Here is a 230,686-nt window from a genome sequence, read left to right as displayed (position 1 = left end):
TATTGCTTTATATCAATACCTTACAACCTTACCTTATCATCTCTGTTGTGCCTAAATACAATTTCCTTGCTAATTTTAGTTAACTTATTCAAACAAGCTCATTAGTTAACCCATTCATTTACACTATTCGTTATTACAACTACCAAATTCACATTTTTAGACATTTGTGCCCAAATCGGTGCCCAAGTGCCCAAACTGTTTTTTTTTAACAAATCCGCTTTGATCCCTACCCTGATTTCAATCTAGTTAGAAACATATACAAATTTCGATAATTATTGGGACAATCAAAGTCGCTCTTACAGTGTCTTTTATCTGCTTAAAGCAATTTGATGCACGACGGTATCGACACAAAATAGTTTATCAACTATGCCTATAATCCTTTGACCAATTTTGAAACAATAGAATTCCCTTCGAATAACCAAATAGTTAATGTAATTGCTATATTTGATTTAGTTTATTTTTTAACACTTGGACGGTAGCGGATTAACTATAGGTTACTAACATACAAATGAGTTTTACAATTAGGGCAAGAATTTGCCATATTTTTATAACCAGTAAATGTCTGCCCGCACCCTAAACATTTACATTTTGAGAGTTTATGCGCTGGTATTGTAGAGTGATTAGTTGCTGGCTTCTTATTTCGAAGAGCTTCATCAATTATGCTATTTCTGTCATCTATTAACTTATCTTCCCTTGGGTGATAGTACCAAGATTTGGCTTCAGTACTGGATTTCAACCAACCTAACAATTGTGTTCTTGCATATCCAAGGTGATCATCCTCAGTAAAAGGTTTACTGTTGAAAATCTGAGTCAACTTTTCGAGATCAAAGATTAACGCTCCAGCTTTAGCATTTTTTAATAACCGCTTGCTAAAGGGAAAGTTTCTGCCACGATAAGCTAAATATACGATTAGCGATGCAGTGCCAAAATTAAATATTACATCAACTTGTTGTCCTAGAAATATTGAGTCAACACTGTAGTTAACCTCAACTCTGGATAAGAGATGTATTGATAACGATATAAATCAATAGATTGACTAAAATCCACTGTCAAGCTTGTGATTTGTTTTGCTAACAAGGCGAATTAACGCGTCAATAGCTAGCCTATTGCAAGTTAATTCAACGCAGTGAGGAAGGCAAAGGACTGCTTGAAAGGCGTTTGTTATCCAGAGCTGAGGTTAGTTTACTTCTCGTGTGCTTATAAATCTTTCATCTGTAATTTTGAGACTTTATCCCGAGTTGGGCAATTGACATCACCACTACAGCCATTTCGTCATTGGCGTAAAATGGCATAGGGTTTATCGGCTGTATAATACTTTTGCACCGCGGCCATGTACGACTGACCAATCGGCCAGCCTTGACTATGTATTAAGATGGCATAATAGTTTTATTAGCCTTCAACTTACGCTTTATAAACCTAACATTAAAACATATTAAATCAGGGCCTTAACCCTGGCCAATTGCGATTGAAACAACAAGCTGTGGTTATGGGTCACTATCTGGCTTTCAATCTGGCCTTGCTCAATGAGTCGGCAAGCTTCATCTGCCTCAAAGTGATAGCCTAGCGACTGCCTGTTATCACTAAAACTATCGACCAGATCATCAAGATGATACAAATGACATTCTGATGCTCTAAATGCATCAGGAATCACAATGTAACCTTTATCACCAATCAAATAAGCGTAATTACTTAATCGACATTGAAACGATGTTGCCAAACTGACCATCACATCATCACTATTACCAATCATAATGACATCATCTTCAACACCGGTTTCGCACACGTTAGCTTGCACGTAAAGGTTGCTGATGTCTGATGTTAAAAAATAATCAGCAATGGCTAACGGATAAATCCCCATATCTAATAAGCAACCACCAGCAAGCTGTGGATTATATTCCCTTCCATCTGCGTTAAAAGGAATAGGATAGCCAAAATCAACTTTGACATGCTTTAACTGGCCGATGCGCCCTTCATCTAACCACAATTTTGCCTGACGTAATGCCGGTAAAAAGTATGTCCACAAGGCCTCCATTAATAACAGACCTTTGCTTTTGGCTAATGTCGTTAATATTTGGCACTCATCATAAGTGACTGTCATGGGTTTTTCACACAGAACATGTTTACCCGCCATTAAAGCATCGTAAACCTGTTGAAAATGAAAATTGTGTGGCGTTGCAATGTAGACAATATCAACATTAGGGTCGTCAAATAACCTTTGATACCCCTGATAGGCATTGTCTATTTGATATTGCTTAGCAAACTTATCTGCATCAGCCTGCGTTCTGGCAGCAACGGCATACAAATGACTATTCTGCGAAAAGGCTAAATCCTGACAAAAAAGGGCTGCAATCCTGCCCGCGCTAACAATTCCCCAATTTAACTTGCTCATTTCCACATCCTTATTTTGATGATTTAAGTAAATGTCAATATTCTTAATAAGCGCAATTATTTAACATCAATTTTTTACGTCTATTCTTTAGCATCGCTCACTCATTACAGACGCATTTGCGCTTTTTTCTGTTGCCTTTGATGATAAAACTTCAGTGTTTTACCTACGGTAAGCTTGTCTCTGTCTGTCATATTATTCCAGCTGATAATTTGCTCTACTGTCACGTTATACACTCTAGCGATACTCCATAATGTATCCCCATATTGAACGGTATGCCCCGCCCGAGAGGCTGAATTATTTACCTGAGCAATCTGTTGGGGTTGCACTGTGCGAGAGTCGGTGAACGGTAACAACAAGCGAAGAATATCGACAGCTTATTACCCAGGCATTTTAACCGGTAGATGAAATTCCCCAGGGGCTTACAAATGTTGAGGTTACTAATGCGCTAACGTAAACATAACCTAGGTTTGTTGCCTATTTAAGCACTGATGCGTAATGAGCATATTTGTCGATACCCAGTTGGTTAAAAAAGCATATTACAGTTGCGTTGACGGAATGGGTTTCGCAAATAAATAGCCTTGTAAGTCATTACAACCCATCGATGTTAATAACTCCGATTGTTCAATGTACTCAACTCCTTCTGCTATTGTGCTCAGGCCAAGGTTAAGTGCTAATTGAATAATGGTACGTGCGATCGCAGCATCTTTTTGATTATTAACAATGCCATCAACAAATGATTTATCAATTTTTAAAGTATCAATCGGAAAGTTCTTTAAATAATTGAGCGAAGAATAACCAGTACCAAAATCGTCAATGGCCAGGTTAACGCCAAGTTTCTTCAATTTAAATAACAATAAAATGGCATCATCAACATTATCTATAATGGCTGACTCTGTGATTTCAAGCTCAAGCATACTAGGAGGTAAACCTGTTTGTGTTAAAGCATGTTGAACATGCGTTAAAATGTTTGGGTGATTAAACTGCAATGCAGACAAATTGACCGCGATTCGCTTAACATGACTATTAGCGGCACACAGCGACTTTGCTTTTTTACAGGCTTCAAGTAGCGCCCATTCTCCGATCACGATAATTAAACCACTACTCTCTGCAATATGGATAAAATCAAATGGAGTTAACAATCCTCTTCTAGGATGTCTCCATCGCAAGAGCGCTTCATAACCAACAATGTGACCGTTTGTTGCACAAACCTGCGGTTGATAATGCAACTCTAGTTGATCACCATGAGTAATTGCTTCTCTGAGCTCTGCTTCTATTTGAAGCCTGTCCATTAATGACTTGTGCATCTCATGAGAGAAAAGTTGATAGCCATTTTTACCGTTGTTTTTCACTTCATACATGGCGGTATCAGCATGTTGCAATAGCATATCACCAGACAAACCGTCATTAGGATAAAACGAAATGCCAATACTGGCAGAAATAAACGTTTGCTTACCCATAATAAAATAGGGTTTAGACAGCTCATCAATAAGTTGTTGAGCAATGATTGCCACACTGTCGAATTCTTCGAGTTCGGTTAATAATAAAGTAAACTCATCGCCGCCTAGACGAGCAATATGATTATTATCATAATCTGATTGATTTGATTCCCCCAAAATATCAGCTTGGCGGATGATTGCTTTAATTCGGCTTGCTGCTTCGCATAGTAATTCATCGCCTGCTTTATGACCTAAGGTGTCATTGATCCGTTTAAAATGATCTAAATCGATAAATAACAATGCTAGTTTGGTTGAATGCCGTTTAGCTAACGCAATAGCGGACTCTAACTGTAAAAGAAATTTACGGCGATTAGGTAAATCAGTCAGTGTGTCAAAGTAAGCGTAATACGCGATTTCTTGCTCTGATTTTTTGCGATTAGAAATATCATGTAACGTGCCATTTAATTTCGGCTCACCATAATCGTAAGTAATATCAGTCCTATCATGCAAGGTTATTATGTCGCCATTACCGTGTAATACTCGGTATTCGATATCGTAGGGCTCTCTGGTAAGTAGCGCATTTTTAACCGTTTGCGACAAAAGCTCACGATCGTCAGGGTGTACAATTTCGATCAAATTGGCAAAGGTTAATTCGCGCTCTTGCGGTTGCATACCTATCATACGATAAACTTCATCTGAACAATCAAGTGTTTTATTCTTAAAATCCCACTCCCAAGAGCCCAAATGCGCAATACTTTGAGCTCGAGCGAGTTTATTTTTACTCTTTGTCAGTTCTTTAATGGTCTTATTGGCTTTAAGCACATACTGGATCCTATGGTTCAATAATGGCCATTTTACCGGTTTAGTCATAAAGTCAGTTGCGCCAACATCAAAAGCTTTTTTTATATCATCAGGTTGATCGAGTGCCGTTACCATAATGATGGCGACGTTTTCACCTTCAGGCATCGCTCTAATCACCGAACAACATTCAAAGCCATCCATTTTATCCATAGAGACATCGAGTAATATCAAATCAGGCAAATGAACACTAAAAAGCGCGATGGCCTCCTCGCCACTACTTGCTTCAATAATATTGGTCATAGACGAATTTAAGGCACGACGCATTAACATTCGTATGACAGGATCGTCATCAACAATCAAAATCACATCATGTGCTGTGGCGTGTGTCATTAAGCTAACTCCTCACTTTTACGCGTTAATGCTTCAATAGTGAGTTCAAATACACTTTCAAGTAGTGCCGCTAACTGAGTGGCTTCAGTTAATTGTGAATTGCGAGCTAACAACTCGATTTGACTGGCAATAGTTTGCATCTTATCTGCACCTAAATTTGCTGAACTGGATTTTAAGGAATGTGCAGCTTTAAATACGATTTCGGCGTTTTGGTTAGCAAGCCCCTGAGTAATATCAATGATTAATTTGGGTGTATTATGAATATAAATGTCAATGATGGTTTTCACCAGTTCGCTAGAGTCATCGGGCGAAATTTGCATAATGTCGTTAAGCGGGCCTTCGATAAAAATATTCGATTCTTCAATGCTTAATGTTTCACTATGACTATGAGAGTCGATTGAATCAAATACCCATTTATTCAAACAATCACTGAGGTTTTGCCGTGTAAATGGTTTTAGTAAGGTATCTTTAGCTCCCACTTCACGAAACTGACGTTTCACATTAGGTTGAATATCTGCAGTAAGCGCAATAATAGGCGTATGGTAATTTATACCATGCTGACCTTGCTTGGTAATTGCGTCAGTAGCGACTATACCGTCGGCTTTTGGCATGTGATAATCCATAAAAATCGCATCGAACTTTTTCTCACTCGCGCGCTTAATGGCCTCTTCACCGTTATCAACAATTTCGCACTCATGCCCTAACGATGCCAGCAAGCTCTTAATCACGAGTTGATTAACAACATTATCTTCAGCAACTAGTATGTGTGTTTTACGATAAATCACATCACTGTTGCTATTGCTGTTAACAATCTCACTCATGGGTGTTAAGGGACTGTCAACCGGGACTAGCGGAATGCTAAACCAAAATGAACTGCCTTGATTGATTTTACTATCAACGCCATATCGACCATTCATTAATACAATCAGTTGCTGGCAAATAGCCAAACCTAAGCCCGTACCTCCAAATTCGCGGGTAATTGAGTTATCGGCTTGAGTAAATGGATTAAATATTGCGTCTAATTTATTATCAGGAATGCCAATACCTGTATCATTGACTGTAAATTTGATAACTGTATCAGAGCCCTCAATTTGTTCACTGACAAGAATGCTTATTGCGCCTTGTCGAGTAAATTTAATCGCATTAGAAATAAAGTTATTCAAAATCTGGCGGATCCTTACCGAGTCGCCAAGATAGTTCAATTGCGTTAAGGGCTGTATATCAACTGATAAACTGAGTTTTTTCTTTCTTGCTACAACCTCGTGTGATTGGCATGTAGAGTGAATTAGATCGGGTAAATTAAACTCACGAATGTCTAAATCCATTTTATTGGCATCAATTTTGGAAAAATCCAACACCTCGTTTAATAACACCAACAATGTTTGCGCTGAATCGTTAATCATCTCTACGGTATAATTCACGTCTTTATCCAACGGATAAGATTTTAGTAGATCAGAAAAACCTATGATGCCATTAAGTGGAGTTCTTATTTCATGGCTCATTACAGCTAAAAACTCTGATTTGGCTAAATTGGCATTTTTAGCGATTTCTAGTGTTTGCTGCAATTCAACTGTACGCTCGTTTACGCGCTGCTCTAATTCACGGTTTATAGTTTCAAGTTGCCTTCCACGCGCATCGACCTCAGCAATCATAGTGTTAAAGCGATCAGCCAGTTGTGAAAACTCATCATTGGATTGAATACTGACACGTTGGCTATAATCTTTGTTGTTGGAAATCTGTTCAATCACCCCTAGAAGCGTATTCATGGGTTTTGTGAATAACGACTGTAACCAAAACATGACCAATAAACTGGCAAAAAAAGCCAACACGCTAGCTGAAACCACTAATAATAAGTAATCATCAAGTTGCTTTGTTAAGGTATTCATATTGTCTGTAATATGGAGCATGCCAACAAACTCACCTTCTGAAAGCAATGGCGTGTATGAATGTACCCTGTCATTGTCAAACATAATCTGCTTTTTTTTACTAGACTGAGCCGCTAAAAAACGGTCAGTTTGCATACTGAATCGCTCCTGGCTACTGCCCGAATACTCAGCAAAAGGATTACCTTTAGGATCGTAAATAACGGCGTGAATAATATCGGGCTGTGCAATCAACGCCGACAAGGTTTTTTCAGCTGAATTAGGATCGTTAAATAAAACGGCAGCTAAACTATTGCTGGCAACAATATCACTTAGCACCATTAAATTTTGTTCCGCTTTTTGCCGTGTAATCGCAAATTGTTGGTTTATTAACGCACTAGAGATAATCACGATGACGATAACCGCAATCGCGAGCATTGAACAAATCAACTTGGTTCTAATTGAAGATAAATTGATAATAGTCATCGTTTTACCTCAATCGCCAACTTTAACACTTGCGAACTAATATTTAAGCCCGCCCTTTCTAGCGCTGCAATATTGACTTTAAAAAACAACCTTTTATCTTGTTCAACAATTTCAATCATGCCTCCTTGTGAGACAAAACCCGCAATATCTGACACGGTCAGAATGGCTTTACTGTCCACGGCTAAAAATATTCGTCGCGTTAACTCACGCGAACCTGAGTCGATAAAAACGACATCGCATTGCTCAATTTTGCTGGTTTCAGACAGTTCAACAGCTGTAATGCCTTGTGCCGCAATCTTTTTTTTCTCTAACGCATTAAAGCTGTCTCGATATTGATTGCCATAAAAGCAAATTGTCCATGCTGAAGCTTGCTCAATACGTGCTTGTGGCCATTGAGTAAACTTGGCAAAGTTATATGTAAACGCAGCTTTTAAGTCGAACGAATCCTCAGCGCTTGTTGAACCAGAAAATAGAACAACCGTCGCTAAAAAGAGACTGATTAACCGTAGGTACGTGCGATTATTTTTCATAAAGATCGCTTAAAATCTCAAGCTGGCTTTTACAAAATAACTAGGGCCTACTTGATATGGTAGCAAGATACTTTCTGCTTCATACTCAAGATGAGATGAGTAAAAAAGGTTTTTGCCAAAGGCTGATAACGACAATTCTGGCATTACTGCCCAACTCACACCAATATCAATACCTTGATAACTGTCTACAGCTTTAACGCTACTGCCGTTGCCTGAAAGTAACTCTGTCTTGTCAATGAAACGCCATACAAAATTGACATCAATATTGTCGGTCATGTTCCAATCGATGATGGTCGACACTATATTTTGTGGTGCCTGTGTATTTTGGCTAATAAGTTCATTGAACTCATTTTGAATATAACTGTAATTAACACGTAATTGCAGTAAGTCAGTCATGATCCAAGTAGATGACACTTCTGCACCATAGTTGTAACCATCGTATTGATTTTCAAAAACAGTGTATTGTTCAAGGTAATTTGGAAAGGCACTAAAATCGGTCGTGCCTACTGAGGTACTGCGCAGTTTATCGTACGCATTATAAAAAAATGTCGTGTCAAAAGACCATTGTTTGGCAGGTGAAAAGCGGTAGCCTAGCTCATAAGAGACAATCTCTTCAGATTGATAATCATCACTACCCACAACAAACACTTTAACCGGCGGCGATACATCCGATGGTGGGATATTAAGTGCATTGACAGATAGGTTATTTTCAACTCGCGATGGCGTTCTTACCGCACGGGCAATTGAAGTCCACACACTGTTTTTAGTGTCAATTTGCCACATTAAGCGAAGATTGGGCTGAACTTCAAAACCAGTATAATCATTATGCTCAAAACGTGACGCTAAGGTTAACCATAATGCATTATCCACTAGCGCGATTTCGTCACTAACAAAAGCACTCCAAAGGTGTGTTTTAGTTGAATCAGGTTCAGTACTGGTCAAAATTGGCATTGAAGTTAAGTTATCCGAAATAAAGCGATAACCTAGGCCCCAAACTATATTATGGTCTTGTCCTGCAATCAGTTGGTGCTGAAAATCAATATCTACCGTATTCGTTCGTAAGTGATAGAGGTCTTCATTTCTTTCGGCAAAGTCATAATAGACTTGTAAGGCATATTCAGAGGTAGGTGATAACGCTTTTGTGTAACGCGATAGTAAATTAGCACCTTGACTTTCTACTTCTTCAAAATAAAACCGTCTATATTGTGGGCTATCCATTGAGGCAACATTGGATGACTGATGCATTTTGCTAGTATAAAGGTCACTACTTAACGTTAAGCTAGTGTCATTCTCCAGTTGAATGTCCATCCTGCCACCTAATTGCAGGTGATGCCAATCATTACTTTTATCGACTAAAGCTGCTGATTCAAGTAACGCACTGTCGAGATCTTGAGGATTATGCTTCAACGAGTCGCGACTATTGCCTTTTATATACACTCTAGCATTCGTATTATCAGTCACTTTTGCACCAAAGCGAGCCCCCGCAAAGCCTTGTTCATAATCGCCCGCACCTAGCTCTGCGAAACCACCTAATGTGTCGGCACTGTGTTTGGTAATAATGTTAATTACACCATTAACAGCATTCGCCCCCCATAACGCGGCACTGGGACCTCGAATCACTTCAATACGTTCAATATCTGCCATTAATGTGTCTTGTACCTCCCAATACACACCTGAAAACTCAGGAGAATAAAGCGTGCGGCCGTCCATCATTACTAATAATTTATTGTTGTAACGACCATTAAAGCCACGGCTACTAACTGCCCACTTTTGCGAGTCAATTTGAGCCACATGGAGCCCTGGTACGTCACGTAATGCTTGTGGGATAGATGTTGCGCCAGAATGGCGAATGGCGTCTTGAGTAATGACATAAACAGCAGCTGGAGAATTTGATAATGGCTGTTTTTGTTTTGATACTGATGTCACTTCAACATTCATCAATTCTTGTAGACTGAGATCGAATGAGTTTGACTCTTGTGCAAAAGCGGCAGAAGTTACCCATAACGTCATTAACGCAGAACTAGAAAATAATTTCGCTTTCAACATTTCTGTCATGTCCCCAAAATAAACCGTCTATAAAAATATACGAATAGATTTAAATATCTATACAATAAATTTACACTAACAAACAATAAAAGTATGCCGTAGGGTATTTATTTTATGCACATTGTTAGATCTACCCAACAAATTGGGAAAGTAAATGTCAATATTCTTAATAAACGCAATTATTTAACATCAATTTTTTACGTCTATTCTTTAGCTTCACTCACTCATTACAGACGCATTTGTGCTTTTTTCTGTTGCCTTTGATGATAAAACTTCAGTGTTTTACCTACGGTAAGCTTGTCTCTGTCTGTCATATTATTCCAGCTGATAATTTGCTCTACCGTCACGTTATACACTCTAGCGATACTCCATAATGTATCCCCATATTGAACGGTATGCCCCGCCTGAGAGGCTGAATTATTTACCTGAGCAATCTGTTGGGGTTGCACTGTGCGTGAGCCGACAATTTGTTGGTTTTTTTGCTTTGCTGCTGACTGTTTTGCCGCAGACTTTTTAGCCGCTAGCTCAACATCTAATATCACTTGAGATGCGGTATGCGGCATGTATAAGAAATTTCCAGCAATGATTTTATCGCCATCTATATCGTTCATGGCTCTGATTTTATCGACTGTCGTTTGATGGCGCTGTGCGATGACCGTAATATTATCACCGTTTTGAATTTGGTATTTGTACCATTTCACTCGCTCATTAACATCGGTATTTGCCAGTGCCTGTTTAAACTTATGCGCTTTACTCACTGGTACCACTAATTGATGAGGGCCTTCTGGTGACGTTGCCCAACGATTAAAACCTGGATTTAATTTTTGTAAGCGGCTAACCGGTATTTTCGCTAATTTAGCAGCGACCGCTAAATCAATTTGACTGCCAACATCAATCACTTCAACCAAAGGTTTGTTTGGGATGGTATTAAGGGTAATACCGTAGCTGTCGGCATGTTTGACAACATCGGCAATGGCAAGTAATTGCGGAACGTATTGCCTCGTTTCCGTCGGTAATGGCAGTGACCAAAAATCGGTGTCTAACCCCCTTTGTTCATTATACCTTATCGCTTCTCTTAACCGGCCTTCTCCTGCATTGTATGCAGCAAGTGCATATAGCCAGTTATCCGTTTTTTTATATAAATACGCTAACATATCAAGTGCAGCAGACGTGGCCGCAGGCACATCCTTACGACCGTCATACCACCAATTCATGTCTAGGCCAAAGTGGCTGGCCATTGGCGAAGTAAATTGCCACAGACCTGACGCATTAGCACTTGAATAAGCCAACGGGTTAAACGAGCTTTCCACTATCGGTAATAAAGCCAGCTCAATGGGCAGGTCTCGATGTTCAAATTCTTCGACGATTAAATATAAAAAAGGGCGGGCCCTAAGGGAAATTTGTTCTAAATGTTTGGGGTTATCGATATACCACTGGCGGTAACGATTCACTAAGTGCTGGTCAGGTATAGGCATATCCATCGAAAAACGAATACGATCCCATACATCACCAGACTCTTTATATTCTCGACGCGCTAACGATTTAGGGATCGTATACGTGCTCGATTTTTTGGTTTTGTTAACCGTTTTTTGCGCTTTTACATCGTTTACTGTTGCAGTTTGACATCCGCTTAACAGTATAAATCCTGTCGTTAAAAGGAAGAGTGATGTTTTCAATTAATGGCATTCCTAACAAATTACGCACAATTATTCAGTTTAAGCGCAAATGATTTTGCGCAAAATGATCTAAAGCCAATTGACCTTTTAAGGGTGTTTTTACAGTAAATGGTTGGCCATTACTCACATCTACAAAAGCGCGGCTGAAACCTTAAAGTGCCGTTATTCTGCATAAAAAGTGAAAACACTGTAAATTGGCCAACAAACGCAGCCAAAAGGAAAAGGGTTCGGCTAAAAACGTGTAACTCTTAGTTGAATGACTCTTTGTGAATAAAGAGTTTTAGATGACTCGGCATCAATCCATTCGCCTCAATGAAAAAACATTTATAATACGAACCAAATTCAACCAGCAAAGATTAATAGGCGCTAGTGTAATTGAGATTCGCTTAGCTTTCTATTCAATTCAATCGGTTGAGCTGGGCTTAGAATAAATATACCGTTAAATTAATTTTTCAGCTTGCTGTTGATCAAATTCAGTTAATGTCTTTCTCGCTAAATACCTAAACGGTAATGCTTTAACCGCTTCCTCAAAAGGCATAACAGCAAAAGCCCAAAAAATAGATGCATCAAAATAGAGTATTAGCAAGCCACACAAAGGTATCGAAATTAACCATTGGCCAGTAAAATTGATTTTAAATACCGCCGTTGTTTTCCCTAAAGCGCGTAAAATATGCCCATGAACCGTGTTATAGCCACGAATAAAAGGCAACAAAATGTATAACGGTGCAATAGCGGCTAACGCTAAGTAGGTTTCGGGATTTAATCCTGGGTATATATCGGCAATCACAACACTCAGCCCCCAAAATAAGCCACAAGAAATCACCGACAACACCACAGCCATTTTGATACTGATATTGACATCGTCGATTAAATTGTCGAGTTTTTTAGAGCCAATCGCCTGGCTTATCGTAATTGCCGATGCATGAGCCCATGAAGTAATAAACTGAGTACCACCACGTATCCACGGCATGAGTACAGTAATAGCAGCGTATGCATTAATAGAAAGTTGCGAATATAATAATTGATAAATCGTTGCCCCAATCGACAACATTGTCACGTTAGCCGCAACGGGGAATATTTCGACAAAGTGTAATTTTATGTTGCTGATAAACGCAGGCAACTTACTGTTAAACGATAGGTTCAGATCTTGCTGGTACCTTAAACATACACTTAAAAATAGCATTCTTAAGGTCATTGCAATCACACTGCCGATTGCCGCTCCCACTACACCAAGCCCTTGCCATTCATGCACCCCATAAATTAAAAAATAGGATGCAAAAGCATTAATAGGTAATTCAATTAAATAACTTTTAAATGGAATTTTACTGCTGCCAAGGGCATTAAACATGGCAGTAATAACTTGGGTGATGGCGGTGAACAATACCAGATACTTAGCCACATCAAGGTAAGCGCCTATTTCTACGTATAAGGTGTTATTGTCAGTTAGCCAAAGAATAAGATCTTGTTCTAACCAGATAAGTAATAGCCAAAATAAAATGGCAACGGCTAAGTTAATCAACATGCCAGACCAATACGCATTTGCTAACTTCACCTTGCTGCCAGATCCTACAGCTCTGCTCATGACTAATTGAGTGCCATTAGCAAGCGCCATCTGTATGCCTAAAATAAATGACACTATCGTTGTGGCAATCCCCATTGCCGCAAGCGACACCTCACCTAAAGGGCTCACCAATAGAGTGTCAATCATTAACATCGATTGCATCAACAACGCATTTAATGCCAGTGGCCAACCTAAAGACAGGTTACGCTTAATATAATCATTAGAGATCATGTGTAACAGCACAGCTTTTCCTCAAACAAAATAACCTATTTTTACCCATCAAGTTGCTAGGGCCTGTTGATCTTTGCTGGTTGAATTTTGTTCGAGTTAAAAACGTTTTAATCGAGGCGAATGGATTGAAGCCTAGCCACCTAAGCAAAATCTATTCAACAAAGAGTAAAACGTTTTTAGCCGAACCCTGTGGGCAGCGTTTGTTGGTCATTTTTACTGCGTTATCGACTTTTTATGTAGAATAACTACACTTCAAAGTCTCTGCCTTGTATAACAGACCAATAATTCGCTGCAAAAATAACCTTGAAAGATCAACAGACCCTAGTATTAAAGTGCAAAACACCTAATGCGTATAACAAAACGTGTTGATGCCAACAACTACAACATGCAATAACGGGCCACATATGGCCATTTACAAGTCATTAAGGTCACTTTAGCAGTGCCTACTTAAATATGACCTAGGCAAACCCTTAAATCACAGGCAGACTGACCATAAATACTGTGACTAGCCACAAACACAGATAAACAGATGGCAATAGCAGCTAATTTTACTGCGCATTAAGTAATACAATTACATTAAGCTATTCCATCACAATTAACAGCAAATTTTTACACACTAGCTCATATTTTAAGGGTAATTAAAACAAAATCACTGACGTTTGCCAGCTCATAAATGAATTAGTTTGTTAATTGAAAATCATTCTCGATCGGCCCACAACCCTTGCAAACTATGTTTTATTTTGTTCATGCACTGTATTAAAATAGCTTTTATTGCTATTTAAAGGAATTCGTCTTCAATAGCAAATTAAACAAAAACTACTTATGTCACATTTAATAAATTGCTCGTTTGTATAGTCATTTATTCGGTGTATAGTTGTTATTAAATAGTATGTATAAAAATAGAGATGATTATGATCGGTGATTTTGATTCAATTGCTGGCTCAAAGCGCAGTTTACATGTACAAGTTGCGCGCGAAATTGCGAGAAAGATATTGTCTGGCGAGCTCGCTCAAAACTCGATTATTCCCAGTGAAATCGATCTCTGTGAACAATTTGGTGTGAGTCGTACAGCATTAAGAGAAGCAGTTAAACTGTTAACCTCAAAGGGGTTGCTTAAGTCAAAGCCCAAAGTGGGCACCAAAGTCGTTGAACGCGCTTATTGGAACTTTTTAGATTCTCAACTGATTGAATGGATGGATGGGATTTCTGATAACGACGAATTTTGTTCTCAATTTCTTGGATTACGTGGGGCCATTGAACCCGAAGCCTGTGCCCTTGCGGCGCGCCATGCCACAATAGAGCAGCGCATGAAACTGTCTGAAATATTCGATAAAATGTGCGATATCGCTAAAGCGGATGTTTTTGACCAAGAACAATGGACCAAATTTGATACTCAGTTTCACAGCTTAATCTTTAATGCCACAGGCAATGTATTTTATCTGCCCTTTGGCAATATTCTCACCACCATGTTTGCTAATTTTATTCATCACACTTCAGAAGACGGCAGCACATGCATTGAAGAGCACCGAAAAATTTACAGTGCGATCATGGCGGGTAACAGTGAAAAAGCACGAGCAGCATCCGCTGCCCATTTATTAACTGTTAAAGATAAATACCCAGCTTAATTTATCTATAGTCGACTAACTAAAAACACATTAAATGCCTTAATGTGTTTTTTAGTTCGGTCAAACTGAGCCGTTTAAGCAGTTTTTCTGTCAGAGCTCACCTGCGGCAATTGTGTTGAAATTTCATGTTCAGTGCTAGAGGTCTTTTGTTATGCCACAATCTTTACTGCCTAATATATTATCATTTATCAGCCAGATAGACCCTTTTGATAAAATTGATAAAGCAGAATTAAGAGCATTATGCACTCACGTTAAAATTAGCTATTTAGGCAAAGGTGAGCGAGTTGACCTAGCAGAAGAAGACAAAGAAAAATCCCTGTACATTGTGCGCACGGGCTCAATGGAGCAGCGCAAAACTGATGGGGTATTACGTGCAAGACTGGGTCCTGAAGACCTTTTCGGATTCACGTTTCTCAATTCAAACGTCAATGACAACGAAGGCTATTACGCAACGGCTATCGAAAACACCCTACTCTATCTAATTCCTCACTCCGCCCTGCAAACCTTATTTAAACACTCTCCCCACATCGCAGAACATTTTGCATCACAAGCACAGGTCCGACTAAAATCGGCACTCGATGTGGTTTGGTCTAGTAAAGAAAAAGGATTGTTTTTACGCCGTGTCGGCGATATTGCTACAGGGCGGATCGCTATTGTGACTGCAGATATGAGCATTCAACAAGTGGCTCACGAAATGCGTAATGTGCTACGTACATCCTGCGCTGTGATTTATAAAGACGATAATATTGTCGGTTTAATTACCGACCGTGATATGACCAAAAGAGTTATCGCCGACGGGGTTGCTGTAGATCGTCCCATTGAAGATGTTATGACCCTTTCGCCTCACATTATTAAACCGGACGATCTTGTTTTGCACGCTGCATCATTAATGATGCAGCATAATATTCGTAATCTTCCCGTAGTTAAAGACAATAAAGTCATTGGGTTATTAACAACGACGCATTTAGTCCAAAACCACCGCATGCAAGCCATCTTTTTGATTGATAAAATCAAATATGCCGGAAGCACCTCGGTTTTAGCCAGTTTTACGCCAGAGCGCCAGGCAATTTTTGAGGCCCTAGTCGAAGGCAAAGTCGCACCAGAAACCATTGGCAAAGTGATGACCATGATTATGGACGCCTACAATCGGCGTTTAATTCAAATCGCTATCGATAAACTCGGCCCACCACCTTGTGAGTTTTCATGGATAGTTGCAGGCTCCCATGCCCGAAATGAAGTTCATATGCTGTCTGACCAAGACAACGCCATTGTGCTAGCTGACAATGCCACTGACAACGACAAAATCTACTTTAAACATTTAGCCAATCTTGTCACACATGGTTTAGCCAGTTGCCATTACCCGCTGTGCTCAGGCAATTACATGGCATCAACGCCTAAATGGTGCCAATCGCTATCGATTTGGAAGGCCTATTATAAAAAATGGGTTGCCAATCCTGAATACGAATGCCTACTCAATATCAGTGTATTTCTTGAAATTCGTACCATCTATGGAAATGCAGATTACGAAACCGAGCTGCGCAATGCACTGCACAGTAACATTAAAAATAACCGTGAGTTTTTAAGCAGCTTAGTTAAAGATGCCGTCAACACTAACCCACCCTTAGGTATTTTTAACAAATTGGTACTTGAAAAATCAGGTGAAAATAAAAAAACGCTCGACGTAAAAAAATATGCCATTAACTTAATTATCGATCTGGCCCGTATTTACGGCCTGGCAGTAGAATGCGATTTATCGGCCACCGATGAGCGCTTTAAAGCCGCCAACGAAAAAGGCATGTTAAGTGATGATGCCTTTAAAAACATTATTGGCGCGTATAAATTTATATTATCGTTCCGTTTTAATCATCAATTGGTTGCGTTAAAACAAGGTGAAGAGCCTGACAATAATATTAACCCCGATCATTTCGGCAGTTTTGAGCGAAAACATTTAAAAGATGCTTTTAGAATTATTGCTGACTTACAAGAGGCGGCTAAAGTCAGGTTTGGGAGTCGTTAATGAAAGCCATTATTCATTATTTTCATCCGTTAATGCGGATAATGCGTGAACGAGAACAGTTTTTAGCCAACAAACTTATCCCCGATTTTATTCACGACAATTTACTGCAAACCCTACCAACGCTAAAAGACACTGCAGACTCATTTGATTATTTAGTCCTCGACTTTGAAACAACAGGTTTAGATGTCGACAATGATTTGATTTTATCGATTGGCTGGGTAGAAATTATCAACTCTCAAATTGACCTTGCCTCATGTAAGCATCATTACATTAACTCAAAATCGCAAATAAAGCCTGTGACGGCAGTGATCAATCACATCACCCCGCAAATGCTAAACGAAGGCGAATCGATACACGATGCAATTAAAGCCTTATTTCACGCTTCAAAAGGTAAAATCCTAGTTGCCCATGGTTGCTTAGTTGAAGCAAGGTTTTTACAAAAATACATGTTACGTAATTTTGAGTTATCAAGTTTACCTTTACTGTGGATAGACACTCTTAGCATCGAAAAACACATGGCAATGTCGGTCAATAACCCAGACATAGATTTAACTCTTGCCACCACGAGGGAACGTTACAATTTACCCGAATACAATAATCACAATGCATTAGCTGATGCGGTATCCACAGCTGAGTTATTCCTAGCACAGCAAAAAAAACTGCAGCCACACAATAAGATTCTTTTTGGACAACTGTACAAAATGAGTCAATAACCCAAACCAGTACAACAAGGGCAATGCGCAACAGGCAAATTGACACACTGCCGCCGACGTTATTGATGGGTTACGGTTATCTTACTGAAGCCCACCTCAAATACTTGATTACTGTATGCACTATCTACATGTATTTGCGGGTAAATACCCGCTTTAAAATAGTAACTTTCATTCAACCAGTTTTTTGACAAGGTATAATAGTTACCATCATTAGCAAGCACCGCTTCACCCCACTTTAAGGTTTTAATGGTGTCGACCCCAGCAACGCTTGTTTGCAATTCAATACCTTGCTTGTTAACGCTGATCCTGTATTGCCATTGCTCATACGCTTTGGCCACCCCAAGGTTAATACTAAAAGACTGGCAATCGCTGCATGTTTGATTGTCCTGTGCAAATGAATCATTGAGAATAACTCTTACAGGTTTATCATCACCTTCCCATAATAGCTTCACCAACGCTTGCTTAATTTCATAACCATGGACTTGACCAAGAACCACCTTTGGTGCCACACCGGTAATGGAAGGATATTGAGCAATATTAAGACGGGCTGACAGTTGATGCTCACCAGTAATAAACCAATTTTGATGACTCGAACTGCAGCGGTTTTCAGTGTCAAAATAACGCAACTCGCGTAACTCTGAGCGCACATAACTCGAATTGTCGGTTGTGGCGCCAACCTCATCTAAATTCACCTTAAAATGCAATTCATCAGGTGATGTTTCCCGCCAAAAATACTCAAGCGAAGTGTCATTTGTGAGTGTTTCTTTGCCACTACACTCTGCTGGGATCAATTCAGCGGCACTACTCCCACCGGTACCGTAATAATCATCTTGGCTCACAGGGAGTGTTAATTTCCATTGATTGATATTCCAACCGCAATCGATGCAATCGTCAGTGACAGCATTACCACTATTATTAGGTAGTGTGTCTGACACATCTTGACCATCTGTACTGGAACCGCCACATGCAGACAGTACCAACACAGTGGTTAATGTGAGCCATTTTAGTTTAAACGCCTTCATAAAACCCCCTTCATTAGTATTACAATACCATAAGACACAATAAAGATAACTCATACAAAAAACTCTGTGACCGAGGTCAAACTATCGTGTAAATGTTATTGCACACAGGATAACTCTAACGCTGAACCAGAAATAAAACCATTTATTTTAGTTGCTTATGTAAATTTTGTTATTTTTAAGTACATTTTTACTGCCAAGACGTAAAAGTTTGTTTCACATCACAGAAAACTATCACCTAAAAAGAGAAAATGCTTTCAGAGCTTATTATAATACAAATAGGGGATAAATATGAAAAAGACATTATTAGCAGGAGCAATTGCCCTCACCTTACTAGGCGGCTGTGTTTCCACTGATACGTCAAATGAGGTACCTAACAATCCAGTTGTGAACACTGCAGCGTTAGAAACCAACTCCAAACCGCTTATTAGCAGTAATACATTGATCACTGCTGATGCCCAAGCATTAAAAGCACAACTGCTCAATTTAAAAGACGGTGACACATTAGACATCGCGCCAGGCAAATTTGCCAACTTGGGAAAATTCGATATTACCGCCAATAACGTCACCATAAAGGCAACAGAGCCTGGAAAAACCTGGTTTACCGGTTCAGTGCAAATCAACCTCCGTGGTAACAACATTACATTAGACGGTGTGGTGTTTACCGAAGGAGGGCCTGCCGAACGTATGGGGGGCATTGTTTTTCGAGGTAACGACAACCTAGTCACCAATTCAACTTTTTATTTCTTTAATGACGGTTATGAATATGAGCCTATGGGGGAGCGCGACGAATACCCAAAATATCTTTGGGTTTCACTATACGGTAAAAATAACCAACTGATTAATAATACATTCGAAGGCAAACACAAGCGTGGAACATTAATTGGCGTCCAAAAAGCCAAAGGCGATAAAACACCAGACAACCATGTCATTAAAGGCAACTTGTTTTTTAATCAAAAAAGTAACCAACACTACGAATTCGACTTCACCGCAGCACAACGTTATAACTCAAACAGCTGGGAAGCTATCCGAGTTGGCGATTCAAAGAGTTCTATTTACCCTTCAAAAACCCTCGTAGAAGGCAATTTATTCCTGCAATGCGACGGTGAAACAGAACTGATCACCTTTAAGTCTGGCGAAAATATTCTTAGGGGTAACACCATTGTTGACAGTGCATCAATGATTTCATTGCGTCACGGTAAAAACAATACCGTAGAAAACAACGTGATCATTGGTAATGCCAAACGCTATACCGGTGGTATTCGTTTTTACGATGAAGGCCATGTTATCCGTAACAACTACATTGAGCGTGTCATGGGTACGGGCAATGTGCGCGGTGGTATCGCGGTCAACACAGGGATTACTGATGTTCAACATGGCGAAAAATTAGGTGGTGGAGTAAAAGGCAAAGGCCTAAACAAACAGGCGACACCTTATAAAGTATTGGTTGAAAATAATTCGATTATCGATTCACGTCAAAACATATTGTACTCGTCAAAGGTGCACAGCGTAAGCCAATACGATAACTCAAAAGTCTCAACTGTGTATGCAGGTACCGATATCACCTTCCGTAACAATCTTTCATCTGCACAAATGAAGAAAACCTTAGCGGTAAAAGGTGATGACGGTAACGCACCATTGGTTAACCCTACTTATGAAAACGAGTTGTATTACGGCGAAGTGGCTGAAACCACACTCCCCAAAATCCCCGGCATTATTACCGATCTTAAACCAGAGTTGGTTCGTGGAGCCAATGGTCTATTAGAAGCAACTAATTACTCTGGTGGAGCGAGAGGCTTAACCGTACTCACAGTGAATGATACTGGCGCGACCTATCGCATTAAACAGTAATTCAGCATCTGATTTATCACCAAATTAACAGTTTAGCCCCAGAAATGGGGCTATTAAAAGAGAGACGCCACTATGAAAAAAAATACATTAGCTAGCTTAATATGCATCGCATTATCTGCTGGGGCATTAAGCGGTTGTGATTTTTACGACAAACCATCAACAGCAGATACCAGCACAGAAACACCCTCAGAACCCACCCCGGATGTGGCCAGCACGATAGTGACCACCACAGCAGAATTACTTGCTGCAATCGACACTGCAGAAACAGGCGATTTTATTGGCCTTAGTACTGCCGGCAATTTCTCAAATACCGGCACAATAGTCCTTAACAAAGCAATCACCCTACTCTCAGCAGATGCTCAAGGAAATATTATTTCATCAGACGCTGACACAGTGACAGAACAAGCTGTGTTATCGGGCGCGGTATGTATCGATATTCCAACAGAAGCCGTTGAAGTGTTAAATGAAGGCAATCAAGTCCGTATTTCAAATATTGCCTTTAAAAACATTACCATGGACTCATGTGGTAGTGGTGAAAGCACCTCAACTTCAATTATCAATATTGGTAAAGTTGGTAAAGATAAGACCGCCGTATTACTCGATAACTTAACGTTTGATGGTACCTCATTTACTGAGCCAACAGGTGCAAGCGATGCATGGGTTTATTCACGTGGTTTAGTGGATCTGTCAGACAGCACGTTTACCAACAAATCAGAAAATGCACAAAGTATATTGTATTTAAACTGCGGTAGTTCAACGTCTCGCGGTGGCAGTAATGATGACCCACGAGGCTCAACGTTTACGGGCAATACGTTTTCTTTAGCCTCATTAAATTCAGCGAGTGTAGTGAAAGCCGCCACCATTGGTGTTCCGAGTAACTTAGGCCAAGATAATAAAAACTGCGCAACCACATTTACCAATAATACCTTTGAAAACTTTACCTATTTAGTCAGCGACACCAACGATGCTTCAACCGCATTATACGATGTCTTTGGTGATACTGTGCTAAATGAAAACACCTTAATTAATGATCTTGATGACACCACACCACCTAATACAGGCGTCACTAACCCTAAAAATATTGCCGAACTCAATGCAGCCATATTAGCAGCAACCGCAGGCAGTACTATTACCCTTGGCGCGGGTGACGAATATGATTTTTCTTCTGGCACTATCACCATCGATAAAGCCATTAAACTGGTAGGCGAAGATGGTGCAATGATTACAGGTACTGCATGTATTGATGTGTTAGATGCCGCTGTTGGTACCGAAATCTCCAATATATCATTTACCGACATGTCCATTGATGTGTGTGGTGACCCAAGTGGCAGCGCGTCAAACGCCATTATTAATATCGGTAAAGTGGGTAAAGACAAACTGGGAGTCACTTTACATAAACTTAATTTTGATGGTTCAGGCTTTGTTGAACCAACAGGCTCAAGTGATGCATGGGTGTATTCACGTGGGTTAGTTGATATTTCAAATACAACATTTGCCAATAAATCAGCTGATGCACAAAACATTTTATATCTAAACTGTGGCAGTTCAGCATCGCGAGGTGGCAGCAATTCAGACCCACGAGGCTCTATCTTTTCGAACAACACCTTTGCCCTCGCTGAATTTAATGCATCAGGCATGACTAAAGCAGCAACGATAGGTGTGCCAAGTAACCTTGGGCAAGAAAATAAAAACTGTGCAACCACCTTTACCGGTAACACATTCACTCACTTTAGTGCGTTAATCAGTACAACTGAAGATAACTCAACTGCACTTTATGATGTGTTTGGTGATACCACTGAGTCGGAAAATATCTTAGAAAGCACGCCAACTGAACAGCCTGTGCTGCCACTGAATGTGGCTGAAATCAATGCAGCCATAGTTGCAGCCAATACTGGTGCAACGATCACTTTAGGTGCTGGCGATGCTTATGATTACTCGTCGGGTGTTATCACCATAGATAAAGCCATTAAATTAGTGGGCCAAGATGGCGCAACTATTTCTGGCAGTACCTGTATCGATATTGTTGATGGTGCTGCGGGAGCTGAAATCGCCAACATCATCTTTGCCAACGACGCAATTGCACTTTGTGGCACCACAGCAGATGCAAAAGAAGCCGTTATTAACATCCAAAAAGTGGGTGAAGATGAAATGCCAATTATGTTAAGCGGACTCACCTTCGACACGACAAAAATCACATCTCAAGATCAAATCGAAAATAAAGGTGCTTGGATCCGCTCTTATGGTTTTATGAACCTAACAAACAGCAGTTTCAGTACGCAAGATTCTGGTTTACAAAACGACCTAGTCAAACTCACTTGCAGCTCGTCTAAAGGAAGAATGGGTACCCTAATTGACGGCAATGCATTTTCAATTGCTGGTGCAGATTCTAAAGAAACAGCCGCCATCAAGATTGGCGACTCGAGTAGCGGCGCAATTAAAGATGCTGAAAATGAAAATAACTGCAATGTCACAGTAAGCAACAATAGCTTCAGTGGTTACACATTTGACATTGTAAACAGTGTTGGCAGCAGTGGTGCTCGCGATGCAGCTATTTTTGCACGTTTAGAAAGTGAAAGCACAAACCTGTTCCCAGGCAACACGTTTAATCAGTAATTAACGATAAGTAATCCTCTTTGCAATCAGCATCACACAGGCAGTGCAAAGAGGTTTTTAAGACAAAATTAGGAAATCAAAAATGAATAAATATGTTGCAGTAGGTGCAGGTGTTTTGGGGTTACTGGCCTTTAATGCAGTAGCAGATGATTCAGATGACGTCAGACCAGGTTCGAGTACGATTGCGGTTAAGTGGGAACATAAAATATTGGAAGGTCGTACCGACAAGCCTAAGGTTGAATTTGCTCACCGTATGCGCAATGGGTTTCAATTTGGTATTGAACAGGTTTGGTTATATGACCGCAGCGTACCCGAAATTGAGGCCGGCTACGCACCTGAACAGTATGAAATGAACTTTAAAACAGATTACAAATGGACCTGGGGCAATAAAAAGCATCAAGCCGGTCCCGTACTTGATTACCAAATTAAAGAGGACTCAAAAAACATTCGTGTTGGCGCATATTATGGCTATCGTCTGACCAAAAATATCAGTACCAAGGTTCGTGCTAGATACTCAACCAACCTGGACAGAATTCGAATTGGTGATGGCGAGCGCGATGATATTAATAAAGAAATGCGTTATGACTTTTGGCTCACTTACCGTTGGGATGCGTTTACCTTTGTGTGGGACGCCATCCTACTGCAAAAACTGTCTTCAAATCTAAACAGCTCAGGTGTTGAACAACATATATTCGACAACAATAAGCAAACCGCTTGGGAGCATGAATTTAGTGCAGAATACCGCATGCCTGAAGCCCGCGAACATGCTTTTTACGGTAAATTTAAATTGAAACAAGCGCTCAGAAAAGCCAGCCACACAGAAGAGAAAAATGGTGGCTACGACTGGTATGGTAAACACGATAATGCCATCGAAATTGGCTACAAATATCGTTTCTAATATTTCATCTAAGCCGGCACAATCGTTTCTGTGTCGGTTTTTTAGTCAGCAAACATAAATAATGTTAATTACATCTCCCCTACACTGCGCGATATGCACTTGATTTGTACGGGAGATAGAGGAACTGGTATGAAGCTAAAACTATCGGCCACCATGTTCATGGTGTCATCTGTATTACTGGCAGGTTGCATGAGTACCTACGAGCCTATCAAGGTTATGCCAAGTAATGGTGAGCGTGGGGTACCCGCAGATTATGCAAAGTTTGCATCTATTTTAGGTGCATCAAAATTACAAATTTCAACGCCAAACGCCAAAGAAGGCAGCAAAAATGAAGTGGCAACAGACAGTAACTTCACTGGTGTCATGGATGCAAATTTTTATGTCGACAAAGGCTCTGAAGCATTAGTGTTTAAGATGCAAGGATACAAACTACGTAATGAATTACGCATTCTTGAAAACTTTAAAACAGACAACCCAGATAAAATTTACAAATTAAGCGCCGATTTAATGCTAATCGACCCAATGAATGCCATTAAAAACAGTGATCCTGAACGTGACGAAATGACGTTTTTACAAGTACACAACAAGGGAACACACGACGATGGAAAACATGGTGCAGGCTACATCCCTCACCCTTTAGTGCGTATTGTGTGGGAAGGTGAACGCCGTGGTATTCATAATCATTATTGGGCAATTGTTAAAAACAACGCTGTTAATTGCTCAAAAGAATTTGGCAACAGAGAAAAGCCCATCTGCAAAAAAGCGTACACGCGTTATGATTTAGGGGAACATGATCCAGTCAACCCGGTACATTTTGATATTACGGTGGGTGATCAAAGATTGATCATCGATTTTAACGGCGACAATGTGGTCGATCACAAGCTTGATTATTGGAAACACATGCGCAGTTATTTTAAAGCCGGTGTGTATAATCAATTTGAAAAGGGTCAAAGTGAAGCACACTTTTACAATTTACAATATTCGGTCGAAGAAACTAAATTCTAATTGGTACTCGCTCAGTATTTACCATGAAAATACCCTAAAACAGGCTTAATGATCCACCACCACAAACCACCACAAACCGCCATTGGCCAGTCCATGGCGGTTTTTTATTATATTGATAAACGTTAACAGCGCTGCAGCAAGCCTGTAAAGGCGTGTAAAATACCCGTAATCCATTACTTTCGCGGTTGTAATCATTGCGCATCTAAATAAAAAACTGGCGCATCTAACCAAATTGTTACCATGCAGCCCATTTGCATACACCTGACAACAGCGTCGTGTTCATTGGTGTGAAAACATGGCGCCGACATCTTTGCGGTTAATTAACCCGTTAAAAAGAACATCGCTTGCACTCCCCGTTACCATCACAGTGTCAGCCCCTGGCAGTAAGCGCTGTGCAAAAAAGGCACAAGGCAAACACACTAGGCTACAAATGTTAACGCGATGCGTAATGGTATAAAGTGAACAAATAGCCGGTTTACCTACAGCTATTAACAGACGTTAGGCATAAAAAAGGGCTAACCATACCCACACCAAGGTGTATTTGGTTAACCCGACTCACTAAATGAGCTTGTTACTTGCTACTTGTTACTTGTTACTTGTTACTTGTTACAGCAGGTGAGCGCGTTAAGTACAATAATTCAATATCACGTTGCGCCCACACTTCTGCTAAATCTTGTTTCAGATTAAACGCACTAAAATCAGTTTGTGTGGCTAACCTTACCCACTGTGGTTTATTTAATGCCAGGCCCGCTTTAAGGTAAAGTGGTGTCATGCGTTCAACCCGTCTACGTTTATCTTTTTGGCTGTAAGGCCATTGACTTTGCGGATCATGAAAACGCGCCATAAAATCGATACCTTTTATTAATGAGCCGCCTTGTTGATTTTGATAGTGCCATAAATCTATGCCTAATTTGTCACCTAGCTGCGCAAGGCCAACTAAAGGATCTAAACTAAAGTAATGGTAATGATAAGCTCGAGTTCTTTCAATTTCATGAGGCTGGGAGCCATCGGCGTCAAACTGGGTATCTACACGCATTTTACCTTTTTGCACCATTTGTTTTGCAAGAGGCTGATTGCCTAAAAAGTAAGAAATACTCGCAAGTTGATAGTCATACCATGTGCCGTGATTATTGACAGAGTATGCTTCTCCCTTAGGGCCTCCACTGAGATCATCGGTAATCATCCAATCAAGATAGTCGCTGTACCATTGATTTATTGCCAACTCGTCTGCCGCTGTCCACAGAGAAGAAGTTGACAATATGGCAATGGCATCTGGCAGACGTTCGGCTATTGTTCTGGTATCAATAATCCCGCTACGTCTGCCTGAGGCTACACCTGGCACACCTTGGCCAAATTTTACATTGGGATTCATTTTGGTTGAATCATTGATAAACCAGGTACGAATGAATTCTATGCCCTTGCGTGCATATTTTTCTTCTTGACTGAAATAATATGCCAGAGCGATTGCCCTAACGCTTCGGGTAAATTGACCAATACGTTTTGAGTCAGTTTCATTGGTTTTAGATGCCGGATTGGTTTTACCGTCGTGGCGTACCCAGGGTAAACCGTCCACTTTGCTGTTATCTGGCCACCAATATGGGCTAATACTCAAGTAGTCGTGTTTATCACCACTTGGGGGGATCATGCCTTTATCGGTAACACTAAAAGGGCCAGATTGTATTGCACTGTCGGCTTCTTCGAGCAGTAATTGATAACTGTGTTTCATTGCAGCCGTTGCATCTGCTGAGTGTAATAAGGTTCTATTGGCCGCTAATGTGTGTGGGTCTAAAAAAACAAAATCACTGGCCAGTAATGGTGTACTGCATACGGCAAAAATACATGCTGCTAACGGAAGTGTTCTAAATACTGTCATTTTATCAACCTTATTGATTATACATCATGTATTAAGCGGTCTTAGCGGCGTGATTATCATCTACTGCTTTCACCAATAATAGGCCAACTGCCAGTACAATTACGCCGCACAGTACAAATGTCATTCGTCCCCAAAAGGGATTAGGCAGTGCAAACATCGCCATAATCGCGATGCCCACAGACGCAATTAAAGTGCCGAGCATTTTTCGTTGTTTATTGTCTAATTTTTTCTGTGCTTCACCTTCAGAGACCAATGGTGTCGCTAAATTATCAAAAAACGTATCAACGTTACGTTGGCGCTCTTGTGTTAAAGGTGTATAAAATAATGTCGACATCACAAAGAATCCGCCAGTCAATACAATGTGGCCAATTAAGCCTATAGCGACTTTAAGATCTGCCCACTCTCTCGAGGTTAATTTATTCTCTAATGCAAAGGCATTTTCAATCATGTCTGGAGTAATAATTAACCCAACAATCACAGACACAATCGCGCCGACAATTAAGGTGCCCCAAGCTGCCCAGTCAGGGGTTTTCTTGATAAAAAATCCGCAAAAAGCAGGTATGGTCATCGGGAAACTCAGTAGCGCACCGACGTACATCATGGTATCGAATAAACTTAAACCTTTGAGAGAGTTAATAAATAAAGCCACCAGAATAATGGCGATACCAAAGGCCGTTGAAGTGAGTTTCGAAACGGTAACCAGTTCTTTTTCAGATGCGTTAGGCCGTAAAATGGGCTCGTAGAAATTTTTTACAAAAATCCCCGAGTTACGATTTAAGCCTGAGTCCATTGAAGACATGGTTGCCGCAAACATAGCGGCAATCAATAAACCTACCATGCCTACTGGCATGTAATGTTCAACAAAGTATAAGTATGCAAAATCAGCGGCTTTGCTACCTGCGTCTGGGTAAGCACTGGCTAAGTCGATACCTTGACCTGCAATAAACCAACTTGGCATAAACCAAATGACAGGTCCTATTGTCATTAATATACATGCCAGTAGCGCAGCTTTACGGGCGTTATTGGAATCTTTTGCAGCAAGGTAACGATAAGAATTAAGCATGTTATTAGTAATACTGAACTGCTTAATAAAAATAAATACCGCCCAAAGTGTAAAAATACTCAAATAATTTAAATCGCCACCGGTAATAAAAGATTCGGTTGGGAAGTTGTCAACAATATTGACTGGGCCGCCGCCATATATCATTGCCGAAATAGCACAAGTTAGTGTGACTGCAATAATGATCACCATTTGCATAAAGTCAGATGCAATTACTGCCCATGATCCACCTGTCACCGACATTGCAAGAACGACTAGGCCAGTTAATATAATGGTCGTCGTCATGTCAAAACCAAATATGCTGGATGCAATAATCGCTAAACCGTTAAGCCAAATACCCGCAGATACCACACTGTTAGGCATGCCAGTCCAGGTAAAAACTTGTTCGTTGGTGTTGCCAAAGCGCATTCTAATCGCTTCAATCACTGTCACGACGCGTAACTGACGAAACTTAGGTGCAAAATAAACGTAATTCATTAAATAACCAAACGCGTTGGCTAAAAATAAAAACGCCACTGCAAAGCCGTCTGTGTATGCCTTACCTGCGGCGCCAGTAAACGTCCATGCACTAAATTGCGTCATAAAAGCTGTAGCACCCACCATCCACCACAACATACTCCCACCACCACGAAAGTAGTCACTGGTATTAGTCGTAAACGTTCTAAACATCCAACCGATCGCGATTAGGAATAGAAAATAGATCCCGACGATAATAGTATTGAGTTCCATTTTTGTACCTTCTGTAGTTGTTATTGCAATCAAGTATAAATTTTCATACCGTCAATTTGTACTACAATAACTCAATTTGGTGACACCGATCGAATTTAATTCTTGTGACTAAAATGACAATAAAAATAACCAACAAATTAACACCCACGTAGCGCACAACATTGTTACAGACGCTGGCAATTTGATTTTAAGCAATTATAAATCAACAATAATTAGTTTTTTCATTACCCAAAAGGCTTTGCCATAGGTATTAGGGAGCGAAAATAAATTTGATGTAAATCGATATTACGACATAAAGCTGTGTTTTTTACGTGCTCAGGATCGCTTTATTTGTATTACTAATTAAGGTTTTTAAGTAGATGATCCTATTGAAAGTACCAAATGACACTCAGCAAACTTACGACTAAACACCCCTTGTAGCAGATTGGGATTAGTCGCCGTGGTGATAACAGTAAATTTCCGGCACATGCTGTGATTGTTGGTCACATTAATGGTTCAAAACACATGCCTTAACACTTTATTATCTAAACGGGCGCCACATGATATTAGGTCATCATTTTACATTATGACGTCCCTACCCCAATATGAAATCAAGCTAAAAATGTATTACAACGCGATAATGCATCTCAGCTAATTTGGTGAGAAACCAATTTAATCGTCCACGCCCCAGCCACCAGGAATGCATAAACTTTGACGAATTATTTAGTTGTTATGTGCATGTTGAACATCACATCATGATTTTGATTCAGTATCCCGGCACCGGTTTTGCGCAAACAAAAACATTCACAACCGATCTCAATCACCGTTTGCCGGATAATTCTGGTGATGTTGGGATTGAATGACTGTTTAAGACAGGGATGATTAAGGTAATGAACCCCCTTAGTGGTGTGCGGCAGTAACAACAATAAAATAGTGGCTAGCGATTATATTCAGGTTAGTTTGTAACGCTTGTCGCTGACACATCAATATTGCATAGTGACAAAAAAGGTTGAACATCTTTGTTCAACCTTTTTCCGTTACGCTATAAAATAACCATGTCAGACAGGCCCTAATTAAGGCGTTAGTTTTACAAAACAGCAAATGGCCCCTGCCATTGATAACGGTTGCCATTAAACTCAACGCAATGCTGAGCCTCTAATGCTTCTCCAGTCAAATTCGAAATAGCCACCACATAGTTCTTGCCACTTGTTGTACTGACGTTGATCACGGTGGCGTTGTCATTATGGCCAAGCACTTCAACCTTGCTCACTAAACCACGTGCGCCAACAGAAGCCTCAATCGATTCGTTAAAATAACCGTGGGTTTCTAATACAGAAGCAAACACATGATTTTGCCCTGATTGACGTAAAATAAATGCCGGTTCACTGCGTAAGTTAAAGTCAGGATCGTTTGCGCCTGTGCGTGCAAATATCACTTCACTGTTTGCCGTTGCACTGGCCACTAGGCTGTAATAGCTATTTCCGTGTAACCAACTCACCAAACTACTGCCACTCACATTGCCAGATGCAACATGCCACAGGTGCTGATAACCATTATCGGCGCCAAGTGGTTTTAACGTCGATTGGGTTTGGTATTCAAAATCAGTGCGAATAATTTGCCCAGAATGATGCATTGGTAAATCGTATTGATGTGGTTTATCGGCCACAATACGATACACATCAATTACTAATGGTTTTTCAAATTCGGCAATGTCTGCAACAATAATCGTTCGCTGCATTTCTGTGCCGTCATAATAATCTGCAATACGGCCGCTCATGCCCTGCAAACTTGAGTCATCTGCTTTGAAAAAATGTTTTTGGCCAAATTTAGATTCAGCTCTGGCAGTATCAAAATTATTTTGCGTTTTTTGATCCACTGTTACCGTGTTGTGAGCCACCGTTTGCTTGCAATATGATTTGTTTTCTGGAATATAACGGCCACCAAATTTAGGCTCTACGTTTACCCAACGACCAAAACCATAATCGTGCAACACTTCTTGGCCACGATTAAACACACTGAGGTGCAAACCATCATAATGGCCGTGGTCGAGTGCGGAATGGTATTGATGATCGCTGCCATGTTGACCAAACCAAATCAGTGCCATGGTATCGTCGTTTTTAGCATCGCGATGACGCAAAATACCAACGCCGCCCTTTTCACCTTCTGGGCCGTCGGTTACAAACAAACTGCCCCAACTAAAAGGTTTAATGTCTTTGGTGTCGTTTACTGCATTAGATAGGGTTAACCCAGAAATATGTACCCACACATCTTGTTGATGGCTTGCCATGCTTAATAACGTATCGTTTTGCTCATAACGGTGATAACAAACGCTGGTGGCCATGATCACACCTTCATCATTAATACTGATGGTTTTCGATGAATCATTAAGCGCGGGTAAGGTGCCATCAGGGAACGCCGTTGACATTACCGCATATGAGGTGGTTTTAATCACAGAATTGTTAAATTGGTAAATCCCAATGTCGGGCTGGCGACGCTCAATGGCTTCGGCAAAAAGGTAAATTGGACGTAACGAGAAACGATGGTAGTAAGGGCCTTCCATGTAGTAACCGTCGGGTGAAAACAATTGGTCTAATTGCGCTAAAAAGCCGCCACTGACTTTATCTAATTTAAGCCCATAGAGTGCTTTATCTACCGATGCTTGATCGTTAATTGCATAACCACAAATGCCCACTGCGGCCACGGCCCACAAGCCATGATTATGAATAATGTCAAAATCATGTGCGTAGGTCACCACAAACATATCGATCATTTGTTTAAGTAAGTTGTCTTCTATATGGCGTTTTTGGGTTTCGTCCAACGTGTGATAAATACAGCTATAAGCACACGATGCGTACAGCATCCACATGTTTTCGTTTAATGTTTGGTGGAACAGTTTACCTGGTGGATTACTGTCACGGCTGACATTACTTTCCAGTGTGGGGTACACAGTGGCATAAGCGGTCAACATATCAACAATGTAGTTTCGGTATTTATCATCTTGGGTGATTAAAAATAATCGCCCTGCTAAATCCATGTGAATGTAATTTTGCTTGTGACGGTTATGTTCATAACCGCCGCCTTCGCCATGGCCTGGCACCTCAATCCCTACTGTGACAATGTAATCATCTGTTTGGGCAATATCTCGAGCCAATGCTTTACCTAGTAGTGTCTCGGTGTTTAACGACTGTCGCAGTTGTGCTGCTTCATCAAAATTTAATAATAAAGGTTGGTAACTCATGTTATTTCTCCTGCTTTATTGCAGTAATCTCGACAGCATAATGGCCGCTAAATTGATATGTTTTATGATTAAAGGTGACGCTGTGCTCACTTGTTGGTGTAGATAACTGATTACTTACCATTAACGTAACAGTTGATTCTGATGTGGTGATTTCAATAACTGATGTATACTCATCATGCCCTATTACTTTGATATTGCTTACTTTACCGCGAGCATTAACCGACTGTTCAAACTCTTCATTAAAATAACCATGGGTTTCAAGTACCGAGGCAAGTAAGGTCGATTGACCTTGAGTGCGGTAGATAAAAGCCGGTTCGCTACGAAGGTTAAAGCTTGGGTCATTTGCTCCTGTACGGGTAAAGACAATTTCGCTATGTTCATTACTGCTAGTGCCTAGCCAGGTGTAATACGTTTGCTGTTGCAGCCAACTGACAAGAGCTGTACCACTGGGTTTACCCGAAGCGATATGCCACAAATGCTGATATCCATTATCATGACCTAGAGTCGACACTTCTTGATGACATACATAATCAAAGTTAGTACGAATAATCTGACCGTCATATTGATGCGAATAGTCATACTGGTGCTCGCCGTCACCCGCTAAACGATATAGGTCAATTAATAGCGGCGATTCAAGTTCCGGCAAAGCCAGCATAAATACGCTTCTTTGCATAGACAAACCATCATAATGTTGGTTAGCAAAAGCACTCATGCCGGCAATAACATCACTGTCGACACTAAAAAAGTGTGGCAAACCGTGTACGCTGTCGGCGCGTTCAACGTTAAACTCATTCTGACATTTTTCATCCACGGTCACGGCATTATGGGCAATGGTTTGCCGAGCATAAGATTTGTTTTCGTCAAGATAACGCCCACCAAATTTAGGCTCAACATTGACCCAACGGGCAAAGCCATATTCTCGCAGCACTTCTTGACCGCGGTTAAAGAAAGTGATCCCTAACGTGTCAAAATTACCGTGCCCCATACCATGTTGACCATAGTTCATGACCAATTGCGACACATCGCCTTTTTTATCCTGCATGCGGATAAAACCTTGCGCACCATGAGTGCCATCAGGGCCTTCATTTAATTCCACACTTGGCCAAAATGGAATACCTATGTCTGATTGTGCTTGTGTCTGTTCAAATGCACGAGATAATGCCAATCCACAAGGATGCATCCACACTCGGTCTTGAATTTTTGCCATGCCTAATAAGTTATCGTCTATACCATAATGTTTACAGTAAACACTGACAGCCACCTGTACGCCCATATCGGTAATTGACATGGTTCTGGAGGCATCGTTTAACGCAGGAAATTGTCCGTTAGGATAGGCAGTAGACAGCAACGCCTTAACCGTATTACCAATAACCTTATCTTTATATTGATAAATGTCGACTTCTGGCATGTGGCGATTGAGCACTTCAGCAAATAAACAGGTAGGACGGATTGCATAACGATGATAATAAGGTCCCTCCATGTAATAACCTGAAGGTGCAAATAATTGCGATATTTGGGCCAGAAAGCCCCCGGTGTCATTACGCGCTAATCCGTACACTGCCATGTCGAGGTATTCGCGCTTACCAATGGCTAAACCACAAATACCCACGGCAGCAACCGCCCAAATGCCATGATTGTGAATGCGGTCAAAGTCATGGGCATACTTAACCGTAAACATCTCTAACATAGGTTCAAATAGTTGGCTTTCTATTCGGGTACGTTGTGCTGGGGTCATCACCTGAGACACACAAGAATAGGCAAGGCTTGTGTACAATAACCAACAATGTTCATTTAATATCTGGTGGAATAAACGCCCTGTTGGATTAGTATTTTTTTGTACATGAAAATCAAACGTTAAGTATTTATCTGCATACTCTTCTAATAAAGCAATAACAAAATCTGCATATTGTTGCTGCTCGGTGATTAAAAACAACCGACCCGCTAAATTCATATAGGTGTAGTTTTGCTTGTGTCGGTTATGTTCATAACCACCTGCTTCACCGTGCCCAGGCACATCTATTGGCAAACGCATAAAATCTTGCAGTTCATTTATATGGGCAGCTATTGTTTTCCCCATCAAACTTGTGCGTCCAAACTCTTTACGTAAATCGGCTATTTCTGCCTGCGTAAGTAAAATGGGCGTTGATATGGTCATAGTGTTTACCTTTTGGCTGATATCTAATCTTTTTCAAATCAAAATCTGTATGACAATATTGTCATACAAATAGACTTGTTAACAATGATTTTTGTCACATTTACTCTCAAAGTAGTGTATTTATTTAAATCTTATAAACTTATTCAAATTTATTTTTAAATGCAAATGCATGTTTTTAAATGGTTTTATTTATTTATTACCGATTTGGATCACATTGGTAAGATCTTATTGTATTACAATATGTATTTAATGTTTATTATTTGTATAATGAAGGCAACATAAAAAGCAGTTGGAGAACGAAAATGAATCCTTTTTTTAAAGCTGATGATCACCCTTGGGAAGAGTTAGGCGACGGTATTAAACGCAAAATCGTCGGCTACACAGATGAACTAATGGCTGTGCATTTAAATTTTGATAAAGGCGCGATTGGCTATGTGCATGCGCACGAAATTCACGATCAAATAGGTTATGTCATTCGTGGCAGCTTTGAAGCTGAAGTCGATGGCAAAAAGCAAGTGCTTAAAGCCGGCGACGCATATATTGCTCGCAAACACCTTATGCACGGTGCCGTCGCATTAGAGCAAGACAGTATTTTGCTCGATATGTTTTCTCCTGCGCGTGAAGACTTTTTAAAGTAATTCAGACTCATTATAAGGTAACAGCATGAAACCATTGAAAATTGCAATTATTGGCGAATGTATGGTTGAGCTTCAAAAAAAATTGAGCGGATTAAAACAAGCTTTTGGTGGTGACACACTCAACACCGCATTGTATTTAGCACGTTTAACCAAATCTCAATCAATCACTACGAGCTATGTAACGGCATTGGGTTACGACTCATTCAGTGAACAAATGTTAGCAGCATGGCAAACAGAAGGCATCGACACCAGTTTAGTTTTACAGCTCGCTCATAAAAACCCGGGATTGTATTACATAGAAACCGATGACACTGGCGAGCGAAGCTTTCATTACTGGCGTAATGATTCTGCTGCTAAGTATATGTTTGATCAACCCGAATCAGAGCATCTTGCTGAGCAATTGCTCACTTATGATTACCTGCTAATCACTGGTATTACCCTAGCCATTTTAACTGAAACTGGCCGAGCAAAATTATTTTCAGTGCTGAAAGCATTCAAAGAGCGAGGCGGTAAGGTTATTTTCGATAATAACTATCGTCCAAGACTGTGGCTAAATAAAGCACAAACGATGACCGAGTATCAAAAAGCATTAGCATTAACCGACATTGCACTATTAACCTTCGATGACGAAATACAGTTATATGAAGACACTGATGTTCAACAATGTATCACGCGTACTCAAGCGTTAGGCGTAAAAGAACTCATCATTAAAAGAGGCGCTGAAGATTGCATCGTAATTGAAAACAACCAAACCAATTATGTTGCTGCAACCCCAGTATCAAACATTATTGACACCACTGCTGCGGGTGACTCTTTTAACGCTGGCTTTTTAGCTAAACGTCTTTGCCACGGTAGTGCAACACAAGCCGCATCTGCTGGTCACATGATGGCAAGTACAGTAATTCAATATCCAGGCGCCATTATTCCAGTGGTCGCCATGCCAGAAATCCAATTGTAATTAGCCTCGAGAATACCATGACTTTGATGAATGATTTATTAGCGAAACATAAACTCATCCCCGTAATTGCCATTAATAGCACCGACGATGCTGTGCCACTTGCACGGGTATTAATTGATAACGGCATGCCAAGCGCTGAGGTGACATTTAGAACAGAATGTGCAGCCGATGCCATTAAAGCAATGCGTAAAGCGTTTCCTTTTATGTTTATTGGTGCAGGAACCATTTTAACCCCAGAACAAGCTGATCAAGCCATTGAAGCGGGCGTTGATTTTATTGTAAGCCCTGGCTTTAATCCACGTGTTGTACAACATTGCCTAGATAAAGGCATGCCAATTGTGCCAGGCGTCAATAACCCAAGTTTAGTTGAACAAGCCATGGAAATGGGACTTAGAACATTGAAGTTTTTCCCTGCCGAGCCATCTGGTGGTGTGAACATGCTTAAAGCCCTAACCGCCGTGTACCCAGTTAAGTTTATGCCAACTGGCGGGGTTAACTTAGCTAATATCGATTCATATCTTGATATACCTGCCGTGCTTGCCTGCGGAGGAACCTGGATGGTGCCAACCCAGTTGATTGACGCTGGGCAGTGGGATGAGATTGGCCGTTTAGTGCAAATTGCTGTTGCACATATAAATAAATCAAAATAAATACAATATGACCATATAGCCTATGGTCATTTTTTTCGCGGTTAACGTTGTTAACACAAAAATTAGCGTTTTATATATCGAGGCTAAATCATGACTATTGATATGCTTGTCGTCCTTGCCTATTTTTTCTTCTTAATTGCCATTGGCTGGATGTTCAGAAAGTTCACCACATCCACTAGCGATTACTTCAGAGGTGGTGGCAAAATGTTATGGTGGATGGTTGGGGCCACCGCTTTCATGACACAATTTAGCGCATGGACCTTTACCGGAGCGGCAGGTCGTGCTTTCTCAGACGGATTTGTCGTAGTAATTTTATTTTTAGCCAACGCCTTTGGTTACTTAATGAATTACCTCTACTTTGCACCTAAATTTAGACAACTTAGAGTCGTCACTGCAATTGAAGCGATTCGCCAGCGTTTTGGTAAAACATCAGAGCAATTCTTCACTTGGGCGGGTATGCCCGACTCACTGATTTCTGCTGGAATTTGGCTAAACGGTTTGGCTATTTTTGTGTCAGCCGTGTTTGATATTCCAATGGAAACCACCATTATCGTCACTGGCGCCGTATTAGTGGTTATGTCGGTTACAGGCGGGTCATGGGCTGTTGTTGCCTCTGACTTTATGCAAATGATCGTCATCATGGCTGTTACCATCACCTGCGCGATTGCCGCTTATTTTTATGGCGGCGGGATCGGTAATATTATCGATAAGTTTCACGGCAACTTTATGTTAGGTAACGACTTAAATTATGTCAGTGTATTTATACTTTGGGTGGTATTTATCTTCGTTAAACAGTTTGGAGTAATGAACAACAGTATTAACGCGTACCGTTACTTATGTGCCAAAGACAGCGAAAATGCTAAAAAAGCGGCGGCCCTCGCCTGCATATTAATGGTTGTAGGACCGTTAATTTGGTTTTTACCGCCTTGGTATGTGAGCGCATTTATGCCTGACTTTGCACTGCAATATGCCTCAATGGGCGACAAAGCAGGCGACGCCGCCTATTTAGCTTTTGTGCAAGAAGTCATGCCAGCAGGTATGGTTGGCCTATTAATGTCGGCCATGTTTGCAGCAACCATGTCGTCGATGGACTCAGGGCTAAATCGTAATGCGGGTATATTTGTGTGTAACTTTTACTCGCCTATTTTACGCGAACACGCCTCACAAAAAGAGTTAGTCACCGTCAGTAAAATTACGACTGTGGTGATGGGTGTAATTATGATTTTAATTGGTTTATTTATTAACTCTCTGAGCCATTTAAGTCTATTTGATATTGTACTTAACGTGGGAGCGTTAATCGGTTTCCCAATGCTAATCCCTGTGTTATTGGGTATGTGGATACGTAAAACGCCAGATTGGTCAGGTTGGACAACCCTAATTATTGGTGGTGTTGTGTCCTATGTATTTGGTATTGCGCTTACCGCAGGGCAATTTGAAGCCATTTTTGGTTTAGATACTCCATTAACCGATAGAGAATGGTCTGACTTAAAAGTTGGGTTAAGCTTAGCGGCTCACGTTATTTTCACTGGCGGATTCTTCTTCTTAACCATGCTGTTTTATAAGGGGTTAACACCAGAACGTGAAAAAGAAGTCGATGAGTTATTTATTAACTGGAACACTCCGGTCATTGCAGACAGTGAAGATCAGCAAACCCTAGACACTAAACAGCGTTCAATGCTCGGTAATTTAATAACGGTAGCAGGCTTTGGTGTGCTTGTTATGGCGTTAATACCTAACGAGCCTACAGGGCGCCTCATGTTCTTGTTGTGTGGTTCTGTTGTGTTAATAGTTGGTGTATTACTGGTCTACGCAGCGCGCACAGGCAATGGCAATGCTAAAAAAGTAGTGGTACAAAACGCGTAATCATTAGTCGCCGTCGCATTGTGCAAAAGGCCTTATAGCGATATAAGGCCTTTTCATTGTATAGAACAACCCAGCGTTCAACGTTTTGCCTTTATTATTTGAATGACAGCCATTATCCAAATTCAGGTGAATATACCAATCCGCATTAGCATTTAAAATCGATCACATTTTAATAAGGATTGGTATTAATACCATTCCGCATTAATAAGTGACCACTCAGTATGCGTCCAGCGATTTTTGATTAAGGCGTCGCTATGCAGTAATGGTGTTCCCTTTAAAATAGCGAGAACGTAAAGCAAAAGCGGCTGGGGCATTCCTTTCAGGCGAGTTTTAAAAGGGCTTATACTGCGTTGCATGACTTCGAAAGAGAATCACTATTCATTCAGTGATTCGCCTTGTTTAAGTCCTTTTAAATTCTCGCTGAGAGAATACTTGCTAACGCGGAATGGTATAATATTGATTTTTAAGCTCAATTTAATCAAAATAGCTAAACTACTATTGATGTTCACTTATATTTACTCACAATTTCAACGTTGACAAATTTTGTCATTCTTAGATGATGGTTTAGCAAACAACACAGTAAAAATATAAAAAGGAAATAAGCTCACAATGAATAAATCCTTAATTTCTATCGCATTAACAGCTGTAATGCTGACGGCTTGTAGTGATAATGACGCGCAAAAAACCGCAGACGTCAGTAAAGCAGCAGTGCAACCTGCTCCTGTCGCTAAAGCTGAACTCGGTACATTTGGTATTGATTTGTCCGCGCGTAATGAAGCCATTAAACCCGGTGATGATTTCTTTATGTACACGAGTGGTACTTGGTATGACAATTTTGAAATGCCAGCTGATAAAACCCGTTACGGTGCATTTGCTGTACTTGCCGAACGCAGTGAAGAGCAAGTTAAATCAATTATTGATGATATCGCCAGCCGTGACAATCTAACCGCTGATGAACAGCTGATTGCTGATTTCTATCACGCCTACATGGACACTGACACCATTAATAAGCGCGGTATTAGTGCTATACAATCTACGTTAGATGACATTAATGCGATTAAAACCACAGACGACTTAACCAAAGTATTTGGACAAGGTTGGCTAACAGGTGTGTCTTCACCATTAGGCGGCGGCATGTGGTTTAACCGACTAGACCCCGATCAATATGAATTAACCATTGGTGCTGGTGGCCTAGGTTTACCTGACCGTTCATATTATTTAGAAGATGATGAGCGCTTTATTAACATTAGAGCCGCCTATGTAGAACATATTGCCACAATGATGGCCTACGCCGGGATTAAAGACGGTCAAAAACGTGCCGAAGCGATTTTAGCCCTAGAAACCCAAATTGCTGAAGGACAATGGCCTAGAGAAAAACGCCGCGATCGCGATTTAACCTTAAATCAAATTAAGCGCAGTGAACTAGCGACTACCTACCCAGGATTTAATTGGGATTTATTTTTTGAACAAATGGGTTATCAAGTACCACAACTTAACATTGCACAACCAGAACCTGTTAATGCAATGATTTCGTTAATCAATAATAGCCCTATCGACGTATGGAAAGACTATTTAACTTTCCATGCGATCACCAATAATGCTGAATTACTGTCTGACGATATCTTTAACAGTAACTTTGCCTTTTTTGGAAAAGTCCTTAATGGGCAAGAAGAGCCTCGTCCACGTTGGAAACGCGCTGTTGAGCAAATGTCTGGAACACAATCATTAGGCTTTGCAATCGGTAAAGTTTATGTTGCTCGTTACTTCCCTGAATCATCTAAACAACAAATGGCAGAGTTAGTCGAAAACCTACGTACTGCACTAGGTCAACGAATTGATGGTCTAGATTGGATGGGTGAAGAAACCAAGGTTAATGCACACGCAAAACTCGCCGCTTTTACCCCTAAAATTGGTTATCCAGATGTATGGCAAGAATACGATGGCTTGTCGCTCACTAAAGATAACCTAGTCAGTAACATTCGTTCGTTACGCGAGTTTTTTCAAGCTGATAGCGTGGCAAACGAACTGAAGAAAACCGATCGTAATCGTTGGGGTATGACACCGCAATTTGTTAATGCTTACTACAACAGCTCATTTAATGAAATTGTGTTCCCAGCGGCCATTTTACAACCACCATTTTTTGATCCAAATGCAGATCCAGCGGTTAACTATGGCAGTATCGGCGCAGTAATAGGCCATGAAATGGGTCATGGGTTTGATGATCAGGGTTCGAAATCAGATGCGCACGGTATCCAGCGAAACTGGTGGACAGACGAAGATCGTGCAGCATTTGAAGCCAAAGCCGATATGCTTGCTCAACAATATAGTGCTTACGAACCTTTACCTAATAATTTTGTCAACGGCCGCAATAGCCTCGGCGAAAATATAGGTGATGTGGGCGGCTTATCCATGGCATACCATGCCTACAAGTTAAGCCTAAATGGTAAAGAAGCGCCCATAATTGACGGTACCACTGGCGACCAACGCTTCTTTATGGCTTGGGCACAAGTGTGGAAAGAAAAACGCACTGAGCAAAGCATGTTAAGTCAATTACGTGCAGGTACTCATGCACCTGGCCGTTACCGTGCACTCGCACCACGTAACCACGATGCATGGTACAAAGCATTTGATGTTAAACCGGGCGATAAGCTGTATTTACCAGAAGATCAACGTGTGCGTATTTGGTAAAGCGCTAAAATATACAATAATCTGTAATGGCTTGTCTTGATTGCACAAGTATTCGCCACAAAAATGCCAGTCAGTTAACTGACCGGCATTTTTTTATTGGGCTTTGTGAGCATACTTAAACCATTTCGCGTTACACATACTAATCAACCTGAGCTTGGGATAATAAATGCCTTTCAAGCAGTCCTTTGCCTTCCTCACTGCGTTGAATTAACTTGCAATAGGCTAGCTATTGACGCGTTAATTCGCCTTGTTAGCAAAACAAATCACAAGCTTGACAGTGGATTTTAGTCAATCTATTGATTTATATCGTTATAAATACATCTCTTATCCAGAGTTGAGGTTAATCAACCTGAGCTCGGATAATAAATGCCTTTCAAACAGTCCTTTGCCCTGCTCACTGCGTTGAATCGACTTACAATCGGCTGATTGACGCGTCAATTCGCCTTGTTAGCAGAACAAATAACAAGCTTGAAAGTGAGAATGGTTAACATGTTGATTTTAAATAGTATAAGTTCATCCCTTATCCCGAGATCAGGTTAATCTGGATAAATAAGAGATCGCAGATAGCCTAGAAACTCGCTTAGAACAACGCTTAAATTGCACCAAGGTCGTTGCTCTACCTTAAACATGTCTAACGAGGTTATAAGCGGTGTTAACCAGTAAGCATGGTCACATTTTTGTGCTGATTGGCCTAAGTAGCCACTCTGAATGTTTCTAGCCTTTTTTAATTAAAGCGTCGCTATGCCTTATGATTGCTTGCTTTTAAATTGTGAGAACGCAAAGCAAAATCGTCTGAGCATTCCATTATGGCGTGTGTTAAAAGGGCTTGAACTGAGTTGTATGACTTCGAAAGACAATTAATCATCCGCCTGCCCTGACATTCTCGTAAATTAATCACTTATTTTAGCCATCACTTATTTTAACCATCACTTATTTTAACCATAATGATTTAAGTCATCACTGCTTAACGTGCAACGGTATCGCGACCAGTACCACATCGGTAATCTATGCTGATTCACAAAAGTACGCCTCCTCGCTGACACTAGCCAAAAAATACCCTGCCCATATAAAGCCAATGAGCACACTTGCCCAACCATGGTGTGTTGCATCTACGCTCATACTTCAGACAATAACTCAAAAACGTTTATGGCTGTCTGCATTTATCTTCAATGCCAACATTAGTGCTCGCATATAGATAGTCCTGAAATCAATTACACTAAAACCTTTAAAAACATCACATTCAATACACACCTGATCAAATATAAATTAAATAGATTAATTACAGTAACTTAAAGTTTTGATCAGGCATTTCTTAGCAGAAAAACAACCATATTCAAGTGATCTCTATCAAACATTTGCTTGATAGTTAGATCACTAATCATTATGATCGTTATTAATTGAACGTTCAATTAATAACGATTCAGCCAAAAAAAAGGATGACACTAATGCCAAGACCTGCAATGAAAAACGTCAGACAACAACAGCTCATCGATGCCACATTAATGTCTGTTGAACGTCATGGATTACAGCACACCACCATCAATACGATCAGTGGTTTAGCGGGAATGTCATCAGGGATCATCAGTCATTACTTTGGTGGAAAACAAGGGTTAATCGAAGCCACGCTAAAATTCTTATTAGAGCAATTAAAGCAAGCCTTACTGGCGAAAACGTCAGGCAAAACATTAACCGCACCAGAACGTTTGTCGATCATCGTAGAAGCCAACTTTACTGAACTACAGCGGTCGAATGCCGCCACTAAAACCTGGCTAAGCTTTTGGTCTCAAGCGATGCACGACCCAGGATTAGCAAGACTGCAAAACATTAACAACCAACGCCTTTACAGCAACTTGCTTTACTCATTTAAACAGTTATTGCCTAAGGCTGATGCGGTCAATGCTGCCAAGCAAACTGCGGCTATCATTGATGGCTTTTGGTTGCGTAGTGCCCTAAGCACCAACCCAAGCGAAGAATTTAAACAAGCACAGACGCTATCGAAAGCCTTTATAGAGGCAGTGCTTGTGCAACACGGAGAAATTAAATGTCAGCGTTAGTCACTTATCAAAATTATGTGCACGGTAAATACATATCTAATGGCAGTGGAGAAACCTTCGAAGTCATTAACCCTGCTACTGGCAGTGTCAGTTATTTAGTTGAAGTTGCAACAGATGCAGTTAAGCAAGCTGCCATCGACAGTGCAAAAGCAGGCTTTGCGGTTTGGTCAAAAATGACCCCAATGCAGCGCAGCCGAATTTTATTAAAAGCGGTCGCGTTATTACGTGAGCACAATGATGAACTTGCCGCTGGCGAGGTGCTCGACACAGGTAAGCCATGGCAAGAAGCTTCTGTTGTTGATGTAGTCACGGGTGCCGATTCAATTGAATTTTTTGCCGGCCTTGCCCCAAGTATTGAAGGAAACCAGCAACCAGTGGGCAATGACTTTTACTACACTCGCCGAGAACCATTAGGCATTTGCGCAGGTATTGGTGCATGGAACTACCCATTGCAAATTGCATGTTGGAAAGCGGCGCCAGCACTCGCATGTGGCAATGTCATGATTTTTAAACCGTCTGAAGAAACCCCACGCGGTGCCATGCGATTAGCCGAAATATTCACCCAGGCTGGTGTACCTGACGGTGTATTTAACGTAGTACAGGGTGATGGCCGTGTCGGTGCATGGTTAACGACCCACGATGACATCGCCAAAGTATCGTTTACAGGCGAAGTCAGTACTGGCACCAAAGTCATGGCTGCAGCGTCAAGCAGTTTAAAAGAAGTGACAATGGAACTTGGCGGTAAATCACCGTTAATCATCTTTGATGATGCCGATGTCGAAAACGCTGTGTCTGCTGCCATGTTGGCCAACTTTTACACCCAAGGTGAAGTATGCACCAATGGCACCCGCGTATTTGTACAAAAAAGCATGTACCCCCACTTTATTGAACGTTTAAAGCAGCGTACTGAAAATAATATTGTGTGCGGCGACCCTATGGACGCAGCAACCAACTTTGGTGCATTGATTTCACGTTCGCATCAACAAAAAGTGCTTGAGTACATTGCGATAGGCCAAAAAGAAGGGGCGACCTTACTAACAGGTGGCACAGCATTACAGCCCGATAATGCACCTCATGGATTTTTTGTTGCGCCGACCATTTTCACCCATTGCACCGATGATATGACCATTGCCAAAGAAGAGATTTTTGGCCCTGTGATGTCTGTGTTTACGTTTGAAGACGAACAAGAAGTGATTCAACGAGCAAACAACACCCACTTAGGCCTTGCCGCTGGAGTATTTACCCAAGACATCACCCGCGCTCACCGAGTGATACATCAACTTGAGGCGGGTATTTGTTGGATTAATGCCTATGGTGCCTCCCCAGCTGAAATGCCCGTTGGTGGTTATAAAATGTCGGGGATCGGCCGCGAAAACGGCAGCGAAACATTAAAAGCCTACACTCAAATTAAAGCCGTTTATGTTGGCATGCAGCCACTTGAAAGCCCATTTTAGGAGTGACTCAATTAATGTCTAAAGGCAATTCTCATCAATATGATTATATTATTGTTGGCGCCGGTAGTGCGGGTTGTGTATTAGCCAACCGCTTAACGGAAAACCAAGACAATAAAGTGTTAATTTTAGAAACCGGTGGTAGCGATAAAAGTATTTTTATTCAAATGCCAACCGCCCTTTCTATCCCGATGAACACTAAAAAGTACGCCTGGCAGTTTGAAACCCAAGCTGAGCCACATCTAGATAATCGCCGTATGCACTGCCCTCGCGGTAAAGTGTTGGGCGGCTCATCGTCAATTAACGGCATGGTGTATGTGCGTGGTCATGCCCGTGATTTTGACGAATGGCAACAACATGGCGCTAAAGATTGGAACTATGCCCACTGCTTACCGTATTTTAAAAAGGCAGAAACATGGGCGTTTAGCCCTAACGAATATCGTGGCGACTCAGGCCCACTGGCCGTCAATAACGGTAACGAGATGAAAAACCCGTTATATCAGGCCTTTATTGATGCAGGTGTTGATGCCGGATATTTAGCCACTGAAGATTACAACGCCAGTCAGCAAGAAGGCTTTGGCCCAATGCACATGACAGTTAAAAACGGTGTGCGTTGGTCAACTGCAAACGCCTACCTTCGCCCAGCAATGAAGCGAGACAACTTAACCGTTGTGACGCATGCACTAGTGCACAAGGTGATGATGCAAGGCAAAACGGCAATGGGTGTGCGTTACGAACGTAAAGGCCAAATGATTGATGTACATTGCAATAAAGAGGTGGTGTTGTCGGCTGGCTCAATTGGTTCGCCGCACATTTTGCAGTTGTCAGGCATTGGTGACAAACAAACCCTTATTGACGCGGGCATTGAACCTGTTCATCACTTACCCGGCGTGGGTCAAAACCTGCAGGACCACTTAGAGTTTTATTTTCAATTTAAGTGCTTAAAACCAATTTCGCTCAACGGCAAATTAGACCCATTGAATAAATTATTCATTGGTACTCGTTGGATTTTAAATAAATCAGGTTTAGGCGCAACAAATCACTTTGAGTCTTGTGGCTTTATTCGTTCAAAACCTGGGCTGGAGTGGCCAGATCTGCAATACCATTTTTTACCTGCAGCAATGCGTTATGACGGTAAAGAAGCCTTTGCAGGCCATGGATTCCAGGTGCACATTGGCCACAACAAGCCAAAAAGTCGTGGCGCGGTCACTGTAGTGTCAAATGACGCCAAGGTGGCGCCACAAATTCAGTTTAATTATTTATCTCATCAGGATGATATTGAAGGCTTTAGAGCATGTGTTCGACTCACCCGCGAGATCATTAATCAACCAGCATTAGATGAATACCGTGGTGAAGAAATTCAGCCAGGCTTAGCCATACAAACTGACGAGCAAATCGATGCGTTTGTACGCAGATCAGTTGAGAGTGCTTACCACCCTTCTTGCTCATGCAAAATGGGTGAAGATCAAATGGCGGTTGTCGACTCAAACACCAAAGTACATGGCATTAAAGGCCTAAGAGTGGTTGATTCCTCTATCTTCCCGACCATTCCAAACGGTAACTTAAACTCGCCTACCATTATGGTGGCGGAGCGCGCGGCTGACATTATTTTAAACAAACCCATGTTAGCGCCTAGCTTTGCCAAAGTATCAATCGCCAATCATTGGCAATCTGAACAACGCCTTACGGCCCCCAAAAGATCGGTGAGTTAAACACCACAAGGCCATTGGTCAGCCTGCAATGATGCAAATGACCTGCTAGCCATGTTCAATCTATCAGGGTTTAACTATCGACAGCGATACTTAAGGCTTGAGGGCGTAAGCGCCTTTACACATTGTTCTATGGCACAAAAAACATACAACAAGGAGCCAACATCATGTTTGCACACACAATTAAATCGGGAGTTAAATAATGACAACCTGGTTATCAATAGGCATTTTATTCACGTTTATCGCTATCGCATTTGTGATTTATCGCTGGGGGAATATGCAATGTATTGGTGTGACTCCGGTACGTAAATTTACCTTTATTGCGATTCTATTTACCTCTGGCCTAGATGTTGGGCTGATTATGTTCCCGCTGACCGAATTTGCAGGTTATGCTGATTTAGCCGCGAGCCCTGAATACGGTTTTACCAATCCACTGGCCATTGAGTTTGGTTTTTGGGCATGTTTAATTTGGGCATTTTACTTTTTAACCTGCTTTTATTTTTGCGTTATTGAGCCTAGGGTGAAGTATTTTGAAATCCCGGTAATTAAATTTATCAACAACTTAGTGATTATTGGAACCTGTGCTTTTACCGCGTATCTGCTCCTGAGCAACTTACCCTGGTATTTACCTAATCTAGGTGATGGTGAATCGGTTGTGAGCTCATTCTATTTAATTGTGTTTATGGTGATTGCAGCTGCAGTTTACTCTAGCACCAGTATTAAATATGTGCGTTACTTAAGTTTAGCCAGTACCTGGTTATTCTTTGGATTAATCGCGCTAATGTGGTGTGGAGCATTTTTGTCAGACCAATCAAGTGTTGGTGAATTCTTTAGCACATTTGCATTAATTGGTGGCTACTTTGCCAATATGCATGAGTTTGTACTGCCGATGAATGATTATCATGAATTCTACCTATTTTGGTGGTTTGCATGGAGCATCATGATTGGTCAATTTACTGCGCGTTTTGTCGGTGGAATGAAAACCTACCAAGTGTTACTGGCAATGATGGTATTCCCGTCTATCCCAATTGCAATTTGGTTTACGGTACTTTATTACTACAGCGCTAATGGTATTGACACATCAGGCTTTTATAACCTTGCCATGGTGATTGTTGGTATTACTTTTGTTATCAACTCATTAGACTCACTGGTGCGACTATACACTGATAATTTAAACCTCACCGTAGAGCGTTTTGGTAAAGTGGCGTATATCATTGGTAATGTTGTGTTACTTAGCGGATTAACCTTACTCTTTAAGTTAGACTTTTTAGAGATCCAATGGGTTGGCGCGTTAGCCATTGCCATTATTCTCAGTTGTTTCATCTACATATTAAAAGATCATTTTGGTAAAGTTGCCGACATTGAACGTTCACCTAAAGCCAATAAAATTGATTTTACAAAAATTGAACTACTTGACTAATACTACAAATAACAACACCCAAGGAATGATAATGAACACAAAAATAAAGACACTCGCACTGTTAGGTTTATTTGCCCTACCAAGCACAGTTATGGCAGGTGATTTAAGCACCACAGTTAACCTAACATCGGACTACACCTTTAACGGTGTTAGCCAAACAGACAACGACCCTGCACTTCAAGCAAGCCTTGATTATGCAATGGACGACGGCTGGTATGTCGGTGCATGGGCATCAAACGTTGATTTTGGCAGTGGCGAAGACACCTGGCTAGAATTTGATTTTTATGCGGGTAAATACCTTGAACTCAATGACCGCGTGTCGCTAGATGCTGGTATTGCGTATTACACATACCATGGTGACAATGCATCTGATGAGTATTACTACCCAGAACTCTACACAAAATTTGGCTACACCTCGTCGCTTGGCCAAAGTGAAGTTAATTTCTGGTATTCATGGGATTACTTTGGTTTAGACGCAGGCCATTATATTGCCATGGTTGCTCATACATTTACCGTGGCTGAAGGCCATGACATTCGAGTCAGTTTTGACCGCTCAACATCAACCAATAAAAACAAATGGTCATGGGATGGCGACAAGTCATATAACCACTACCGCGCTGAATACATGACTAGTTGGGAAGGGTTTGACTTTAATGTTACAATTGAAGACACCAGTATGGATACCGATTTAAGTGATACACGTGCAGTGCTGTCTGTATCACGTACATTTAATCTGTAAAATCAGTTACTAGATTAAATAAGCAGAATAACACCATACGTTATTCTGCTTTTTTGTCATTTACCCATGAGTCACGCCCTTAATTCTGTTAAGGTGCAGACAAAATAGTTAACTCTGTGGTCTATAGGACATTATGGAAAAATACGAACAATTATTAATTTCATTGCGTCGGGTGATCAGAGCGATTGATATTCACTCACGCCAATTAAATAAACAGTCTGGGTTAACTGGACCACAACTTATGGTGATGAAGAAAATCCATGAGTTAGATGCACCATTAGCAAAACAAATTGCCCAAGAAATTAACCTAAGCGCTGCGACCGTGACCACCATTATTGACCGGCTAGAAAGCCGAAATTTAGTGATCCGCACACGCAGTGAAACCGACAAGCGCAAAGTACACCTGTCTTTAAGTGATGCGGGTAATGAATTGCTTAGCGGTTCGCCAAAACCATTACAAGAACACTTTATTAAACACTATCAAAATCTTGAAGAATGGGAACAAAGCCAATTATTATCTGCTGTTGAACGTATCGCCTCAATGATGGACGCCGATGATATTGATGCCGCGCCAGTATTATTAGTGGGGCAAATACAGTCTGAGGCAAGCGAGTAACCCCTGCCCGTTAACATCTTGTCACATCGTTCAAGTAATACCATTGCGCGTGAGTAAGTGAGCTCTTTGCGAGCATTTAAAAGGAATGGCCAAACTGCTTTTGCTTTACGTTCTTGCGATTTGAAAGGGAACAACCATTAGCGACATAACAACGACTTAATCAAAAAGCCACTGGACGCATTCACTGTGGGCACTTATTTATGCGCAATGCTGTAAAAAGTATCTATCACTACAACGCGAGTAAACGGCTCGCGTTGTAGCAATAGCGTAGCAAACTACCAAGGCAAATCCTGTCCATTTGAATGCTTAAATACCCCCGAAGTTTCCAACGAAAGTGTATCAATTAAGCCAACTAATCGAGACGCCGACTCATTTGGCGAAATATCGCCACCATAATTAACCATGCCAGTTTGAACATAACCAGGATGATAAATACCCACAGCAATTTGTCTTGGGGCTAAGTCGTGGCTAAGCGACATTGACGCAGCATTTAACGCCGCCTTAGACATTCGATAGCCATATCGACCACCAGAGGTATTGTCAGTAATCGATCCCATTCGCGAAGTGATCATCGCCACCTTAGCGCCATTAACTAACTGTGCTTGTAAAACGGCCACAACTCGAAGAGGCGCCAGTGCGTTAACTTCAAATTGTTGTCTTATACTGTCCACATTTAACTGATGAAGGCTCTCGTCACGTAAAATACCCGCATTACAAATTAACAAGTCAATTTTTACACCACGTAACTGCGTTATCATGGTTTCAATGCCAACCTCTTGTGCTACATCGACCCACTCAATAACCTTAACATTACTTTCTAACGCAGCAAGCTCGGCTGAAGATTGACGACAAAGTGCATAAACAACATGATTTTGCTGCGCATATTGTGTTGCGAGCGCGAGACCTATGCCACGATTAGCGCCAGTGATGACGACCGTTTTCATTCTCAATCCTTATTATTTTGTAGTTCAGCGGCAATCATTTTGCCCTTAAACGCGCCAAATAATGCAATACATGCACCAATAAAAGCGGCAAATGAGCAAATTAAGCGGTAATCGCTATTCTCCAAAAAAAAATTGGTGACGCTAAACACCAACAAAATCAACATACCAAGGTTTTTTACCCGCACCATTTTAGGTTCAAACATTAACCAGGTATTGCATTTAGGGCATTGTGCTTCCACACCATTATCACCTTTACGCAGCACTTTTAATGCTCTTCTAGCAAATTGATCGTTGCAGCTTGGGCATTGCATTTTTAGTTACCTCATTAAATTCAATTACAGTATGATAACCTGCTGTAAGCATTTGATAAAGTTACAATGACGATGATGACGTTAATCACCCTGATAGGATATTTGAATGAACGCTCAATAATTATTGAACAATCGTTACAGTTGGTTTATAGTCTTTACATAATATCAATCGATAACGTTTGCCCAATAAAGACTGAGAATAAAATGAACTATTCTATTGGATTTGATGTGTATGGCACCCTGGTTGACCCAGTCGACATGGGACAGCACTTAGAAACGCTTATTGGCAATCATGCCACAGAATTTGGCCAGTTATGGCACGAAAAAAAGGTTGAATATGCCTTTAGGCGTGCATTAATGCGCCAATATGCAGACTTTACCGTATGCACTCAACAGGCACTCCAGTATTGTTTAAACGTCTACCAAATCACCTTGTCGCCTACTGAGCAACAAGCGTTAATGGCAAAATTTTCACAACTAAGCGCGTTTGAAGATGTGATCCCCGGGCTTAACGAACTAGCCAAACAAGGGCATTTTTTGGCTGCATTTTCTAATGGCCCAGAATTATCTGTGCGTAAATTACTCACTAATTCGCAAATAATGCCGCACTTACAATCAGTGATAAGTGTTGACGATTTACACACTTATAAACCCAATCCCGACGTGTATCACTATTTAATGAAGCGAGTGCAAACCGACAACAATACATGCATGATGGTGTCGAGTAATGCTTGGGATGTTATTGGCGCAAAAGCTGCGGGTTTACAAGCAGTATGGGTAAAACGAGGCGCAAACAAGCTATTTGACCCTTGGGATATTCAACCAGATTTAATTGTAAGTGATTTAATTGAATTGGCTGACGTACTTAAGCAAAAATCTTGATAATGTGTGGATGATAGTTTTCTAGGCAAGTTATGTCCTAGGGCCTGTTGATCTTTGCTGGTTGAATTTTGTTCGAGTTAAAAACGTTTTAATCGAGGCGAATGGATTGTAGCCTAGCCACCTAAGCAAAATCTATTCAACAAAGAGTAAAACGTTTTTAGCCGAACCCTGTGGGCAGCGTTTGTTGGTCATTTTTACTGCGTTATCGACTTTTTATGTAGAATAACTACACCTCAAAGTCTCTGCCGCGCACTTGTATATGAGTAATGGCCAACAATTCGCTGCAAAAACAACCTTGAAAGGTCAACAGGCCCTAGCAAATGAATAAAACACTTTTTATGATGATGTGCATCGGTTTATGGCTTTGCTAACTGAAATAGCGCTACTGTCCAACAGTACAATTACGCGGTCTAGGCAAGGCTGTAGCTGTCACTCGACACGAGTTTAATTTAAGGAACTTATATGACTAATCAATATGTCCCACCTAAAGTTTGGGTTAACGAGCCAAGCAGTGCTAACAAGTGGGCCAACATTAACAGCCCAGTGTCTGGCGCACGGTTCGAAAAAACATTGCCAGTTGGTGAGCATGCTTTACAGCTGTATTCACTGGGCACACCTAATGGGCAAAAAGTAACGATTATGCTCGAAGAGCTCTTAGCGCTTGGGATCAAAGAAGCCGAATACGATGCATACTTAATTAATATTAGCGAGCTTGACCAGTTTTCATCGGGCTTTGTTGCTGTAAACCCTAACTCTAAAATCCCAGCGTTGGTCGACAAGTCGGGCGATAACGCCGTAAATGTGTTCGAATCTGCGTCTATTTTAGTGCATTTGGCCGAAAAATTTGGCCACTTCTTACCCAAATCAGGTCCTGCACGTACTCAAACCTTTAATTGGTTATTTTGGGCACAAGGTTCTGCGCCGTTTCTTGGTGGTGGATTTGGACACTTTTATGCTTACGCCGATGAAAAACAAGAATATCCAATCAATCGCTTTGCGATGGAAGCTAAACGTCAGCTTGATGTGTTAGACAAGCAGTTGGCGAATAACACCTTTATCACAGGTGACGACTTCACCATCGCCGACATGGCCATTTGGCCCTGGTATGGCAACTTGGTATTAGGCAACTTATACAGCGCGGCTGAGTTTTTGGATGTTGCCAGTTATAAAAATGTTGTGCGTTGGGCAAATCTCATTTTACAACGCCCTGGCGTGCAACGTGGCAAAATTGTCAATACATCATGGGGTGATGTGAGCTTAGCTGAGCGTCACAGCGCTGCAGACATTGATGCTGCACTTAACAGTGAAAAATAGACAATATTAAGACTGGTATTTTCAAACCAACAAAAAACCTAACAATAATTGCTAGGTTTTTTTGTTAGTTAACGGCTTAACTAGGCTTAAATCACCATGGCCAACTCAGCACCTTGACGGATCGCGCGTTTAGCATCAAGCTCTGCGGCAACATCGACACCACCAATAAGGTGTACGGGTAATCCTGTTGCTTTCATTTCATCGACCAGTGTAGTGTTTGACTCTTGTCCGGCACATAAGACAACGTTATCAACGGCGAGTACTTCAGTTTTTTCACCCACTTTGATGTGCAAACCTTGCTCATCAAATTTCTCGTAACTCACGCCTGTCTTCATTTTCACTTCGTGCTGTTTCAATACACTGCGGTGGATCCAGCCAGTGGTTTTACCTAGGCCTTTACCCATTTTAGAGGTTTTTCGTTGCAGCAAATACACCTCACGGCTTGGTTGATGTTCAACTTCTTCCGTTAAGCCTCCTGCATGTTGGTACGATTTATCAATACCCCATTGCTGTAACCACTTATCGGTGTTTAAACTCGTTGATTCACGCTCACATAAAAAGTGTGCCATATCAAAACCAATACCACCGGCACCAATAAGCGCGACGGTTTGACCAATCTCAACCTGACCATTGAGCACCTGTTGATAATCAACCACTTTAGGATTATCAAACCCAGGGAGCTTCAGTGCACGCGGAACCACACCCGATGAAATCACCACTTCATCAAATTTTTCAGTGACAAGCACTGAAGCATCGAGTTTCGTGTTTAAGCGCAAATCAACCTTATGCAGTTTGATCTGATTGATAAAATAGCGAATGGTTTCGTTAAACTCTTCTTTGCCTGGGATTTTACGGGCCAAATTAAACTGGCCGCCTACTTCAGATTTAGCTTCAAACAGCACCACATCATGGCCTCGGCTTGCAGCATAAACAGAAAATGCCATACCCGCAGGACCAGCGCCCATCACCGCAATGCGTTTTTTATTCGTTGTTGGAGTAAAGTTGATTTCGGTTTCGTAACAAGCTCTAGGGTTAACTAAACAAGTTGCCCGTTTCATTGAAAACGTATGGTCTAAACAGGCTTGGTTACAACCAATACAGGTGTTAATTAGCTCAGGTGTATTGGCCGCAGCTTTATTAACAAACTCTGCATCAGCAAGGAAAGGCCGCGCCATTGATACCATATCTGCTTGGCCTGAGGCGATAATTGACTCGCCAATTTCAGGCGTATTAATCCGGTTTGTGGCAATAAGTGGCACATTAACTTCTTTTTTGAGTTTTTCTGTCACCCAAGAAAATGCACCACGAGGAACACTGGTTGCAATGGTCGGAACTCGAGCTTCATGCCAACCTATACCTGTATTGATGATACTGACACCAGCCTGCTCTAACCATTTAGCCAACTGTACCACTTCATCCCAAGTTGACCCATTATCAACGAGGTCAAGCATCGACAAACGAAACACAATAATAAAGTCTTTACCGACTTTTTCTCTAATTGCATTAACAATTTTTACCGGAAATTGAGCACGATTGTCAAAACTCCCCCCCCACTCATCGGTGCGTTTGTTGGTGCGAGAGCTGATAAATTGGTTAATTAAGTAACCTTCAGAGCCCATGACCTCTACGCCGTCATAGCCAGCTTTTTTAGCTAAGGCCGCGCTAGTGGCATAATCTTTAATGGTGCTACGCACTTGACGGCCTGACATGGCCGATGGAGTAAATGGCGTAATGGGTGATTTGATTTTACTGGGTGCTAAACTAAATGGATGGTAACTGTAACGGCCAGCATGCAAAATTTGCATACAAATTTTACCGCCACCCTCATGCACGGCATCGGTAACAATTTTATGTTTGCCAACTTGCCAAGAAAAACTAAGCTGACAAGCATTAGGCGCTAAACGGCCGCGTAAATTAGGTGCAATCCCCCCCGTTACAATTAAGCCTACGCCGCCTTGAGCACGTTCTTTATAAAACGCTGCCAGTTTCTCAAATCCGCCTTTTTCTTCTTCTAAGCCTGTGTGCATTGAGCCCATTAACACGCGATTTTTCAGCTGTGTAAAGCCTAGATCTAAAGGTTCTAGTAAGTGTGGAAACGACATTCAAACATCCTTTTTAAACAAGTGATTTAAACCAGCATACAACGACAATTTGAATTGCTCAATCATTTAAACGCTCGTTTGTTAAAAACCTTTACAATTGAGTTTCACATTTCTATTGATTTTCAGTTAGGATGACAGCAATAGACTGATAAAGGAGTGGCTAATGTCCGCTAAACCCTCGTTTTTAAAAAGGATGTTTTTACTGTTGTGGAACACGGTAAACACCATTCGCAAGCTGATTATTAATTTTATATTTTTTGGTGTTTTAGCCATCATATTTGTTGCAGTGCTTAGCAGTGAAGATGAAATTATGGTTGAAGATCAATCTGCACTTGTGCTCAATTTAGCTGGCAACATTGTCGATCAAAAGCATTATGTTGACCCATTTGAAGCGGCGCTCAGCCAAGGGCAGGAAAACGACCCTAACGGTGAAATATTATTAGCCGACATTCTGTATACGATTAATAATGCCACCGAAGATAAGCGCATTACTAACATCATCCTCGATTTAGCAAACTTACAAAGCGCTGGGATCAGTAAAATGACCGCCATTGGCGAGGCATTAACTCAATTTAAAGCGGCTAATAAAACCGTCATCGCAATGGCAAATGGTTATGATCAAAACCAATATTTTTTGGCCAGTTTTGCCGACAAAATATATTTAAACAACAAAGGCATGGTGTCACTCGATGGCCTTAGCCGCTACCGTTTATATTACAAAGCCGCACTGGAAAAACTCAAAGTTACCACCCATGTATTTCGCGTTGGCACCTTTAAATCAGCGGTAGAGCCTTTTATCCGCGATGACATGTCTGAAGCAGATAAAGAATCAAGTAAAGCCCTATTGAGCGATATTTGGCAAAGTTATGCTGCCACTGTCGCCAAAAACCGTAAAATTGCAGCGGATCAATTAGTATTAAGTGCAGATGCCTACCTTGAAAAACTTGAGCAAGCCGATGGCGATAGTGCCCAGATGGCCATCAACATGAAGTGGGTTGACGAACTGGTCACTGCCGATGAATTTCGATTAGCAATGATGAAACGGGTCGGTGTAGATAAAGAAGGTAAAAATTATCGCCAAATTAGCTTTAATGATTACCGAACCCTCACGGCGCCACAGCCCAAATTTGTCGAAAATGATTCGATAGCCGTTATTGTTGCTAAAGGCAATATCCTTAATGGCAAACAACCTGCTGGTGAAATCGGTGGTGAAAGCACCTCTGCTTTATTAATGAAAGCGCGATTCGACCCTAAGGTTAAAGCGGTTGTGCTAAGAGTAGACAGCCCTGGTGGAAGTGCTTTTGCCTCCGAACAGATCAGACAAGAAGTACTGGCATTAAAATCCGCGGGTAAGCCGGTTGTTGTGAGTATGGGCAGTTTAGCGGCATCAGGTGGTTACTGGATATCAGCAAGTGCAGACTATATTGTTGCCACCCCCACCACGCTTACCGGATCGATTGGTATTTTTGGTATGTTTGCCACTTTTGAGCAAGCACTAAGCCACATTGGAGTGACATCAGATGGTGTCGCAACATCAGACTGGGCAGGCTTGTCACCTGCACGTGAATTAAGCCCACAAGTTGCAGCGGTTATTCAGCGTCACATAGAACGTGGTTATCACGAGTTTATTTCATTAGTGGCGCAAGAGCGCAATATGACACTTGAGCAAGTTGATAATATTGCACAAGGCCGTGTTTGGACAGGTAAACGTGCCCTCGCCTTAGGGTTAGTAGACGAATTAGGTGACATGGAAACTGCGTTATCTAAAGCGGCTGAATTGGCACAAATGGATAAATTTGATGTTAAGCTAATTGAGCAAGAGTTATCTGCCGAACAGCAATTAATGCAGCAATTGCTTGGTGCGACTGCGTCATATTTACCAGACAGTTTTGCGAAAACCAGCTTGGTTGAAAAAATGGTTGCACAATGGGCAGGAGTTTATGAGGAGTTTTCAAAATTTGACGACCCTAATAACGCTTACTTATATTGTGAACAATGTAGTTATTAATTGTTGCTAAGTACCTTAGGTATTATATCTAAGGTACGTTAGATGAAGATTATTCAAATAAAGCCTGCTTTGCAGGCTTTTTTATTGGGAATCGTTAAATAAACTCGTATAATTTACGATATCTTCAATGATTGCTTTATCTGAGTCCAATTTCATGACAAAACGCTCAATTTACGTTGCTTATACTGGTGGTACTATCGGCATGCAAAAAACCGCAAATGGTTTTGTACCCGTGGCCGGTTTTTTAACAGATTGTGTTCAATCAATGCCTGAGTTTTATCATGATGAAATGCCTCATTTTGTGATTCATGAATACTGTCCACTCATCGACTCGTCGAACATGGCACCACCTGATTGGCAAATGATTGCCAATGACATCCATGCTAACTACGACAAATATGATGGTTTTGTCATATTGCATGGCACCGACACCATGGCGTATACCGCATCAGCGCTGTCATTTATGTTACAAGGTCTATCGAAACCAGTGATTGTCACCGGCTCGCAAATTCCTTTAGCACAATTGCGTTCAGACGGACAAACTAACCTACTTAACTCGCTATACATTGCCGCTAACTACCCTGTTGCTGAAGTGTGCTTGTTTTTTAATAATAAATTATTCCGAGGTAACCGCTCAACCAAAGCACATGCCGATGGTTTTGATGCATTCGCTTCACCTAATTTTCCTATTTTGTTAGAAGCAGGTATCAAGATAAATGTAAAAGCGGGCAAAATCACTGCACCAACAGCTCAGGCACTTGAAGTGGTAACAATTAGCCCGCAACCTGTAGGTGTCGTGACCTTATACCCTGGTATTTCGACTGAAATTTTTATGAACATTTTGCAACAGCCAGTAAAAGCCCTGATCATGCTGACTTTTGGAGTAGGCAATGCCCCACAAGATAACAATTTGTTAGAGACACTAAAACAAGCTGATGAGCGTGGCATCGTGTTGGTCAACTTAACACAATGTTTTCAGGGTAAGGTGAATATGGGCGGTTATGCTACTGGCAATGCATTAGCACAAGCTGGGGTGATCAGTGGTTCAGACATGACCATTGAAGCAGCATTGGCAAAACTGCACTATTTACTATCAATTGGTTTGACACCAAATCAAATAAAACAACGTATGCAGCAAAACCTTCAAGGTGAACTAACCGAAAGCTAACAAAATAACCATCTGATTTTATTTGATTTAAAAATAAAAACGCGAGCATTATGGCTCGCGTTTTTTAATTAAATAATTTCATTCAAAACTATAAATCAGCTTCTTTAAACTCAGCAATCGCTTCGCCTTTAAACTGTTTCTTTAATTCTGACTTTGACAACTCGTTAATCGTACCGCCAGAGGCGATGGTAAAGTGATCGGTTTGATTTAGCTTTCGTGCTTGATACAACATGACAACCTGCAAGGTAGACTCACGTTGTTGCTCGGTTAACACAGTACCATCATCCCATTTGCCAAGTTCAGTGGCAGACAATAAGCGTTGATAGACTTCATCTGGCATTTCATCAATGACTTTATTGATATCGTTCATACTGATTTCCGTTTATGTAACACAATTCTTATACGAGTGATCAAATAACCTGTAAAACCCGTTACAAAGCTGGCGACAGCAAGGTATAGGGTTAAACCTTGGGCAGGCTCACCACCCCAAAACCACACCACAACACCAGCGATAAACAAGGTTAAATAAATAAAGCTTTGATTCATTAAACTGTTTGAACGCTCTATATGGCTAATGACAGACAAAGACTGTGTATTGCCAGATAAATCTGTATTGCAATGCTGACATTGCTTAGCCTGGCTAGAAATTCGTTTCTGACACTTAGGGCACGCAACTAACGCCATCTTGTAATCTTCCTACTGAGATTGACTAACACTATAAACTATCTACCACCGCTAGCATGGCAATTAACGAAGCTTCACCTAGGTAAATACTGCGCTCTGGTGACCAACCAACAAAAGGATCCGCTAGGTTTGCGTTATCTTTAAACGGCATTTCCAGGGTGTTAGACAAACAGGAAAAAGTATTTGCAACCCAGTTAGATCCCACCGTTAAATTGGCTTGCCCAGGCTCGTCTTTGTCGTAACCAAACTCGGTTTGAAAATCGGCACTGGCAAGGGTTAATGCGCTCACAAACTGTTGTTGTAATGCCGCCATTTTATCATTGTAATTTGGCACACCTTCACAACCGGCTAAAAACACATAAGGTAAACCCTCATCACCATGCACATCGTAAAACAGATCTACGCCAGTTTGCTGCATTTTGTTCACTACATAATACACTTCTGGGCTTTTTTCTAAACTTGGCGACTGCCATTCGCGGTTAAGGTTGGTGCCAACAGCATTGGTACGAAGATGACCACGCACACTGCCATCGGGATTCATGTTAGGAACAACATAAAAATTAGCTTTGTCTAACAATGCTTTAGATGTTGGGCAATCGCTATCTAGTAATCGATTTAATAACCCTTCAACTAGCCATTCGGCCATGGTTTCGCCGGGATGCTGACGTGCAGTAATCCAGATATTTTTTTTGTCTGGGTTGCCGTCACCTATTTTTAACAGGGTCATGTCACGGCCATCTAATGTTAAACCAAGGTGCTCTAAGCTAACGGCTGGGTGAAGTTGAACTTCGCTGATAAGATCTAAATGACGTTCATAACTGTATGGTGCAAAGTAAGCAATTTGTATTGCATCACAATCGAGTTCAGCTTGAATGCTAAGCACGCCATTGTTGTATTGGGTTGGCAGTCTAAACCAAGTTTGACGGTCGTAACTGGCTACCGCTTGATAATCTTCCCAACCTTTTGGGTATGATGCAGAACCTGCGTTAACAATATTTAAGGTGTACGTTTGGCCAACCTCGCCTTCTAAACGAAAATTAAACCACTGGTAAAATTCATCCCCAAAATCTGGACGTATAGCGAGTTGGATGTCATCGTGTTTATCGGTATTGATGACATTAATGTTGCCACCGTCAAAGTTTGCACTGATCCGCATTGGAAATTCCTTTAATTTGCTACGCTTTTTATTGGGTCGTTAATGCCCGATTTATGCGCCATAGCTTATCAAATACGGCTATTAGTGTGAACCTTTAAAAGCTAAAGCTATAGCCTTGGCCACGTACAGTGTTAATCAAATCTCTGGGGAGGTTACCTTTTGCAAGTTTACGCCGGGTATTACTAATATGCATATCAAGATTACGGTCAAAACGACCTAACTTTTTATGCAACACCCGTTGTTGTAATTCGGCTTTTGTAACCACTTCACCTTGATGCTCAAACAAATATTTAAATAATCGATATTCAGTTTGAGTTAACACAAGCGACTTATCAATTAAGTTCACTGTGTAATTAGCATCATCAAAACTAACATGCTGACGCATATCATCGTTTACCGATCCCTGTGAGCGCCGTTTAAGCACATTAAGCCGAAGTTGTAACTCACGGACATTAATAGGGTGACTTAAATAATCATCCGCACCTAACTCAAGCGCATTGATACGCTCAAGTTCATTGTTCACATCGGCAATGACGATAACAGGCGTCGAAGTTTGTCTGGCGACTAACAACCAAAATGAATCCATTTTGGGTACAGCAAAATCCAGTAAAATTGCTTCTAGCGTTAACGTTTCCATTTTGACCAGAGCATCAAAAGCGTTATTAACCTTATGAACGTAATAACCTTGCGCTGTCAATTGGTGAAATAATTCATCTGCCTGAGCGTGTAAATCAATTATGAGAATATGTTTCATAGCAAACCCGCTTAATGATAACGATTACCATTTAGATTATCACAACGGTTTGCGTCTGACTATGATGCTCACACATAAATTGCGTTATCTGGCACATTTAGGATATAAAAATGGCCTGAATTTTCAGGCCATTTTTTAATTAGCGTCAATTAAACACTATTTTTCGGTCATTAATTGTTTAATAAACTTCACTGGCGCACTGCCATAGCTTAAAAATGTCTCATGGAATTGTTTTAAACTGAAATCAGCACCTAACTTCGCTTTTTGTTGCTCACGAAAATCATAAATTTCACGGTAGCCCGCGTAATAGCTAGTGAGCTGCACTTGACTTAATGTGGCACGGCGCCATTTCCCCTCGGCTTCAGCACGTTGCTGGAAGGCTTCATTTTCAAGAAGGTTTATCACCTCTTGTTCACCCATGCCATTAACCTGAATACTGTAATCGACAATCGTGTTACAAATCACACGAAGGTTCCATTTGTAGTACATTAACCACATTTCGGGCTCAAATGCTCCGTAGCCTTCCTCAAGCATCATCCGCTCGGTATACACGGCCCAACCTTCTACCATAGCACCATTACCAAACAAGCTTTTCACTAAACTGGGTGATTGATTTGAGTACACAAGCTGTGTGTAATGACCTGGAATAGCCTCATGAATATTCAGCACTTGTAAAATCCAGTGATTGTACTCACGTAAATAACTTTCGGCTGACTCTTCGCTCATGCCATCTAATGGCGACACGTTATAATAGGTGTTACCGCCTTGATCATAAGGCCCTGGTGCACTGATAGAAGCTCCCGCAAACCCGCGCATGTATTCTGGGGTTTCACGCACAATTAGCGGTTTGTTAGGATCAAGCGTCACTAGCTGTTTGTCGTTAACAAATTTAATCAACTCAGGGATCTGTTTACGCACTTCATCAACAAAATCTTCGCGCTTAACATGCTTAGCTGATAACACATCAATTAACTGGCGAATAGCCACTTTATCGTCAGTAGGCTGTTCGGTGTCGATGTATTTTGACCAAATTTGACTGGTGATTTTGGCCATTTCTTGCTGGATCTGATTTTTATCAGCAATCGCCTTGTCGTAGAGTTGTTTAGCCGTCATCCCCGACTGAATATCAAAGGCAAACTTTTCCTCATATAAAGTTTCACCAATCCGGAAATCTCGCGCACCGTCTTTAGTTAGCTTTGCCTCTAACTCAGTTAACCACTCAATATGTTGAGTGATTGCAGCAGTTGCAGCCTCAAAGCGCGTGGTAAATAATGTTTTTTGTTCTGCCGTTAAGCCTGAGTTGGCAACTTGCTTGACGAGCGCGTCAGATAATACCGAAAAAGCCCCTTTGTTTTGCATAATGGCTAATTGGGTGTGCTCTAAGGTTGGATCGCTGATGTTTGCCCTAGCAGCCTCATAATAGGCAGGTACATTTTCAAGGCGGGCAATCACTGACGTTAAGCGCTCATCCAGTGGGGCAAAGTCTTCGTTGATGATTTGCGCAAAGCCACCAGACACATTGTAGTTAGACGGATCCCATTGCCAACTTTTAAAGCGTTGTACATCCCACTTCATTGACTCTACGAGGTTAGCCAAGAGTTTATAGTCAATCTGTTGATTTGGGCTGAGTGTCAACGGGTCAAATTGTGCTAAAGCCGTTTGTTGTTTATCGACAAAAGCCAGGGTGTTGTCACGGCTTTGCTTATTTGGGATCTCTAAATAGCCATCGTTAACGTGTTTGCCACTGTAAAGTGCCCAGGTGGGCGACAACTGCCATAATTCATCAATAAATTGCTGTGAATATTCACCAAAGTTGAGTTTTTCTTCAGCCAGTGGTTTAGCCAGCTCTTTTGCCGCTGCGGTATGTTCAGTTGCAACACTCGTTTGATTGTCACTACAGCCTAGCAAACTTGCTAGCGCTAAAGAGATGGCCACAGGCAATAATGCTTTGTTCATTTTATTTCCCTAAATTTATCGTTCTTGTTTTCTAGTGGTATGACTATGAACATAGTTAAGCATGCCCGCTGATTTTTTGCAGCCACTAGACACCTTTTGTGACACAAATTAATACTTATACCGATTCCACTAATTATGTGGTCAATCAGAGCGACTCAGATTGTTCAGTTTGAGGCGCATTGTTGAAATAATGGTTATTCCCTTTTAAGGCAATGCAACAAAGAAATGGACAGTCTGAGTCTCTCCTGCAAGGCGGGTTTCTGTGCCCTCTACGCTGCTTAATAGCATTTTGACGTAGAGCAACTATGCCTACAATACTATTACTTGCCTAGAAGGCACAGAATTCCCGCTGAGTGATCAGATAGTTAGTGGAATTGGTATTATACCATCGGCCGTTAGTAAGTGATCAGAGATTGCGCAGGAAAATTGGTTAGAATTAAGGCAGTAATTGCAGTGAGCTCGTTGTTATATCTTCACTATTTCTAACAACATAATCTGTAAGCATGAACTCGTTTTTGCGCTAATTGGTATCATTTGCGCTCATGTAAATTAAACGACGACTGGTACAGACAAGAGTGAGAGTAACATGGTCACAAGCGTGCTGAAGACTGTGAACTTGACAAGAAACCGCCATGACTTAAGCGCATGAGCACGCTTAAGTCATCGTCAAAGCGTTACAGGTTCCAAGGATTAGGCTTGGGCCCTTTTTTAACTGGCGCTTTTTGGGTTTTGGCTTTTCTATAATCTGAGTTGTCGCCTTTAGACTTACCCAAACTTAAGGTCGGTCTTTCATCCTGAGTTTTAGGTTTATTTTGACGGCTTTTCGGGACATGATTGAGAATTGACTCAGGTACTGGCTTTTTCGGCTCAAAGCCTTCAATCACTTTACGTTCGAGCAAATGGCCTAATCGGCTTTCAATCATGCACAGGTTTTTAAAATCATCTTTAGAAACAAACGATATCGCCTCACCCACAGCACCTGCCCGCCCAGTACGCCCAATGCGATGAATGTAATCATCTGCAGGATAAGGTAAATCGTAGTTTATCACGCGTGATAAATCGTCAATATCGATACCACGAGACGCGATGCCTGTTGCCACAAGATACTTAATCTTACCCGATTTAAAATCCGCTAGAATTTGTTCACGTACAGGCTGGCTTCGGCCGCTGTGAATGCATTCTGCCTCAATGTCGCGTTTTTCAAGCTGACTGACTAACTTGGCAGCGCCTTGTTTGGTTTCAATAAAAATAAGCGCTTGATCCCAAGCTTGGCTGTTGATCAAATGGCTTAATAACGCCGATTTTTTGTCTTTGTCGACTGTGGTTAACCATTGCGAAATCTTTGGCGCTGAACTTTTATCGGCAATCAGCGAAATTTCAACCGGGTGGTGAATGGCAGTTTTTGCCAAGGCACGGACTTGATTAGATAACGTTGCTGAAAACAACAAGCTTTGACGCTCAGATGGGAGCTTATCGATAATTTTATTGATGTCTTCAATAAAGCCCATGTCTAACATGCGGTCAGCTTCATCAAGCACTAATACGTCAAGCTCGTCAAAGTGCACGGCACGCTGGGTGTATAAATCGAGTAAACGACCTGGCGTGGCGACTAAAATGTCAACACCATCAATTAACGCCTGTTTTTGAGGCTTGTCATCTACACCGCCATAAATCACAAATGATGACACACCGACATACTTTGCATAGGCAACAATGTTGCTTTGCACCTGCACGGCAAGTTCACGAGTAGGCGTTAAAATAAGCGCACGAATTCGTTTTTTTCGCTCAGTTTGAGTGTCGGCCAAACGTTCTAATAGCGGCAACACAAAACTGGCGGTTTTACCGGTACCGGTTTGTGCGGCGGCAAGCAAGTTTTTACCTTGTAAAATCACCGGGATCGTTTGTTGTTGAATGGGGGTTGGGTTGCTATAACCCACTTCAGCTAAAGCTTTGACAATAGTGTCGCGAAGTCCAAGTGAAGAAAATGGCATGAAATGAGTTCTCAATAATAAGACAAAAATAGCGTAGCGTCAGTATAGCATTCACTCAAGGCTCAAGTGAAAAACGCTTATAAATAACCGTTCGGAAATGAAAAAAGACGCCCAAGGACGTCTTTTTTCATATTTGGCGGTGAGCGAGAGATTCGAACTCTCGTTAGGGATTAACCTAAACACACTTTCCAGGCGTGCGCCTTCAGCCACTCAGCCAGCTCACCAATTTGGTCGGTTTAAGTACGCTTATACTTAAATCCAGATATTCGTTACGTTTACTCTACAACACAGAAGACAACATTGACTGTATTACCTCTAGTAGAGCGACTCACCTTGCTAGTTTTATAGCAACACTAACAACTGTGAGTGTTAATCGTGCGGTACTTTACGCAAATGCAGAAAGCGGGTCAAGCGAATTCACCCTAGGTTCAAGCGTTTGCACAAATGCTCAACAATTTTGGTAAAATCTACCCAATTAATGTTGGAAATAAGCCTTTGACACCCGCAGAAATCACTTCTATGCCTAATGACAGCATTAACAGTCCCATTAAACGAGTGATTACGTTAATCCCGGTTTTGCCTAAAAACTTGAACAAAACGGGTGCCATTCTAAATAATGCCCAACTGACAATACCTAAGGTTAGAATCGTTAAAAACATACCAATAAAATTGATCATTTGGTTATGCTCAGCGGCAAACACAATCACTGAACTGATGGCCCCTGGCCCTGCCATTAACGGTAATGCAAGTGGAACAACCGCCACCGACTCCATAGCTGAAGATTCGCGATCTTCTTCTTGGTTGCGTTTAACTTCACTGATTTTACCTTGCAACATCGACATGGCAATAATGCAAATCAAACTGCCGCCAGCAATACGAAATGCAGATAATGAAATGCTAAACATACTCAAAATATGCTGCCCGGCTATCATAGTCACCAGCAAAATCACTACCACAGCGAAGTTTGCCACCCGATTGGTGTGTTGACGTTCTGCTTCAGTTTGATGGCTGGTTAAACTGACAAACACAGGCAATAACCCTACCGGATTGATAATCGCTAGTAGCCCTAAAAAGAACTTGATATAAAGCATAAAATCCACTGATTAAACCCTCTTGATATGACCTGATTTGAAGCTCGATGTTAAGCGCGCTAATGTAGCCGATACAATCTCATTTACATAATGAGTTTTTTTGTTATTCTGGCCGTTATTTGCCTTATAAAATCTAATGCGAGTCAACGAATAAATATTGATAAGCTGTCTGCGTGTGTTTTACAGAGCCTGCATTTAAGTAATTTTATTTCATTTTCAGTCATTTTGCAGAGTTTTTACTCCTATACAGCTTCAATTGCGTCGATTTTGTCGCCAAAACACCCGCTAGATGCTTGTATACTTGCTTGCAACTGTATTAAAAAAACAATCCCACGCATTGAATACAAAACAACCATGATGAAAAATATTAACTTGCACCATTTCCCCAAGGGAGCTTAAAAAGACGCGTCACTAACGAATGACTCAGTGAAGGTGAACAAGGTTTACACAAATGCACCAAGATAGTGGCTCTGTTTGAAAGCATGTCACGCAAATACGCCCTGTGACACTCGCGACCAAGACATCCCCCTGTTGCGCTTGTTGTGCTTGTTGTGCATGATTGTTATTTGATAGGGAAAAACCATCACTGTATAGCCACGTCTTTATCAAAAAAAGCTGGACGCCTTCTAAATACATATCCTCAGGTTTTTAAACCAATCCTTATTGAATGAGATCTCTTTTAGGCTGCATCACTCGATCCGAAAGTTACTGTAGGTGTAGTCATCTACATTAACGTTATTTGAGCCGTAATGGGGTTTGTGACACAACGTCGAAGAGCAAATTTTTCAGCGTTTTATTTTTGTAAGCCTTGCTTGACCTAGCGCACTTTAACCTAGCGCACTTTAAACCCAATGCACTATGCCCTCAAAAGGCAGCCTCGACTACCTCACGGATCACTTTAGTTAAAAGAGCACATTCTCATGCGGGTTGGTATTGGTACTGCCCATAAAAAAAGAGATGTCACATCGATGACATCTCTTATAGATTAACACATAGCGTTATACCGTATTCACGGCCAACGTTAGATCATTGAATGACTATTTTGCAGTCCAGCGGTCCATCCAACCCAACACATTTTTGTACCATTGTTGTAGGTTGTCTTGATTTAAAATCCAATGATTTTCGTCAGGGAACACTAACAGCTCTGATGGAATGCCATTACGCTGCATGTAAGTGTAAGCCGCTAAACCTTGCCCATACGGAACACGATAGTCTTTTTCACCATGAATAACTAACATGGGTGTTTTCCAGTTTTCCACATAGTTAACTGGGTTAAACTTTTCAAACAGCTCTTTGTTTTTGTCGTACGAGCCACCAAATTCATACTCTGGGAACCACAGCTCTTCTGTTACGTAGTACATTGAACGCATGTCAAACAGGCCTGCATGGTTAACAAGACACTTGAAACCATCGTTCCATTGCCCCTGGATCCAGTTCATCATGTAACCACCGTATGAGCCGCCTAAGGCACACGCGTTATTGGCGTCTAACCAAGGTTGTTGTGCCGTCACAGCGGCCATGCCTTTTTTAAGATCTTCTAATGGCTTACCGCCCCAGTCTTTACCGATAGAGTCGGTAAATGCCTGACCATACCCCGTAGAACCATGAAAATCGACCATCACGACACCATAGCCAGCACCCGCCCATAGTTGAGCATTCCAGCGACCACTAAAGCTGTTACCAAATGACCCTTGCGGGCCACCATGTACTAAATAGGCAATCGGGTATTTTTTACCTTCTTCATAGTTAGCAGGCTTAATCCAGTAACCATGAACGGTTTCGTCATTCCAGCCTTTAAAGTTGAACTGCTCATACTCACCAAACTGGATATTAGCCAGTTTATCTTTGTTGACGTCGGTGAGTTTAGTGAGTTGCTCGCCTTCTGCCGTAACACTGTATAAATCGCCTGGTTCAACAAGGGATGATTTTTGGAAAATCAGTTTGTTATTAGTGACAGCGATTAAACTGTTGCTTCCTTGATTATAAATAGGTCGTACATCACCAAATTGAGTGTTCACTTCAAAAATAGTCACCTGGCCAACATCTTGTGCGGTCACGTACAAAGTACGTCCATCGGCACTGAATGTCAGTGAACTTGGGCTACGATCCCACAGTGGAGCGACTTCTTTTTCTTGGCCGGTGACGTTGTCGCGTAACATGATGCGGTAACGGTCAGCTTCATAGCCTGGTTTGGTCATGGCTAAATACGCTAAATAACGACCATCTGCCGAAAATGTGGGTTGCGAGTCCCACGCGGTATTCGCCTCAGTTAAGTTTACCGTTTCGCCACCAGTAACAGACACTTGCCATAAATCGTAGTTAGTGGTCCAGGCTTGATCGCGACTTGGTGCTTTAGCGCTATACACCACGTATTTACCGTCTGGCGTAAAGGTCACCTCTTCCATACCCGAAAACGGCTTTGGTGGGGTTTCTGTGTCGCGGTTAGCGGTGACGTTGGTCGGTTCAGTAATTTTTTTACCGTTTAATTGTGCCACAAATAAGTGATTACGCGCATGGTCTTCCCATGTGTCCCAGTGACGCACCATTAATTGCTTGTATTCACGACCTGAGGTTTTGCTTTCATCAATGGCAGTAAATTTGTCTTTAGAACAGGCTAAGTCTTTGCACTCTGGGAACACGCGCATTGTCATGACAACTTGCTTGCCATCTTGGGACAATTTATAACCATTCACATCTAATGGTAAGTCGGTTACTGCAATGGCTTCGCCACCATTAAGCGCTAACTGATACAGCTGACTGCTACCCGAACGACTTGCTAAAAAGTAGATTGATTGGCCGTCAGCAGAAAAACTCACATCATGCTCAGTGCCCGCTGCTGCGGTTAATTGTTTTGGCTTGGCATTTTTATTGGTTAAATCGAGCAAGTACAGATCTGAACTGGCTTCGCCTTTTTCATCAACAACTTTAACGCCATACACAAGATGTTTGCCATCATTTGACACGGCGGCTGAATGCACTTTATTTAAATTAACGAGTTGCTGTACATTAAATGGGGTTGGCTGAGCAGCCAGCGCTGACGTTGCCATTCCGGCGGCAACCAGTGCAAATAATACAGAGGACTTTTTCATTGTTATAGAGTCTCAGTTGTTGTAAATAAAATAATGTTGCGCGTGATTAAGGGCAACATATCAATATGTATTGCAGACTAACTAAAGCAAAACGCTCAGGCAACAGGCCTTTTGTAAAAAGCTGTAAACCTGAGCGTCTTATCACATTGACATCGTGTGGTTTAACCTGGCTATCAATGCTATTTCGAGTGACTTATTTATTTGGCCTTGCTATTGGCAATATTGACTTTCCATATTGCTGGGCCAGTCTCGTGGGCATTAACGCCGTTAGAATCAACAGCAACGGTTACCGGCATATCTTGAACTTCAAATTCGTAAATGGCTTCCATACCTAAGTCTTCAAATGCCACAACATGGGCTTTTTTGATGGCTTTAGACACTAGATAAGCCGCACCGCCCACAGCCATTAAATACACGGCTTTGTGTTTTTTAATTGAGGCGACGGTTTCTGGGCCACGTTCAGATTTACCAATCATGCCCATTAGACCGGTTTTATCTAACATCATGTCGGTAAATTTATCCATACGGGTTGCCGTTGTCGGGCCTGCTGGGCCAACCACTTCTTCACGTACTGGATCAACAGGGCCAACGTAGTAAATAAACTTACCGCTAAAGTCGACGCCTTCGGGTAAACCTTCACCAGAATCTAGTAATGATTGAATCCGCTTATGAGCAGCATCACGACCGGTTAACATTTTACCATTAAGCAATAAGGTGTCGCCGCTCTTCCAGGTTTCGATTTCAGCTTGGGTAATGTTATCTAAGTTAACACGGTGTGTGTTTTCGCCTGCTTCGCGCGTTATTTCTGGCCAGTCAGATAACGATGGTGGTACCAAATCTACTGGGCCTGAACCATCTAAATGAAAATGCACATGGCGAGTGGCCGCGCAATTAGGGATCATCACGACAGGCTTGGAGGCGGCATGAGTTGGTGCTGATTTAATTTTGATGTCTAGCACTGTGGTTAAACCACCTAGACCTTGTGCACCTATGCCTAGGTTATTAGCGCGCTCAAAAATATCGAGACGTAACTTTTCTTCCGTGGTTTGTGCACCACGAGCCATCAACTCATGAATATCAATCGGGTCCATTAACGACTCTTTGGCCATTACTGCAGCTTTTTCTGCCGTACCGCCAATGCCTATACCAAGCATACCCGGTGGACACCAGCCCGCACCCATGGTTGGTAAGGTTTTCTCAACCCATGCTGCAATATCATCCGATGGGTTTAACATTGCCATTTTAGATTTGTTTTCTGATCCGCCGCCCTTAGCCGCAATCATCACTTCAACTTGGTTACCAGGCACCATGTCGATATGAACCACTGACGGGGTATTATCTTTGGTATTTTTACGCGTGCCAGCGGGGTCTGCCACAATTGACGCACGCAGCGGATTATCTGGATTGGTGTAAGCACGACGAACACCCTCATCAACCATTTCCTGAACTGTCATATCAGTTTTGTCCCACTGAACCGACATACCAATCTTTACAAATGTGGTCACAATACCCGTGTCTTGGCAAAGAGGACGCTTGCCTTCTGCAGACATGCGCGAGTTAATTAAAATTTGCGCAATCGCATCTTTAGCCGCAACACTTTGTTCACGTTGATATGCATTGTACATCGCATCAACAAAGTCTTTTGGATGATAGTAAGAAATGTATTGCAGTGAATCTGCGATACTTTCAATAAAATCAGCCTGTTTAATCACAACAGGTGAGTTGGCATTATTTGTAGGGGTATTGCTCGACATAGTGGGCGCTCCAGCAGCCATTGCGGCCTAACATTATTATCTTTAATCACAGAGTTGTGAGTCATTATCGAGTTAATCATCATACTCAATACGATAAACTTACACACTCAGCAAACTGTGGTTAACTATTTAGACCAATATGATACTCTTTCCATCCTTTTTGGGCTACATCACATTTTTAGATAAGGGTCATCGATGTTTGTGCGGGCAAAAAATGCACTTTATAAGCAAAAATTAGATTGGCAAATTGAAACTAAGCAATTATTTGCATTATTTTGCGATAAGCCCTGGGCCATGTTGCTGGACTCAAGTCGTGCACCGCACACAGATGCGACATTTGACATTATTGCCATCAATCCCATTGCCACATTAACAAGCGATGAGGGTAAATGTGAGTTTACCCCGATGAACAGCGAAATCGCTGGGCTAAATTTAGTACTGCCAACAGAACTGTCGCCCTTAGCCACATTAGCTTATGTTCATCAAGTGTTATATCCAACTCAACAAGCCAGTGAGCATCCATTTAGTGTCGGTGCCATCGGTGCTTGGGGATATGATTTAGGCCGCAGGAGCGAAACACTGCCGATTATTGCCAACAAAGATATTCATCTTAATGAAATGAATATTGGTTTTTATGATTTCTGCCTAGTCTACAGCTATAAAGAAAACCGCTGGTATGCTTATCATTACTGTGGGAAATCAGCCCTAGATATTGAATTAAAAAATATTCAATCTAAACTTAAAAACCACACACCAAGTCAACCCCAAAAACACCCGTTTAAATTAACAACGGCCTGGCAAAATCAATTAACACAACAAGAATACCAACAAAAATTTACTCAGGTACAAGACTATTTACTTAGCGGTGATTGTTATCAAATCAATTTAACCCAGCGATTTGAAGCGCACTATGAGGGAGACGAATGGCAAGCTTACTGTGCGCTAGCATCAGCAAACAAAGCGCCTTTTTCTGCATTTATTCGTTTACCCGAACATTGTGTGTTATCAATTTCACCTGAGCGATTTATTCGTTTACATCACAATCATATCGAAACTAAGCCAATTAAAGGCACCATGGCGCGCAGTACCAATGTCGAATTAGACCAACTTGCTGCGAGTACCTTGCAGGCATCAGAAAAAGATCGCGCAGAAAACGTGATGATAGTCGATCTGTTACGCAACGATATCGGCAAAGTAGCCGCCCCAGGCAGCGTTAAGGTTCCCTCATTATTTGCCATAGAAAGCTTTCCCGCGGTGCATCACCTAGTGAGCACAATTACCGCGACCTTGGCAACAGACCAAAATGCATTTACCTTGTTGCAGGCAGCATTTCCTGGTGGTTCTATTACTGGGGCACCTAAAATACGTGCTATGCAAATTATTGAAGAGCTAGAACCGTCAAGACGGAACCTCTATTGTGGCAGCATAGGTTATGTCAGCCAAAATGGTCACATGGACACAAGTATTACCATTCGCACATTAGTGACACAACATAATGTCATGTACTGCTGGGCCGGAGGCGGTATTGTTGCAGATTCTGATGTTGGGTCGGAATATCAGGAGAGCTTTGATAAAGTGAGCAAAATTTTGCCCTTATTAAGCCAATTACCCAAGTAATGATAAATCAGCCAAAACACATAACCGCTGGATAATGGCTTAAACTGAGCCGCATAACTAGGGTCTGTTGATCTTTGCTGGTTGAATTTTGTTCGAGTTAAAAACGTTTTAATCGAGGCGAATGGATTGAAGCCTAGCCACCTAAGCAAAATCTATTCAACAAAGAGTAAAACGTTTTTAGCCGAACCCTGTGGGCAGCGTTTGTTGGTCATTTTTACTGCGTTATCGACTTTTTATGTAGAATAACTACACCTCAAAGTCTCTGCCGCGCACTTGTATATGAGTAATGGCCAACAACTCGCTGCAAAAATAACCTTGAAAGATCAACAGACCCTAGGCAGTATTGAGAATGTGTCCGGCGGTGTTGATGACAACACCGCTGTGGCGTAATGTTTGTCCCCTTTGAAATAGCGTTAACCCACAAAGGTATTACAGTTCGGCCTCTAATTGCGCTAAATATTGCTGCATAAATAGTGTCCTTTTATGGGCTTCACGCTTGGCTGAATGGGTGTGCATAGTGTCTGCTAAGGTTAATAGCTTTGTTTTAAAATGATCAATCGCAAATCGACGATCATCAGGCACTCGAGACTGACACCAAGGGTCGTCGCTGCAATATAAACTAGCCCCTAAATGTGTACTCACCTGTAAACATCTTGCGATACCAATTGCGCCTAATGCATCTAACCTGTCAGCATCTTGCACTATTTTAGCCTCAAGGCTCATAGGCTGAATATTTGCGCTGTAGCTGTGAGCCTCAATAGCATGATGAATCGCCTCAAAATACTGCTGTGGATACTCAATACTGGTTAAAAATTCGATGGCCTTATTGGCTGCATAATAAGCACTTTTAGCTCTGTCTTTATGGTGTTTACCAAACGAAAAACAATCGTGTAAATAGGCAGCAGGGATAACAATCTCACTTTGGGCATCTTCATTTAACGCGAGCGTTTTTGCTGTTTTAACCACTCGGCACACATGGTTAATATCATGTGCCAAATCTTGCTGCATTTGTGTTTTGATAAACTGAAACATCTTATTTTCAAACTTGTTTACCACTAGCCACCTACTCTTATTGTTTATTGCAAGTTGTGTTTCTTGACAATATTTCGTGTTTCGCACTTATACCGTACATTTATAAGCGCACATCATTTCATCAGCCAATGATAGCCTAAGTAACCTGAGATCGGGATAATAAATGCCTTTCAAACAGTCCTTTGCCCTGCTCACTGCGTTGAATCGACGCGTCAATTCGCCTTGTTAGCAGAACAAATGACAAGCTTGAAAGTGAGAATGGGTAACATGTTGATTTTAAATAGTATAAGTTCATCCCTTATCCCGAGCTCAGGTTAAGTAAAATTTAGCTGAGCGACGTTAGTTTAAATGCACTTTAAACGAATACCATTTCATACTAATAACTAATAACTAATAACTAATAACTGAGCGAGTTTAACCGGGCTTAAACAAGACGAATGACTGAATCAATATCGATTCTCTTTCGAAGACATGCAACAAACTTTAAGCCCTGTTAGCACAATAGTGACCATCTGTTCAAAAACAACTTGAACATTCGTTCACAAACTGTTTCAATAGCCATCATTGCTAAACAGTCAAAGGAGCTCACATGCTTAAGTTTTATTTCCACCCTGGTCCAAACCCAATGAAAGTCGCGCTGTTTCTTGCCGAAACCGGCTTACCGTATGAACTTATTCCGGTTGATACCCTAAAAGGTGAGCAACACACAGCAGAATTTAAAAAGATTAATCCTAATGCTAAAACGCCAGCCATTGATGATAATGGCGTGAGAGTTTTCGACTCGAATGCGATTTTATTATACCTTGCTGAAAAATCGGGTAAGTTACAAGGTAAAGTACAAGACCGCGGTGAGTTACTGTCTTGGTTGATGTTTATCGCTACAGGGTTAGGCCCATTTTCAGGTCAATCGGTTCACTTTAGACACCATGCACCAGAAAAAATTGCCTATGCAACCAACCGTTATTTGCGTGAAGCCCAACGCCACTATGAGGTGCTTAACGAACACCTAGCAGGGCGCGAGTTCCTAGTGGGTGACGAATACACCATTGCAGACGTATCTGCATGGGGCTGGATAGATAAAGCAACTGTCGTATTAGGCGAAGAAGGTTTAGCGCCGTACCCAAATCTGCAAGCTTGGTTTAATCGCATCAGCGCTCGCCCAGCCGTTGAAGTGGCACGCAATATTGGTAAAGATGTGGCCTTTAAAGGCGAGTTTGATGAAGAAGCCAAACGAGCTTTCTTCCCGCAGAATTTTCCAAAAGCTTAACTAAAGCTAGACTGAGCTAGTACAGCTCAAGTCATTAAAAAACGCGTAATGCCCTGCACTGCGCGTTTTTATTTGCCCAATCCAAATCCACAGCACTCAACCCTTGATAGTCAATTTGCGACATTATGGTGTTTTTGTAACATTGCGCATTAATTGGTGACCACTTTGAATGCATTCAGCGTTTTTTGATTAAGGCTCGTCATGATTGTTCCCTGTCAAGTAGCGAGAACCCAGAGCAAAAACCGCTGGGCATTCCTTTGTGGCGAGTTACACTGCGTTGCATGACTTCAAAAGAGAACAACTATTAAGTCATTCGCCTTGTTTCAGCCCTTTTAAATTCTCGCAAAGAGATCATTTACTCACGCACAATGGTATTACTACAGGTATTACACAATTTTACTTGTTCTTAGGCGGTTATTTTTCTACTGTTAATGCAGCAATTGAAAATGATTATCAATGAGGTTGATCATGAATACTCACTTACAACACCAAATTCATCACTGGTTACAACAAGACCCCGATCCAAGCACCCGCTCGCAAATACAGGCTTTAGTCGACAACCAAGATGAAGCTGCATTAGCGGCTATGTTTTCTGGACGTTTAGCATTTGGCACCGCTGGGCTTCGTGGGGTAGTAGGCCCAGGTCCCATGGCAATGAACCGCTTAGTGATCAGGCAAACAACAGCAGGGCTAGGCGCATATTTACTCGAACACATTATAGATGCCGCTAATCGAGGCGTTATTATTGGTTATGACGGACGTCATGATTCGTACGCATTTGCTCATGATGCTGCCAGCGTGCTCTGTGCAATGGGCATTACAGTTCGCTTAACATCTCAGGTAGCCGCAACACCACTTGTGGCATTTGGCGTAAAACACTTTAACGCAGCGGCAGGAATTGTGGTGACAGCAAGCCATAATCCACCGCAATACAATGGCTATAAAGTGTATTGGGAAAATGGCGCGCAAATTATTCCACCGCACGACTCAGGTATTGCAGCCCAAATTGAACATGCTGCAACCCAAGCCATCCCATTTATGGCGCTCAGTGCAGCAAAAGACAAACTCGTCTGGCTTAACGATGATTTTTATCAAGCATATCGAGACGCCATTCGCAGCGCGAGTGTATTACAGCAACACGCAAATACTCAGTCTGTTAGTTTGGCCTACACCGCCATGCATGGTGTGGGGGCAGACATGGCAGAGACGGTATTAAAGGATGCTGGATTTACACACATTTATACTGTTGCAGCCCAGCGTGAACCCGATGGTGATTTTCCTACGGTGAATTTCCCAAATCCCGAAGAAAAAGGCGCAATGGATTTAGTGATTGCAGAGGCTAAAAAGCATCAAACCATGCTGGCCTGCGCTAATGATCCTGACGCCGATCGGTTTGCTGTTGCGGTTAAAACTGCTGACAATGACTATAAGATGCTGACTGGCGATCAAGTTGGTGTCTTAATTGGTGAGTATTTATTATCACATGCGCCAGCCCATCAACGACTTGTAGGCACCACGATTGTGTCTTCGAGCTTATTATCAAAAGTAGCACAGTCATTAGAGGCTAGCTGTTACACCACCCTCACCGGCTTTAAATGGTTAATGAATGTGGGAATTAACAAATGCCAAGCTGATAACCAATTTTTATTTGCTTACGAAGAAGCACTTGGCTACACCGTAGGCAGTACGGTATGGGACAAAGACGGTTTATCTGCATTAGTGGCTTTTGCCCAACTGTGTGCTCAATTAGCTGAAAAAGGTCAAACCGTGTGGGATAAGTTAGCGCGAATTTATCGCCAACATGGGTTTCATCTTAACGCTCAGGTAAGCATTGCCCTTAAACCTGATACACCAAACATTGGCGAGCATTTGCGTCAACATCCACCAGCAAACATTGCCGGCTTTGCTGTTAAATCAAGGGATGATTTAAATGAATCGTTGCGCACATTCTCAGATGGTAGTACCGCAGTTATCGATTTACCCAAAAGTGATGTGCTTATTTATTGTCTTGAAAATGGTGCGCGCGTCATTGTTAGACCGTCAGGTACCGAACCTAAGATTAAGTGTTACTACGAAGTGGTTGAGCCCATGACAGCCTCAGATACCTGGCTTAGTGCACAGCAACGTGCAGAGCAAGCCATGGCTGACTTTATTCAAGCACATCAGGCTAGCCTACCCGATTAGTGTATTACCCCTGATAAATCCCAAAATGTTAAACACCTGTTAAATTTGTCAGGTGTTTTCGTTTGTTTGAAAAGCTAATTTAACAAACTGTTTGTATTAGTAAATTTCACTATACCTATGTGTCATTATATATGCCGTATTAAACTAACCAACCCTATATCAAACCGATCTATACACCAGCAAAAATGCTCTATAATGTTACAAAAATTCTATTAACGTTATCGCAGGATTGCTAATGTATAAAAGTCTCGTGTCTTTGGCGGTCGTCGCCAGTGTTTCAGCCCCAACGGCTATGGCAGCAGAAGAAGGTCAAAACCTTGAGCGCATTCAGGTTGTTGGCTCTCGTATCGCGTTGCGCACCGCAACAGACAGCCCTACACCGGTTGATATTATTACCTCGGAGCAACTTGAAGCTACAGGTATCACTGAAACAGCAAAAGCACTGCAATTTGCAGCACCTAGCTACAGCTTTCCATTTTCATCAATCACAGACGGGAGCGATGCGGTACGCCCAGCCAGTTTACGTGGCATGTCACCCGATCACACATTAGTGTTAGTAAATGGTAAACGCCGTCACGGTTCAGCGTTAGTGCATTTATCAGGCACAGTGGGTAAAGGCTCGTCTAACGTTGATTTAAATGCTATCCCAATGACAGCAATCAAACGCATTGAAATTTTGCGTGATGGCGCATCTGCGCTTTATGGTTCAGATGCCATCGCTGGGGTGATCAACGTTGTCTTAAAAGACAGCGAAGAAGGCGGCAGCATTTCAACTCAAGTGGGGCAAACCTATGAAGGTGATGGCGAGCAAGTGCGTGTTGGCGTTAACCAAGGGTTTAGTATTAGCGATGATGGTTTTGTTAACGTATCCTTAGAAGCTCACCAAAAGAATTCAACCAACCGTGCCGGTTTAGACCCGCGTCAACAGTACCCTACTTTAGCTGATGGCAGCTTAGATCCTCGTGAAGAAACGTTTGATCGCTTAAACCACCATGTTGGTGACAGCGATTATGATAATTACGGCTTATTTGCCAATGCAGAGCAAGCCATCAGTGACACCAGCAAAGTCTATGCTTTTGGTGGTGTCAGTAAGCGCAACTCCACCTCGGGCGCTTTTTATCGCCGTGCGTTAGATTCACGTAATATTATCGAAGTGTACCCTGACGGCTATTTACCACTCATTAGCCCAGAAATTATCGATTACTCTTTCTTGTTAGGTTATGACGTTGAAATTGGTAAATGGACAATTGACGCATCTGCTGGCTACGGCAGCAACAGCTTTGAATATAACGTTGAAAACACCATTAATGCATCTTTAGGCCCAACCAGCCCAACCGATTTTTATGCCGGAACCTTGTCTAATAACGAGTTAAACCTCACCTTAGATGCCTCTAGCTATTACGATTTTTATAATGACTCAGAACTCGTGGTCGCCACAGGTGTAACTTTCCGTGAAAGTGGCTATGAAATTGAAGCCGGACAAGAAGAGTCTTACATTTTAGGTGATTACCAAGGTAAAGCTGGGGGCAGCCAAGGATTTGGTGGCTTTACTAAAGAATCTGAAGTCAATGAAGATCGTACTAACGTTGGCTTATATGTTGAACTTGAAAACCAGCTAACCACTGACTTTTATTGGGCCGCAGCAGTGCGCTACGAAAATTATTCTGATTTTGGTAGCAACACCAGTTGGAAATTGTCTGGGCGTTATGATCTAACCGATAAGATCGCGTTTCGTTTAACTACAGACACCGGGTTCCGTGCGCCAAGTGTCCAACAACTATACTTTACCAACGTGTCGACCTTTTTTGACCCAGATCCAGTCACGGGTGAGTTTGTTCCTCGCGAATCAGGTACGTTTAACCAGCTATCGCCAATTAAAGAAGCATTAGACATTCCCGATCTTAAAGCTGAAATTTCACACTCTTACAGTGCTGGTTTAGTGTATAACGGTGACAATGGCTTTACAGCGACATTAGATGCCTATCAAATTAATGTCGATGACCGCATTATTTTGTCTGGTTCAGTTGATCAAGAAAGCTCACCTGTTATTGCTGCAGCACTTGCTGGCACCAACGCAGAATCGGCGCGTTTCTTTATGAACGCAGTAGACACTGAAACCCAGGGGGTTGATTTGGTTATGACACAACAATTTGACCTCGGTCAGTTTGGTGACGTGTCGGCTAACCTTGCTTACTCATACAAAGAAACTGACATTGAGTCAGTTAACTTACCAACTATTCTAAATGGTTTAGAAAGTGAGTTGTTTGATCGCATTGAAGAAATTCGTATGACCGAAGCAACCTCAAAGCATTCAGGTAACATTGGTTTTACGCATCATTATGATGACTTCACAACTAACTTACGCTTTAGTTATTTCGGCGATTACACCGTGGGATATTCATCAAGTGAAGTTGAATACGATGCAAAATGGACAACAGACTTAAGTACACGTTACCAAGCCACTGATGCTTTGGCGGTTACACTTGGGGTACAAAACCTATTTGATACCTACCCAGAGAAACGTCCTGAAGACAATAACTTCAATGGAATTTTTGTTTACCCGCTGACAAACACTCCATTTGGGTTTAACGGTGGTTATTACTACTTAGATCTACGTTACACTTATTAATAGCCCCACAATCAGTTAACCTTTGTTTCAATAAGTAGCGTTAGTTGTTAATAAAAAAGCACCACCATGGCGGTGCTTTTTTTTATAGGTTAAATGCTTGCGTTAATACTCATCAGCATAAGTCATCACAGATTGCGTAGAAATAAACCCTTAGAACAAGGCATAAATTGCAGCGATGTTGTAAGCGATGTTAATCAGTCAGCATGGTCACATTTTTGCGCTGATTGGCATCACTACTGATATAACTTTTCAATGTATTGTTTAGCGACCGCGGCCCACGTAAAACGTTGTTGCGATGCACATTGAGTGACCCTTTGCCACGCAGGTGTGTTGTATAACGCCAAGACTTGATTAAAGCGTTCAACTAATTCAGTCCCTTGCAGCGAAAGAGATTCGCCTGTAAAAGACCATCCACTTACATTATCAATAATGGTGTCTTTTAACCCACCCACAGCATGGACTAAACAAGGTTGACCTGCTCGCATGGCTAACATTTGACTAATGCCACAGGGTTCAAATGAACTTGGCATTAAAAACAAATCGCCGCCTTGGTATAACATGTCAGACAGTGACTCATCGTAACCATGCATAAACACAAGATTATCATGTTTTGCTGCAACCGCTTGTAGTTGCTGTGCTATGTGTTTATCGCCACTGCCTAATAATAACAAGACGCCATCAGGTTGGCGTTGCTTTAATGTATTAAGTAGAGCCGAAAGCACCGTTATTGGCTGCTGATGGCCATGACGGTCAATAAAAGGCTGCAATAAAATAAGCACTTTTTGGGATGTTAAACGCCCTACCGATGTCAGTAGAAAAGGAGCCTTTAACGTTTGTGCTCGTAACGCATTGGCTACGCTCAGTTGTGATAATCGACACAGAGCGATGGTGTCTATGGCACTCACTTGCGGCACTTTTGTTTGCCATGCTAATACGGCATTTTGTGCTTTTGTTAGCAGTGCCGCATAGTCACAATCACTGTTTATTTCGCCTGGGTGATTGTCATACATACAGCCATTAATAATACCAACTAAGTTATGCTGCTTCGCTTTTTCAGCCAAATCATCTTCAAGCCCTTCGCCGCCAAAAAAGCCCTTTGCATGATCTGACGGCAACAGTACTTCTTGCGCATAAGTTGGCGACACTAAATGCACTTTATCACTGAGTACAATTCCCATTCGCATAGGATTGATACAATTAGCATAACGTGGATCAAATAAGCTTATTTTCGATATGGGTTTTAACCGAGTTGCATATTGTGGAAACCACGCCGAAAATGATGACTCATCACCATTAAATGGCCGTATTCCCTGTAAGGCTAAATTATGGATGGTATAAACACAGACCATGTCATTAAGGCGGTCAAACTCATCAACACATGTTTTTAACATGGCCACCATAGCTGCATGCCAGTCATGTAAATGCAGTACATGGTATTTAGGTAAAATATTGTCGACTAAACAGGTTGCGACACACAAAGAAAATAACGCAAATTTGCTCGCATCATCGGCAAAGGGTCTATCATCTGCACCATTACAATACACTTGCCCGTTATGATTAAATAACGGGTGATCGAATAAATACACCATAGGTGGATTCGATTGTAATTGTTCAGGAGACATCATCACGTGTGACATGCTCATTGATGCAGAGAGATCATTTTTAGTCGATGGCCTCGGCATACAAAACACCTTAACACTATGACTTGTTCCTGAAAAATTCACCTTAATATTGGCATAATGCTTAGCAGAGTAATGCGCGGCTAAAAAACCATAATTGGGCATTGCCACATCTGCAATTACACCACATTGCGCCAAAGCAGGCGGTAAATCGCGAATAACATCCGCCATACCGCCAACTTTTGCCCCCTGTAATGCATCGTTTTCTGCTGCCACCAGCAAAACGCGTTTTACATTGTCCTGGGTCATTAAAGGATCCTTATTCGTAACCAACCGCTAAACCTAACATCTTACGCGTCACCAAAGTAATCCCTTTTTCAGACACCCTAAACCCTCGAGCACGATCGTGTTCTTGGTTATAACCAATAACCATGCCATCAGGAATAATACAGCCGCGATCAATAATTGCGTTTTGAATTTTACAATTTTTTAGTACCACGACATCGGGCAATAACACCGAATCTTTTACCAATGAATACGAGCACACTCTTACTTCATCAAACAACACACTGCGTTTCACTTTTGCCCCAGAAATAATACAACCGCCAGAGACAATAGAATCAACAGCCATGCCTCGGCGATCATCGTCGTCAAACACAAATTTTGCGGGGGGTAGTTGCTCTTGATATGTCCAAATAGGCCATTTTGCATCATACAAATTTAGTTGGGGTGTGGGTGACAGTAACTCCATATTTGCCTGAAAAAACGAATCTAACGTACCCACATCACGCCAATAAGCCGGTTCATCTGGCACGGCACTGGTAAACGGATAAGCATACACATTAAATTGTTCAATAATGGCAGGAATAATGTCTTTACCAAAGTCGCGGTCTGAGTTTTCGTTTTTAGCATCTTTTTTTAACTGGTCGAACAAAAACTTGGTGTTAAAAACATAATTGCCCATCGAAGCCAAGCACTTTTCAGGATCATTGGGTGTGGGTTTAGGATGAGCGGGCTTTTCTTCAAAACCGACCACTCGCATGTTTTCATCCACTTCCATAACGCCAAACGCCCCTGCCGCTTCTGCTATCGGTGTTTCTAAACAGCATACTGTCATGTCGGCACCCGACTCTGCATGAGCCGCTAACAGCCCTGCATAATCCATGCGATAAACATGATCACCAGACAAAATCATCACATATTTGGGAATTTCATGGCGAATAATGTCGATATTTTGAAACACAGCATCGGCGGTTCCTTGATACCAATTACCAGAGGTTTGTTGTGATGCCGGTAAAATCTCAACCGATTCACCCAATTCTTTTTTAAAATGGCCCCAACCACGTGTGACATGCCTAATCAATGAATGGGATTTATACTGAGTCACAACCCCAACCCGGCGAATACCTGAGTTAATGCAATTTGATAGCGGGAAATCGATTATGCGAAATTTACCACCAAAATACAGAGCAGGTTTTGCACGCCAATCGGTTAACTCATACAAACGAGAACCGCGACCACCGGCTAAGATGATTGCATAGGTATCACGAGTTAAATTACTAATATAACGAACATTACTCATAAGCAGACTCCATTCGACTTTTAATTAAAAGCCACAATTAATAAGCACATATCCACGACTTACATTACGACTTGGCGATGTTGGCATCGCCTACCATACCCAATCAACCTCGCCCTTTGTGCACCGCTCATCACGTCCATTTCTTTGTTGAAAAGCCTATAAAGGGAATGCCATTACGTCGACTTTTCGCATCGAACTGAACCTTATGAGCGGTTCTGTACTGTGCATCTTCAGGTAAATTGGGTATACACTACTTTTTCATCCAAATATCATCGCGATAACCCGATATGGTGTTGTCACTTGAAAAGCGGCCACTGGCGGCGCTATTTCGAATACTCATTTGCTGCCATTTAGCTTGATCTAAATAGGTGGCAGAAACCTGTTCTTGAGCAATTCGGTAACTGTCAAAATCGGCGGCTGTCATCCACTGATCGTATGGATCAACAATTGACGCAATAATATGATCAAATATACCTGGCTCAACTAAGTTGAAATGACCACTCTTAAGCATGTTCATCACCCCGCTAAGGGCTGGCGATGCTTCAATCAATTTTTGTGGCTGATAATCGGCTTTTGCTTGTGCAACTTCATGGGCATTTAAGCCAAACAAGAAAAAGTTTTCTTTACCCACTTCTTCTAGCATTTCAATGTTGGCACCATCTAATGTGCCAATGGTCAATGCACCGTTCATCATAAATTTCATATTACCAGTACCAGAAGCCTCCTTACCTGCGGTTGATATTTGTTCAGACAGATCGGTACCTGGGCAAATCTTCTCCATTGCACTGACGTTATAGTTTGGCAAGAATGCCATTCTCAAATAAGGGGTGACTAAGGGATCAGAATTCACCATGTGCGCGACATTATTAGCCAGCTTGATGATTTGTTTTGCCATGGCATATCCCGGTGCAGCTTTACCACCAATCAGTACACAACGAGGTGCCATACCTTCTGTGTCACCATTTAAAATACGGCGGTATAAATGAATCACATGCAAAATATTGAGTAATTGACGTTTATATTCGTGGATCCGTTTAACCTGAACATCAAACATCATTTTCGGGTCAAAGTTGACACCGCATTGCTGCTCAACAAATTCACATAATGCTTCTTTATTGGCCAATTTAATCTGCGCCCATTCATTCACAAACGCCTTATCTTTGGTAAAGGCATTGATTGCAGCAAGACGGGTTAAATCGGTAATCCATTCATCACCTAGACGACGAGTCATTAATGCAGCCAGTTTTGGATTGCAGTACGCCAACCAGCGTCTTGGGGTGACGCCATTGGTTTTATTGTTAAATTTGTGTGGCCATAATTGATAGAAATCACTAAATAGGCCTTGTTTGAGCAGTTCGGTGTGTAGGCCGGCAACCCCATTGACAGAAAAACTGGCAACAATCGCTAAATACGCCATTCGAATTTGTTGTTCAGCCCCCTCTTCGATAATCGACATTTCGGCGAGTTTTTTGATGTCACCAGGCCAATGATGAGCCACTGTCTCTAGGTATCTTGCGTTGATTTCAAAGATGATTTCAACAATGCGCGGCAGCATGTTTTTCATCATTGAAACTGGCCAACGCTCTAGTGCCTCTGGCAATAAAGTATGGTTGGTATAAGCCATCGATTGACTGGTGATATCCCATGCTTGATCCCAGCCTAACCCGTATTTATCCATCAATAATCGCATTAACTCTGGCACCGCGATACTAGGATGAGTGTCATTTAATTGCAGTACATTTCGGCGACTGAATTCACTAAAATCTTCACCAAATTTAGCCACGTAACGTGCTAATAAATCTTGTAAACTGGCAGACGATAAAAAGTATTGCTGCCTAAGCCTTAACTCTTTGCCGTTTACGCTCGCATCATTGGGGTATAACACCATGGTGATTTGTTCAGCCAGATTTTTAGTGGCAACGGCTTCAGCATAATCACCGTCGTTAAACTCTGCTAAATCAAACTCATCGTTTGCTTCGGCTTTCCATAAGCGTAAGGTGTTAATTCGGCCATTTTTAAAGCCTGGAATTGGCATATCGTAAGGTACAGCTAAAACATTTTGCGTATTGGACCACACATGATGGCGGCGGCCATCTTTGTCGACATAAGTTTCGGTATGACCAAAAAAGGGAACACTCACAATACGATTAGCAATACGAACCTCCCATGGATTGCCATGTCGCAACCAACGATCGGGTCGTTCCACTTGATAACCATCAACAATTTTTTGGGCAAACATGCCATATTGATAACGGATACCATAACCGGTTACAGACAAATCAAGACTGGCACAACTGTCTAAAAAGCAAGCAGCCAGTCGACCTAATCCACCGTTGCCAAGACCTGCATCTTGTTCTACCTGCTCAAGCTCTTCCAGCGAAATGGCATAATCGGTTAAGACTTTTTTGGCTTCGTCAGTTAAATCTAAACTTAACAAAGCATTGCCAAGCGCCCGGCCCATTAAAAACTCGAGCGACAAATACGCCACCTGTTTTTGCTGGTACTGATTGTCTTTAAGGCGTGTTTCACGCCAATTATCCAACATTTGTTCTTTAACACTTTCGGCAACTGCAGTTAATAGTTCCTCTTTTTCATGTTCATCCCGGCATAAACCATAACGAATATGGCGGGCCAGCGAAGCGCCTAACGTGTCACACGGCTCGCATGGCTCTGATGTTTGAGACACAGGAGTTACTGCCTTGGTGGTTTTAGTCGGCTTTTTGCGTGGTGCCGAGGCTTTTTTTACGCTGGCACTTTCTTTAGCTGTGGTCATCCATTACTCCTTGGTAAACTCGGTATGAAATAACATTAAACTGCGATCCATTAATACAACGGGTTGGCTGGTATCTGCGTCTGGCTCTGATTCTTGGGTATGCAATAAACAATGCCAATGTTTTAAATGAGCAAATTGCGGTAACGTAAACTCATGCGCTTGGCTATCGGCGTTGATCAGTAATAGCAATGCTTCTGTGCTTTCTGGCACGGCGCCGACATCTGCATGGCCTAAATTACCCGTTATAATCACACTGAGTGTGCGTGTGTGATGCTCACACCAATGTGATTTTGTCATCGCCTCACCTTGGCGATTAAACCAAGCTAATCCGTTGTCAAATAAGGCTTCTGGCTTATGAATAAATGCTTGATGGCATAACATAGGAAAGCGTTTGCGCAAATTGATTAATTGCGCAGTAAAACTCACCAGTGACCAATCGATATTGTCCCAATCAAACCAACCTATTGGGTTATCTTGGCAATAGGCATTGTTATTACCTTGCTGACTTTGCCCAGACTCATCACCGGCAAGCAACATAGGCACCCCTTGCGAGAGCAGCAAGCAAGTCAATAAATTGCGTTTTTGACGAGAGCGAATAGCATTAATGACAACATCATCGGTTTCTCCTTCTACACCATAATTATCACTGCAGTTTTCTTGATGGCCATCACGGTTATCTTCACCATTGGCAAGATTATGCCGATCGCGATAACTGACAAGATCATGCAAGGTAAAACCATCATGGCTGGTGATAAAGTTAATGCTAGCTGAAGGGCCACGGCCATTGTGTTCAAAAAAGTCACTTGACCCATGGAAACGTTTTGCAAATTCTGGCAATAAACCACTGTCGCCGCGCCAAAAACGGCGCATTGCGTCGCGGTATCTGTCATTCCATTCACTAAAGGCAACCGGATAATTACCCAGCTGATATCCACCAGGTCCTATGTCCCATGGCTCGGCTATCAATTTAACCTTACACAATATTGGGTCTTGGGTGATGGCATCAAAAAATCCACTACCGGGATCAAACCCATATACCTCACGGCCAAGGCAACTGGCTAAATCAAAGCGGAATCCGTCAACCCCCATGATTTCAACCCAGTATCGTAATGAATCCATTACCAACATAAGCACTTGAGGGTGATTCAAGTTAAAAGTATTACCACAGCCGGTGTCATTAATATTAAAACGCTTTTCGTTAGGCAATAAACGATAATAGCTGGCGTTGTCTATTCCTCTAAAACTGTAGGTTGGCCCTAGATGATTGCCTTCTGCCGTATGGTTAAACACAACATCGAGGATAACTTCAATACCCGCTTGATGAAGACGAGACACCAACCGCCTAAACTCTGTTATATCCCCGTTTTTATCGGCAATATAACCACTGTGTGGTGCCATAAATGCAATGCTGTTGTAGCCCCAATAATTGTTCAGTCCTTTGTCGGTTAAAAAGGGTTCATCAAAAAAACCATGTACGGGTAACAGTTCAACCCCTGTAATCCCCAGATTTTGCAAATAATCAATAACAGGTTGGCTCGCAAGGCCTGCAAAGGTGCCTTGTTTTGTCGATTCAATGTGAGGGTGCTGCTTGGTAAAGCCTTTCACATGGGTTTCAAACAGCACACTTTTATTTAAAGGCTTTGTTAAAGGTGCAATAGGGATCTCTGCAACAAAGTCGCAACTGATAACCTGACATTTGGGCATATATGCCGCACTGTCTTGGGTGTCAAAAGACAAGTCCTCATTTTTGTCAGTAACATCGTATCCATACAATGCTGGATGTTGAATCACCTCACCGACGAGTTTTTTGGCATAGGGATCTAACAATAATTTGTGGTGATTAAAACGATGGCCTAATTCTGGTTGATAAGGGCCAAATACACGGTATCCATACAATAATCCCGCCTCAGCCCCTTTTAGATGGCAATGCCAAATTTGCCGAGTATTGTCACGCATAATATATTGCGCAACTTCGACTTGACCACTGGGGTCAAAAAGGCATAACACCACTTTGGTTGCATGGGCTGAAAACAATGAAAAATTAACCCCATTTTCATCAAGGGTTGCACCTAATGGATAAGGGTAGCCACTGGTCATGTCCATAACAAAGCCCTGTATGTTAAAAACCGTAAGTGGTTCATCAATAAGTTCTACTCGATATCATCAAGCGACTCTGGAATAAAAAACGCACATCCTAGTGGTGGCACAGTAATCACGATACTGTTATCCATGCCCTGCCACTGGGTTGCTGACACTGCGCACGGCCCATCATTAACAACATGACTACCACCATAATGATCATGATCACTGTTAAGCACTTCTATGTAGTTTTCATTATTGGGTACACCAACTCGAAACCCCTGGTGTACCTGAGGCGACATGTTGACAACAACGACGACGTGCTGCTGTTTATCTTCGCCATAGCGACAAAACACCAAAATGTTATTGTCGGCATTATGACAATCGAGCCAGGCAAACCCCTCACTTTGATGATCACATTCATACAATGCGGGTGTATGTTGGTAAAACTGATTGAGGTCGCGTACCCAGTCTTGAATACCCTGATGAGGGGCATAGTCAAGTAAATGCCAATCCAAGCTTTGGTTATGATTCCATTCATTACGCTGGGCAAATTCATTACCCATAAACAGCAGTTTTTTACCCGGATGAGACCACATAAAGCCATAATAGGCACGCAAAGTAGCAAACTTCTGCCAATCGTCTCCGGGAATTTTATGCAGTAAAGACCCTTTGCCATGTACGACCTCGTCGTGGCTAAGAGACAAGATAAATTGTTCGGTGTAGGCATAAACAAGGCTAAAGGTCAGTTCGCCATGGTGATAACGCCGATAAAGGGGATCACAACTGATGTAACGTAACGTGTCGTTCATCCAGCCCATGTTCCATTTAAAGCCAAAACCTAACCCATTGTGATCCGTGGCTTGCGTGACACCAGGCCATGCCGTGGACTCTTCTGCAATCATGTTGATGCCCGGAAAACACTGATACATACGCGCATTTAATTCTTGTAAAAAGTGAATGGCTTGCAGGTTTTCACGTCCACCAAATTCATTGGGGATCCATTGATCGGCATTTCGACTGTAATCGAGGTAAAGCATTGAAGACACTGCGTCTAATCGTAAACCGTCAAAGTGAAATTCATTGAGCCAATAATGGGCATTACTGAATAAAAAACTGCGTACTTCAGCGCGGCCATAGTTATAAATTAATGTATCCCAATCCGGATGTTCGCCTTTACGCGGGTCTTGGTGTTCATATAAATGACTGCCATCAAAACGAACCAATCCATGGGGATCTTTTGGAAAATGAGCCGGTACCCAGTCAAGCAACACTGCGATGTCTTGCTGATGGCAGGCATCGATAAACGCTTTAAGGCCGTTAGCATCGCCAAACCGATAAGTTGGAGCATATAAGCCAACGGGTTGATATCCCCATGAGCCATCAAATGGATATTCACTGATTGGCATCAATTGCAAATGGGTAAAGCCCATTTCTTTTACATAGGGCACTAATTCACTGATTAACTGATCGTAATCTGTATATGATTGTCCATCATCACCCGTACGACGCCATGAAGCTAACTGCACCTCGTAAATAGACATAGGTTGGCTATGACTTTTACGCAAAACTCTTTGATTAAGCCAATCACTGTCCTGCCATTGAAAATCTTCTTCAGTCGGGATTTTGGAGGCATTATGAGGCGATGGTTGCATTGAAACCGCATAGGGATCAGATTTCACCACTGTATTGCCATAAACGTCAGTAATGGCAAATTTATAATGTTGCTCAGCGTCTACTTCAACAATAAAAATATCCCACAATCCACTGGCTGGATGAAAACGCATCACATGGCGCTTTGGATCCCATACATTAAAGTCACCAATCACCGCCACTTTTTTGGCATTAGGTGCCCATACACAAAAATGAATGCCTTTAACACCGCTGTGCTCACGCCAATTTGCCCCTTGAAATCCATAGGCTTGTAGTTGGCTACCTTCACTAAATAAATACACATCTTGAGGATTTAATAAGCTGTCAAATTGATACGGGTCGGTAACTGTTTGTTCACACAATGGGTATTTAACGTTAAGTGTGTAGGCAAATGGATTGACTCTGCGTCCCATTTTGCCCGCAAATAACCCTTGCTCATCAACCTGCTCTAAACTTGCCACCTTACGGCCATCTTTAGCGCTGATAACATCAACCGCCAAGGCTCCGGGAATGTAACAACGAACAATCAAGGCTTTACCGTCTTTTGCGCTGTGCATACCGAGCACAGAAAACACATCGGTGTAATCACCATTTATTAACGCTTTATCACTACCTTGCTCAAAATAGGTTTTGGCTACAGTCATATACATAATCCATTATTGTTTTGAGTTATTGGATAAAGACACATTTGCAGCATAAGCATGACTGCTAGTCTGTCTTGATTGTTTGATCACAGTCATTCTTTGCTGCACTTTAGCGCTTTGCGACATTTGTTGAATGCTCAAGGGTAAACGGCGTTGCCAATTAGGAAACTCTTTCCAGGTACCGGGAATATTCACCCCATGTTTATCAGCAACTAGGTCACTTAATTGCACACTAAATAACTGGGAATTGCCTTTGGCCACGACACTCAGCCACGCCAAAATCACAGTATCAAAGTCCAACTCGTCGGTATTTTCCACAGCAGGATGTGCTAAAGCGCCTTCTCGATTAAGTAATTCAATCAATTGTTGTTTTTCTAGCTGACGCTGAGCTAAAAGCTGATGTAATTTATGATCAGAATCAATAAGCTCAAGCTTACGACGTAACTTGAGGTCTTCCGCTGTCCACCATGCGGTAATAGTGGGGACATCGTGATTAGCTAACATCATTAGGCTATGCTGTTTATAGTCTTTAGGCGATTTAAATCCATCGTGACCCTTGCAAAAATAAAACAACTCATTTGAAAAAATACCCGCCTTTTGCAAACGAGATACGATTTCCGGAGGAACAATGCCTAAATCTTCGCCAATCACAATGCACCGAGCTCGCTGGCTTTCAAGGCACACAATGGCCAGTAAAGTGTCAACCGGATAATACACATAACTGCCCTCGCCCAAGTCACGATTAAGCGGCCACCACCAAAGGCGTAGCAGGCTCATTACATGGTCGATACGTAATGCGCCGCAGCTTTGCATGTTACTTCTAACAAGTTGAATAAAATGACTAAAATCATGTTGTTTTAGTTTAACGGGATCAAATGGCGTTAAGCCCCAATTTTGTCCTTGCTCTGCAAAAGGATCGGGTGGTGCACCAATACTGGCGTTATCACAAAACAAGCCTAAATTCGCACTCACTTCTGCACCATGGCTCACTGCGCCTACCGCTAAATCCCTAATCAACCCAATACTCATGCCACATTGCTTAGCATTAAGCTGACATGCTTCAAGTTGCTCGTTGGCGACAAACTGTAAGTACAAATAAAAGCCGGCATCTAAGTTGAAAAAATTAGATACTAACTCCATTTCCCTTGCAACAAACTGCATCAATGCTGGTTTATCATTTTCAACAAACGCTAAATAAGCTAGATACCTTGCAGTTTCATGCTTAGCATGTTGCTGACAAAAAATTTGATACAACTTTTCAAATATTGCATATTTGATGCTATGCACTTCTTGATAATTAATTAACTGCGATTGATTGATTACCTGTTTTTTTTGCAACCATTTTTGGCTTGTTAATTCAGCTTCTATTGCTTTGTATTCATGTACCGCTTCAATTTGAATATAAAGAGGGTTTAAGCGGCGCCTGTCTGTTGGACTATAAGGACTTGGGTTTTCAGGTTGGCTAATATCGAGTGCATGTAATGGATTAAGCAAAATAAAATCAGCGCCACTTCGGGCTGCATAATCTATCAATTCGGCTAAATTGCCAAAATCTCCAATGCCCCACTGCTCATCATTTCGCAAAGCATACAACTGGGCGTTAATTCCCCATGGTCGTGATTGACCTGTTAGAGCAAGCTGTTCCATTCGCCCTTGGTAAGCCACCTGCGGCGCAATCATAATTTGACCATATAACGTATGCGGCCTGGCAGCATCACCAATAAAAGCCAGACTAATGTGGTGATACCCTAAATGCAGATTGGGTTTATCCAGCTCAAGACGGTATTGACAATATCGTTGACCATTAATGTGATACTCACCAACAATGACGCAATCATCGCGCGATACTGTCACCGCTAAGGTATCAATCGTTTCGCCAAACACGGTTATTTGCATGGCAAAGGGGTAATTATCTGGCAACTGAATATCAATGTGTGGAGTGTCAATTTCACACCATTGAAAACGATGTAAGGGTTCCAACCAGGGGGCGACATCTAGCTGCTCTATGCGTTTTGCCACCTTGGCGTCAGTAAGTATTTGGGCATACTCAGATGGATCACATTGATGTTGATTGAACGATGTCGGTAACAACATCGTGGTTAATATTCCCTGCCGATCCGTAGCAGGAATGTGCACAAGATTACCGAAACAATCGATAAACTCTGCTCCAACGCCTTGCAAATATAGCAACTTCTCCAGTCCCATATTTGTCCTTCCTCGCGATTATTAACTGCATTAATTCCAGCAGTTAGCATGCCAGTTAATCGTAACAAATTGACTACAAATAAATGGCACTAACATGACAGAAATATAGTATTTAAAATCATCGAGTTAATTGAAAAAAACATAATTAAAACAACTGTATAATACAGTTGTTTTAGCTGGCCATATTGCACTATAAAAGAGCGACTCAAGCCAAAACGGTGCAAATTTTATACGTAAAAAGTGGCAAATTGCGATAACATGGCACGGCGTTATAGACTCATTAAACAAGACAAGATCTATTGAAAATGACATAGTGCGAGTATGTATGTGGTTTTCAATAGCCCATGATATTGACACTGTCATAGACCAAGCGGGCAAAGAGACATAAGCGATTAATGAACAAACACGAATTTATAGTGCGCTATCGATTACATCAATTAACGGCTGCTATTACCTCAGCGCCAAGCTCGTACAGAGGACGACAAGCAGCTGTATTAATTCCAATAATAGAAATAGAACAGCACTTGCACATCATATTGACCCAGCGAGCAATGCATTTACGCCATCATCCGGGGCAAATCAGTTTTCCTGGCGGTAAAGTTGAGCCATTTGACAGTAATGCCATTGAAACGGCACTGCGAGAAGCCCATGAAGAAATTGGATTAACGGCTAATAATGTCGAAGTACTGGGTGTATTCCCTGCACATAAAACATTCACAGGCTTTGAGATCACGCCTGTGATTGCGTTAGTGAAACAGCCATTTAAACTGCTTATCGATCCGGGTGAAGTTGCAGACTGTTTTACTGTACCATTGAGTTTTTTTATTGATCATAATAATCGACATCAGGTGTTTCACTACCGCCATGGCAAACGCTACCATGTACACTTTATGCCATTTGAAGAGCGATTTATTTGGGGGGTTACCGCGGCAATCATTGATTTATTATGCCGCCATATCACTGAAAAATAATGGGTAACACACCATTTTAAATAACATAGCGGATATACAATCCAGCAGATAGTGACACAACAAGCAACAAGGGGATGTTGACCCAAAAGCCAATTCTGGTGGTTGTTTTTGCATAAAAGTTTACCAGCAAATTTAAGAAGCTCACTGCAGCACAACACCAAATTAAATACTCAAGTTTAATCGTTAAGTCTGGATCCCAATACAAACGTACTGATACCCCTTTACTTAAAAAATAACCTACCGCACGGTCGGGTCGGGCTTCACCATAAATAATCAACGCATAAATGGCCAAGCTCCAGCCTAAAATCGATAATACGGTCAACACTACTTGCAAAACACCTAATCGAGACATGTCCTTATCCTTGGGTAAACACTATATGGCAACGTGATGTCACCTTATTATGAATCACGGTAATATCAGTAATTGATAGATTCGGCTTTAAGGCTTAATTCGCTCATTTGCCAAATATTTAGCCGACTTACCTAAAAGTAACACAATAATCACTATAGAATAGCGTTTTCAGCTTGAGAAAAGCCACCAGCAAGGTAAGATAAACCCAAATTTTATATTCATAATTCGATACGTTGGAGAATTAAGCAACAATGAGCATTACATCTGTCGCTTCTGTATTTAAAGGTGAACACGCCATCGGTTCGCAAGTCACTGTACGTGGCTGGGTGAGAACTCGCCGTGACTCTAAAGCTGGTATTTCTTTCTTGGCCGTTTACGACGGTTCATGTTTCGACCCAATACAAGGTGTCGTGCCAAACAGCCTCGCCAATTACAATGACGATGTATTGAAATTGACTGCTGGCTGTTCTGTTGTCATGACAGGCGAAATCGTCGCCTCTCCTGGAGCAGGCCAAGCATTTGAGTTACAAGTTTCTGCGGTTGAAGTGACCGGATTTGTAGATGATCCAGACACTTACCCAATGGCAGCCAAACGCCACTCGATTGAACATTTACGTGAACTCGCTCACTTACGCCCACGTACTAACATTATTGGTGCTGTTGCTCGTGTACGTAACTGTTTATCGCAAGCTATTCACCGTTTTTACCATCAAGAAGGGTTTATCTGGGTATCGACCCCACTTATCACGGCTTCAGACTGTGAAGGTGCTGGTGAAATGTTCCGTGTTTCAACATTAGACATGGAAAACTTACCACGCACACCTGCAGGGAAAGTTGATTACGACAAAGACTTTTTTGGTAAAGAATCGTTTTTAACGGTATCGGGTCAGCTAAATGCTGAAACCTATGCCTGTGCCTTGTCTAAAGTGTATACCTTTGGCCCAACTTTCCGCGCTGAAAACTCAAACACGACTCGCCACCTTGCCGAGTTTTGGATGGTTGAGCCTGAAGTGGCCTTTGCAACATTAGATGATGCCGCTAAATTAGCTGAAAGAATGCTTAAATTTGCATTTAACGCTGTATTAGAAGAACGCATGGACGATTTAAGCTTCTTTAATGACCGTGTAGATAAAACCGTTATTGAACGTTTGCAATCATTCGTAAGCAGTGATTTTGCTCAAGTTGATTACACCGATGCTGTTGAAATCCTTAAAAGCTGTGGTAAACAATTTGAGTTCCCTGTTGAATGGGGTATCGATTTACAATCTGAGCACGAACGTTACCTAGCAGAAGAACACTTTAAAGCACCAGTGGTTGTTAAAAACTACCCGAAAGACATTAAAGCCTTCTACATGCGCCTAAACGACGATGGTAAAACCGTTGCGGCAATGGACGTGTTAGCACCAGGCATTGGTGAGATCATTGGTGGTGCGCAACGCGAAGAGCGTTTAGAGGTATTGGATGCGCGTTTAGCTGAAATGAACTTAAGCCAAGAAGATTACTGGTGGTACCGTGACTTACGCCGTTATGGAACCGTGCCTCATGCAGGCTTTGGTTTAGGGTTTGAACGTTTAGTTTCATACGTAACGGGTGTCAACAACATTCGCGATGTGATTCCATTCCCACGAGCACCACGCTCAGCAAACTTCTAAAACGCTTATCGTTTAGCAACAAAATGTTAAAACGCGCCTCAAGGCGCGTTTTTTTATTTCAGTCGGTTTTAACAGTATTGAGATAAATCATCATAGTAATACCATTCCGCATTAATAAGTGACTACTAAGAATGCGTCCAGCGGTTTTTGATTAAGGCGTCGCTATGCAGTAATGGTTGTTCCATTTCAAATAGCGAGAACGTAAAGCAAAAGCGGCTGGGACATTCCTTTCAGGCGAGTTTTAAAAGGGCTTATACTGCGTTGCATGACTTCGAAAGAGAATAACTATTCATTCAGTCATTCGCCTTGTTTAAGCCCTTTAAATTCTCGCTGAGAGATCACTTGCTAACGCGCAATGATATAACTAACCTGTGACCTGTTTATGCCGTGTCACGCACAGCAAAGAAAATGCAGTTAGACTGGGCATGTAAAAGCATTTGCTTCAGATATGAGTTATAACATAATTACACCCCGTTTGTTGCAACTGCTATTATCCGCTTTCATCTGTAGCATTAACTATTTAAAATAATCTGCTCTCTTAGGTGTTTCACTTCATCACGCAGTGCTGCCGCTTGTTCAAACTCAAGGTTTCTCGCAAATTCGTGCATTTGTTTTTCAAGTGCATCAATTTGATGACTTAATTCTGCAACACTTGTATAAGTTGCACGACTATCTGCCACTTCAGCATATTTATTGGTTTGCTTACGCTGACCTTTGCCTGATTTTGGATCGCCGACATCCATTACATCAGTAATACTCTTAACCACCCCTCGCGGCACAATTGCGTTTTTAAGATTGTGCTGATGTTGTTTTTCACGACGACGTTCAGTTTCTCCCATGGCTTTTGCCATTGAGTTGGTAATTCTGTCGGCATAAAGAATAACTTTACCGTTAACATTGCGTGCAGCACGGCCAATGGTTTGAATAAGCGAGCGTTCTGAACGTAAAAAACCTTCTTTATCTGCATCTAAAATACATACTAAGGACACTTCGGGCAGATCGAGTCCTTCACGCAACAAGTTAATTCCCACTAATACATCAAAATGGCCTAAACGGAGATCTCGAATAATTTCAATTCGCTCAACAGTATCGATATCAGAATGCAAATAGCGAACTTTAACCCCATGTTCGTCCAGATACTCGGTTAAATCCTCCGACATACGTTTTGTTAATGTTGTCACCAATACCCGTTCGTTTACCGCAACACGTTTATGGATTTCAGAAAGCAAATCATCCACTTGAATCGCCACTGGACGAACCTCAAGCACAGGGTCAAGTAACCCGGTAGGCCTCACAACCTGCTCTGCTACCTCGCCATCACTTTTATCCAGTTCATATTCACTTGGGGTCGCCGAAACAAAAATGGTTTGAGGCATTAATCGCTCAAATTCTTCAAACATTAATGGTCGGTTATCTAATGCTGAGGGCAGCCTAAATCCGTATTCGACAAGATTCATCTTGCGGCTACGATCGCCTTTATACATGGCGCCAATTTGCGGCACAGTGACATGTGACTCGTCAATAATGAGTAACCCGTCTGCGGGTAAATAATCGAGCAGTGTCGGTGGACCTTCACCGGTCGCTCGCCCCGATAAGTAACGAGAGTAGTTTTCAATTCCTGAGCAATAGCCTAACTCAACCATCATTTCTACGTCGTATTGCACTCGCTCACTGATCCTTTGTGCTTCAATCAGCTTGTTATTGTCGAGTAAAAATTGCCGACGCTCACGCAGCTCTTCTTTAATTTGCTCTGTCGCAGCTAAGATTTTTTCTCGGGGTGTCACATAGTGCGTTTTTGGGTAAATTGTGGTGCGCACAATGCGTTTATTGATTTGTCCCGTTAACGGGTCAAACTCACTTAAGCGTTCAATTTCATCGTCAAACAATTCTATGCGAATCGCTTCGCGTTCAGATTCCGCCGGAAAAATATCAATTACTTCCCCTCGGACACGATAGGTACCACGTTGCAGTTCAATATCGTTGCGGGTGTATTGTAGTTCGCTCAGACGAGTCAGAATATCTCGCTGGCCCATAAAATCGCCCTGACGTAAATGCAGGAGCATTTTCATATAAGAGTCAGGATCGCCTAACCCGTAAATAGCAGAAACAGAGGCAATCAACACCACATCTTTGCGCTCTAATAATGCTTTAGTGGCCGACAGTCGCATTTGTTCTATGTGCGCATTCACTGATGCATCTTTTTCAATAAAAGTGTTTGAGGCTGGTACGTATGCTTCTGGCTGATAATAGTCGTAATAAGACACAAAGTATTCAACAGCATTGTGAGGAAAAAACTCTTTCATTTCCCCATAAAGTTGAGCCGCTAAGGTTTTATTAGGCGCCATAATAATAGTTGGCCGGCCCATTTTAGTGATGACATTGGCAATAGTGAAGGTTTTACCTGATCCAGTCACACCTAATAAAGTTTGACTGGCAACCCCTGCCTGTAAACCTTCAACAAGCTGTTTAATGGCGGTTGGCTGATCTCCAGCAGGTTCAAACTTTGACGCTAACGTAAATACTGACTCTGACACAACATGGCTTCCTTTTGAGTGGACTGGCTATGATATACCTAAATACCAATACCTTGCGATATTAAATCCAGATTTACGCCTTAAATTTATCTTGGCGATGCGGCTTATAAATGGCTCCTAAACGCGTGGCATAATGCCAAATACTGTGAACGAGCAAGCGAATATTACGCTGCTAATATAGGCAATGGTTTACCAAGAACCCGCTTTAACCTGTGTGAATTGATCGTGGTACACATGTAACATTATGATCATTTTAATCGCCATGCTAATCCTTTAGATAAAAATGAATGCATGCGGTTAAATCAACGCAGTAAATTCATATTCTGCGAAAAACCCTTTAAAAATCGGTGAAAAACTAAACTAAATAACAATTTAATACACAATCGCTAATGCAAAATAGTGACAATTTTTCAATACAAATAACCGAGTACCAATAAAACAGTTGATTTTTATATCAATATGATTTTAAACAAATTAATTTATCTCTAATGAACACGAACATTTTAAGTCCAAACCATACTCATCAAGGGGTTGAAGACCATTTACAACAGAAGTCCACAAGTTTATCCACAGATTTAGTGGATAACTCTAAAAACATCAATGTGGGTGCGGGATAGCGCATATTTAAGGTTCATAAAAACGTAAGAAAATTTTGATGAAATTTAATTACATTTGAATCTTTACACAAAACACAGGGTAATAGTTTGCTTAAAAGGAGCAAAAAAGAAATTAGCTCAAGTTAACAACAATTGAAGCATTTTGATTCCCAGTCCTAGGACCTGTTGACCTTTCAAGGTTGTTTTTGCAGCGAATTGTTGGCCATTACTCATATACAAGTGCGCGGCAGAGACTTTGAGGTGTAGTTATTCTACATAAAAAGTCGATAACGTAGTAAAAATGACCAACAAACGCTGCCCACAGGGTTCGGCTAAAAACGTTTTACTCTTTGTTGAACGATGCTTTACAAATAAAGAGTTGCTTAGGTGACTAGGCTACAATCCATTCGCCTCGATTAACACGTTTTTAACTCGAACAAAATTCAACCAGCAAAGATCAACAGGCCCTAGAAAGCCACTGAGATTTATTTTGAACGCCATAAACAAACTGGCTTAACTCAAGGAGCAAAGTATTTAGCTTGCGTAAATTAGCCATAATCAAATGCAAGTTGACGCCCCAGTAAATGCATAACGGGCCCGTTTAGCGTTAAGTGAGAGTAACCCCCCTCTTTTTAATCTACTCATCTTTAAATCCGTAATCCGTAATCCGTAATCCGTAATCCGTAATCCGTAATCCGTAATCCGTAAATATCCCACAACTCCTAAATTGCTCAGGCATAATCAACTAAGTGATTCATTTTCTATTCATTGTTCAAAAATCGACACAAATGCCCAAAAGTCGTTCACGATGCGTATTTGATAACCAATTAGTCACATAAATGCATTTTTTTTTATAACTCGAGTTGACTCAGTTACCAGAGCGTTTTACTATGCGCTCCGTTCTCAGCAATACATTGCTAAAAACGCTTCCCCAGTAGTTCAGTCGGTAGAACGGCGGACTGTTAATCCGTATGTCACTGGTTCAAGTCCAGTCTGGGGAGCCAATTTAGTAAAGTACAAAGAGATGTTAACGTAATTCCCCAGTAGTTCAGTCGGTAGAACGGCGGACTGTTAATCCGTATGTCACTGGTTCAAGTCCAGTCTGGGGAGCCAACGCTAACAGTTTCGATATCAATTCCCCAGTAGTTCAGTCGGTAGAACGGCGGACTGTTAATCCGTATGTCACTGGTTCAAGTCCAGTCTGGGGAGCCATCGAGATAACACATTTGAAATTACGTTTCCCCAGTAGTTCAGTCGGTAGAACGGCGGACTGTTAATCCGTATGTCACTGGTTCAAGTCCAGTCTGGGGAGCCATTTCAACCTAAGCATGATAATGACCAATTCCCCAGTAGTTCAGTCGGTAGAACGGCGGACTGTTAATCCGTATGTCACTGGTTCAAGTCCAGTCTGGGGAGCCATTGTCATTCTTCTACCCCCATCCGGTGTTTAAGCACATTTCCTACTCGATAAACGTAACCCATTAGTCCATAATCTTGTTTTTCTTACTATAATAGTCCTTTTGGTTAATTATAATTTAATAATATGTCGGCTATAATATTATTGGTTAGAATATACACTACTCCCTAGGGCGTATTGTTCTTTGCTGGCTGAATGTTGTTCGAATTAAAACGTGTTAATCGAGTTGGATTGATGCCTAATCATCTAAGCAACTCTTTATTTACAAAGCGTCATTGAACAATGACTAATACGTTTTTACTGCGTGGTCGACTTTTTATGTAGCATAACTACTGCTCAAAGTTTTTGCCGCGCAGTTGTATATAAGAAATGGCCAACAATTGGCTGCAGCAAAAAAACCTGAAAAGCAACAGACCCTAGTACTAGATAGCTTTGCTTGTACTGAAAGACTACACATTGACAACTCGTAAGGAACGGATGTTTTATGGGCTTATCAAAATCCTTTCAATTGGTTTTATTTATTATTTTCGGCTTATTGTTGTTCCGAATATATTCTGTTGAAAATAATGAAGTGCAAATCGAGGGAGAAGTTGCCCGCACAAACTACTTGCAATATGTTCAATCATATCGCAGCTGGGATGGTAACGGTGAAGCGCTTTATCAACAAATGTCGCAAGACTTTACCTTTCAATTTTTCCAATTTATCCATAATACCGACAGCAGTTACAACTTTACCCATGGCAGTTTGTCACAACAAAGTGGTGACTATGCAAGTCAATTATTTGATGTGGAATTAGGGCATGTTCAGACTTTACCTAATGCACGATTACAGGTTCGCTTAGATACAACCAGCGTATTATCTCAAAGTATTGATGAGTTAACAGAAACTGCCACACTATTAATTGCTGCGTATTTTTTATTAATGGTTCTGTTTGCAGCCTTGATGCAATTACATAAATCACGCATTAAGTATGCGGCTGAATACATAACACATATTCCTGACCTGTCATTTTTAGCCCTTGAACGTTCGCGTTTTCCCGGAGTGCTACGGCCTTTAGGCAATGCCCTTGAAACCTGTCGAAGCCAATTAAAATTAAGTCTAGACAGGGTCAAAAAAGAAAACGAGCAACTCACCAAAGCGGCTTATCAGGATCCCGTCACAGGGTTTTCGACCCGTCAACGCTTTACTCAGCACTTAGAAGAACTCAGTCAATCTGACAAACAGCAATATGGTGTATTGATTATGGTCAAAGCTGCTGAGCTAGCTAACATCAATCAATTACATGGTCGAGCAGCTGGCGATGATTATTTAGCTAAATTGGCTATTTGTATCCGTAAAGCTATTTCATCTCTAGGTGTAAACGAATGTTTTAGAGTATCCAGTGGTGATTTTGCCGTGTTTGTTGACAGCTTAACCCTAAAAGAAGGTGAAAAATGTTTAGAGCAGCTAAAACGTCACCTCGATGAATATGCGCAAAGTACCCGCAGCGACTCTATTGCTCATGCCGGTATGGTACCTTATAAAGAAGGCTGTGAACCATTGACCTTAATGGCATTAGCAGACACTGCTGTAAGCATTGCGCAAACATTAGGGCCTAACCGTTATTATCAGTTAGAAAAACTCTCTGGTGATGAAAAAATTGGTGAAGATCATTGGAAACTCACCATTGACGATTTAATAAATCATCGAAGTATCAGCTTTTACCAGCAACCTATTCAGCCTTGTAATAACCAAACCGATGTTTATCGAGAATTATTAGCACGATTTCACAATGCTGAGGGAAAATATTTACCAACCACAACAGTGATTGCCATGGCTGAGCGCTATGGTCTGAATGTCGAATTAGACAAGATGATTGTTATTCAAACCATCAAAATGCTAACAGAAAACCCCAGTATTCTCGGTAATATGGGGGTCAATATCAGTGCTTTGTCGGCACTGCAGGATGGATTTACCATTTGGTTAAAAGATTTACTCACTAAGCACCGTCATATTGCTTCAAGGATCATTTTTGAACTCAATGAATCTGGCATGCAAGCAAACTTAGTGTCTAGCCGTCAGTTTGTGTGCGAAATGCATAAAGTGGGCGCTAAAGTCGCTATTGAGCGTTTTGGCTTAGGCTTTACATCATTTAAATTTTTTCGCGAAGTGCGACCAGACTTTATTAAACTAGACAGTAGTTACAGTGATAACATCGAACAAGACAACAACAATAAATTTTTTGTCCGTATGCTGGTCGACATCGCAAAACGCATCAGTATTCGAGTAATTGCAACTGGTGTTGAAAAACAAGATGAAAAACTGACGCTAGAAAAATTATTAGTAGACGGTTTGCAAGGGTACTACATTGCCAAACCTGAAATACTGGTCAAAAAACAGTAAACAAAAAGTTAGCATTGCGTTAAATTTGCTTTTTTATTCTAAGGTTAAACTATTTCTGTTTAACCTTATTTTTTATCCGTTGTTTCTCAGCGCTAAACCTTAGATAATACTAGGATCTATTGGTCAAATAAATGAAGCAATGACAGAGTACCTTCTTCTATTAATCGGTACAGTACTGGTTAATAACTTCGTCCTAGTTAAATTCTTAGGTCTATGCCCTTTTATGGGGGTGTCGAGCAAATTAGCGTCTGCAATTGGCATGTCAATGGCAACCACTTTTGTATTAACCCTTGCCTCAATTTTGAGCTATCTCACCAACACCTTTTTATTGCAGCCCTTTGATTTGAGCTACTTAAGAACAATGAGCTTTATTTTGGTTATCGCTGTAGTAGTCCAATTTACTGAAATGGTCGTACAAAAGACGAGTGCATCATTACATCGTGCATTAGGGATTTATTTGCCCCTTATTACCACAAACTGCGCAGTGCTTGGTGTCGCTTTGCTTAACGTTAATGAAGATCACAATTTTATTCAATCAGCCATTTATGGTTTTGGTGCTGCAGTTGGATTTTCACTCGTGTTAATTTTATTCTCTGCCATGCGCGAGCGCTTGGCCGCTGCAGATGTGCCCGTTCCGTTTAAAGGTGGCGCAATTGCAATGATTACCGCGGGTTTAATGTCTTTAGCCTTTATGGGATTTGCGGGGCTGGTTAATTAATATGACAAGTATATTCATTGCCGTTGCCGTGTTAACTCTATTGGCGTTAGTGTTTGGGGTGATTTTAGGCTTTGCTTCTAAGAAGTTTAAAGTCGAAGGTAATCCGGTTGTCGATCAGGTTGAAGCCTTGCTACCACAAACCCAATGCGGTCAATGCGGTTATCCTGGCTGTAGACCATACGCCGAAGCCATTGCCAATGGCGATCATATCAACAAATGCCCTCCTGGTGGCACGGCAACCATGGAAAAAATTGCTGAGTTAATGGGTGTCGATGAAGAACCATTAAATGCACAAGCCCAATCGGCAGTAAAAAAAGTGGCGTACATACGTGAGGATGAATGTATTGGCTGCACCAAATGTATTCAAGCCTGTCCAGTAGATGCCATTTTAGGCGCAGGTAAATTAATGCACACGGTAATTGCTAAAGATTGCACAGGCTGTGACTTATGTGTTGAGCCTTGTCCTGTTGATTGTATCGATATGATCCCAGTAGAAACAACAATACAAAACTGGGATTGGAAATTAAACACCATTCCAGTCAAGGTGATCCATTCTGAGCAAGAGGAAACAGCGTGCTAACGTTATTAGAGCAACTTGATAAAGGAGTCTTGTGGCAATCTCCTGGCGGGATACATCCTCCTCAATTTAAAACACTGTCTAATCAATCTGCCATTGCACGTTTACCGCTTGCTAAACGTTTTGTTGTGCCTGTTCCATTAGTGGGTGAGCAAGCTACATTAACAGTATCGGTTGGCGATACTGTACTCAAGGGACAAGTACTGACTGAAGGTAGCGGTTTTACTTATTTACCCGTTCATGCTCCTACATCAGGAAAAATAGTCGCAATTGAACAACATGCAACTAACCACCCTTCTTCGTTACCAACATTAAGCTGCATCATTGAATCTGATGGTCAAGACACCTGGTGCGAGTTAACCACCAGTAACCTAGCGCAATTATCAAAGGCAGAGATCCTTGGTAAAATTAAGCAGGCGGGTATTGCAGGTATGGGCGGCGCGGCTTTTCCAAGCCATGTAAAGCTTAACCCAGCCAGCGAAATTGACTTAGTGATTATCAATGGCATTGAGTGTGAGCCTTATATCACCTCAGATGATCGGTTAATGCGCGATCACAGCGACGAAATTATCGCTGGCGTTGCTATTATTCATCATTTGTTAAGCCCGCAGCGGATAATCATTGCAATTGAAGATAACAAACCCGAAGCCGCACACGCCATGAAAGCCGCAATAAGCCGTTCTTCATTACCCCAAGATATGGTTAGGGTAACCGTGATACCGACTAAGTATCCATCTGGTGGTGAAAAACAGCTTATTCAAATTATTACCGGTAAAGAAGTACCCAGTGGTGCAATTCCCGCTCAACTTGGGATTGTCGTTCACAACGTTGGCACAGCCTACGCAATTCAAGATGCGATATATCATGGCAAACCACTTATTGAACGTGTGGTAACACTAACTGGTGAGCACATTGGTCACCCCGGTAATTATTGGATCCCAATAGGCACAACTGTCGCCGACACACTACAGAGCGTGAGTTTTACAACATCAATCGATCAAAAAGTCATTGTCGGCGGCCCAATGATGGGGTATGCCTTAGCAGATTTAGATGTGCCCATTCTAAAAGGCACTAACTGCTTATTAGTGCCAAGCCCTAACGAAATCGCCCCAGATGTAGACGAAAAAGCCTGCATCCGTTGTGGTGAATGTGCTGTAGCCTGCCCTGCGCTATTACTGCCACAGCAACTGTTTTGGCATTCAAAAGCACAAGAATACGACAAAGCAGCCAGCTTTAACTTAAAAGACTGTATAGAATGCGGCTGTTGTAGCTATGTTTGCCCAAGTGACATCCCATTGGTGGAATATTATCGTGTTGCTAAATCGGCTTTAAAAACAGCAGCAGAAGAGAAACGTCAAGCAGAACAGGCTAAAATCCGCTTCGAAGCCCGCTTAAAGCGTTTAGAAGATGAGAAAAACGCCCGTGAAGCAAAAGCCAAAGAGGCTGCAGCTAAACGTCAAGCAAACATGAAAGCAAGTGATAAAGATGCTGTTGCTGCGGCAATGGCGCGTATTGCAGCTAAAAAAGCACAAACTGAATCACATGTAAACTCCGAAGAGGCATCCAGTTCGGTCGCACCAACCGCAGCCGATCCAAAAAAAGCCGCAGTTAATGCTGCCATAGAGCGTGCAAAAGCAAAAAAAGCAGCGCAAGCCAACACAAGTTCGGTGCCAGTCGCAACAAACAATGCTGAAGATGATAAAAAAGCCATGATTGCCGCAGCCGTTGCAAGGGCTAAAGCCAAAAAAGCCGCGCAAGAAACCAACGCGACTAGCCCGCAAGAAAGTGAGCCCACAACAGTTACGGCTATTGATGATAAACAAGCCCGTGTTGCCGCAGCGGTTGCCAAAGCTAAAGCAAAAAAAGCCGCACAAGAAACCAGCACTACTAGCTCGCAAGAAAGTGAGCCCACAACAGTTACGGCAATTGATGATAAACAAGCCCGTGTTGCCTTAGCTGTTGCCAAAGCTAAAGCCAAAAAAGCCGCGCAAGAAGCCAGCACTACAAGCCCGCAAGAAAGTGAGCCTACAACAGTTACGGCAATTGATGATAAGCAAGCCCGTGTTGCCTTAGCGGTTGCCAAAGCTAAGGCCAAAAAAGCCTCGCAAGAAGCCAGCACTACAAGCCCGCAAGAAAGTGAGCCTACAACAGTTACGGCAATTGATGATAAGCAAGCCCGTGTTGCCTTAACTGTTGCCAAAGCTAAGGCCAAAAAAGCCGCGCTGCAGCATGTTACACAACAAGATGACGCCGGTTTAGCATCGCCTATTGCTGATACAGCAACACTCAATGAGCTGCACATATTGCCCACCGAAAATAAGCTTGCAGAACAGCCAGCTGATTGTAGCGATCAAAAACCAGGTGCAGATCTCAGTCCTGAACAAATTAAAAAGGCTAAAGTCGCGGCGGCCATCGCTAAAGCCAAAGCTAAAAAGCTCGCACAAAATGCTGAGCAAGAGGAACAATAATCATGGCATTTAAAATTGCCTCATCTCCGCATGTGAGCACAAATTTACACACCAATACCGTGATGAAACGGGTTGCACTGTGTTTGATCCCTGGCTTAGCAGTGCAAAGCTATTATTTTGGTTTTGGTACATTAATCCAATTAGTATTAGCAGTGAGCATTGCATACTGTGCAGAAGCTGCTGTCATGAAGCTACGTCACAAAAATATCAAAGCGACATTGGCTGATAACAGCGCCTTAGTCACGGCAGCACTCCTTGCTGTTGCTATCCCACCCTTGGCACCTTGGTGGTTAATTGTTATTGGTACCCTGTTTGCCATCGTTATTGTAAAGCAACTATATGGCGGCTTAGGTAACAACGTATTTAATCCCGCTATGGCTGCTTATGTCTTGTTATTAATTTCATTTCCAGTGCAAATGACCTCTTGGGTTGCACCTCAAACACTTGCACTTCACCAGGCAGATGTTTTAAGTAGCTTGCAGAGCATATTTGAACTCAATGCCCCTTATTTAGCTGAGCATTTTCGCTTGGGCATTGATGGCACCACAATGGCGACGCCACTAGATACACTTAAAACTGATTTATCTATGGGGTTAACCACCACTGAAAGTATGTCCAAGCCGATATTTTCAGGTATGGCAGCCGAAGGATGGTTTTGGGTAAATATGGCCTACCTCGCCGGTGGTGTCATCATGCTAAAGCTAAAAGTGATCCGTTGGCATATTAGCGGAGCGATTATTGCCAGTTTATTTGTCTGTGCTAGCTTTGGATTTTTGATCAGCCCAGATACCTTTGTCAGCCCTATTATGCATCTATTTAGTGGTGGAACCATGTTGGCGGCATTTTTTATCGCAACAGATCCAGTGACCGCGGCAACCAGTCCTCGTGGGCGTTTAATTTTTGGTGCCATGATTGGTGTATTAATTTACGTGATCCGAACGTTTGGTGGTTACCCTGATGCGGTTGCATTTGCAGTGTTGCTTGCCAACATGTGCGCACCATTTATCGATTACTACATTCGTCCACGCAGTTACGGTCATCGCACAGGAAATTAACCATGTCTCTAAATGATAATCCGATGATAAAAAACGGGCTGCTATTAAGCTTGTTTGCCCTAGCTTGCACCGGTTTAGTGGCCCTTGTTAACTCGATGACTCACGACACCATCGCAATTCAACAACAAAAACAACTCACAGAAACCTTAACTCAAGTCATTCCAACATCCTTGCATGATAATGCATTATTTGAACAATGCATTTTGGTGCATTCGCCTGAGTTACTTGGCAGCCAAAATGCATTGCCAGCTTACTTAGCTTATAAAAACCAGCAACCCGTTGCGATTGCCATTGAAGCGATAGCGCCCGATGGTTATAGCGGTGAAATTAAGCTGATTATTGGTATAGACAATGAAGGCAAAGTGCTCGGGGTTCGCACGTTATCACACCAAGAAACCCCTGGCCTTGGTGACAAAATTGAATTGCGTAAATCAGACTGGGTAACTCATTTTAGTGGTTTGTTATTTAGCCATAATGCCGACGAGTGGAAAGTCAAAAAAGACGGCGGTCAATTTGATCAATTTACTGGCGCCACAATTACACCACGGGCCTATGTTAACGCAATCTTCAAGGCACTGAGTTTTGTTGAGCAAAATCGTCAAGCACTGTACCAAAGTCATGTGAAATGTGAGGGTAACCATGAGTAATTATCGCGAAATTGCGAACCAAGGATTATGGAAAAATAACCCAGGATTAGTGCAATTACTGGGGTTATGTCCATTATTAGCCGTCACCGCAACCATAACGAATGCGTTAGGGTTAGGAATTGCCACCTTGTTGGTATTGATGGGCTCAAATATTTTAGTGTCTTTAGTAAGAGATTATGTCCCTAAAGAAATCCGTATTCCTGTATTTGTGATGATCATTGCCGCGTTAGTGACTTGTGTACAATTACTGATTAACGCATACGCTTACAACCTGTATATTTCGTTAGGAATATTTTTACCTCTTATCGTAACAAACTGCGTCATCATTGGCCGCGCAGAAGCGTTTGCATCGCGCAATTCGTTAGCACATTCTGCTTTTGATGGCTTAATGATGGGCCTAGGGTTTACCGCGGTATTAGTGGTACTAGGTGCCAGTCGTGAACTGCTAGGTCAAGGTACTCTATTTGACGGTGCTGATTTATTGTTAGGTGATTGGGCCAGCAGTTTAACCATCCATGTCTGGCAAGTTGACACCCCCTTCTTGCTCGCTATGCTTCCACCGGGTGCATTTATTGCGATGGGATTGTTGATAGCATTAAAAAATGTGATCGACAGTAAAATCAAAGCCAGACAACCTAAAACTGAGTCTGTAGCGGTCACGCGAGCAAGGATCACTAAGGTAAGTTAACCAATCATTATGAATAAAGAAAAACGTATTCAAATATTAACGCGATTACGAGATAACAACCCTAAACCAGAAACTGAATTGAACTTTTCCAGTCCTTTTGAGTTATTGGTGGCGGTCACCTTATCTGCTCAAGCCACAGATGTCAGCGTGAATAAAGCCACTGACAAGTTATTTCCAGTAGCCAATACGGCTCAGGCAATCTATGACCTTGGAGTGGATGGGCTCAAACATTATATTAAAACCATTGGTTTATATAATAACAAAGCCATTAATGTCATTAACGCCTGTAAAATGCTAATTGATTTACATGGTGGTGAAGTTCCAGAAGATCGTGAAGCATTAGAAGCCTTACCCGGCGTTGGACGGAAAACGGCAAATGTGGTCCTCAATACCGCCTTTGGTTGGCCTACTATCGCTGTCGATACCCATATATTTCGGATGGCTAATCGTACAAAATTTGCCCCTGGCAAAAATGTCGATCAAGTTGAACAAAAGATGTTAAAAGTCGTGCCCGCCGAGTTTAAAGTTGATGTGCATCATTGGTTTATTTTACACGGCCGTTACACTTGTTTAGCACGTAAACCTCGTTGTGGAAGTTGTATGATTGAAGACCTGTGCGAATTTAAAGACAAGGTCTACCCTGAACAATAGCGGTAATCAATCAGCACAAAAAAGGTTGGTAGCCGTGTAAATGGCCGTAATAAAAAAGGCCACAGCATGATCAATGCTCTGGCCTTTTCACATTTATGATATGTTAACTCATCAATTAACGTACCATAAATCGATTATTTTTTAGGATTTGCTGCAAAGATTAAAGGTTAATTGTCATTAAGCCACTTAATGACAATTTAATACATCGCCACAAAAAAAGCGCTAAAACAAATTGCAATAACAAGCGTAGTGCCCAAGGCCATTTTTAATTCTGTTGTCATTCTCTTGCCTCCAAGTAGGTATAGGTGGAGAATAACGCTTTTTGCTTATGAACCCAAAATAAATCGCCACAAATGTGAGCCAAAGCAAAATTTTTGGTTTTCATTTAATCAAAACCAATAAAACAACAGTTAAACAATCACTGAATAAATCAGTGAGTACTGATCTTTTCATTGTCATCTGAGCTTGATACAGTCAGATATATTTTAAATAAGAGAGAACATCATGTCGCAACTACTTCACACTATGATCCGCGTTGGGGATTTAGACCGCAGCATTGCTTTTTATACCGACATAATGGGAATGAAATTACTGCGTAAATCTGAAAATGCTGAATATAAATATACCCTTGCCTTTGTGGGATTTGGTGAAGAAACCACAGGCCAAGCGGTTATCGAGTTAACGTATAACTGGGGTGTAGACAGTTATGACTTAGGTAATGGTTTTGGCCATTTAGCCATTGGTGAGGAAGACATCTATGCGCGTTGCGAAGCGATTGCAAAAGCGGGTGGAAAAGTGACGCGCGCGCCAGGCCCTGTTGCAGGCGGCACCACAGAAATCGCCTTTGTAGAAGATCCTGATGGATATAAAATCGAATTAATCCAGAAGAAATCTGCCACAGCAGCTTTAGGCTAAGTCGACTTTCTCGCGCTAACAGTCGTGGATTAACCATAAAAAACCAGTAGCCTGTGCTACTGGTTTTTTTATCAAAATACGTAAACAACACAGTTATACCATTTCCATTAATTATGTGACCAATCAGAGCCACTCAGACTTTTCAGTTTGAGGCGCATTGTTGAAAGAATGGTTATTCCCTTTTAAGGCGATGCAACAAAGAAATGGAAAGTATGAGTGTCTCCTACAAGGCGGGTTTCTGTGCCTTCTATACTGCTTAATAGCATTTTGACTTACGACTGCATGGACGCAGGAGGTTGAACAGCGCAGGAGCAGTTGTCGAGAGCAACTATGCCTACAATCCTATTACTTGACTAGAAGACACAGAATTCCCGCTAAATGACCAGATAATTGCTGGAATTGGTATTAAATCTTTGCCTATTAAACAAACTCTCAACTAGCAGATATATAAAGCCCAGACTCAGGTCGGGCGTTGTTACACCATACTTATGCATATAAATTCTGAGCATAAATAATGGTACCCAAGGCCAGACTATTCTTGGTAGCAAAGAATGGCACGCCTAATGTTAACCTGAGTGCAAGGGATTTTACTTTAACCTTTACCCTTTAACGTTAGAACTCAACTGGCAGATGCAAAAAAGCCCCGACTGATGTCGAGGCTTTTTTGCACCATACTTATTCATATAAATTCTGATCATAAATAATGGTACCCAAGGCCAGACTATTCTTGGTAGCAAAGAATGGCACGCCTAATGTTAACCTGAGTGCAAGGGATTTTACTTTAATCTTTAACCTTTACCCTTTACCCTTTAACGTTAAAACTCAACTGGCAGATGCAAAAAAGCCCCGACTGATGTCGAGGCTTTTTTGCACCATACTTACGTATGTAATTTCTTACTATAAATAATGGTACCCGAGGCCGGACTTGAACCGGCACGCTTATTCAGCGAGGGATTTTAAATCCCTTGTGTCTACCGATTCCACCACTCGGGCAAAGTGTTGTGTTAACCGTTACATAAAGTAACCATTAAACTCAATTCGTGGAGGCGCGACCCGGAGTCGAACCGAGATCGACGGATTTGCAATCCGCAGCATAGCCATTCTGCCATCGCGCCATGCTTTACCAAAATCAAATCCATCGGAAGAGATAAGAAATTGGAGCGACATATCGGGTTCGAACCGATGACCTATACCTTGGCAAGGTATCGCTCTACCAACTGAGCTAATGTCGCGTTTCAATCTACAATCTTGCATTTCTTTGCAATCTGGTTTGTTTCTCCTGACTGCGGAATGGCATTCTACCGATTTGATCTGGATAGTCAATCAATAAAAACAGGATTATTGCAACAAAATGACTGTTTGATGCAATAATCGTCAGTGTGATGCTTATTTGGCAATGTTATACAATCAATCAGCACAATTGAGCTGGTTATTGGGCCTTTAGCCTACCTGTATCATTGCGCGTTAATAAAATCGCTTATTCATGCAAATAGCTATTAGACATTCAGATTGAAAATAAAAAAGCACTTCAGATGAAGTGCTTTCAAACATCAAATCATTACCCGGTATTAACGCCGCTCTGCTCGCTTAAAGGTTTGGCAATGATAGTGTGGTTAAGCCCAGCATTTTTTGCATGACACCTACAACCTGACAACTATAACCAAACTCATTGTCGTACCACACATACAAAATCGCGCGCTTACCTTCCGCGATGGTGGCTTGTGAATCTACCACACCAGCATAACGTGATCCCACGAGATCACTTGATACAATCTCAGTCGACTCAGTAAAGTCGATTTGATTTTGTAAGCTAGACTGTAGCGCCACATCTTTTAGGTATTCGTTTAATTCGTCACGATTGGTTTCTGAGTGTAAGTTAACACTAATAATTGCCATCGACACATTAGGCGTAGGCACACGTATCGCATTACCGGTTAATTTACCCGCTAAGACAGGTAGTGCTTTAGCCACTGCTTTAGCTGCACCAGTTTCAGTTATCACCATATTTAAAGGTGCACTTCGGCCGCGACGGTCTGCACTGTGATAATTATCAATTAAGTTTTGATCATTTGTATACGAATGGATGGTTTCAACATGGCCATTTTCAATGCCGTACTTATCGTTTACCGCTTTCAAAACGGGGGTAATGGCATTGGTCGTACAACTTGCAGCAGAGACAATCATGTCTTCATCTAGAATGTCGTTTTCATTTACACCATACACAACATTCTTAATCGCACCTTTGGCAGGGGCGGTTAATAATACTTTGCTGGCACCTGGGCTTTTAAGATGCAAACCTAATCCGGCTTCATCTTTCCAAATACCTGTATTATCAACAATTAACGCATTATTGATGCCATACTTAGTGTAATCGACCTCGTCGGGCGAGTTAGCATAAATAACCTGAATATAGGTACCGTTTGCAATAATGGCATTGTTTTCTTCATCGACTTCAACTGAGCCATTAAATGGCCCATGCACTGAATCGCGGCGTAATAGACTTGCACGCTTTTCTAAATCGCCTTTTTTACCACCGCGAAGTACGATGGCACGTAAACACATTTTATTGCTTTTACCTGTACGTTCTATAAGTAAACGTGCAAGCAAACGCCCAATACGGCCAAACCCATAAAGCACAACATCTTTTGCCGGTGTATCGTCACCATGATTAAGTGCGGGTGCCAACTCATTAGCCATGTAGGCTTCTATTCCGCTTGCGTCCTTGTTGTCACGCCAGTAATTTATCGCAAGTTTACCGATATCCACTTTACAATGTTTAACAGCTAATTTGCTTAGTGCTTCAACAAATGGGAAACTTTCGCGTAGGCGTAATTTTTCACCAACATGACGACGTACTAAACGGTGTGACTTAATAATTTCGATGGTTGATGCATTGAGTAATGGTTTACCATATACCACTACTTCTACGCCTTGGTTACGATACAACTTACCGAGCAATGGTTGCATTGCTTCAGCCATTTCGAAACGTTCTTGCCAGCTTTGTAAATGTTTATCTGCGCTCATGTAGGGATCCTTTATCTCACTTTTCCAGTTTTTTAACAGAAAGGTTTGAGTAACAAAAAGAAAAGACCAATAATTAAGTTTATTGTATGGGCGATGCCCTCTTGGTCGGCGACATTGTAATGAAATACACGTCGTTTCGCCAGTAACAAATTTTCTGTAAATATGTAATTTTATTAGACAATTTAGCTCACGGAGACAGTTTTGAATCGAAATTTTGTATTAATTACATCATTTACAATTATTGGTGCATTATTTGGCCTTTTTGGCTGCGATAATGACCGTAATAGCGACTTAATTTGTAAAAATAATCCTGAACTTTGTGCAGATTTACACAAAGATAGTTGGTGTCGTTTTGAAAAAGGTGACCTTATTCGCCATCGTTACCTATTAAAGCAAACCACAACGCCTAGCGGAAAAGAGCTGTATCAACAGTTAATTCACCTTGAAAACTACAGCAAGTGTATTGAACTTGCTGCAGGTGTTCAGCACAAACTGAATACTGAACGAACTCGAGATCGGGAACGAGCATTTGCGGTCAGCACGCAAACACTCGCTGAATTACAAGCTTTTACCCAAGACAATAATGATCTGTATTTGGCTTATTATCGGTGGATACGATTTAATGATCAGGCCGGACTGAATATCGTTGAGCAAGCATACCAACAAGGCCAATTACAAGATCAAGAAATAATGAGTCAACTCGCTGCCCACTATGTTAGATACGCTCCAAATGATGCCAAGGCTTTGTATTTATCATTACTGGCCACAAGCCAAGCCTCGTTAATTAATCCAGACTGGTTTTTAGCGTTAGCGTCGATATACAAACAACAACAGGATTTTGAGAAAGAATACTTGCTAACAAGAGCTTATTTAATGATGACAGAAAGCCATGTTGATGAACCGCAACTGCTTGCAATGATTAACGGCAATAAAGCACTGGCTCAATCATTAGATATCCAAGCCGCTGAGCTCATCGCTGCGGTGCTAAGTGGGCAATTTGCCAATAGCACCAGTGAAATGCGACTTAAATAAAGTCGAATTATGGTTAAATAAACCACTTATCCGTATGCAGCGACAATATGCCAACTTACAAAACTGTGCTTAAATTATCTTCAAAACGTGCTAAATGTAAAAAAAATACAAAATTATCCGACTATTTTGCCAATTTCAGGTGATTTAACTTGACCATTACGGTTAATTTGGTAATTTTACAACTAGGCGATTGACATGCCACCAAATTATTTTATCACTTGAGGGATATGAGATGACTATCCGTGTTGCTATTAACGGCTATGGCCGTATCGGAAGAAATGTTCTACGCGCACTTTATGAAAGCGAAAAAGATTACCCAATTCAAATCGTAGCAGTAAACGATTTAGGTGACGCATCAATCAACGCACATTTAACTAAGTACGATTCAGTACATGGTCGCTTTAATGCAAAAGTTGATCACGATGATGAAGCTATCTATGTGAATGGCGACAAAATTTTAACTTTCCAAGAACGTGATCCATCAAAGTTACCTTGGGCAGAATTAAACGTTGATGTTGTTTATGAATGTACTGGTATTTTCACATCAAAAGTCGCAGTGCAACCACACCTAGATGCAGGTGCAAAAAAAGTGATTATTTCTGCACCTGGTAAAAACGTTGATGCAACCGTAGTTTATGGTGTTAACCAAGACGTGCTTACTGCTGACATGACGGTGATTTCAAATGCATCGTGTACCACAAACTGTTTAGCTCCTGTCGCTAAACCATTAAGTGATGCTGTGGGTATTGAGTCAGGTTTAATGACAACAATCCATGCTTATACTAATGACCAACGTTTATCAGACGTATACCACACTGATTTACGCCGTGCTCGTGCAGCTGCAATGTCAATGATCCCAACGCAAACCGGCGCTGCTGCTGCGGTAGGTTTAGTGGTTCCTGAGTTACAAGGTAAGTTTGACGGCTTAGCAGTACGTGTTCCTACTGTAAACGTATCGTTAGTTGACCTAACCTTCTTAGCATCACGCGACACCACGGTTGAAGAAATTAACCAAATCGTTGCAGATGCAGCTAAAACATCACCGCTCAATCAAGTATTAGCGATTAATGAAGAACCGTTAGTGTCTATCGACTTTAACCATAACCCGTTCTCATCTAACTTTGATGCGACACAAACACGTGTTAAAGGCCGTTTAGTAAAAGTAATGGCATGGTATGACAACGAATGGGGTTTCAGTAACCGCATGCTAGACAACACAGTTGCGTTAATGAACGCTAAGTAATTAGCTGGATTTAGACAAAAGCCTCGCATTTATGCGGGGCTTTTTGTTAATTACAGTCAATCACCATACCCCCCCTTAAACTCTTATACCAATCCTTATTAGAATGTGATCGATTTTTGGCTGCATCATTAGGCCTAGTACAATGAACATGACTGCAATTGTAGTCATCTACATCAACGTAATTTGAAGCCGTAATGGGGTTTGTGACGCGACTGCGAAGGGCGAATGTATCAGCGTGGCCTGCTTTGTTAGCCTTTCTTAGCATAGTGCACTATAACTTAGTGCGCCCTCAAAAGGCTGCCTTGATTACCTCACTGATCACTTTCGCTAAAAGAGCGCATTCTAATGCGGATATTAGGCATAAAAAAGCCGACTTGATGTCGGCTGTTTTATATTAACACGGCTTAATGCTGATTAAGCATTGCCCTTCACTTTCATGTTTAGGCCTTTGGCAAAATCAAGCATCCGTGTCAGTGGAATTAATGCTTTAACACGCAGTTCATCATCGACAAAAATTTCGTGGTTGCTTTTATCACTGCTTAACAGCGACTGCTCAATGGCTTGCAAACCGTTCATGGCCATCCATGGACAGTGAGCACAGCTTTTACAGGTTGCGCCGTTCCCGCCTGTTGGGGCTTCAAGTAGTGTTTTGTCTGGTGCTGCCTGTTGCATTTTGTAGAAAATACCGCGATCGGTCGCCACAATAAACGTATCATTTGCCATGGTTTGCGCAGCTTTAATTAACTGGCTGGTTGAGCCAACAGCATCTGCAAGTTCAACTACGCTGGCAGGCGATTCTGGGTGAACTAATATTGCCGCACCAAGATGCTGTTTTTTAAGCTCACGTAAGGCTTTAGCCTGAAACTCGTCATGCACAATACATTCGCCCTGCCACAGTAACATGTCTGCGCCAGTTTGCTTGTTAATGTATGAGCCAAGATGACGGTCTGGTGCCCAAATAATTTTTTTATCTTGGCTGTCTAGGTGTTCTACAATTTCTAGGGCAATACTTGAGGTTACAACCCAATCTGCACGGGCTTTTACTGCCGCTGAGGTATTGGCATAAACCACTACCGTATGATCAGGATGAGCATCACAAAAGGCCGTGAATTCTTCGATAGGACAACCTAAATCCAATGAGCAGGTTGCCTCGAGAGTTGGCATTAAAATGGTTTTTTCTGGGCTTAAAATTTTGGCCGTTTCGCCCATAAATTTTACCCCAGCAACAATCAGTTTTTTAGCTGGATGATCACGGCCAAAACGCGCCATTTCGAGCGAGTCAGACACACAGCCGCCCGTCTCTTCTGCTAAAGCTTGAATTTCAGGATCGGTATAATAATGGGCAACTAACACCGCATCTTGGTCGATCAACAATTGCTTAATTCGTGCTTTATATTGTGCTTTTTCAGCGTCAGACAACACGGCAGGTTTGGCTGGAAACGGATACTCAATAGTTTCAATTTTAGGTGCCGACAGACTCATACAGGTTCCAATCGATTAACGTAATTAGCAGATTATACGAAATACTGGTTCAAAACAAAAGGACGCATTATGCGTCCTTTTGGCTTACCACATCACGATATTCTCGTGTCCATTGATTACAACTTAACGCATGGTTAATAGCATTTCTTGTGGTTGTTCAAGGTAGTGTTTCCACAAATTGCAGAACCGGGCAATCGTGCCGCCATCAATCACGCGGTGATCGCCAGACCAGCTCACTTGCATAATTTTTCGCGCTTCAACCTCACCTGCTGCATTAAAACGCGGCAACACCTGTAACTTACCTAATGCCACAATAGCCACTTCAGGTTTGTTAATAATAGGTGTTGCAACTGTGCCACCTAACGCACCAATATTAGAGATTGATATCGTGCCGTCTTTTAAATCTGCTGGTGATACTCGCCCACTTCGAGCCGCGGCTGTTAAACGTGTAATATCAGCTGCAATAGCTAAAATAGACTTATTTTGCACATCTTTAACATTGGGTACTAATAAGCCAACTTTAGAATCAACCGCCATACCAATATTGTGACGTGATTTGTAAGTGAGCTCGGTACAATCGGCATTAACTTGGCTATTGAGTATTGGAAACTCATTCATGGCGAGCGACATGGCCTTCATAAAGAATGGCATCATGGTGAGTTTGACTTCTTCACTTGAGTAACGTTGTTTCATGCTCTCGCGAAGGGCGACCAATTCGGTTAAATCAAACTCTTCACTGTAGGTAAAATGCGGAATAGTCGATACCGACTCCACCATCATCTTAGCCATTACCGCTTTCACGCCTTTAATGGGTTCAACGCGATCAGCACCAGATGGGCTAATCGTCGCCACTTCTGTACTGGTAGGCTGTGCTGATGCAGAAACGTGAGCGGTGTTTGTCGATGCTGCAACCGCAGGGTTAGCAACAGCTCGTTGATGGCGTTCAATATCTTCTTTGTAAACACGGCCATTTTTACCACTGCCAGCAACCAGTGCGATATTAATATCAAGCGAGCGTGCCATACGACGTACTGCGGGGCTAGCAAGTGCTTTGCCTTGCGCAACTGGCTCACCTGTCACAATTGCACTTTCAGTTACCGTTTGTTGTACTGCTTGCTGCGGCGCTGCGGTCATTGGCGTATCTTCGGCTTCCACTTCAATTGCGAACAAAGGCGAATGGACTTTAGCAAGTTGACCTTTACGATAATGCAATTTAACAATTTTACCGGCTTTCATCGCGGGTATTTGCACTAAGGCTTTGTCGGTCATCACATCGGCAATGGGCTGATCTTCGACCACCATATCGCCTTCTTCAACGAGCCAATCAACCAGTTCACACTCAACAATCCCTTCACCAATGTCTGGCAGTAAAAAGTCTTCGATATTTGAATGGTTCACCCTCGGGGAAACCTCGGGCTTGGCTTCTACTACTGGTGTCACTTCTGCCGTTGGTGATGGCGATACATCGCTGTTGTCACCTTCAAGTTCAACGGCATAAAGCGGTTGATGTACAATGGCAATGTCACCTTTAGCATAATAAAGCTTGGTGATTTTACCTGCATGTGGCGCAGGAATTTGTACTAGGGCTTTATCTGTCATCACATCAGCAATGGGCTGATCTTCAGTGACAATATCGCCTTCACTAACTAACCAATCCACTAATTCGCATTCCACCACACCTTCGCCGATGTCGGGTAAAATAAAATCTTTAATCATATCTTACTCCTAAAACGCTACAGAAGCCTTGATGGCTTCAAAGGTTTTTAATTCATCAGGCATGTATTCTTTTTCGTGAATTAGCGGATATGGCGTATCTAAACCACACACACGGCTGATTGGCGACTCAAGCGATAAGAAACACTCTTGTTGTATAGTTGCAGCAATTTCGCCAGCAAAGCCTCCGGTTAGCGGCGCTTCGTGGTTAATTAATAAACGACCGGTTTTAGTGACTGATTTAGCTACTGTGTCTACATCCCAAGGTGCTAGCGTACGTAGGTCAATAATTTCACACGAGATACCTTCTTTTTCAGCACGCTCACAGGCTTTTTCAACAATCTCCATCTGTGCGCCCCAGGCCAGCACGGTAATATCGCGGCCTTGTTTAACCACTTGCGCTTTACCCAATTCAATTTGGTAGTCACCTGCTGGTACTTCACCTACTGAAGCACGATACAAGCGCTTAGGTTCAAAGAAAATCACCGGATTAGGATCACGAATGGCAGCAAGTAATAAGCCTTTAGCTTGCTCAGGATTTCGCGGCACCACCACTTTTAGTCCAGGCGTTTGGGTAAAATAAGCTTCCGGAGATTGTGAATGATAGTGTCCGCCCGCAATGCCACCTCCATAAGGTGTGCGGAAGGTTAACCCGCCAACATCAAACTGATTACCGCTGCGGTAGCGGAACTTGGCCGATTCGTTAACGATTTGATCAAAAGCCGGAAATATATAGTCAGCAAACTGGATCTCGGCAACGGCGGTCATGCCATAAGATGCTAAACCGTTAGCAAAACCAGCAATCCCCTGTTCAGTTAGTGGAGTATTAAAACAACGATCTCGACCAAATTGTTCTTGTAAGCCAGAGGTTGCACGGAACACACCACCAAAATGGCCTACATCTTCACCAAAAATTACCATGCGCTCATCAGCTTTCATGGCTATTGATAACGCCTCGTTGATGGCGTGTAACATATTCATTTGAGCCACGATTAGAGTCTCCCTGCGCTTTTAGGATAGGCTTTTGGATACTTATTAATGTGTTCTTTCAACTCAGTAAGCTGCTTTTTAAGTGCAGGCGTCGGTTTATCAAACACATCTTCGATGATTTCGTCTAGCTTTGGTATAGGCAGTTTTTCAGCGACTTTAACTGCTGCTAATACTTCTTCTCGGTAGCGTTCATAAAGCTTGGCTTCATCGGCTTCACTGGTCCAGCCTTTATTGATCATCCACAACTTAAACCGTTTAACGGGGTCATGCTGTTGCCATTTGGCTTCTTCTTCTTTTGAACGGTAACCCGACGGATCATCTGATGACGAGTGAGCGCCTAACCGGTATGTCATGGCTTCAATTAATACAGGCATATTATGTTCTATTGCATGTGCGCGGGCTTGTTGTGTTGCAGCAAGTACCGCCAGCATATCGTTACCGTCAACACGAATTGTATGCATACCATAACCCACACCACGACTGGCAATACCATTACCAGCAAACTGCTCTTCGGTGGGCGTAGAAATGGCATAACCATTATTACGGCAAAAGAAAATCACTGGTGCTTTTAATACCGCAGCCATGTTTAAACCTGCGTGGAAGTCACCTTCTGACGCAGCACCTTCACCAAAATAACAAATGGCAACATTACGTTTACCTTGTAACTTCATACCGTAAGCTACGCCTGTCGCTTGCGGGATTTGCGTTGCCAAGGGTGACGAAATAGTTTGGTAATTAAGTTCACGACTGCCGTAGTGGATCGGCATTTGCCGTCCTTTACCTAAATCTTTTTCATTACTGAACATCTGGTTCATAAATTGTTCAGTACTAAAACCGCGATAACGCAATGAGGCATGTTCACGGTATTGAGCTAAAATGACGTCGTCTTTGTCCAGGGCTGCTGTACTGCCCACAATAGAGGCTTCTTCACCTGTACAGGTCATGTAAAAACTAATACGTCCTTGACGCTGCGCACCCAACATACGCTCGTCTAATACACGTGTAAAAACACAAGTATCGAATATTTTTTCAGCTAAAGTCTTGTCGATAACAGGCAATACTGCGTTTTCGTACGTGGTGCCGTCTGCTTGCAAAATACGCAAAATGGGGATGTGCAATGACGCTTTGTCTAAGAAGCTGACACGGTGCACTGTTTCATTTGTCAGTGGTGCGTTGCTCATATTATGCTCTTATTATTGTTGAGCCATGTTCAACATAAACATGGCTCTATTGATACTATGCGAGTAAACATTACGTTAACGTAAACTACCTATCAATACTTACTCTCACTGTAAATGCATTTTACTCACGATTAACATGTATATATTGCTTTACGACTATACAATTGACTCGTTCGGTGCAGGCACTAGGCAAAGCACTGTACGTTGGCCAATAGGGACATTGGCATTGGGAAATACAATAGCCTCTTGTGAATGTTCTACCACAATTTGCTGTCCGCCTTCTGTGGCCAATACCTCACCTTGCTTAAAAGAACTGAAGTTTTCAGCGTCACTAGCAAAACTAAATGCAAAATCATCAAAATGTTTATTTATTGAGCGAGAAACCTTATATAAGTTCACTTTACTCGAATCAAACTCAATCACTGGTAGGTTAGTGTGTGTAATGAGTTTTTCAAGCATAGTATGAGTTTGACTAAAACGGCTCATGTCATTTTGGCCAAAAGGCATCACTTTGCCCAGTTCAACGGTAAAAGCATCGGCTTGAAACTGCTCTGACGAGTAATAACTAAATGTCGTGGTCGGTTCATGGTGAAAAAGTAGTGTATCAACACCACATTCGGCCAAAAACATGATTTGTTCACTGCTGTAAGCACGGCCTGGGCGGTAAGGATAAATAGCAAATTTTTCGTGTTTAGATGCTCTGATCGCTGTGTGTAAATCATAATGAATGCGCTGACGGTCACTGTTGGCAGTAAAGAAGTCTGCGACATATTTTTCCAGCGCTTTGGCGCGATGACGTTCAGGGTGGGTTAAGCCCTCGCCTTTTGAATGTGCACCACTGAATAAACGATTCATGTTCTCGTCAATAAAGCGGGTTTGATTGATTATAGCAGCAGGGTTGCCGATTAAAAAAAGCACTCTTTGCTTTGCGACAATGCGCTGGCTTAATAAATCTTTAATCAGTTGATTACAAATTTCTATTGGCGCAGTTTCATTACCATGTACGGCACAAGACAACACAATATCTTTAGAGGCATTGGCTGGGGTGAATACGATTACACCGGTATCCCAAATATCTACACGGGTATGATCGGCTAGCATAAAGTCGTATGTTGCTGGCAATTTATGAGGATTAGCTAAGGTATAGGCTAAAAAATCATGATTTAACATCAGGTCTGATAACACATTCAACTCCTTGTCTCATTATTATATGGCACAAACACTCAACTCACGGTTAGGCACGTCAGTGTCATAGCCTATTTGTCGCGGATTCTATCATAGCCATAGCGTATTTTATTGTTTGTATAAGTTAGATTTATTATTAATAAAAGTTTGCTTGCAAAAATGGCGAATATTGAACACAATCACAGCCATCTAGACTTCTATAATTGTTTTAAGGGTTTGTCATGGCGTTAGCAACATTTGGTGCAGGTTGTTTTTGGGGTGTTGAGTATTTTTTCCGTGAAATTAACGGCGTCATTAACGCGACTTGTGGCTACATGGGTGGTAAAGACAGTGCAACAACATACAAAGAAGTAAAAACAGGCACAACAGGTCACGCAGAAGTCGTACAAGTTGAATATGACCCTGAAATCGTCAGTTATAACGATTTACTGGATGCTTTTTGGAAAAACCACAACCCAACCATGCTCAACATGCAAGGTGGTGATATTGGTACTCAGTATCGCAGTACTATCTTCTTTCATGATAAAGAGCAAAAAGCATTAGCAGAAACCTCTAAACTGGCATTAGCCCGCAGTGGTAAATGGGGGCAACGTCATATTGTGACTGAAATTGTCCCGATACAAACATTTCACATTGCTGAGGAATATCACCAAAATTATTTAGAAAAAAATAATCTACCTTCATGTCATTTGGTATATTAATCAGCCAATATCCGTTTCAAGTGTATTTATGTTCAGCTTTTGTTCACTTGAAACGGAATATTTACACAATAGATTAGCGCAATCGATTTCCTACCGTTAACTTCCCTTTACCCGCCGATATAAATTCCATACAATCCCAAGCAAATTGCTTAAGGCATGTTATCGGAGAACAAAATCATGAGTGAAGCTCGTCACGTTAACCTACTAATTTTAGGTTCTGGCCCTGCCGGCTATACTGCTGCAGTTTATGCTGCACGTGCTAATTTAAAACCTGTAATGATCACAGGGATGCAGCAAGGTGGTCAATTAACCACGACGACTGAAGTTGAAAACTGGCCAGGCGATGCTGAAGACTTAACTGGCCCAGCGTTAATGGAACGCATGCAAAAACATGCTGAAAAGTTTGATACTGAAATTATTTTCGACCACATCAATGAAGTTACCTTAACTGAACGTCCTTTCCGTTTGAAAGGTGACAATGGCGAATTTACCTGTGATGCATTAATCATTGCCACTGGTGCATCGGCTAAATACCTAGGCCTGCCATCTGAAGAAGCCTTCATGGGCCGCGGTGTGTCTGCTTGTGCAACCTGTGACGGTTTCTTCTATCGTAACCAGAAAGTTGCTGTGATTGGCGGCGGTAACACTGCTGTTGAAGAAGCACTTTACTTAAGCAACATTGCCTCTGAAGTCCACTTAATTCACCGTCGTGACAGTTTCCGTTCAGAAAAAATTCTGATCGACCGCCTAATGGACAAAGTGGCTAACGGCAACATCATTTTACATCTAGACCAAACACTTGAAGAAGTGACAGGTAACGATATGGGTGTAACGGGTCTTAAAAAGAAAAGCACCAAAGATGGTTCGGTAACAGAACTAGAAGTGGCGGGTGTGTTTGTTGCTATTGGTCATAGCCCTAATACAAGTATTTTTGCTGGCCAGTTAGAAATGACCCACGGTTACTTAAAAGTTAATAGTGGTTTACAAGGCAATGCAACCCAAACCAGCATCGAAGGCGTTTATGCTTGTGGTGATGTCATGGATCAACATTATCGCCAAGCGATCACTTCTGCAGGTACAGGTTGTATGGCAGCACTCGATGCGGAACGTTACTTGGACGCAAAAAAGTCATAAACCATTGATTTTGTAATTGTTGATGTTTCAAGGTTGTTTTTAGCAAATGGTAAACCATTGCGCGTTAGCAAGTGAGCTCTTTGCGAGAATTTAAAAGGGCTTAAACAAGACGAATGACTAAATGAATAGTGATTCTCTTTCGACGTCATGGGGTTAAGCTCAATCGAAGTTAACTCGACTTAAAACCAATAAGTTAATATCAACTGACCTAGAGTACATCATACAAAAAGAGCAGCCACGGCTGCTCTTTTTAATGGGCGTATCACAATACCGATTTTTGATAAAAAACCGCTTCGGTATCGCCCAAGGGATCGCGGTGAATACTCTTGTGTTGAAAAGTCATTCCGAGTTTTTTCATAATGGCAATTGAAGCGACGTTTTGCTCAACAGCTACAGCACTAATGTGGGTCACCTCATCTAATTGACTGATTGCCTGCATCACTGCATGTGCAGCTTCTGTCGCATATCCTTTACCCCAGCTGTCATATTTAAATCGCCAGCCTAATTCAATATTGTGCCATTGAGGTTGAGTAAAAAAATACATAGGTCTTACTAAAATCCAACCTAAATACTGACCGCTTAACTGATGTTCGTCGTTTTGCGGACACGCAAGTGCATCCACTTTCCATAATCCCCAGCCTTTAGTGGGATTTAAGTATTGTGCCAATCTTGGCAGCATCACAGTATCAATTTGCTGTTGAGTCGTTTTTACCCCACCGTTTAAGAAGTGCATCACCCTCTCGTCTTGGTCTAACTCGAACATAAACTCGCCGTCATCAAGCGTCATTAATGACAATGTTAAACGCGGTGTATTTGGTATCTGCATGCTGTTATTCCTATTTTTGCTCAAATCAAACGCTTATAAATTCAGAATTAAAAGGCCATTTTGATGCCAAAACCCCCGCCCTCTGAAACACAAGTTTACACATTGACACAACATAGTCGAAACATATCGATTAACATATACAGTAGAAAAATAGATTAATTGCCAACGGCTAAACATAACGTTGCAAACATAAATCATTTAAAAGGAAGCATTGTGGCGACTAAAAAACAAATTATATTACCCATTATTGTACTAGGCATAGGCATTGTTGGGCTTGTTGGGCTTTCTGCATTAAAAAAACCACCAGAAGAAAAACCTGAGGTTGACACAACGCCACTGGTGTCTGTTCAAGAGATTAACTATCAACCAATGACATTTGAAGTCAGCTCTTATGGTGTGGTTAACGCAAAATACATGACCGAAATCATTGCTCAAGTGGGCGGTGAAATTATTTACTTAGACCCCAACTTCGTCAAAGGTGGCTTTGTTAAAAAAGGCGAAGTTTTAGCCAAAATCGACCCGAGCGACTACCAATCTAGCTTACTGGATGCACAAGCCAGTATTGCGTCGTCACAAGCCTCACTGGTTCAAGAACGAGCCAATGCCGAAGTTGCTATTCGCGAATGGGCAGACATCACCAACAGGCAGCCAACAGACTTAAGTCTACGTAAACCGCAATTAGCCCAAGAGCTGGCAAAATTAAAAAGCGCTGAAGCAAGCCTCAATAGAGCAAAACGCGACTTAGAACGAACAATCATTAGAGCCCCTTATGATGCATTAATCGAAGGACGAGACATAGGCCTGGGCTCATTTGTGAGCAAAGGTAGCCCGATTGGTAAAGTATTAAATACCGACAAAGCCGAAGTTCGTTTACCCATAGCTGACAAAGAAATGCAATATTTGGTCAACAAGGGGGTCAATGCGACGGTCAATTTATCAGGTAATTTTGCCGGCAGTAAACAGCTTTGGACAGGTAAAATCGTTCGCAGCGAAGGCGTTGTTGACAGTAAAAGTCGGATGACTTATCTGGTCGCAGAAATTGATGATCCTTACGGTCTAACGACGGGCAAAAATGAATTACGTTATGGTACTTATGTGACCGCCACCATTGAAGGTTCCCACGCTGGCAATGTTGCTGTTGTGCCACGCCACCTTATTGTGAATGGTGCGGTAGCAATTATGGACCAAGATAAAACCCTACGTTACAAACCGGTTAAAGTTATCCGCCAAGAAGGCGCTAATGTGGTGATATCTGAGGGTTTAGCATCAGGCATGCAACTGATAACCTCTGCACTTGACTACCCTGTTGATGGCATGAAAGTCGCCCTTCCTGAAGACCGCATTTTGCAAAAAGAACCACAAGCAGAAAAAGATGACACTGAACTTGCGATGGAAGGTGAATAACAATCATGGCTGATACTCACAAAGGACTCATCGCCTGGTTTGCTCGTAACAGTGTTGCGGCAAACTTGCTGATGTTCATTATTTTGATAGGTGGATTATTAACCGCCAGCACCATTAGAAAACAATTCTTTCCTGAAGTTGAAATCAACTGGATAGAATTTAGCGCCGTTTATCCAGGCACGGCGCCACAAGAAGTGGAAGAAGGCATCACGATTAAAATTGAACAGGCACTTGAAAGCGTTCAAGGCTTGAAACGCGTGATAACCTATTCAAATCGCAATATGGCTCAGGGCTATTTTCAAGTTGAAGAGTCTTATGACCCACTTGTGGTACTTGATGAAATCAAATCAGAAATCGATTCAATTTCAACCTTCCCTGCCGATATGGAACCGCCAAAAGTTGAACGAATTAAATTTCGTCAAGAAGTCATGTACTTAAGCTTGTATGGTGACATGTCCGAGCGCCAACTAAAAGATTTAGGCGATAAAATTCATAACGAAATAATGCAATTGCCTAATGTGAATATTTCAGAATATTACGGCGGATTAGGCTATGAAATCAGCATCGAAGTCAGTAAAGATAAACTCCGAGAATTTGGCCTAACCTTTAACGATGTCGCACAAGCCGTGCAAGGCTATTCACGTAATATGTCTGCTGGGCAAATTAAAGCCGAAAACGGCTACATTAACCTGCGTGTGCAAAATCAAGCATATGTTGGGTACGAGTTTGAAGATTTGCCATTATTAACGTTAGATGATGGCACACAGTTATCATTAGGCGATATTGCCGTCGTCAATGACGGCTTTGAAGAAGGTATTCAATACTCAAAATTTAATGGCAAAAATTCAGTAACCTTCTTTATTGGTGCAGCAAAAAATCAAAGTATTACTGATGTTGCTGCCACAATTAAGACTTATGTAGAGAAAAAACAAAAAGCGTTACCCCACGGCGTAAAACTCGAACCCTGGGTAGACATGACCTACTACCTTGATGGCCGATTACAGTTGATGCTTGACAGTATGAAAAGCGGTGCGGTGTTGGTCTTTTTAATGCTTGCCCTGTTTTTGCGTGTACGCTTAGCGTTTTGGGTGATGATGGGCTTACCTGTATGCTTTTTAGGTACCCTATTATTTATGCCAATGGCCTTTATCGATGTCACCATTAACGTGATCAGCTTATTTGCATTTATTTTGGTACTGGGTATTGTCGTCGATGATGCGATTGTGATGGGTGAAAGCGCCCACAGCGAATCAGAAGAACACGGTCATAGCGTTGAAAGTGTGATCCGCGGCGTTCAAAAAGTCGCCATGCCAGCCACCTTTGGGGTGTTAACCACCATTGCAGCATTTTTACCTATCACGATGGACGATGGCCCCTCTTCTGCCTTTGGCCAAGCGATTGGTTATGTGGTGATTTTATGTTTACTCTTTTCACTGGTTGAATCAAAACTTATTTTGCCAGCGCATTTAGCCCACATGAAAAAGCCTAAGGTCGTTAAGCCAGGGTCTAAAAACCCGCTGGACTGGCTACGTAATGGCGTTAACATGATCCAAGGTAGCGTCGATCGCAATTTAAGCAAATACATTGACAATATTTATCGCCCTTCACTAGAAATAGCCATTAAATACCGCTATGGCGTCATTATGCTGTTCATCAGCTTAATTTTAGTGTGCGCCGGTCTTTATGGTGGCGGATTAGTGCGCTTTATTGGCCAGCCCAAAATCCCACACGACTTTCCACGCATCAAAATTGAAATGAACGTTGATGCATCTGAAAAAGCCACTCTAGCGACGGCACTTGCAATTGAAGAAACGCTCTATAACGTTGACAAAAAAGTTGAAGATGAATATGGCCAACGCATGATATCGGATATGCAGGTTGACCTTCGAAGCCAAACCAGCGCTGAGGTTATGACCAAGCTTGTTGATCCTCAATTGCGTCCTATGGACACCTTTGCTTTAGCGGAGTTATGGCGCCAAGCCATGCCACAGATCCCCGGCGTTAAATCATTTACCATTCAAGACAGTTTAATGGGTGGCGGCCGTGAAGATGGTGATATTAGCTTTAGGCTAGAAGGTAATGATGAAACGCAACTGGTTGCAGCGTCATTAGCATTAAAAGAAAAACTCAATGGCTTAAAGGGCGTGAGTGATGTTAATGATAGCCGTCAATCTAGTGCCAAAGAAGTACAGTTCCAGCTAAAACCTTTAGCGAATGTACTTGGGTTAACCTTAGCTAATATTGCATCGCAAGTAGGTAATAGTTTTTATGGCCTAGAAGCTCAGCGAATTATCCGTAACGGTGAAGAAATCAAAGTCATGCTGCGCTACCCTGAAGAACAGCGAAACTCGATTGCATTAGTGCAAGATGTGTTAATCAAAACACCGCAAGGGGCTGAATTACCGTTATCAGAGGTTGCCGACATTAAAGTCGTGCAAGGCGTTAACAGTATCCGCCGTGAAAATGGCAGCCGTACTATTAACGTTTGGGCTTCTGTTGATGCAGATCAAGCTGAGCCCTTTAAGCTAGCTAAAGACATTCGCGATAATTTCATTCCAGAACTATTGATAAAATACCCACAAGTTCGCAGTGAAGTGTCGGGCAATATTCAAGAGCAGCTAGACAGTGCGAACACTCAAATGCGTGACTTTATTTTATCCTTATTGGTGATATACAGCTTACTTGCTGTCCCCCTTCGCTCCTACATTCAACCAGTGATGATTATGTCGGTTATCCCATTTGGCGTGATAGGCTCTGTCATGGGGCACATCATATTGGGTATCGACTTAAGTGCCTTGTCAATGTTTGGCATTATCGCTGCCGCTGGTGTGGTGGTTAACGACTCGCTAGTGATGGTCGATTATGTCAATAATTCACGAAAAGCTGGCGTGCCGATGCGTTTAGCAGTACTAAATGCAGGTTGTAAACGCTTTAGGGCGATTATGCTAACCTCATTGACCACCTTTATTGGTTTAGTGCCAATTATGTCTGAAACCAGCATGCAGGCCCAAATGGTGATCCCGATGGCCGTGTCATTAGCCTTTGGAGTGCTATTTGCGACTGTGGTAACCCTGTGTTTAATTCCTTGCTTGTATATTGCCATCGAAGACTCAAAGGCTTTATTGGCACGAATTATTGGTATTTACTCACAAGCGCCAACCCCCCAGGGTGAAGCGTCACAGCAAGGTTCAAATCAATACTAATTTCACATCAATAGACAATCAAAGGGGCCTTATTCACAAGGCCCCTTTTTTATCCGCGCGAGAAATGCAACGTTAACGTAAGAGCGCTGATACAAACTTGGAACACATTGAGCGCATAATAAATAGTGCAACTTCATCATTATATTGAGAATATGATAACCTGATGATTATCGGTTGAAACCAAAGGACGCCAACATGAGCCAACGCAGCATTCACTCATTATTTAAACCCACTTCAGTTGCTGTGATTGGTGCGTCAAATGGTGATAAACGTGCCGGTAAAGGCATTATGAAAAACCTATTATCGAGTGGTTTTTCAGGCCCGATTATGCCTGTCACCCCAAAATATACTGCGGTGATGGGAGTACTGGCCTACCCCAATATTGAATCATTACCGATAAAGCCAGACTTAGCCATTATATGTACCAATGCGCAAAAAGTGCCAAGCATTGTGGAGAGGCTCGCCCAATTTGGCTGTAAAGTCGCCATTATTATGGCCTCAGGACTTGCATTAAAAACGGATGAAAATGGCCATAATCTTTTGGATTTAACCAAACAATATGCCAAACGTTACGGCATGCGAATACTTGGCCCAAATAGTCTTGGAATGATATTACCGCCTATTGGCTTAAATGCCAGTTTAGCGCATGCGGGGGCCATTTCAGGCAAAATAGCCTTTGTGTCGCAATCTGCAGCAATTTGCACCACAGTATTAGACTGGGCAAACAATAAAGGCATTGGTTTTTCATCATTTATCTCACTAGGTGATGCAACCGATATCGACTTTGACGAATTACTTGATTATTTAGGTCGCGACAGTAAAACCAGCGCAATCATGCTCTACATTGATTCAATCAATGAAAAACGTCATTTTTTGTCCGCTGCCCGCGCCGCCTCGCGCAACAAACCTATCTTCGTGATTAAATCTGGGCGCAGCCATGAAGGTGTTAGAGCTGCCATGATCCATACCGGCGGCATAGGTGGTAACGATGCAGTATATGAAGCCGCATTTCGCCGAGCAGGTATGTTAAGGGTAAACGACTTAATTGAGCTCTTTGCCGCAGTTGAAAGCTTAGCCCATTCGACAAGCCTTAAAGGCGAACGATTAGTCATCATGAGTAATGGTGGTGGCCCTGCTGTACTTGCTGCAGATGAGCTGATTATTAAAGGGGGTAAGTTAGCGCAATTATCAGAGCACACCATAAACCAACTCAACACGGTTTTACCCGACACCTGGTCAAAGCAAAACCCTATCGACATGATTGGTGATGCCGATCATCAGCGCTATGCCAAAACCCTCGATATATTAATGAACAGCAACGATGCTGACACAATTTTAGTGCTGCACTCGCCTTCTATATTGTCTGAAAGCGTCGAAATTGCCACAAGCCTTATTGAAACCATCCATAAAAACCCGAATCGGCATAAGTTGAATATTTTAACCAACTGGAGTGGCGAAGACTCCGCTTATCTGGGGCGCAAACGCTTTACCAAAGCCGGTATTCCAACTTACCGAACGCCAGAGGGCGCTGTGCGCGCCTTTATGCACATGGTGGAATACCGTCGCAACCAAAAACTACTTCAAGAAGTGCCGCTGTCGATACCAGATAATATTCCCGCCGATCGTAATGTGGCCAAGTCGCTTTTACAGCAAGCAATTGATCGTGGTCAAACCGTGGTAGAAACCCATCAAGCTGTAGATATTTTAAAAGCCTATGGCTTAAATACCATTGATACCTGGTTTGTCAGCAATGTAGACGAAGCTGTTAATGTGGCCAGTAAAGCTGGCTATCCGGTGGCCTTAAAGGTGCAATCACCAGATTTACTCTATAAGTCTGACGTGCATGGCGTGGTATTAAATTTAACTTCCGACGAAGATGTTAGCCATGCTGCTCACTCGATTATCGATAGAGTTCATCAAATCAACCCTAATGCCAAAATTGATGGGTTAATTATTCAAAAAATGGCCTTAACCGCCGGAGCGCAAGAAATCCGGGTGTCTGTGATTAATGACGCAGTATTTGGGCCAGCCATTTGTTTAGGCGAAGGCGGCTCTGAATGGGACCCCACACGGGATGCCGCCGTTGCCTTGCCGCCACTGAATATGGCGTTAGCTCGGTATATGGTTATTCAGGCACTTAAAACCAATAAATTACGTGATAGGCACTTACCACTAGGCCTAGATATGAACGCCTTGTGTCTCATGCTGACACAAATATCTCATCTTATTATCGACTGCCCTGAAATTGCCGAAATCGATATCAATCCTGTTTTAGCCGCCGGTGAGAAAATCACCTTGCTCGATGTAAATATGCGCCTTCACAGCACACCTCAAGACAATATCGGCCGCCTAGCCATCATGCCTTATCCCAAAGAACTCGAGCAGGTTGCCACATTAAAAAATGGTTTAACGGTTATGCTGCGCCCGATTTTGCCAGAGGATGAACCTAAACATTTGGAATTTGATAACGCCCTTAGCGATGAAGACAGGTATAAACGTTATTTTGGTGTGCGCTCTCGCATGACCCATGAAGAAATGGCCGTACTGACACAAATTGACTATGCACGGGAAATGGCCTTTATTGCCACAACCAAAACTGCAAATGGTGAAGAGTTAACATTAGGTGCTGTGCGGGCCTCTATCGATCCTGACAATACAGAAGCGGAGTTTGCAATGGCCGTCAGAAGCGATTATCAAGGGATTGGACTGGGTAAACTACTGCTTGAAAAGCTCATCACTTATTATAAAAACAACAATACCTTATACTTAACCGGCTTCACCATGTTTGAAAATCGCAACATGGCTAACCTGGCGAAGTCATTAGGCTTTAGTGTCTCGTTTGATATGGAAGAGCATCTGATAAAAATGCACATGAATTTAGAAAACGAAAACAAATAACTCAATTGCAATTATTTTGTTGTCAAATTAATCAAATTTGACACAATTTCGTCCCGATGCTTTGGCTTTATAAAGCCGCTCGTCTGCGCGAGCAAGCAAGGTGTCGACATCATCACCGGTTTGCAATGTGGCCACACCAATAGACACAGTGATGTGGCCTAGATTTTGTTTTTTTTCTTTGCCGATAGACAATTTTTTAAGCGAAATACGCTCACGAATTTTTTCGGCCACGTTGACTGCGTCATGTAATTTAGCATTAGGCAACATCACCACAAATTCTTCCCCGCCATATCGAGCCACTAAATCATCACCTTTTACGGTTTGTTTCATGGCAAGCGCGACATAAGCCAGTACTTTGTCGCCAATCAAATGGCCAAATGTATCGTTAAACAATTTAAAATGATCAATATCTATCATGAGTAAACTGCACACGGTTTGAGTATCTGCAAACTTTGTCATTTGTTCGGCGGCAAATAACTCGTAGGCTCTGCGGTTATTGAGCGATGTCAGCTCATCTGTCATGGCAACTTTACTGAGATTATCCATCTCACTCTTAAGGTTAGCTATCTCATCAGACAAAGACACTAAGCTATTGGACATGTGGCGGTTATTTGCAATCACTTGCTCAACTTCAGCAGCAATACTTAACACAATAAGGTTTAATTCATCTGCGTTAAGTTGTGTTGCTAATTTTGCACCAAAATCACTTAAATTAGCCGAAAAATTCTGTGTACCCTCACCGAGTAACTCAATTTTACTCACCAAACTATTAATCAATATTTGTGTTTCGATTTGCACATTTTCAATAATTTCAGGTGATCGCTCTTCAATAAAGCGATTATACAAACCTAAATTGACCTCTGGAGTAAACTTAACATCGTTTGCAATAAGGCCATCAATGGCACGCTTTAAATTTAGGTTGGTTTCAGCAAAATAATCATACCAAATGGCATAGTTCTCTGGCGTAACCGGTATCGCTAACTCAGACATTTTAGGTAACGCTAAATGCAATATATGAGTCGTGTGTTCTAAATTTTGATTATTATGCATCGAAAACGATACCTTATGATAAAAAACAATGAGTCAAAGGTTATCAGTATGTTATGTCATACTTGTGAACTAAACTCAATTATTGTTAGCTAAAGTTTTACCAAAGAGTATTTATTTACATAACCCTTTTCGGTTAGATAACCGTTTATACTCAAACACTAGACATTATTACGCCACCACAGTGGTCGTGTTTTTAGATTAATGTATATCGTTTTTGTGAGAATAATCGAATGAATAACATCAATAAAGCAACATCGCGCTGTCAATGGTTACTGATAATCAGCACGCTTATCTGTAGCCCTTTTGCAGCACAAGCCACCCCTAAAGTGGATGTAAACTCACTTAACTCAGTCGTAATTGGCACTAGCGTCATGAGCCAAGACAATTATCAGCCCCAAGCTGAAACCAAAATGTACCCTGCACCAAGCACGGGTATGGTGCAGCATATTTTAACACTGCCAACATTAAATAATGAGTCAGAATACTTAATTGAAATTCAAATTGGCCAAAACAAGCTTGTCGATTGCAATCGGGTCAATTTGATGGGCGACATTCGCACCCTATCGGTAGATGGTTGGGGGTACTCATATTTTCAGGTCGACAATATACTGCAGGGACCAAGCACAAAAATGATGTGTACAGATGCTAAAACAGCAAAATTTGTGGTACTCAACAGTAGCATTACACAACACTACGACAGTCGACTACCCAAGGTATTTTATTTACCAAAAGAGGCACAACTTCGCTATCGAGTGTTCCGTGCCATTGGTGATTTTAGTTTCACAGAGCAATAAACATGAAGTTGATTATGCCTGTGTCACTCATTATCTAAGTGGGGAGTTAATATCGCCTTACGCGGACCACTTGCATGATTTCAATTTCAAACCCAGCAACCACATCTTTAGATGGATAATAAATCAAATTGACCTTTTGCCCTTGCAAGCTTTTAAAGCGTTTAGGGCGTTTGTATTTAAATGGTACATCGCAATTTTCTATCATTAAGGTTTGCAATACCCACTCACCCACCTCTCGTTGAGTATGGGACACCACAGTGACTCCTTCACTTTGAACTAAATTGGCGTGTTTTTTTAATAATGCTTCAGGAACGGGTTTCATGAATTCACCTTGTTAACAGCAGCCAGAATATCTTGATATCGATAAGCACTAAAACGACCAAAGCCGTCTAACTGTTTCAGTTTTAAGCGGCTAAATCTTGGCATCACCATACCAGCAAGAAATTTAGCCTGAGTCGCAACAGTGACAGTGGGTAGCGATTTTGCCTGAGCCACTTGGTGTAATGGCGCAAGCAGTGCAGCAAGGTTAGCCGAGTCTGGTAATGGCGCTAACGCTTGTTTTGATAGTACCGCACTTTGGCCACGACAAACACTGCAATGACCACATGATTTAGGAGCCGCATGATCGTCAAAGTATTCTGCCAATGAAGCACTTAAGCAGGTGTTGAGTTCAAAAAATGCCACCAGCTGACTAATTCGCACTATTTCTTTGTGCTCGTTATCAGCAAAATAATCGCTTAACTGTGCGCCTAATGCGTGCACCTTGGTAGGATCGCTAAAGGCCTGTTGGTTTACGTTATACACTTGAGTGATTTTCTTAGTTTCAAGAATAATCAGCTGCTGCTCTGCTAAATACTCTAATGCCGCCACAACCCGTTGCCGCTCGGCGCCATATTGTTGATACAAACTATCAAAATCTAATTGGCCCCAAATCTTTTTAAATTGAGTGTGTTCAAACACCTGGTTTAAAAAAGCCTGCCGCTCGGCATTAAAACGATTCAAGATTGTGTGCTTGTCTTCAACAAAACGGTATTTAAACTCGGCAAAATACGCATAACTTGGGCTAATTACCCCAAGTAACTCTAATTGCACAAACAGGGTTTTTAACGGCAAAGTGCGGATATTGCAGTCAGTCGATAATGGCAATTCTTGTACTTCCCAACGCCCTTGATCCGTTTCATCAGCAATGGTTTCAAGCAATTGCTCAATACTGTCGGGCTCTGGCGTATCACCATAGACAAAATTCTCTACTGTATTTAATCCGTCCAAATTGGCTAACGTTACACAATGAGACAATTGCCCATCGCGCCCTGCCCGGCCAATTTCTTGGCTGTAATTTTCAATCGATTTAGGTAAATCATAATGGATAACAAAACGAATATCCGACTTATCAATCCCCATACCAAAAGCAATAGTCGCAACAATAACCTGAACCTGATTGTCCATAAATTGCTGTTGAATACTTTGCCGTGACGCTTGCTCCATACCTGCATGATATGCTTGAGCGTTAATCCCTTGATTAATTAATACTTGCGCCACATCTTCTGCGGTTTGTTGTAGGGTGACATACACAATTCCGGCGCCCGTTTGGCCGTTGTTAGCATAATAATTAACGCAATTAACTAATTGATCATTTTTCTCTTGCTGGCTAACCGGCAATACCGACAAATCAAGGTTAGCGCGGTAAAAGCCGGTTTGAATAATTTGCGCAGGCGTTAAACCAAAACGCGATGCCATATCATGCTTCACTTGCGCCGTGGCTGTTGCTGTTAGTAATAATGTTTGTGGAATTGAAAATGCCTGGCAAAACTGCGGGATTTTTAAGTAATCGGGACGAAAATTATGGCCCCACTCAGAAATACAGTGGGCTTCATCGACCACTAATAATGAAATCGGTACAGAATGTAAAAATTGCCTAAAGCGCTCATTTTTAAAACGTTCAACTGACACCATTAAAATCCGAGTCCGCTTGTCGCGTACATCTCGCATCACTTGTTGGGTTTGCTCGTAGGTCAAACTAGAGTCAATACTGGCAGCTGCAATGCCTTTACTGGCCAAAAATGCCAATTGATCTTTCATTAGCGCCAATAATGGCGAAATCACCAAGGTCAAATGAGGTAATTGTTGCGCACAAAATTGATAACACAAAGACTTACCTGAGCCTGTCGGAAAAATCGCCAGTGCTGACTGGCCGGCTAAAATGGTCTCAATAACACTCTGTTGACCGTCTCTAAATTGCTCAAATCCAAATTGTTGCTGCAACAATGCATGCAATGTTGCTGAATCGAATGAAGGATTGGCATCAAAATGATTAGCGCTACTGGTAAACATAACTTATCCCTGTATTTAGTGTTAAACCCAAAACCACTTAGGGCTAAGCATAAACGTCTGGCTTACTGAGTATTTTTACGTGCAATGTATTGGTTGATGAGTTGTGTCAGCTTATCTTCAAAGCGTTCTTCAATCTCGTTAAGATTTTGATCAAATGATTGTACAAACTTAATCGCTTTATCGCGAGGAAGCACTTTACCCGCAAGACTGTATTGGATCTCGACTAAAGATTTATCAAAGCGAGGAGAAATAAACCACTGACAAACATCGGCATTGAGGTTAGCTAATGCACGCTCTGCTAACTGGCAAAATGTGTCTATATGGTCAATGCCATCTGGCCCTAGGCAACCGGGTTCAAGTCGACATAATATTAATAATTTTTGTGGGCTGTACTGCCGATCACTATTGAGCAAGTCTTGCATAATGTGGTTCTATAATCCTTAAGCAATCAAGGTTAATTGTCTTTCTATCAAGTTAGCATCGTTTATAACGCGACAAGATGCAAATAGTTCAGCATGCTTAGCTCACACCATTACGTGTAAATAATTGACCACTATGCATAATTCCAGCCGTTTTTGATTAAGGTGTTGCGATGGTGCAATGGTTGCTCTTTCAAAGCAAGTTATCGCTCATCGGTTGCCAGGCTAACGGCTAATGCATCAGTAAACGCATTAATGTACTGATTAATTGGAGTAAGCGTTTCTTTTGCTCGACGATTACGCCCAAGCAACGACGACTCTACAAACAAATCAAACCACGCAGATAATGCAGCACCATTTTGTGGTTCCTGTGCCGCAGTTAATGCTAAAGACGCCACTTCAGCGGTTCCTAATTGAAAGTCGTGACTGCCTTTGCGTAATGCATAAGTCGCGAGGGTTTCAGGTGCAAAGGACAATACCGGCATATTATGTAAGTATGGACTTTTACGATACATTTTTATTGCTTCACGCCAACTACCATCAAGCATTACCAGTAGTGGTATTTTCTGTTTACCGTCCAGTTGCTGCAAATTTTCTGGCAAAATTTGGCTCACTACGGCTTGATTAGCTTCAATATATTGCTGCGGAAACACTAAGTAGGGTTGATAACGTTCATCACTAAGCAATGCCAACATACCTTTGTCGGTATCGGTACGGGTCCACAAAAAAGCATGAGTATCGGGTATCAGATCGGCAATCAAACGGCCACTATTTGTCGGTTTTAACACTTCATCGTTATACATCAACAACATAAAGCTCACTTTAGTGGCTAAATATTGACGATGTTTACAGGTACAAAATAACTCACCTAACAAGCATAACTCACAACGAATAAGCTTTTTACCCCGCGCGCCAAACGGTTTTGTCGACAGTGACTTGCGATAAGCATACAAACGATGCACCGCATGAATTGGCGCTTTTGAACCTGGGTTTACAACTTGATTCATATCAGACTCTAAAATAAAAAAATTCATCACTCATTGAGTGATGAATACAAATAGGTAAGCAAAATAACTCAATAACGATTATAGAATACGGCGCAATAAAAAGTCAGCTTTTAAACGGCGAATGCGATTCATAATCTTTTTAACCGGCTTGGGATATTTATGTAAGGTATCAATTTGACTATAGTGAAACAGTCTCTTTGTGTGCACTAAAATATGTTGCTGCTCGGCAATAAAAGAGTGTTTCCAGCTGCCCGACTCATCATGTAATAACAAGCCATTTTCTAAATCCAGTGCCCAAGCACGAGGATTGAGATTAGAACCGGTAATCAAATGCTTGCGGTTGTCTGCACTAATACCTTTTAAATGGAAGCTGTTAATACCATCTTTCCACAGATGAATATTGAGCTGGCCATTGTCGATAGCCCATTGCTGACTTTTAGCAAATTTTCGTAACGATTGCTCATACATGTATGGCAGCGCACCAATAGTTGAAAAATCTTGCTCTGGGGGAATATAAAAATCGTTGGCCGTTTTGTCTCCAACAACAATATCAATCTTTTTACCTGCACGAAGATGTTTAGCCAATGCACGATTTAATATTGCAGGCGGATTAAAGTAAGGAGTGCAAATAAACAAGTGTTGCTTAGAAGACTCGACTAATTTAATCACAGTATCGTTGAGTAAATTATGTTTGCGACCAAGTCCTAGTAAAGGCGTCACCCGGTTACCCACCGTCGTGCTTTTGTATTGATATTGCGCTTGAGACAGTCGATGCTTAAAGCTCTTGATCTCCTGCTTTTCAGGGCTGTCATCTTGGTTTACTGGCTGGCTTAATAAACTCACAGCACTATCGCTTACAATCTCTTGCTTTATCATGTCGCGCATACTGCGGGCTAACTCTACGCTTTCAATCAAGTGATAACGATCAAAACGATATTTGTCTTGTTGGTGAAGGTAAATATTATTGATGCTCGCACCACTGTAAATCACCGCATCATCAATAATAAAGCCCTTAAGATGGAGTACACCCATAAACTCCCGCGATTTTACCGGTACACCGATAATATCAAAAGGATGCGATGCTTCAGCCATCAAATTACGATAAAGAATGTAATTACCACTGTCGCCTTTATGACCAATTAAGCCGCGTCTGGCACGATGATAATCCACTAATACTTTGATGTCTAAATCTGGTTGGCGGGCTTTAGCGGCTAATAATGCATGCAATACTTCACGGCCGGCTTCATCGTCTTCAACGTATAAAGCGGCAATGTAAATTGAAGATGTTGCGGACGCAATTTTAGCTAATAATGCTTGTTTAAAATCTCGGGGGGTTAATAACCAAGATACCGCATCAGCTTTTAGCGCAATACCACCTAGCTTATCCAGCAAGGCATCCTCCTTAAAATAGGTGCTCACAATGCTTTGAGCAAAATAACCAACTTTACAGCCTATCGTTATGATTATGTGAGCTGTAAAATTAAACAGGCCAAGCAACTGGAGTGACGATCGTTACTGCACCGTAAACTGCCTATTGCTAGCCTATTAGTAAACTGCCAGTGTCATTGACTGAAGCCAATCAATCATCAACATCAGCCGACTTTATACATCAAAAAATGACTCAATCATGTTTTAACGCGTAATTTAGCGATAGAAATTACCGACTAACAAGGTGATGAGCAAGATGTTTCTTACTTTGGGACGATTTTAATGGCTTTCTTTGGGCAAAAAAAACACAGCGCTGCTGAATAATGAGTCACTTGCTGACGAACTATACAGCTTGTGTTTAGGTGATAAACTCAAGTTAAGTGAAAATCAACTCCTCTCCTAGCCTCAAGTTTATGCTGCAAGTCATTTCATTTTTTACACCAATACAATCAAGCTGTGATTAATTTATTGCGCAGCGTATCAGTGAATAATGAGTTGAGCTAAAATAGATTTACACTGTAAAAGATGATTAATCTTACACTAAACCGAAGGCCAATATGTATTTACCCATTTTAGCTGCTTCACCTTTAAAACAGCTTTATCTTCAATTTAAACCCAAATATTTATGGCCATTGCTCACCAGTTTATCCGTAATGACAAGTGTATTTTCGTTTACGGCAAGTGCAGAAATTACTCTGCCGCCCAGTTTAATCACACCCTCAGTTGAAAAAGCATCATCAACAGAACCTGTAACTCAATACCTTGATGGCATGCTGCAATTACTCAAACCAGCCTATTCACAATTAGGCATTAGTGTCTGGGATATGACCACACAGCAAACGGTATTTACATATAACAATCAATCGTTAATGCAACCTGCCAGCATTCAAAAGCTGCTCACCGCGTTGGCGGCCACCAAACAGCTTGGTCGAGGGTTTACTTACCAAACTCACCTTAGCACGTTCGCCAATGCACCTTTGACCAAACAACAGGTTATCAATGGGGTTTATCATGGTGATATTTATATCGAATTTAGTGGCGACCCTACGTTAACCTACCAAGATCTTCAGCAACTGCTCACATCGCTTAAACAATTAGGCATTCATAAAATAGACGGACAAGTGGTGTTACTCAGTGAACAAGACAGCCAATTACAAGCCCCTGGCTGGGTATGGGATGACCTAGGCATTTGTTACGCAGCCCCAATATCGCCCTTTATCATCGACAAAAATTGTGTCTATGGACGTTTATCAACCAAAGGCTATGACAAAACGGCAAACATCACCATGATGGGCAAGCGTCCTATTGAGATAACCAACGACGCCTATTTTGTTAACCCTGTGATGGCACAGTCGCAATATAAAGCCGTGCCAGCGGGAACTGTGCATACGCAAGCCAACAGCCAGCCAGATTGCAAGCTCACATTGGCTCGATTCGATAATAATCGCTACCACTTAACGGGATGTCATATTGGCGCAAAATCCATCCCTTTAGCGATAGCCATTACCGATCCTGAGCTCTACGCGACGCGCATTATTAGCAAACAATTAACCGCACTGGGCATTCAACACAAGGCGCCAATGGTGTTATCGCATCAGCAAATCACCTCTAACGCAAATCCAAGGCAAGTTATTGCAAGCCATCACTCCGCCTCATTAACGGCGTTATTATCGACTATGTTGCTAAAATCTGACAATTTAATCGCCGACAGCTTATTGAAAAAAGTAGGTGAAAGCTATTATCAATCAGCAAGCGACTTTGCTCGCAGTAGTCAGGCGATGAAGGCCATTTTGTATTCTCTTGGCATTGACTTAGCAGACGCGAATCTTGCTGATGGTTCTGGGCTATCGCGCTATAACTTACTCAGTGCAGAACAGGTCTTAAGTGTACTCACCACCGTTTACCAAATGCCTGAATATCACTTTCTACTTGATAGTCTGCCTGAATCTGGCGTCAGTGGCACATTACGGTATAAACGCTATTTCAATAAATCACCTTTAAAACATCATGTATTTGCCAAAACAGGCAGCATGCTTGGTGTTGCCAATTTAGCAGGTAAAGTCAAAGCCAGTAACGGTCATGAGTATTTATTTGTATTGATTGAAAATGGCATAAGCCCACAAATTAAAAAACAGCAAAAAGCCCCTTTTTCTGCGGTTTTTTTACAAACAATGATGGATGTGCCGCTAAACAACAGCCAAAAACAGTAAATATAGATTTATTAAAACCTGAATAAATTCAATCTAACACTGACAGAAATCCGCTGTTACGATACCATTGTAAGCAGAAATGAAACGTCAGTTGTAACTAGTGTGGAGATAATATGGACAAGCAAGTCAGCTCACGTGGTACCAAAGAAAAAGCCCTACGCCTCAATTTAGATGAAAAAAAATACGGTACTATTGTGGAAATTGGTGCAGGCCAGGAAGTTGCACGTAATTTTTTTGTTGCGGGTGCAGCAGCAGGTACCATTGCTAAAACCATGTCTGCCTACGATATGAAGTTTTCTGACGCGATTTATGGTGTGCAAGAAGACGGCCGCTATGTGAGTAAAGCGCGTGTGCTAGCTATGATGGAGCAGGAATTCGACCTCGTAGTAGACCGGGTCGCTGCTGTACGTTCAAAATCTTCTCGTTATTTTAGTTATGCTGCAACGGTAGCGGCCAAAAGTTTTAATCGTAAAAATGAATGTCACGCATGGTGTGGTGTACGAATTCAAATGTACCCTGGTGCAGAGCCATCAAATATTATCGTCCACGTGCGGATGTTTGACGACACAGCAGAGGCGCAACAACAAGCCCTAGGCATTTTAGGGGTAAACCTGATATACGCCAGTTACTATTATTTTGAAGATCCTAAAATGCTTATCGATTCGCTAACCGATAACATGAAAGCCAATCGAATTGAAATCGACTGTATCGATTTTCAAGGCCCTTATTTTGAAGATGTTGATAACCAAGCCAAAAATATTCATTTGATCCGCAGCTGGAAAACACGTGCGATCATGTTTAAAGCAGATGGCAGTGTTGCAGTGCCTGCCGACATGCTTTACAAAAAAAATGTCCTGACCATACGTGGATCCTTTAAACCGGTCACTAAACTCAATGTCGATATGATTGAACAAGGCTACAAAGCCTTTACGCTTCTTGATGGCGTAACCAATAAAAATACCGTTTTGATTGCCGAAATTTCGTTAAACGACTTACATGGTAAAGACGCCAATATGTCTGAAAAAGACATCATGGAACGCGTCAAACTACTCAATACCCTTGGGTATAATGTCATGATATCTGACTATACCCGCTATTTTTCTCTCAGGGCCTATTTCCGCCAGTACACTCAATTACAAATTGGGATCGTCGTGGGTATGGTAAATATTAAGCAAATCTTTGATGAAGAATATTATCGAGGAATGGAAGGCGGTATTTTAGAAGCATTTGGTAAATTATTCCCAGACAATACTCGCTTATTTGTATACCCAGAAATGAACGAAAAAGGTGAAGTTAACGATTTAACCACGGTCAGTGTTCCCAATAATTTACGCTACCTTTATCGTCACCTGCTTGATAATGGTTTTATTACTAGTATCGAAGCCAGCAACCCAGAATTGTTTACCATTTATTCTCGAGAGATATTACAACAAATATGCCGAGGGCAAGATGAATGGAAAGCGGTGGTACCAGAAGCCGTGGCGAACACCATCATGGAATTAAAATTGTTTGGTTACAGGGGTTAATTACCGTTTACTGACAAATCAATAGCCACATGCGACGTTATGACATGTCTTACTTTCACATGTGGCTAGGGTCTGTTGATCTTTCAAGGTTATTTTTGCAACGAATTGTTGGTCTTTTATACAAGACAGAGACTTTGAAGTGTAGTTATTCTACATAAAAAGTGGCTAACGCAGTAAAAATGACCAACAAACGCTGCCCACAGGGTTCGGCTAAAAACATTCAACCAGAAAAGAGCAACAGGCCCTTAAAGGCACGAAATAATTCAGCACAATAAACCACTAAAACTGGAGCTGGTATTATACATTTACTGACAAAACTTTACCTTACATTCAAATCTTTAATGATATAGATCACGCTTTAACCTCACATAATTCTTTACTCTATTCTTTTAGAACTGTTCTATTATTAATCGAACATTGCTGTTCTCATGCGGTTTTGTGTATTAGTAAAATCGATTGGACAGATTGATAAAAGTCGCTTTAATTAGTAGACACAGTTAGTTAGCCTAATATTGCAATCCAATAATGATTCAAGTTTAAGCTATTTTAGTGATAAAGGAACATCTCATGGAAAAAGCACCACAATCGCTCGGTAAGTGCCCTGTCAATCATGGCGGCAATACATCTGTCTCAAATGACGTGATGGAATGGTGGCCAAAGGCACTAAACCTTGACATTCTTCATCAGCATGACCGCAAATCAGATCCAATGGATCCCAATTTTAATTACCGCGAAGCCTTCAAATCTCTTGACCTTGCAGCAGTAAAAAAAGATCTCAGTGCATTAATGACTGACAGCCAAGATTGGTGGCCAGCAGACTGGGGCCATTACGGTGGCTTAATGATCCGCATGGCGTGGCACTCAGCCGGGACATACCGTATTGCAGACGGCCGTGGTGGTGCCGGCACAGGTAACCAACGTTTCGCGCCTCTCAATAGTTGGCCAGATAACGGCAACTTAGACAAAGCACGTCGTTTGTTATGGCCAATCAAAAAGAAATATGGCAACAAACTGTCATGGGCTGATCTGATGATTTTGGCCGGTAACGTGGCCTATGAATCAATGGGCTTAAAGACCTTTGGCTTTGCCGGTGGTCGAGCGGATATTTGGCACCCAGAAAAAGACATTTACTGGGGTTCAGAAAAACAATGGTTAGCACCAAGTGGTTCTGAAAACAGCCGTTATTCTGGTGAGCGCGATCTTGAAAACCCGCTTGCCGCAGTAATGATGGGCTTGATTTACGTTAACCCTGAAGGGGTTGACGGTAAACCCGATCCACTGAAAACCGCTCACGACATTCGTATTACCTTTGCCCGCATGGCAATGAATGATGAAGAAACCGTCGCATTAACCGCGGGTGGACATACGGTCGGTAAAGCACATGGTAATGGCCGCGCTGAAAATTTAGGCCCAGATCCGGAAGGAGCTGAACTCGAAGATCAAGGTTTAGGTTGGTTAAACAAAACCAGCCGCGGTATTGGCCGTGACACAGTCACCAGTGGTATTGAAGGAGCATGGACAACAAACCCAACACAATGGGACAACGGCTACTTTGAATTACTGCTTAACTACGATTGGGAGCTCACCAAAAGCCCTGCGGGTGCATGGCAATGGAAGGCTGTTAATCTTAAGGAAGAGCACAAGCCAGCAGACGTTGAAGATCCGTCAATAAAAGTTGAACCCATGATGACCGACGCCGACATGGCGATGAAGATGGATCCGCAATACCGTGAGATTTCAGAGCGTTTTTATAAAGATCCAGCTTATTTCTCTGACGTATTTGCCCGTGCCTGGTTTAAATTAACGCACCGTGATTTAGGGCCAAAAGCACGTTACTTAGGCCCAGATGTACCAGCCGAAGAACTCATTTGGCAAGACCCTGTACCACAAGTGGACTACAGCTTAACTGAGCAAGAAGTCAGTGACTTAAAAGCCAAAATCCTAGCCACAGGTCTGAGCGTTTCAGAGCTAGTAGCAACTGCTTGGGACAGCGCACGTACTTTCCGTGGTTCTGACTACCGTGGTGGCGCAAATGGTGCACGCATTCGTTTAGCACCACAAAAAGATTGGCAAGGTAACGAACCTGCAAGACTACAAAAAGTGCTTGCTGCGCTTGCTAGCGTTCAGGCAGGGCTAAATAAACCGGTTAGCATGGCAGATCTCATTGTACTTGGCGGCAGTGCAGCAGTTGAACAAGCAGCAAAAGCAGCTGGAGTGAATGTCACAGTTCCATTTTCACCTGGTCGTGGTGATGCTACACAAGAACAAACCGATGTTGACTCATTTGAAGTGTTAGAACCACTACACGATGCCTATCGTAACTGGCTAAAGAAAGACTATGTTGTACAGCCAGAAGAAATGATGCTAGACCGTACACAATTAATGGGCTTAACCGCTCATGAAATGACGGTATTAGTCGGTGGTATGCGCGTATTAGGCACCAACTACGGCAACACTCAACATGGAGTATTTACCGACAATGTGGGTGTGCTATCAAATGACTTTTTTGTCAATTTGACTGACATGTCTTACAGCTGGAAACCCGTTGGTAAAAACGAATACCAAATTGTTGAACGCAGCACGAACAAAGTGAAGTGGACAGCAACTCGTGTTGACCTAGTGTTTGGTTCAAACTCTATTTTGCGCGCTTACGCTGAAGTGTATGCCCAAGACGATGCCAAAGAGAAGTTTGTAAAAGACTTTGTTAACGCATGGACTAAAGTGATGAATGCTGATCGATTCGATCTTGCATAAACTTATTTGTTAGACACAAAAAAGCACTGATTATTCAGTGCTTTTTTATTTTCGCTTTAAACATTACTGAGAGTCACAACCCAATAAAGCCTAACCTTTTAATGCCGAATCAATCATGGTTTGCGCTTGAGCAATAATCTGGTCAAGGTGCTGCTCACTGATAAAACTTTCTGCATAAATTTTAAATAACGCTTCAGTGCCAGATGGGCGCGCCGCAAACCAACCGTTTTCGGTGGTGACTTTAATCCCACCAATAGCGGCATTGTTACCCGGAGCATGGCTTAAAATCGCCGTAATGGTTTCTCCAGCAAGCTCTGTTTCTGTAAAACTGTCGGCATTGAGCGATTCAAACTTAGCTTTTTTCTTCAGGCTAATTGGGCTGTCGATACGGGTATAAAAACTCTCACCAAACTTATCGGTTAACTCTTTGTACCTTTGTGCAGGTGTTTTTCCGGTCACTGCTAAAATCTCAGCTGCCAGTAACGCCAAAATAAAGCCATCTTTGTCAGTACACCAGGTAGTGCCATCACGCTTTAAAAACGCCGCCCCTGCACTTTCTTCGCCGCCAAAAGCAATCGTGCTTTGGGCTAAACCATCAACAAACCATTTAAAGCCCACTGGTACTTCTAAGCACTGGCGACCTAGCGCATGACACACGCGGTCAATCATCGCACTAGACACTAAAGTTTTACCCACGGCTAACGACTCACTCCACTGTGGGCGATGTGTCATTAAATAATCAATGGCCACGGCTAAATAATGGTTAGGGTTCATTAACCCAAAGCCTGGGCACACAATACCATGACGGTCATAATCAGGGTCGTTACCGACGCAAAGATCGTAACTTTCGCTATGTGCCAGCAAACCAGCCATAGCATAAGGCGAAGAGCAATCCATACGGATTTTTCCATCTTTATCCAGCGGCATAAAACCAAAGGTTGGGTCAACCTTGTCATTTACCAAGGTAATATCAAGACCATATTGTGCGGCAATGTGCGCCCAGTAATAAATACCTGAGCCGCCTAAAGGGTCAACACCTAAACGAATATTGGCTTTACTAATGGCTTCCATGTCAATCACTTGGGCAAGTGACTCAACGTAAGGCGCAATAAAATCAACCTCATCAATCCAACCAGACTTTACCGCCACGCCATAATTGATCTTTTTAACGCCAGATAATTGCTCAGCAAGATATTGATTTGCTTTAGCCTCGATGACTTTTGTTATGTCACCTTCTGCTGGGCCACCATGGGGAGGATTATACTTAATGCCGCCATCTTGCGGAGGGTTGTGAGAGGGAGTAATGATCAATCCATCGACTAAACCCGATGGCTTAGCCGCATTAGCACGGACAATGGCTTGCGACACCACAGGCGTTGGCGTAAACCCATCCTCTTTTTGGATAAGGACTTTTACCTGGTTAGCGGTCAATACTTCAACCACAGACATAAATGCTGCATAAGACAAGGCATGAGTGTCAAAACCCACAATCATAGGCCCAGTTATCCCCGCACCTTGACGATAATCCACCACGGCTTGAGCAATGGCCCAAATATGGTTTTGATTAAAGCTTGCATTAAAAGCACTACCACGATGACCAGAAGTACCAAATGTCACTTTTTGCTGTACGTCTTCCACATTAGGAATAATACGATAGTAATGACTCATCAATTTAGGAATATTCACTAAATCCGTTTGTAAAGCTTGCTGTCCTGCGCGTTGATGAATAGCCACAAGTGGTCTCCTATGAGTAAATGATATTGTAAAATTAAATATATTCCGCAATAGAGCGAGCTTGCTCGCTATCACATCCTAAATGCTCCAATACCTCGGTTAAAATGGTTTGCTTTTTAGCGGTATTGTTATTGGTGGTTACCCAGTAGCCACTGGTTGCAATTTCTTTAGGATTAGATGATTGGCTAGAGGCTAAAAGTTCTTGCTTAGAGCGGGCAAAATACAAACGTCCTTTACCTTGAATATCAAGTACTTTATTGAATTCATGACCCGCAATAGCTTGTAAATTAGCCAGCAAATACATAAAACGCCCTACCGCGCCTTTTTGCTGGGCCAATAAATGTTGATTGACAATGGTACTAAACTCAAGGGCTGATGATAGTTTACCTGCATCAGTGTCGACATGCGTTTGCGCTTGTGCAGCGACCACTTTTTCAACTGCCGCCTTAGCCTGACTAAACAGTTGACTACGTTGTAATTCAGGCTCGCTTACTGCAACAGACTCGGTTTCTAAGCTTGGCTCACTAAATGCCTCTGGTAAATCAACAACAACGGTTTCTACTGATAAATGTAATAATCGACGTAAAATATCTGAAGCGCTCTCGCCGATACGTTCTGTTTTACTGGCAATATAGCGATAAAGTTCTTCATCAATTTCAATGTATTTCATCAGAGTCATCCTTATTCTTCTCACTTAGGTTTAGCGTCTACAAACGTTAACGATAAACATGCGATCGCTGATCAAAATTACCCGCAGCGATCAAAATATGGCTTCAGTGTAAGCCAAGCTTAACCTACTAATAAAGTAGCAAAATCATTTAATGACACATATTCACTAAAATTTATGCTGTCGCGGGTAAATTTACAGCAATATTGACCACAAAAAGCAGCAAAACTTGATTTGCACATCCCATTACCGCAAAATTCTGCCCATTGAATTATGGTTGTAACGAGTTTATCGCAATATGCATTATGTTTCTCACGGTCAAGGCAAACCAGTGCTGCTCATTCATGGGCTGTTTGGCAACCTTGATAACTTAAAAAACCTCGGTAGCGTCTTAGCACAGCGCCATCAGGTGATCCGTGTCGATGTGCCAAACCATGGCTTAAGTGAACATTGGGACATGATGGATTACCCATCATTAGCAAATGCAATGGTTGAATTATTAGATCAATTGCAATTAAGCAGCGCACATGTTGTTGGCCACTCAATGGGCGGAAAAATCGCCATGGCGATGGCGTTATTACATCCTTCTCGAGTAACAAGCTTAGTTGTGGCAGATATCGCCCCTGTATCTTACGAACCACGACACCAAACGGTATTTGTCGGGCTCACCAGTTTAGTCTTTGACCAAAACACCAGCCGTAAATCAGCATTGGAACATTTACTGACCAGTGGCATCGATGAAGGTACCGCGCAGTTTTTACTAAAAAATCTGCAACGTACCGACACTGGCTTTGAATGGAAAATGAACCTGAATGGTCTGATCCGTTGTTACAACCGTATTATTGGTTGGGATTTACCCATCAGTGCTGACGTCCATTTTGACAAGCCAACACTGTTTATTCGAGGTGGCGAATCTAATTATGTCACTGCAGAACACCGCGATGACATCCTGCGTCAATTTCCGCGTGTCACCGCAAAAACCATAAATGGCACAGGACATTGGCTGCATGCACAAAAGCCCGACATATTTAACCGAATCGTGGCTGAGTTTATTGAACAAAACCAAGGGTAAATTTTCATAATTTACCTTTTTGCACATACCCAATTCTGGCACGATGTGATATATTCGCGCCCTCTTTTCGCCAGACATGACTAACGCGAAGGTAGAAGTATGTTAAATCAGTACATGGATCAAATTGAAGCAGTAGGTTTGAACCTGTTTTTTGCTGCGATATTCTTTTTTATCGGCATGGCTATTCATGATGTGCTTAAACAAGGTAACGTGCCTAAATTTGGTCGATATATTGTTTGGGCAGTGCTATTTCTCGGCTGTGCCGGGTTTATTGCAAAAGGGATTATACAGATGACCTGGGAAGGCTCTGGGATCGGTTAAAAATACAATGGCAAAAGAAACAACAGATAGAACGACTATTGACCTTTTTGCCACAGAAACACGCCGCGGGCGTCCGAGAAGTAACCCACTTTCTCGGGAACAGCAATTAAAGATCAATAAGCGTAACCAAATTCAGCGTGATCGCGCTAACGGTTTAAAGCGAATAGAGTTAAAAGTGTCACAAGATTTATACGATGCCTTGAACCAACAAGCTTTGAACAGTAACATCAGCCGTAGCCAGTTAATCGAATTTATTCTGCAACAGCAACTCGACAACTGAGACGTTTTTAGAACATCGCACAACGCGAACTAGATATTTAAAGGATAGACAATGGCAACTGTAGGTCTTTTTTTCGGTAGCGACACAGGTAACACCGAAGCTGTAGCCAAAATGATCCAGAAAAAACTGGGTAAAAGCATGGTCGATGTCAAAGACATCGCAAAGAGCACCAAAGAGCAAATCGCAGAATATGATTTGCTTATGTTTGGTATTCCTACTTGGTATTACGGCGAAGCTCAATGTGATTGGGATGACTTTTTCCCAGAACTAGAACAAATTGATTTCACGGATAAATTAGTTGCTATCTTTGGTTGTGGCGACCAAGAAGACTACGCAGAATACTTTTTAGATGCTATGGGCATGGTCCGTGACATTGTAGAAGCACGTGGTGGCATTATTATCGGTCACTGGCCAACAGAAGGTTACGACTTTGAAGCTTCTAAAGGTATGGTAGGCGATAAACACTTTGTCGGTTTAGGTATTGATGAAGACCGTCAACCAGAGTTAACTGAAGAACGTGTAGACGCTTGGGTTAAACAAATTTACGAAGAAATGTGTTTAGCAGAATTAGCAGACTAATTTTGTCATCCCCTAACAAAAAAGCGGCAATAGCCGCTTTTTTACTACTTAATATGCCTACTCAGTCAATATTATGTCGACAACTCAAATCGCTACACCCGCTTCGCACTGGGACATCTTTTGCACCGTTGTCGACAATTATGGCGACATAGGCGTGACTTGGCGTCTTGCCAAGCAATTGGCAGCTGAATATCACATTAAAGTTAATTTGTGGGTCGATGATCTCCACAGTTTCTCGCATATTTTACCCAACTTAATTGCCACAAAACGCCAACAAACGTTTAATGGCGTGAATATATTTCAATGGAATAATCCTTTAGATATAGAGTATCAAGCCGGTAGCGTGATTATTGAAGCCTTTGCCTGTGAATTACCTGAACAGGTAAAAACGATCATTGAGCAACGCCATAAGCAGTCAAAAAGTTTAGCACCACACTGGCTAAACCTTGAATATTTAAGTGCCGAAGATTGGGTTGATGGTTGCCATGGTTTGCCCTCAACCCAAGTTAATGGGGTAAAAAAATGGTTTTATTTCCCCGGTTTTAATCGCAAAACCGGTGGGCTAATTTGTGAGCAACATCTGTTTAAAGAGCGTGAACAATGGCAGTCCGACTTCAATAATAAAATGACGCTATTTAAACAACTAGGCTTAACAGGCATTAATCACCATGACACGGTTATTAGCGTGTTTAGTTATGAAACAGAAGCCTTAACCGCATTAATCAGGCTGTGGCAAACTTCAACAACCGCAATCCATGTACTCATTCCTAAAGGGCGCAGTTTAACCAGCATTGCGCCCTTTATTCCCGGTGAAACAAACAATTTGATACCCGGTCAACATGTTAAACTCGGCAATCTGACTCTGCATATCTTACCCATGACAGACCAAACTGGCTTTGATCGCTTGCTATGGAGCTGTGATTTTAATATTGTGCGCGGTGAAGATTCATTTTTACGAGCACAATGGGCCGCAAAACCGTTTATTTGGCACATTTATCCGCAAGAAGATGATTATCATCTGGTAAAATTAGAAGCTTTTATGAAGATTTACTGCGATAATCTTGCGGCAGAAATATCGACCACTTGGTGTAAGCTGAATTTGGCCTTCAATCAAGATGATCAACATGCCGTGGTTAACCACTGGCAACAATTAAATTCTGTTATTTTGCCGTTACAGCAACATGCGCTTAATTGGCCAAATAACGCGTTAGATGATGCAGATCTTGCGAGTCGACTAGTTCAATTCGTTAAAAATAGCTAAGATACTGCTCTGTAAATATAAAAAGTCCATATATATAGGAAATAGTACAATGAAAACTGCTCATGAAATCCGTCCTGGCAACGTGATCATGTTAGATGGCAGCCCATGGGTTGTTCAGAAAACTGAAACAACTCGTTCTGGCCGTAACGCTGCAATCGTTAAGTTAAAATTAAAAAACTTATTGCTCGATTCTGGCACTGAACAAACCTTTAAAGGTGAAGACAAGTTAGACGATATCATTTTAGAGCGTCTAGATTGTACTTACTCTTACTTTGCTGATCCTATGTATGTATTTATGGATGAAGAATACAACCAATACGACGTTGAAGCTGACAACCTAGGTGATGCAGCTACATACATCGTTGATGGTATGGAAGATCAGTGTCAAGTGACTTTCTACAACGGCAAAGCCATTTCTGTTGAACTACCGGTTCACATCGTACGTGAAGTTATCTACACCGAGCCTTCTGCTCGTGGCGATACTTCAGGTAAAGTCATGAAGCCAGCGACCATCACTGGTGGTGGTACTGTTACTGTTGCTGACTTCGTTAAAGTGGGCGACAAGATTGAAATTGACACTCGCACTGGCGAGTTCAAAAAGCGCGTTTAAGCGCCAATTAGCTAGCCTTATGGTTTAAATAATCATAATGTTAGTTAACACAGCAAAAGCCAGCACTACGTGCTGGCTTTTTTGTTATGAAACACCATGGTCACACTAAAACAAGCCAACAAAACAGCATAAAATACTAAAGCAAAGGCTAATTTACCCGGCGTTTTAGCATTTAACACTAATATTATTATTCATTTTACGCATTTGCCCCTTTCCCAAAGCCAATAAATTCGTTATGGTTCGCTAACTTAAGCCGTATTTAGTTATTGAGAGTAGTATGAGACCCATTATCAAATCCAATAAACTTGACTCTGTTTGCTACGACATTCGTGGACCTGTGCATAAAGAAGCCCGCCGTTTAGAAGACGAAGGTCATCGTATTTTAAAGTTAAATATCGGTAACCCTGCGCCGTTCGGATTTGAAGCCCCTGAAGAAATTGTACGCGATGTGATTTTAAACCTGCCAAGTGCGCAAGGATACTGCGAATCTAAAGGGCTATTCTCAGCACGCAAAGCCATTGTGCAACATTATCAAGCACAGGGGATTTTTGGCGTAGATATCGAAGACATCTATATTGGTAATGGTGTATCAGAACTTATCGTTATGGCCATGCAAGGGCTGTTAAATACAGACGATGAAGTGCTCATCCCCTCGCCTGACTACCCATTATGGACCGCTGCAGCAAACCTTGCCGGTGGTAAAGCGGTGCATTATCGCTGTGATGAAGAAGCCGATTGGTTTCCTGATTTAAACGACATCAAAAGTAAAATAAGTAACCGCACCCGTGCCATTGTATTAATTAATCCTAATAACCCAACGGGTGCAGTGTACAGCGAAGAATTGCTATTGCAGGTTATCGAGTTATGTCGCCAACACGATCTGATTTTATTTGCCGATGAAATTTACGATAAAATTTTATACGACGAAGCAAAACACATTCCTGCTGCGCGTTTGTCTGACGACATTTTAACTGTCACCTTTAATGGCCTATCTAAAGCGTACCGTGCTGCGGGTTTTCGTGTCGGTTGGATGATGTTATCGGGTAATTTAAAAGCGGCAAAAAGTTATATTGAAGGGCTAGAAATGCTCGCATCAATGCGTTTATGTGCCAATGTGCCTAACCAACACGCAATACAAACTGCATTAGGTGGCTACCAGTCAATTAACGAACTTATCCTTCCTAACGGTAGATTAACCATACAGCGCGATGCGGTTTACGAACTGCTAAATCAAATCCCTGGGGTGAGCTGTAAAAAACCGAAAGGTGCCCTGTATGCCTTCCCTAAATTAGACATGAAAAAGTTTAATATTCGAGATGATGAACGCCTAGTGCTCGATTTATTAAAAACCAAAAAAATTCTACTGGTACAAGGCTCTGCGTTTAATTGGCCTGAACCCGATCACTTACGTGTCGTGTTTTTACCTCATAAAGAAGATCTGAGTAAGGCATTGCGTGAATTTGGCGACTTTTTAGAAGATTATCGCCAGTAAGCAAAGGGTTAATGCATATTAATATAAGCGACTAAACAGTCGCTTTTTTTTATTGCTAAGCTCAGGTAAGCTGACAATATATATCGATTATTGTTGATTGAGCGCAGTAAGGAATCTCATGAGTCATCTATTTGCCCATTTAGCCCGAATGAAACTTATCCAACGTTGGCCATTAATGTACAACGTGCGCCGCGAAAACGTGCAAGAACACTCATTACAAGTAGCCATGGTTGCACATGCCTTAGTGATTATCAGTAATAAAAAGTTCGGTACCCATTTAGACCCAAATCAAGCGGCAACCATTGCAATATTTCATGACGCCAGCGAAATTTTAACCGGCGACTTGCCCACTCCGGTGAAGTATTTCAATAAAGAAATTGAAGCCGAGTATAAAAAAATTGAAGCGATTGCCGAGCAGCGCATGCTCGAAATGGTGCCAGACGAATTTAAAGACGATTATCGCTGCCTATTTATTGGTGAACAAGCAGATCCTCAATACAAATCCATTGTTAAAGCTGCCGATACACTCTGCGCCTATTTAAAGTGTTTAGAAGAGCAAAAAGCGGGTAACAGTGAGTTTAATAGTGCAAAAAAACGCCTAGAACACATGTTAGACACCAACCCAAATCCAGCAGTACAGTATTTTAGAGACTGTTTTGTGCCTAGCTTTACCCTCAATTTAGATGAAATCAATCAAATGCTGTAAGGATATTTATGCCCGATCAAACAGAGCAGCAAGACAATATTTGGCACCAGCGCCTATTAGGTGAAGACAAACAGCGACGCAATGATCACCGCAGCCCATTTCAACGTGATCGTGCACGCATACTTCATTCAGCCGCCTTTAGACGCTTGCAAGCCAAAACCCAAGTCCTCGGCGTTGGCATGAATGACTTTTATCGTACTCGCTTAACTCATTCGCTTGAAGTATCGCAAATAGGCACAGGCATTACTGCACAATTACGCCGTAAATATCCCGAACTTAAATATTTGCTTAACTCCATGAGTTTAATTGAGTCAATTTGTTTAGCCCACGACATTGGCCATCCGCCTTTTGGTCATGGCGGCGAAGTGGCACTCAACTACATGATGCGCCATCATGGTGGATTTGAAGGTAACGGCCAAACATTCCGTATTTTATCAAGATTAGAACCCTACACACCGTCATGGGGCATGAACTTAACGCGCCGAACCTTACTTGGCATTATGAAATACCCCGCTGTGTATTCTCAATTATTTATCGACCAACACAAACCGGCAATAACTAATCATCGCCAATTAAAACCGGCAGATTGGCCTCCGGTAAAAGGCTTGTTCGACGACGATAAATCGATTTGTGATTGGGTGTTATCAGCATTAAGCGATAGTGACAAACAACAGTTTATTACCAGCGAGCAAAGCACGGTTAATGTTAACTATCCTCACCTAAAAACACGCTATAAATCATTAGACTGCTCAATAATGGAATTAGCCGACGACATTGCCTATGCAGTGCATGATTTAGAAGATGCCATCGTTATGGGCATTGTCAACCAGCGCCAATGGCAACATGATGTGGTTGATCAGTTACAACACATTGATGATGAGTGGTTAAAAGCTGAAATATCTCGCATTGGCGAAAAACTGTTTTCCCATGAACATCATTTGCGTAAAGACGCCATCGGCACATTAGTTAACGGTTTTGTTACCGCCATAGGCATTGAAACCAATCATCAGTTTGAAGCCGATTTATTAAAATACAACGCCCAGTTGCAGCCAGACTTTGCTAGCACATTACAGGTACTCAAACAGCTGGTGTTTAAATATGTTATCCGCAAACCAGAGATCCAGATGCTCGAATACAAAGGGCAACAAATCATTATGGAATTGTTTGAGGCATTCGCCTCAGATCCCGCGCGCTTGCTGCCCGTCAATACGCGTGAGCGTTGGATTGAGGCAAATCATAACGGTAACAATGCAATGCGGGTTATTGCAGATTATATTTCAGGGATGACAGATGAATTTGCCGGTCGCTTGCACCAACAGTTATTTGGTTCTAAAACTGCAGGTATTTTAGAGATAAACAACGAGCACTAATGTCGTTGGCTAAAGATGAAAAAAGCGCTTGGGTAAAGACCCAAGCGCTAGCGGGTTAAATAAAGGGGAACTAACCCAAACGACACACGACACTTCACTTCTAGATAACACAAAAACGCTTTATATCACGCCCATAACTTGTGCAACGCCTGGCTTAAACGGGTTGCATAAACCCAGTGATCTGCTCAAGAGTTAGTACCGGCGTAGCACCGGCTGACTGTGCCACCATAGCACCAACAGCACAGGCAAAATCAATAGCATATTGCGGGTTAGTGTCACTGCACAATTGATACAAGAGTGAGCCTAAAAACGAATCACCGGCACCAACAGTATCAACCACATCGACAAGATAACCTGAGTTATAAAACTTATTGCCATTTACACTTAATAACGCACCATGGCTGCCTTTAGTGACACACAAATAGTGCGTTTTTGTTTGGGCGGCAATAAAGTCTAAATTTTGCTCTAACGAATTAAAACGTGAGCCCATTGCTTTGGCAATTTCGTACAACTCATCGTCATTTAATTTGATAAAGTCAGCTTTATTCATCAACTTAACTATGCTGTCAACATCATAATGCGGCGCACGAAGGTTAACATCAAACACGCTAAAATTAGCACACTCGACTAAAGCGGTTAACGTGGCAAAAGACACTGGGCTTCGGCCAATTAAACTGCCAAACACAAACACATCCGCATGTTTAACCTGGTCAATCACCTTGTCTGTTAAGGCAATATTATCCCAGGCAGTATCCGCAACGATGTCGTAAGATGCTGAGCCATTTTTGTCTAATGTCACTTGTACGGTACTGGTGCTTTTAACCGGATCAATGGCGATACAATCACGATTAACCCCGCGTTCATCAATAAATGCCAGTAATTCATGACCGAGTTGATCATCACCTACTGCGCTGATCATTGACCCTTTAATCCCTAAAGCATTAAGCCTGACACACACATTCAGTGGCGCCCCACCCACTCGCTTGCCATCAGGAAAACAATCCCACAACACTTCACCAAAGCAGCTGACATTAATATCAGCTTTGGCTTTCTGATTAATTAAGATGCTATTCATAAGGTTTACCCTTTTGCTTGTAATCTAGCTTGCATAATCGATTTAATGTCGCTGCCAGGAGCATAGAGCGAAGCAATAGCTTGGCGATAATCTTTACAGAAACTTGCTTGGTTATTTAAATCACCAAACAAATCAGTTAACTGTAAAAACGAAAGTGCGTCTTGCTCAGTTTTACTTGCATAATCATGTAATTGAGCTGCCATTTGATCGTTGATATCAAGTTGGTTACCCTGTTGATCCACTCGCTTGTCGCTGTATAAACACCAGGCTGCGATGACTAAACACGCTAATGACGTATCATGGTTTAAGGCAATATTTTCATTAATTGATGCAATAATAAATTTAGGTAATTTTGCTGAACTTTCTAAACAAATACGCGCCAAACTGTCTTTAATATTTGGGTTAGCAAATCGCTCAATCAAGGTGTCTTTGTACTGTTCTAAGTCAATACCCGGTAACTGCTCAATTAACGGCGTAACCTCATCGTCCATAAACTTACGTAAATATGCAGCAAACAGTGGATCGGTTACCGACTCATCAATGGTGGCATAACCATGAATTGAACCCAGTAATCCAAGTACTGAGTGACCAGCATTGAGCAAACGAATTTTCATTTTCTCAAAGGGGGTCACATCTGTGACAAATTGCGCGCCAACAGAATCTAATGCAGGACGACCATCACTGAAATTATCCTCTATAACCCATTGAGTGAAGGCTTCACAGGTAATTGGCCACTCATCTTGTACATTATAAGCAGATGCTACATATTCAATATCAGCTTTGGTTGTTACAGGTGTAATACGGTCAACCATCGCATTAGGAAACGCCACACTTGACTCTATCCACTGGCCAAGTTCAGCATCAATTTTACTGACAAAAGCGAGCAACATTTTACGAGTCATATCGCCGTTATGTTGAATATTGTCACAAGACTGAATGGTAAAAGGCTTCATTCCTTTAGCTTTACGTTGCAATAACGCCGCTGTGATATAGCCAAATGCGGTGATAGGGTCATCTAGATGAGCCATATCATGGACAATATCAGGATTTGTAAAATCAAACTCACCCGTTGCTGGATTAAAGTTATAACCCCCTTCTGTGATAGTTAATGACACAATTTTAGTTTGTGGATTAACTAACTTATCAATGACCTGCTGTTTATTTTCTGGCGCAAACAAAAAGTCAATCATTGAACCCATCACTTGATGTTCAATTTTGCCATTTGGATGACGCACAGTTAAGGTATATAAATAATCTTGCTTGACCAAAACATCACGTAAACTGCGGTTCGCTTCTAATAAACCAACACCGCAAATAGCCCATGACTCAGAGCCTGGTTTTTTTAGCAATTCATTAATATACATTGCTTGGTGAGCACGGTGAAACCCACCCACACCAATATGCACGATTCCAGCGGTTAATTTACTACGATCATATTTAGGTACATCAACATCGGCAGGTAAAGTCGATAATGTTTGCTGACTTAGCGTGTTAAGTTTAACGTTTGTTTGTTGAGCGTGCTGCATACTCATGCCTCGTAAAATAAAATGGGTTAATATTTGCAATATCAATAACAGGTCTAACTTACGCCTATTAAATAGGCGTAAGACACTAAATACTCTTTATGAATTTAATTTTTTATGACGTTTTAATGCAAAGTATGAACAGCTAAAGTAAATCACTGTGCAGGCAAAACAAACTGATTCAAATAAGGATTTGTTTTCTGCGTAAGTATCCATTGTTGGACTATAAAACATCACATTGACAGCCAATAACGCAATAATCACTAAAGAGACAAAAGCAAATACATTCAATAACAGGGTTATTTTACTCTTATCTTGTACTTCCTCTTTATCATCTTGCGCCATAGCATCTTGGTATTGTGTAATTTGTTGCTGCTCTTTTTCATCCGCTAAAATAGCGTCAGAATAATCTAAATCAGCACCATACTTTTTAGCTAATACGGTATAAACAACAATGGTAAATATCCAAGTAGGAATAAATAAATAATAGAACGAAATGACATCTAGGCTATTTAACCCAAAACCAAATATCAATGCTAACGCCCAGGTGGCAATGGCAGGGGTACTTTTTGATAAGTTTTGATACTTCGCCCAATAACGAGTTAAACCAATTTTTGGAAATAACACATGCTCAGCAAAAACGATACCACCAACAGGAACCACTAATAAACCGGCATAAGTTAATAACGGTAACATTTGAGTAAATACAAACGGAAAACATGCAACAACCACAGTCACTAAACCCACAATTGCGGTAGTGCGTTCACGCGATTGATTAACAAAAATAGACTGTGCCGCTAAACCTGCACGGTAAAGGTTAGCGTTAGCAGTAGTCCAACCTGCAATGATAATGATAACAAAACCAGAAAAACCTAATGCATGAAATGCAACATCACCTGGATCAAGTTGTGTAATCGTGGTTTTCAATAATACAGCTGTACCTGCGCCCATAATACCAGCTGAAATCCAAGCTAGATAATGGCCAAAAAACATGCCTACACCAGAAAACAGTCCATAGCTTTTACGTTTAGCAAAACGGAAAATAGCCATGTCAATTAAACCAAAGTGCGTTATAGAGTTGGCTGCCCAAGCAAAGCCAATAACTTCTAATAAACCAATACCCTTTTCGCCTTTATCATTAACGCCAGTCCAAATAGAACTGTCACCAATGGTCATAAAGTCTTGCCAACTGTTTAGCGTAGTTGAGCCAATAACATGGTTTGACAACTCAGGAAATAAGCTAAACGAGCCCGCAATAAATATCACAAACAACCAAGGGGCACACAATTTAGAAAAATCAGCAACGGTTGAAAACCCATACATGGCAACCAAAACAACAATCGAGCCAACAGCTAGCACAATCATCACAAACCACAGGCTACTAGGGTACCAATTTAATTGGGCAGGAATATCAAAAAGAAAACGTACTGCAGTTGATGACACAGTGATCATGGCGGCTGAAATCACTGAGAAAATAATCACATTAGCCCAGTTATAGAGCTTAGTCATTGAGTCGCCAGCAATTTTATTTAAGTAGTTGTATAAACTTAAACGTGTTTCTACGGCTATAGGTGCTGTGAGTAACCACCAAGAACACATGGCTAACAAGTTACCAATGAGTAATCCCAGAAGAATATCAATAGTTGATGCACCTAAAGCCACAAAGGTCGCACCAATAACAAATTCTGTTGCGGCCACATGCTCCCCGGCATATAAACCAGCAAAATGTTTCCATCCGTGTAGCTTATTTTTTGCTACAGGAAGTTGCTCCTCATTCATTTGATGAAATGAAGGATCCTGGTGACTTGTCGTCATTATTTTTATATTCCTACTAATATTAAGGTGAATTAATCCCTCACCAGAAACGATGATAAAATTAATACCTTACTTTTTATCTATTTATTATTTCTACAATTTGAAATAATAACCCCATTTTCTTTTATTATTATGGCAGAGCCACACTATCAATTTGATTAACGCTATTTTTGTCTGTATTACCGCTTTTTTAACGCTTTACTTTAACTCACCACTTTAGTGTTTCACTATAACTTGCTTATTAAATAGATTTATTCACTCTAAGGAGTATTTGCTCAGCTGTGTATTCATTGGTAATCAACGAATTAATTAATCCACCTCGCAATGCACCTAAAATGGCATCTACCTTGCTGTTGCCTGCTGCAATACCATAAACGGGTTTGCTCGCATTAATTTTTAAAGGTGAACTCATTACCAACTGATTTATTGGATGATCTAATAATCTACCTTGCTGATCATATACCCAGCTAATAATCTCACCTGCAGCACTATCATTAACTAATTCATTCAATTGCATTTGATTGATAAAGCCATCAAGCATTAGCGGCGACTGCCCACTCATTTGACCTATACCAACAAAAGTGGCGTCTGCTTGTTCAACTAAAGACAAAATGCTTTTTACCGGCGTTAACTCATGTAATAAGTTTTTCTCTTCAACCGAATTAGCAATTACAGGCAATGGCATTGGGTAATGTTTAGCCTGTACCCTATTAGACATGCTAACGACAATATCAAATGCAGACGCTGAACCGTCTGACATCATGTTACCTAATAACGAGACAATTTTGTGTTGCGGACACTGCATAGAAGGTAATTCATCAATGCATGCTTTCAGTGCCCTGCCAGTACCAAATGCCAATGTTTTTGGTTGCTCAGATTTTAAATAACGCTCTAAAACCGCAGCGCTAGTTTGTGCTAAACCATGCACAGAAGCATTATCAATAGGATCGCTCGGGACAATTTCACATTCTAGTAAAGAAAATGTGCTTTTCAATTGCTCGCCTAGCTCCATACACTTAGTGATTGGATGCTCTAAACGAACTTTTATTAATCCTTCACTCACAGCTAACGCGACTAAGCGCTGTGCAGATTGCCTAGATACTTCTAATTTTTGTGCAATTTCATCTTGGGTATTTTTCGCGACATAATAAAGCCAAGCAGCTCTTGCTGCATCTTCTAAACGCGCCAATTCCGAATTTGATTTGTTGTCCATGATAGTCCCTTTTATTCAGTCTTAACGCATTATGTTTGGCACTAAATGTGCAAAAATATTCCAGTGAGTTAACACTGGAACTTGTGGGTAGGCTGTTGCTACAGGATGTGCTTGCGCACTAATATGCCCACCACCAACATAATGAATCACCGGCATTTTTGCAGCCACAGCAGCCGACACGCCAAAAAAACTGTCTTCAATGACTAAACAATGCTCGGGAGCCACCCCCATGCAGTTTGCTGCATGTAAAAATAAATCCGGTGCAGGTTTGCCGTGCTTAACATCGCTAGCAGTAAAAACACGCCCAGCAAATACATCAGTTAGCCCCACCACAGACAAGGCTTTAGTTGTTCGCGCTAAACTACTGCTTGTTGCAATACAACAAGGAACATCCAGCCTTGCTAACACATCCTTAACCCCTTGTGTCACGGTTAAGTCATGCTCAAATGCGATTAAAAGTTGCTCTCGGTATTGGTGTTCAAAATCATCAGGCAACGAAATCGACAATAAATGCTTAATCTTCTCTGCTACGGTGGCAAATTGGCAACCTAAAAAATGTTGCTGAACAAATGCCATATCAATGTCTGCGCCTAGCAGTGCTAGCTTGTCGATCAACACATTTGCACTAATCACTTCACTGTCGATAACAACACCGTCGCAATCGAAAATAACTAATTGTGGGCTTAAAACCATAAACCAGCCTTATTAAACCAAGTAAATTGACACACTATATTACATTGGTTTTTGACCTAACACCCCACAGTTAAACAGCCTTTACTGATAGAAAATCGAGCAACAGCACTTTTTATCCAAGATGATTACGTATTTTACAACCAACCGGTAAACATTTGCCCGATACAAGAGCAAATGCTCACAACCAACATATTCCCTCTTCTCTATATTGATGTCAATCACATTTCTCACATTAAATGAGCAAAACAAGCTTTAGCTGTTGCTTATGTAGGTTTTGCGATAATAAAATGTTATTTAAATTCAATGTAATATTGTTTTTATTAGCTAATCTTAGGGCTTTGATGTGATTTTTATTTAGCTAAAATCACTCAGTTTTTTTAATAAAACAATCTAATTTGGCAAGCTTGATAACAGATTGTCTGCATGTCATTGAAGTGTTAACAAGCACAGTTAGCATTAGCTGTCACATTCGTTAACGGCCGTTATGTGTGATCGTCAAACATTCACTGATAGCAATGGGAAATTAAGTCAGCTGACCTATCAAAATTACGTAATAAAATTACATTTATGGTGTTTGTGTGGTCAGGATCACAGCATTAAGGCCCCTAAGGCTGTAATTTTATTTACAAAGAATGTTTTGCAAAACAATTTGCTGAATATTTTTAGAGGAAACCATCATGACAGTCACCAACACTCAAGAGCTTGATCTATTGGTAGAACGTGTTGCCAAAGCACAAGCCCAATTTGCTAATTTTAGCCAAGAGCAAGTTGATAAAATCTTTAGGGCCGCCGCATTTGCTGCTGCCGATGCCCGTATCTCTTTAGCCAAAATGGCGGCAACTGAAACCGGAATGGGCGTGCTTGAAGACAAAGTCATTAAAAATCACTTTGCTTCAGAATACATTTATAACAAATACAAAGATGAAAAAACCTGCGGTATTTTGGCCGAAGACTTAACCTTTGGCACCATCACCATTGCCGAGCCTGTGGGGATTATTTGTGGAATTGTGCCCACAACTAACCCAACATCAACAGCAATATTTAAAGCGCTTATTAGCTTAAAAACCCGCAACGGCATTATCTTTTCGCCGCACCCAAGAGCCAAAAACTCAACCACAACCGCAGCGAAAATTGTACTCGATGCCGCTGTCGCGGCAGGCGCACCAAAAGACATTATTGGCTGGATAGATCAACCCAGTGTGGCACTGTCTAATCAATTAATGACCCATGAAAAAATTAACTTAATCTTGGCCACCGGTGGCCCAGGCATGGTAAAGGCCGCCTACTCTTCTGGCAAACCTGCCATTGGTGTTGGTGCCGGAAATACGCCAATTGTGATTGATGAAACCGCAGACATTAAACGCGCCGTCAGCTCCATTTTAATGTCTAAAACCTTTGATAACGGTGTGGTATGCGCCTCTGAGCAAGCCGTTATCGTTGTCGAAAGCATCTATAAACAAGTAAAAGAGCGCTTTGCTCACCACGGCGGCTATATGTTATCTAAAGCCGAAACCACCGCAATGCAAAATGTCATCCTTAAAAATGGCGGCCTAAACGCTGACATCGTTGGCCAAAGTGCAGTCAATATTGCCCTTATGGCAGGTATCACAGTACCAAACCACACCAAAGTATTAATTGGTGAAGTCACAGACATTAATGATGCCGAAGCTTTCGCCCATGAAAAGCTATCACCATTATTGGGCATGTATAAAGCCAAAGATTTTAATAACGCGATGGACAAAGCTGAAGCATTAGTCACTTTAGGCGGCATTGGCCACACCTCTGGCTTATATACCGATCAAGATACCCAACAAGCACGAGTTAAAGCCTTTGGTTTTAGGATGAAAACCGCACGAATTTTAATTAATACCCCAGCCTCACAAGGCGGCATTGGTGATTTATACAACTTTAAGTTAGCACCATCGTTAACCTTAGGTTGTGGTTCATGGGGCGGTAACTCAATTTCAGAAAACGTTGGCCCAAGCCACTTAATCAACAAAAAAATGGTCGCTAAGAGGGCTGAAAACATGTTGTGGCACAAGCTTCCATCATCAATCTACTTCCGCCGTGGCAGTTTACCGATTGCCCTTGAAGAAATAAGCGACAAAAAACGTGCGTTAATCATTACCGATAAATTTTTGTTTAATAATGGCTATTGCAACGAAACGTTAAAGATATTAAAAGCACAAGGATTAGAAACCGAAGTGTTTTACGAAGTTGAAGCTGACCCAACATTGGCCATTGTCCGTCAAGGTGCAAAAGTAGCACAAAGCTTCCAACCGGATGTGATTATTGCATTAGGTGGCGGCTCACCTATGGATGCTGCCAAAATCATTTGGGTGATGTACGAACACCCAGATGTTGATTTTGCTGATTTAGCCCTGCGCTTTATGGACATTCGTAAGCGTATTTATAAATTCCCTAAAATGGGCCGTAAAGCCAAAATGGTGGCCATACCAACCACATCAGGCACAGGCTCAGAAGTGACCCCTTTTGCGGTAGTCACAGATGAAGAAACAGGTATAAAGTACCCCATTGCAGACTATGAACTCACACCAAGTATGGCCATTGTTGATCCAAACCTAGTAATGGACATGCCTAAGTCATTAACGGCCTTTGGCGGTATTGACGCAGTAACGCACGCATTAGAAGCCTATGTCAGTGTAATGGCAAACGAATACAGTGACGGCCAGGCATTACAAGCACTCGATTTACTGGTCAAATACTTACCAGACGCGTATGAGCTAGGCGCAAAAGCCCCTATCGCCCGTGAGAAAGTCCATAACGGCGCCACCATTGCCGGTATTGCCTTTGCCAACGCGTTCTTGGGAGTCTGTCACTCAATGGCGCACAAATTAGGTGCTGAGTTCCACTTGGCCCATGGTTTAGCTAATGCCTTGCTCATCACTAACGTGATTCGTTTTAACGCCACAGACATGCCAACCAAGCAAGCAGCGTTCAGTCAATATGATCGCCCTAAAGCATTGTGTCGTTATGCTGCCATTAGTGAGCACTTAAAGTTAGGTGGTAAAACAGATGAGCAAAAAGTGGAAAAGCTCATTGAGAAAATCGAAGAGCTTAAGAAGGTCATTGGGATCCCCGCCTCTATTCAAGAAGCCGGCGTTAACGAAGCTGACTTTATCGCCAAGTTAGACGAGTTAGCAGAAGATGCGTTTGACGATCAATGTACAGGTGCTAACCCTCGCTACCCACTCATTAGCGAGATTAAACAAGTGCTATTAGACAGCTTCTATGGCCGCGCTTATAAAGACTAATCTATATAAACGGTAATACAAACGCCTTAATTGCACAGCGCTTAAGGCGTTTTTATGTTAATGCTAACGATACTGCACTGTTAGCATGGATTTGAGTAGTGTCATATAAGGGGACTTGAGTGTGTTGTTGCTGCACTAACAAGGCAATTTCAGTGCAGCCTAAAATCACCGCTTGCGCGCCTTGAGCAAACAACTTATCAATAATGGTTAAATAAGCCTCTCGTGATTTTGGGTTAATCTTTCCTAAACACAATTCTTGATATATCACGTCGTGAATTTGCGTTTGGTCATCGGCACTGGGCACAATCACTTCAATGGGGTAATTATCGCTAATCTTGCGTTTGTAAAAGTCTTGTTCCATGGTAAAGCGAGTGCCTAACAAACCCACTTTAGTGATGCCATCGGCCAGTAGTGCATTGGCAGTCGCATCAGCAATATGCAAAATCGGGATCGAAATTCTTGCCTGTATCTCATCAGCCACTTTGTGCATGGTATTGGTACAAATCAGTACAAAATCAGCGCCACCGGCTTCAACCGCTAGCGCAGCATCAGCTAATATGTTGGCAGTTACATCCCATCTCCCTTGATGTTGCAAAGCTTCAATTTCAGCAAAATCGACGCTGTACAAACACACCTTCGCTGAATGTAAGCCACCTAAAGCTGCCTTAACCCCCTGGTTAATCGCCTGATAATAGCTTAGCGTTGACTCCCAGCTCATACCGCCAATCATGCCAATGGTTTTCATGCTTATTCCTGTGATGTGAATTTGATGATGCTTAGACTGATTTTACCAATACTTCATTTTATAAACAGTTACCCTGACTCGACTTTACTGATGGCTTTCTGCGACTGACGCCGTAGGCCATATGCTAGCAACTATATGAAACAAAAAACCATAAAAAAACCAGCTAATTAGCTGGTTTTTAACGTGATGTCATTACAAGGTTAATTAAAGCGCGGCTAGCGCGTCTTTACATAACTGCGTAATACGATCCCATTCTTCATTGTCTACAGCATCGGTTGGAGCAATCCAGCTGCCGCCAATACAATCAACATTTGGCAGTGCCAAGTAGTCTTTGTAAGTGGCTGGGCTAATGCCGCCTGTTGGGCAAAAACGAATGTCTGCTAGCGGACCAGAGAATGACTTAAGTGCATTCACACCGCCAGATGCTTCTGCAGGGAAAAATTTAAAGTGAGTGTAACCTAACTCCATTCCCACCATGATTTCAGAAATACTGGCAATACCTGGAATTAAAGGCACTTTACCCTTTTTCGCCGCTTTTAATAAATCAACCGTAGCACCTGGTGTGATAATAAACTGCGAACCTGCTGCCACTGCCTGGTTAAGCTGAGTTTCGTTTAAAATCGTGCCAGCACCGACAAGGGCTTCTGGTACTTCTTTCGCAATTTTTGCTATCGCTTCGAGTGCACAAGGAGTACGTAACGTCACTTCTAAAACACTGATCCCACCGGCAACTAAAGCTTTCGCTAAAGGCACAGCATGCTCTAGTTTGTTTATCACCATAACCGGAACTACTGGGCTACGTTTAAACACTTCTTGTGGTTGAAGTAACCAGTTATTAGGTTCAATCATGTTACCGACTTCCTTTATTTTTAATATAATTCATCAATCGCGCTAGTGCTGCGAGCACCTGTTTCTGGGCTACTTAAGCTGCGACGTAACGCACCAAACAATTCACGGCCCATGCCGTACGCTGAATGGTGTAAGTCCACAATCCCTGCGGTGCGGTTTGCAAGCGTTTTCTCGTCAACTAACAGGGTTAATTCACCTGTAGTCGCATCGATCCGGATCATATCGCCATCTTGAACTTTGGCAATTAAGCCGCCGTCTAAGGCTTCTGGCGTTAAGTGAATGGCAGCTGGGACTTTACCTGATGCGCCAGACATACGGCCGTCGGTCACTAATGCAACTCTAAACCCTTTGTCTTGTAGGGTTCCTAAAAATGGCGTGAGTTTATGCAGTTCAGGCATACCATTGGCTTTAGGGCCTTGGCCTTTAACCACAACAACACAATCACGATCTAATGAACCAGATTTAAACAAGGCATCAATTTCGTTTTGATCGTTAATCACTACAGCAGGAGCTTCGATGACACGATTGCCCGCAGGCACTGCCGATACCTTAATCACCGCACGGCCTAGGTTGCCTTTAAGTAAGGTTAAGCCACCGTTGCTTTGGAAAGGCGAATCAAGATGGGTTAATACTTCTTTGTCTAACGATTCAGTCACGCCCTCAACCCACTTTAACTCGCCATCGATAATACGAGGCTCTTGGGTGTAACGACGTAAACCGTAACCGGCAACAGTATTAACATCTTCGTGGATCAAACCACCATCGAGTAATTCTTTAACCAACAAGGCCATACCGCCAGCGGCATGGAAATGGTTAATATCTGCATGACCATTTGGATAAACACGAGCTAACAATGGTACCGCGGCAGATAAGTCAGAAAAGTCATCCCAGTTAACGATAATGCCTGCTGCACGAGCAATGGCAACAATGTGCATGGTTAAGTTAGTTGAACCGCCGGTTGCTAATAAGGCTACGATGCCGTTAACAACTGACTTTTCGTTAACCACTTCACCAATTGGCGTATATTGCGTGCCCATTGACGTTAAACGACACACTTGCTTAGCGGCCATTTTGCTTAACTCGTCACGTAAAGGATCATCTGGGTTTACAAACGATGACCCCGGTAGCTGTAAGCCCATCACTTCTAACATTAACTGGTTAGAGTTAGCGGTACCGTAAAAAGTACAAGTACCTGCACTGTGGTAAGACTTTGATTCGGCCTCAAGTAATGCAGCGCGATCAACCTTACCTTGAGCAAACTGCTGGCGAACACGGGCTTTTTCTTTGTTTGGAATACCTGATTTCATTGGGCCAGCTGGCACAAATAACATAGGTAAATGACCAAAGCTCAATGCACCAATCAGTAAACCTGGTACGATTTTGTCACAAATACCAAGTAACAATGCACCATCAAACATGTTGTGCGATAAGCCAACCGCGGTAGACATGGCAATCACTTCGCGGCTTAATAAACTTAACTCCATGCCAGGCTGGCCTTGAGTCACACCGTCACACATGGCTGGCACACCCGCGGCAACCTGAGCAACACTGCCCACATCCATACACGCTTGTTTTAGCATGTTTGGATAGGTTTCGTATGGTTGGTGAGCCGATAACATATCGTTAAATGCGGTCACAATTCCGATGTTGGCTTTTGTCAGTTGACGTAAAGACTCTTTCTCCGCAGGCTGACAAGCGGCAAAACCATGAGCAAGGTTGCCACAACTTAACGCACTGCGATGAACGCCTTTAGCTTTTGCATCGTTTAAAGCTGATAAATAATTTGAACGCGATTGTTGGCTGCGAGCAATAATCCTATCAGTAACGGTTTGTACTACAGAATGCATGGTAAAACTCCTTACGCGCTATAGAACACATCAACGGGCGTTTTACGCTGCGCTAATACGGCTCTAATGGGCATTTTGGAAACATCATCATTTTCAAGTGCTTGATGATATACAGTTAATTTTGGCTCACCGACAAGATGCAAATAAATTTGGCGACTATTTAAAATGGCATCTTTAGATAACGTAATTCGAGCATGTGGGGCTGTTGTAGGATTAACAGCAGCACATAAATCTTTTGTGGTCAGCGCATTGTCGAGCTCGGCGCTGCACGGAAACCATGAACAGGTGTGACCGTCAGTTCCCATACCAAGCACTACCACATCAAACGGACGTGGAAAATTTGCTAATGACTCACTGGTCATATCGCAGCCCGCTTCAGGAGTGGCGAACATATTTTTTAGGCCACGAAATTTTGCGCTGGCTGCACGATTTTGCAATAAGTGCTCGCGAACTAACCTTTCGTTTGAGTCTTGTTCATCGGCATTAACCCAACGCTCGTCGGCTAAGGTGATGTATACATCGCTCCAGTCAACCAACTTTTGGCTTAACAGTTTAAATAATTTAAGTGGCGTTGAACCACCCGACACCACTAAACTGGCTTTTCCGCGTGTATCAACAGCATCTTGTAACTGCTTGGCAATCTTATCAGCAAGCTTGGCTTCAAGATCGGCGGGCGAATCAAACGACTTAAATACGGTTTCTTTAATCATATCTGCTCCTTACTCGTCCCACGAACGACCGTCTTTGGTAATTAATGCCACCGACGCTACTGGTCCCCAAGTACCAGCTGGATAAGGCTTTGGTTTTTCACCGCTTTGTTCCCAGGATTGAATAATCCCGTCAACCCACTTCCAGGCTTGCTCTACCTCGTCACGACGCACAAACAAAGCTTGGTTGCCTAACATGGCCTCTAGTAGTAAACGCTCATAAGCATCGGCAATACGTTCGTTTTTAAAGGTATCAGTGAAACTTAAATCCAACTTAGTGGTTTGCAAACGTTGTTTTTGCTCAAGACCCGGTACCTTGTTCATCATCTGGATCTCAACCCCTTCATGAGGCTGCAAACGAATGGTCAACTTGTTTGGGGGTAAATTACGGTAACTGGCACGGTACAAATTGTGTGGCGGGTTTTTAAAGTACACCACAATTTCGCTGCTCTTAAATGGCATACGCTTACCGCTGCGTAAATAGAAAGGCACACCAGCCCAACGCCAGTTATCAATATCAACACGCAGTGCCACGAAGGTTTCGGTGTTAGAATTCGTGTTGGCATCGTCTTCTTCAAGATAACCTGGTACAGGTGAGCCTTTTAAGAAGCCAGCACTGTACTGACCACGAACAGTGTTTTCGTACACATTGTCTTGGTTAATTGGACGCAGAGATTTAAGCACTTTTACTTTTTCATCACGGATGCTGTCAGCGTCTAGGTTTACGGGTGGGTCCATTGCAACAAGGGTTAACACTTGTAATAAATGGTTTTGGATCATGTCGCGCATTTGCCCTGCGCCATCAAAATAACCCCAACGCCCTTCAATGCCCACTTCTTCAGCAACAGTGATTTGGACATGGTCGATAGTCCGGTTGTCCCACTTAGATGCAAATAATGAGTTGGCAAAACGCAGTGCGATTAGGTTTTGTACTGTTTCTTTACCTAAGTAATGGTCAATACGGTAAACCTGGTTTTCATTAAAGAACTCTGCCACTTGATCGTTAATCACATGCGAAGAGGCTAAATCGGTACCAATGGGTTTTTCTAACACCACACGGGTATCTGGTTTAATTAACCCTTGCTCATGCAAGCAGCGACAAATGGCACCAAAAATAGAAGGCGGAGTGGCAAAATAGTTCACCATGACACGCTTACTTGGTTCAAGTAAGTCATGGAAGGCCTGATAACCTTCTGGCTCGGTAAAATTGGTGCCGATGTAGTGACAACGACTCAGGAAACGCTCTAGCGTGGTTGGGCAAATGTCGTCTTTAACAAACGTGTTTAATGCTTTGGTTACAAGCGCAATGAATTCATCGCGGGTGAATGCATCTTTTGCAACACCAATAACCTTGGTTTCTTTATCGAGTAGCTCTGCTTTATCTAGCTGATATAAAGAAGGTAATAACTTACGCCTCGCTAAATCGCCTTTTGTACCAAAAAGTACGAAGTCACAAGCCTTGGCTCCAATTGATTTGCCCATTGCTGAAAACTCTCCTGATGATGTGTGCGCGCCATGTTCGAATTCGGTCGATGAATAAAAACACACTTTTGTTGTAATATAACAACAGAATTTGAATATTGCATCTTTAATTTACAAATATTGCGTTGTTGTTAACCTAGTCATTTGCATCTAATATCTGGTATGATTTTCCACCTATAACAAGGCTTAAGACTCATTTAACCGTGATCTGCGTCTTGAAAAATAATCACAGGATCGTGTAAAAGGTAAAAAAATAACTTAAATCACGAAATTCCTGTAAGTTATGGTATAAAACTACATTACCTACTTTTAGCTACTATTTAGCGGATGCTTGCTTATGAATACCCTAGAAAAGGTGCAAAAAAGCCTTACCCAGTTTAGTAAATCGGAACGTAAAGTTGCCGAAGTCATATTAGCCTCACCGCAAACAGCTATACATTCTAGCATCGCGACGTTAGCCAAAATGGCTGATGTAAGTGAGCCCACCGTTAACCGCTTTTGCCGCCGCTTAGACACTAAGGGTTTCCCTGATTTTAAGTTACATTTGGCACAAAGTCTTGCTAACGGTACACCTTATGTTAGCCGACACGTTGAAGAAGATGACTCTCCAGATTCATATACAACAAAAATCTTTGAATCTTCAATGGCATCGCTCGATACCGCACGTCAAAGTCTTGATACAGCAGCCATCAATAAAGCCGTAGATATATTGACGCAAGCCAAGACAATTTCGTTTTTTGGTTTAGGTGCTTCTTCTTCTGTGGCACATGATGCACAAAACAAGTTCTTCCGTTTTAATGTGCCAGTCATTTGTTTTGATGACGTGCTAATGCAACGTATGAGTTGCATTAACTGTAACGAAGGCGACGTGGTGGTATTAATTTCTCACACTGGTCGCACTAAATCATTAATCGAAATAGCCCGTATTGCCCGTGAAAACGGCGCTGCAGTGATAGGCATTACCGCGCGTAACTCACCTCTATCATTAGAGTGTACGTTACCTGTGACCATGGAAGTACCAGAAGATACCGACATGTATTTACCTATGGCTTCTCGTTTAGCGCAGCTGGTGACAATAGACGTGCTGGCCACTGGTTTTACATTGCGCCGCGGACCGCGTTTCCGTGACAACTTAAAACGCGTAAAAGAAGTATTAAAAGAGTCACGCGTGAATAAAGATCTCACTATTTAGGCGCTTTTTTGTTATTAGGGTTGTTAACTAATTACACAATTATGCGAGTTTTGATCCCGATGTAGTATTCAAACTGTGGGGTTAAAATGCCATCAAAGGCCAAACGGTTAACCCCGGTTGGTCTTTTTTATTGTAAAAATCACTTATCTGTCACATAAATTACACACTAAAAAACGTCTTTTTGTTTGTAACTTTACTACATTAATTAAGAATGTCTGTTAATATAGTTACATCATTTAAGTACTAAGATAGCTAATGTACTTTTAATAACCAAATTCTATTTAACACAAAATCTATCTTTTCATTAACGGAGTATCTCATGTTCCGCAGAACTAAAATCGTTACAACTCTTGGACCAGCAACTGATCGCGATGACAATTTACGTAAAATTATCGCCGCAGGTGCTAACGTAGTGAGACTTAACTTTTCACACGGTTCTCCAGAAGACCACCTAAAGCGTGCAACAGATGCGCGCAACATTGCTAAAGAGTTGGGTAAGCATGTTGCCATTTTAGGTGACTTACAAGGCCCTAAAATTCGCGTTTCTACTTTTAAAGACAACAAAAAAATCAAGCTAAACTTAGGCGATGCATTCATCCTTGATGCTGAACTAGCAAAAGGTGAAGGCGACGAGAAGCAGGTTGGTATTGATTACAAGCAATTACCAGATGATGTGGTCATTGGCGATATTTTGATGCTTGACGATGGTCGTGTGCAATTGCGTGTTGAACGTGTTGAAGGCCGCAAAGTTTTTACTACTGTGACAGTTGCAGGCCCTTTGTCAAATAACAAAGGCATCAACAAAAAAGGCGGCGGCTTAACCGCTCCTGCATTAACAGAAAAAGACATGGCTGACATTAAAACAGCTGCCATGATTGATGTTGATTACCTCGCAGTATCATTCCCTCGTACCGGTGCGGATTTGGATCTTGCGCGTAAACTGGCTGTTGAAGCTGGCAGCAAGGCATTAATCGTTGCTAAAGTTGAACGTGCCGAAGCCGTTGAAACTGACGAAGCGATGGATGATGTGATTAAAGCATCAGATGTTGTCATGGTTGCTCGTGGAGATTTAGGGGTCGAGATTGGCGATGCAGCACTAGTTGCAGTGCAAAAACGCTTAATTCAACGTTCACGTCAATTGAACAAAGCAGTGATCACTGCAACCCAAATGATGGAATCAATGATCACCAGCCCAATGCCAACACGTGCAGAAGTGATGGACGTAGCTAACGCGGTATTAGACGGTACTGATGCCGTGATGCTATCTGCTGAAACTGCCGCTGGTGATTTCCCAGAAGAAACCGTGAAAGCCATGGCTAACGTTTGTTTAGGCGCAGAATCGCACCCAAGTGTTAAAGTGTCTAAACACCGTATGGACCAGAGCTTTACTTCTGTTGAAGAAACTATCGCGCTTTCAACCATGTATGCTGCTAACCACTTAGCGGGCGTTAAAGCGATTATTTCGTTAACTGAATCTGGCGCAACAGCTAAGTTAATGTCACGCATCAGTTCTGGTTTGCCAATTTTTGCCTTGTCTCGTCATCAAAAAACCCTTGCAAGCATGGCATTATATCGTGGCGTGCAACCCATTGAATTTGACTCTACGGCCTACCCTGCTGACGAATTAGCCCAGCAAGCCTTAAATTGCATGGTTAAAGCAGGTTATTTAGCCAGTGGCGATATGGTACTAATGACCAAAGGCGATGCTATGGAAACCATTGGTGGCACTAACACTTGTAAAGTACTTGTTGTCGCTTAATAAGCTAATTACGAGCCCCATAAGCGTTTAATCGCGAATCAGTGGGGTAAAAAACAAAGCCAACCTCGCGGTTGGCTTTTTTATTGCCCTTAATCAACAGACGTCAGTCTCTGTCGTTTGCCTCTGCCATATTCTCGCAATCATAATTTCATTGCTGTTTATACCATTCCGCATTAATAAGTGGCCACTCAGAATGCGTCCAGCGGTTTTTGATTAAGGCGTCGCTATGTAGTAATGGTTGTTCCCTTTCAAATAGCGAGAACGTAAAGCAAAAGCGGCTGGGGCATTCCTTTTGGGCGAGTTTTAAAAAGGCTTACACTGCGTTGCATGACTTCGAAAGAGAATCACTATTCATTCAGTCATTCGCCTTGTTTAAGCCCTTTTAAATTCTCGCTGAGAGATCACTTACTAACGCGGAATGGTATTATCAATGCCGTCAACTTACGTTGCCCAGTCGGCAATGTCTGTTATTGGGTTCATCACCTAATGAACATGACTTAATAGCCGCCGTTAATCACTTCAGTGAAGAGTATAAACTACTAATAAAATGTTAATGCCGTGTTTATGGACCACCTGATACCGGCAATAAAAAGCCCCGACAGAGTCAGGGCTTAATTGTTATCACACTATGTTACGTCAATTACAGCTTATCGAAATCATTTACATTGATTGCGGCTAAACGCAGAGCATCGGCTTCAACAAGTTGCTTGTGTTCAGCTTCTGTAATGATGTCTTTATCAAGGGCAACATCAAACAGTTCAAGCATTGGTAGCTTAGCCTTTAGATGACCGCTACGTTGCGCTTTTTTGAGTTTCTTATACACGTCTTTTGCAGCATATTTTGCCAAGAATGCATTTTCTACTTCAGCTATACCGCTTGTGTCGCCATCAAACTCACCACACAAAAAGGTGATACGATTACGCGCAGGTCCTGGCTTTAGCATACCTTTACACACGTCTACCGCGGCTTTATCGCTTGGCGCGTTGAAATGATTACCCAATGGGAAAATCAATACACGTAACAACACAGCCGCAATTTTGCTTGGGAAATTACGAATAGCATCGTCTAATGCTTTAGCAGCTAAGTGCAAACGCTCTGTCATTGCATAATGTACTGCAGGTAAATCGTCTTGCTGACGACCATTGTCTTCAAACAATTTTAACGTAGCAGACGCTAGGTACAATTGGCTTAATACATCGCCCATACGCGCAGAAATCATTTCTTTACGTTTAAGATCGCCGCCCATAATCAACATTGACAGATCAGTCATGATTGCAAGTGATGACGAAATACGCGTCATGTCACGGTAATATTGTTGTGTAGGACCACTCACTGGAGCACTGGCAAAACGACTGCCAGTTAACGCATTACCAAATGAACGTAATGCATTACCAATGGCATAACCCATGTGACCCAGTAGCAATGAATCGAAACGATCTAGTGCAGAGGTTTCATCTTCCATACCTGCGGCTTCCATTTCAGCCAATACGTATGGGTGACAACGGGTCGCGCCTTGACCAAAAATCATCAAAGAACGGGTTAAAATGTTCGCGCCCTCTACCGTAATCGATATGGGGTTAGCCATAAATGCATGGCCTAGATAGTTCTTAGGTCCTAATTGAATGCCTTTACCAGACTGAATGTCCATCGCATCTTCAAGCACATCACGACCAAGTTCAGTCATGTGATACTTAGCAATAGCGGTAACAACAGATGGTTTAACCTTTAAATCAATACCTTGTGTCGTTAAACGGCGCGCAGCTTCAAGCTGGTAAGTATTGGCAATAATGCGAGCCATCGCTTCTTGTACACCTTCAAAGTTACCGATAGGCATACCAAATTGTTGACGTACATAGCTGTAAGCTGTGGTTGTCTTCGTTGCGACATGCCCCGATGCCGTAGCTAACGCAGGTAATGAAATACCGCGACCTGCTGACAAACATTCAACTAGCATGCGCCAACCTTTACCCGCAAACTGCGGGCCACCAATAATCCAATCTAGTGGAATAAAGACATCGTTACCGCTTGTTGTACCATTCATAAATGCCATCATTAATGGATTATGACGACGGCCAATCTCAACGCCTTCGTGATCCGTTGGGATCAAAGCACAAGTAATACCAAGGTTTTTAACGTCACCGAGCAACCCATCTGGGTCACGCATTTGGAACGCTAAGCCTAATACTGTTGCCACTGGTGCAAGCGTAATGTAGCGCTTGTTCCAGGTTAAGCTTAATCCCAGTGTTTCTTCACCTTCAAACTCACGGCGACATACTATACCCACATCAGGAATGGCGCCAGCATCACTGCCTGCTTCTGGGCCTGTTAAAGCAAAACACGGAATGTCTTTACCTACCGCTAGCGACGGTAACCAACGATCTTTTTGCTCTTGGGTACCATAATGAGTTAATAGCTCTCCAGGTCCTAACGAGTTCGGTACCATTACAGTTACAGCGGCACTCACACTGCGTGTGGCAATTTTGGCCACAATCGTTGAGTTTGCATAAGCCGAAAACTCACGACCACCGTATTTTTTAGGAATAATTAACGCAAAGAAACCTTCTTCTTTGAAGTATTGCCATAATTCTGGTGGCAAATCTTTGCGATTATGAACAATATCAAAATCATCAATCATGGTAAGCGCGGTTTGCACTTGATTGTCGATAAAATCTTGTTCTTCTGCCGTTAATGTTGGCTTACCAAAACCATGTAACGTATTCCAGTTTGGTTTGCCGCGGAATAACTCCCCTTCCCACCACACATCGCCCGCTTCCATGGCTTCTTTCTCGGTGCTCGACAAAGGTGGCAAGACTTTTTTGAAGAACGAAAACACCGGACGAGTAATAAATTGCATCCGTATATTTCGTACGCCAAAGAGGACAATGATCGCTATCAGTAGCAATATGACGATACTCATTTTATACCTTCTTAGTTTGTTAACACAGGGACAGCCACACCGGCCGCCATGTAGGGAATGACTTTACGAATAATTGCTTCAGTGTTGTTATGTTCGCCATAATCTGCTGCGGCAATTTCATTTAATGCATCTGCTGATGCCATAGTGAACACAATGGTCCCTAGGGTAAAATGCAAACGCCAAAACATTTCTGCCTGCGGAATGTGCGGCGCACTTGCGGCAACGGCTTTCACAAATGTTGCGAGATGTTCACCGTAATGCGTGGTAATGAACCAACGCAAATGCCCTTGGCTTTCAATATAGCCTCTACCTAGCAACTGCAAAAAAATAATTGTTCCGCCATTACGCACTTTATTTAATTCAAGTAACGGTTTAATTAAAGCAGAAAAAATCTCGTTTAGTGAGGCATGCTCAGGTGCTAGATGCAAACGATTAATTTCTATTGATGCACTTGGCATAAACACATCAAGGTATCTTGCTAATACTGCGCGAATTAATTCTTTTTTAGAACCAAAATGGTAATTGACCGATGCCAAATTGACTTCGGCTTTACTGGTGATCAGTCTTAACGAAGTTTCAGAAAAACCTCTTTCAGCGAACAACTTTTCAGCTGCATCGAGTATTCTTGTTTTTGTATCAGTACGGCTTGCCATTCCATGACCCAAAGTTAATTTAAACACTCGTTTAAATTAATCATTGAGCGAACAGATGTCAATCGAAATTATTGGCTTTTCCACTAAAAAAAAACAACAAAAAGCGTAACAAACGCACCAGATTATTAACTTATATGCAATGAATCCTATTTTTAGGTACACTGACCTCGATAATAAAAACAAGGAAGCCAATATAATGAAGTTGCCTTTAAAACAACCGTCTCAAATTGCACTTTTTGTGTCTCTCGCTTTAGGACTTAGTGCCTGTAATGACACCGCACAAGTGCCCCCCCCTGCGGCTGAACAAGCACAGCAAATTGACAGTGCTGCGGCCATCGAGTTTATCAATAAAGCTGAAGCTGATTTAGCCAGCTTAAACGTTGAAGCGAATCGTGCAGAGTGGATTTACTCTAACTTTATTACCGATGATACCGCAGCCTTGTCTGCCGCCATGGGCGAAAAAGTCACTTCCACATCGGTAAGATACGCCACAGAAGCCGCTAAGTATGCCCACGTTGAACTTGATGCCGTCAATGCCAGAAAACTAAACAGTTTACGCAGCAGTCTAGTGCTACCAGCCCCACTTGACCCTGCCAAAAATGCAGAGCTTGCCAGCATTGCATCAGAACTCAATGGAATGTACGGTAAAGGTAAGTATTGCTTTGCCGACGGTCGCTGCTTAACTCAACCTGAGTTGTCTAATTTAATGGCTGAGTCAAAAGACCCTGCGGTCTTGCTTGAAGCCTGGCAAGGCTGGCGCGAAATTGCCAAGCCGATGCGTCCTTTATTTGAGCGTGAAGTTGAACTCGCCAACGAAGGAGCTAAAGATCTGGGTTATGCCGATTTATCTGAATTATGGCGCAGTCAATATGACATGAAGCCTGACGAATTCTCAGCTGAATTAGATCGCTTATGGACCCAAATAAAACCACTATACGACGCATTGCATTGTTATGTTCGTGGCGAATTAAACGAGCAATACGGTGATGAAGTAGCGCCTAACACTGGGCCAATTCCAGCTCATTTGCTCGGCAACATGTGGGCGCAGCAATGGGGAACCATTTATAACACTGTCGCACCTGAAGATGCAGACCCTGGTTACAATGTAACAGAGTTATTGGCTAAAAATGGTTATGATGAAATCAAAATGGTTAAGCAAGCTGAAGGCTTCTTCACCTCTTTAGGTTTTGATGCGCTGCCAGACACTTTTTGGAGCAGGTCTTTATTTGTACAACCACAAGACCGTGATGTTGTGTGTCATGCATCGGCTTGGGATTTAGACAATCTAGACGATATCCGTATTAAAATGTGTATTCAAAAAAATGCTGAAGATTTTACGGTTATTCACCATGAGTTAGGTCATAACTTTTATCAACGTGCATACAAAAATCAACCGTTTATTTTTAAAAACTCAGCGAATGACGGATTTCATGAAGCCATTGGTGACACCATTGCGCTGTCGATTACACCTAAATATTTACAACAAATTGGCTTACTCGACACTGTACCTGATGCGTCAAAAGACATTGGCTTATTATTAAAGCAAGCACTTGATAAAATAGCATTTATGCCATTTGGTCTGATGATTGACCAATGGCGCTGGCAAGTGTTTAATGGCACCATAAAACCGGATCAATACAATCAAGCCTGGTGGGACTTACGTGAAAAATACCAAGGTGTAAAAGCGCCTATTGCACGCAGTGAAGCCGATTTTGATCCAGGCGCTAAATACCATGTGCCGGGCAACGTTCCGTACACACGTTATTTTTTAGCCCATGTGTTGCAGTTCCAATTCCACAAAGCACTGTGCGATATTGCCGGCGATACTGGCCCGGTTCACCGCTGCAGTATTTACGGTAACAAGGCTGCAGGCGCTAAATTAAATGAAATGCTTGAAATGGGCGCCAGCCAACCATGGCCAGAAGCCCTCAATGTTGTTACTGGTACCAAGCAAATGGATGCCAAAGCCGTACTCGATTATTTTGCACCATTAAAGGTTTGGCTTGATGAGAAAAACACTGAAGCTAATCGTCAGTGTGGATGGTAACGCGTTATTAATAACATGCACAAAACGGGCGCCATTGTAGCGCCCGTTTTTTATCTAAAACCACTGCCTTTTCGATTTAATTCACTGTTTTCAATCTTTTTTTGCGGTGATTTTTTTAACATAACAAACACAGCACCAACCCCACCTTGATGGCGCGTAGCAGAATGGTAAGCCACTACGGGATCGATTTGTTGTAACCAATGACACACGGCTGATTTCATCAACGCAGGATAAGGCAGGCTTTTATAACCTTTACCATGGATAACCAGCACATTTCGCTCGCCTCGCTCGTAAGCACTCAATACACAGCGAACCAAGCTGTCGCGAGCTTGCTTGAGCCGATACTCATGTATGTCTAACTCGGTTTTGATGGGGTATTTACCCAGCCTTAACTGTTTAAACACTTCATCTTGAATACCATCGGCTTTGTAGCTGACAATGTCATCGGGTTGCAGTGGCTGAATCAAATGCGGATCTATGGGTAATAACTGTAACAATTCATGTTGTTGTGCTGCAGCCCTTTTGGCTAACTGAGCATCTGTAACACTTAATGGATTAAGCCAAGTTTGTGATGATAAACTCATGTTGTCAGCTTTTAAGGGGGTGACATCGGCCATCTCTCGTAAAAATAAATCATCATCACTAAAAGACATGGGTTACCTCCTACATACTTTGTAAAGATTATGCGCTTGGCAAAATCATTGAATAATTTATAGTTACGCTCACGGTATAGTGTTTTGGGTATCACGTTCACCTATAAAATAGAGAAAACACATTGAAAAAAATATTATTTCGATTTAACACAGGTATTAACACTTACTTTCTACTTTGCCTATGTTTAAGCATAAGCTTATTTAATTCTGCCGCGGCAGAATCGCTACCCCATAAGCAATTAAATGCTAATTTTACCCAATTATCGCAAGCTTTTGAGCAGCTCGACCTCTCCAGTATTGAACATATTTATACAGACAATGCAGTATACGTTCCTGAAACCCAAGAAAAGGATATTATTTCAGGCAAACAAAATATCTTAAAATTATACACACGATTTTTTGATAAAATTAAACGTAAACAAGCCAAATTAGAAGTCGATTTTAGAGTGACAGTACGTCATGTCGACCAAAATAGTGCAACTGACATTGGTTATTATCTTGTCCGTTTTCATCCTGGTAAAGACTCGGGCGAACCTGTAAGTGAATTTGCAGGTAAATTTGTAACCGTCTTTGCTAAGGATAACAAAGGTCAGTGGCAAATAAGCGTTGATTCAAACACCCATGCTTTAGCTAAATTTTATTATGATGCGAAACCGGTACCTGATCTGTATTATGGCCGCCAATTTAACACCACTGCCATCACAAAAACGAGTGTTAAGCCATGAGTCAGCCTAACATAAGCGCGGCGGAGCTATGCCCCTGTGCAAGCAAGGCTCAATACCAACATTGCTGCCAACCGCTTCATTTAACACAAGCGATAGCCACATCACCTGAGCAGTTAATGCGTTCACGGTACTGCGCATTTGTGGTGGGCAAATTTGACTATTTGATAGCGACTCATCACCCCGATTTTCGGCAAGGATTAACCGTAGAACAATTAGCCAAAGATTGTCCGCAATGGTTAGGGTTACACATTACCAAGGTCTCGCCATTTGATACTACAGGGGATGTGACGTTTAAAGCGTGGTACATAGCAAATAAACACATTGATGCGATATATGAGATGTCGTCATTTGTGCAACTCAATGGACATTGGCTCTACACGACGGGAAAACAGATGCAAGCCCGTTTACCCAATCGTAACGAGTCTTGCGTATGCCACAGTGGTAAAAAGTTTAAACACTGCTGCGCAACACTAACCTCTTAATTGTGCAGTGGTGCCCAAGCGCTGTGATTATCAATAAATTGGGTAAATTCGCTGACTCTCACCGCTGGACTGTATAAGTATCCTTGAGCATGATGACATGCACTAGACGATAAAAACGCTTCTTGCTCTTTGGTCTCAACGCCTTCTGCTGTCAATGAGATATTCAATGCCTTTGCCATGGCAATAATTGCACTGACGATTTCACGACTTTCACGGCTCGATGAAATATCCATGATAAATGATCGATCTATTTTTAACTTAGATATGGGGAACTGTTTTAAATACTTCATTGAACTGTATCCCGTTCCAAAATCATCAATGGCAAGGCCGACACCCAGTTCAGCCAATTCGTGGCACAGGTTTATGGCAAAGCGAATATCGCCCATTAATTCTGTTTCTGTAATTTCTAAAATTAATGTTTTAGGTTTGATGCGATAACGGGTAACCAAACGCCAAACTTGCTCGTATAAATTACCACTAAAAAACTGCCTTGCCGCTACGTTAACGTGCATGGCAATATTAACATTTTTGTGCTGCCACAAATTAAGCTGCTTACAGGCGGTTTCAAGTACCCATTCACCCATAGGGATAATCATCCCGGTTTGTTCAGCAATATTGATAAATGAGCCTGGGTACAACACGCCTTTTTTAGGATGATGCCAACGGATTAACGCTTCAGCACCAATATATTGATTGCTTTGCAAGTCCATTAAAGGTTGATAATAAAGCTCAAATTCTCGTCCTTTAATCGCTTGTTGTAAATCGCGCTCAATCTCGGCATTGTAGGTAAAGGCATCGAGCAAATCCGCATTAAAAAACTGATAATGCATTTCAGATTTATTTTTTGCGTATTGCAAGGTGATGTCGGCACAAGACAAAGGAGAAAACATCCCAGCAACCGATTGAATATCAACCACCGCGATGGCAGGTTTAGGCTCCACTTTTTCTCGGGAAATCACCGCCGGTATCTGTAAATTTAAATAAAGACGCTTAACTATTTGTTCTATGTCGGCAAGTGTATCGCCGGCTTTAACCACATTGTTAGGTAGCAAAATAGCAAACTCATCACTACCGACTCTGGCTACATCTATCGCCTTGTTAGTCAAAGAAAAATGTTTCAAACGACGCGCCACTTCAATTAACAACGCATCCCCTTGCTCATGCCCATGGGTGTCATTAAAACGTTTAAAGCCCATCAAATCGATCAAGATGAGATGCCCATCGACGGCACGGTCTAATACTGGGGTAAAGTAACTACGATTGTGTAATCCGGTTAAATTACAGTGCCAAGCGAGGCGTTCTAACTCTGCTTTATGGATATATTCACTGGAATTATCGTAACTTGACACTAACGCGTAGTGTTTGCCTAATTCGGTAATAAATGGCGTGATATGGTAATTGAGCCAATATTGGCTGCCATCGACGCGGCTCAGTTTAATGTTGCCTTTAACAACTTCTTTATCATGCAGTTTTTTTACAATGACATCCAATAACCTTGGATTTGTTCTAAAAATATCAAGATTAAGTGCACTATGGTGCTCAATCGACTGTCTGGCAAGACCTGTCATTTTTTCATGGGCGCCGTTAACATACTCAACAATTTTTGTGTCGGTATTGACCAACATCACGACATGTTCTGATTGCTCAGCGGCGTTACGCAATAAATAAATTTGCTCATTACTGTCGTATGTATATCGAGTCGCTAGGGTTAACGCCAACTGATCTGCGCACTGAACGGCAAACTGAATATCTGCTTTTAACCACTTTCGCGGCTCGGTGTGTTCAATCGACAGCACCCCTTCTATATGGCCATTAATCCGAATGGCAACATCTAGGCTACTACTAATATTATGCTGTTGATAATAAGCCGAAAACTGCTCTACAAGCTGTTGTTGATGTTCGTCACTTGACAGTATGTAGCGATGTAAACGAAGTTGGTTAAAGAAATCTGGGTCTATGCTTGTGGTTTGGCGTAAAGAGGGGTGGTGCTCAAGTGTGTCAACCACACAACTTGCCACTAAATTTTGAGCGCAAATATGCAAATCATTTGTGTTGGTATTACCGACGACATTGTGCTCGCCATCATTGTCAGTGAGCAACCACACAGACACAAACGAAGCATCAAATTGAACTCTTAAGTGTTGGCAAACCAACTCAGAGGTTGCGGTAAAATCACCTTGCTGTTTAGCACTGGAATTTACAATTAATTCCAACAAGTGCTGCTGCTCTTTTCGATTCATTTAATTCCCGAAGCTTAACGACAAATAGCTGTTTAAGGGTTTTTTGATATCATTTTAAAATGATTTTATTGTTTTATATTTTTACACACATCATGAATATGCAGGCATCTAAGTAACGTGGGTTCAATCAAAATAACTGAACATCAGCATACGCTACTATACTCCAATGCTGAGCGTGAAGATTACACTTTTTGTAGCTGCACAGCAATGAAATCGTCGCAATATTGCCAATATACTCGCTCAATTTGCAAGCAACTAAACCATTGATTTACGGTTCATCAATACCAAAAGCACTGCGCCTTATTTGCACAAGGTTATTTGCAAGCCTATCAGTTTACAATGAGTTCTCTAGCTGAAAAATCATCTTCTCGACGCTAAATTCAAAAGCCAATACTAGGTCGTATTGATCATTATGTTGAGTGACTGTGACTTTGGTTTCAGGAAAACGCTGTAAAGCGGCTTCTTGAAGTGTATTGGCTTTTAACAAGGCATCACTACCACTAAAACTGAGTTGCAACACGGTATCATCGGCTTCTACCACCGCACCAATGTCAACGAAACTGCCACAGTCTGCACAACTGTCATTGACGTTATTGGCTTGTTGCTCTTTAATTTGCTTAATCATCTCACTACCTCAACGCGTTGTTAGTGAGCAATATCCTAACCGAAACAAATGGCCTTTATATTTGCCAAGCTCACAAATAGCAGATTTAACCCTAAGCATAACTTGACGCTATGGTCTGGCTAATTTTACGCTGCGTTGCCAACTGTTCAAGAAAATGCATGTCTTCTATCACATTATGCTGTTGATAAAGATTAAGCGCTTTACGTTTAGTCAGTTCATCACAGTTGCTCAATACCTCCACCATTGCATCGGGTTGCTTACCACGAATAACAAAGGCTTCTGGCGTTAATGCTTGCTGTAATTGAAACTGGCGTGCGCCTTGGTGTAAAAACACATGCGCGTTATCAGTTGGGTTGGGATGTGTGGAAATATCATCAACCAGCCGCTGTGCAGGAGGGAGAGCAAATTGTTTTCGCAGCTTTTGGTCTGTGTTGAGTTCAAGGTCAAATTGAAATTGAGCCATGTCTCGAGTGTCTGACGATAGCATCGCCAATAGTAAACCAAATTCTCCGCGACGATTATGTTCAATCGCCTCGTTTAATCGGCTACCTATTTGTAACTCATTGACTAATGTTGACCCAATTTGCATATAAAAACATCACCACTACTGCGCATTGATATTTTATCGACCAATTAAATCAAAACTTTAAAAAATTTTCATTTTTAGACTTTACATACAAAGGGTTTGTGCATACTATGGCGGCCGCAATTGAGGAGGGGTTCCCGAGTGGCCAAAGGGATCAGACTGTAAATCTGACGGCTCCGCCTTCGAAGGTTCGAATCCTTCTCCCTCCACCATTTGCGTTGTTGTACTTGTTGGTAATGACCGTTGCCAACAAAAAGCGTTAAAGTGTAAAAGTGTAAAAGTAAAGTAAGTGATAAAGAAAAAGCGCGGAGGGGTTCCCGAGTGGCCAAAGGGATCAGACTGTAAATCTGACGGCTCAGCCTTCGAAGGTTCGAATCCTTCTCCCTCCACCATCTTTTCTTTGTTATTTTCTTTCGCTGTGGAGGGGTTCCCGAGTGGCCAAAGGGATCAGACTGTAAATCTGACGGCTCCGCCTTCGAAGGTTCGAATCCTTCTCCCTCCACCATTTTACCTTCATTCCTTTGTGTATTGCGTTTCCCCACCTTATCTCACCATCTTGCCTAACCGTGTATGTTACTGTTACTAGCTTTGGCTGCCTATGCAGTAAAATGTCATTACACATCTATACTATTTTTCACGTTTTATTTTAGTTATGATTTATGCCCTTTTGGAATAACGGGTTTCTCTCATGCCAACATCTTGGGTCAATCAGGCCATTGCAAAAATTGAGGCGGATTACCAACGCTCTGCTGACACACACTTGATCAAATTAGATTTACCGCAACTTGTGGGCGTAGATATTTATCTTAAAGATGAAAGTACTCACCCAACAGGCAGCTTAAAACATAGGTTGGCTCGTTCGCTTTTTTTATATGCCCTTTGTAACGGCTGGATTAAACAAGGTACCCCCATTATAGAGTCATCCTCTGGCAGCACAGCGGTTTCAGAAGCCTACTTTGCGCGCTTGCTGGGGTTGCCTTTTATCGCGGTAATGCCGCAAACCACAGCGAAAAAGAAAATTCAGCAAATTGAATTTTATGGTGGTCGGTGCCACTTTGTCGAAAATAGTAACCAAATGTATGCCGAGTCAGAAAAGTTAGCTCGTGAACTGAATGGTCATTATATGGACCAATTTACTTACGCTGAACGTGCAACAGATTGGCGTGGCAATAACAATATTGCTGACTCTATTTTTAACCAAATGGAAAAAGAACCCCACCCTATTCCCAGTTGGATTGTAATGAGCCCCGGAACAGGCGGAACTAGCGCAACCATTGGTCGTTATATCCGCTACCAACAACAGTCGACTCAATTGTGTGTTGTTGACCCAGAAAACTCCGTTTTTTATGACTATTTTCATCAGCGAGATGCCAGTATAGTCAGTAACAAGAGCAGTAAAATTGAAGGAATTGGTAGACCACGTGTCGAACCATCGTTTATTGCAGGTGTGGTGGATAATATGTTGCAAATACCTGATGCAGCATCCATTGCAACCATCCAATGGTTAGAGCAGCTGATTGGCCGTAAAACAGGAGCATCCACAGGAACCAATTTATACGGCGCATTACTGTTAGCCACTCAAATGCGTCAGGCGGGACAAACAGGGTCTATTGTTACGCTAATTTGTGATGCTGGTGAACGGTATTTAGATACTTACTATAACCCGCAATGGATCGACAGCAACATTGGCTGTTTTGAGCATTACCGCCAAAAGCTGCAACAATTTGATGACAGTGGTTTGTTGATTTAATTTTTCATAGCGTAAGGACAACAATGCCGCAGATTATCCGCGGCATTGCTTTATTAATTCTACAAGCAGTATTAATTTAATCGATATTTAAGTATTTGTGAGTCTGAATAGATAAGCGCCAGTTGCGGGCAATACAGACTTTCATGGCTAATGCGGTGGCACGTTCTTTTTGGCTAATTGGCTGTAAGCAGATAGTTTTGCCGGTTAAATCAATGCCATTAAGCAGTGCATCTAATTCTTCAACATGTTTTTCTGTAGCCACTGGGTGTTTAATTTCGTTGGCGCGCACTAATGCTTGCTCAAGGACTTTATATCCGCCTTTCATGTTCACTTTAGGCGATACCGTCACCCAAACGGCGTCATGGCATTTAACCTCAAACGTACCACTGGTCTCGATTTGAACTTGATAACCTGCTGCAATAAAGTCGTGAGTCATTTCAGTTAAATCATATAAACACGGCTCGCCACCCGTTAATACAATATGCTTGGCGGTAAAGCCTTTTTCCAAAAATGCGTTAATTAATGTCGCACCAGTATGCTCTGCCCAGCGACCAATGGTGCCATCAACCTGTATAACCTGTTCAGCACTGACCTTATTTTCTGCTAACACATCCCAAGTTTGCTTTGTATCACACCATGCACACCCAACAGGACAGCCCTGTAAGCGAACGAAAAGTGCCGCAACCCCAGTAAAGGAGCCTTCACCTTGTATTGTTTCAAATACTTCGTTAACTGGATATTTCATCATTAACCTTACTTTTATTGCGGGGTAATATCACCAGACAGACAACAGGGCGGCATTTATAGAGGATTTTACCGTTAGCTGCAAGTATTTACACAGCTTGCTTTGCACTTAGGCTCACCTTAGGTAAAATATCTTTTCGATTTTTTCTGAAAAGCACAGCTTATATCAACAGTTGTTTATCAGAGCGTTAAGAGTATATTCATGTCAAACACAACACCTAACACCACCAAAGCATTAGTTGTATTTAGCGGCGGACAAGATTCGACCACCTGCCTCATCCAAGCGTTAACACAATATGACGAAGTGCATGGCATTACCTTTGATTATGGTCAACGTCATCGTCAAGAAATAGAAGTCGCAAAATCGTTAGCTGTTGAGCTCAATTTAGTCAGTCATAAAGTGATGGACACCACACTGTTAAACGAGTTAGCTATTTCAGCATTAACCCGAGATGCCATCCCTGTGTCGCATGAACTCATGAATAATGGTTTACCTAACACTTTTGTGCCAGGGCGTAACATTTTATTCTTAACGCTAGCAGGAATTTATGCCTACCAATTAGGTTGCGATACCATTATCACAGGGGTGTGTGAAACTGACTTTTCTGGCTACCCAGATTGTCGTAATGAATTTATTCAGTCGATGCAACAATCACTGGCACTTGGCATGGACAAACCAATCAAGATTGTGACCCCATTAATGTGGCTCAATAAGGCTGAAACCTGGGCATTAGCTGATAAATACCAACAGTTAGCCTTAGTACAACATCAAACCCTAACCTGTTACAACGGTATTGTAGGGACAGGTTGTGGCGATTGTCCGGCCTGTTTACTTCGTCAACGCGGACTAGACGATTATTTGCAAAATCAAGCCACGGTAATGGCTTCTTTAAACAGTAAAATGGGGTAATACGAATACCTAGGCCATGTTATACTCAAATAACGGTAAATGAGGGTAACTAAACGCCCCTTATTGAGCCGCTGTTAATGTTGGCTAATGGAATGATGTTCACGCTAACACTGTTAAATCAAGGCATGCGGCCAACCATTGGCTGCAAATAACCTTGAAACCCTGTTATAGATCATGGCTCATTGAAGATCTATACTGACTCTGAACTAAGGACTGTTAGAGGTAATTTTGGCCAGACAATCAAACGCTGTAGGACCCTATCATTTTTTGGTGGTGATCAGTTTACTCTGTATCGCACTGTTTGCTGCTGACATTCCCACTCCTGCCATACTGCCGATAGATCACTATCTTAGTTACCAATATGACAATATTTCTCAGGGCGAGATCTGGCGTTTAATCACCGGAAATGTATTACATACTAATCTTTGGCATTTGTTGATGAATCTTGCTGGTTTTTGGGTCATTGTGTTTTTACACGAAGTACACTACAAGCGTCACCCTGAAAAACTAGTTTTGTTATTTGTGTGTTTATGTCTACTCGAAGGGATTGGGTTATATCTTTTCTACCCTGGTTTAAAAGCCTATGTCGGCTTAAGTGGTATGTTGCATGGTTTATTTGCCTTTGGTGCAATGATGGATATTCGCAAAGGCTACTATTCTGGCTACTTACTGCTTGTGGGTGTCATCGCTAAGGTGGCCTACGAGCAATACTTTGGCGCTACAGAAAGTATCACTGAATTAATTAACGCCAGGGTGGCCACAGAGTCCCATCTAGTGGGTCTGATATGCGGCTTGCTATGTGCGCTATGTTGGTCTGTTGTCGCGAATCGCTTTAAATATAACAAACTGTCATAACCCGCCCTGTTAATAGGCTACTCTTCGGTAGTGTTACTGTTTGGCTTATTTTGTTGGTCACTTTGCTGCGCTTGTGTGCTTGATTGTTGCGCACGCTCAACTAACTTATTGTATTGTGCTTCAGTAATTAAATAGCTCTTTAATGGCGGTAAAGACGTTGCAGCTTTAGGCTCTAATGGAATACTGTCTAAGCCGCTGATATCGACACGGCCAAATATCAGTGCTATCAAAATCACCACAAGGTGGATAGTGAATACAGCAAGCCAACTATGCTCTCCTATTGCCCTAATACCTTTTTGCCACAGACCTGTATTTGCCAACCTTGTGTCTTCATCACTCAGTAATAATGTGTTGTTTACCTGAGAAGATGAAACCGCGCCGCTAAACTGTAATTGAATATCATCGGCAACTTGTTGTTGATGCAGTTTAAGGCTGTCATCCTCTATTGTGTGCTCTGCTGAAATAAACGGCGTAACGTTATGATTAAACCTAATGTACTCAAGGTGCCTATTTTGTTGACACTCATCGGTATGGCTATCTTCAACCTGGGTATGTATCTGTGTTGCAACTGGTGCAACTCTAATGTCGCCCGTTGGTATGTGTGGTTGCTGAGGAGGTAACATTTTATCCGACATACAGGATCCCGGTGTTCATAATGAGTAAAAATAACCTTAATAGACAAATAATGCTGTGTTTACTTGTTCAAGTATTGCACGATATTCTCAATACATCACAGCAACAGTCACAAAGGTTATCAGTATAACGCTTTCCTTGCCTCGACTTGCATTATTTTATGTATATTAATACCATTCCGCGTTAGCAAGTGATCTCTCAGCGAGAATTTAAAAGGGCTTAAACAAGGCGAATGACTGAATGAATAGTGATTCTCTTTCGAAGTCATGCAACGCAGTATAAGCCCTTTTAAAACTCGCCTGAAAGGAATGCCCCAGCCGCTTTTGCTTTACGTTCTCGCTATTTGAAAGGGAACACCATTACTGCATAGCGACGCCTTAATCAAAAACCGCTGGACGTATTCTGAGTGGTCACTTATTAATGCGGAATGGTATAACCATACCCCTACACTCATTTTAACGTAATAGCATGAATAGATTACCAAAAAAACAAACTCAATTTCAGCTTACACGTGTTCACCTAAATATGGTATTTTACCCATTAGACTGATAAACTACCCTAGCTCAAAATCCATCCACGTTAATAAACAGGATAGTATGAATTCAATCACAGATACATTATCAACAGACCAGCATGCCCCTGCTCACTCAATATCAGACTATTGCGATAAAGAAGAACAGGCCAATGCCATATCCCATGCTCTTGGCGTTGTTGCTGGTATTGTAGGGTTAATCTTAATGCTATTAAAAGCCTCAACCGACCTGTCTTTGATACAGTTAGGCGGCATTGTGGTTTATGGATTGAGTATTGTGGTGTTATTTATGGCATCTACGCTATACCATTCAAGCAAAAGTCATTTATGGCGTAAACGTTTTAAAATGGCTGATCATTGTGCCATTTATACTTTAATTGCGGGTACTTACACCCCCTTAATGTTGATCAGTATTCAAAGTACTCAGGCAACAATAGTGTTAATTGCAATCTGGTCACTTGCACTTGGCGGTATTATTTTTAAAACCTTGTTTATAGGCCGATTTAAAGTATTTAGTGTGCTGCTATATTTAATTATGGGCTGGCTATGCGTCACGGTTATGGGTGATTTAAAAAGCCAAATGAGCGAGTTAGGCCTCAGTTTATTACTGGCTGGCGGTTTATTTTACAGCCTTGGGGTTATTTTTTACGTTGGTAAACGCATTCCATTTAATCATGCTATTTGGCACCTATTTGTACTCGGTGGTGCGTTTAGTCACTTTTTCTGTATCTACTTAACGGTACTCTAAGGCGCCCCCTTAACAATCCTTCATGTATATTGCAGTTGTACATTAACTGCATTTTTTTTATTATCAATTGCTAATGAAGATATACCATCCCCTTAGGTTGCAAGGACATGAATAAACTGACTCCAATGGAGCGAATATGGTTTATTGTTAATCTTATCCCTCGCGGCGCTGTGTTACCTTATGGATTAGTTGCCGATTTAGCAGGATTGCCTGGCAGGGCTAGGTACGTATCAAAAGCCTTAAAATTAGCGCCCCAAACCCAGCCTTTGCCCTGGCATAGAGTGATTAATAGCCAAGGCAAGATATCATTTGCAAAAGACAGTGAATCGTTTCGTACACAGCAAGAATTACTAAGGTTAGAAGGGATAACAGTGAACGCTGGCAAGATTTCGTTGTCTCAATACCAATGGAAGCCAGATCTTGCTACCTTGGTGATGGGGCTACCCTTTTAATATCATACGGCTGACTTTTATTAATGGTTGAGGTAAAACGACATTGGTCAATAAATTAACTCGCTTACTGATTATGATGTGCTTTATCAGCCCAGTACCTGTGGTGTTGAGTGCTGCTGGCTCTCAATCATCAAATGCTGATACAGAATCAACCACCAAATTGAGTGCATCAGACACCTTAGCAATTGAGCAAAAAATAGAGCAACACGCCACACAAAACCCATTAACTATTGATGTACAATCGGCCATTTTATCCCCCCTAACGGCTCACAGTGCTAAATACACAGTGTTTTATGGTGATATTGAACTTGGCGAAGCCAATTACCGACTTCCTGCCTCAGACAGCGGTTTTTATACCTATGAGTTTAATAGTGATGTGAGTTTACTCATGTTATCTGATCAACGGCACCTTAAAAGTGAATTTACCCTAGAAAATGGCAAACTCGTGCCTTTTAGATACGTGCATGACAGAACCGGTACAGGCAGTGACTACAACGAGCAAACCGCTTTTGCCAAAGCACAAAAGTTTATTCATACCATTTATAAAAAAGAAGCAATAAAACTGCCATACGAAGATAAAGTATTTGACCCTCTTATGGTGCAATTGCAATTTAGAATGGACTTAGCAGCTAACTTAAGACCATTAGATTATAAAATGGTTAAAGAAAAAGAAGTCGATGACTATCAATTTCGTGTACTAGGTACAGAAAAAGTCACCCTCGCCAGTGGCACTTACGACACGGTCAAAGTAGAGGTCATTCGCGAGGCGAAAAAAGCAAAAAAACGTCAAACTTACTTTTGGATGGCCACAGATCTTGCCTACCTGCCTGTGCGATTAAGTCATTATTCGAAGGGCAGCAAGCAATTAGATATTCAATTAGCTAGCTACCACTTCGAAAAACCATTACCGCCGATGACGCCAGTCGTGGTCGATGGACCTTTGTCTGTTGATGCCGCAGGCATCGAAAACGAGCGCAACGACAATAAAAGCAACACAGAGATTAGCCACTCAGAACTTGAAGAAATTAAACGTCTAGCTGCGGACTAGCTCACCTTGCCTAAATAATTTCCACTCACCAGGTGACAACACAACCCAATTTTCGTTGTTAGTTAATGGCCTGGTTGCAATAACAGTGACCACGTCGTTAGGCGTGGTTTCTTTGCTAAAGTCGATGACTACATCAGTATCAATGAGTCTTGCTTGACCAAAAGGAGCGCGACGGGTGATGTGGCATAAATTATTGGTGCAATACGCCATTAAATCGATGCCATTACTCAGCAACATATTAAATACGCCAAGCTCACGAATTTCGTCGGCAAGTTGGGCTATGTAATCAAAAACAAGCTGCATATTGTGCGGCTCGTGTTCACCAAACTGTTTTACAACAGATTCTAAAATCCAGCAAAAAGCCAGTTCGCTGTCAGTATCACCCACGGGTTGAAAGCGTGAAACTCCGGCAAACGTTTGTTCATATCCAGTTAGTTGACCATTATGTGCATAAGTCCAATAGCGCCCCCACAGTTCTCGGGTGAAAGGGTGAGTATTAACAAGAGACACACAACCTCGATTAGCTTGTCGAATGTGGCTTACGACAATTTCACTCTTAATGGGGTAAGATTTAATTAATTCAGCAATATGAGACTGGCTACTTGGGCAAGCATCTTTAAAAGTACGATTACCCTTGCCTTCATAAAACGTAATCCCCCAACCATCAACGTGTGGACCTGTTACACCACCTCGTTCAGCCAAACCTGTAAAACTGAATACAATATCGGTTGGTACATTGGCACTCATTGCCAGTAATTCGCACATTAAAATTACCTGTATTGTTGTTAAATTACGCTAAATTGAGCGATTTTAATAAGTGGATCGTATTGTATCTACTATGCTTATCGAGTGGAATATTTCAAACACGGAAATATTTAAACAATTGTTTGAAAAACACTTGTATTCAAGGCTACATAAGGTTAACTTTTACGTGACACAGGTCTGACCACAATCTTTCTTGTGAATGAGATCAACAATAAATAAGCTATTTTTGCCCACATAAATAGCTTTAAGGAGAAGTACAGTGACCACCCTACTTTGGATCATCGCGATGATCTTTGTGCTCGGCGCAATGGCATACCTTAGAGTATCGCTATTATCGACAACAATTGCTGCGGCAGTTGTTATGGTCGTTGGCAGCACAATGGACATTATTAGTGTAATTGCTTGGATAGTTTTCCTTGTTATCGCACTGCCTCTAAACATTAAATCTTTCAGACAGAATTTTATCAGTCGTCCACTGTTAAAAGTTTATCGCGGCATTATGCCTGAGATGTCTTCTACCGAAAAAGAAGCCATCGAAGCGGGTACAACTTGGTGGGAAGCAGATCTGTTTGCCGGTAACCCTAACTGGAGCAAACTGCATAATTACCCTAAAGCACGCCTTAGCGCTGAAGAACAGGCTTTCCTAGATGGTCCTGTTGAAGAAGTGTGTAAAATGGTAAATCAACATCAAGTATCGCATGAGCTTGGCGATTTGCCTCAAGACGTTTGGCAGTACCTTAAAGATAATGGCTTCTTTGCCATGATCATTAAGAAAAAGTATGGCGGTTTAGAGTACTCTGCTTACGCACAATCTTGTGTGTTACAAAAATTAGCAGGCGTGAGCAGTGAGTTGGCTTCTACCGTTGGCGTACCTAACTCTCTAGGCCCTGGCGAATTATTACAGCACTATGGTACTAAAGAGCAGCAAGATCACTACTTACCTCGTTTAGCCAAAGGTTTAGAAGTGCCATGTTTTGCACTAACAAGCCCAGAAGCGGGTAGTGATGCAGGTTCAATTCCAGATTTTGGTGTGGTATGTAAAGGTGAATTCCAAGGCGAAGAAGTGCTTGGCATGAAGCTCTCCTGGAACAAACGCTACATAACCCTAGCTCCTGTAGCCACGGTATTAGGTCTTGCGTTTAAACTGCGTGACCCAGAACATTTATTGGGCGATAAAGAAGAATTAGGCATCACGTGTGCGTTAATTCCAACTGACATCCCAGGAGTAGAAACCGGCCGTCGTCATTTCCCATTGAACTGTATGTTCCAAAATGGCCCGACCCGCGGTAACGAAGTGTTTGTACCATTAAGCTTCATCATTGGTGGTCCAGAAATGGCCGGCCAAGGTTGGAGAATGCTAGTAGAGTGTTTATCTGTTGGTCGTGGTATTACATTGCCGTCAAACTCTGCTGGTGGCGTAAAAACCGCAGCGGTTGCAACCGGTGCCTATGCACGTATCCGTCGCCAATTTAAATTGCCTATTGGCAAGTTAGAAGGTATTGAAGAGCCAATGGCACGTATTGGTGGTAATGCATACCTTATGGATGCAGTAGCAACCTTAACCACAACCGCTATCGACTTAGGCGAAAAACCATCGGTTATCTCTGCCATTGTTAAATACCATTTAACAGACAGAATGCAAAAATGTGTCATTGATGCAATGGACATTCATGGTGGTAAAGGTGTGTGTCTTGGCCCAAATAACTATTTAGGCCGTGGCTATCAAGCTGCACCGATTGCCATCACTGTTGAAGGTGCAAACATTTTAACCCGCTCAATGATTATTTATGGTCAAGGTGCTATTCGTTGTCATCCATATGTATTGGCTGAGATGGAATCAGCCTTTGATACTGATGCAAATCGTGGTTTAAACAACTTTGACGCTGCAATATTTGGTCACATTGGGTTTGCTACTTCTAACTTTGTGCGTAGTTTCTGGATGGGCGTGACGTCTTCGTACTTCACCAATAGCCCGTACTCAGATAAAACCAAGCGTTACTACCAACAAATGAACCGTTTCAGTGCTAACTTAGCATTGTTATCTGATTTAGCAATGGCGACATTAGGCGGTAATTTAAAACGTAAAGAACGTATTTCTGCTCGTTTAGGCGATTTATTGAGCCAGTTGTATTTAACCTCAGCAACGCTTAAACGTTATGAAGACGAAGGTCGTCTAACTGAAGACTTGCCACTTGTACAATGGGCTGTTGAAGACTCACTATACAAATTACAAGACTCATTAGATGACTTATTGAACAACTTCCCAATGGGTCTTGGTATTGCACTACGTGCTGTAATATTCCCATTTGGTCGCCCTATCAAGCGCCCTAGTGATGTATTAGATCATAAGGTCGCTAAGATAATGCAAACACCATGTGCTAGCCGAGACCGTTTAGGTAAAGGCCAGTTCTGGACTGCATCTGAGTTCAATGCTGTGGGTATCCAAGAACAAACGTTTAAAGATATCTTAGCGGCTGAGCCATTGTACGACAAAGTCTGCAAAGCTGCGGGTAAACGTCTACCATTTATGTGGTTGGATAAAGTTGCAGCAGAAGGTAAAGCGCTAGGCGTGTTAAGCGACAGCGAGATCGCTTTACTTGAACGTGCTGAAATTGGTCGTCTTAAGTCAATTAACGTTGATGATTTTGACACTAATGAATTACGCGCTCAACTTGCCCCGAAAGCCAAGCAAGAAAAAGCAGCTTAAACAATAAGTTGATGTAAAAAAGGTAAAGCATGTGCTTTACCTTTTTTTATCGCTAAAATAAAGCAGAAATTGCGGCAAGCTAGTTGTTCAACCTTCAACATTGCTCACCACGTCATAAGCGATGTTAACCAACAAGAATGATCACATTTGTGCTTAATGGTGAAAGCCTTCTAGACTTTGCTTACTCGCTATTTAACTAACCTCAGCTCTGGATAACAAACGCCTTTCAAGCAGTCCTTTGCCTTCCTCACTGCGTTGAATTAACTTGCAATAGGCTAGCTATTGACGCGTTAATTCGCCTTGTTAGCAAAGCAAATCACAAGCTTGACAGTGGATTTTAGTCAATCTATTGATTTATATCGTTATCAATACATCTCTTATCCAGAGTTGAGGTTAACTAGAGAATAACCACGACGACAAAGCGATACGTTAATTAAAAACAACGGGAAACATTCTCAGTGGTCACTTATTAATACTCAATGGTATTAATCCAGATAACGTAAAAGGATAATAATGAAACACCTTACAGGACTTCAACTGATGCAAGCCATGTTAAATGGCCAAATACCTGCCCCTTCTATTAGCGAAACAATGCCTATGACAGCAATTGATGTCAGTGAAGGTAAAGTCATATTTGAAGCCATGGCAACTGATCGTCACCTCAACCCTATGGGCGGCGTTCATGGTGGCTTTGCTGCCACAGTATTAGACACAGTAACCGCATGTGCCGTTCATTCAGCCTTGCCTGCAGGTGTGAGTTACTCGACTATCGACTTAAATATTAAAATGGTGCGCCCTGTTCCTCAAAATAAAACCTTAATTGCAAAAGGTAATTTGATGAACCTGTCAAAGTCTCTAGGTATTTCAGAGGGTACATTAACAACTGAAGACGGTAAATTGTTAGCCACCGCAACGGCAAGTTGTCTTATTTTACGTCCGTAAATAATACCCTTAACAACAAAAAGCCAGTCACTTAGGTGACTGGCTTTTTAGCAGTTTACACACGCGTGTGTAAATTAATACCATTCCGCGTTAGCAAGTGATCTCTCAGCGAGAATTTAAAAGGGCTTAAACAAGGCGAATGACTGAATGAATAGTTATTCTCTTTCGAAGTCATGCAACGCAGTATAAGCCCTTTTAAAACTCGCCTGAAAGGAATGCCCCAGCGGCTTTTGCTCTGCGTTCTCGCTATTTGAAAGGGAACAACCATTACTACATAGCGACGCCTTAATCAAAAACCGCTGGACGCATTCTGAGTGGTCACTTATTAATGCGGAATGGTATAACCTGAACTCGGGATAATAAACGCCTTTCAAACAGTCCCTTGCCCCGCTAACTGCGTTGAATCGCCTTACAATAGGCTAGATATTGACGCGTCAACACGCTTGTGAGCAAAACAAATAACAAGCTTGAAAGCGAGATGGGTAACATATTGATTTTAAATGGTATAAACTCATCCCTTATTTCAAGCTCAGGTTAAATTAGTTTCTATGGCCTGTAGATCTTTCAATGCTCGACTAAACAGGTTTTTAACTCGAACAATACTCAACCAGCAAACATCAGCAGGCCCTAGTCTTCTTTTAACTCTATTTCTAACTGTTTTGCGACAGCTTCAGGTGAACTGCTGTTGCGTGCAAACAAGCTATAAGCAACAGGGATCACAATTAACGTGAAAAATGTTGCCAGTAAAATCCCCGACAATACCACCACGCCTATAACAAATCGGGTTTCAGCCCCTGCGCCAGATGCAATAACCAATGGTATCGCTCCTGCCGCAGTGGTAATGCCTGTCATCAAAATAGGACGCAAACGTTGAGTCGATGCTTGCAATATTGCCTGCTGGAATTCAACGCCTCGATCACGCAACTGATTCGAAAATTCCACAATCAAAATACCATTTTTAGCCGCCAAGCCGACCAACATGATAATACCGATTTGGCTGTAAATATTGATACTTTGCCCAGTAAACCATAAACCAATCAGAGCACCTAACGTTGCTAGAGGCACAGTAAGCATGATCACCATTGGGTGAATATAACTTTCAAACTGGGCAGCTAGCACTAAAAACACAATCCCTAGGGCCAGCACAAAGACAAAGTTCATAGAACTTCCGGATTCCTGATAATCCAATGATGGGCCTTTGTAGCTAATAACGGCTTCAGCGGGTAAGTAGGTTGCAGCGAGATCGTTTAAGTAATCTAATGCTTCACCTAAGCTATAGTCTGGCGCTAAATTAGCCTCAAGGGTAATCGAACGCATACGATTGTAGCGGTTTAGTGAACTCGCATCGGCAAACTCTTCAATAGACACCAAATTAGACAGCGGAATTAACGATTGAGAGCGCTCAGAACGCACATAAATGTTTTCCATGTCTGTTGCAGTACTTTGGTTATCTCGGTTGCCTTCAACAATCACATCATACTCTTCGCCTTCACGCATAAACGTAGTCACGAGGCGAGAACCCAACATAGATTCGAGTGTACGACCAATATGCGAAATAGACACACCTAAATCTGCGGCGCGCTCTCTATCAATCACCACTCTAAGTTGGGGCTTGGTTTCCTGATAATCATGATCTAAGCCTACGATGTTATGATTTTCCTGTGCTTTTTCAAGCATGGTGTCACGCCAATCGGCTAGCTCTTCGTAACTAGAACCACCAATAACAAACTGAACAGGTTTTCCTACACCACGGCCAAATGCTTGACGCATGATTGGAAATGCCCTTATCCCCGCCAAATCGGCTAGTCGGCTACGAATATCGCCAATAATTTCATTAGCACTTCTTCGCTCAGCCCAATCCTCGAGCACAATAATTGCCATACCATTTGAAAAATCAGCCGAATTACCAAATCCTCGTGGGGCTCTTATCAATAAACGTTTAATATCACCGCTTTCAACCAGTGGCATCAATCGCCCTTCAACCTCGTCCATGTATTTTTCAATGTATTCAAAACTTGCACCTTGCGGGCCGTTAACCATCAAAAACATCGATCCACGGTCTTCTTGTGGGGCAAACTCTTGTGGCACTTTATTGAGTAAATAACCACTCAAGGCAAAAGAGATAAGTACAATTAAAGACACTAACACAGGTCGTTTAATACCTGCGTGCAGGGTAATTAAGTACCAATCGGCTAATGTATCCATCATTTTGTCGACTTGCTTCACTAACCAAGGATCTTGATCTGCACTTTTGAGTAATTTAGAACACATCATGGGTGTTAGGGTTAAAGCTACAATACTTGAAAATATCACAGCCGCACTCATGGTCACCGCAAACTCTTTAAATAGTTTACCTAAATCGCCTTCTAAGAAGGTAATAGGCATAAACACAGCAACAAGGACTAATGTGGTCGCAACAACGGCAAAGGCTACCTCTCGGGCTCCTAAGAAGGCCGCTTTTAAAGGTGAATCCCCCTCCTCGATACGTCTATGAATGTTTTCGAGCATCACAATCGCATCATCGACCACCATGCCAATGGCTAATATCATGGCCAGTAACGTCAATAAGTTAATGGTGTACCCTAAGGCATAGAGCACAATAAATGTTGCTAACAAAGACACAGGTACTGTAATTGCCGGAATTAACATTGCTCTTACGGAACCTAAGAACAAATAAATCACCACTATCACCAATATCATGGCAATAAATAAGGTTTGATACACCTCGTCAATTGACGCTTCAATAAACACTGAACTGTCGTAAGAGCGTTTAATCTCCATGCCAGCTGGTAAGGTCGGATTTAATTTATCAACGAGCGCATTTGCTGCCCGCGCGACTTCTAATGTGTTGGCTGTAGACTGCTTACTCACGCCCAAACCAATCATCGACTCTTTGTTACCTCTAAAGATGATGCGTTCTTCTTCAGAGCCAATTTCAACCTTGGCAACATCAGACAGTTTCACTAAATAGCCGTCATCACCTTGAGTGATCACTAAGTTAGAAAAATCTTCTGCCGTTTTAAATACACGGTCTAAACGAACGGTAAAGTGACGATCTTTTGATTCAATTGAACCGGCGGGCAACTCTACGTTTTCAGATCGCAGCGCATCTTCAACATCGGCCACCGTTAAGTTACGTGATGCAAGCGCTTGACGGTCTATCCAGATCCGCAAGGCGTAGACTTTACCGCCACCTAAACGCAAAGTAGACACGCCATCAATCACAGAGAAACGGTCAACTAAGTAACGATTGGCATAATCGGTTAGCTGTAATGTGTCCATTTGATCAGAGACCAAATTTAACCACATGATCACTTCATCGCTGCCATTAGCTTTAAAAATAGAGGGTGAGTCGGCTTCTTCAGGTAATTGTTCTAATAAACCCGATATGCGGTCACGTACGTCGTTAGTTGCTGCCTCAATATCGCGATTAATATCAAATTCAATGGTGACACTTGAACGGCCATCACTGCTTGAAGAAGTAATGTTACGAATACCTTCAATACCACTAACTTGGTCTTCAACCAGCTGAGTGATTCGACTTTCTACGACAGAAGCACTCGCCCCCCGATAACTGGTCTCAACAGACACTATCGGCGGATCGATGTTAGGGTATTCACGTAGTGGTAATTTACCAAATGACACTAAACCAAGCACAATCAGTAAAATACTAATAACAGATGCAAAAACCGGCCTTTTAACCGATAAGTCAGTTAATATCATGCCGATGTCTCCATCTCTTCGACTTGAGCAAACTTAAAGTTCTCTGCTTGCTGAACCTTAACCTCATCACCTGGACGGACCTTTAAAATACCGCGAATAATGACTTGTTCACCTGCGGCTAAACCCTCAGTAATTTCAGCCCAACCACGAGAACGGATCCCCAAGGTGACCTGCTGTTGCACCACTTTATTGTCTTCATTAACGGTATAGACAAAATGTTTATTTTGAATTGGAATGATCGCAGCTTCTGGCACTAGCAGTGCTTCACGGCTTTGTTTTATCAACTTAACTTTCATTAGCATGCCTGGCAGCAAACTAAAATCGGCATTGGGCAGCACAGCGCGCACGAGCACGGCACGAGTTTCAGGATTAACCCGACTATCAATCGATGTCACAACACCTTTAAATACTCTGCCAGGATAAGCAACTGCATGCGCTTCTACGAGTTTTCCGGGTTTAAGTTCCTGAATAAACCGCTCTGGAACTGAAAAGTCTAATTTAATTTTACTGACATCATCTAAGGTGCTGATCTGCTCACCAGGGGTGACTAAGCTTCCGACACTCACTTGTCGTAAACCGAGTCGACCTGCAAACGGGGCTTTAATAATACGATCATTTAACGCTGCATTTGCCTGTGCCACTTCTGCACGGGTGGTATCAATTAAACTTTGTAGGCGGTCATGCTCTAACTCTGCAACGGTCTTGCTGCTCACAAGGGTACTGATACGGTCAAGTTCACGTATATTTTCAGCCAACTTTACCTCAGTCACAGCAACTTTGGCTTTTTGTTCATCGTTGCGTAATAACACCAACACCGAACCTTTCTCGACAATGTCACCGTCATCAAAATTAATTTGATTTACGATTTCAGCCACTTTTGAGGTAACGATAATTGACTCAAACGCTTTCCCCGTGCCAAGTGCTTCAACTTCGTCGCGAATAGGCATCATTTCTACCTTACCCACAACAACATTAGGGATCACCCGCGGCCGTTGAACTTGGCTTGTTTCTGGTTGATAAGAGAAATAACCGAACAGCGCGATTAACACTATGGCGATCAGTAATATGATTTTTTTCATTGTTTTTCCGTAACCATCCAAGGTAAATGAATAAGTCTTTAGCTGATGTTTTGGGCCTGTTGATCTGTCAAGGTGGCTTTGCCGCAAAGATACAGGCCCTAGTAATGTGATTGTACTCAGCAACACGCCTGCTTCAAGGCGTTTTACTTTCGAGTACACACTACGAATTTACAGTTCTTAAGGTTCAAAACTGGGTTTTACTCACAAAATACGCATAAAAAACCATTAATCTGCATATTTATTGCTTAAAACTGACTTTAGAGTGAATATTTTTACGTTAATTTGTTACAAAGACCTTACACTTGACACAAATTGTGACAATTGGCACAAAAAAAAAGACGTTCAAATTGAACGTCTTTTCAAAATAGCAAATGTTACCGCGTATATTTAGCGTACTTTACGGTCTTCTTGCATCAAATCTGACAAAATTTGATAAACCTCAGTAATCGCATCATTGTCCAGTGGATTGTCTTCCACATCGCGCAATAAAATCTTGGTTTGGTCTGCGTTTTCTGCTTCTTTAAGCATTAGGCGATAGTTACCCTTTTTCAATGATAATTTATCTTCGCCCCACAGCGAACTCCAAAAGCCACCGCTTTCCACTAAATTAATAAAGAACAGCCCTTTACTGGTGTCCATATCAACCACATCAAAGCCCATCTCTGGTAGCACTAAACGCAGGCGCTCCCACACAGAGTTGTAATTAGCATCAGCTAACCAATAAGACTCATCAGTGTCTGTACCTGTGACTAAATCAACATTAATACCACGGCTTTTCTCAATGCGAGCTGCACGAATAGCTTTGTCACGCTCAATACTCATATAAACAATGGCATTGTTAAGCATATCTGTCGTATAACGGCGTTTGTCATCGCCACTTAGGATAATTTGTTGATCTTCACCGTTATACAGCTCTTGGTGGTCGAGTAGGTTTATCTCTACGCTACCTGAGCGACCATGCGGCTTAACGTCAATGTTGTAACGATAACGTTGACGCAGAATATACACTTTATCGCTGCCCCACCAACTCGATTCAATCACTTCTTGGTGCTCAATCCAATCGGTTTCGATAACGCCAGCGCTATAATCTTCAAGACTCAACTTCATGTTATTTTTAGCTAAATAGCCTTTAATAACGTCAAATATTTCTTGTTTTAAATCAGTATTATTGTCAATTGAGTCAATGATAATACGCATATTATCACTGCTCTCTTCAATATAAGTCCCCTCAGCCATCGGTAAAACCTGAAGCGGTGCTCGAATATCGAGCTTTTTACCAATTAACGACTTATCTGATTTAGTGCCGACAGGCGGAATGTCATATTCTTTACTATAAGTTGGGGTGTTTAGCCCTTCAGGAATAGTCAATAACGGCTTGGTTTCAGCATTAATGAAATCATCATCGCCATTGGCCTGACGACGGTCTAACGGCGTACTGCAAGCTGAGACAGCAGCAACAAGCAGTAATGGAGTCACTTTCTTAAACATGAATTTATTATACCTTTATCTGGGCTTGTTTCATTGTTTCTATTAACAGACCATGAAACTGCTCAGAAAGTTCAGTTAAAGGCAAACGAATATGTCCATGAGTGATTAAACCCATTTTGTGAACCGCCCATTTAACCGGGATTGGGTTAGCTTCACAAAATAATGAACTGTATAAACCTGTTAAAGGTTCATCTATCGTTTTCGCTAATGATTCATTTTTTGCTAATGCGGCATCACACATGGCTTTAAATGCACGTGGAACCACATTATTGGCTACCGAAATGACACCATTACCGCCAAGCAATAAAAACTCTCTTGCGGTCGCGTCATCGCCACTGTAGAGCAAAAAGTCTTCACCACACAGCTCACGTAATCGCGCCACACGGCTCACATCACCGGTTGCTTCTTTCACACCAATAATGTTTTTAACACTCACTAATTCAGCTACGGTTTCTGGCTTCATATCAACCGACGTTCGGCCAGGCACATTATACAAAATTTGCGGAATATCAGTGCTTGCAGCCACAGCTTTATAATGGGCAATTAAGCCTTTTGGTGTGGGCTTATTATAATAAGGGGTTACACCAAGCATGGCCGCTACACCAGTATTGTTGAGTGACTTAGTCAGTTCAACTGCTTCGGCTGTTGCATTAGCGCCGTTACCACCTATAACAGGAATTCGACCTGAGGCAAACTTAACGGTTTGAGCCACAACAGCAGCATGCTCTTTCATTGGTAATGTTGCCGACTCACCGGTCGTACCAACAGCAACAATGGCATCAGTGCCCTGTTCGATATGAAACTCTACAAGCCTTTCAAGACTTGCGTAATCTATTGTGCCATCACTGTTCATTGGTGTGATTAAGGCTACGATGCTTCCGTTTATCATCTATCTTCCCCAAGGTTTCAGGATTCGCTATGTTACTGATGCCAACCACTAATGACAAGCACTACGACAAGCATAATCCGAAATAAGTCATTTATGGCTAATCTAATCGGATAAGCTAGCATTTTTAAGCATGACTTAGAAAAAATAATCACATTAATGTGAGCGATATAGGTTAGTATCTTGAGGTGTTTTACAGATAAATGTTAGCATTACTTCCCGCATGTAAACGCAATGCTTAAGCATGTGTTTCACTCAACGTTATCGACAGTGAGGAAAATCCATGACCAACTATCTGGTCGTTACGGCAATGGGCGCTGATCGCCCTGGTTTAGTCAGTCGTTTAGCACGATTAGCAAGTGAATGTGATTGCGATATCGTCGACAGTCGTATGGCACTATTTGGTAATGAGTTTACCTTAATTATGATGATATCGGGTTCATGGGCTGCCATTACAAAAATTGAAAGTTTATTGCCCAGTTTAAGTGTCGAACTTGAATTAATGACCGTCATGAAGCGCACATCAAAACACACACCTAAGAATTTTATTTCACGTATTGAAGTTCGTTTTAATGGTGAAGACCAACGCGGCACAATGAAAAGCATTACCCAGTTTCTTGCAGATCGCGGGCTAGACTTAGCCGCCGTCCGTTCCCATGCAGATGACAACGACAACCTCAAAACGCAATCGATTTTACTAGCCATCAATATCCCTGACAAAGTCGATTTATTACAGCTTGAGCAAGGCATTCACGAGTTAGCAGAGTCTTTATCGCTTGAATGTTCAATTAAGCGAATGCAAGGCATTGCGGCGCCTTAATCACTGAGTTTTAGGTGTTTACACCATGAACCTAATTCAGATTGTCATCGTATTATCCGCCACTCATTTGACAAGGAAAAAATATGAACACATTAACAGTTGGTGACACGGCACCTCTTTTTAGCTTGCAAAACCAATCAGGCGAAACCGTCACTTTAACGCAAGCATTATCCCACGGCCCCGTATTAGTTTACTTTTACCCAAAAGCCTCAACACCTGGCTGTACAGTACAAGCACAAGGGTTACGCGACATCAAAGCACAACTTGATGACCTAAACGTCACTGTATTTGGTATCAGCCCAGATCCCGTGGCTAAATTGGCTAAATTTGCTGAAAAACAAGCACTCAATTTCACACTGTTAAGCGACGAAGACCATGCGGTTGCAGATGCATTTGGCGTGTGGGGAGAGAAAAAATTCATGGGCAAAATATACGACGGCATTCATCGGTTAAGCTTTATTGTTGGTACAGACGGCAAAATAAGCCATGTATTAGACAAATTTAAAACCAAAGATCATCACGAAGTGGTATTAACGACCCTAGCCAACTAATTTCCATTAATGATGTGACCAATCCAGTCGCTCATCGCACACATAAAAAAGGCTTAGCAATCATTGCTAAGCCTTTTTTTACACTTTGTTTTAACCATCCACATTAAAATAATATGATCATGCTTACTGGTTAACATCGCTTATCACCACGTTAGAAATGCTAGAGGTAGAACAACGACCTCACTACAATTTCTGCCTTGTTATAAGCGATTTTCCTGGGCGATCTCTGATCACTTATTTATCCTAATTGGTATTAAACCGATTTAGGATCAACCTGCGACTCAGGTTTGGTTTCATCTTCAGATGATACCTGTTCATTTGCTTCAGTACTTTCTGCTGCAGCTTTTTTTGCTTTCTCTTGCGCAGCTAATTCTTTGGCCATTTCAGCGGCTTCTTTTTTAACTAAAGCAGCCTCTTCTTCAGCGAGCAGGCGCGCTTTTTCTTGCTCTTCAAACAAGGCAAGTTCTTCTTCTTTACGACGGGCTTTTTCAATTGCACGTTGTTCAGCTTCTTCTGCTTCTCTAATCGCACGGGCTTCTGCAGCCGCTTTCGCTTCGGCTTCTGCTAAGGCTTTTGCTTTACGCTCTGCTTCTTCATCTAACGCACGTTGGATAACGGCTTGCTCTTGAGCTTCTTGTGGCAATAAGCTAATCAACTCAATCCCAACTGGATAGTCAAACGGACCAGCACCAGAAAGCACTTTCACTTTACCTTCTTTAGTTAAATAAACTAAAGGCATAGCCGTTTCACCGTAACGCTTTCTAAAGTGTTCAATGGTGAAGTTTTCAGTAATGTTAGTCACTTTTAACACCGCACCTTTTGCCATTAGACTAGCAATTTTTGCGTACGAGATGTTTTCGCCAAATAAACACAAACGTTTTAAATACGATTCAGACAATTGGTGACGAGCACTGCCGCTGTCAGCATTGTTTAAACCATATACCTTTTCAACACCCAACAAATCTTGGAAGTGGAAAGTCACTAGCGGGTTTAATTGGCGATATGGCGACATCACAAGTACGCGCCCGACACCACTTAAATCCATATAGGTTTCAGCGTGTTCAGAAGCTGGGTTACCAAAATACACCGGAATATTTTCCATGCGTGCCTGGCGAATACTGTCCCAGTTATTGTCTGCTAATACCACTTTAATGTTTTTAGAAATTAGCAAGCTCGCTAGCTCACGTGAAAACTTAGACGCACCAAAAATAAGCAACCCTTGGTTTGACCCTTCTTTCACCCCTAAAAACTTTGCCCAACGGCCAGCGGTTAAACTCTGAATAACAACGGTACCAATAATGATTAAAAACACTAAAGGAACAATCGATGACGCACCTTCTAATCCAATGGCTTCAAGCTTAATCGCAAATAAAGACGAAATAGCAGCAGCAACAATACCCCGTGGCGCGACCCAACTTAAAAACCACTTATCTTTTGAAGATAAATTGGTTCCAAGCCCAGAAATCCAGATACTTAATGGTCTAGCAACAAACATCACCACTAATAAAACCGCAAAACCACCAAATCCAAGATCAAGCATCGCACCTGAATCGAGTCGTGCTGCCAACAAAATAAACAATGCCGATATCAATAATACCGTTAATGTTTCTTTAAACTCTAAAATGTCTGCAATGTCTACACCGCGCATGTTAGCCAGTAAAATACCCATTACAGTAACGGTTAATAAACCTGACTCATGTTGAAGCAAGTTAGAACCAACAAACACGCCTAACATAATGGTTAATACGGCTGTGTTGCGTAAATAATGCGGGAAAATATTGTTACGAATGGCAATACCAATGAAGTAACCCGCTGCAATCCCTAAACCAAAACCAATCACTAAGGTTAAGCCTAACGCATGCAACACATGGGTGGTCGGATCGTTTGATACAGCAATATATTCAAATACCAATACCGCCATTAATGCGCCAATAGGGTCAATAACAATACCTTCCCAACGCAAAATACTGGCAAGATTAGACTTTGGCTGAACCGTTCGCAGCATTGGCACGATTACCGTAGGTCCGGTCACAACAACCAAGGCGCCAAACAGTGCAGCAATACTCCATTCAAATCCCATCAAAAAGTGGGCAGCAGGTACAATAACCAACCAGGTCACTAAGGCACCAACACTGACTAAGTTTGTGACCATACGACCATGGTCTTTAATTTCTTTAAAATTAAGCGTCAAGGCGCCTTCAAATAGAATAACCGCAACCCCTAATGAAATAATCGGGAAGAGTAAATCGCCAAAAATAGCATCAGGATTCAAAATCCCCAGGCCAGGCCCTAATAATAAACCACACAATAACAGTGGCAAAATGGCTGGTAAACGTAATTTCCACCCAACCCATTGACACAAAAGCGATAGCACACCGATTAATGCCAGCATGCCGGTAATGTGTTCAACCATAATGATTTCCTTCTTTTCAATACATTGCCAACATAAACATGATTGCAATGTGCTTCACGGTGATACGTGAACTGTAATAAACGTCAGGTTTCTTTTTATAACCTAAACCTTAAAGGTTGTAATAACACTAACGAGGGTTCACAACATTGTTCCTCAATCAAGGTTCGTCGATAAAACCACATCTATACTGATAAATATGAGTCATTAACCTCTGTAAATTCTGCATATAACATACTAATTTTCTTGTTGAATCAAGCACTTTTTTGATGTTTATCACACATTTTAATAATTTCAAAATCACAACATAACCATCTGATTTAACATGTTTTTATTTACATATTCTCAACAAAAAAAATTTTTATATGCAAAATGAAGCGCCAAAAAAAACCTCGGCATAACCAAGGTTTTGTATGTTTGATTGTAATACTATTGCACATTAATAATGTGATAACTCAGCAAGGGCTTAAACAAAAAGAATGACCGAATGAATTGTGGTGAGGTCATACAATGCAATGTAAGCCCAACACTCGCGACTTATTGACGCGCAATGGTATAAAAAATCGCTATGGCAATTGAGGCACCCTAACCGTCCCCTCCATTAATACCCTAGCACTGCGGCTCATCAGGGCTTTTTTGACCTGCCATTGGCCATCAATGAACTCAGCCTCTGCGCCAACACGTAATGTGCCCGACGGATGACCAAAACGCACAGCACTGCGCTCACCACCGCCTGCGGCTAAATTGACTAAGGTGCCAGGAATAGCGGCCGCTGTACCAATCGCCACTGCGGCAGTGCCCATCATCGCATGGTGTAATTTGCCCATAGACAATGCGCGTACCACAAGGTCAATGTCATCTGTGCTTACCGCTTTACCACTTGAAGAGACATACTCTTTTGCCGGGGCCACAAACGCCACCTTAGGCGTGTGTTGACGCGCGGCGGCTTCATCAATGTGCTTTATTAATCCCATTTTGACCGCACCATAAGCGCGAATGGTTTCAAACATGGCTAATGCTTTATCGTCATTATTAATGTCATCTTGCAGTTCTGTACCTTGATAATTAATATCAGCTGCATTTAGGAAAATCGTCGGGATCCCTGCATTAATCATGGTCACATTAAAGCTGCCTACTCCCGGCACTTCAAGTACATCTACAACATTGCCCGTAGGGAACATTGCCCCTTCACCGTCTGCGGGGTCTAAAAACGCCACTTGCACTTCGGCGGCTGGAAAAGTCACGCCATCGAGTTCAAAATCGCCGGTTTCTTGTACTTCACCGTCTGTGATAGGCACATGAGCAATAATGGTTTTTTGAATGTTGGCTTGCCAAATTCGCACTACTGCGGTGCCATTATGCGGCACACGGCTTGGATCGACTAAGCCATTACTAATGGCAAACGAGCCCACTGCTGCGGTGAGATTGCCACAGTTACCACTCCAATCAATAAAGGGTTTATCTATGGCAACCTGACCAAATAAGTAATCAACGTCATGATCTGCCTGAGTGCTTTTAGACAAAATCACCGTTTTGCTGGTACTTGAGGTGGCACCGCCCATACCATCGGTGTGTTTACCATAAGGATCTGGGCTACCAATGACCCGCAGTAATAATGCATCACGTGCAGGGCCAGGGATTTGAGCTGCTTGAGGTAAATCCGTTAACTTAAAAAACACCCCTTTACTGGTGCCGCCGCGCATATATGTAGCGGGTATTCTAATTTGTGGTAAATGAGCCATAACAACATCCTACAAAAAATGAAAAATCGGCAGCCTAATCACACTGCCGATATACCAAAAAGCAACGTTAATTAACTCGCCACTTCGCTGGCTAAAAAGTCTTGCGCAAAGCGTTGCAGTACGCCGCCAGCTTCGTATATAGAGCACTCCTCAGCGGTATCTAAACGACACTTAACCGCAATCGAGACTTGCTCACCATCAAGACGGGTCATCACAACAGACAACATGGCACCGGGTTTAGGTGTACCAACCACATCATAGGTTTCGGTGCCGTTTATCTCATAGGTATTGCGGTTCTCACTTTTAACAAATTCAAGCGGTAACACGCCCATGCCTACTAAGTTGGTGCGGTGAATACGCTCAAAACCTTCTGCCACAATCACTTCGACACCGGCAAGACGAACACCTTTTGCTGCCCAGTCCCGTGACGAGCCCTGGCCGTAATCAGCACCCGCAATAATAATTAGCGGCTGTTTACGTTCCATGTAGGTTTCAATGGCTTCCCACATGCGAGTAACCTGGCCTTCTGGCTCAATACGGGCTAACGAACCTTGGCGCACATTGCCGTTTTCCTGCACCATTTCGTTAAACAATTTAGGGTTAGCAAACGTAGCACGCTGCGCAGTTAAGTGGTCACCACGGTGGGTAGCATACGAGTTAAAGTCTTCTTCTGGCAGACCCATTTTATGCAAATAGGCACCTGCGGCGCTGTCGAGCATAATCGCGTTAGATGGCGATAAATGGTCGGTGGTAATGTTGTCGCCTAATACCGCTAACGGACGCATACCTTTCATGGTGCGCTCGCCCGCTAATGCGCCTTCCCAATAAGGAGGTCGACGAATATAGGTACTTTGTGGTCGCCAGTCGTATTGCGGATTAACATGACTACCGTATTCCACTTTAATGTCGAACATCGGCTCGTACACTTTACGGAACTGCTCTGGCTTAACACTGGTTTTAATCACCGCATCGATTTCTTCGTCGGTCGGCCAAATATCTTTTAAGGTAACGCTGTTACCGTCTTTGTCGATACCGAGCACATCTTTTTCAATATCAAATCGAATCGTGCCAGCAATAGCGTAGGCAATCACCAATGGCGGTGAGGCCAAAAATGCTTGCTTAGCATAAGGATGAATTCGCCCATCAAAGTTGCGGTTACCCGACAACACGGCGGTGGCGTATAAATCGCGGTCTATCACTTCTTGCTGAATAACCGGATCCAATGCGCCACTCATGCCATTACAGGTGGTACAGGCGAACGCCACAATCCCAAAACCTAAGTTTTCAAGCTCGGGTAATAACCCTGCTTCTTCTAAATACAATTGCACCGCTTTTGAGCCAGGCGCCAGTGATGACTTAACCCAAGGTTTGCGCAATAAACCGCGAGCATTGGCATTACGGGCTAACAAGCCGGCAGCAATCATGTTGCGCGGATTACTGGTATTAGTACAACTGGTGATAGCTGCAATAATCACAGCACCGTCTGGCATTTTACCCGGCTCGTTTTCAACCACGCCACTGATCCCACGAGCGGCAAGCTCTGAGGTGGGTACTCGATTATGCGGATTTGATGGCCCAGCAATATTGCGCCCAACGCTTGATAAGTCAAAATGCAACACACGCTCGTATTCCACTTCCGTTAAGGTGTCAGCCCATAACCCCGCTTGCTTAGCATAGGTTTCAACCAATTTAACTTGCTCGTCGTCGCGGCCTGTAAGGGTTAAATAGTCGATGGTTTGCTTATCGATATAAAACATTGCTGCGGTGGCACCGTATTCTGGTGTCATGTTGGTAATGGTTGCACGGTCGCCAAGAGTTAAATGGGTGGTCCCTTCGCCAAAAAATTCTAAATAAGACGACACCACTTTTTGGGCGCGCAAGTATTCTGTTAATGCAAGTACAATATCGGTGGCGGTAATACCCGGTTGTGGTTTACCGGTAATTTCAACCCCCACAATATCAGGTAAGCGCATGTAAGATGCACGGCCAAGCATCACGCTTTCGGCTTCTAACCCGCCAACACCAATGGCGATTACACCTAACGCATCAACATGGGGGGTGTGGCTGTCGGTGCCAACTAAGGTGTCTGGAAATGCCACGCCATCAAGGGCATGCACTACTGGCGACATTTTCTCGAGGTTGATTTGATGCATAATGCCGTTACCCGGTTGGATAACATCAACGTTTTTAAACGCCGTTTTGGTCCAGTTAATAAAATGAAAACGGTCTTCGTTGCGGCGATCTTCAATGGCGCGGTTTTTCTCAAAGGCGTCTTTTTCAAATCCTGCATGTTCAACCGCAAGCGAGTGGTCGACAATTAATTGTGTTGGTACAACCGGGTTCACCTTTGACGGATCACCACCTTTTTCAGCAATAGCGTCACGCAGGCCGGCTAAATCAACCAAAGCGGTTTGGCCTAAAATGTCGTGACACACAACACGAGCAGGAAACCACGGAAAATCTAAATCGCGCTTGCGCTCAATTAACTGCTTTAACGAGTCAACAAGCATATCGGGGGAACAACGTCGCACTAAGTTTTCGGCAAACACGCGCGAACAGTACGGCAATTTGGCATAAGCACCGGGCTCAATAGCGTTTACCGCTTCTTGAGTATCAAAATAATCGAGCTGAGTGCCGGGTAAGGATTTACGGTATTGAGTATTCATAACAAGATCCACAGTTAATTCAATTTGGGTGATCGACTATCAAAATCGACAAAGCCGAGCCATTTGGCTCGGCCAGTGGATTAACGTTGGCTAATGGGCACAACTTTACGAGGCTCGCTCCCGATATAATCTGCACTTGGGCGGATAATGCGGTTATTTGAGCGCTGCTCCATAACGTGTGCAGCCCAACCGGTTAAGCGTGAACAAACAAAGATTGGGGTGAACAGTTTTGTTGGAATGCCCATAAAGTGATAAGCCGAGGCATGGAAAAAGTCAGCATTACAAAATAGCTTTTTGGTGTCCCACATAAACTCTTCACACGCAACAGAGATGTCGTATAACGAGGTGTCGCCATGTTCGTGGGCCAGTTTTTCAGACCAGGCTTTAATTATCACATTACGAGGATCAGATTCGCGGTAAATCGCATGGCCAAAGCCCATGATTTTTTCTTTACGTTCAAGCATGGCTGCCATTTTAACTTTGGCATCAGCTGGCGAGCTGAACTTTTGGATCATGTCCATGGCAGCCTCGTTAGCGCCGCCGTGTAATGGCCCGCGTAATGAACCAATGGCGCCCGTGACACATGAGTACATATCAGACAAGGTTGAGGCACATACACGTGCAGTAAAGGTTGAGGCGTTAAACTCGTGCTCTGCATACAAAATCAATGACACGTCCATCACTTTACGATGTTGATCTGATGGCGTTTCACCGCGCAGCAACTTGAGGAAATGCCCCCCAAGAGAATCTTCATCTGTGGTGCAATCAATCTCTACGCCTTCATGGCTGTAGCGATACCAGTAACACATAATGGCCGGAAAGGCGGCAAGTAAACGATTTGCAGCTTTGTTTTGTTGGCTGAAATCCACTTCAGGCTCAAGGTTACCTAAAAATGAACAGCCTGTGCGCATTACATCCATTGGGTGAGCGTCAGCGGGGATCAGTTTAAGTACCGCTTTTAACGCATCGGGTAAATCACGCTGCGCAGTAAGTTCGGCTTTGTATTGGCTCAATTGTGCTTGAGTGGGTAATTCGCCATTAAATAATAAGTAAGCAACTTCTTCAAAGGTGGCATTATCTGCCAAGTCTGACACATCGTAGCCGCAATAAGTCAGGCCAGATCCTGATTTACCAACAGTACATAATTTGGTTTCGCCAGCACTTTGACCACGTAATCCTGCGCCCGATAATTTCTTGTCTACCATGATATTTTTCCTTCTTATGCTTGCTGTGTGCCCCCATCAAGGACACACATATGTAGGGGTTTTGAGTCTTGTTGTTTATCTTTATTTATTCGCTTATTTGTTTTTGCCTTCGGCAAATAAGCTGTCTAGTTTTTGTTCATACGCGTGGTAACCCAGGTAATCATAAAGCTCCATGCGCGTTTGCATGCTGCCAACAACGGCCTTTTGATCGCCATCGGTTAAAATCGCACTGTAGACATTTTCAGCCGCTTTGTTCATGGCCCTAAATGCGCTTAATGGGTATAACACCATGGCCGCGCCCCACTCGCCTAACTGTTGTTTATTCCACAATTCGGTTTGGCCAAACTCAGTAATGTTCGCCAAAATCGGCACATCTAATGCTTCAGCAAAGGCGCGGTAGTGTTCTTCCGTTTTAATGGCTTCAGCAAAAATACCGTCTGCGCCCGCTGCGACATACGCTTTAGCACGCTCAATGGCGGCGGCTAAACCTTCTTGAGCAAATGCATCGGTACGCGCCATAATAAAAAAGTCAGGGTCGGTACGAGCATCTACTGCCGCTTTAATACGGTCGACCATTTCATCTACTGGCACAATTTCTTTATTAGGACGATGCCCACAGCGCTTTTGCGCCACCTGATCTTCCATGTGCACGGCTGCTGCACCGGCTTTTTCCATGTCACGAATGGTTTTGGCAATATTAAATGCACCGCCCCAACCTGTATCAATGTCCACCAGCAAAGGCAAATCACAGGCAGAGGTGATACGTTGTACGTCAACCAATACGTCGTTAAGTGATGTCATACCTAGATCAGGTAAACCGTAAGAGGCATTTGCTACGCCGCCGCCCGACAAGTAAATGGCTTGATGGCCAATTTGCTTAGCCATCATTGCGGCGTACGCATTAATCGTTCCCACAATTTGCAGCGGTTTATTGTTAGCTAACGCCTGACGAAATTTTTTACCTGCACTCATGATATTTCCCTCTATACAATTACGGCTGTGCGCGCCAAACGCCACAGGCAAGTGTTACGATAATTTACGTTCAATACTGTTTTTAGAATATAAAATGTGGCGACGCATCAGCATTTCAGCCAATTCTGCGTCACGATTTAAAATGGCCTGAACAATGTGTTTGTGTTCATCATAAGCTGTGGTCACTCGCGGCCCAGCCATGCCAAGTTGCACGCGATACATGCGTACTAAGTGATAAATGCCATCAAATAGCATTGAAATGAGGTGCTTGTTTTTACTGCCTAAAATGATGCGATAATGAAAATCAACATCACCGGCTTCTTGATAATAAGACTCACCGCCTTTGACCTCATCAAAATGAGATTGTAATAACGCGCTTAAATCATCAATTTCTTGGTCGGTCATATTGGTTGCCGCTAAACGTGCTGCCATGCCTTCTAGAGACTCGCGCACTTGATACAACTCAATCAGCCCCTGGGGTGACAATGCCACCACACGTGCCCCAACGTTGGCTTTGCGCTCAACAATATGACAAGACTCTAAACGGTTAATCGCTTCGCGGATCACGGCTCTGCTCACGGCATACTTTGTCGACAATTCAGTTTCGCTCAATTTAGAGCCAGCCTGAATACGACCTTCGACTATATCGTCTCTAAGGGCAATAAAGGTTTTATCTGCTGAAGTAATTGGCTGGTTCATTACAATACCTTGGGCATTTAATAAGAGGCTTAAAACCATCGTCATTTATATCGAGTTGTCGACAATATAGCAGCTATACAATGAATAACAACCCTAGAAAGCATAAATTGTCGACAATTTATGCTTTGTACATTGCCCTTTAGTGCAACTCTTGCAACCATTCTGACGGGCTAATTCAACATGCAAACCTATCTTTACCGCTGTACGTTAAAAGGGCTGTCTGTTTGTGTGCCAATCGACAATCGCAAAAATAGACATAAATCAGCCTGTCCTCCTGCGACACATTGTCGCAGATGGCGTATTTTCAGTTGCCACCGAAGTGAAGGTTTTGCAAAATCAACACGAGGTTAAGTCTGATTTGATTGTGATACATCATCTCAACAAACCCTGACGTTAACCTTGTGTAATGGAATACAGACAAAGGTAATTTTGATGTAAATGCACCACACTAGCTTGCTTTATATTGAGCGTTGCATAATGCCTGGTGACTATACTCAGCGTCTATCTGCTATGGGAATGGGGATAAACGCTGATTATAGGTATCGCTTTTAATCTTCATAAGATGATGGGCCTCTTGAATTAGAGGCCTTTTTTTGATGGCTTTGCCAGATGGTTACTTAAGTTTTACACCTAAACCTAATGAAACCAATGCCCCAATAAGAGTGGTGATCACCACCGACAATAACGAGCCAATGAGTACATATTCTGTCATGCTGCGGTTAGCTGACTGATTTAACTCACCAAATCTAAATATCGACTTAGCCGCTAATACAAAACCCACAGCGGCGTAGCTGCCCACCAGCGTAAACGTGAGTATTAACAATCGTTCTAGGTAACCAATCAATTCGCCACCCGCAACTAAACCACTCACATTTGTCGACTCATCGTTAACAGGGCTAACCGATGTAATAGGCGCGGCACTATTTGTAGCAATTGGCGTATTCGTCGCGGTTTGAGTATCAGTTACAGCTTGAGTAACAGTGTCGGTATCGGTATCAATATCGCCACCAACTTCTGTTTTTACTTCATTAACGTCTGCTGAGTTAACAATAGGATATTTGCTTAACACAGCGCCGATTACAATGGATGTAGGCTTAAGGATCAGCAAATAAGCACACACCACTAGCACGCCATCAAAAAAATGTTCATGCTGTAACACTGCTTCAATCGACGCCCCATCGGTGACATGAAACGCAATCGCGGCCAGTACTAACACGTGCAAAGCCTGATCAATCACAAAGTAGGCTAACTTATCGTCCTTGGGTGTCGTGACCTTCCATAAATCAATCACAAAATGCGTCACGGCAACAATCACCACTAAGCAAAACGTTGAACGCCAATCGATGCCTAGCACCATTGCTGGCAGTATTAAGCCAACGCCATGTAACAGCGAGTGAAAATACAACTCTGCTGAACGGTAAGTGTGTGCTTTTTTAGCCTCAACCCAGCTGTCGGGCTGAAGATAAAAATCACAGATGATGTGAATCAATAAAAATGGAATAAGCACACCGAAAAAATCAGTCATAGTTGAGCTCCGCAACTTTGTCGACAAAGCGACAATTTAGCTCATTAATCAATGGCCAGCCTGACGCTTTAAGTGACTTACTGGCAGTCGCAGTCGCCACATCAAGCTGTTCTGCTAACTCACTAATTGATAATTCATTAAGTGTTTGCAGCATGGGCAGCATGACTTCACATTGGCGCGCAGTTAGCTCGGTCAGTTGCTTATCAAGGTACTTAAACAACAAGTCAAAATACTCTGCCAAAGCCACATTATCTGAGTTAAACAATAATCGGTCATGCTTAAGGCCATTAAGTCCTCGCCCAGAAAGCACAAAGGCAGGCCCCATTGACTCCGACACCGACTCACGCAGCTCAGCATGCGCAGCAATGGCAAAACTAATGCGGCTATCAAAGGCTTTACCCAGTGCTTTTATGCCAATTCGGTAAATAATCGTGTATCGCAAGGCATTTTCAATATCATGCACCACAGACTGAAATTCATCTCCGCGCTCAATACTGTGCGCATTGGCGCTATGCCCTTTACTTATCCATGCCTGAATCGATTTAATCCGTTCAAGCAGGTGCTCAAATTGGGTTGATGTAAGCTTGGTTGAGTCAACAACATCGCCGACAATCACCGCGATGGGTTTATAGATAGGCTCCACATAACGCTCCTTTGTTTGCAGACTAATACCAATTTAGCCATTTTAGGCTAATAATGCAAATTTAGCCTTTTTTGGCTAATAGCAATTAATAATCCAAGCCCTATCGATAAATTTAGCCGTTAATGGCTAAATATTAACATTTAGCCATTAACAGCTAATGTCAATTGTCGTTTTATTATGCACAGAGCATTGGGTTTTAAGATTTGGGACTTAGGTTATTTAACCTGAGTTCGGGATAAGGGATGAACTTATACTATTTAAAATCAACATGTTACCCACTCTCACTTTCAAGCTTGTCATTTGTTCTGCTAACAAGGCGAATTGACGCGTCAATAGCTAGCCTATTGTAAGTCGATTCAACGCAGTGAGCAGGGCAAAGGACTGTTTCCGAGTTCAGGTTATTTACATTGCCCACGGATCAATATAATACTGCTACATTCTTCGAAAGTGAGAAAACTCGATGCTACGAATGGTAATGATGATCACGGTATTACTCACTGGTTGTAGTACCCAACAGCCAATAGAACACATACCGGCTGAACAGTACGTTTCAGCGCAAGAGCATATCCTTAAAAAACTTTTTTTAGGTAAATCGAAGCAAGATGTCCTCAAACTGATAACTTACCCGCGCATTAATGCATTTGATGTTATAGAAAATCAGAGTACTTACTCTTATATTGAAGCAATCAATGTCGACACCAACGTCAACATCGGTCTTTACTTTAAAGACGACACATTACAATCAGTCATGTTAGATGACGATGTTCGTGACTTATTCTCCTGCAGAACACTGTTTAAAACCAAAAGAAAACACTGGCTAAGTGCAGGGATAACACCCTACCACGATTGGATAAAATCAAAAGACCAATTAAGTAAGGGGCTTAATTTTCGCGTTAATCATCCAAAAGCAACCACAGACAAAACGCCAGCCAATACAGTGATAGCCAATACCTTAACGCTCATTGTGTATTCACCCGCACTGCTCGTCGCTGCACCTTTTATGATTCATGATGAAATGACTGGAAAAAATGAAAATGAGCAGAAAACCATTACGAATCGCTACGAGCTAGCAAGCACCATTCAACTCGGCGACACAGAAACACATATACTCGCCGTATTAGGTCAGCCTGAGCAAACTCATTCTGTAATCGATACCAACGTATTAACCTACAACAGACCGTCTTATTCTTACGGTATTAAAGACGGAGTCGTTGTTTGGATAGAACATTTTTCAATGTTTGAACTCTATACCAGGCAGTTTGACTATGGTGATGTCCTTTATGGAAAAACAGATTGTGGCAGTTTAGATGAATTTTGGAAGGCAACGCCTTAAGCCTTCCTACTCTTATTTATCAATTCACCAATCGAGTTTGTCGTCGATACTAAATCGTTAACTAAACGTTATGACGAGCAGCTCAAGTGCGAACACCCACCGACCCCAAAATATTCAGATGCCTTAAGGCGATAGTATTTGTCCTCAACCTCTTGAGATTGCTCAGCATAAGGATTGGTCATCACCGCCTGTAATTCGCGCAGCAAGGTATAATCCCCCTGGCTCGCTTGTTGATATGCTGGCACCAACAACCACTCGCGTAAACTGTACTTAGGGTTAATTTGTTTCATCTGCTTAGCGATATCGTCACGGCTGCGTGGTATGGTCGTGTCAGTCATGCCCGCAGGGCTATTTGTTACAGGGCTATTTGCCTCACTGCTTAGTAGCGAATGCCACTGTGCTAACCACGCCGACCAGCGTTGCGCTAATCCTTGCCCTTGCGACAAATCTCGGTAAAAGCTTTTAGTTAACGGCTCAATATCATCAGGTAACGACGAGAGTTCACGGAAAAACAGGGTGTAATCCACGGATGTTTGCTGCATTAGGCTGATAAGCTCAGCCCACAGCGGCGCGTTAAACGTGCTAAGCCCCAATTTAGCCGCCCACATCTGCTCCATTTTTGTTTGCATATCGGTAGCAAAATCATTAACCAATTGCTGAAGCCCATCTATAGCATCGGCTTCATTGGCCAGTAATGGGCTTAATGCAGTACAAAACATCAAAAAATTACGCTCTGCAGCGGCGTCTTGATTTAAAAACGCAAAATGCTGTCCGCCGCCGGTCCAAGGTTGATATTGTGGGTTAAACACATCACAAAAACCAAACGGGCCATAATCTAGGGTAAAGCCACCCGCTGCGCAGTTATCGCTGTTAAAATTACCTTGGCAGTAACCCACACGGATCCAGTTAGCCACCAATGAGGTTAAACGGTGACGGAACTCATACGCAAGCTTGAGTACTTTGTCGTTTAAAGACAGCTGCGGGTCAATAACATCAGCGTATTCACGATCGATTAAATGCAGCACCAGCTGTTCAAGCTCTGCCATCGCTTGCGGATGTTCATGTTTACGGGCGCGGCGGCCAAAAAGCTCAAGCTGCCCTACCCGAATAAATGACGGCGCCACACGGGTGGAAATTGCCACCGCCTCGGTGATCATTCGGTCGGGGTCTTGCTCACGCGATCCTTCGGAATACCAAGGCCGCTGCACCGTGTCGGTTTTAGACACATATAAACTGAGCGAGCGAGACGTGGGTACACCCAACGCATGCATATGCTCTTGCGCTAAAAACTCACGCACACTTGAGCGCAATACCGCACGGCCATCTGCACCACGGCAATAAGGCGTGCGGCCACCACCTTTAAGTTGCATCTCCCAACGCTTGCCATTGATAACCGCCTCAACCACAGACACAGCTCGGCCGTCACCATAACCATTACCGGTTCTAAATGGGCATTGTTGAATGTATTCTGTGCCATAAATCGACAATGCATAACCACACGCCCAACCCACTTTACTCATTGGCTCAGGGACATGTGTAAGATCACCAGAAAACAAACGCATAAAATCAGACGACTGCGCCATACTGTCGGCAAACCCTAATTCTTTAAAAAAAGTATGGCTGTGTGCCACATACTCAGGTTTTTCAATCGGTGTGGGGTTAACGGGAACATAGTGGCCCGAAAAGACTTGCCTAGGCCTATGATCAGCACCATCAGATGTTGCATCAGGATCACGCTTAAGCGTGTTCATCAACGAGTAGTTTACCCATTTAGCGAGATCGTCGACGGTATCGACCGTTGCTGATGTTTGCTGGGACAGTTGATTAGTCATAGGGATACCTGGTTAATTAAGTAAAAGGTTTGTTCACAACTTGATGGCTCAGCGTATCGACAATCAGTCGATTTATTCAAGTTATGTAATGGAACTGGTTAGCAGATATACCGAAGGCCTGCGCTGTATTATTTGAAAGAGCCTAAGATAACCCAACCTATGGTAACGACAGCTTGTACTAATGAAAAGCAGACTTTGTTATATCGACAAAATTGATAATCTGTCATAGGGATAGATTCTGACTTATGGCCTACAGTCACTAACATCGTGGCGCGTCGCCCACACCAAATTAAGGTAGTAAGTTGTAACTGACGCAGGCTAATTTAACCGTCGCCCCGGCAGTGCTTTTTAGCCGGGGTCCAGGTGTTTGTTTTGTACTCATGGCCTGCGACCACTAACGTCGTGGCGCTTCACACATTGCAAAACATATAGCTGTAAGGTTTTATTTGGCTTCAACATGGCATTCACTTACCGACACGCGCTAGTACATCCATGTAGCTCGACCGACCCGTCCATGGGTCGGACGGTCGGCTCGCAAACCACCATGATGAAGCTGTTAATGTTTGTCTTATCAGCAAGTTTTAAAGAGTAGTTTAGTGAGGTGCATGCGTTGGTCAACTCACGTATTCTTTTGTAAAGAGTCTTCAACGGCCTCAAGTTCAGAGTTGAATTTAGGCATTTCAAGCTGAGGCATCTAACTCATTGTTGGATAGAAGCTTGTTAGCTACTTTCTCGTCGTCCCGGCAATGTTTTTAGCCGGGATCCAGGTGTTAGCTTTGTACTTTTATACTCATGGCCTGCGGCCACTAACGTCGTGGCGCTTCGCCCACACCAGACCAAGAGGAAACCAACGGCTGTTCCCTCTTTACTTTTTATAAAAGAATTGGCCCAGCCGTCACCTCAAAATTATCATTATTGACTAAAAAACAGCTGAGATAATTTCGCGACGTGGTTAAATCCAGCTTTTAACTTCGTCTGAGTGTTCTTCGGCCACCTCTTTATGGTAAAGAATGAAAATGCTAACGCTTCAGATGGGAGTCGGATGTGAATGGATTCACGAATGTCGTGGTGGCATGGATGCCAAGGAACGACCCTTCCCCTCTAAAGCTAGCTCGCCATCCATGGCTAGCTCACGTCATTTTCTTCAACGGCCTCAATTTAGGAGTTGAATTTAGGAATTTTTAAAGATATGAAAATTCATTTATAAAAACAAAAAGCGTCCATAAGATATTGTTTATTAATTGATTTCCATTTATTCAACTGAATTCTACTCGGGCCACAAAAACAGTTGTAATGGTTTTTGGCGTGTTTTTAAGGCAAATCGGCTAATAAGTAAACTAAAGTAGTACGATGAATAATTTGTTTATTTTGTAATACACTGAAATAAGTGGATTTTTATTTATTGTAACATCTTGGGTCCACTTTTAATGCGCAAGCCCACTTTTATTTGTCAGTAGAGTTAACTAAAACTGCTTTACAACAATAAGTTAGCAAATGTAGGATGTTATTAATCAATAACTTGAACGGCCGATTTTAGATTTAGTTTGTTGTTCAATAAGCTGTTAGCTGCCTTAAGGAAGTTATGTACGATAAAACTAGAAAAGATCTAGTCCTAATGATTGAATTGCTTGAGCAAGATGGAAGTCGGTGGTCGCAATTTTTTCAGAAGGCTTTAGCGGCCTTTGATAGTGGTGAGTACCAGCGATGTGCTGAAACCATACTATCAGGTAGCGGAGGGATGGGCAGCCTTAATGATCTAGTTCTAGGTCAAACCACGGATCAGAGTGGTAAGTTTCAATGGAAACCAAACCACAAAGAAATTAATAATCAATTTCAAGAGTTGCTGTCTTCATTGTATGCATTTGCTCAGCGTATGCGGCGTGCAGCTAACAAGTAAAGGCACCGGACGTAAAAACCGCCGCTTCGCTCTGGTTTTTCCGCCGGTGCTTTAAGCGTTATACCTTTTAAAAGGACCTTAGATGTTTGGAAGAAAGAAGCAGGACACTACGGAAGAAAAAGAAGTCAAAATGGAAAAAGATGACAAATCCATCCATGAATCTCCTCAAATCTGTCTTTTTGATCTAGATAAATCAGTTCTAGGAGGCTTTGAAGACGCTTCGTATAACTGTAGCGTCGGTACACTAGGTAAATTGGTTCGAGTGCCTAACAACCAAAGAAACCAGCAACACTTTTTAAAGTTAAACTATTCTCAGCCAGTAAACCTACATGAGCATGACATCCTTGTGTTTAACATGGATTTTTATGAGGAAGTAGATTACGAGAGTACCCAAATTTCACTAGACAATGTAACTGGGCAATCTACATATGCACTTCTCAGTTCCTTCCCAGAAAAGATATTTAACCCGAGAGCATATGCAACTCGAATTCTTTCTAAAGAAATTAACGACATACTGAAGAAAGAATCAATAGTTATTGTGTTTGCTAGCTCACAGGAGACTGTAAACTACCAGGAAGTTGAAATAAATTCCTACGAAAACAGGATTACAAACCAAACGGAAATTAATAATACTCAGTTTTATGATGGCTTCCCTTATTGCTACAATAAAACTGGCAAAAAAATGAAATCTCCAGATAAGGATACAAAATTAACGTCCTTACTTCTAAAATATTCTGTAGACTCAAGCTATGAGCTGGCTTTTCATCACCCAACCCACTGGGATAACAGTAACAAGCAGGTTGAAGATAACAATTTCATACCACTACTACTCAATAACGATGATGAAATAATCTCGTTTTATCACGCCCACTCCAAAGGAGCTGTTCTAGTATTTCCTTGCATTAAGGATAAAAAGTCATTTTTATTAGAGCTGTTCAATAATTACTTGTCAGAAATTTTTCCAAACCTATTTCCTTATCATGGGCAGTTCGGCTGGCTTGACAACGGTGAGTACCTGTTGCCTGGCGAAGCAGAGTTGGTTAATGAGAGAGGCGATATCGAAAAACGATACATAGCTGAAGTTGAGGCTAATGAGAAAGCGATTGAGGAAGTTAGGGAGCGTTATTCATTTCTACGAGAAATGATATCAGAGTCTGGTGACAAACTTGTTTCAGCAGTGGAGCATTATCTTAATTGGCTTGAGTTTCCTAGTGTTCTTAACCTTGATGAGACGAATCCAGATTTGCTGGAAGAAGATATTCAAGTGGATTGCGGGGACAGATTTTTAGTTGTTGAAATCAAAGGGGTTGGCGGAACGTCAACAGATAAAGATTGCTCCCAAGTTAGTAAAATAAGATATCGACGAGCAGAACAGAGAAATAAGTTTGATGTTTACGGGTTATATATTGTAAATCATCAACGGTATATGCCACCAAAAACAAGAAACAACCCTCCATTTACCGAAAACCAGATAAAAGATGCAGTTTTAGACAAGCGAGGGCTGCTTACCACGTATGATTTATATAATGCGTACTTTCTGATTGAAAGCGGGGTGATTCTAAAGAACGAGGTTCGCGATTGCCTGTTTGAATATGGGCTTATTGAGTTAAAGCCAAAAAATCTTGTATCTCTGGGTGTTCCACAGGAATACTTTTCTTCTGGAACTGTGGCAATCTTAGTTCTCGATGGGGTCAGACTGGCTGAAGGGATGAGCCTATATATCAAGAAAAATGACCAATACAGTAAAGTTGAAATAATATCTCTTAGAGTCAATGACCAAGATGTTGAAGAGTTAGAAACTGGTGAGGTTGGTGTTAAGTTGAGCAGCCCTGTAAAAAGTAAATCTGAATTTTTCGTGAAACAGGTATAATCGGGTAGCCGGAGGTATCTAGCCTCCAGCCCCCACACCACCCTGCATGCGGCTCCGCACAGGGCGGTTCATTTAGAACCCCTAACTAAACTCTCTGGTTAGGATAATGAACGCCTCATATGATGTTCTTGTTCATCTGTTCGCATTCTTTATCAGTGAAAACGCTAGCGGCTTCCTCCGGACCAAACCTCGCGATTAAGCCCTTGCCATTCGCTAGTAGTTAACGTTTAATAACAGTATGTTATTCTTTAATAAATAAGAGTAACGGTGATCTTCCTACAGAGGACTTTCACCTCATTAGTTCATGCCCATGCTGGGCGTACACAAGTCAATCAACTACGCGCCTTGCAGGCGCCGGACGCAGCAAAGCTGCGCCGGTTATTGAGGCGTTATACGTCAATTCGGACTAAGTATGAAATTTTCTAAATTTGAAAGCTCATTATACCTATACCTATCAGAAGCATTAGGCTCCGAAAAGCCCTTGCAAGCCTTTGAAATTCCAAATGGTTATAGGGCTGGATATTTTCAGGTTGGAGAAGATAAAGATCCTATAAACCTTATTTTCTCATTTCCTTTAGAATCAGATGATTGCTATTTAACTTTCTCAGACGGAGATGCTAAAAAGATTTCTTTAGAATTAGCTTCCGTGCAGTCATACAATGAGCAAACGGCTCATCTTTGTTCAATGCATACCGTAAAAACGCAGAATAGCTATTTTAATGACCATAATTGGATTGCACTATTAATAACTATCCCAGCGATGGCTTTGGATGATTTGCCTAGTATTGAAACAGTTGGCAATAGAGAACTTAGATTTCATCTAGTTGTACCATTAAACGAAACTCACTATGGCATTAAGCTAGAAAATGGTTACGACGCATTATTGGATTATTTTGAAAACACAAACAGAGACATTGTTGCATTTGACGCATAATCGGGTAGCCGGAGGTATCTAGCCTCCAGCCCCCACACCACCCTGCATGCGGCTCCGCACAGGGCGGTTCATTTACTCTCTTTAAAGAAATGGCCTAACTCACTTTTTGGTTAGCTATTTATTACAATAATGAACTGCGATCCATCCGTCTCTCAATGAATATAATCCTGCTCTCTTAAGGTACTCATTACTTAGCGCCTGCTGTATACCTGGTGTTTTCGAACTTCGCCATGGGCCTTTGCTTGTGATACCAAACACTTCGTGGGATAAGCCATCCACACAACAACTGCTTAAAAATGGGTGGCCTGTTTTTGGGTTTTTCTTGTACCCTTGCTTCGCGGGGCTGACCTTGCCAACTCACCTCTAGCCTACGCCTTATATGATGTTCTTGTTCATCAGCTCGCATTCTTTATCAATAAAAAGGCTAGCGGCTTCCTCCGGACCAAACCTCGCGATTAAGCCCTTGCCATTCGCTAGTAGTTAACGTTTAATAACAGTATGTTATTCTCTAATAAATAAGAGTAACGGTGACCTTCCTACAGAGGACTTTCACCTCATTAGTTCATGCCCATGCTGGGCGTACACAAGTTACTTAAACTAACACAAACAGCTGGCTGTGCTTCGTTCCCCGCTATTATAGCCAGCCATTTTTAGCCGCTTAGCAAAGCGTTAGGTGAGTACATGATTCGAGCAATTCTTCTATTTTTTCTATCAGGATTAGCCAATGCAGAAGGACTTCTTTTAAATTTTGAAGAGGGTCATTTTATGCAGTCTTACAAGCACCAAACTTATATTAAATCCGGCTTGTATATTCATATAGATGACCACTTTAAATATGATAAAACCATGGATAACGTTATTCCGCATGTGCCGGAAATTTATTCAGTCCAATTAACCGAATCTCAGGAGGCAAACCTCGTTGCAGATCTTATTTCACTAGGGGTAGCTGATTGGAAGCCAAAATATCCCGAGAATGAGCCTGGGCTTATATGTGATGGCTTAGGGTTCAGTCTGTACATTAAGCATAAAAATCTAAATGTATTTACCAAGGGTGGCTGCCGCTTTCCTCCAAAATATAAGGAAGTATTAGAACTACTTGGCACTATCCACCAATCACCTACAAAGCTCGCAACCTGATGGCTTCGCCGCCGGTTCGCTAGGCATTATGTTTACAATCATTTATTTAACACGGAGGTTACTATGACTAATATAATTTCAGGTAGTTGTTGCTGTGGCGACGTAGAATTTACACTAGAAAATAGCTTCAGTAATTTTTTCTTTTGTCATTGTGAACAATGTAGAAAATTAACAGGTAGTGCACATGCCTCAAATTTATTCACTTCACCTAATAATATAAATTGGACTAACGGTGTTGAAAAAATAAAACGCTATGATCATCCACAACATTCTTTTTCGAAAGCCTTCTGTGAACATTGTGCGTCTGGGTTACCGTTTATATCGCAAAGTGGTAAATATTTAATTGTTCCTGCTGGCAGTTTAAATGGAGAGCCATCAATAAGACTAGACGCTCAAATATTTTGCTCGGAGCAGACTGAATGGCACAAAAAAGGGATGCAAACAGCTAAAGTTCCAGGCTTTCCAAAGCAAAGATAATAAGACATTTAAACATAATAAAAACAGCGGGTTAAATTCTCCCCCGCTACACATTTAACCCACTATTTTGTCCGCTTACTGCGGAGTGAAGGTCTCTATGGATATAGCATCACAGATAGTAGAGTTAGAAAAATCACTATTTAGAAGTGATGTACGAAGTTCTGTTTGTGAACTTAAAAGTCGGCTGGCTCCAGAGTTTAAGGAAATTACATCTGCAGGTGTTGTCATAGATCTACAAGACGTACTGGAGAGATTGCCAAAAGAGAACGGATGGGAAGCTAAAGGTCAAGATTTTGAATTTAGCTTTATTGCAGTTGATGTTTGCTTGTTGACTTATAAGTCCTTTCATAGGTCGTCGAACTCAAGTAAGGGCAAATATTCCCGTCGAAGTAGCATTTGGAAAAAATATGGTGATTGTTGGAAAATGGTATTTCACCAAGGCACAAGCATCACGGAGTAAAATAGAAAACCTTAACAGGCCAAGCAGGTAAAACAGCTAAATTCTGTGGCCGCTGGCCATAAACGACAAAAGTACAACGTAAACACCTGGATCCCGGCTCAAAACCATTGCCGGGACGACGATTAATGATACACCTGGATCCCGGTTCAAAAACATTGCTGGGACGACGAAAAAGTCGCTAACAACCCATGTTAACGTCAGGCGACGACCTATGCTGATCACACTGTTTGCTGATGATGAATTACGCTCATGTAGCAGGTGAAATAAACCCGTTTTTGTTCACGTCATAAACCACGTATAAATAACTCAACGCTTAGCAAACAAGCTTATTTAGAGTTGATATTAAGCTGTTAATTAAGCCGTCAGTTTGAAAAAGGCACTGCAATCTTCAGCGAGATGAGCAGTGTCTTAAAGCGCTAGGCAACGGCTCGAGTGGGTATAAGACAATGGGGAACTTAAACATCATGAATACACAATTTACCTTTACAATTAATCGCATTTGTCTTGATGAAAATTATCATCCCTCAGACACAACGCGCATCACCACTAACTTTGCTAATTTAGCCCGTGGAAATTGTCGTCAAGCCAACTTACGCAACGCGTTAACCATGATAAACAATAGTTTTAATGCCTTAGCGCATTGGGATAACCCCAAAGGCGATCGTTATACTGTCGAACTTGAGATCATTTCGGTCAATATGGATATAGCAGACAGTGGACAACCCTTCCCGTCGATTGAAATCTTGAAAACCACGATTGTTGACAACAAAACCAATAAACGTATTGACGGTATTGTTGGCAATAATTTTTCATCTTATTTACGCGATTACGACTTTAGCGTTTTACTGCCAGAACATAACAAAAATCAAGCTCAATTTAGTATTCCAACTAACTTTGGCGAGCTGCATGGTAAGTTGTTTAAGTATTTTGTGAATTCAGATGCTTACAAACAGCACTTTGCTAAGCCACCGGTTATCTGCCTCAGTGTATCTGATAACAAAACCTATCACCGCACAGAAAATCAACATCCCGTATTAGGGGTTGAATACTGCCCTAATGAGTCGTCGTTAACGGAGCAATATTTTCAAAAAATGGGCCTACACGTTCGTTACTTTATGCCGCCAAATACCGTAGCGCCACTAGCGTTTTATTTTATTGGTGATTTACTCAATGATTACAGCCACCTAGAGTTAATAAGCACCATTAGCACCATGGGGACCTTTCAAAAAATCTACCGCCCTGAGATTTATAATGCCAATGCCGTTGCCGGTAAATGCTATCAACCGAACTTAAACAACCTTGACCACTCACTCACTCAGATTGTTTACGATCGCGCTGAACGTAGTCAACTTGCTAGTGAACAAGGCAAATTTGCAGCTGAGCACTTTATTAAACCCTATCAAGCAGTGCTTGAGCAATGGTCTGCGAATTATGCGTAATCGCTACGCTAAACCTTAACCCAATTTATGGCATTAAAATTATGAAAACATCACTTAAAAACACGCTATTACCAACCTCAACGGCAGGCAGTTTACCTAAACCTTTATGGCTTGCAGAGCCTGAAACACTTTGGTCCCCCTGGAAACTACAAGGTGAAGAGTTAGTCACCGGTAAACAAGATGCACTACGTTTGTCATTACACGACCAGCAGCAAGCTGGAATTAATATCGTCAGTGATGGTGAGCAAACGCGGCAACACTTTGTCACCACCTTTATTGAGCACCTCAACGGCGTTGATTTTCAACAACGTAAAACCGTTAAAATTCGTGACCGTTATGATGCCAGCGTCCCCACGGTTGTTGGGCCTGTAAGTCGGCAAAAGTCAGTTTTTGTTGAAGACGCGAAATTTTTACGCCAACAAACCACACAACCCATTAAATGGGCGCTACCTGGCCCCATGACCATGATTGATACGCTATTTGATGACCATTATAAAAGTCGTGAAAAGCTCGCCTGGGAATTTGCCAAAATACTCAATCAAGAAGCCAAAGAATTAGAAGCTGCAGGAGTCGATATTATCCAATTTGATGAACCGGCATTTAACGTATTTTTTGATGAAGTGAATGACTGGGGTATCGCATGTTTAGAGCGCGCCATAGAAGGCCTGACATGCGAAACAGCAGTACATATTTGTTATGGCTATGGCATAAAAGCCAATACCGACTGGAAAAAAACCTTAGGGTCAGAGTGGCGTCAATACGAACAAGCGTTTCCAAAACTGCAACAATCGAATATTGATATCATCTCACTCGAATGTCACAACTCTCATGTGCCACTTGAGCTACTTGAACTCATTCGCGGTAAAAAAGTCATGGTTGGCGCAATTGATGTAGCAAACAACACCATAGAAACACCACAAGAAGTGGCAGACACCTTACGCAAAGCCTTACAGTTTGTTGATGCTGATAAGCTCTACCCTTGTACCAACTGCGGCATGGCGCCGTTATCTCACCAAGTAGCAAGAGGTAAACTCAACGCCTTAACTGCCGGTGCAGATATTGTCAGAAAAGAGCTTTTGGCTAAAACAAGTTAAGTTGGCGGTTAACATTATTGTTAACCAGTCATCAGAAAAAGGGACGCTTGCATTAATCGCATCCCCTATTTCACCAAAACAAAAAAGCCCTTAGGTTTGTCGATTTAGCATTTAGTCTTGGATCTTGCGGAGGGATAGCTTGCTTGTAATCAAAGAGGAACCCAGAGTTTAAATCCCTATCTTTCGCCAAAACAAAAAAGCCTCATCATTTCTGATGAGGCTTTCTCGATAAATATGGCGGAGGGATAGGGATTTGAACCCAAACAATCAGCCACAAAATAAAACTAAAATTCATTATAATCAATAACTAATCGAAAAATCACATCTCAGAAAGTGAACATTCGTAGTCGATATATGACATTTAAGTCTTTATCGGTTAGGTTGTCAATGATTAACGCATTACTAATGGGCTGCCGCAGCGTAGCGTAGGCAGTCCCGTGGAGGCCACGTTGTTTGTGGCCGGAACGAAATTAAGTAACTTGTTAAGTTGTCAGATTTCATCATAGAACCACTGCTTTGATTGACTTGAATATACATAGCTCGGGCCTAATGGAAATTGCACATAGTATATGATGAATTCACTATTAGTTTTTTTGTAAACAATATCATTCGCTGGCAAAAAACCAAGTACATGGTTATTTACCGTAACCTGCAGGTCATTAAGGTTTCGTGGGTAAGTACCCTTAGCAACCTTGTAATCGTCAATTGCTGCAATGTATTTTTGAACTGCAACATTAGAAGAATTATCTCTAAGCTTTCCATAGCCCAACGTACCAAACCAAAGTAATAGTATTGCAAAAATTGCTATTGCTGTTTTTACTAGAAAATTATTGATGATCGGGTTCCTTAGAAACTTAACGCCGTGCTAAGCGGCTAAAAAAGTTTGGCTAAAATTAGTGAGGTACGAACGACAAGCCAAACTTTTGTGTCCGTCCTTGAGCACTTTGTTATATGCCTATTACTTTTTATTGATAAATTTCTCTACCAAAAACTTAACATTACCACATGCCGTAAAAACAGCCTGAAACATTTGCACAGAAAGCATCCCATATAAACCAGCTACGCCCAATGTGTAGATAGCTCCATCCTTTAGACCATAAAATGCCAAAAGAAACAGGCTAGTAAAAAATATTGCTGATAAGGAATATAAATGAGGCTTGTCTTCAATAAGGATAACAGTAACCAGCCCCAAAATTATGCACGCAAATATTGAAAAGATAAGCCCAAAGCCAGAAGAGTCTATCTGAGACAGACCAATGACGACACCAAGAACAGAGCCGATAATAGCTGACTTTATCAAATTTTCGCGCATGGGTTCCTTAGGCATATAACGCTCGCCTAAGCGGCGATTAATAATGGGTTAAAATTATTTAGCGCAGCGACAATAACCCATTGTTAATTGTCCGTTGCGAGTTTGCGAGCCTTAAGGCATTTGTTATAAGCCTATTACTCAAATTTCTCCGAATCGTATTTAAAAGTCACATCAAAGCAGCGTTCTGCATGCTTCGATGAGTTAAATTTCCACTTTTTTAACGCACGAAGTGATTGCCTATCAAAAATTCGTATTGGCTGAGAGCGAGTAATTTGGTGCTCAAAAACCTTGCCTTCGCTATTCACTGTTACATTAAAATCAACGTAACCGACACCTAAGAATCTTTCAGAATGTATCGGCCATTGAGGGTTTACAGCTTCAATCAACGCAAATTTTTCACCTATGCACGAATCTACCTCATACATTTCGGTATTAACAAATGACACTAAGGTTGAGGCTAAAAATAATTCGATCATCATGGCCTATAACGCTTTGCTAAGGGGCAATTACCAGTTGGCTAGGATTGCGCGAAGCGCCAAGCCGACTGGTAATTGTCCCAGTGAGTTTACGAACGAACTTGAGCAACTTGTTATAT

General features: G+C 42.0%; 165 protein-coding genes, 12 tRNA genes and 3 pseudogenes. 93 read left to right on the top strand and 87 right to left on the bottom strand.

What is annotated here, in order from left to right:
- Positions 1–1,432 precede the first annotated feature (1,432 nt).
- The 8 genes from L2703_RS04185 to L2703_RS04150 form a co-directional block, all read right to left on the bottom strand.
- Entirely contained in the window at positions 1,433–2,389 is a 957-nt protein-coding gene (locus L2703_RS04185) for a Gfo/Idh/MocA family protein (protein ID WP_248969879.1), read from the bottom strand.
- Between the two features lie 104 nt (positions 2,390–2,493).
- Positions 2,494–2,715 carry a LysM peptidoglycan-binding domain-containing protein gene (locus L2703_RS04180; RefSeq protein ID WP_248969878.1) on the bottom strand — a complete coding sequence of 74 codons (222 nt, stop codon included), beginning with the start codon at positions 2,713–2,715 and terminating at the stop codon, positions 2,494–2,496.
- Positions 2,716–2,925: 210 nt separating this feature from the next.
- Entirely contained in the window at positions 2,926–5,016 is a 2,091-nt protein-coding gene (locus L2703_RS04175) for a two-component system response regulator (protein ID WP_248969877.1), read from the bottom strand.
- Entirely contained in the window at positions 5,016–7,364 is a 2,349-nt protein-coding gene (locus tag L2703_RS04170) for an ATP-binding protein (protein ID WP_248969876.1), read from the bottom strand. Before L2703_RS04170 ends, L2703_RS04175 begins: the two co-directional genes overlap by 1 nt.
- Entirely contained in the window at positions 7,361–7,894 is a 534-nt protein-coding gene (locus tag L2703_RS04165) for a YfiR family protein (protein WP_248969875.1), read from the bottom strand. Before L2703_RS04165 ends, L2703_RS04170 begins: the two co-directional genes overlap by 4 nt.
- 9 nt (positions 7,895–7,903) lie before the next feature.
- The gene (locus L2703_RS04160) at positions 7,904–9,940 is read right to left on the bottom strand and encodes a TonB-dependent receptor plug domain-containing protein (protein WP_248969874.1); all 2,037 of its coding nucleotides are present in this window, start codon (positions 9,938–9,940) and stop codon (positions 7,904–7,906) included.
- Positions 9,941–10,167: 227 nt separating this feature from the next.
- Complete coding sequence (locus L2703_RS04155; RefSeq protein WP_248969873.1) at positions 10,168–11,616, bottom strand: LysM peptidoglycan-binding domain-containing protein; 1,449 nt, start codon at positions 11,614–11,616, stop codon at positions 10,168–10,170.
- Positions 11,617–12,055: 439 nt separating this feature from the next.
- The gene (locus L2703_RS04150; RefSeq protein ID WP_248969872.1) at positions 12,056–13,420 is read right to left on the bottom strand and encodes an MATE family efflux transporter; all 1,365 of its coding nucleotides are present in this window, start codon (positions 13,418–13,420) and stop codon (positions 12,056–12,058) included.
- Between the two features lie 113 nt (positions 13,421–13,533).
- Here L2703_RS04150 and L2703_RS04145 point away from each other — a divergent pair.
- From L2703_RS04145 to L2703_RS04130, 4 genes and pseudogenes are all read left to right on the top strand, one after another.
- Positions 13,534–13,755: pseudogene (locus L2703_RS04145) on the top strand (hypothetical protein).
- 564 nt (positions 13,756–14,319) lie between these two features.
- Complete coding sequence (locus L2703_RS04140) at positions 14,320–15,033, top strand: FadR/GntR family transcriptional regulator (protein WP_248969871.1); 714 nt, start codon at positions 14,320–14,322, stop codon at positions 15,031–15,033.
- 151 nt (positions 15,034–15,184) lie between these two features.
- On the top strand, positions 15,185–17,050 hold the full coding sequence (locus tag L2703_RS04135) for a DUF294 nucleotidyltransferase-like domain-containing protein (protein ID WP_248969870.1): 1,866 nt from the start codon (positions 15,185–15,187) through the stop codon (positions 17,048–17,050).
- Positions 17,050–17,763, top strand: a complete 714-nt coding sequence (locus tag L2703_RS04130) for a 3'-5' exonuclease (protein WP_248969869.1) — start codon at positions 17,050–17,052, stop codon at positions 17,761–17,763. The genes L2703_RS04135 and L2703_RS04130 overlap by 1 nt, the downstream gene beginning before the upstream one ends.
- Before the next feature lie 59 nt (positions 17,764–17,822).
- Here L2703_RS04130 and L2703_RS04125 read toward each other — a convergent pair whose 3' ends face one another.
- On the bottom strand, positions 17,823–18,785 hold the full coding sequence (locus L2703_RS04125; RefSeq protein ID WP_248969868.1) for a polysaccharide lyase family 7 protein: 963 nt from the start codon (positions 18,783–18,785) through the stop codon (positions 17,823–17,825).
- Between the two features lie 288 nt (positions 18,786–19,073).
- Here L2703_RS04125 and L2703_RS04120 point away from each other — a divergent pair, with 288 nt between their 5' ends.
- From L2703_RS04120 to L2703_RS04105, 4 genes are all read left to right on the top strand, one after another.
- The gene (locus L2703_RS04120) at positions 19,074–20,633 is read left to right on the top strand and encodes a chondroitinase-B domain-containing protein (protein WP_248969867.1); all 1,560 of its coding nucleotides are present in this window, start codon (positions 19,074–19,076) and stop codon (positions 20,631–20,633) included.
- Between the two features lie 72 nt (positions 20,634–20,705).
- Complete coding sequence (locus L2703_RS04115) at positions 20,706–23,246, top strand: hypothetical protein (protein ID WP_248969866.1); 2,541 nt, start codon at positions 20,706–20,708, stop codon at positions 23,244–23,246.
- Positions 23,247–23,328: 82 nt separating this feature from the next.
- Entirely contained in the window at positions 23,329–24,144 is an 816-nt protein-coding gene (locus L2703_RS04110; RefSeq protein WP_248969865.1) for a hypothetical protein, read from the top strand.
- Positions 24,145–24,273: 129 nt separating this feature from the next.
- Positions 24,274–25,149 carry a polysaccharide lyase family 7 protein gene (locus L2703_RS04105; protein WP_248969864.1) on the top strand — a complete coding sequence of 292 codons (876 nt, stop codon included), beginning with the start codon at positions 24,274–24,276 and terminating at the stop codon, positions 25,147–25,149.
- Between the two features lie 592 nt (positions 25,150–25,741).
- On the opposite strand, the gene L2703_RS04100 is transcribed toward L2703_RS04105, so the two are convergent.
- From L2703_RS04100 to L2703_RS04085, 4 genes are all read right to left on the bottom strand, one after another.
- Positions 25,742–27,022 (bottom strand): alginate lyase family protein, encoded by a 1,281-nt coding sequence (locus L2703_RS04100; protein WP_248969863.1) that lies wholly within the window; start codon positions 27,020–27,022, stop codon positions 25,742–25,744.
- Between the two features lie 31 nt (positions 27,023–27,053).
- Positions 27,054–28,811, bottom strand: coding sequence for a sodium:solute symporter family transporter (locus tag L2703_RS04095; protein ID WP_248969862.1), 1,758 nt, complete (start codon positions 28,809–28,811; stop codon positions 27,054–27,056).
- Between the two features lie 1,066 nt (positions 28,812–29,877).
- Entirely contained in the window at positions 29,878–32,028 is a 2,151-nt protein-coding gene (locus tag L2703_RS04090; protein WP_248969861.1) for a heparinase II/III domain-containing protein, read from the bottom strand.
- 1 nt (position 32,029) lies between these two features.
- Positions 32,030–34,183 carry a heparinase II/III domain-containing protein gene (locus L2703_RS04085; RefSeq protein ID WP_248969860.1) on the bottom strand — a complete coding sequence of 718 codons (2,154 nt, stop codon included), beginning with the start codon at positions 34,181–34,183 and terminating at the stop codon, positions 32,030–32,032.
- Between the two features lie 302 nt (positions 34,184–34,485).
- Here L2703_RS04085 and L2703_RS04080 point away from each other — a divergent pair, with 302 nt between their 5' ends.
- From L2703_RS04080 to L2703_RS04030, 11 genes are all read left to right on the top strand, one after another.
- Entirely contained in the window at positions 34,486–34,821 is a 336-nt protein-coding gene (locus L2703_RS04080) for a cupin domain-containing protein (RefSeq protein WP_248969859.1), read from the top strand.
- Between the two features lie 25 nt (positions 34,822–34,846).
- Positions 34,847–35,779 carry a 2-dehydro-3-deoxygluconokinase gene (gene kdgK / locus L2703_RS04075; RefSeq protein WP_248969858.1) on the top strand — a complete coding sequence of 311 codons (933 nt, stop codon included), beginning with the start codon at positions 34,847–34,849 and terminating at the stop codon, positions 35,777–35,779.
- A 17-nt stretch (positions 35,780–35,796) separates the two neighbouring features.
- Positions 35,797–36,429, top strand: coding sequence for a bifunctional 4-hydroxy-2-oxoglutarate aldolase/2-dehydro-3-deoxy-phosphogluconate aldolase (locus L2703_RS04070; protein WP_248969857.1), 633 nt, complete (start codon positions 35,797–35,799; stop codon positions 36,427–36,429).
- A 90-nt stretch (positions 36,430–36,519) separates the two neighbouring features.
- On the top strand, positions 36,520–38,292 hold the full coding sequence (locus tag L2703_RS04065) for a sodium:solute symporter family protein (protein WP_248969856.1): 1,773 nt from the start codon (positions 36,520–36,522) through the stop codon (positions 38,290–38,292).
- A 609-nt stretch (positions 38,293–38,901) separates the two neighbouring features.
- On the top strand, positions 38,902–40,980 hold the full coding sequence (locus tag L2703_RS04060; protein WP_248969855.1) for a M13 family metallopeptidase: 2,079 nt from the start codon (positions 38,902–38,904) through the stop codon (positions 40,978–40,980).
- 1,445 nt (positions 40,981–42,425) lie between these two features.
- Positions 42,426–43,034: a transcriptional regulator BetI gene (gene betI / locus L2703_RS04055; protein ID WP_248969854.1), complete on the top strand. Its 609-nt coding sequence runs from the start codon at positions 42,426–42,428 to the stop codon at positions 43,032–43,034.
- Complete coding sequence (gene betB, locus L2703_RS04050; protein ID WP_248969853.1) at positions 43,022–44,488, top strand: betaine-aldehyde dehydrogenase; 1,467 nt, start codon at positions 43,022–43,024, stop codon at positions 44,486–44,488. Before betI ends, betB begins: the two co-directional genes overlap by 13 nt.
- Positions 44,489–44,502: 14 nt before the next feature.
- Positions 44,503–46,197, top strand: a complete 1,695-nt coding sequence (betA, locus tag L2703_RS04045) for a choline dehydrogenase (RefSeq protein WP_248969852.1) — start codon at positions 44,503–44,505, stop codon at positions 46,195–46,197.
- Positions 46,198–46,396: 199 nt separating this feature from the next.
- Entirely contained in the window at positions 46,397–47,614 is a 1,218-nt protein-coding gene (locus L2703_RS04040; protein WP_248969851.1) for a BCCT family transporter, read from the top strand.
- A 31-nt stretch (positions 47,615–47,645) separates the two neighbouring features.
- Positions 47,646–48,353, top strand: coding sequence for a TorF family putative porin (locus tag L2703_RS04035; protein WP_248969850.1), 708 nt, complete (start codon positions 47,646–47,648; stop codon positions 48,351–48,353).
- 133 nt (positions 48,354–48,486) lie between these two features.
- Complete coding sequence (locus L2703_RS04030) at positions 48,487–48,969, top strand: MarR family winged helix-turn-helix transcriptional regulator (protein ID WP_248969849.1); 483 nt, start codon at positions 48,487–48,489, stop codon at positions 48,967–48,969.
- 275 nt (positions 48,970–49,244) lie between these two features.
- Here L2703_RS04030 and L2703_RS04025 read toward each other — a convergent pair whose 3' ends face one another.
- Positions 49,245–49,913, bottom strand: a complete 669-nt coding sequence (locus L2703_RS04025; RefSeq protein ID WP_248969848.1) for an SDR family oxidoreductase — start codon at positions 49,911–49,913, stop codon at positions 49,245–49,247.
- A gap of 2 nt (positions 49,914–49,915) precedes the next feature.
- On the bottom strand, positions 49,916–50,224 hold the full coding sequence (locus L2703_RS04020; RefSeq protein WP_248969847.1) for a hypothetical protein: 309 nt from the start codon (positions 50,222–50,224) through the stop codon (positions 49,916–49,918).
- A gap of 204 nt (positions 50,225–50,428) precedes the next feature.
- On the opposite strand from L2703_RS04020, the gene L2703_RS04015 reads away from it, so the two are divergent.
- The 3 genes and pseudogenes from L2703_RS04015 (at position 50,429) to yghU (ending at position 52,420) form a co-directional block, all read left to right on the top strand.
- A complete protein-coding gene (locus L2703_RS04015) occupies positions 50,429–51,106 on the top strand; it encodes a haloacid dehalogenase type II (protein WP_248969846.1) in 678 nt (225 codons plus the stop codon).
- Positions 51,107–51,236: 130 nt separating this feature from the next.
- Positions 51,237–51,430 (top strand): annotated as a pseudogene (locus L2703_RS04010) (hypothetical protein).
- A 138-nt stretch (positions 51,431–51,568) separates the two neighbouring features.
- Entirely contained in the window at positions 51,569–52,420 is an 852-nt protein-coding gene (gene yghU / locus L2703_RS04005; protein WP_248969845.1) for a glutathione-dependent disulfide-bond oxidoreductase, read from the top strand.
- Between the two features lie 86 nt (positions 52,421–52,506).
- On the opposite strand, the gene L2703_RS04000 is transcribed toward yghU, so the two are convergent.
- Positions 52,507–54,522: an oxidoreductase gene (locus L2703_RS04000; protein ID WP_248969844.1), complete on the bottom strand. Its 2,016-nt coding sequence runs from the start codon at positions 54,520–54,522 to the stop codon at positions 52,507–52,509.
- A gap of 163 nt (positions 54,523–54,685) precedes the next feature.
- On the opposite strand from L2703_RS04000, the gene sppA reads away from it, so the two are divergent.
- Together sppA and ansA are read left to right on the top strand one after the other, a co-directional pair.
- The gene (gene sppA, locus L2703_RS03995) at positions 54,686–56,530 is read left to right on the top strand and encodes a signal peptide peptidase SppA (RefSeq protein ID WP_248969843.1); all 1,845 of its coding nucleotides are present in this window, start codon (positions 54,686–54,688) and stop codon (positions 56,528–56,530) included.
- A gap of 154 nt (positions 56,531–56,684) precedes the next feature.
- Positions 56,685–57,698, top strand: coding sequence for an asparaginase (gene ansA, locus L2703_RS03990; RefSeq protein WP_248969842.1), 1,014 nt, complete (start codon positions 56,685–56,687; stop codon positions 57,696–57,698).
- 88 nt (positions 57,699–57,786) lie between these two features.
- Here the strand turns inward: ansA and L2703_RS03985 are convergent, their stop codons facing one another.
- The 10 genes from L2703_RS03985 to L2703_RS03940 all read right to left on the bottom strand — a co-directional run bounded on the left by L2703_RS03985 (position 57,787) and on the right by L2703_RS03940 (position 70,173).
- Entirely contained in the window at positions 57,787–58,068 is a 282-nt protein-coding gene (locus L2703_RS03985) for a YeaC family protein (protein ID WP_248969841.1), read from the bottom strand.
- The gene (locus L2703_RS03980) at positions 58,065–58,382 is read right to left on the bottom strand and encodes a zinc ribbon domain-containing protein (protein ID WP_248969840.1); all 318 of its coding nucleotides are present in this window, start codon (positions 58,380–58,382) and stop codon (positions 58,065–58,067) included. The genes L2703_RS03985 and L2703_RS03980 overlap by 4 nt, the downstream gene beginning before the upstream one ends.
- Positions 58,383–58,413: 31 nt before the next feature.
- Positions 58,414–59,538 carry a M14 family metallopeptidase gene (locus tag L2703_RS03975; protein WP_248969839.1) on the bottom strand — a complete coding sequence of 375 codons (1,125 nt, stop codon included), beginning with the start codon at positions 59,536–59,538 and terminating at the stop codon, positions 58,414–58,416.
- 94 nt (positions 59,539–59,632) lie between these two features.
- Positions 59,633–60,292, bottom strand: a complete 660-nt coding sequence (locus L2703_RS03970; protein ID WP_248969838.1) for a response regulator transcription factor — start codon at positions 60,290–60,292, stop codon at positions 59,633–59,635.
- Positions 60,293–60,448: 156 nt separating this feature from the next.
- Positions 60,449–62,248: a DUF885 domain-containing protein gene (locus tag L2703_RS03965; RefSeq protein WP_248969837.1), complete on the bottom strand. Its 1,800-nt coding sequence runs from the start codon at positions 62,246–62,248 to the stop codon at positions 60,449–60,451.
- A gap of 674 nt (positions 62,249–62,922) precedes the next feature.
- Positions 62,923–64,239 carry a DEAD/DEAH box helicase gene (locus L2703_RS03960; protein ID WP_248969836.1) on the bottom strand — a complete coding sequence of 439 codons (1,317 nt, stop codon included), beginning with the start codon at positions 64,237–64,239 and terminating at the stop codon, positions 62,923–62,925.
- A gap of 134 nt (positions 64,240–64,373) precedes the next feature.
- Positions 64,374–64,463, bottom strand: a tRNA-Ser gene (locus tag L2703_RS03955).
- A 243-nt stretch (positions 64,464–64,706) separates the two neighbouring features.
- Positions 64,707–65,330, bottom strand: a complete 624-nt coding sequence (locus tag L2703_RS03950; protein WP_283107797.1) for a YchE family NAAT transporter — start codon at positions 65,328–65,330, stop codon at positions 64,707–64,709.
- Positions 65,331–66,367: 1,037 nt separating this feature from the next.
- A complete protein-coding gene (locus L2703_RS03945) occupies positions 66,368–68,419 on the bottom strand; it encodes a dipeptidyl-peptidase 5 (protein ID WP_248969834.1) in 2,052 nt (683 codons plus the stop codon).
- 197 nt (positions 68,420–68,616) lie between these two features.
- A complete protein-coding gene (locus L2703_RS03940; protein WP_248969833.1) occupies positions 68,617–70,173 on the bottom strand; it encodes a fumarate hydratase in 1,557 nt (518 codons plus the stop codon).
- A gap of 195 nt (positions 70,174–70,368) precedes the next feature.
- On the opposite strand from L2703_RS03940, the gene pabB reads away from it, so the two are divergent.
- Complete coding sequence (gene pabB / locus L2703_RS03935) at positions 70,369–71,790, top strand: aminodeoxychorismate synthase component I (RefSeq protein ID WP_248969832.1); 1,422 nt, start codon at positions 70,369–70,371, stop codon at positions 71,788–71,790.
- Between the two features lie 126 nt (positions 71,791–71,916).
- Positions 71,917–72,137, top strand: a pseudogene (locus L2703_RS03930) (hypothetical protein).
- Between the two features lie 82 nt (positions 72,138–72,219).
- Here the strand turns inward: L2703_RS03930 and L2703_RS03925 are convergent.
- Positions 72,220–72,822 (bottom strand): HD domain-containing protein, encoded by a 603-nt coding sequence (locus L2703_RS03925; RefSeq protein WP_248969831.1) that lies wholly within the window; start codon positions 72,820–72,822, stop codon positions 72,220–72,222.
- Between the two features lie 589 nt (positions 72,823–73,411).
- On the opposite strand from L2703_RS03925, the gene L2703_RS03920 reads away from it, so the two are divergent.
- The 3 genes from L2703_RS03920 to L2703_RS03910 all read left to right on the top strand — a co-directional run bounded on the left by L2703_RS03920 (position 73,412) and on the right by L2703_RS03910 (position 78,902).
- Complete coding sequence (locus tag L2703_RS03920; protein ID WP_248969830.1) at positions 73,412–74,089, top strand: glutathione S-transferase family protein; 678 nt, start codon at positions 73,412–73,414, stop codon at positions 74,087–74,089.
- A gap of 468 nt (positions 74,090–74,557) precedes the next feature.
- Positions 74,558–76,273, top strand: coding sequence for a phospho-sugar mutase (locus L2703_RS03915; protein ID WP_248969829.1), 1,716 nt, complete (start codon positions 74,558–74,560; stop codon positions 76,271–76,273).
- Between the two features lie 235 nt (positions 76,274–76,508).
- Positions 76,509–78,902 carry a TonB-dependent receptor plug domain-containing protein gene (locus tag L2703_RS03910; protein WP_248969828.1) on the top strand — a complete coding sequence of 798 codons (2,394 nt, stop codon included), beginning with the start codon at positions 76,509–76,511 and terminating at the stop codon, positions 78,900–78,902.
- A gap of 233 nt (positions 78,903–79,135) precedes the next feature.
- On the opposite strand, the gene L2703_RS03905 is transcribed toward L2703_RS03910, so the two are convergent.
- The 6 genes from L2703_RS03905 to malQ all read right to left on the bottom strand — a co-directional run bounded on the left by L2703_RS03905 (position 79,136) and on the right by malQ (position 91,457).
- Positions 79,136–80,830, bottom strand: coding sequence for a glycogen synthase (locus L2703_RS03905; RefSeq protein ID WP_248969827.1), 1,695 nt, complete (start codon positions 80,828–80,830; stop codon positions 79,136–79,138).
- Positions 80,831–80,840: 10 nt separating this feature from the next.
- The gene (glgC, locus tag L2703_RS03900; RefSeq protein ID WP_248969826.1) at positions 80,841–82,103 is read right to left on the bottom strand and encodes a glucose-1-phosphate adenylyltransferase; all 1,263 of its coding nucleotides are present in this window, start codon (positions 82,101–82,103) and stop codon (positions 80,841–80,843) included.
- Positions 82,104–82,353: 250 nt separating this feature from the next.
- Entirely contained in the window at positions 82,354–84,876 is a 2,523-nt protein-coding gene (locus tag L2703_RS03895; RefSeq protein ID WP_248969825.1) for a glycogen/starch/alpha-glucan phosphorylase, read from the bottom strand.
- A 3-nt stretch (positions 84,877–84,879) separates the two neighbouring features.
- A complete protein-coding gene (gene glgX / locus L2703_RS03890; protein WP_248969824.1) occupies positions 84,880–86,979 on the bottom strand; it encodes a glycogen debranching protein GlgX in 2,100 nt (699 codons plus the stop codon).
- Positions 86,980–87,026: 47 nt separating this feature from the next.
- Entirely contained in the window at positions 87,027–89,252 is a 2,226-nt protein-coding gene (gene glgB, locus L2703_RS03885) for a 1,4-alpha-glucan branching protein GlgB (RefSeq protein WP_248969823.1), read from the bottom strand.
- 12 nt (positions 89,253–89,264) lie between these two features.
- Entirely contained in the window at positions 89,265–91,457 is a 2,193-nt protein-coding gene (gene malQ / locus L2703_RS03880) for a 4-alpha-glucanotransferase (protein WP_248969822.1), read from the bottom strand.
- Between the two features lie 395 nt (positions 91,458–91,852).
- Here malQ and L2703_RS03875 point away from each other — a divergent pair, with 395 nt between their 5' ends.
- Positions 91,853–92,428, top strand: a complete 576-nt coding sequence (locus tag L2703_RS03875) for a CoA pyrophosphatase (RefSeq protein WP_248969821.1) — start codon at positions 91,853–91,855, stop codon at positions 92,426–92,428.
- 16 nt (positions 92,429–92,444) lie between these two features.
- On the opposite strand, the gene L2703_RS03870 is transcribed toward L2703_RS03875, so the two are convergent.
- Positions 92,445–92,780, bottom strand: coding sequence for a hypothetical protein (locus L2703_RS03870; protein ID WP_248969820.1), 336 nt, complete (start codon positions 92,778–92,780; stop codon positions 92,445–92,447).
- A 251-nt stretch (positions 92,781–93,031) separates the two neighbouring features.
- Here L2703_RS03870 and asnS point away from each other — a divergent pair, with 251 nt between their 5' ends.
- Positions 93,032–94,432: an asparagine--tRNA ligase gene (gene asnS, locus L2703_RS03865; RefSeq protein WP_248969819.1), complete on the top strand. Its 1,401-nt coding sequence runs from the start codon at positions 93,032–93,034 to the stop codon at positions 94,430–94,432.
- Positions 94,433–94,944: 512 nt separating this feature from the next.
- Here the strand turns inward: asnS and uvrB are convergent.
- Complete coding sequence (gene uvrB, locus L2703_RS03860; protein WP_248969818.1) at positions 94,945–96,966, bottom strand: excinuclease ABC subunit UvrB; 2,022 nt, start codon at positions 96,964–96,966, stop codon at positions 94,945–94,947.
- A gap of 1,524 nt (positions 96,967–98,490) precedes the next feature.
- On the opposite strand from uvrB, the gene L2703_RS03855 reads away from it, so the two are divergent.
- The 14 genes from L2703_RS03855 to gloA all read left to right on the top strand — a co-directional run bounded on the left by L2703_RS03855 (position 98,491) and on the right by gloA (position 109,081).
- Positions 98,491–98,566 (top strand) — tRNA-Asn (locus L2703_RS03855).
- A 33-nt stretch (positions 98,567–98,599) separates the two neighbouring features.
- Positions 98,600–98,675, top strand: a tRNA-Asn gene (locus L2703_RS03850).
- Between the two features lie 23 nt (positions 98,676–98,698).
- Positions 98,699–98,774: transfer RNA gene (locus L2703_RS03845), tRNA-Asn, on the top strand.
- A gap of 27 nt (positions 98,775–98,801) precedes the next feature.
- Positions 98,802–98,877, top strand: a tRNA-Asn gene (locus tag L2703_RS03840).
- Positions 98,878–98,905: 28 nt separating this feature from the next.
- Positions 98,906–98,981, top strand: a tRNA-Asn gene (locus L2703_RS03835).
- 482 nt (positions 98,982–99,463) lie between these two features.
- On the top strand, positions 99,464–101,362 hold the full coding sequence (locus L2703_RS03830; protein ID WP_248969817.1) for an EAL domain-containing protein: 1,899 nt from the start codon (positions 99,464–99,466) through the stop codon (positions 101,360–101,362).
- 139 nt (positions 101,363–101,501) lie between these two features.
- Positions 101,502–102,080: an electron transport complex subunit RsxA gene (rsxA, locus tag L2703_RS03825; RefSeq protein WP_248969816.1), complete on the top strand. Its 579-nt coding sequence runs from the start codon at positions 101,502–101,504 to the stop codon at positions 102,078–102,080.
- Between the two features lies 1 nt (position 102,081).
- Positions 102,082–102,660 carry an electron transport complex subunit RsxB gene (gene rsxB / locus L2703_RS03820; protein WP_248969815.1) on the top strand — a complete coding sequence of 193 codons (579 nt, stop codon included), beginning with the start codon at positions 102,082–102,084 and terminating at the stop codon, positions 102,658–102,660.
- Entirely contained in the window at positions 102,654–105,125 is a 2,472-nt protein-coding gene (gene rsxC, locus L2703_RS03815) for an electron transport complex subunit RsxC (protein WP_248969814.1), read from the top strand. The genes rsxB and rsxC overlap by 7 nt, the downstream gene beginning before the upstream one ends.
- A 2-nt stretch (positions 105,126–105,127) precedes the next feature.
- Positions 105,128–106,180: an electron transport complex subunit RsxD gene (gene rsxD / locus L2703_RS03810; RefSeq protein WP_248969813.1), complete on the top strand. Its 1,053-nt coding sequence runs from the start codon at positions 105,128–105,130 to the stop codon at positions 106,178–106,180.
- A 2-nt stretch (positions 106,181–106,182) separates the two neighbouring features.
- Entirely contained in the window at positions 106,183–106,827 is a 645-nt protein-coding gene (gene rsxG, locus L2703_RS03805) for an electron transport complex subunit RsxG (RefSeq protein WP_487250749.1), read from the top strand.
- On the top strand, positions 106,820–107,515 hold the full coding sequence (locus L2703_RS03800) for an electron transport complex subunit E (RefSeq protein WP_248969812.1): 696 nt from the start codon (positions 106,820–106,822) through the stop codon (positions 107,513–107,515). The genes rsxG and L2703_RS03800 overlap by 8 nt, the downstream gene beginning before the upstream one ends.
- A gap of 9 nt (positions 107,516–107,524) precedes the next feature.
- The gene (gene nth / locus L2703_RS03795) at positions 107,525–108,166 is read left to right on the top strand and encodes an endonuclease III (RefSeq protein ID WP_248969811.1); all 642 of its coding nucleotides are present in this window, start codon (positions 107,525–107,527) and stop codon (positions 108,164–108,166) included.
- 504 nt (positions 108,167–108,670) lie between these two features.
- Entirely contained in the window at positions 108,671–109,081 is a 411-nt protein-coding gene (gloA, locus tag L2703_RS03790; RefSeq protein ID WP_248969810.1) for a lactoylglutathione lyase, read from the top strand.
- A gap of 907 nt (positions 109,082–109,988) precedes the next feature.
- Here the strand turns inward: gloA and L2703_RS03785 are convergent.
- The 4 genes from L2703_RS03785 to L2703_RS03770 form a co-directional block, all read right to left on the bottom strand.
- Positions 109,989–110,074 (bottom strand) — tRNA-Leu (locus tag L2703_RS03785).
- 48 nt (positions 110,075–110,122) lie between these two features.
- Positions 110,123–110,196 (bottom strand) — tRNA-Cys (locus L2703_RS03780).
- Positions 110,197–110,237: 41 nt separating this feature from the next.
- A tRNA-Gly gene (locus L2703_RS03775) sits at positions 110,238–110,313 on the bottom strand.
- A gap of 355 nt (positions 110,314–110,668) precedes the next feature.
- On the bottom strand, positions 110,669–112,105 hold the full coding sequence (locus tag L2703_RS03770; RefSeq protein ID WP_248969809.1) for a glyceraldehyde-3-phosphate dehydrogenase: 1,437 nt from the start codon (positions 112,103–112,105) through the stop codon (positions 110,669–110,671).
- A 201-nt stretch (positions 112,106–112,306) separates the two neighbouring features.
- On the opposite strand from L2703_RS03770, the gene L2703_RS03765 reads away from it, so the two are divergent.
- Positions 112,307–113,137: a DUF2989 domain-containing protein gene (locus L2703_RS03765; protein ID WP_248969808.1), complete on the top strand. Its 831-nt coding sequence runs from the start codon at positions 112,307–112,309 to the stop codon at positions 113,135–113,137.
- A gap of 232 nt (positions 113,138–113,369) precedes the next feature.
- A complete protein-coding gene (gap, locus tag L2703_RS03760; protein WP_248969807.1) occupies positions 113,370–114,380 on the top strand; it encodes a type I glyceraldehyde-3-phosphate dehydrogenase in 1,011 nt (336 codons plus the stop codon).
- A 414-nt stretch (positions 114,381–114,794) separates the two neighbouring features.
- Here the strand turns inward: gap and nadA are convergent, their stop codons facing one another.
- From nadA to astE, 5 genes are all read right to left on the bottom strand, one after another.
- On the bottom strand, positions 114,795–115,862 hold the full coding sequence (nadA, locus tag L2703_RS03755; RefSeq protein WP_248969806.1) for a quinolinate synthase NadA: 1,068 nt from the start codon (positions 115,860–115,862) through the stop codon (positions 114,795–114,797).
- A 123-nt stretch (positions 115,863–115,985) separates the two neighbouring features.
- Entirely contained in the window at positions 115,986–117,578 is a 1,593-nt protein-coding gene (locus L2703_RS03750; protein ID WP_248969805.1) for a dihydrolipoyllysine-residue acetyltransferase, read from the bottom strand.
- A 9-nt stretch (positions 117,579–117,587) separates the two neighbouring features.
- Positions 117,588–118,565 (bottom strand): alpha-ketoacid dehydrogenase subunit beta, encoded by a 978-nt coding sequence (locus L2703_RS03745; RefSeq protein WP_248969804.1) that lies wholly within the window; start codon positions 118,563–118,565, stop codon positions 117,588–117,590.
- 2 nt (positions 118,566–118,567) lie between these two features.
- Positions 118,568–119,746: a thiamine pyrophosphate-dependent dehydrogenase E1 component subunit alpha gene (locus L2703_RS03740; RefSeq protein WP_248969803.1), complete on the bottom strand. Its 1,179-nt coding sequence runs from the start codon at positions 119,744–119,746 to the stop codon at positions 118,568–118,570.
- Between the two features lie 156 nt (positions 119,747–119,902).
- Positions 119,903–120,916: a succinylglutamate desuccinylase gene (gene astE, locus L2703_RS03735; protein ID WP_283107794.1), complete on the bottom strand. Its 1,014-nt coding sequence runs from the start codon at positions 120,914–120,916 to the stop codon at positions 119,903–119,905.
- A gap of 236 nt (positions 120,917–121,152) precedes the next feature.
- Here astE and msrA point away from each other — a divergent pair, with 236 nt between their 5' ends.
- Both msrA and trxB read left to right on the top strand, forming a co-directional pair.
- Complete coding sequence (gene msrA / locus L2703_RS03730) at positions 121,153–121,632, top strand: peptide-methionine (S)-S-oxide reductase MsrA (protein WP_248969801.1); 480 nt, start codon at positions 121,153–121,155, stop codon at positions 121,630–121,632.
- A gap of 177 nt (positions 121,633–121,809) precedes the next feature.
- Entirely contained in the window at positions 121,810–122,766 is a 957-nt protein-coding gene (gene trxB / locus L2703_RS03725; protein WP_248969800.1) for a thioredoxin-disulfide reductase, read from the top strand.
- Positions 122,767–123,028: 262 nt separating this feature from the next.
- Here trxB and L2703_RS03720 read toward each other — a convergent pair whose 3' ends face one another.
- Entirely contained in the window at positions 123,029–123,592 is a 564-nt protein-coding gene (locus L2703_RS03720; RefSeq protein ID WP_248969799.1) for a GNAT family N-acetyltransferase, read from the bottom strand.
- 213 nt (positions 123,593–123,805) lie between these two features.
- Between L2703_RS03720 and L2703_RS03715 the strand changes: the two genes are divergently transcribed.
- The 3 genes from L2703_RS03715 to L2703_RS03705 all read left to right on the top strand — a co-directional run bounded on the left by L2703_RS03715 (position 123,806) and on the right by L2703_RS03705 (position 131,097).
- Complete coding sequence (locus L2703_RS03715; protein WP_248969798.1) at positions 123,806–124,996, top strand: efflux RND transporter periplasmic adaptor subunit; 1,191 nt, start codon at positions 123,806–123,808, stop codon at positions 124,994–124,996.
- Between the two features lie 5 nt (positions 124,997–125,001).
- Entirely contained in the window at positions 125,002–128,199 is a 3,198-nt protein-coding gene (locus L2703_RS03710; protein ID WP_248969797.1) for an efflux RND transporter permease subunit, read from the top strand.
- A gap of 195 nt (positions 128,200–128,394) precedes the next feature.
- Entirely contained in the window at positions 128,395–131,097 is a 2,703-nt protein-coding gene (locus L2703_RS03705; protein ID WP_248969796.1) for a bifunctional acetate--CoA ligase family protein/GNAT family N-acetyltransferase, read from the top strand.
- Positions 131,098–131,124: 27 nt separating this feature from the next.
- Here the strand turns inward: L2703_RS03705 and L2703_RS03700 are convergent, their stop codons facing one another.
- Positions 131,125–132,147, bottom strand: coding sequence for a GGDEF domain-containing protein (locus tag L2703_RS03700; protein WP_248969795.1), 1,023 nt, complete (start codon positions 132,145–132,147; stop codon positions 131,125–131,127).
- Positions 132,148–132,377: 230 nt separating this feature from the next.
- On the opposite strand from L2703_RS03700, the gene eco reads away from it, so the two are divergent.
- Positions 132,378–132,941: a serine protease inhibitor ecotin gene (gene eco, locus L2703_RS03695; RefSeq protein WP_248969794.1), complete on the top strand. Its 564-nt coding sequence runs from the start codon at positions 132,378–132,380 to the stop codon at positions 132,939–132,941.
- A gap of 46 nt (positions 132,942–132,987) precedes the next feature.
- Here the strand turns inward: eco and L2703_RS03690 are convergent, their stop codons facing one another.
- The 5 genes from L2703_RS03690 to pssA form a co-directional block, all read right to left on the bottom strand.
- On the bottom strand, positions 132,988–133,263 hold the full coding sequence (locus L2703_RS03690; protein WP_248969793.1) for a hypothetical protein: 276 nt from the start codon (positions 133,261–133,263) through the stop codon (positions 132,988–132,990).
- On the bottom strand, positions 133,260–135,272 hold the full coding sequence (locus L2703_RS03685) for a RecQ family ATP-dependent DNA helicase (RefSeq protein ID WP_248969792.1): 2,013 nt from the start codon (positions 135,270–135,272) through the stop codon (positions 133,260–133,262). The genes L2703_RS03690 and L2703_RS03685 overlap by 4 nt, the downstream gene beginning before the upstream one ends.
- Positions 135,273–135,334: 62 nt before the next feature.
- Positions 135,335–135,694, bottom strand: coding sequence for a hypothetical protein (locus tag L2703_RS03680; protein ID WP_248969791.1), 360 nt, complete (start codon positions 135,692–135,694; stop codon positions 135,335–135,337).
- Between the two features lie 200 nt (positions 135,695–135,894).
- A complete protein-coding gene (locus L2703_RS03675) occupies positions 135,895–136,698 on the bottom strand; it encodes a tRNA-uridine aminocarboxypropyltransferase (protein ID WP_248969790.1) in 804 nt (267 codons plus the stop codon).
- A gap of 78 nt (positions 136,699–136,776) precedes the next feature.
- Positions 136,777–138,090: a CDP-diacylglycerol--serine O-phosphatidyltransferase gene (gene pssA, locus L2703_RS03670; RefSeq protein WP_248969789.1), complete on the bottom strand. Its 1,314-nt coding sequence runs from the start codon at positions 138,088–138,090 to the stop codon at positions 136,777–136,779.
- A 593-nt stretch (positions 138,091–138,683) separates the two neighbouring features.
- Here pssA and dacB point away from each other — a divergent pair.
- The 3 genes from dacB (at position 138,684) to katG (ending at position 144,616) form a co-directional block, all read left to right on the top strand.
- Positions 138,684–140,336, top strand: coding sequence for a D-alanyl-D-alanine carboxypeptidase/D-alanyl-D-alanine endopeptidase (gene dacB / locus L2703_RS03665; protein ID WP_248969788.1), 1,653 nt, complete (start codon positions 138,684–138,686; stop codon positions 140,334–140,336).
- A gap of 113 nt (positions 140,337–140,449) precedes the next feature.
- Positions 140,450–141,862 carry a TonB-dependent receptor gene (locus L2703_RS03660; RefSeq protein WP_248969787.1) on the top strand — a complete coding sequence of 471 codons (1,413 nt, stop codon included), beginning with the start codon at positions 140,450–140,452 and terminating at the stop codon, positions 141,860–141,862.
- Positions 141,863–142,429: 567 nt separating this feature from the next.
- Positions 142,430–144,616, top strand: coding sequence for a catalase/peroxidase HPI (gene katG / locus L2703_RS03655; RefSeq protein WP_248969786.1), 2,187 nt, complete (start codon positions 142,430–142,432; stop codon positions 144,614–144,616).
- A 90-nt stretch (positions 144,617–144,706) separates the two neighbouring features.
- Here the strand turns inward: katG and pgm are convergent, their stop codons facing one another.
- Together pgm and seqA are read right to left on the bottom strand one after the other, a co-directional pair.
- A complete protein-coding gene (pgm, locus tag L2703_RS03650) occupies positions 144,707–146,350 on the bottom strand; it encodes a phosphoglucomutase (alpha-D-glucose-1,6-bisphosphate-dependent) (RefSeq protein ID WP_248969785.1) in 1,644 nt (547 codons plus the stop codon).
- A 34-nt stretch (positions 146,351–146,384) separates the two neighbouring features.
- The gene (gene seqA / locus L2703_RS03645) at positions 146,385–147,020 is read right to left on the bottom strand and encodes a replication initiation negative regulator SeqA (RefSeq protein WP_248969784.1); all 636 of its coding nucleotides are present in this window, start codon (positions 147,018–147,020) and stop codon (positions 146,385–146,387) included.
- A 295-nt stretch (positions 147,021–147,315) separates the two neighbouring features.
- On the opposite strand from seqA, the gene L2703_RS03640 reads away from it, so the two are divergent.
- The 9 genes from L2703_RS03640 (at position 147,316) to L2703_RS03600 (ending at position 154,708) form a co-directional block, all read left to right on the top strand.
- Positions 147,316–148,089 carry an alpha/beta fold hydrolase gene (locus L2703_RS03640; RefSeq protein ID WP_248969783.1) on the top strand — a complete coding sequence of 258 codons (774 nt, stop codon included), beginning with the start codon at positions 147,316–147,318 and terminating at the stop codon, positions 148,087–148,089.
- Between the two features lie 99 nt (positions 148,090–148,188).
- A complete protein-coding gene (locus L2703_RS03635; protein WP_188739696.1) occupies positions 148,189–148,410 on the top strand; it encodes a DUF2788 domain-containing protein in 222 nt (73 codons plus the stop codon).
- Positions 148,411–148,417: 7 nt separating this feature from the next.
- Positions 148,418–148,690 carry a LexA regulated protein gene (gene ybfE / locus L2703_RS03630; RefSeq protein ID WP_188739697.1) on the top strand — a complete coding sequence of 91 codons (273 nt, stop codon included), beginning with the start codon at positions 148,418–148,420 and terminating at the stop codon, positions 148,688–148,690.
- Between the two features lie 51 nt (positions 148,691–148,741).
- Positions 148,742–149,269, top strand: a complete 528-nt coding sequence (fldA, locus tag L2703_RS03625; protein ID WP_248969782.1) for a flavodoxin FldA — start codon at positions 148,742–148,744, stop codon at positions 149,267–149,269.
- A 73-nt stretch (positions 149,270–149,342) separates the two neighbouring features.
- Positions 149,343–150,530 carry an elongation factor P maturation arginine rhamnosyltransferase EarP gene (gene earP, locus L2703_RS03620; protein ID WP_248969781.1) on the top strand — a complete coding sequence of 396 codons (1,188 nt, stop codon included), beginning with the start codon at positions 149,343–149,345 and terminating at the stop codon, positions 150,528–150,530.
- A gap of 49 nt (positions 150,531–150,579) precedes the next feature.
- Complete coding sequence (efp, locus tag L2703_RS03615) at positions 150,580–151,140, top strand: elongation factor P (protein ID WP_248969780.1); 561 nt, start codon at positions 150,580–150,582, stop codon at positions 151,138–151,140.
- A 277-nt stretch (positions 151,141–151,417) separates the two neighbouring features.
- On the top strand, positions 151,418–152,632 hold the full coding sequence (locus L2703_RS03610) for a pyridoxal phosphate-dependent aminotransferase (RefSeq protein WP_248969779.1): 1,215 nt from the start codon (positions 151,418–151,420) through the stop codon (positions 152,630–152,632).
- A 118-nt stretch (positions 152,633–152,750) separates the two neighbouring features.
- Positions 152,751–153,338, top strand: coding sequence for a 5'-deoxynucleotidase (gene yfbR, locus L2703_RS03605; RefSeq protein WP_248969778.1), 588 nt, complete (start codon positions 152,751–152,753; stop codon positions 153,336–153,338).
- A gap of 8 nt (positions 153,339–153,346) precedes the next feature.
- Positions 153,347–154,708 (top strand): anti-phage deoxyguanosine triphosphatase, encoded by a 1,362-nt coding sequence (locus L2703_RS03600; protein WP_248969777.1) that lies wholly within the window; start codon positions 153,347–153,349, stop codon positions 154,706–154,708.
- A 154-nt stretch (positions 154,709–154,862) separates the two neighbouring features.
- On the opposite strand, the gene L2703_RS03595 is transcribed toward L2703_RS03600, so the two are convergent.
- The 5 genes from L2703_RS03595 to L2703_RS03575 all read right to left on the bottom strand — a co-directional run bounded on the left by L2703_RS03595 (position 154,863) and on the right by L2703_RS03575 (position 161,027).
- Positions 154,863–155,783 (bottom strand): carbohydrate kinase family protein, encoded by a 921-nt coding sequence (locus tag L2703_RS03595; RefSeq protein ID WP_248969776.1) that lies wholly within the window; start codon positions 155,781–155,783, stop codon positions 154,863–154,865.
- Between the two features lie 5 nt (positions 155,784–155,788).
- Complete coding sequence (locus L2703_RS03590) at positions 155,789–157,309, bottom strand: mannitol dehydrogenase family protein (protein ID WP_248969775.1); 1,521 nt, start codon at positions 157,307–157,309, stop codon at positions 155,789–155,791.
- Between the two features lie 96 nt (positions 157,310–157,405).
- Entirely contained in the window at positions 157,406–159,121 is a 1,716-nt protein-coding gene (locus L2703_RS03585) for a purine-cytosine permease family protein (protein WP_248969774.1), read from the bottom strand.
- A gap of 241 nt (positions 159,122–159,362) precedes the next feature.
- Entirely contained in the window at positions 159,363–160,334 is a 972-nt protein-coding gene (locus L2703_RS03580; RefSeq protein ID WP_248969773.1) for a sugar-binding transcriptional regulator, read from the bottom strand.
- Positions 160,335–160,355: 21 nt separating this feature from the next.
- Positions 160,356–161,027 carry an HAD family hydrolase gene (locus L2703_RS03575; protein ID WP_248969772.1) on the bottom strand — a complete coding sequence of 224 codons (672 nt, stop codon included), beginning with the start codon at positions 161,025–161,027 and terminating at the stop codon, positions 160,356–160,358.
- A gap of 677 nt (positions 161,028–161,704) precedes the next feature.
- Between L2703_RS03575 and adhE the strand changes: the two genes are divergently transcribed.
- Positions 161,705–164,302 (top strand): bifunctional acetaldehyde-CoA/alcohol dehydrogenase, encoded by a 2,598-nt coding sequence (gene adhE, locus L2703_RS03570; RefSeq protein ID WP_248969771.1) that lies wholly within the window; start codon positions 161,705–161,707, stop codon positions 164,300–164,302.
- A gap of 52 nt (positions 164,303–164,354) precedes the next feature.
- Here adhE and L2703_RS03565 read toward each other — a convergent pair whose 3' ends face one another.
- The 5 genes from L2703_RS03565 to zwf all read right to left on the bottom strand — a co-directional run bounded on the left by L2703_RS03565 (position 164,355) and on the right by zwf (position 169,932).
- Positions 164,355–165,047 (bottom strand): aspartate/glutamate racemase family protein, encoded by a 693-nt coding sequence (locus tag L2703_RS03565; protein ID WP_248969770.1) that lies wholly within the window; start codon positions 165,045–165,047, stop codon positions 164,355–164,357.
- A 204-nt stretch (positions 165,048–165,251) separates the two neighbouring features.
- Entirely contained in the window at positions 165,252–165,896 is a 645-nt protein-coding gene (locus tag L2703_RS03560; RefSeq protein WP_248969769.1) for a bifunctional 4-hydroxy-2-oxoglutarate aldolase/2-dehydro-3-deoxy-phosphogluconate aldolase, read from the bottom strand.
- Positions 165,897–165,916: 20 nt separating this feature from the next.
- Positions 165,917–167,743 (bottom strand): phosphogluconate dehydratase, encoded by a 1,827-nt coding sequence (gene edd / locus L2703_RS03555; protein ID WP_248969768.1) that lies wholly within the window; start codon positions 167,741–167,743, stop codon positions 165,917–165,919.
- 11 nt (positions 167,744–167,754) lie between these two features.
- Positions 167,755–168,453: a 6-phosphogluconolactonase gene (pgl, locus tag L2703_RS03550; protein ID WP_248969767.1), complete on the bottom strand. Its 699-nt coding sequence runs from the start codon at positions 168,451–168,453 to the stop codon at positions 167,755–167,757.
- 9 nt (positions 168,454–168,462) lie between these two features.
- A complete protein-coding gene (gene zwf / locus L2703_RS03545; RefSeq protein ID WP_248969766.1) occupies positions 168,463–169,932 on the bottom strand; it encodes a glucose-6-phosphate dehydrogenase in 1,470 nt (489 codons plus the stop codon).
- 337 nt (positions 169,933–170,269) lie between these two features.
- On the opposite strand from zwf, the gene L2703_RS03540 reads away from it, so the two are divergent.
- Together L2703_RS03540 and pyk are read left to right on the top strand one after the other, a co-directional pair.
- Positions 170,270–171,124 (top strand): MurR/RpiR family transcriptional regulator, encoded by an 855-nt coding sequence (locus L2703_RS03540; RefSeq protein WP_248969765.1) that lies wholly within the window; start codon positions 170,270–170,272, stop codon positions 171,122–171,124.
- A 319-nt stretch (positions 171,125–171,443) separates the two neighbouring features.
- Positions 171,444–172,883, top strand: coding sequence for a pyruvate kinase (gene pyk, locus L2703_RS03535; RefSeq protein WP_248969764.1), 1,440 nt, complete (start codon positions 171,444–171,446; stop codon positions 172,881–172,883).
- A gap of 640 nt (positions 172,884–173,523) precedes the next feature.
- On the opposite strand, the gene L2703_RS03530 is transcribed toward pyk, so the two are convergent.
- Both L2703_RS03530 and psrA read right to left on the bottom strand, forming a co-directional pair.
- Entirely contained in the window at positions 173,524–175,800 is a 2,277-nt protein-coding gene (locus tag L2703_RS03530) for an acyl-CoA dehydrogenase (protein ID WP_248969763.1), read from the bottom strand.
- A gap of 11 nt (positions 175,801–175,811) precedes the next feature.
- On the bottom strand, positions 175,812–176,453 hold the full coding sequence (psrA, locus tag L2703_RS03525) for a TetR family transcriptional repressor PsrA (RefSeq protein WP_248969762.1): 642 nt from the start codon (positions 176,451–176,453) through the stop codon (positions 175,812–175,814).
- 196 nt (positions 176,454–176,649) lie between these two features.
- Between psrA and L2703_RS03520 the strand changes: the two genes are divergently transcribed.
- Positions 176,650–178,500 carry a M2 family metallopeptidase gene (locus tag L2703_RS03520; protein WP_248969761.1) on the top strand — a complete coding sequence of 617 codons (1,851 nt, stop codon included), beginning with the start codon at positions 176,650–176,652 and terminating at the stop codon, positions 178,498–178,500.
- A 50-nt stretch (positions 178,501–178,550) separates the two neighbouring features.
- On the opposite strand, the gene smrA is transcribed toward L2703_RS03520, so the two are convergent.
- Positions 178,551–179,153, bottom strand: a complete 603-nt coding sequence (gene smrA / locus L2703_RS03515; RefSeq protein WP_248969760.1) for a DNA endonuclease SmrA — start codon at positions 179,151–179,153, stop codon at positions 178,551–178,553.
- 122 nt (positions 179,154–179,275) lie between these two features.
- On the opposite strand from smrA, the gene L2703_RS03510 reads away from it, so the two are divergent.
- Both L2703_RS03510 and L2703_RS03505 read left to right on the top strand, forming a co-directional pair.
- Positions 179,276–179,878, top strand: a complete 603-nt coding sequence (locus L2703_RS03510) for a YybH family protein (RefSeq protein WP_248969759.1) — start codon at positions 179,276–179,278, stop codon at positions 179,876–179,878.
- Positions 179,875–180,360, top strand: coding sequence for a YchJ family protein (locus L2703_RS03505; protein WP_283107789.1), 486 nt, complete (start codon positions 179,875–179,877; stop codon positions 180,358–180,360). The genes L2703_RS03510 and L2703_RS03505 overlap by 4 nt, the downstream gene beginning before the upstream one ends.
- Here L2703_RS03505 and L2703_RS03500 read toward each other — a convergent pair.
- From L2703_RS03500 to L2703_RS03490, 3 genes are all read right to left on the bottom strand, one after another.
- Positions 180,357–182,600, bottom strand: a complete 2,244-nt coding sequence (locus L2703_RS03500; RefSeq protein WP_248969758.1) for a sensor domain-containing phosphodiesterase — start codon at positions 182,598–182,600, stop codon at positions 180,357–180,359. The two genes, L2703_RS03505 and L2703_RS03500, sit on opposite strands and share 4 nt — an antisense overlap.
- A gap of 334 nt (positions 182,601–182,934) precedes the next feature.
- Positions 182,935–183,225, bottom strand: coding sequence for a DUF406 family protein (locus L2703_RS03495; protein WP_248969757.1), 291 nt, complete (start codon positions 183,223–183,225; stop codon positions 182,935–182,937).
- A 91-nt stretch (positions 183,226–183,316) separates the two neighbouring features.
- On the bottom strand, positions 183,317–183,814 hold the full coding sequence (locus L2703_RS03490) for a VC2046/SO_2500 family protein (protein WP_248969756.1): 498 nt from the start codon (positions 183,812–183,814) through the stop codon (positions 183,317–183,319).
- Between the two features lie 124 nt (positions 183,815–183,938).
- Between L2703_RS03490 and L2703_RS03485 the strand changes: the two genes are divergently transcribed.
- The 4 genes from L2703_RS03485 to L2703_RS03470 all read left to right on the top strand — a co-directional run bounded on the left by L2703_RS03485 (position 183,939) and on the right by L2703_RS03470 (position 185,561).
- Positions 183,939–184,023: transfer RNA gene (locus L2703_RS03485), tRNA-Tyr, on the top strand.
- Positions 184,024–184,118: 95 nt separating this feature from the next.
- A tRNA-Tyr gene (locus tag L2703_RS03480) sits at positions 184,119–184,203 on the top strand.
- Between the two features lie 28 nt (positions 184,204–184,231).
- Positions 184,232–184,316 (top strand) — tRNA-Tyr (locus L2703_RS03475).
- Positions 184,317–184,499: 183 nt separating this feature from the next.
- A complete protein-coding gene (locus L2703_RS03470; RefSeq protein WP_248969755.1) occupies positions 184,500–185,561 on the top strand; it encodes a PLP-dependent cysteine synthase family protein in 1,062 nt (353 codons plus the stop codon).
- A 76-nt stretch (positions 185,562–185,637) separates the two neighbouring features.
- Here the strand turns inward: L2703_RS03470 and queE are convergent, their stop codons facing one another.
- Complete coding sequence (gene queE, locus L2703_RS03465) at positions 185,638–186,306, bottom strand: 7-carboxy-7-deazaguanine synthase QueE (protein WP_248969926.1); 669 nt, start codon at positions 186,304–186,306, stop codon at positions 185,638–185,640.
- Between the two features lie 201 nt (positions 186,307–186,507).
- Between queE and queC the strand changes: the two genes are divergently transcribed.
- Both queC and rrtA read left to right on the top strand, forming a co-directional pair.
- Entirely contained in the window at positions 186,508–187,215 is a 708-nt protein-coding gene (queC, locus tag L2703_RS03460; protein ID WP_248969754.1) for a 7-cyano-7-deazaguanine synthase QueC, read from the top strand.
- Positions 187,216–187,440: 225 nt separating this feature from the next.
- On the top strand, positions 187,441–188,070 hold the full coding sequence (rrtA, locus tag L2703_RS03455) for a rhombosortase (RefSeq protein WP_248969925.1): 630 nt from the start codon (positions 187,441–187,443) through the stop codon (positions 188,068–188,070).
- Positions 188,071–188,087: 17 nt separating this feature from the next.
- On the opposite strand, the gene L2703_RS03450 is transcribed toward rrtA, so the two are convergent.
- The gene (locus L2703_RS03450; RefSeq protein WP_248969753.1) at positions 188,088–188,705 is read right to left on the bottom strand and encodes a hypothetical protein; all 618 of its coding nucleotides are present in this window, start codon (positions 188,703–188,705) and stop codon (positions 188,088–188,090) included.
- Positions 188,706–189,299: 594 nt separating this feature from the next.
- Between L2703_RS03450 and trhA the strand changes: the two genes are divergently transcribed.
- The 3 genes from trhA (at position 189,300) to L2703_RS03435 (ending at position 191,483) form a co-directional block, all read left to right on the top strand.
- Complete coding sequence (gene trhA, locus L2703_RS03445) at positions 189,300–189,983, top strand: PAQR family membrane homeostasis protein TrhA (RefSeq protein ID WP_248969752.1); 684 nt, start codon at positions 189,300–189,302, stop codon at positions 189,981–189,983.
- Positions 189,984–190,090: 107 nt separating this feature from the next.
- Complete coding sequence (locus L2703_RS03440) at positions 190,091–190,435, top strand: MGMT family protein (RefSeq protein ID WP_248969751.1); 345 nt, start codon at positions 190,091–190,093, stop codon at positions 190,433–190,435.
- Positions 190,436–190,478: 43 nt separating this feature from the next.
- Complete coding sequence (locus L2703_RS03435) at positions 190,479–191,483, top strand: DUF3108 domain-containing protein (protein ID WP_248969750.1); 1,005 nt, start codon at positions 190,479–190,481, stop codon at positions 191,481–191,483.
- On the opposite strand, the gene L2703_RS03430 is transcribed toward L2703_RS03435, so the two are convergent.
- Positions 191,469–192,248 carry a class II glutamine amidotransferase gene (locus tag L2703_RS03430; protein WP_248969749.1) on the bottom strand — a complete coding sequence of 260 codons (780 nt, stop codon included), beginning with the start codon at positions 192,246–192,248 and terminating at the stop codon, positions 191,469–191,471. The genes L2703_RS03435 and L2703_RS03430 overlap by 15 nt on opposite strands.
- A gap of 259 nt (positions 192,249–192,507) precedes the next feature.
- On the opposite strand from L2703_RS03430, the gene fadE reads away from it, so the two are divergent.
- Positions 192,508–194,955, top strand: a complete 2,448-nt coding sequence (fadE, locus tag L2703_RS03425; protein WP_248969748.1) for an acyl-CoA dehydrogenase FadE — start codon at positions 192,508–192,510, stop codon at positions 194,953–194,955.
- A gap of 507 nt (positions 194,956–195,462) precedes the next feature.
- A complete protein-coding gene (locus L2703_RS03420; protein ID WP_248969924.1) occupies positions 195,463–195,897 on the top strand; it encodes a PaaI family thioesterase in 435 nt (144 codons plus the stop codon).
- A gap of 627 nt (positions 195,898–196,524) precedes the next feature.
- Here the strand turns inward: L2703_RS03420 and L2703_RS03415 are convergent.
- From L2703_RS03415 to dapA, 4 genes are all read right to left on the bottom strand, one after another.
- Positions 196,525–199,620, bottom strand: a complete 3,096-nt coding sequence (locus L2703_RS03415; RefSeq protein ID WP_248969747.1) for an efflux RND transporter permease subunit — start codon at positions 199,618–199,620, stop codon at positions 196,525–196,527.
- Positions 199,617–200,699 carry an efflux RND transporter periplasmic adaptor subunit gene (locus tag L2703_RS03410; protein WP_248969746.1) on the bottom strand — a complete coding sequence of 361 codons (1,083 nt, stop codon included), beginning with the start codon at positions 200,697–200,699 and terminating at the stop codon, positions 199,617–199,619. Before L2703_RS03410 ends, L2703_RS03415 begins: the two co-directional genes overlap by 4 nt.
- Positions 200,700–201,086: 387 nt before the next feature.
- On the bottom strand, positions 201,087–202,187 hold the full coding sequence (gene bamC / locus L2703_RS03405) for an NlpB/DapX family lipoprotein (RefSeq protein ID WP_248969745.1): 1,101 nt from the start codon (positions 202,185–202,187) through the stop codon (positions 201,087–201,089).
- Positions 202,188–202,194: 7 nt separating this feature from the next.
- Complete coding sequence (dapA, locus tag L2703_RS03400) at positions 202,195–203,076, bottom strand: 4-hydroxy-tetrahydrodipicolinate synthase (RefSeq protein WP_248969744.1); 882 nt, start codon at positions 203,074–203,076, stop codon at positions 202,195–202,197.
- Between the two features lie 280 nt (positions 203,077–203,356).
- Here dapA and L2703_RS03395 point away from each other — a divergent pair, with 280 nt between their 5' ends.
- Both L2703_RS03395 and bcp read left to right on the top strand, forming a co-directional pair.
- The gene (locus tag L2703_RS03395) at positions 203,357–203,893 is read left to right on the top strand and encodes a glycine cleavage system transcriptional repressor (RefSeq protein WP_248969743.1); all 537 of its coding nucleotides are present in this window, start codon (positions 203,357–203,359) and stop codon (positions 203,891–203,893) included.
- Between the two features lie 83 nt (positions 203,894–203,976).
- Entirely contained in the window at positions 203,977–204,444 is a 468-nt protein-coding gene (bcp, locus tag L2703_RS03390) for a thioredoxin-dependent thiol peroxidase (protein WP_248969742.1), read from the top strand.
- 253 nt (positions 204,445–204,697) lie between these two features.
- Here bcp and L2703_RS03385 read toward each other — a convergent pair whose 3' ends face one another.
- The 8 genes from L2703_RS03385 to L2703_RS03350 all read right to left on the bottom strand — a co-directional run bounded on the left by L2703_RS03385 (position 204,698) and on the right by L2703_RS03350 (position 216,306).
- Positions 204,698–206,857, bottom strand: a complete 2,160-nt coding sequence (locus L2703_RS03385; RefSeq protein ID WP_248969741.1) for a cation:proton antiporter — start codon at positions 206,855–206,857, stop codon at positions 204,698–204,700.
- Positions 206,858–207,420: 563 nt separating this feature from the next.
- Positions 207,421–208,596, bottom strand: a complete 1,176-nt coding sequence (gene prpF / locus L2703_RS03380) for a 2-methylaconitate cis-trans isomerase PrpF (protein ID WP_248969740.1) — start codon at positions 208,594–208,596, stop codon at positions 207,421–207,423.
- 71 nt (positions 208,597–208,667) lie between these two features.
- Positions 208,668–211,262, bottom strand: coding sequence for a Fe/S-dependent 2-methylisocitrate dehydratase AcnD (acnD, locus tag L2703_RS03375; RefSeq protein ID WP_248969739.1), 2,595 nt, complete (start codon positions 211,260–211,262; stop codon positions 208,668–208,670).
- Between the two features lie 80 nt (positions 211,263–211,342).
- Positions 211,343–212,467 carry a bifunctional 2-methylcitrate synthase/citrate synthase gene (prpC, locus tag L2703_RS03370; protein WP_248969738.1) on the bottom strand — a complete coding sequence of 375 codons (1,125 nt, stop codon included), beginning with the start codon at positions 212,465–212,467 and terminating at the stop codon, positions 211,343–211,345.
- 93 nt (positions 212,468–212,560) lie between these two features.
- Positions 212,561–213,439 carry a methylisocitrate lyase gene (gene prpB, locus L2703_RS03365; RefSeq protein WP_248969737.1) on the bottom strand — a complete coding sequence of 293 codons (879 nt, stop codon included), beginning with the start codon at positions 213,437–213,439 and terminating at the stop codon, positions 212,561–212,563.
- A gap of 54 nt (positions 213,440–213,493) precedes the next feature.
- Entirely contained in the window at positions 213,494–214,138 is a 645-nt protein-coding gene (locus tag L2703_RS03360) for a GntR family transcriptional regulator (RefSeq protein WP_248969736.1), read from the bottom strand.
- Between the two features lie 613 nt (positions 214,139–214,751).
- Positions 214,752–215,663, bottom strand: coding sequence for a DUF3307 domain-containing protein (locus tag L2703_RS03355; RefSeq protein WP_248969735.1), 912 nt, complete (start codon positions 215,661–215,663; stop codon positions 214,752–214,754).
- Complete coding sequence (locus L2703_RS03350) at positions 215,656–216,306, bottom strand: SatD family protein (protein WP_248969734.1); 651 nt, start codon at positions 216,304–216,306, stop codon at positions 215,656–215,658. The genes L2703_RS03355 and L2703_RS03350 overlap by 8 nt, the downstream gene beginning before the upstream one ends.
- 460 nt (positions 216,307–216,766) lie before the next feature.
- Here L2703_RS03350 and L2703_RS03345 point away from each other — a divergent pair, with 460 nt between their 5' ends.
- On the top strand, positions 216,767–217,639 hold the full coding sequence (locus tag L2703_RS03345) for a hypothetical protein (protein WP_248969733.1): 873 nt from the start codon (positions 216,767–216,769) through the stop codon (positions 217,637–217,639).
- A gap of 68 nt (positions 217,640–217,707) precedes the next feature.
- On the opposite strand, the gene L2703_RS03340 is transcribed toward L2703_RS03345, so the two are convergent.
- Complete coding sequence (locus L2703_RS03340; protein ID WP_248969732.1) at positions 217,708–219,471, bottom strand: protein adenylyltransferase SelO; 1,764 nt, start codon at positions 219,469–219,471, stop codon at positions 217,708–217,710.
- A 1,582-nt stretch (positions 219,472–221,053) separates the two neighbouring features.
- Here L2703_RS03340 and L2703_RS03335 point away from each other — a divergent pair.
- From L2703_RS03335 to L2703_RS03295, 8 genes are all read left to right on the top strand, one after another.
- Positions 221,054–221,368, top strand: coding sequence for a DUF6966 domain-containing protein (locus tag L2703_RS03335; RefSeq protein WP_248969731.1), 315 nt, complete (start codon positions 221,054–221,056; stop codon positions 221,366–221,368).
- 82 nt (positions 221,369–221,450) lie between these two features.
- Positions 221,451–223,238 carry a hypothetical protein gene (locus L2703_RS03330; RefSeq protein ID WP_248969730.1) on the top strand — a complete coding sequence of 596 codons (1,788 nt, stop codon included), beginning with the start codon at positions 221,451–221,453 and terminating at the stop codon, positions 223,236–223,238.
- 412 nt (positions 223,239–223,650) lie between these two features.
- Positions 223,651–224,172: a suppressor of fused domain protein gene (locus L2703_RS03325; RefSeq protein WP_134291138.1), complete on the top strand. Its 522-nt coding sequence runs from the start codon at positions 223,651–223,653 to the stop codon at positions 224,170–224,172.
- Between the two features lie 681 nt (positions 224,173–224,853).
- Positions 224,854–225,309, top strand: coding sequence for a hypothetical protein (locus L2703_RS03315; protein WP_248969729.1), 456 nt, complete (start codon positions 224,854–224,856; stop codon positions 225,307–225,309).
- A 63-nt stretch (positions 225,310–225,372) separates the two neighbouring features.
- Positions 225,373–225,786, top strand: a complete 414-nt coding sequence (locus L2703_RS03310) for a GFA family protein (RefSeq protein ID WP_248969728.1) — start codon at positions 225,373–225,375, stop codon at positions 225,784–225,786.
- 97 nt (positions 225,787–225,883) lie between these two features.
- Positions 225,884–226,246: a nuclear transport factor 2 family protein gene (locus tag L2703_RS03305; protein ID WP_248969727.1), complete on the top strand. Its 363-nt coding sequence runs from the start codon at positions 225,884–225,886 to the stop codon at positions 226,244–226,246.
- Positions 226,247–226,710: 464 nt separating this feature from the next.
- Positions 226,711–227,685: a DUF1852 domain-containing protein gene (locus tag L2703_RS03300; protein ID WP_248969726.1), complete on the top strand. Its 975-nt coding sequence runs from the start codon at positions 226,711–226,713 to the stop codon at positions 227,683–227,685.
- A 41-nt stretch (positions 227,686–227,726) separates the two neighbouring features.
- The gene (locus L2703_RS03295; RefSeq protein ID WP_248969725.1) at positions 227,727–228,779 is read left to right on the top strand and encodes a methionine synthase; all 1,053 of its coding nucleotides are present in this window, start codon (positions 227,727–227,729) and stop codon (positions 228,777–228,779) included.
- 958 nt (positions 228,780–229,737) lie between these two features.
- On the opposite strand, the gene L2703_RS03290 is transcribed toward L2703_RS03295, so the two are convergent.
- Positions 229,738–230,091: a hypothetical protein gene (locus L2703_RS03290; protein ID WP_248969724.1), complete on the bottom strand. Its 354-nt coding sequence runs from the start codon at positions 230,089–230,091 to the stop codon at positions 229,738–229,740.
- A gap of 134 nt (positions 230,092–230,225) precedes the next feature.
- The gene (locus L2703_RS03285) at positions 230,226–230,570 is read right to left on the bottom strand and encodes a TonB family protein (protein ID WP_248969723.1); all 345 of its coding nucleotides are present in this window, start codon (positions 230,568–230,570) and stop codon (positions 230,226–230,228) included.
- Positions 230,571–230,686: the final 116 nt, after the last annotated feature.

Source organism: Shewanella basaltis (assembly GCF_023283885.1).
Lineage (GTDB): Bacteria > Pseudomonadota > Gammaproteobacteria > Enterobacterales > Shewanellaceae > Shewanella > Shewanella basaltis.
The sequence above is the reverse complement of the archived record's forward strand: the minus strand, read 5'-3'. Positions and strand labels throughout refer to the sequence as shown.

Bases quoted from the DNA above. Each gene is read 5' to 3' on its own strand.
- L2703_RS04185 (WP_248969879.1), bottom strand. From the start codon at position 2,389: ATGAGCAAGTTAAATTGGGGAATTGTTAGCGCGGGCAGGATTGCAGCC.
- L2703_RS04175 (WP_248969877.1), bottom strand. From the start codon at position 5,016: ATGACACACGCCACAGCACATGATGTGATTTTGATTGTTGATGACGAT.
- L2703_RS04170 (WP_248969876.1), bottom strand. From the start codon at position 7,364: ATGACTATTATCAATTTATCTTCAATTAGAACCAAGTTGATTTGTTCA.
- L2703_RS04165 (WP_248969875.1), bottom strand. From the start codon at position 7,894: ATGAAAAATAATCGCACGTACCTACGGTTAATCAGTCTCTTTTTAGCG.
- L2703_RS04160 (WP_248969874.1), bottom strand. From the start codon at position 9,940: ATGTTGAAAGCGAAATTATTTTCTAGTTCTGCGTTAATGACGTTATGG.
- L2703_RS04140 (WP_248969871.1), top strand. From the start codon at position 14,320: ATGATCGGTGATTTTGATTCAATTGCTGGCTCAAAGCGCAGTTTACAT.
- L2703_RS04135 (WP_248969870.1), top strand. From the start codon at position 15,185: ATGCCACAATCTTTACTGCCTAATATATTATCATTTATCAGCCAGATA.
- L2703_RS04130 (WP_248969869.1), top strand. From the start codon at position 17,050: ATGAAAGCCATTATTCATTATTTTCATCCGTTAATGCGGATAATGCGT.
- L2703_RS04125 (WP_248969868.1), bottom strand. From the start codon at position 18,785: ATGAAGGCGTTTAAACTAAAATGGCTCACATTAACCACTGTGTTGGTA.
- L2703_RS04120 (WP_248969867.1), top strand. From the start codon at position 19,074: ATGAAAAAGACATTATTAGCAGGAGCAATTGCCCTCACCTTACTAGGC.
- L2703_RS04115 (WP_248969866.1), top strand. From the start codon at position 20,706: ATGAAAAAAAATACATTAGCTAGCTTAATATGCATCGCATTATCTGCT.
- L2703_RS04110 (WP_248969865.1), top strand. From the start codon at position 23,329: ATGAATAAATATGTTGCAGTAGGTGCAGGTGTTTTGGGGTTACTGGCC.
- L2703_RS04105 (WP_248969864.1), top strand. From the start codon at position 24,274: ATGAAGCTAAAACTATCGGCCACCATGTTCATGGTGTCATCTGTATTA.
- L2703_RS04100 (WP_248969863.1), bottom strand. From the start codon at position 27,022: ATGACAGTATTTAGAACACTTCCGTTAGCAGCATGTATTTTTGCCGTA.
- L2703_RS04095 (WP_248969862.1), bottom strand. From the start codon at position 28,811: ATGGAACTCAATACTATTATCGTCGGGATCTATTTTCTATTCCTAATC.
- L2703_RS04090 (WP_248969861.1), bottom strand. From the start codon at position 32,028: ATGAGTTACCAACCTTTATTATTAAATTTTGATGAAGCAGCACAACTG.
- L2703_RS04085 (WP_248969860.1), bottom strand. From the start codon at position 34,183: ATGACCATATCAACGCCCATTTTACTTACGCAGGCAGAAATAGCCGAT.
- L2703_RS04080 (WP_248969859.1), top strand. From the start codon at position 34,486: ATGAATCCTTTTTTTAAAGCTGATGATCACCCTTGGGAAGAGTTAGGC.
- kdgK (WP_248969858.1), top strand. From the start codon at position 34,847: ATGAAACCATTGAAAATTGCAATTATTGGCGAATGTATGGTTGAGCTT.
- L2703_RS04070 (WP_248969857.1), top strand. From the start codon at position 35,797: ATGACTTTGATGAATGATTTATTAGCGAAACATAAACTCATCCCCGTA.
- L2703_RS04065 (WP_248969856.1), top strand. From the start codon at position 36,520: ATGACTATTGATATGCTTGTCGTCCTTGCCTATTTTTTCTTCTTAATT.
- L2703_RS04060 (WP_248969855.1), top strand. From the start codon at position 38,902: ATGAATAAATCCTTAATTTCTATCGCATTAACAGCTGTAATGCTGACG.
- betI (WP_248969854.1), top strand. From the start codon at position 42,426: ATGCCAAGACCTGCAATGAAAAACGTCAGACAACAACAGCTCATCGAT.
- betB (WP_248969853.1), top strand. From the start codon at position 43,022: ATGTCAGCGTTAGTCACTTATCAAAATTATGTGCACGGTAAATACATA.
- betA (WP_248969852.1), top strand. From the start codon at position 44,503: ATGTCTAAAGGCAATTCTCATCAATATGATTATATTATTGTTGGCGCC.
- L2703_RS04040 (WP_248969851.1), top strand. From the start codon at position 46,397: ATGACAACCTGGTTATCAATAGGCATTTTATTCACGTTTATCGCTATC.
- L2703_RS04035 (WP_248969850.1), top strand. From the start codon at position 47,646: ATGAACACAAAAATAAAGACACTCGCACTGTTAGGTTTATTTGCCCTA.
- L2703_RS04030 (WP_248969849.1), top strand. From the start codon at position 48,487: ATGGAAAAATACGAACAATTATTAATTTCATTGCGTCGGGTGATCAGA.
- L2703_RS04025 (WP_248969848.1), bottom strand. From the start codon at position 49,913: ATGAAAACGGTCGTCATCACTGGCGCTAATCGTGGCATAGGTCTCGCG.
- L2703_RS04020 (WP_248969847.1), bottom strand. From the start codon at position 50,224: ATGCAATGCCCAAGCTGCAACGATCAATTTGCTAGAAGAGCATTAAAA.
- L2703_RS04015 (WP_248969846.1), top strand. From the start codon at position 50,429: ATGAACTATTCTATTGGATTTGATGTGTATGGCACCCTGGTTGACCCA.
- yghU (WP_248969845.1), top strand. From the start codon at position 51,569: ATGACTAATCAATATGTCCCACCTAAAGTTTGGGTTAACGAGCCAAGC.
- L2703_RS04000 (WP_248969844.1), bottom strand. From the start codon at position 54,522: ATGTCGTTTCCACACTTACTAGAACCTTTAGATCTAGGCTTTACACAG.
- sppA (WP_248969843.1), top strand. From the start codon at position 54,686: ATGTCCGCTAAACCCTCGTTTTTAAAAAGGATGTTTTTACTGTTGTGG.
- ansA (WP_248969842.1), top strand. From the start codon at position 56,685: ATGACAAAACGCTCAATTTACGTTGCTTATACTGGTGGTACTATCGGC.
- L2703_RS03985 (WP_248969841.1), bottom strand. From the start codon at position 58,068: ATGAACGATATCAATAAAGTCATTGATGAAATGCCAGATGAAGTCTAT.
- L2703_RS03980 (WP_248969840.1), bottom strand. From the start codon at position 58,382: ATGGCGTTAGTTGCGTGCCCTAAGTGTCAGAAACGAATTTCTAGCCAG.
- L2703_RS03975 (WP_248969839.1), bottom strand. From the start codon at position 59,538: ATGCGGATCAGTGCAAACTTTGACGGTGGCAACATTAATGTCATCAAT.
- L2703_RS03970 (WP_248969838.1), bottom strand. From the start codon at position 60,292: ATGAAACATATTCTCATAATTGATTTACACGCTCAGGCAGATGAATTA.
- L2703_RS03965 (WP_248969837.1), bottom strand. From the start codon at position 62,248: ATGAACAAAGCATTATTGCCTGTGGCCATCTCTTTAGCGCTAGCAAGT.
- L2703_RS03960 (WP_248969836.1), bottom strand. From the start codon at position 64,239: ATGCCATTTTCTTCACTTGGACTTCGCGACACTATTGTCAAAGCTTTA.
- L2703_RS03950 (WP_283107797.1), bottom strand. From the start codon at position 65,330: ATGCTTTATATCAAGTTCTTTTTAGGGCTACTAGCGATTATCAATCCG.
- L2703_RS03945 (WP_248969834.1), bottom strand. From the start codon at position 68,419: ATGAAAAAGTCCTCTGTATTATTTGCACTGGTTGCCGCCGGAATGGCA.
- L2703_RS03940 (WP_248969833.1), bottom strand. From the start codon at position 70,173: ATGTCGAGCAATACCCCTACAAATAATGCCAACTCACCTGTTGTGATT.
- pabB (WP_248969832.1), top strand. From the start codon at position 70,369: ATGTTTGTGCGGGCAAAAAATGCACTTTATAAGCAAAAATTAGATTGG.
- L2703_RS03925 (WP_248969831.1), bottom strand. From the start codon at position 72,822: ATGTTTCAGTTTATCAAAACACAAATGCAGCAAGATTTGGCACATGAT.
- L2703_RS03920 (WP_248969830.1), top strand. From the start codon at position 73,412: ATGCTTAAGTTTTATTTCCACCCTGGTCCAAACCCAATGAAAGTCGCG.
- L2703_RS03915 (WP_248969829.1), top strand. From the start codon at position 74,558: ATGAATACTCACTTACAACACCAAATTCATCACTGGTTACAACAAGAC.
- L2703_RS03910 (WP_248969828.1), top strand. From the start codon at position 76,509: ATGTATAAAAGTCTCGTGTCTTTGGCGGTCGTCGCCAGTGTTTCAGCC.
- L2703_RS03905 (WP_248969827.1), bottom strand. From the start codon at position 80,830: ATGACCCAGGACAATGTAAAACGCGTTTTGCTGGTGGCAGCAGAAAAC.
- glgC (WP_248969826.1), bottom strand. From the start codon at position 82,103: ATGAGTAATGTTCGTTATATTAGTAATTTAACTCGTGATACCTATGCA.
- L2703_RS03895 (WP_248969825.1), bottom strand. From the start codon at position 84,876: ATGACCACAGCTAAAGAAAGTGCCAGCGTAAAAAAAGCCTCGGCACCA.
- glgX (WP_248969824.1), bottom strand. From the start codon at position 86,979: ATGGACATGACCAGTGGCTACCCTTATCCATTAGGTGCAACCCTTGAT.
- glgB (WP_248969823.1), bottom strand. From the start codon at position 89,252: ATGACTGTAGCCAAAACCTATTTTGAGCAAGGTAGTGATAAAGCGTTA.
- malQ (WP_248969822.1), bottom strand. From the start codon at position 91,457: ATGGGACTGGAGAAGTTGCTATATTTGCAAGGCGTTGGAGCAGAGTTT.
- L2703_RS03875 (WP_248969821.1), top strand. From the start codon at position 91,853: ATGAACAAACACGAATTTATAGTGCGCTATCGATTACATCAATTAACG.
- L2703_RS03870 (WP_248969820.1), bottom strand. From the start codon at position 92,780: ATGTCTCGATTAGGTGTTTTGCAAGTAGTGTTGACCGTATTATCGATT.
- asnS (WP_248969819.1), top strand. From the start codon at position 93,032: ATGAGCATTACATCTGTCGCTTCTGTATTTAAAGGTGAACACGCCATC.
- L2703_RS03830 (WP_248969817.1), top strand. From the start codon at position 99,464: ATGGGCTTATCAAAATCCTTTCAATTGGTTTTATTTATTATTTTCGGC.
- rsxA (WP_248969816.1), top strand. From the start codon at position 101,502: ATGACAGAGTACCTTCTTCTATTAATCGGTACAGTACTGGTTAATAAC.
- rsxB (WP_248969815.1), top strand. From the start codon at position 102,082: ATGACAAGTATATTCATTGCCGTTGCCGTGTTAACTCTATTGGCGTTA.
- rsxD (WP_248969813.1), top strand. From the start codon at position 105,128: ATGGCATTTAAAATTGCCTCATCTCCGCATGTGAGCACAAATTTACAC.
- rsxG (WP_487250749.1), top strand. From the start codon at position 106,183: ATGTCTCTAAATGATAATCCGATGATAAAAAACGGGCTGCTATTAAGC.
- L2703_RS03800 (WP_248969812.1), top strand. From the start codon at position 106,820: ATGAGTAATTATCGCGAAATTGCGAACCAAGGATTATGGAAAAATAAC.
- nth (WP_248969811.1), top strand. From the start codon at position 107,525: ATGAATAAAGAAAAACGTATTCAAATATTAACGCGATTACGAGATAAC.
- gloA (WP_248969810.1), top strand. From the start codon at position 108,671: ATGTCGCAACTACTTCACACTATGATCCGCGTTGGGGATTTAGACCGC.
- L2703_RS03770 (WP_248969809.1), bottom strand. From the start codon at position 112,105: ATGAGCGCAGATAAACATTTACAAAGCTGGCAAGAACGTTTCGAAATG.
- gap (WP_248969807.1), top strand. From the start codon at position 113,370: ATGACTATCCGTGTTGCTATTAACGGCTATGGCCGTATCGGAAGAAAT.
- nadA (WP_248969806.1), bottom strand. From the start codon at position 115,862: ATGAGTCTGTCGGCACCTAAAATTGAAACTATTGAGTATCCGTTTCCA.
- L2703_RS03750 (WP_248969805.1), bottom strand. From the start codon at position 117,578: ATGATTAAAGATTTTATTTTACCCGACATCGGCGAAGGTGTGGTGGAA.
- L2703_RS03740 (WP_248969803.1), bottom strand. From the start codon at position 119,746: ATGAGCAACGCACCACTGACAAATGAAACAGTGCACCGTGTCAGCTTC.
- astE (WP_283107794.1), bottom strand. From the start codon at position 120,916: ATGTTAAATCATGATTTTTTAGCCTATACCTTAGCTAATCCTCATAAA.
- msrA (WP_248969801.1), top strand. From the start codon at position 121,153: ATGGCGTTAGCAACATTTGGTGCAGGTTGTTTTTGGGGTGTTGAGTAT.
- trxB (WP_248969800.1), top strand. From the start codon at position 121,810: ATGAGTGAAGCTCGTCACGTTAACCTACTAATTTTAGGTTCTGGCCCT.
- L2703_RS03720 (WP_248969799.1), bottom strand. From the start codon at position 123,592: ATGCAGATACCAAATACACCGCGTTTAACATTGTCATTAATGACGCTT.
- L2703_RS03710 (WP_248969797.1), top strand. From the start codon at position 125,002: ATGGCTGATACTCACAAAGGACTCATCGCCTGGTTTGCTCGTAACAGT.
- L2703_RS03705 (WP_248969796.1), top strand. From the start codon at position 128,395: ATGAGCCAACGCAGCATTCACTCATTATTTAAACCCACTTCAGTTGCT.
- L2703_RS03700 (WP_248969795.1), bottom strand. From the start codon at position 132,147: ATGCATAATAATCAAAATTTAGAACACACGACTCATATATTGCATTTA.
- eco (WP_248969794.1), top strand. From the start codon at position 132,378: ATGAATAACATCAATAAAGCAACATCGCGCTGTCAATGGTTACTGATA.
- L2703_RS03690 (WP_248969793.1), bottom strand. From the start codon at position 133,263: ATGAAACCCGTTCCTGAAGCATTATTAAAAAAACACGCCAATTTAGTT.
- L2703_RS03685 (WP_248969792.1), bottom strand. From the start codon at position 135,272: ATGTTTACCAGTAGCGCTAATCATTTTGATGCCAATCCTTCATTCGAT.
- L2703_RS03680 (WP_248969791.1), bottom strand. From the start codon at position 135,694: ATGCAAGACTTGCTCAATAGTGATCGGCAGTACAGCCCACAAAAATTA.
- L2703_RS03675 (WP_248969790.1), bottom strand. From the start codon at position 136,698: ATGAATCAAGTTGTAAACCCAGGTTCAAAAGCGCCAATTCATGCGGTG.
- dacB (WP_248969788.1), top strand. From the start codon at position 138,684: ATGTATTTACCCATTTTAGCTGCTTCACCTTTAAAACAGCTTTATCTT.
- L2703_RS03660 (WP_248969787.1), top strand. From the start codon at position 140,450: ATGGACAAGCAAGTCAGCTCACGTGGTACCAAAGAAAAAGCCCTACGC.
- katG (WP_248969786.1), top strand. From the start codon at position 142,430: ATGGAAAAAGCACCACAATCGCTCGGTAAGTGCCCTGTCAATCATGGC.
- seqA (WP_248969784.1), bottom strand. From the start codon at position 147,020: ATGAAATACATTGAAATTGATGAAGAACTTTATCGCTATATTGCCAGT.
- L2703_RS03640 (WP_248969783.1), top strand. From the start codon at position 147,316: ATGCATTATGTTTCTCACGGTCAAGGCAAACCAGTGCTGCTCATTCAT.
- L2703_RS03635 (WP_188739696.1), top strand. From the start codon at position 148,189: ATGTTAAATCAGTACATGGATCAAATTGAAGCAGTAGGTTTGAACCTG.
- ybfE (WP_188739697.1), top strand. From the start codon at position 148,418: ATGGCAAAAGAAACAACAGATAGAACGACTATTGACCTTTTTGCCACA.
- fldA (WP_248969782.1), top strand. From the start codon at position 148,742: ATGGCAACTGTAGGTCTTTTTTTCGGTAGCGACACAGGTAACACCGAA.
- earP (WP_248969781.1), top strand. From the start codon at position 149,343: ATGTCGACAACTCAAATCGCTACACCCGCTTCGCACTGGGACATCTTT.
- efp (WP_248969780.1), top strand. From the start codon at position 150,580: ATGAAAACTGCTCATGAAATCCGTCCTGGCAACGTGATCATGTTAGAT.
- L2703_RS03610 (WP_248969779.1), top strand. From the start codon at position 151,418: ATGAGACCCATTATCAAATCCAATAAACTTGACTCTGTTTGCTACGAC.
- yfbR (WP_248969778.1), top strand. From the start codon at position 152,751: ATGAGTCATCTATTTGCCCATTTAGCCCGAATGAAACTTATCCAACGT.
- L2703_RS03600 (WP_248969777.1), top strand. From the start codon at position 153,347: ATGCCCGATCAAACAGAGCAGCAAGACAATATTTGGCACCAGCGCCTA.
- L2703_RS03595 (WP_248969776.1), bottom strand. From the start codon at position 155,783: ATGAATAGCATCTTAATTAATCAGAAAGCCAAAGCTGATATTAATGTC.
- L2703_RS03590 (WP_248969775.1), bottom strand. From the start codon at position 157,309: ATGCAGCACGCTCAACAAACAAACGTTAAACTTAACACGCTAAGTCAG.
- L2703_RS03585 (WP_248969774.1), bottom strand. From the start codon at position 159,121: ATGACGACAAGTCACCAGGATCCTTCATTTCATCAAATGAATGAGGAG.
- L2703_RS03580 (WP_248969773.1), bottom strand. From the start codon at position 160,334: ATGGACAACAAATCAAATTCGGAATTGGCGCGTTTAGAAGATGCAGCA.
- L2703_RS03575 (WP_248969772.1), bottom strand. From the start codon at position 161,027: ATGGTTTTAAGCCCACAATTAGTTATTTTCGATTGCGACGGTGTTGTT.
- adhE (WP_248969771.1), top strand. From the start codon at position 161,705: ATGACAGTCACCAACACTCAAGAGCTTGATCTATTGGTAGAACGTGTT.
- L2703_RS03565 (WP_248969770.1), bottom strand. From the start codon at position 165,047: ATGAAAACCATTGGCATGATTGGCGGTATGAGCTGGGAGTCAACGCTA.
- L2703_RS03560 (WP_248969769.1), bottom strand. From the start codon at position 165,896: ATGATTGAACCTAATAACTGGTTACTTCAACCACAAGAAGTGTTTAAA.
- edd (WP_248969768.1), bottom strand. From the start codon at position 167,743: ATGCATTCTGTAGTACAAACCGTTACTGATAGGATTATTGCTCGCAGC.
- pgl (WP_248969767.1), bottom strand. From the start codon at position 168,453: ATGATTAAAGAAACCGTATTTAAGTCGTTTGATTCGCCCGCCGATCTT.
- zwf (WP_248969766.1), bottom strand. From the start codon at position 169,932: ATGGGCAAATCAATTGGAGCCAAGGCTTGTGACTTCGTACTTTTTGGT.
- L2703_RS03540 (WP_248969765.1), top strand. From the start codon at position 170,270: ATGAATACCCTAGAAAAGGTGCAAAAAAGCCTTACCCAGTTTAGTAAA.
- pyk (WP_248969764.1), top strand. From the start codon at position 171,444: ATGTTCCGCAGAACTAAAATCGTTACAACTCTTGGACCAGCAACTGAT.
- L2703_RS03530 (WP_248969763.1), bottom strand. From the start codon at position 175,800: ATGAGTATCGTCATATTGCTACTGATAGCGATCATTGTCCTCTTTGGC.
- psrA (WP_248969762.1), bottom strand. From the start codon at position 176,453: ATGGCAAGCCGTACTGATACAAAAACAAGAATACTCGATGCAGCTGAA.
- L2703_RS03520 (WP_248969761.1), top strand. From the start codon at position 176,650: ATGAAGTTGCCTTTAAAACAACCGTCTCAAATTGCACTTTTTGTGTCT.
- smrA (WP_248969760.1), bottom strand. From the start codon at position 179,153: ATGTCTTTTAGTGATGATGATTTATTTTTACGAGAGATGGCCGATGTC.
- L2703_RS03505 (WP_283107789.1), top strand. From the start codon at position 179,875: ATGAGTCAGCCTAACATAAGCGCGGCGGAGCTATGCCCCTGTGCAAGC.
- L2703_RS03500 (WP_248969758.1), bottom strand. From the start codon at position 182,600: ATGAATCGAAAAGAGCAGCAGCACTTGTTGGAATTAATTGTAAATTCC.
- L2703_RS03495 (WP_248969757.1), bottom strand. From the start codon at position 183,225: ATGATTAAGCAAATTAAAGAGCAACAAGCCAATAACGTCAATGACAGT.
- L2703_RS03490 (WP_248969756.1), bottom strand. From the start codon at position 183,814: ATGCAAATTGGGTCAACATTAGTCAATGAGTTACAAATAGGTAGCCGA.
- L2703_RS03470 (WP_248969755.1), top strand. From the start codon at position 184,500: ATGCCAACATCTTGGGTCAATCAGGCCATTGCAAAAATTGAGGCGGAT.
- queE (WP_248969926.1), bottom strand. From the start codon at position 186,306: ATGAAATATCCAGTTAACGAAGTATTTGAAACAATACAAGGTGAAGGC.
- queC (WP_248969754.1), top strand. From the start codon at position 186,508: ATGTCAAACACAACACCTAACACCACCAAAGCATTAGTTGTATTTAGC.
- L2703_RS03450 (WP_248969753.1), bottom strand. From the start codon at position 188,705: ATGTCGGATAAAATGTTACCTCCTCAGCAACCACACATACCAACGGGC.
- trhA (WP_248969752.1), top strand. From the start codon at position 189,300: ATGAATTCAATCACAGATACATTATCAACAGACCAGCATGCCCCTGCT.
- L2703_RS03440 (WP_248969751.1), top strand. From the start codon at position 190,091: ATGAATAAACTGACTCCAATGGAGCGAATATGGTTTATTGTTAATCTT.
- L2703_RS03430 (WP_248969749.1), bottom strand. From the start codon at position 192,248: ATGTGCGAATTACTGGCAATGAGTGCCAATGTACCAACCGATATTGTA.
- L2703_RS03415 (WP_248969747.1), bottom strand. From the start codon at position 199,620: ATGATATTAACTGACTTATCGGTTAAAAGGCCGGTTTTTGCATCTGTT.
- L2703_RS03410 (WP_248969746.1), bottom strand. From the start codon at position 200,699: ATGAAAAAAATCATATTACTGATCGCCATAGTGTTAATCGCGCTGTTC.
- bamC (WP_248969745.1), bottom strand. From the start codon at position 202,187: ATGTTTAAGAAAGTGACTCCATTACTGCTTGTTGCTGCTGTCTCAGCT.
- dapA (WP_248969744.1), bottom strand. From the start codon at position 203,076: ATGATAAACGGAAGCATCGTAGCCTTAATCACACCAATGAACAGTGAT.
- L2703_RS03395 (WP_248969743.1), top strand. From the start codon at position 203,357: ATGACCAACTATCTGGTCGTTACGGCAATGGGCGCTGATCGCCCTGGT.
- bcp (WP_248969742.1), top strand. From the start codon at position 203,977: ATGAACACATTAACAGTTGGTGACACGGCACCTCTTTTTAGCTTGCAA.
- L2703_RS03385 (WP_248969741.1), bottom strand. From the start codon at position 206,857: ATGGTTGAACACATTACCGGCATGCTGGCATTAATCGGTGTGCTATCG.
- prpF (WP_248969740.1), bottom strand. From the start codon at position 208,596: ATGGCTCATTTACCACAAATTAGAATACCCGCTACATATATGCGCGGC.
- acnD (WP_248969739.1), bottom strand. From the start codon at position 211,262: ATGAATACTCAATACCGTAAATCCTTACCCGGCACTCAGCTCGATTAT.
- prpC (WP_248969738.1), bottom strand. From the start codon at position 212,467: ATGGTAGACAAGAAATTATCGGGCGCAGGATTACGTGGTCAAAGTGCT.
- prpB (WP_248969737.1), bottom strand. From the start codon at position 213,439: ATGAGTGCAGGTAAAAAATTTCGTCAGGCGTTAGCTAACAATAAACCG.
- L2703_RS03360 (WP_248969736.1), bottom strand. From the start codon at position 214,138: ATGAACCAGCCAATTACTTCAGCAGATAAAACCTTTATTGCCCTTAGA.
- L2703_RS03355 (WP_248969735.1), bottom strand. From the start codon at position 215,663: ATGACTGATTTTTTCGGTGTGCTTATTCCATTTTTATTGATTCACATC.
- L2703_RS03345 (WP_248969733.1), top strand. From the start codon at position 216,767: ATGCTACGAATGGTAATGATGATCACGGTATTACTCACTGGTTGTAGT.
- L2703_RS03340 (WP_248969732.1), bottom strand. From the start codon at position 219,471: ATGACTAATCAACTGTCCCAGCAAACATCAGCAACGGTCGATACCGTC.
- L2703_RS03335 (WP_248969731.1), top strand. From the start codon at position 221,054: ATGTACGATAAAACTAGAAAAGATCTAGTCCTAATGATTGAATTGCTT.
- L2703_RS03330 (WP_248969730.1), top strand. From the start codon at position 221,451: ATGTTTGGAAGAAAGAAGCAGGACACTACGGAAGAAAAAGAAGTCAAA.
- L2703_RS03325 (WP_134291138.1), top strand. From the start codon at position 223,651: ATGAAATTTTCTAAATTTGAAAGCTCATTATACCTATACCTATCAGAA.
- L2703_RS03315 (WP_248969729.1), top strand. From the start codon at position 224,854: ATGATTCGAGCAATTCTTCTATTTTTTCTATCAGGATTAGCCAATGCA.
- L2703_RS03310 (WP_248969728.1), top strand. From the start codon at position 225,373: ATGACTAATATAATTTCAGGTAGTTGTTGCTGTGGCGACGTAGAATTT.
- L2703_RS03305 (WP_248969727.1), top strand. From the start codon at position 225,884: ATGGATATAGCATCACAGATAGTAGAGTTAGAAAAATCACTATTTAGA.
- L2703_RS03300 (WP_248969726.1), top strand. From the start codon at position 226,711: ATGAATACACAATTTACCTTTACAATTAATCGCATTTGTCTTGATGAA.
- L2703_RS03295 (WP_248969725.1), top strand. From the start codon at position 227,727: ATGAAAACATCACTTAAAAACACGCTATTACCAACCTCAACGGCAGGC.
- L2703_RS03290 (WP_248969724.1), bottom strand. From the start codon at position 230,091: ATGCGCGAAAATTTGATAAAGTCAGCTATTATCGGCTCTGTTCTTGGT.
- L2703_RS03285 (WP_248969723.1), bottom strand. From the start codon at position 230,570: ATGATGATCGAATTATTTTTAGCCTCAACCTTAGTGTCATTTGTTAAT.